Below are 230,686 nucleotides of genomic sequence, written 5' to 3' on the forward strand. Positions count from 1 at the left end.
TATTTCTGGAATATCTCCGGGTATTTGCGAATGAAATAAGTCGGTGTACAACTCCATGCATGACAATAGCTATTAATAGGAAAGAAATTGTATGGAGATAAGTATTCGTTTTGAGGATCATACACTTCCCAGAAGGTATCGGCTCCTTTATGGATCATATCCCCCCAATAGGTTGCGACTTCTTTTTTGGCATCTTCCGCCAATCCGCTTTTTATCAAGGCTTCTATATAATAGTGGAATAAATAAGGTGCCCCCGGGATACATACATTCTCAGTTGTTTTCAAGGCTCTTAATGCCCGTTGAGCCTCCTTTTGTGTGGGTACTTCTCCTAATATCATCCAGATTTGAGAAGCATACGAAACCTGATCGTTCAGTAACCCTGCGAACAGACCCGTTTTAGGATTGTAGAAATGTTTGCGGGCTGCCTTTTTCATCTTCCGGATAAGGGCGGGTAGTTGGGCTACTTCATTTTCTTTGTTCAGTAACTGTGCCAGTTCGTAAGTTTCTTTGAAGGCAAAGATTGTGACACCATGAAAGGCCACTTCCCGGTGTAGTCCGTCTTTCCAGTCGAAGAATATCCACCATTCACGGGAAGCCTGTTCGTAATTCATGGTTCCGTCGTCCTGTAGATAAGCATAGGCCGATTCGAGTTGTTTTTTGACGACAGGCCAGAGGTCTTCGGCTGTTTCACGGTCTCCGGTTTCCAGTAAATAGTCTTTGAGGGTAACGCCGAACAGGAAGGAGTAATCATATAAATGTTGTTTGGCTTGCGGTTTGGGTACCGGCGCTTCAAAGACGGTGGCGTTCAGTTTTCCGTTAGGTTCGCTAAGCGCGGCCAACAGATAAAGGCAGCGTTTGGTCAGGTTATATTGTTTGAAAGAATAGTTATTGGCTAAGGCTTCGAGGTAAAGGTCTCCCAGCCAGAGGCGCTGGTCTCTTTTGGGGCCATCTTCATAAACGGTCTGCATACATTCTTTAAGGGTGTTTAAACTTACATGGTCTATATCTTTGAAAATCTGTGGCGTGGTGGATAACAGTTCTTCCGGATGGTTGACAGCAGAAGTCACGGCATTACACTTCATATCCGAGATGCAGAAATCGTAACCGGGAGGTGTTGCTATCAGTTCAATCTTTACATATCTGAAAGAAAGGCGGTGCGGAATGGTGGTGGTCGCAGGCATTGTCATTACGGTAACCGTTTCGTCTTGCAACCAGGCCCGGCTGAGCCCTCCTTTGTAAGGATCGAAGGGTGTGACAAGTTCGGCCGGAACTTCTCCGAAGGTCAGTTTAAAGCGGGCCGGCGCATCGGAGTCTGCCTTTAGCAGATCCGTACTGAAGCTGAAACTGCCAGTCATATGTTCGCCAAAATCTACGATAACCGTCTTTTTGTCTTTAAAAGAACTATTGTATAAGACCTCCATAGGACCTTCCTGTACCGCTTTGTATCCCTGGAATCCCTCTTTGTCTTCTATTATATTGACTAATCCGGTCGGTTTCTTTTCTGTTACAGTTAACCGGGGTTTATTTTGTTCGGCTTTTTGCAACCAGGAACTGCGTTGGGTTGCATAGAAGTCTTGCCCGTAGGCCGTGATAAAACAGCAGATGAAGGTATAATATAAAAAGAGTTTTGTCAGGGTTGTCTTCATATTCCAGTCGATTTAAGCAATATATAAGAAGCCTTTAAAGCATAAATTGGGAGTAAAAGTAGTCTTTATCAAGGGAATGGATGTTGCATAAATGATATTTAATGTTACAAAAATGACACGATGTTCAATGTTTGCTTATTTTTTTATTTTTAGAGTATGTGCTGGTTTGTATTATAAAGTTTTTATCTACATTTACGATGTTAACTTTTTGCTAATCAATAATTCATAGATATGACTCTTTCAAGAAGAACTTTTATTAAATCGAGTGTGATGTCTGCTCTTAGCTTACCTTTTATTCAGGGATGCCGCTTTGTTGACAGTGATAATGATGAAAATGACAGACTCTTCATGTTGTTTCAGAACCCGCCTGTCACTTCAAAACCCTTTGTTCGTTGGTGGTGGAACGGAGATAAAGTGACCGCAAAGGAAATTCTGCGTGAGCTTGATGTGATGAAAGCTGCCGGTATCGGAGGTGTCGAAATTAATCCGATCCGTTTCCCCGGAGGTGATGATTTAGGGATTCCTTCTTTGGAGTGGCTGAGTCCTGAATGGATCGAGATGGTAAAAACAGCTTTGAAAGGAGCAGAAGAACGGGGGATGATTTGCGATATTATCGTTGGTTCGGGATGGCCTTTCGGTGGCGAGTTCCTGCAACCGGAGGAGCAAACCCAATTGATGACACAGACGGCAATGAAAGTTAGTGGGCCGGCAAAAATAGAGTTGAAAGCGGCGGACTTATTGAAAGATGCTTCCCCGCAAGTCGCTTCCAAATATGAAGGTTCAACCAGTGAGTTATATTCTTTCTGCCTGGCTCCGGTGGAGATGTCAACCTTTGCTCCCGCACAAGACATTCCTTTCGATAAAGGAGCGGAGGTGATCGCGATCGATATACCGGAAGGCGAATATATACTGTATGTATTGGTGAAAGTGACCGGTTTCCAAGCCGTGATCAATGGGGCACCCGGTGCTGCCGGGCCTGTATTGAATCATTATAATCAGGCGGCTGTGGAGAAGTTCCTGAAAAGGATGTCGGATAATCTGTTTCCGGCCATCAGCGGCCTGAAAGGTTTTCGGGCCATGTTCTGCGACAGTATGGAGCTGGAAGGGGCCAACTGGTGTCATGATTTTCTTGAAGAGTTTCGTTCACGCCGGGGATATGATGTGGAACCTTATCTGCCTTTTATCCTTTATAAAGTCGGTCATATGGGACATGCCATCGAAGGAGCGGTTGCGACTATCCTGACCAGTCAGGCGAAAGAGGAGGTTGACCGGGTCAGATATGATTTCTTTGTCACTTGTATGGATATCGTCCGAGATCGTTTCCTGAAACCATATACGCAATGGTGTAATAAATATAATTTCAAATCGCGGGTACAGACCTATGGCCGCGAGTTTCATCCGCTGGAAGCCTCTATGGAGGTGGATATCCCCGAATGCGAAACCTGGTTCTGGAATGCGGACAGTTGTGAAAAGGATGCATTCATAAAGTCTCCTACCGATACGAACGTAAATAAGTTTGTGGCATCGGCTGCCCATTACTCAGGAAAGAGGCTGGTCAGTTGTGAAGAGATAACCAATACCAATAATGTATTTAATGCAACGTTGGAAAAGATAAAGATGACGGGTGACCAGAGTAATCTTTCCGGTGTAACCCATTCGATACTGCATGGTTTCAATTATACTCCGCTGGAAGCTCCGTTCCCCGGATGGATCATGTACGGGGCCTTTTTGAATGAACGGAATACCTGGTGGCCTTATTTTAATTTGTGGGCTGCCTACAAATCCCGTGTTTCGACCGTGCTCCAGGAGTCTGATTTCTTTGCAGATATTGCGGTGATGCACCCGTTGGCCGATATGTGGACGATACACGGGCCACAACGTGATCCGTTTCCCGGACTGCATTATCCGGCCTATCAATATAAAGTATGGGAAGCGATCCACCGTAATGGGAATAGTTGCGATTATATAAGTGAAGGGATCATCCAAAAGAGTAGTTTTAAGAAAGGCTATTTGATTTTCAATAAACGGAAGTATCATACATTGATGTTGCTGGAAGTCGAGTCGATGATGCCTGCAACGGCAGAAGCCTTGTTTGAATTTGTAAAAGCGGGGGGCAAACTGATCTTTGTAGGAAAAGAACCTTATAAATCTCCCGGATACAAAGATCACAAGGTCAATGACGAAAAGGTGAAACAGACGATCGGCTGCATCCGGCAGTCTTATCCGTCCCTGGTGTTTAACGTGGAGGCTCCGGTTGAAATGGTACCCTGGTTTCGTCAGGTACAACAGCAATGTAACATTGTCCCTTATATGAAGATTGATGTTCCGAACCCTTATGTCAGCCAGATACGCCACCAAACGGAGGATAAGGATATTTACTTTATAACGAACTGTAACCCGGAAGAAGAGATCCGGATACAGGCTAACTTTGCCGATAACGGTAAAACTCCCTGGCTTTGGAATGCGGAGACGGGCGAACGTACTCCTTATCCTACCTCTTCCGCTCCTGGTTTACAGATTGTCTTGGGACCGGCTGCTTCCCAACTGATTGTTTTTGAAAAAAAGAAAGCGGATAAGGTCACTATTCCGGCTCTACCGGTAAAAAGCCTGACCCCTCTTAGTATCAACAGATGGAATGTGCGAATGGAACATATAAACGGGGATACGAAAAAACTGGAGATCGAGACATTGGTTGATTGGTCGACTGATCCGGTGACCCGTGACTTTGCAGGTGTATTGTATTATGAGAAGACTATCGAGAATGCTGCCGGCTTTTATTATCTGGATCTGGGAAAGGTCTACGGTGTTTCGGAAGTAATTTTGAATGGAGAGAGTCTGGGATGTAAATGGTACGGTAACCGTGTTTATCAGTTGCCGGAACATCTGGCACAGGCTCCGGTGAAAATGTTACAGATAAAGATTACGACTACAGTAGGTAATTATCTGAAATCGACACCGGATAATAAAATAGGTCAGGCATGGACACATTATCAGAAATGGTTGCCGACAGGAATGATAGGACCCGTTAAATTCGTGTGATTATGAAAAGAACAATACTGCTTATTTGTTTTCTGTCCGGTTGGGTCTTTCTTGCGGGGGCTGAACCTTTACGATTGAAAAGACTGACTTGCGAATATATAGAAAATCCGTTGGGGGTAGATGCTTTTAACCCGGTACTTGGCTGGCAACTGGAGTCGTCGGCCCGTAATCAGGTGCAATCAGCTTATGAGATACAAGTAGCTTTAACAGAAGACGATCTTAAGAATGGGAAAGGGCTGGTTTGGAAAAGTGGAAAAGTCGGTAGCCGTCAGAATGTAAACATTGTTTATTCCGGTAAGAGATTAAAACCTTTCACTCGTTATTACTGGCGTGTTCGTACTTATAATCAGGATGGAGCGGTATCCGATTGGAGTCAACCCGCTTTTTGGGAAACATCCATGTTGTCTCCGGCAGACTGGAAAGCCCAATGGATTACCGACGGTTCGAAAGCACCGGAAAGAGAAGAAGACTTTTATAAAGATGATCCGGCTCCCTTGTTCCGAAAGATGTTCCGCCCTGCTAAAACAGTAAAAGAAGCTCGTTTATACATTGCCGGTATCGGATATTATGAAGCCAGTTTGAACGGGAAACGTATCGGCGATCATATCCTTGATCCGGGTTGGACCAACTATGGAAAACAGATATTATATAGTACCTACGATATTACCTCTTTGATCGGTTCCGGAGAAAATGCCATAGGGGTCATGCTTGGCAACGGATATTATAATCCGCTGCCTATGCGTGTCTTCAAACCATTGAGAGAATACCTGACTATCGGACGTCCCTGTTTAAAGGCTCAGCTTCGTATACAATATACAGATGGCTCGGGAGAAACTATCTGTACGGATGAAAGTTGGAAAACGGCACCTGGTCCGGTAATGCGTAACAATGTCTATCTTGGAGAACATTATGATGCCCGTAACGAAATACTCGGTTGGGATACCTGTCCCTTTGACGATAGCCATTGGAAACAGGCTGTGCAGGTCGTGAATGCTCCTACCGGACAACTGACAGCCCAGATGCAGCCACCTATCCGGGAGATAGAGATTATTAAACCGGTGAGAATGACGGAAACCCGCCCCGGAGAATTCATTTTCGATATGGGGCAGAATTTTGCAGGGGTAGCACGCCTCAAGGTCAGAGGGGAGAAGGGTACGACGATAAAGATTCGTTACGGTGAAGATATTTATTCGGACGGAAGCCTGAATGTGATGACTTCGGTTGCCGGACAGCAAAAGAAAGTATGGGATGCCGATTGGGAGACCCACGGACAACCGCAGACTGCCTGGCAGGAGGATACCTATACCTTGAAAGGAGAGAGAGAAGAAATCTGGTCGCCCCGCTTTACGTTCCACGGTTTCCGGTATATCGAGATAACCGGCTGGCCGGGGCGTCCTTCCTTGTCGGATGTGGAGGGGATCCGTTTGAGTGCCGATTTGCAAAAGAACGGCTTTTTTGAATGTTCTAATCCGATGTTGAACCGTTTGAATAAAGTCTTGGATTATACCTTCCATAGTAACCTGTTCAGTGTTCAGTCCGACTGTCCGGCTCGTGAGAAATTCGGTTATGGTGGCGATATTGTCGGCACGGCACGTACTTTCTGTTGGTTCTACGATATGGAAAATTTCTATCGGAAGGCCCTGCATGATTTTGCCAACGACCAGCGTCCCGAGGGAGGAATGACGGAGACTGCCCCTTATAACGGAATAGCAGATATGGGGTTGGGCGATGACTCCGGACCGATCGGTTGGCAATTGGCATTTGCTTTTATGCAGAAGCAATTATATGAATATTATGGTGATCTGCGAACTATAAAAGCCTATTATCCGACTTTACGCAGGCAAGTGGAGTTTCTCCGTTCAAAAGCAAAAGATAACCTGATCGATACGTGTATCAATGATCATGAAAGTTTGGAAGAACGTGTACCCGCTTTGTTTGCTACTGCCCATTATTACCATCATGTAATCTTGTTGGCTGAGTTTGCTCTACTGACTGGCCAGTCGAAAGATACACAAGTATATTCCCGGTTGGCAACGGATGTAAAGAATGCATTTATTAAAGAGTTTCTGAAACGGGGAACCGGTCAAGTGGCAAATGCTACCCAGGCAGCCCAAGCCTTTGCTTTGTTCTATGATCTCGTACCGGAAAGTGAGAAGGAAGCCGTTTTTACGGTATTCCTGCAGGCAATGGAAAAATGGGACGGACATATTGCTTCCGGGATTTTCGGTGTTCCAATTATTTTGGAAGTACTGCGTCTGAATAACAGGAATGATATCGCTTATGAAATGGTTACGAAAAAGACTTTTCCCGGCTGGGGGTATATGCTTGAGTCCGGAGCTACTACTTTATGGGAAACCTGGAAATATTCCGATAATGTATATTCTCAAAACCATCCGATGTTCGGTAGTGTGGGAGAGTGGTTTTATCAGTCATTGGGAGGAATAAATCAAGCCGCTCCCGGTTTCAGTAAGATACAAATCAAACCGCAACCTGCGGGTGATCTGGCATGGGTAAACAGTTCCTACCAATCCGTAAACGGACCGATAGTAAGCAACTGGAGGAAGGGGAATAAAACGTTTGAACTTCAGGTCACGATTCCGGTCAATACAACGGCGCAAATCTGGCTACCTTCTTTAGACGGAGCAGAAATTACGGAGAGCGGTTCTTTATTGAATGCTGTACCGGATATAAAAATAATCGGCTATATGGATGGTTTTACCTGTCTCGAGGTCGGTTCGGGTTTGTATAAGTTCACTGTCAAAGATAAGTAGTATAAAATTGTGCTGATCATCAGAAATACGGATAAGCTTTTCATTATCGGACATACTGTTCATTATCGGACACCTGTTGCTTTGCCTACTTGGCAGTAAATCAGATGGATATCTTTTTGGCATAGCTTTTGCCTAGGGGTGGCTAAACATATATTACAATGAAAAAGATCTATATAGCCATTACTTCTTTATTCTTGATGAGCTTTGGTTTACAGGCCGGGGAGCAGGAAAATATAGTAAGACTGACTCTGAAAGAGGCTATTAACCTGGCCCAACTACAGTCGGTGGATGCGGCTGTTGCCCTTAACGAACTGAAGACATCCTACTGGGAATACCGTACACATGTAGCAGACCAGTTGCCTGAGGTTAATTTCAAAGGGACGATACCTAGTTACAGCAAGCAATATTCCCGTTACCAACAGTCGGACGGAACCTATGCTTTTGTGCAGGATAACAACCTGTCGATGAACGGTGCGATCTCCGTCGACCAGAATATAGCGTTGACCGGTGGTAAAATATCATTGAATTCTTCCCTTAATTTCTCCCGCCAGTTGGGGGATGGAGCTTTCAATGAATATATGAGTATACCGATCGGCTTGACCCTGACGCAACCGATCTTTGGAGTGAACGACCAGAAATGGAACCGCCGGATTGAACCTGTCCGTTACCAGGAGGCAAAGGCGGCCTATATCGAAAGTGTGGAAAGTGTAACGATCTCTACAATCGCTTATTTCTTCAATCTGTTGCTAGCGAAAGAGAATCTGGTAACCTCTATCCAGAACCTGAATAATGCGAACAAACTCTATGATATTGCGATCGCCAAACGAAAGATCGGACATATATCGGAAAGCGAACTGATGCAATTGAAATTGTCGGCTTTGCAGGCAAAAGGTAAATTGACGGAGGCACAATCCAATCTGAATGCCAAGATGTTCCAGTTGCGCTCTTTCCTTGGTTTGAGCGAGGACGATATGATAGAGCCGGTCGTTCCCGAGTCCGTTCCCGATATGCGTCTGATATATCAGGATGTACTGGGGAAAGCTTTGGAAAACAACTCGTTTGCCAAACGTATTCTGCGCGAACAACTGGAAGCCGATTATGCCGTGGCGACAGCGAAAGGAAAACGTCGCGATATCAATCTGTTTGCATCCGTAGGATATACCGGAAAAGACAGTGACTTCAGAGGGGCTTATAATCCGCTGCGGGACAATCAGGTAGTCGAGGTTGGCTTTAGTATCCCTTTATTGGATTGGGGGAAGCGGAAAGGTAAAGTAAAGGTTGCCGAGTCCAATCGTGAAGTCGTGCTCTCCAGGAACCGACAGGACCAGATGACCTTCAATCAGAATATTTTCCTGCTAGTAGAAAACTTTAACAACCAGGCCGCCCAGCTCGAAATTGCAGCCGAGGCCGACGAGATTGCCCAGAAGCGTTATCAGACATCTATCGAAACATTTATGATCGGAAAGATCAATATTCTCGACCTGAACGACGCCCAACAATCGAAAGACGATGCCAAGCAAAAGCATATTCAGGAGTTGTATGGGTTTTGGAGTTATTTCTATAATGTTCGTAGTGTGACGCTCTACGATTTCCAGAACGATCGTAATCTGGATGCCGATTTCGAGGAAATAGTAAGAAGATAATTCGTATCTTTACAAACCTAAAAAGAAACCTATATGATATTAATTGTTGATGACGACGCTGCTGTTCGTTCTTCGCTTACCTTTTTATTGAAACGGGCAGGCTTTGAACCGGAAGCCGTCCCGGGGCCTGAAGAGGCATTGGCAATTGTGCGCCGGGAAGCACCGCAGCTGATCCTGATGGATATGAACTTTACCTTGACTACGACGGGAGAAGAAGGAATTCAATTATTGAAACAGGTAAAAATATTTCAACCTGATGTGCCGGTCATCCTGATGACTGCCTGGGGGTCCATCTCGCTGGCTGTGCAGGGAATGCAGGCCGGCGCTTTCGATTTTATAACCAAGCCCTGGAATAATCTGGTCCTGCTTAAGTCGATCCGTACGGCTCTCGAACTGAATGAGCAGAAGAAGATGCAGACTGCTCCGCTGAACCGCAACGATGCGGATAATAAATTCCATTTTGCAAAGATCATCGGGCAGAGTAATGCGCTGATGGAAGTGCTGGGTACCGTTTCTCGTATTGCTCCGACAAATGCCTCGGTACTGATTACCGGTGAAAGCGGGACAGGGAAGGAATTGATCGCAGAAGCAATCCATGCCAACAGTCCACGAATGAAAGAAGCTTTTGTGAAGGTAAACCTGGGTGGATTATCGCAAAGCCTTTTTGAAAGTGAAATGTTCGGACATAAGAAGGGAGCTTTTACGGATGCCTATATCGACCGTACCGGACGTTTTGAAATGGCAAACAAGGGTACGATCTTTCTGGATGAGATTGGCGACCTGGAGTTGTCGTGTCAGGTGAAGCTGTTGCGTGTATTACAGGATCAGACCTTTGAGGTGCTGGGTGACAGCCGCCCCCGTAAGGTGGATATTCGTGTGGTCAGTGCAACAAACTGTAACCTGCCGGAAATGGTAGCGGCCCGTACCTTCCGCGAAGATCTGTTCTACCGTATTAACCTGATCACGATTCATCTGCCTGCCCTGCGGGAGCGGAAAGACGATATACCTCTGCTGGCCCGCTATTTTGCCGATAAGCAATCGGAGGTGAACGGCTTACCTCATGTGGACTTTTCAGCCGATGCAAAAGTATTTCTGCAACGTCTTCCTTATCCCGGAAATATACGCGAATTGAAGAATCTGGTGGAAAGAACAATGCTGGTATCCGGCAAATCCTTATTAGACGTAGCCGATTTTGAAAGTCAGTGCCTTAATATGGGAAATCCCCAACCTGTACCCAAAGGTGGTGCTGCCAGTTTCGAAGGGATGACACTGGATGAAATAGAACGGCAAACGATCCTGCAGGCACTTGAAACGCATAACGGTAACCTGTCGCATGTAGCATCGGCATTGGGTATCAGCCGGGCAGCTTTATACCGTCGTTTAGAGAAATATGATATTCCTACCGATAAATAAGGTATACGGATGAGAGTAAAAGGGTTGTTCTGGATTTTAACCGGGTTGTTGTTGACTGTGTTGGGAGTGATGACCTGGCATGTATTTTACAATTTCTCGTCTGCCATGTTTTTCATGGTGGAAGGGCTGGTACTTGTTACAATCTTTTATCTGATCCTGTTTTATCGTCGTATTATCAAGCCGTTGAATATTATTGGAAATGGTATGGAACTATTGAAGGAACAGGATTTTAGTTCACGCCTGAGCCGGGTAGGGCAGAAGGAGGCCGACCGTATTGTCGACATCTTCAATAAGATGATGGAGCAGCTTAAAAACGAACGCCTGCATCTGAGAGAGCAGAACCATTTCCTCGACTTGTTGATCAATGCTTCTCCTATGGGAGTGATCATGTTGAACCTGGACAATGAGATCATATCGCTTAACCCGGCCGCACATAAAATGCTCGGACAACCGACCTCTGTTGTTTTCGAAGGGAAATCTCTGACAGATATAGATTCCCCTTTAGCTATCGAATTGGCAAATATACCTTTATATGAGTCACAGACAGTGCGACTGAATGATGCCAATATTTATAAATGTACGCATTCCTCTTTCGTTGACCGTGGGTTCCATCATTCATTCTATTTAGTGGAAGGTTTGACACAGGAAGTATTCAAGGCAGAAAAGAAAGCGTATGAAAAGGTGATCCGTATGATTGCCCATGAGGTGAATAATACGACTGCCGGTATCACTTCTACATTGGATACGCTTGAATCGACCTTTAGCGAACTGGAAAATACGGAAGATATATGCGAAGTACTGCGTGTTTCCATCGAACGTTGTTACAGCATGAGCCATTTCATCACGAATTTCGCAGATGTGGTACGTATACCGGAACCTCAGACGGTTTCTTGTGAACTGAATGCAGTCGTTACTTCCTGTAAGCGGTTTATGGAAACGATCTGCCGGAATCGTAATATCCGGATTGTCATGGAGCTTGATGAAGTTTCTCCTGTTGTAAAGCTCGACAGTTCTCTTTTTGAACAAGTATTAGTCAATATCATAAAGAATGCTGCCGAATCTATCGATCACGACGGCCATATTTACATACGTACTTCACATAATCCGGTCTGCCTGGAGATAGCGGATACCGGCAAAGGTATTGATAAAGAGACAGAAACCAAACTGTTCAGCCCCTTCTTCTCTACCAAACCGAACGGACAGGGCATCGGCCTGATCTTTATACGTGAGGTTTTACAGAAACAAAACTGTTCTTTCTCCCTGCGTACTTATGCCGATGGCCTGACTCGCTTCCGTATCCTTTTTGAATGAGTTTATTTACTCGATCTGTAATTGCCGGCTTATTCCGCAAAGGAATAGACAGTCGATATATTCACAATGTCCGGATGGAGGGGTAATGTCCAAACGACCTGATTGTCCGGATTGATTTCGACCAGTAACGGTTGTGATTTATTTTTACTGTGACCGTTCCAGTTGCTTATTAGCGTATTGCTGTTTTTATACCGTACCAGTTCTGCCACGAAGAGAAGCGTTATATCCTCTACATCGTCATCGCCTACATTTCTAACGATCTGCTTTCGGGCCGGATCGATTTCCACGAAGTTATGCGCATCGCCGCAGGATACGAGCCAGTTTCCATTGTCGAGTATCTGGATGGCAAAAGGGTTACCTCCGCAATGTACCCGGTTGACGATCTCTTTGTCTTTGTTCATTTCAATTACTTCCCCTTTTCCCATTAATGGGATCAGATAGGTGTTTTGCGGGGTTTTCACGATCTGCCGGAACTGGTCGTGTACGCCGGTTATACTGGTGTCGAATGATAGTTCATCGATCAGTTTCCCATTCGTATCGAGTTCGACGATACGGGAAGGAGTACCGCAGATAGCCAGCATATAGTTGCCGGAGGGGAGACGGGTGGCAGTGAAAAGCTCTTCGCCCTTTTGGGCTTTGAAATCCCAGACAGTTTGTTGATCGCGGGTAATCAGCCGGGCACCGGAGGTATATGCATAGAGGATATGACCATCTGCTGTCATTTCTACATCGTTACAATCTTCTCCCGGGTTTAGCGGGTGGCTCCATTCGATCGCTCCGGTCGCTTTGTCGAGGATCGCTACCTGCTTCCAGCCGCAGCCGGAAACAAGTAACTTCTCTTTGGTATTGTTACATGAGCAATAAGTGCTAATAATTGCTATGAAAAACAAGTATCTGAAATAGCGCTTTATCATTCTTCTGTCATTACTACACGGAATCCTACATTATATACTTTCTGGTATTCACGGTAAGGCAGGCGGAAAGAAGAAGTTGCCCGGTAAGGACGGTCGTACCAGGAACCGCCGCGTGCAACACGCTTACCATTTTCAGATACCAGCTCGTTGCGGCCGTCGTTTTCATTGTACGGATAAGGCTGGTAACTGGATAAGGTCCATTCCCAAACATTTCCGTGCATATCGAACAGATCCCACGGGTTGCGGATATAGCGGCCGACAGGTTCGGAGATAAATCCACCGTCATTATAGGTGGTATCGCGTGGAATCCAATCGTCGTATTTATTGGGATTTTCAATTACCATAGCACTTTCGTAGAACTTATAGGCGGTGCAGGCGGCAAACTCTTTCAATTTAATATCTCCCAGGTTGGCATAGGTCGAGAAGTCGGCAGACATATTCCCGTACCAGAACGGCGTATCGCTTCCGGCGCGGCAAGCCCATTCCCATTGCGCTTCGGTAGGGAGTGAGAACTTCATACCAGTTTTTTCCGATAACCATTTGCAGTAATCCATCGCCTCCTGCCAGGAGATTCGTACCGCCGGTTGGTCGGGGTGGTTCATCGAATATCCCCTACGTCCGAACTGATATCCGTGGCGGTGTTCGTCGCGGCTGTCGTGTTCCGGATCGTATGCCCTGAACTGTGCGTTGGTGATTTCGAAACGTCCCATCCAGAACGCTTTGTCTACCTGTACGATCGTTTGCGGCAACTCGTCCGGATGGCGATCGCTACCCATGATAAAGGAACCAGCCGGTATTTTTACCAGTTCCAGGGTTATGCCGTTACCCAGCGGGATACTCTTCTGGAAATTACCCAAAGCCAGTTGTTTCCATTGGGTGTCTCCCCATTGGGAATAAGCTTTTTGGCTAGGATCGTATACCGGCCATTTGTCAAGTACGGTATCACCAAGAGGCTTTTGTTCTTTTTCGAATCTGACCGGCTCGATGTTTTGAGGGATCTCCGGCAACCATTCGGCCGTCGATTTAGGGGCACCGAACATTTCACGATATAGTTCCCGTAGTTCGTTACTTTTCTGCGTATCCGGGAAGTTCGGAATATCCGAACGACGTCCGTGGAAAGGTGCGTTGAAGTCGATCCAGCAGGCCAGTTTCTCTATCGACTCTTTATCCAGTTGTACATTATAATGTCCTTTCTGAAGGATTTGCATCAACTCCGTCTGGTCGGCATGTACATCCATCGGAACCAGCATGTGCATGTCGCTTTCGATACCCGGCCGGCGTACATACCGGTGCAGGTTGGCATACGACAGGGTGAAATGACCTCCGTAATCTGATCCGGCTCGACCACTGATCTGTGAAGTCCAGTCCGTGATCCATCGATCGCCTTTCAGGTAGGGCTTTCCCGGTTTATCCTGATTGTGGCAGGAGATACAATATTTATCCAATACCGGTTGTACCTCATGGCGATAGCTGAAACCACGTTCCTTACCGTACCATTCTTTGATCGGTTGCGGGCTTTTCTTTGAAGCCGTGGTCATTTTGGGAACAGGTATGGTATTCTTGTCTTCATGGCAGCCGATGCAGGAAAGCGTTTCGCCCGGCATTCCGGTAAACCAGCTACGCATTACCTGAAGAGCTTTTCCTTCTTCGTCGAGCGGTTGAATAAAGATCGGCGTATTGGCCGGAACGGTGAACATGGCAGAACCGTCCTCTTCTACATCTACTTCGCCGAGAATACGTTTAATATCCCAAGGGCCATCCATACCGATCGTACCTAACAAACCTCCCTGGTTCAGCGGACTGAAACTAAAGGAACCGACGCGAAGTTTCTTCACTGCCCCGCGGGGAATGCCTTTCAGGCCATCGCCATGATAGACATCCTGCATGAAGACGGTTGTGGTGGTAGATGCCAGGTCTATGCGGTCGGGGATGATAGCCGGGGCTTTTCTGGCTTCCATCAGTACCGGATCGAGATAGGCGATGTTTTCTTCTTCGGCTATCAGGGTACGGTTGTCGTAGATATCTACCAGATAGATACCCCACAGGCTTTCGGGGCTATCCTTCATAGATACCAGATAATAGGTGTCGTTCAGGGGGTAAGGTTGCAGGAACTGAGGCCATACGCCATCCGGCAAGCGGTCGCGTACCAGTGGTTCCACTTTTCGTCCGGCATGGGGGATCTCGGCGATTACTCCGTCTGCTTCGTGTCTTCCTTTACGGGTATCGATCACGAGCAGACGTCCGCTGCGGGATACGCTGTGGTGTCCGGTCGCTACTCCGACAATGGCTGACGGACGTCCGGGGATAGGGCGGGCACTAAAGAATGACGTAGGAAAATAGGAGTTCGAACCATAGAAGGCCGATTGCGAAGTGCCGTCCGGGTTCATGGTGAACATGACGCGTGAGTTGGAATGGGGCAGGTCTGCATATTCCCAACGCTGATAGAGCAGCATACCGTTTTCCATCATAACCGGGTCCCAATTACTGTCCTGGTCGTAGGTCAACTGACGAGTCAGTTGTGTTTTGGGGTCGTAAAGATACAGGCCGCACATTTTGTTTCCTCCGTTTGTACAGGGAAGTCCGAGGAATGTCCCTGTGGAGCAGAAGATATACCGTCCGTCGGGAGTATAGCAACCGTCGAAACTGTCGAAATCTTTATAGCTATCGGGTGTCAATTGCCGTGTCTTTCCGGTTTTCATATCCAGTTCGAACAGATGCCAGCGGTCGGAGGTTCCGATGGAGGAATACATTAGTCGGTTTCCATCGAAGTGAGGTTCCGGATCAGTGATGATCATGCCCTGTTCCGGTTTATAGATAGTGGTTTGTTTTATTTTGCCGGGGGTAATATTCAGGGATACGAATTCGTTCGTCCATCCTGTTTTAGGGTTTCCTATCTCGGAGTTATTCTGGAAGTTGGAAGGGGCGATACCTAATCCGCCACTCATGGCTTTACGGGCATTATCGCCTAATGTTCTCCGGATGGCAACGACCTGTTTGCCGGCCAGTAGCGGGTTGGCCAATAAAGCGGCATCCAGTTGTTGCAGTAGCTTTTGGGCTTGTTTCTCCGCTTTCGGATCTTTGGCTTTCAAACCTTTGATAAGTGTTTCCTTATCTGCCTTCAGTTCTTCGAGAGCCTTTTCGAAATCTTTATCCGGACGATAACTATCCGGATATTTCTTCTTCAGATTATCTGTTGCCAATTTGTATTTTTCCGGTGAATAATAGGTAAGCCGGTTAATCAGGCTTTGCCAGGAGTCTTGTGCGGAAAGTAAGAACGGACAACATAGTCCGGCCAAAATAAACAGAGCTGTAATGATCCGTTTCATAGTGTGTTAGTATTATGTTATAAGATGAAGTTTAGTAGTTACAAAAATAAAGCATCTCTTTTTCTTAACTTTGACAAAATAAGATGAATACTTTGCATAATCCGATATTGTGATTTGAATATAATTCCTATATTTGCGACGGTTAACTAATAAACATCTGATATGCTTGTCTCTTATTCTCCGTATGACTTGTCGCTGCCTTTGCTTTATGCCGATCATTCCCGGGTGGAAACCTGGTGGAATTATCAGGATGTCATCAGCCCTTTTTACCGGCTTTATTTGATAACCAAAGGAAAAGGTAAAGTTTATATCAATCAGAAAGGATATGAACTGTTACCCGGCCAACTGTTCCTGATACCTAAGTTTGCTTTTCATAGTTATGAATGCGATGATTTTATGGAGCATTATTATATCTGTTTCTTTGACGAAACGAAAGGAGGGAAGGGCATCAGTAATCCGATGAAAATGAATTTGCAGGTGGAAGCTACTCCAATGGATTATTCTTTGATGGAGCGTTTTCTGGCTCTAAATCCTTATAAATCGTTACCGACGTCAGATCCTAAACATTATGATAATGACCGGAATATTTATACCAAGGAGGAGGAGATATCTGTTTCGACATTTTCCAACCTGGTAGAAAGTAGCGGTATTCTGCTGCAACTTTTTTCCCGTTTTATAACAGAAGAGTGTCTGCTTTTTCCGGAGGCGAACAGTTTGTATGAGAAGCTGGATGTGGCGATACAATATATAAATAAACATCTGGACCGACGTATTTCTGTTTCGATGCTGGCTGATCTGATGTGTATTACTTCCGACCACTTCTCTAAGGTATTCAAACGGATAATAGGTATGCCTCCTTGTGAGTATATTCAGATGAAACGGATTGAACGGGCGCAGACTCTATTGCTTACTTCTCATATGTCTATCATTGAAATAGCGGAAAAAGTAGGGATCAGTAACCTTTCCCAGTTTTCCCGCCTGTTTTCGAAGATGGTCCGTTGTTCCCCGAGAGAATACCGCTTAAGACAATTCAATGCACTGAAATCCGAGAATCATAGATGACCTGACGTGGCATTTAGTCAAACGGCTTTAGCACTATAGTGACGCAACCATCAGCACTATAGTGCCAGCCATAGTAGGACTATAGTGCTGGCACTTTGAGATGCAACAGCACTATGACTTACTGGCTTTTGGCCTGATAATCCGTCTTGTTTTTATTTGTTGAGTCTGATTCCTTCCGGTGTCCCTTTGGTGATGTAACGAATAATTACTTCCGGTGCGTCTTCGCTGGTCTGTTCGCAAGAAAAAGCGACAGCCGATGAACCGGCAGGAAGCAGGGCTTTACCTTGAGGTTGCACTTCGCTGATCACATTGTAATTCTTATCGGTCACTACCGCTTTACCATCAAAAGTATAAAGCAGGTACTGGCGGTCGGAGATCTCGCAAGGGAACTTTATTACTCCTTTAGGGGTTGTGAATGACGGATCTTTGATCGTGCCGTCTCCATCTACTTTCAAACGGATTGCATACATACTTTCGTAAGGACTTTCCCATGACCAGTCTGCTCCGCCTGGTTGTCCCGGTTGCATTTCTGCCAGGTTACAACGATAATGTTTGGAGATATGGAGCGGATAAAGGTTGTAGTTTTCTTCACTTACTTTTTCCAGATGCCATTCAGTCAGCGGATCTCTCAGTAGAGTTTTTTGTTCTTCAGTGAAAGCTTCTGCCTCGCGTAGCTTGTCCCAGTTTTTGATAGTTTCCAGTAATTTATCGATCTGTCCGTGACGGCGTAATGTGTTACTGTTGATCGTCATGGCATAGCCGGCATCAAAACCGGCTGATTCGGATAATGCCCACTCCAGGTCCTCCAGGGAAGAACATTCGAAGTTACGGTCTGCCAGGCGGATCAGGAACCATCCCAACATACGCGGAAAAAGATTACGTTTGAAGAATGCCTGGTTCTTGATACGGTTCTCTACCTGCCCTGTACGCATCGCTTCTCCCCAAGGCTCGCCCCAGTTCATGCGGGTATGGATATGCCATAAGTTATGGCTGAGGCGGCTGGCGTCGTTCAATACGTTATGATTCAGTTGATTGTACCAGCGATAGACAAAGCGGTTGTTTGCATATTCGTCTTGTCCGGTGTAAGAGCATCCTTCCAGACCGTCGAAAGAGATCTGGCAAAGTCCTGTTTTATTCATAATCTCAGCCAAGCGGTCGGAGAATTTATCTTGCAGGACCAGGTCGGGGAACAGGGTTTTATACGGATAATCCCATAATTTGTAAAGCGGGGTCTTTTGTGAATGAGCAGTAGCTGTCGTACCGTATGCGCCTCTTTTACAGTTTTTCAGCAGAAGAGTTTCTCCTTTATCCTCCGTGTTTCCGTAAGTAATCAGCTCCTGGTCGATCTGCATGGCGTTCAGTGTCATGGGTCTATCGAACAGGCTAGACTTTTTGATTGTGATTTCTGTCTGGTCTTTGTCCAGGTCGGCAGTGAGTGATAAAACGCCTTGCTTCAGCAGGTGTTCGGTAGGGACAGGAGTGACATACGCATCGTTGGTTGTCATAAAGTTGCTGAGCGTATGTACGCCGACGGCAATGCCTTCAGCCTTTGCCTTGTCTACCATTTTCCTGACACCCTCATCACCGCTTTTCGTGAATTTAGGATCCCAGTTGAAATGTCCCCAGTCTAGGAACGGACCGCTATGGTATACATATTTGAATCCGGCAATCTTAGCTTTATCGAGGATCATGTCAAAATTATTTTCCGAGAAGTCGGAGATCAGATAAGACTTCATGGCAGCACGGGCGGTTTTGCCCCATTCGCCGTCGAACAAAGGATGTGGCAAACCTTGCTCCAGTTCGATTTCTCCGATACGGGCAAGAGCTTCTGTATTTTTACTTCCGAAGAAAGCTATTTTAGCCCCTTTGATCAGACCGTCTGCTCCTTCGACCGGGAGAACCAGTGAGTTATTCAGTCCTTGTACCTGACGGTATTCCTGTTTATTTCTTCTGCGGGCGGAGAAATGGAATACTGTACCATCGGAGATATCGGCAGCCGCCAGTTTGTAATCAGGGATGCTGGCAACGGATAATTCGGCAGCTTTTCCGGTGTAACCATAAGTTTGTGTAACCAACTGGCCGTACTCTTCCGGTATTCCTGCATTTGTCTTGATGTTCAGCGCCTGTATGCCGAAAGCAACGCCGTTGCCCTGAGCGACACCGACCACATCGCCGACCATTTCATTGATATTAACGGCTAATGGACCGAATAGCAATACTTCATATTTTTCCGGGATATTGGCTACTTCCAACGTAATGCAGACTTCGCTTTCCTTATGTTTCAGGGAGATAGTCCCCCCATCGGACATGGTCAGTTTAAGTTGATTGCCACTGGAAGTCAATTTTGTCGGGGTCACCAGTTTGTTATCTATACAGGCCGTTACGAGCGGGTACTTTCCTGTGTGTAAAATATCTTTTCCTTCTATCTGGATAGAAGAAAAGTAGCCATTGTTGTCGATCCCGATTTGGGTTGAACGGGTTTTCAGGTTTACATTCTGTGCACCGGCCTGAAAGACGAACGCGAATGTAAAAAGCAAAACGATTCTACCGATTAAAGAGAGGTGTTTCATGTTTGTTTATTTAATATGTTAACCTTTTATTTTTGATATAGGGCCTTTACTAATGCCGGGTCTAACGAAGCAGACGGATTGAAACGGTCGGATGCCATATATTGCAGGATACTCTGTCGGAACTGGCGTGCTGCCGGACGTTTATCCAGGTCTTTTTGAAGGTCTGCACTGCATACCATCAGTTTTCCGTTACCTATTTTGCCTTCCAGCAGGATTCCCAGTTTCCGGTTCGTGAACCAGTCATCTACCAGTTGCACTATCGGACGGTAATCTGCCGGGAAGTCATCCAATACCATTGCATTGCAATTGCTTACCAGATCCCACCACTGATAATCGCTGTATCCTTCGGTAGGGAAGGCTGCCAGTGCCGGGTGTGCCGGATTGCAGAGGATTCCCAGCGTATGGGGAGGTTGCTTGTTCGTCCAGGCTGTATTCCAGAAGATGGAAGAGAAACCGACACGGATATCTCCGCCTTTTTCCGGCAGGATACTTCCGGGAGCTAACAGGAGCAGCACATTTTCTCCTTTGTCGAGGCGTTCCATCGTCTGGTTGTCGAGTGTAGAGGTTATATAGGGCTGTTGCTCTACGGCTTCCTGTTTGGCGGGGTATACCCAGATATTCCATTGGTTCTTACTGTTTGTCTCTTTCACTTCCACGCTGACGAGCAGTTGCGATGGTTCACCGATACCGGAGAGGGCATATTCGATTTCACCTGCCGGGATACAGTTGGTTACCGGAAGGTCTTTCGTGAAACAGCCTTGTGCCAGTTTAGTACCGGCCCGGTCGCTGATCTGCCAGTTGATATTGGCTGCCTGTAAAGGTTTTTCTCCGAAATGGGCTATTTCGACCGGGACACTTAATGTCTCATTATTCAACCAGACCATTTTGGGGAAACGGATAAGCGGAACTGTCTTGTTACAGAATGTGCTGTATTCATCACCTGTTACATATCCTTTTTCATCCCAGAACGGATCGAGAACGCCTACAAGCGCTGTCCCCTGCCCCGGAAAATCATGCAGGTCGAGTAACTGGAAACCGGCAAAGCCCGGAGTACGTAACGCTGCTTCTATATCGGCTTTGTAACAAAGCGTTTGTAACCGGCCGGAAGCATAAAGAAATGCATCGGCAAGGTCGTCCATGTGATGATCTTTCAATGTTTCTCGGAATATCTCGAAGTTTTTAGCTTTCAGGATGCCGGTGTATTTATCTATTTCCTTTAAGTTCGGATATACACACCATTGTCCGATCTCATGGCTGACGGTCGGCATATTTTTTCGGATGATATCGGCGAAGTCATAATCGGTACGGGGAGGTTGTGCGTTGATTACACTGCGCAAACCTTCTCCCCATCGCTGGATACGCGGATCCATTGGGTCCCAGTAGTCTGCATTGTCCACATAAGGCCATCCACCGGCGGTGGTATAGACATGGCGAAGGTCTTTCGATTTCCAGTAGTCGATCAAACCGGACAGGTATTCGGCTTGGTTCGCTCCACCCGGTTCGTTTCCATAGGCCATCAAGCAGAAAGAAGGATGGTTGCCGTATTCTTTCAGGATGCGGTCGCTTTCTTCGCGGAACCACTGGTCGGAGTAACCACCGTTTCCTACGGTTGCCCAACCTGCACATTCGACCTGCAGATAGAATCCCATACTGTCGGCAACGGCGAAGGCTGCTTCGGGAGGACACCAGGAGTGGAAACGGACATGGTTCAGACCGTATGCTTTGCACTGATTATATATTTTTGTCCAGTAAGCACGATCCATGGCGGGATATCCGGTCAGCGGGAATATACAGCATTCCAGAGTTCCCCGGAGGAATACCGGATGGCCGTTTACTTCGAAACGTGTACCGTTTGCCTTGAACTCGCGGAGACCGAAAGTACGGTATTGCTCCTCTTTCTTTCCGTCACTCTCTACGACAGCACACAGTGTGTAGAGGTTCGGATTGTGCTCCGACCAGAGCAGGGCATCTTCTCCCATAGATAGAGTGACTTCCTGCTTCATCCCGGCTTCGGGGTTGATGGTGACTTTATGAGGTTTGCCAACCACACCGCCGTCTTTTTTCTCTATCTGAAGAAGGAGGGTGGCATCGTTTGTTTCGGTTGTGCCATCCAATGATACGGCTACCTTAATCGTTTTATCGGTGATGTTCGGGTATATCTGTATGTCGTCTATATAAAGGGACGGTTTGGCTGTCAGGCTGATCGTTCCGATTACACCGTTCCAGTTCGACTGTGTATGGTCGGAAACGCTATGTGCATTCACGCCGACTTCAATATTGACCCGGTTGTCTACGCGAAGGGTCAGCGTATGTTTACCGGGTGCCAACTCTTTGAACGTATAGCGATAGGGAGTAGACAATGATTCGTGTTTCCCCATTTCGACACCGTCCAGAAAAAGTGTCGTTTCCCAATGCGTGCGTTCCAGTTCGAGTTGTACCGGATTACCACTCCATGAGGCAGGTATGTCGATCTCCTTCTGGTACCAAGCGACTCCTACATAATGTTTGTCCGGATTCAGCCAGAAAGGTACTTTGATATTTCCCGGCTGGCGGAATTTCTCATATAAAGGGGAATCATACCATGACTTGTCGACGATCTGTCCGGTCCAGGGTGTTTCAATCCCGACCTCATCGCCGTATCCCTGCTCCTGAAGCGAACCGGGCAGATGGATCGTGTCGGTCAATGACCGGGTGTACCATTGCTCTGCCAGTCCACGGTCGTTCCGGTCGAGGGCAAAGCGCCATTCACCTTGCAGGGATTGTTTATTATCTGCCTGACGGCAGGCTATAAGGGTCAAAAAGGAGAGTAAAATCAAGAAACTCTTTTTCATAAGTACTTTATTTGTGTAAGTTAGATATACAGTTGTCTTTATTTTGCAAAGAAAAGTGTTTACGAAGAGAGATTAAATAGATAATAATATCTAATAGATGGACTATCTTACGATTGGAGGGGAAGGAACAAAAAAATCCCAAAAGTAAGATGATATACTTTTGGGATCTTATAAATTCTGGTTTGCTACTATTTTACAGCCATTCTTTCATAAAACTGTCCATCTCTTCTGCGTGTTCTTCCAGGCTTTGCAGCAGTTTGAACTGAGCTTTAGTACGGATCAGGTTATGTTTCGGGCTATGGATCTTATAATAAGTATCGCCGTTGATATAGTCTGTCAGGAAGCGTACGGTCTGCATATAAGTCAATAGACGACCGCCATAAGGAAGCAGGCTGATTTCAAGCGGAGAAAGGAATGCCTTGGCTGTTTCCATATAACCACGGGTATATGCTTTGAAGATATCCATGTTCACATTTACGTTGTCCAGGTTTTCATCGTCTTCTGCACCGGTGTTTGCTCCTGTACGGATAAAGTCACCGATATCCGACAAAACGAATCCCGGCATAACGGTATCGAGGTCGATCACACAGAGCACTTTGTCTGTGTCGGCATCGAACATCATGTTGTTCACCTTTGTATCGCAATGGTTTGTACGTTTCTGAAGTTTGCCTTCACGATATAAACGTTCCTGGATACACATGGCATCCGCACGTTTTTCTACTTCTTCGATCAGGTCTTTCACTTCTTCCAGACGTCCGGCAGCATTAGCCTTAACTGCATCGTGGAATTGTTGCAGGCGGAATTCCATATTATGGAAGTTAGGAATTGTTTCACCCAGTGATCCTTCCGGCAGGTCTGACAGCATGGATTGGAAATCACCGAAAGCTTTTCCTGCTTCATAAGACAGTTCGGGAGTTACTTCTTCGTAGCTTTTGCTGTTCGGGATGAACAGGCATACACGCCAGTAACTGTCGCCGTCGAAGTAATAAGGTTTGCCCTCTTTTGTCGGAAGGAAAGTCAGTACTTTACGGTCGATATCGCTTTCGCCTTTGGCTTCCAGTTTCTTACGGATATGTGTCGTTACAGTGTTGATATTGTTCTGTAACATATCTACATTTGTAAAGATCAGATGGTTGATACGTTGTAATACGTATTTGATTTCACCTTTTTCGTTCGTTACTTTCAGCGTATCGTTAATGTGTCCGTTTCCGAAAGGTTCAGCGGAAACTACTTTTTCTGCCAGTGTGAACTGGTCGAGAATGTTCAGTAATTCTTCTTTTGTTTTTGCCATGGTATTTTATTCGATTAATATAGCTTTTAACAAGCTACAAATATAGGAATATTTTTAATTTCCCCTCTTTCTAATTCCGAAAATGGGGAGAGCATAAAAAAAGGCTGCGAACTAAATCGCAACCTTTTTTCATTTCCTTGCAGGAAATGATTATTTCTTATTACGGTTACCGTAACGGCTCATGAACTTATCAACACGTCCAGCAGTATCCACCAGTTTAGACTTACCAGTGTAGAACGGGTGTGAAGTGTTAGAGATTTCGACCTTTACCAGTGGGTATTCAACACCGTCGATTTCGATTGTTTCTTTTGCATTAATAGTTGAACGAGTGATAAATACATCATCGTTTGACATGTCCTTGAATACTACAGGACGATAGTTTTCAGGATGGATTCCTTTTTTCATTGCTTCTTTATCTAATTTAATTTATACTCTTATTAGTTTGGTAACCGGTAAATTGGCTTGCAAAGGTATGGATTTGCTCTAAACAAACAAAGAAATTCTGACTATTTTTTCCGAAACCTTGACTTTTGTGTTATTTTATATGCTTAATAGCATAATATATTTGGATAGTTTTTATCTTTGTACAAGATTTTCAATCATTAACGTAATAACATATACAACAATGGTAAATTACAAAGACTTAGGTTTGGTAAACACTAAAGAAATGTTTGCTAAAGCCATCAAAGGCGGATATGCAATTCCGGCTTTCAACTTCAATAACATGGAACAGATGCAGGCTATCATCAAGGCTGCTGTTGAAACAAAATCTCCGGTTATCCTGCAGGTATCTAAAGGTGCTCGTCAGTATGCTAATGCGACTCTGTTGCGTTACATGGCTCAGGGTGCAGTTGAATATGCAAAGGAATTAGGTTGTGCTAATCCGCAGATCGTTCTTCACCTGGATCATGGTGATACTTTTGAAACTTGCAAGAGCTGTATCGATTCAGGTTTCTCTTCTGTAATGATTGACGGTTCTCACCTGCCTTACGAAGAAAACGTAGCTTTGACAAAGAAAGTTGTTGACTACGCTCACCAGTTCGATGTAACAGTTGAAGGTGAACTAGGTGTATTGGCTGGTGTTGAAGATGAAGTTTCTTCTGACCATCACACATATACTGACCCTGAAGAAGTAATCGATTTCGCTACTCGCACAGGTTGCGATTCTTTGGCTATCTCAATCGGTACTTCTCACGGTGCTTACAAATTTACTCCGGAACAGTGCCATATCGATCCGAAGACTGGCAAGATGGTTCCCCCTCCATTGGCATTCGAAGTATTGGACGCTGTAATGGAAAAACTTCCGGGATTCCCCATCGTACTTCACGGTTCTTCTTCTGTTCCTGAAGAAGAAGTTGAAACAATCAACAAATACGGTGGTGCTTTGAAAGCTGCTATCGGTATTCCTGAAGAAGAATTGCGTAAGGCTGCTAAGTCTGCTGTTTGCAAGATCAACATCGACTCAGACTCTCGTCTGGCTATGACTGCTGCAATCCGTAAGACTTTCGCTGAAAAACCAGCTGAATTCGATCCTCGTAAATATCTGGGCCCGGCTCGTGATAATATGGAAAAATTGTACAAACACAAAATTCTTAACGTTTTGGGTTCTGACAACAAACTTTAATTCAGGTTACAGATTAAATATAGGAAGTCACTCTGCATTTGCAGGGTGGCTTTTTTATTTGAATCCTTTCAATGGGCGTGGTTGTGAAATTCTCAGGCAGCTGACTACTGCGGCAACAACAGCAAAACCGGTAGCTAAATATAGACACGCTTGCGAACTATTGGTCGGGATTAAGTTGAATATCATGGCAACTAATGTCGCTCCCAATGTTTGTCCCAGTAAGCGTGCCGTTCCCAACATCCCGCTTGCTCCGCCACTTCGGTTGGATGGAGCAGAAGAGATAATAGTACTGTTGTTGGGTGTCTGGAATAAGCCGAATCCTGCACCACAGATGAACAGACGCCATACAATATCCATATTTGTTGGATCAGAGGGGAGAATGGCTAAAAGGAAGAGCCCTGTTGCAAATATGGTCATGCCGATTCCTCCCAATATACCTGCATGGATACGTTCAACCAGGCGTCCCGCAAGGGGAGCCATGATCATAGTGCCCAGTGGCCAGGGTGTCAGAAGTAATCCGGTTGTTACATCGCTACGTCCCAACGAACCTTGCAGGAAAAAAGGAAGGGAGATCATCGCTAGCATTTGTCCGGTGAAGGAACAGATAGATGTGCCGATCGACATGGAGAAGATCGGGATACGCATCAGGTCGACGGGAAGTAATGGAAATTGCTGTTTCAACTGGCGGCGGACAAAGAAATATCCGGTCACGCATAAAGCAATGATCCCTCCTATGATCAGTGAAAGGTTTTCTTTATGAGCAATACCTTCAAGTGAGAAAATCAACAATCCGAAGGTAAAAGCGTTCATTACACAACTGATTTTATCGAAGAGCCTGCCAGTTACCTTTACCGGATTTGCGGGTAAGTGCATCATCCCGATCACTAAAGCTGCGATCCCGATCGGGATATTGATTGCAAAGAGCCAGTGCCAGGAACCTAGTGATAAAATGATAGAGGCTATAGTTGGTCCTGCGGCGATGGATACTGCGACAACCAGTGCATTAATACCCATCCCACGACCTAGAAAACGTTTTGGATAAATGATCCGGAGCAGCGCCGTATTCACGCTGGTGATGGCAGCAGCTCCGAATCCCTGTAATATACGTGCAGCAGTCAACATCCAGAACGAATCGGCCAAAGCGCAGATAGCAGATGTGATGCTGAACAGCAAGATTCCTGATAAGTAAATCCTCCGATAACCGTAAATGTCTCCCAATGAAGAGAAAGAGAGAAGCGAAATGGTGATGGCCAGCTGATAGGCATTGACTACCCAGATCGTTACGGACGGTGATGTTCCCAGGTCGCGTGCTATGGTCGGTAATGCAACGTTGGCAATGGTTCCGTCTATCACCGACATTCCTACTCCTAAAGCTGTGGCTAAGATGGCCCAGTAACGCTTGGGTAACGGCAATCCGTCGTTTTCATTTACAGTTGTGGCGTGATTTGACAATATCATTTTATCTTATTTACTTGATAACTTCTCTTACTGCTTCCAGCATGGGTTCGACTGTGAGCGGACTTCCGGTTGCCAGTATCATCCATTGGTTCGGTGTAAGGCGTCCCTGGCGGAAGATACGTTCGACTTCGTTGGCAAAATCCTTGCCTTCCAGATACTGGTCGAGTTGGAATTCGATGATCTGTCCGAAGGCATAGGCCGACAAATACAGCGGATAACTGATCATATGCGAATAAACAGCCAATACTGTTTCATCTTTTACACCGAATACCGGTGCATAATATTTATTCCATATTTCTTTCGATAATCCGATTGTTGCCTCCTTCAGTTGCTCGACAGTTGCTTCCGGGTGGGCATACATCCATTTCCAAACGGAAATATCCAACATGGAAACACCACATATTTCGTACATGCTCCATATCTTATCCAGGATATCCATCGCTTTTTTATCCGGATTCGGATCGGTAATGCCTAATATTTCAAGGTCACGTTTCTGGAATACAAAGGCCAGTGCTTCGGTAAAGGCTGTGTTCGGAACACCGCTCAACATATAATAATCTACGTCATAAAGTGATAGTGTTTGTTCCACATTATGGCCGAATTCATGGATAGCTATGTTGTATCCTTTGTAATTCATTCCGGTTGCCGGAATACGGGTACGCAGGTGTGATTGCTGCCCTTTCATAGCTGCTCCCCAAGCATGTCCTGAACCACGAGCTGCATCTACGATGATCTTGTCGGCCAGATAATTGGCACGTTCGGCACTGAAGCCAAGTTTCATCAGGATATCCGGCAGTTTCTTATCCAGTGTGGCAGCATCCGGATAAAGGGCTTGGGTTTGTGCATCCAGTTTTGTTTCGTCGAGGTTACTGCGTGCTTTGAAACCGTCGTACCAGATATCATAGGCTTCCAGTTTTCGTCCGAGCCGTTTGGAAATCATTTTGCCGACCTCTTTTAGTTCAGGGGCAGACAGAAATTCGTCGAATAACTTTTCAACGTCCTGAAGGGAAACTTCCATGTTGTCGTTGAAATTTCGGTCGATAAAAGTATCGCCGGTATATTTATCGATACCCTGCATTGCTTTGAAGTTGTTCAGCATTTTCTGATAACGGACAGTCGACTCAGGAGTTGCTTTAACTTCTTTATTGTCCTGACTGATCGTGTTACGATACGGGTTCCATTCGCAGGCACCCGAGTTAATCACTTCGACCGGAATCTCCTGTGATACGATCCGTTTCATTACCTCATAAACGGTACGTTGTTTATCCAGCCCCTCTTTTCCTTTATTATAGTTAGCCTTGATCTCATCGCGCAGATTCCAGTGCGATAGCAATATCATGTCTTTAGGAAACAAGAACTGATCCTTTTTGTTTTGTACATGTCCCATATAAATATTGTACTGGGAAATATAAATGTCGGCATCACTTCCGGCATTGGCTACTACTTGTTTCAGAGAAGCCGGGATACGTTCGGTGAACAAGTCACCCATGCGGGCATAGGCCCAGGCTTTACGGTCGGGACCGAGTGCCTCTTTTTCTTCCAGTGTAAGATGAGGAAAGTTAAGGGCAATGATGAAAGCGATCTTGTTGTTATATAAATCGTCGCTGAGGTGAGTCGACGGACTGTAGGAACCGAACTTCTCGTCGATAGGAAGCAGCGGGCCATTATCCAGATGCAGGCTTTTTTGCAGGCGTAAAGACATTTCGTTGAAATGTCCGTTGATACCTTCCAGGTAGTCACTGATCTTGAGGAATACCTGATACTTCTCGTCCGGATTGGCGATGTAGTTTGCTTCGCAGAAGGTTTGGAAGGCCGCGTTGTCTCCATCTGCCTGTTGCCAGAGACGGGCTACTTGTGTGACACCTTTTTCAATACCGGATTTGTTGCTGTTGTCTTTGGCTGTCAGCGCCTTGATTGTAGATTGCACAACTGACGGGTCGATTGCCGCTTGTCCGTTCAGATACGCTAATGAGCAAATAAGCATGATGAAAGTGCGTTTAATTAGATTTCTCATAAGACTTATGTTATTAAGTTTAAGATCTTCCCCTATGTAAATAAAAGCAAGAAACAAATGTAGGGATAATATTTGTATCTTTGTATGTTTTAAAAAAGAGTAAAACTAGAGATATGAAAAAAGTGTGGATTATAATGGTTGCAGTATGCAGCCTGCTGTCTGTATCCGGTCAGGTTTACGGACAATCGTTGAAAGACCTGTTGAACTCGTCTACAGTAAAAGATGCAGTGACTTCCGTGACGGGAGGTAAGAAACTGACCGTTGATAATCTGGCGGGAACCTGGACGTATACGAATCCGGCTGTTCAGCTGGAAGGAGATAACGCCTTGAAGAATGTTGCCGGAAGTGTAGCTGCCGGTGAACTGGAAAAGAAGCTGAAAACATATTGTGCTAAGGTTGGTATCGTTGAGGGTATGTTCAATTATGTATTCAATAGTGACAGCACATTTACGAATGCATTGAAGAAGAAAACCTTGAAAGGTACTTTCTCTGTTAATCCGGATGAGAAGACGGTTGAACTGAAATATGCTTTGGGTGGAAAACTGAAAGTGACCACTTTGACAGCTCATGTCGTTATCTCCGGCGATGAGTTATCGTTATTGTTCAATGCAGATAAGTTGCTTGATTTTCTAACTAAAATATCCTCTATATCCGATAACTCTACGTTGAAAATGGTTAATAAATTGGCCAGTGAGTACGATGGAATGATGTTAGGGTTTGAATTGAAGAAATAGAAATAAATGTAAAATAGAGAAAGGTCATCTATCACAAGATGACCTTTCTTTTTTGGTTAGATTTCAGCATCCGGTGCTTCCGGATCGATGATTGTTCGTATTACGTTGTAAAACTTGAATTCGCTCATGGTCCAATAAACTGTATTATTGTTTGTTTTATTCACAATGAGACGAATGTAACTAAACGGTTGTGAAACCTTAATGACAGGGGATGTATAGTCATCTGAAGCGGTAATTGGCAATCCGTCGTTTTCCTGGGTAAAATTCTTGATTAAAAACCAGTTTATTCCATCCTTACTACCCATCAGATCGAAATCGGTCGGCTTATTGCTCGCATTATTTCGTGGAGCATAATAAAATTTAAAGTGATCATCCACTGTTTGTTTTAAATTTATTTGCATCCAATGAGGTGCTTCGACTGATATACTCCAAGCCGTATGGAAATAGGTCGCAGTATTGTTATCCAGTAAATTTTCGATACTTCCTTCCGATGGTTCCTGGGCATTTGTACTCAGATCGTTGGCTGAGAGTTTTATTTGTTCACTTTTTTCTTCGACAGTAATAGGAGCGGCTTCAGAAGTCGCCTCGATTGTTTGTACTTTCCCTCCGGTATCCGTATAACTGAACGGCTGTACTGTGAATGAATAAGTACCGTATTTTTTGCGGGTATTCGGAATCAGGAGACTGTCGCTGTAAATGCTTGCCAGCCTGGTTACCTCTTTCCCTTGTAATTTATCATAATAAGATACTTTTGTGTAACGGATAGTCTCATCACTGGGCAATTCCCAATATAAAGAGATTTGTCCCGGACTGCTTTGAGTTTGTAGATTTGTTATGTCTGAAGGGATCATTTCCTCTTTCTTTTCGCAACCTGCTAAACCAAAATATAACAGGCTGATTAATATGTTGATTATAGTTATTCTCATATAATTGATCGATTAATATCCTGGATTCTGTACTAAATTCTCGTTTTTGTTTACGTCGCTGATCGGTATAGGCAATAGATATTGCGTCGGACTTTCAAATTTACGTTCAAAGATCACTTCTTCTGTTTTGGCATATTCTTCGAGAGTCGCAGCTTCTATATTCATTCCCTGTGCCTTATTATTGAAATACTTTTCTGCAAGTTTCCATCGTCGCATATCCCAGAAATTCTGATTTTCAAGATAGAATTCGATCATTCTTTCCTGGCGAACAATATCCCGCAGTTTATCCTGCGTCAACGTGGCGATTTTGTTCCATGCAGTTTCTACTGTCGGTATACCGGCGCGTTCTCTAACTTTGTTCAGGTAGATTTTTCCGTTTACAAGATCATTCGTTTCGATACAAGCTTCTGCATATCCAAGGTACAGGTCTGCTAACCTGACGATTGGCCACGGATAATCAAGAGGTCCCTGCAGGCTCTTGGATACGGCATAGCCTGGGTCGACTCCTTTTTTATTGAGAAATCCGGTTGGGGAATAGTTGTTTGCACGAAGATTTCCAACGCTGCCGCGTGCTGTATTTCCACCCAGTACGAAGTCACAAACCAATTTCCCCTTGTTGTCGGCAGGACTGTATTTTTGGTAGCTGGAATCATCAGTATAGGCACCATTGGTTGGTGCACTTAGTATTTCATAAAAACCATTTTGGAAAGCAACCCATGCATAAAAACGGGGCTCCCTGTTCAGATTGAATTTAAGTGTTTGTGATCCTTTATCTGCGATATTCGCATGTTCATCATCTACTGTTATCAGGTTGAACATGGTAGAGAGATCGAAATCCGGGTCCTCTTCGATCGGGAGCCCATTTTTCGTATAAAATCGTTTAAGCATGCTGAGAGTCGGAGCGATGCCATTCCAGGCACTTCCATTACAGAATGGGATCGATTTATTCTGAATGCCGTAAGCTCCTTCATCTCTGCTGTCAGCCCAGATAATCTCTTTATTGCCGGCTTCTATGATATTGTAGCGCAGGCAATGTTGTGTAGGATCTGTCGGTTCCAGGTTTCCACCATTATATCCGGTGTTTGTATACAAAGCGTGACCGGCAGTTTCTGCCAAATTTATAGCCTCTTTATAAGCCTCTTTGGCTTTACCCCATTTATTGGCATCATAACTGAGAGGCATCAGTGGAGTTCCGTCTTTATTAACAAAATTGTTGTAAAACTCACTGTTTCCATTAAACAGTGGTGAGGCTGCATATAATAACATTTTGGCTTTTAAAGCTTTGGCGGCAACATTCGTGGCAAGTCCGTACTGTCGTACCGGACGTGTTTCCGGTAGGCTGGCTGCTGCTTCATCGAATAGGTCGCACACATATTGAACACATTCGTCTAACGGACTTCTTCCCAGATATTCGGAAGGAGGTGTTATCAGTGAGGGTTCTTCTTTTATCAGAATGACCGGGCCATAGCAACGTATGAGTAGAAAATGATAATAGGCGATGAGGAATTTGGCCTGAGCCACATAATCGTCTCGTGTGTTTTGTGGTAGATTAGGGACCTGATCGATATTATTGAGCATGATGTAACATTGTCTTAACCCTTGGAAGAACGTATTCCAATAGGAAATAACCGGTGTAGATGCTGTGTAGTTTCCTTTGGGGAAAGAGGCGAATGTTTCATGTTCGAAGGCCGTAACAACTTCGTCTCCTGTCATTAAGTCGAGTGATGAGGTACCGCTCCTGGGAGCAGGCAGATAGGAATAGCAGGAGTACATGAACCGTTCTGCCGCATTAGTGTCTTCGAAGGCATCCTTTTCTGTCGGTTTCTCATCCGGAACCACGTCCAGATAGTTACATGAAGTAAAGCAGATAACAAACAGTATCGATATTGAAAATCTATGTAATATATTCATTTTATCTATATTATTTTAATGTCATTTGAAAACCTATATTATACACTCTTTGAGTGGGATAGCTTAACCCTTTTCCTCCTCCCATTTCCGGATCCCAGTATTTGAAAGGAGCGAAAGTCAGTAGGTTGGTGCCGCTCAGATATATCCTCATGTTTTTGAAAGAATATCCGATTTCGGCATTTTTCAATTTAAGGAATGCTGCATTTCGTAACCAGAAATCGGAAGTCTGACTATTATGGTCGTTGTTATATTTTGTCAGTCTCGGATATTTCGCATTGATATTCTGGTTGGTATCTGACCAGTAATCATCGGCTACAAACTGTAGTACATTCCGGTTGTACTGTGTACCGAAAGGGTGGAAACCACTCATCATCAGCGAAGTGTTGGCAACTCCCTGAAAGAAAAATGAGAAGTCCCATTTCTTCCATTGGATGGAAGGACCGAAGCCATAGACTATTTCCGGGACAGTGGGAAAACCCAAAGGCACGCGGTCGTCTGAAGTGATCTTTCCGTCATAGTTCCCTTCGGTGTCCGGTTGGTCTACATATTTAATATCTCCCGGTGCGATGGCTATATTTCCGAGTGTGGAAGTCGGGCTGTTGGCTATGTCCGCATAATCGATAAATAACTTATCGGTTATGTAACCGTAGTACGTATTTAACTTCTTGCCGACTTGTGAAAGTGAGGAACGTAATCCCGGAGCTTCATCATATTCCAATACTTTATTGCGGGCAAAAGTGAACGTCCCTTTGAATTGAATCGACAAATCTCTGGTTAGTTGTTCTCCATAATCAATGGACGCATCGAATCCCCAGTTTTTGACTTTTGCCAGGTTCCCGTAAACGACAGTTCCGGCTGTCCCCAGGTAATTGGGTATGGATTTTTTCTGTTGGAAGATGTCGCGTCTTATTTCACGGAAACCATCGATGGTAAAATTTATGGAGTTCAGTAACTGTAAATCCATTCCGACATTGAGCTTTTCTCCGACTTCCCAGGTAATGGAATTGTTTTGATAACGGTTGTAAGTCGGTCCTTTGTACGACACTTTATTATTCCCATATCCGGTGGTGAAATCTGCCGTGTTTTGTAAATTTATATCGGATAAATAAATGAATCGCACGAGTACATTATCCTGGGTGATCTGGTCGTTTCCTACTAATCCATATGAACCGCGTAATTTTAAGTTAGAGATAACGGGGGTTATGGGTTTGAAGAAATTCTCTTGTGCTACATTCCAGCCGATAGCTATTGACGGAAAGAATCCCCAGCGGTTACCGGATGCAAAATTCTCCGAACCGTTATATCCGGCATTGACCTCTATCATATAGCGATGTCCGTAATCATAAGAAAGACGTCCGGCTATTCCCATTTTTCGTCGAGGCAATGATTGTATTAGATCCGATCCCGGTACGTTATTATCGTATTGGTCGAGGTTCCATAAAGCCATTCCATTTACATGATGATCCCCGAAAGAATGTGTATAATCCAGGTAGGCCTGTGCATAAATACGACGGTCCCCGTAAACGTTGCTGGTTGTACTTAGTGTCGGTTTAGTCGGGTTACCCATCGGAGATATTTCATACGAATAGGTGCCGTCTTCATTTTTGCTATAACTGTTTAATGTATAGCGGTTATATCCTTGTGAACGGAATGTTTCGGTCTTATTCCAATTCTTGAAGGAAAACAGTGCCTTAAATCGCAGTCCTTCTGTGATAAAGTCCAGTTTTTGGTCGAAGTCGATGTTTGCAAGCACGGTACTTTCGAAGAGGCTTTTATATCCATTGGTAAATAAAGCCATTGGATTGGTTGCTCCCTGGTCGTTTCCTCCGGCATAGGCACCCCATTTGATCCAGTTGGAAGAATTGTCTTTTGGATAAGATACCGGGAAATCGACCGGGTTGGAGTTCATAATAGAACTATATATATCGTTGACGGCGGTGTTAGGGGAGTTCATGTCATTTAATTGTACATTCAGATGTAATGAAATGGTGGAGGTCCTGCTCATATGGAAATCGATGTTGTTCTGGAAAGCATACTTTTTCAGGTCTATATTGTTGTTGTAGGAAAACAGATCCGCAGTACGATTCTTTAGCATACCGGTTTCATGGTTGACACCTATATTCATGAAATAGGTGATCTTTTTGGTACCTCCCCGAATATTGAAATTTGCTTTTTGGTTGAATGCCAGATTTTTGAATATTTCATCATACCAGTCGACATTAGGAAAAACATATGGATTCAGGTTATTCCGGGTCCCGTAGATCTGCTCGTCGGTAAACATGACGTCACCCGTTCCCTGGTTGGTGATCGCTTCATTAAACATCTCCATATATCTGGCCCCGTCGACAAATTTGGGTACTTTGGTCGGGGTGGACACATTGCCTTCTATACGGAATCCAATAATCGGTTTTTCAAGGTCTGCTCCACTTTTGGTTGTGACTATCATTACTCCATTGGCACCTCTGGTTCCGTACATTGCAGTAGCTGTGGCATCTTTCAAGATAGAAAAACCGTCTATGATCTCAGGATCGAGTGCATTAAGATCGGCGGAACTGACTTCCACACCATCCAGGATAATTAATGGAGAAGTGATGCCGCTCAACGTTGATACTCCCCGGATAAAGAAGTCTGCACTGTTACTTCCCGGTTGTCCGCTTCTTTGATAGGCAACGACTCCTGAAAGTCGGCCGGCAAATGAGGTGGAGAGGTTGGAAGACGGTACTTTTAAATCTCCCGGACGTATTGTTTGGACAGAACCTACAATACTTTCCTTTTTCTGACCGGCACCAAAGGCTGTGACTACGACTTCATCAAGCATTTCGGTGTCTTCCTCTAATCTGATGGTGAAGATGGTATTTTTACCGACTTTTATTTCCTGGGATGTATATCCTATAAAGGAAATAACGAGTGTATTCTCGGATGAGCATGAGATATTGAACTTACCATCAATATCAGTAATGACACCTGTCGTCGTTCCTTTTACCTGTATAGTGGCATTAATGACCGGCTCATTTGTTTTGGCATCTAAAACAACACCTGTAATGTTTTTTTTCTGCTGTATCGAAGGTAAGGAAACATTTGGTTCTGTCTCTTTGGCTGCGAGATTTCCTATCCCTGAAAGAAAATAACATATAGCGAGAGAAATAAATACTTTATTCATACATACTTTCATTTCGTATTAAATTAGATTGGTAAATAAATTCTACGTTGGCAGAATGTGAGTTGTGAACTCTGAAGGGGTTACCCAATAGGGCAACGGGTAGATAATTGGTACTCAAGTCTTTCTTTCCATATTCATGATGTATTAGGTTAAAAATAATAAATGATACATGCACGATTGTTTGAAATGGTTGAATCTTAGTTCTCGAAGAACTCAATTAAAATGTTTGCTTTTTTCTTTGGAAAACGATATGTTTGGGTATTGAAAAGATAAACATAGAGACTCGTTTTTATGGCTTTGTTACGGGTTTTGCAAATCTGGCATGAGGATATGATAATAGAGAGTGAAAACTGTGTTTTTATGTGATCTTGTGGCTTTGATTTTATATTTCGGCATGAAATATTACAATAAATAAAAAATATTTGATTTATATATGGTAATTGTTGTATAAATAGTTGTATATTTGTCGCATCGATTGTAAAACAACGGAAGATTTCTTATTTTGAATTTAAGAACAAGAAATAACTACATAGTTCTTCGAGAACTATGGTAAGTTGATTTTTACGTATTTTGTTGTGATTTAGCTGTTTAGATAATAGCGATAAATAAGATTCTTTGTATACTATTTATTTTAAACCAGGCAATAATCTGTAAAGCGTTTTTCTTGTCATAATCCTCTTATTCAGAAAGCTAACAATATATCCGGTTATACAGGCTGCAATAAGTGATCCTTCGCGTATACCTTCGATCCCTTGAGTGAATATAAGTGAAATTAGTATAGCTAAAGTAACTAATGTGACATCAAAATAAACCTTGAACTTTCCAAACTCTTTGTTATAACAACGGGAGGCATACTTAACAAACGCTTCTGCACTCATCATCGCGACTTTCGGTTTAATTTCGAGTACAACACCGACCGACTGCACAAGACATCCAATAAGTAATAATGCCATCGACATTCCATAGCCGGACGGATGTAAATTGCCAGTCAACGCCATGTTGAAGTCGATAAATGCAGAAAAAAGAAGGGAGAATGGTAATTGAAGAAGTATTTCTATTATATCCTGTCGGCTCCTGTCTTTTCTGATAAGCCAGAATTGTCCCAAAATCAAAACCACATTCACTATAAATGTCCATGTCCCTAATGATAAGGGCGTATTCAGACTTAACACATAATTTACACTGGATATAGGGGTGGTTCCCAAAGCGGAACGAACAATCAGTACAATACCTACAGCTAAAAAGTATAATCCCAAAATGAATACCGAATACTTCTTTAGTATCTCTTTTATTTCCATATCAAATCTCTATTTGTATATCTTCTTCACAGTTTCCGAAAAAGACATACAAATATACGATTTTTTTGTTAAATAAAGAGGAGATGTTACTCCTGTTTTTTTGTATATTCCTTTACAAGTCCCAGTAGTATACTTCCATAGTTTTCGATGATCTTCTTTCCGATCCCGGGTATTGCCAGTAGTTCCCTTGAATTGGTAGGTAACGTGTTTACAATTCCCAGTAATGCTTTTTGTTGCAGGATTGTGTAGGGAGGTAATTCTTTTTCTGTTGCCAGTTCATATCTCCACCGTTTGATACTGTTGTAAAGCTCCGGATGCAGTATGTCGCTAGAGACAGCCACCTTAGCCGGTTGCGAAGAACGTTCGGAACGTTTCTTTGCCGAAGCTGGTGGTTCGATTGCTGCTTTCGATCTGGCTGAGAGATACCGGGCGACACTGAAACCCTCTTTGCATGCTTTCAACGTCTCCTGTTTCAGATGAAGCTCCTCAGTGAATTTGCCGATCGCATTGTTTACTGCTTTCCGGCTCTCCTTATTGTCTATTTCAACGGCAGAGTTCTCTTCCAGGGAAGAGCACAGGCTGTCGATGTGTTCTATGAAGTAAGCAACTCCTTTCCTGACACGTTCCTGGATCATTTCATCCTGCTGGTAATTCGGATTTCCCGAAATCATACGACTTAACTGTTGTTGGAAACGTCCCCCCACTTCTGTTATTACATCGCGGAATGCATCGCGGGTATTGGCATATTGTGTGTTGAGTTCCGGGTATAACTTTTGCAAATGAGTATAAACCATATAAGCCGCATATTGCAGGCGTTGTTGTATAGAAGTGAAATTAAAAAGATCAGTTACTAATTCTTCGAAATAGTGCTGCTGTGCCTTTTCAAGCTGTTCTTTCCCCGGTTGCTTATCGGCTACGGAAGAGGAAAACTCTTGTATCCGTAAGTCCTTGATCATGGCGTTACGGGTGATCGGACTGCTTAATACCAAACCTTCCAATGTTTTGCAACGGCTAAGTGCTACATATACCTGACCGTGCGAGAAAGCGGCAGAAGCATCGATAATGGCATGTTCGAAGGTAAGTCCCTGACTTTTATGGATCGTGATGGCCCAAGCCGTTTTCAATGGATATTGGCTGAATGTTCCGGCAATCGTTTCCGTAATCTCTTTCGTTTCCGGATTGATCGTGTATTTAACGTTACTCCAGGTCTCTTTTTCAACCTGTATCTCATTTCCGTCTTCTCCCACGACGGTGATTTTGTTTGGGTTGATAAAGACAATCTTTCCGATTTTCCCGTTATAGTAACGATGATCGCCCGAAGAATCATTCTTCACAAACATCACCTGGGCACCGCATTTCAGTTCCAGGTTATCGTCTGTCGGATAGGAGTATTCCGGGAAATCGTTATTTATCTCGGCCGTGAACCTGTATGATTTACCGGGTAATTCGGCCAGCTTCCGCTTGTTGATTTGCTGGGCCTGATAGTTATGTGTCGTAAGAGTGATATACCCCAGTTTGTCATCAGGTCTGAAATCGGGAACATACCGCTGGTTAAGCATCCGGAGGGTTTCGTCATCGAAGCAGTTCTCACGGATATTGTTCAACAGGTTGATAAATACACTGTCGCTTTGGCGGTAGACATGTGTGAGTTCGATACTGAAATAAGTACTTTCGGAGAGTGCTTTGCTGTCGAAGAAGAAAGTAGAAGCATAATGCTCTTTCAGCAGGTTCCATTCTTCATCTTTGGCAACGGGCGCAAGCTGTTGCAGGTCACCGATAAGCAGTAACTGCACGCCTCCAAAGGGTTTTGAATGATCTTTGTAACGGCAAAGTACATCACTTATCGCATCCAGCAGATCGGCACGTACCATGCTGACCTCGTCTATCACCAGTAAATCCATGCTGCGGATAATATTGATTTTATCCCGGCTGAATTTATTAGAGAAGTTATTCGACTGGCTCCCGGCTTTGTTGGCCGAAGGAATATAAGGGCCGAAAGGCAACTGGAAGAAAGAGTGGATCGTAACGCCACCGGCATTAATAGCCGCTACTCCTGTGGGAGCTACAACGATCATTCGCTTGGGGGAGACCTCTTTTAATCTTTTCAGAAATGTTGTTTTTCCGGTTCCTGCCTTTCCTGTCAGGAAGAGGTGGGTACCGGTGTTCTGCAGGAAGTTGAAGGCAAGGTCAAATTGTTGGTTCATTTGCATAGTCATAGAAATGTTGTTTATGGTATCTGCAAATATAAGATAAAAAATATGAAACAAAGGCTCACAATCTAAAAATCAAGCTTGCAAGCCTTTGTTTTTTTATAATGGGGAGAGATTAGACGATCAAACCGGCAATTAATTGGATAAACAGGATCAGGAATACCATCGCGATCGGGTAAACTGTTGCGTAAGCAATGCTCGGGGCCGAACTATCGGTCATCGAGTCGGCTGCTGCAAGTCCGGGTGTACTGGTCATACCTCCGGCAATCGTTCCGATCAGGTCGAGGATGTTGATCTTGAAAACCCAGTATCCGAAACCGACGGCGATAAGCATCGGTACTATGGTTATTGCCATACCTACTCCAAACAAGGTCCATCCGCTCTCCTGAAAGGTCGATACCAGGTTTACGCCGGCCGACGTACCGACTTCAGCGAGGAACAATAACAGACCTAACTGACGGAGCAATTGGTTGGCTGATCCGGACATGGACCAAACGATCGGACCTGTTTTCCCTATTGCACTTAATATAAGGGCTATCATCAGAATACCTCCGGTAAGACCCGGAGAGAATGAAAACGAGTCGGAGAATGACAAGTTCAACTTTCCGAACAAAACGCCTAATACAATACCTGCGGCAATCGGGAAGAAGTCGGTATCGGAAAGTCTTTTTTCGTCATTACCGAGTACCTGTCCAACTTCTATCAAATCTTCTTTTTCACCGGCAATCATCAGTTTATCACCAAATTTCAGAGCCAGGGAAGGTTCGGGAGGAAGATCGATACCGCTTCGGCGGATGCGGGTAACCGTACAGTTGAAGTTCCCTTGTAAATTCAGATAACCGAGTGTCTTGTTGATTACACTTTTGTTCGTGATCAGCATAGACTGAAGCTCCTGAGTGCTGCCGAAAGGCAGATCGTCTTTAATGCGTTCGCCTACCAATATCTCCAGTTGCTCCAGCGATTTGTCGTTACCGACGGCTTTGATCAGGTCGCCTTCAACCAACACAGTCTGGGCAGTAGGGATAGATGTTATTTCGTTATGTTTGATACGTGACACAACAGCTCCCGTCATGCTGCGGATCTGTAACTGAGCCAGTGTCTTGCCACAGATATTGCTGTTTACGATGCGAAACGCAGCCGTATGCAAGGGAGGGTATTTCCCTTTTCTTTTAGCCTCGAGAGCTTTTGCTTCAGCCATCAAGTCGATATGTAATATTTTCGGCAATAGTTTGACAAATAAGATAACTCCGATCACCCCGAACGGATAAGCGATACCATAAGCAATGGATGCCGAGGATGATTGAGTCGAATCGATTGCAACGGCAAGACCGGGGGTACTGGTCAATGCTCCGGCTATCAACCCGACGAGGCTGGGCGTATCTATATCCAGAAGATACTTGAATACGAGTCCGGTGATACAGGAAGAGCCGACGATCAATAAGGTTAGTATGATCAATGTTTTCCCTTTCGACCGGAACGAATCAAAGAATCCGGGACCGGCCTGTATGCCAATGGTAAAGATGAATAACACCAGTCCAAAGTTTCCAAGTTCTTTAGGAATAATCACTCCGAAATGACCAAATAAAAGTGCAATAAAGATGACGGCAGAGACGTCGAGTGATAAACCCTTAATCTGTATCCTGCCTAAAATGAATCCTAATGCAACGATCAGGAACAAGGAGAAATAGGAGGACTGAAGCAATGTTTCAAACATGTCAGATAGTTTTGTTTTAACGATTTGAGAGCGCAAAAGTACACTTTTTTGAGCGTTCAGGCAATCTCCTGGCGAGAATTCTGTTACCTTTGCACCGAATAATAAAAAGCAAATAGATCCGGACGTGAATCGCTACTTTATATATCTTGGATATAACGGTAAGAATTTCAGTGGTTGGCAAGTGCAACCCAATGGTATAACCGTGCAGCAATGCATAGAAGAGGCACTGGCCACTTTGTTTCGCCGTCCTGTTCCCATCGTTGGGGCCGGGCGTACGGATGCCGGTGTACATGCCCGTACGATGATTGCTCATTTCGATTGGGACGAGCCGATTGCTGATCTGCCTTTCCTGGCGGAGAAGCTGAACCGTCTGCTTCCGAAAGATATTGCCATTTACCGGATCGTCCCGGTGCGGCCGGAAGCGCATGCCCGTTTCGATGCCACTTCCCGTACCTATAAATATTATATCACTACTCATAAAGACCCGTTCAATTACGACCTGGTTTATAAAATGACCGGTAAACTGGACTTTGATGCGATGAATGAAGCCTGTAAAGTTTTATTCGACTTTGTCGATTTTACCAGTTTCAGTAAGTTGCATACGGATGTGAAGACGAATAACTGCCGTATCTATAAGGCCGGATGGGAGCAGGAGGGGGATGTCTGGGTTTTTACCGTACAGGCAGATCGTTTTCTGCGTAATATGGTGCGGGCTATCGTCGGCACTCTGTTGGAAGTGGGACGGGGCAAATTGACAATAGAAGGTTTTCGTAAAGTAATAGAGGCAAAAGACAGATGCAAAGCCGGTACTTCCGTGCCCGGGCATGCACTTTATCTCGTGGATGTAACCTATCCCGAAGAATTGTTTAATAGTTAATATTTATGTGGGTAGCATTAGCATTTGCCTCCGCATTCCTGCTGGGATGCTATGAGGTGAATAAAAAGATTTCCTTGAATGGGAATGCCGTAATTCCGGTATTGTTCCTGAATACGTTGATAAGCAGTCTTATCTTCGTTCCTTTTATAATCCTGTCGTTTAGTACATCCGTATTGGACGATACGATGTTTTATGTGCCGCGTGTATCCTTCCAAACACATGTGGCCGTATTTATCAAGGCTGTCATCGTCTTATCCTCATGGATATCCGGTTACTTTGCCTTAAAGCACCTGCCGCTAACCATAACGGGGCCCATCAAGGCGACACAGCCCGTTCTAACCTTGGTCGGAGCAATGGTTATATTCGGCGAACGGCTGAATTTGTATCAATGGATCGGGGTACTGCTCTCGATCGCTTCTTTCTATCTGCTTTCATCTTCGGGAAAGAAGGAGGGGATTCACTTCACTCATAACAAATGGATCTTTTTTACGGTGATCTCCATCCTGACCGGAGCTATGAGCGGTTTATACGACAAGCACCTGATGGGAACGATGGATGTGATGACGGTGCAGGTTTGGTTCAATGTTTATCAGTGCCTTATCATGTTGCCGATCCTGCTGTTGCTGTGGTATCCTCAACGGAAAAAGAGTACACCGTTCGTTTGGCACTGGAATATAGTCTTTATCTCCGTCTTTCTGATCATTGCCGATTGGATTTACTTCTACGCCTTAAGTTTCCCCGACTCGATGATCTCGATCGTATCCATGATACGTCGTAGTAACGTACTTGTCACTTTCATTGCCGGAGCGATCTTCTTCCATGAAAAAAACTTAAAGAGCAAGGCGATAGACTTATTCCTTGTGTTGTTAGGAATGATATTCCTATATTTGGGGACGAAATAGACATTAGAATATGAAACGACTTATTTTTTCTATATTGATTTGTGCTTTCGCTTTGGGTGTGAAGGCACAGGAGATGGATGCTTTATTTATCTCGATACCCGACCAGAACATTCCCCAGCTGGAAAATGCCTGGCGTAAGGATTTGGTTGATTTGTATAAATCTGGTAAAGATGCTACGTTGAAGAATACAATGAACGGTTCTTCCTCGCTGAAGAAGCTGACTTCGGATTATTTGTTATTGCAGGCTACCGAGCGGAGCTCAATAGAAATGAAGCTCTTACCTTTGGTGAATAACACGAATGTTATCTGTATGATAAGAACGGTAAACGGTCCGGTAGCAGACAGCCGGATCGAGTTTTATACCACAGACTGGCAGCCGTTGGCTGTATCCGACCTGTTTACACCGGTAGATGCAGATTGGTTTATCAAAGACGATACCGACAAAAACAGTAATGCGTTTCAGGATGCCGCATCCCGTTTGGATATGGACCTGATACAGTATACCTTGAGCCCGGATAACCAGACATTGACAGCTACTTATACCACTCCTTTATACCTGAGCCGGGAGGACCGGAAAGCGGTAATTCCTTTTATAAAGGAATCTCCCAAAGTATATACCTGGGAGAAGTACCATTTTAAATGAATTTGATTGTAACTTATAAATAATAGCCTCCCCGGTACGGCAGTCATGTTTTACCGGGGAGGCTATTTTGTTCGTTAGGCATTTAATCCTTTTGCCATGCCTTTGGCAAAACTCTGCCATGCCTTTGGCAAAACTCTGCCATGCCTTTGGCAAAACTCTGCCATGCCTTTGGCAAAACTCTGCCATGCCTTTGGCAAAACTCTGCCATGCCTTTGGCAAAACTGTAAGCTCGTTATTCTATGAGTTGTCCTTCCGAGTCGAAAGTCAGCTTTACTTCATTATTGTCCATCTTCAGTTCGAATACATAGAACATGCCTGTGGGTTTTTCTATGGCATCTACTTCTTCAATTTTGTACTGATTGTAAGCGGAACTGGCCAGTTCATCCATCACGACAACCGGAACATCTTCCGCACGGATATCCCATTTGGTATATATCCATTCGTTGTTAGTATTGAACAGGACTTCCTTGCGAATGCCCTTGTCTTGTATATCGACTTCCGGACCGCTTTTTTCTTTGTCAAATTCCAGTATGGTTGCGTCCGGATACTTTTGCGAGAGGATCTTTTGAATGGCCTGGGGGACTTCAACGGTATTCTTTACTTTCTTTTGATTATTGTTGCAACCGATAAACAGCGAGATGCAACATACGAGAACTGCTAAAACAGATAGTTTTCCTTTCATGACTTTTTACTTTAATTGTTTAAAAAGAAAACACGAATACAATGAAGGTTCACCATTGTATTCGTGTAGTTTATTCTCGTAAGAAACAAATTCACGCTATGCAAAGTTCTCTTTTACATAGTTAATCTTTACGGGTGTTTTCGATATTTCCTTCGGCACTGATGGTCAGGTCTATTTCCCGTTCCCCTTGTTCCAGTTCGAAGAGGTAGAAGATACCGGCCGGCTTCTCGATCAGGTCGATGTCGTCGATCTTATAGTCTTTATATTCAGATGCTTTTAGTGCATTCATGACGATGGTGGGCACATCAGCTATTTTAATATCCCATTCCGTATAGATCCATTGGTTTTCAGAGTTGAAGTATACATCCTTGTAGATATTGTTGTGAAGGATATCTACTTCGAAACCATTCTTTTCCTGATCGAACTCAACAATGGTTGCACCTGCATACATTTCGTTGATCGCATCTTTTATGGCCTGCGGGATTACAACGGGTTGGAAGTTGTTGTCATCATCGGGTACTGCTTTTAAAAGGGTACCGTTTTCAGTGTAATATAAGTCGAACTCCTGTTCCCCTTGTTCCACCTCTATAACATAGACTGTGGCGGTGTTGGAGCGTTCCAGTTTGTCAAAGTCTTTTTTATTCCAGTTTTTATATTCACTGCTGTTCAGGCTTAAGCGTACCGGTTCGGGAAGCAGGCCGAAGTTGATTTCTGTCTTTGTCATCAACCAGTTGCCTTTATTGTCAAACCAGGCTTCGGTGTCATTTCCACTTAGATGGAAGTCTGCCACTTCGTAACCATTCTTTGTTTCCCATTCTACTTTTCCGGCATTCGGATATTTCTCATCGAACGCTTTTGTAACTGTCTGGTCAGGTAGGTAGTTGTTGTCGTCATCATTGTCGCAGCTGCTGAAAGTCAGTAAACTGCACATTGCTAAAGCTACTACGGATAATTTTGTTTTCATACTTATTTCTTTTTGTTGTTTTATTAATCGAATTTCTTGAAGTTGCCGTTACGATCGAATTTGAGTTCAAGGTCGTTGTTTAGCTTGAGTTCGTATTCGCGTGTGTCCTTATCTACCGATATTACCGTGTTGTCGGGAAAGTTTTTCCTGATATAATCGGCTATTCTTTGAGGTAAAGCAGTCAGTGGGATAAAGCTATGACGTGCTTCGATCTCTTTCCATTCGCCGGCCTTGTCGAACTCTACGTTTACTCCGTTCGTCAGGATCACATCGTATCCTTTCGTTCCCAACAGATTACTTTCTATCTTGATGTGAGAAATGTCTGTCTGTCCGAAATTGGCAGAAAGGAAGTTGCGTGACACGGAAGGTAATACCGATTTGTCTCTTGTAATCTTTTCGTTATCAGCAAAAAGGGCCATTGTCGACAGTAACAAACTGACCAGAATTAATCCAAACTGTTTCATAATATCTTTCTTTTAATTTATACTGCAAAGAAAAGGGAACATTTGGGAAAGATTTGGGAAAACCATCCGTTAGAATGTTAAAATGAATTTATGCAGGCCGTTATATTCATATTTTATATCTATTCCATAAATGGATGTGATAGATTTAACGATGGCAAGTCCCAATCCTGTCGATTCTTTCTTGTGCGTTTGCTTTTCGAAACGATTGAATAAGGTCGCTTCGTTCAGTCTGGTGCTTTCACTGCTGTTTGATATTGTCAGTGTCCGGCCGGTTACGGAAATGGCGATCGATCCGTTTTCTATATTATGTATAAAAGCATTCTTTAAAAGATTGCTGAGCAGGGTAGAGGCCAGCGATTCATTCATTGTATATATTAATGTGCCGGTTTCGGAATAGGTGACATGTATATTCTTGTATTCATGCATATCTTCGAAGTCCGGCAAATATTTATTGATCAGTTTATTGAAGTCTATCTCGGAAGTATCGGGGAACTGTTTGTTGTCGATACGCGAAAGAAGCAGCAAAGACTTGTTCATCTTGATGATGCCCCGAATCGTATGGTTGATCCCGGCTATTTCGGAGAGCTGCTCTTCCGTGCAATCGGGATTTTCGCTGAGTAGTTCCAGTTTATTCATGCAGATGGCCAATGGTGTCTGTAATTCGTGAGATGCATTTTCAACAAATTGTTTTTGCTGGTTATACATTTCCGTGCTCCGGTTGATAGTCGTCTGGATAGCTTTGTTGAGGATATCGAACTCTTCTACCTGTGTTTTGTTGACCAGTGGAGTGGTATGTTTCCCCAACCGGTATTCTTTCAACCATTTTACCAACGTATAAAGTGGTCGGAAGCTGGACTTGAATACGAAATGCGATACCAGCAGGATGCAACACAAAAGGCTTACATATAGAATAATGATACTCACAAAGATTGCTTCCGCCATATCCTCTTTTTCGAGGGTGGAGGTTTCGATCGTCAGTTCGTAATATTTCCGGTCGGCTGTCATGAACCAGGTACGTAACACACGTACCGGTTCATCTTCCATCTCTATTTCGATGTAAGTTGTCGAATCGAAGAACTCGTCTTTATCCAGATCGGCTTCTGATTCGGGGACTTCGCGGATATAATATTTAGTCATTATATCCACCTGGTCATGCAGGAGCGTGCTGTCGGCAAGTACCGTCTTGATGATGATTTCCTTGTAATTTTCCAGGCTGTCGTTGGTCTCGTCGTCTATTTCATGCATGATAACGAAATAGAAACAACATGCCCAGGCCGTTAGAATGATCAACAGCGGGATGGACAGGTTGCGGAATGTATAATGGATCAGTTTCATCGGCTATTCTTCATTTACCATTTTATAGCCATAACCGTATACGGCTTTTATTTCCGGGACAGCCCCGGCTGACTTCAACTTCTTACGCAGATTCTTCACCTGGCTGTAGATGAAGTCGAAACTATCTGCCTGGTCGATATAATCTCCCCAGATGGACTCGGCAAGCGCTCCTTTACTGATCAGGCGGTCGGGATTGGTGACAAAATAATACAACAGGTCGAACTCCTTCCGGTTAAAAGCCAGTTCCTCTTCATTAATATATACGGTACGACGATCCGGGTAGACGGTGATGTTGGACAGGTTGATATGCAGTTCGCCATCCTGTTGCTTGCGGCGGATGATACATTTGATACGCGCATTCAGTTCCGCCAGGTGGAACGGCTTCGTCAGGTAATCGTCCGCACCCAGGTCGAGGCCCGTCACTTTGTCTTCGATCGAGTCTTTGGCAGAAACGATGATGACACTATCCTTTTTCCGCATCTTTTTAAGTTCTTCAAGCAGGTCGAGCCCGCTGCCACCCGGCAGCATGATGTCCAACACGATACAGTCGTAATCATAATCATTGATCTTCAGTAATGCTTCGTTATAGTTGGCGGCACTTTCCACGACGTAACGTTCCTTCTCCAACGAACGGATCATTATTTCACGTAAAGAATCTTCGTCTTCTACAATCAGAATTTTCATGAGCTATCTTGTTTGTTTACAAAGTTATGCAATAATTCTGGCAAAAAACTGGAATATTGATGTTATGTTTTCTTTCCTTTGCCGTCATATAAACAGAATGGAACTTGAAACGTTTAAAATAACCGTACTGCCACTCCGGGAAAAGCTGATCAACTTTTCCCTGAAACTGACGCAGGAGAGAGCCGACGCCGAGGATATCGTGCAGGAGGCTTTCCTGAAGCTCTGGTATATCCGCGAGAAGCTGGACGGTTATCATAGTGTGGAAGCCCTGGCGATGCAAGTCACCAAGAATCTGACGCTGGATAAACTGAGAGCACGCCGTCCGGAAGGCCCCGACATCGACACCTTGTCGATCGACTCGGGAAGCCGTTCGCCGGCAGAGCAGTTGGAACAAAAGGATGCCGCCGCCCGTATCCGGGAACTGATTGCCCAACTGCCCACTGTGCAGCAGACTATCATCCGGATGAAAGACGTGGAAGGCTACGAACTGTCCGAGATCGCGGAAATAACAGGATCAGCCATCGAAGCCGTCCGCAGCAACCTTTCAAGGGCCAGAAAAAAGATACGGGAACAATTTTTACAGTTAAACAAACAGGAGCAGTTATGAATATAGAAGAGGTATTAAACCGGTATTTTGAAGGAGAAACTTCGGCAGCCGAGGAACGCGAACTCCGCCGTTTCTTTGCCGGGGCGAACGTTCCGGATCATCTGTCGGCCTACCGTCCGCTGTTCGCATACTTTGATGAGGAGATTGCAGTGCAGCATGATCCGGCAGAAGAGATATGGGCGGAAGTGACAGCCACGACAGAACCAGCCAAGCGTTTTACACTCAGTCGACGGTCGATCGTATATCTTCTGTCTACGGTGGCAGCTTGTGTGGTGGCACTGCTGGGGATCAGCCAGTTGTTATATCCGACCGATCCCTGTTTCTGTTCGGATAATTATGTGGTGATAAACGGTCGGTGCTATACCGATATCCATAAGGTACGGTCTTCTGCTTTCGAGGCGTTGCATGAGGTGGCCACTCCTGCCGACGAATATTTCCCCGGGGAAGACAGCGATGAAGCCGACCGTCGGATTATTGATAACCAGTTAAAGGAACTCGGTTCCATATTTAGTGAAGACGAATAAAAACATGTAACGATGAAACAGATAAGATACACATTACTCGTATTGCTGGCAGCCCTTTTTCTGTTCCCTTCCGGAGCAGGGGCAACAGATGCAGAGGTTCTGCAAAAAGACCTGAAGATACAGGATGTTTTCCTGCGTTACGGCCGGAAGAAAAATGTAACGATGGTCGAACTTTCCAATGAGATGCTCGAAACCTACGGCATGACCCGGTATAAGAGCATCACGATCAAGAACGATCCCGACGCCCTGCGCTTCACCCGCCAATGCCTGGAAGCCGACCAGAAGGGAGCCCGGAAGATTAAGGAAGTGACCGACGATGGCGGCGTTATCTCCGCCTACTACCAGCTACCCGGTAAGGAGGCAGACATCAACCGCTTCGTCCTCTTCAAGGTTAGCTCCAAAGGAGTGATCACCCTGGTTTATATCGAAGGAGATCTGGACAGTGACGACCTGATCACGATCCTCTTCACCAAAAAAGATTTATAAACGAATAAAACAATACAAAGATGAAAAGATTATTACTGATCGTGGCAGCTTTTCTCCCTGTGATGGGCTTGCTGGCAGCCGAAGTCGGACCGATGCCGACCGATACAATCTTCCGGTTGGAAAAGAAACGCATAGAAGTGAAAGATAACGGCGACCGTATGAAAGTACGCGTCTATGAAGAACAGGAAGACGGCACCGAGGTAGACGACGAAATGGTCTTCGAAGGACAATACCGTGACGGCCAGAGCTATGAGCGACGCAAACATATCAAGACGCTGAACATTCCTCTTCCAACTTGGGATCGTGATTTCTCCGCACACTGGGCGGGCTTCGGTATGGGCTTCAACAGCTTCACAGGAGACGATGTGTCTCTGCGCAAAGGAAACTCGCTGGAATACAATCTTAACTTTATGGAATTCAGCCTTCCTTTCTCCCGCTACAACTGGGCGGTAGTGACCGGTGCCGGTCTGCGCTGGAACCGTTACCGCATCGACGGGAATGTTCATTTTCAGGAGGTGGACGGTGTCACTCTGTTAGTTCCTGCCGCCGATGGTATCACCTATAAGAAAAGCAAGCTGAATATGACCAGTGTCACCATCCCCGTCCTGCTGGAGTGGCAGACCAAGAAGGTACGGCATCGCCCGCGTTTCTTTATCTCCGGTGGCGTTGTTGCCGTAATCAAGACAACCTCTTCATCCAAAGTTGTTTATGAAGACGGAAGTGGAAAGACCAAGAAGCAGAAGATGGATGGCGGCATGAACCTACGCCCTGTGACAATGGATCTCCTTTTTCAAGCGGGTGTCGGTTGTATGGGCGTTTACTGCAAATATTCTCCTATCGAAATGTTTGAGAATAATAAAGGTCCGGCACTCCATCCGGTTTCTTTCGGGTTGCAGATACACTTATAACATAATTTGACATTTTTATTCCGATGATGTACTAACTTTGTGCCCGAAAAGTTTAGGTTATCGGTTATGAAGAAAAGTCTTATCGCCCTGGCGTTCGGTACGCTGGGGCTCGGTTTGTCCGAGTTTGTGATGATGGGGATACTGCCCGATGTGGCGAATGACCTGGGTATATCTATCCCCAGTGCCGGACATCTTATCTCCGCTTATGCGCTGGGTGTTTGTGCCGGTGCTCCCTTACTGGTTTTACTGGCCCGTACACGACCGTTGAAGCAAATCCTGCTTGCGCTGGTCGCTATCTTTATCGTTGGGAATCTGTTTGTCTCGCTTTCACCTGACTACTGGACGATGATGGCGATGCGGTTTATTTCCGGATTGCCTCACGGGGCCTTTTTCGGTGTAGGCTCTATCGTGGCGGAACGATTGGCGGCGGAAGGGAAGAAGTCGGAGGCGGTGGCTATTATGATCTCCGGGATGACGGTGGCGAACCTGCTGGCTGTGCCGCTCGGTACTTATATAAGTCATGCCCTTTCGTGGCGGGCTACCTTTTTCGGTGCTGCCTGCTGGGGACTGGTGGTATTTTGGTTTATCTGGCGATGGGTGCCGTACGTGGCTGCTTTGCCGGATAATGGGTTTAGGGGGCAGTTTCGTTTTCTGCGCAACCCAGCTCCGTGGTTGTTGATCTTTGCTACGATGTTCGGTAACGGCGGGTTCTTTTGCCTGTACAGCTATATCACGCCACTGCTTACGAATGTTTCCGGTGTTCCTGTTGCCGACATGACCTTTATCATGGTGCTTGCCGGGCTGGGTATGTGCATCGGTAATATGCTGGGAGGGAAGCTTTCCGACCTTTATACTCCGGGGCGCGTGGCGGCTGTTACGCAGGGAGTGATGTGCCTGGCTTTACTGATGTTGTTCTTTTGGTCAGCCAATCCGTGGATGTCCGTCTTGTTGATGTGTGTCGGCACGACTTGTTTGTTTGCCGTTTCGGCACCGCAACAGTTGCTGCTCATACAGAATGCCAAGGGGGGAGAGATGCTTGGAGCTGCAAGTGTGCAGATCGCTTTCAATCTCGGGAATGCGCTGGGGGCTTATTGCGGCGGACTGCCCATAGAAGCTGGCTACAGCTATCAATATGCGGCTCTTCCGGGGGCGGCTTCGGCTTTGGCGGGATTTTTGTTGTTAAGTTATTTTAGCCGTAGGTTTGAATGTCGACGTATTTCTGCTACTTGTATTCCGGCCTAAATTATTTATCTTTGCTAGCGGAGGGGTGGTTTACAAACTGCCTGTACGATAAAAAAGAATGAGTATGAGTAGAAATAGGATTGAAGATGTGCCTTTCGAAGAGGTGCACGAAGTACAAAAGTACGGTACGTATTATTCGGATAACCGCTTTTGGAAAAAGATAGAACGGGTGGCGAAGAAGGTCGGCTCTACGGTGCTGCTGCCTGTTTTCACACTCTATTATACATTGCAGGATGAGAAAGTGCCGGTGAAGCATAAAGCGTATATCATCGGTGCACTCGGTTATTTTATCCTGCCGATAGACCTGATACCCGATGGGATTCTTCCGGTGATCGGTTTTACCGACGATATTGCGGTCATGACCCTCGTCATCAGCATGATCAAGGATAGCATCACCCCGGAAATCAAAGCCCGTGCCAATGAACGCGTGGCAGAGATTATGGGAACGGATAGGGTGTAAAGCCTATAACAGCCTCTGTATGGGCGGCTCGTGGACCGCCCATTATGCACGAGATTGTTCGGCAAAGTCTCATAAATACAATCCTGGCTTTACAGATTGGTCTGTTCTAGTTTTGCTGTACCTGTTTCTTTTTCTTCCGAGAGGAGGAAGAGATTCGTACCCGGCCATTCGCGACGGAGATATTGACGCAGATAATCCAGGGTGTTGTCTTCTATCAACCGGTCGATCTGCGGATATAGATTATATATGACACTGTCCACCGTAATACCCTGCTGCCGACAGGCGTAGAGACTGAGCAGTGTATGGTTGATACTACCTAGTTTGCCGGAAGTGACCAGTACGAGTGGGTAATTTTGCTCCTTCACATAGTCGATCGTCAACGATTCGAAATCGTTCGGCACCATCAGTCCGCCTGCCCCTTCGAGAAGGACGTAGTCGTAATGTTCCTGTAATTCATGTGTCGCACGGGTGATCGTGGAAAGTTCGATCCGGCGACCGTCGCGTTCGGCTGCCATGTGCGGCGAACAAGGGTAAGTGAAGATGTAAGGGCAGGTGAGGCCTGCACGGTCTTCTTCGGTAAAGGGGATTCCCATCAGGCGGCGGTGCATTTCGATATCTTCCGAGACGTCGGTACATCCGGTCTGGATCATTTTCTGGGTGATGACTTTGTGGCCTTCAGCGGCCAGCTGGCGGGCAAGGATACCAGTGGCAAATGTCTTGCCGACATTGGTGTCGATACCTGAGATAAAAAGTACTTTTCCTTTCATTTGTTATTCATTTTCTTACTGCCACGATGTAAAGCGGGCGGTATGTGAGTGTTACTTTATTGTCGGCGGTGCCATACAGGGTGGTGTAGTGGCGGCAGAAATCCGTTTGCTGTCCGCGTGTCCAGGAGCCGTTGCCGGTGGCGGTTACGCCCGTATTTTTCAGGTGGCGGAGTATATCCATCGGGGTGTCGAAGGTCAGCGTGATCTCTTCTTCCCGGAGGTGAAGCAGGTGGTAGTCTGCCGTCAGCCATTCTGTCAGGCGGTCTGCCGTGGGATAATCGAGGCCTTTACCGGTGAGTTGACGGACTTCCCGCAGATTGCCGGGTGCAAAGGTGTTGAATACCAGTGTGCCGGCGGGAGAGAGCTTCGCGGCCAGTCGGTGCAGGAACGTTTCCGGTTGCTGTATCCACTGAAAAGCGGAGGCTGAGACGATCAGGTCGAAACAACCTGGGAACTCGGTCTCTTCCGCATTCCCGGTGATGAAAAAGGGTGACTGACCGGGAAAAAGCCCGGCGATCTTCTCGCGGCAACCTTCACAAAGGTCGTTGAGATACCATTCGTCGATGATGCAACTTTCTTTTAGTAAACGGGTGAAACCGCCTGTTCCGCAGCCGATTTCGAGGACACGACGGAAATGCATGGCTGTGTAACGGGAGAGCAGTCCGGTGAGCCGGCGGCTGATCTGCTGTTGTGCCACAGCCTGTCGGTCGTAACTGTCGAGGGCACGGGTGAAGCGGGTTATAATTCGTTCCATTGTTTCCATAGGTGAAAAGGGTAATGAGGTGAAGAAATTTGGGTAACGTTGCAGCGACCGCTCCAGTAGGCGAGTTGGTTGGCTACGGGAAAGATTCGGTCGTCGCTTCCGACGAGGGCGCGTGTCCAGGGGATAGGATTGCCGGCAGAGGAGGAACAGCGGTCGTAAATGGCTTGCAGTTCATCCCTGACTTCGTCCAATGGGCGGGCGGCGACGGTTTGATAGTGGGTATGTATCTCACGTGTGCCGCACATCCGGCGGTTGAAACGGTGGAGACCTTCGGCTGTCAGGTTGTCGAGTGTGCCACGGAAAATGTCGACGGGGATACCGTATGCGTCATCGATCGGGCAGGGTGTTCCGTTGATGGCAGTGGCGGTAGCGAATGTGTATTTGCTGCCTAAAGCGAGTTCCGCCATCCGTACGCCCATCGACCAGGCGACGAGGTGTATCTCATCGTACCGGGTAAGGTCTTCCTCAAATGCCATCTCCCTGTAATCGTAGCAGATCATAATGTCTGTTTCTTCCCTGGCCTCCAACCGGGTGAATAGTTCCGGAGATGCGGACCAGCCGGAGAAAAAGAGGAGGAGACGTGCGGCGTGATTATCCGTTTGTTTTATTATTTTCATATTGGGTAATTAATGTATAACGGTATCCTCGTAGGGGCGGGGGGTACCCGCCCCTACAAGGCCTGTATTAACTGTTGTATGTCTTCGGTTGTTACATCTGCTGTCAACGAGAAACGTATCCGTGCCGTTCCTTTCGGTACTGTCGGGGGACGGACGGGGAGGCAGTAGAAACCTTTGCGTTGCAGTTCTTCTGCTTTGAGGATGCAATCTTTATTATCGCCTATTATATAAGGTATGATATGGCTTCCGCTGATTTCTCCGCCTTTTCCGCTCAATGCATCTATTAAAAGGTGGCTTGTTGTGGCCAATCGCTCGCGTTCTTCAGAGAACTCCGGAAGCCTTTCAAAGATAAATTGTGTCCATGCGATCTGCGCAGGAGGCAATGCTGTACTGAATATCAGCGGACGCATGCAGTTGATCAAGTATTCACGGATAACGCGGCTACAAATCACATAGGCTCCCATGGAAGCCAGTGCTTTACCGAAGGTACCGACGAGAAGGTCTATTTCTTGTATGCAATCTTGTTCTTCTGCAATTCCCAGCCCGTTTTTTCCGCGTACACCGATGGCGTGCGCTTCATCTACATAGAGGCAGACATCCGGATAACTTTTCTTCAGACTGACAAGACGGCGGAGGTCGGCTACATCGCCGTCCATGCTAAAGATGCTTTCTGTTACAATGAATATTTGTTCGTACTGCCCGGTATTCTTTTGTAAAAGTGTCTCCAGTTGGTCATAGTCATTGTGGCGAAAACGTTGGAAGGGTGCGTTGCTTAGCAGTATCCCGTCGATAATGCTGGCGTGAACAAGTTTGTCGGCAAGGATCAATGTTTGCTTATCGGCGAGAGCCGGAAGTATCCCGGTGTTTGCGTGATAGCCGCTGTTGAATAATAGGGTGGCTTCACGGTTGAATCGCTCCGCGATAACTTGTTCGAGTTCGGTATAAATACGGAAGTTGCCGGTCAATAGACGAGAAGAAGAGGAGGAGAAAGGATATTGCTTCTCTTGCCATTCCTCCAGGAATGCTTGCTGCAGGTCACGGCGAGAAGCCAGTCCCAGGTAATCGTTAGAGGAGAGGTTGAGCATTGTGAGACCGCCTTTTTCAACGAGATTACCTTTATGGACAATCTCCGGCAGACGGCGCAGGTTGCCTGAATTTTCCAGTTCTTGTAATATTGAATTATAATCTTTCATTTATCAGTCTTATTTTATCGTTAAATAGCATCCGGAGTACTTTTTCCCCTTTCGAGAGGGGAAAAAGGGTGTGTTAGCTATCAGTTCCCAATACATTTTAAAACCCCTTTCGTCAACCGTGACAACTGCTCCGGCCTGATAACAAACGGCGGCATCAAATAAACCAGCTTGCCGAAAGGCCGTACCCAAATACCTTCCTCTACGAATCGTCGTTGAAGGACTGCCATATCGACCGGCTCCTTCATTTCAATTACCCCGATAGCTCCGAGTACGCGTACCTCCTTCACATTACTGTATGACCGGGCAGGAGCCAGTTCTTGCTGAAGTTGTGCCTCGATCGCTTTTACTTTTTCTTGCCAACCACTTTCCAATAACAACGATACGGAAGCTGAGGCAATAGCACAAGCCAGTGGATTACCCATAAATGTCGGACCATGCATGAAACAACCTGCTTCACCGGAGCAAATCGTATCGGCAACCTGTTTGGTCGTCAGTGTAGCCGATAAGGTCAGATAGCCACCGGTCAATGCCTTACCTATACACATAATGTCGGGAACAACATTTGCATGTTCCCAGGCAAACAGTTTACCTGTACGACCGAATCCTGTCGCTATTTCATCAAAGATGAATAATACGTCATATTGTTTACAGAGTTCTTTTGCCCGAACCAGAAAGGTGGGAGAGTAAAAATACATTCCTCCGGCCCCCTGTACAATCGGCTCCAGTATTAAAGCTGCAATATCACCGGCATGTTGCTCCAACAGATCTGTCAAAGGCCGCATAGCTTTCTCATCCCATTCTTCCCCGAACTTAACAGAAGGCTGAGGAATAAAATATTGTACCGGGAGGCTTCCCGAGAATATCCCGTGCATCCCGGTTACCGGATCGCAGACCGACATCGCATGCCATGTATCACCGTGGTAACCGCTACGGATAGTCGCAAATCCATACTTTCCGCTCTTCCCTTGTGACTGCCAGTACTGGATGGCCATCTTCATCGCTACCTCGACGGCAACGGAACCGCTGTCGGCGAAGAATATCTTTTCCAGTTCCGGAGGGAGAATGCCGAGTAGCTTCTCTGCCAGTTCAACAGCCGGTTCATGTGTGATACCGCCGAACATGATATGGCTCATCTTTTCCAACTGTTTTTTTGCTGCGGCATTTAATACCGGATGATTATACCCGTGTACGGTAGCCCACCAGGACGACATACCGTCGATTAACCGTCTGCCGTCTTTTAATATTATTTCTACTCCTTCCGCCCCGTCTACCGGATATACAGGAAGAGGAGCGATTGTTGAAGTATAAGGGTGCCAGATATGCTCTTTGTCGTATTGTAGTAATTCTTCTGTTGTCATTTTGTCTTTTTTATCCGACCCAGTCGGTTTCTCTTGTTAATGAATAGCCTGCAGTAGTAAATAATTCACGGTCTTCCTCCACACAGCTGCCGATCGTAGTAAGCAGGTCGCCGATAATGGCTGCATTTATACCTATATATAAGGCTTTCTGTTGTGCTTCTTTACTCAACAGTGAACGGCCACCTGAGAAGCGAAGGTAGGCTTCCGGATTAATGAAGCGGAATAAAGCGACTGTTGTCAGGAATTCCTCTTCTGGCAGTTTGGGAGTTCCGGCAAGCGGTGTACCCGGAATCGGTTGCAGCAGGTTTAAAGGAATAGAGTGTACCTGTTCTTTTTGGAGCAGTAAAGCCATTTCAATACGTTGTTCCATTGTTTCACCCATGCCGATGATACCGCCGGAGCAAATGCGGAAACCTTCTTCACGTGCCATGTTGATCGTTTCCAACTTTTGCTCGATCGTATGTGTGGTGCATAGGGTACGGAAATAGGAGGGGGCTGTTTCTATGTTACAGTGATAATTCTCGACTCCACTTTCTCGTAATTCCTTTAATTGTTCCCTGTTTAATAAGCCAAGGGAAGCACAGCATTTTATGTCGCTGGTCTGTTTGATATAACGGACTGTTTCAGTTATTTTTCTGATTTCTCCATCCGATAGACGTTTGCCGCTTGTCACCAGACCGAAACGCTCGATCCCTTGTTGCCGGTTGTGTAATGCCTGGTGGACACACTCTTCGGCAGGTAGTAAAGGATATAAGGCTACAACCGTGTTGTAATGTCCTGATTGTGCACACCATTTGCAATTCTCGCTACAATTGCCGCTTTTGGCATTGATGATGGAGCAGGTATCGAACTTATCTCCCATAAAATGACGTGTGATTTGATGGGCCGCTTCATACAAAGCTTCCTTGTCCGTACATTGTGACAGGGCTATTGCCTGCTCTTCGTTTATCGATCCCCCTTCAATAACAATCTTTTTAAGTGTTTCAATCATATACTTTATCTTTAATAAATAAAAAAGCGAAAAGTTTCAGCCTATACTGAAACTTTCCGCTTTAGGAAATATAAATTATTAATGTCAGCAGACGAATCCGCTGACGATGTCTGTTTTACCGTCAAAACCTCTGCGAACGTTTGTTCCTGGGAGGGTTCGCCCGCGTCTTCTTTTTCTTCTTTTACTGTCTGGTCCGCAAACAGGACAGACGCGTGTATCGAGCCGTTCTTTGTCTGGAATCTTTCCGATACATTCGAAGATAGCTGACCGATCGTAACAGCTCGTTGAATACTGATAAAAGCAGCATACTTCTTCCTGCTCCATCTTTTAAAACGGAGTGCGGTTGAATGGAATGTCTGCTGCTTTTTCATTCGTACTTATTATTTAGCTACTTTTTCCAATCGTTTCATGATAGAGAATATGAACAGTGCCGATAACAGACAGCACACGATCAGTACGCTCCATACCATCCACAACTGCATTCCTCCCCACAAGTAACCGATGATAGCCACCAGATAGTTACCGATAGCCGTAGCAACGAACCATCCTCCCATCATCATACCTTTATATTTAGGAGGTGCAACTTTGGATACGAATGAAATACCCATCGGTGATAATAATAACTCGGCGAAGGTCAATACCAGGTAAGTAGAGATCAACCAGTTAGGAGAAACCAATACATCTGCAGAAATACCATTCGCTTCAACAGCAGCCGGTGTCGGTAATCCTAAAGATCCTAATGCCATGATAAGGAAACCGCAAGCAGCGATAACCATACCGATACCGATCTTACGGGGAGCAGAAGGTTCTTTCTTTTTCTTTGCCAGATAACCGAATACTGCCAGCGATACCGGAGTCAGCACAATTACAAAGAACGGGTTGAACTGCTGGAAGATCTGTGGCAGGATAGTCACTGTCGAATCCATAGAACTATAGCTCCATCCCAATAAGCCCAGCATGATTATCAACACACCGGCTGAGATGCCTTTAGCCTTACCTGTCTTTGACTGGAACAGGGAGAATGCTGAATAAACAACAACCAGTAGGAAAGTGAGGTTTACGATATTGAATCCTAAACGATTCAGACCTGTTACAGCCTGTGCGGTATAGTCACGTGCAAAGAACGTCAGAGTTAAACCGTTCTGGTGGAATGCCATCCAGAAGAAAATAACAACGGCAAATACCAGTAATAAAGCCTGGATGCGTGCTTTTGTCTGTTCCGGTGTCAGTTCTTCTTCCTGTACGTTGGCAGGTTTAGCCTGTTTAGAGTTGTAATCGGCATGTTTGAATGTCGGGCGGAACACCACGTAGATCAACATGGATACAACCAGGGAGATACAAGCAATAGCGAAGCCGTAGTTGTATGCCTCGGATAATTTGTCGATATAGGTTGTACAGAAAGTAGCTGTGTCGCCAACGAAATTCTGGGCAGCCTGTAAGCCGCTCAGTGTTGTAGCTCCTTCTTCTGTAATCGTTCCGTTCAGGAATTGATGGGCGAGTGAAGGGATCTGCGGCACATAAGTGAATCCGGCTTTTCCCAACATCTTGTTAGTGATCATAGTAGCTGCTGTCGGAGCATACATCGCACCGATGTTGATCGCCATATAGAATATACTGAATGCGGTATCACGTTTTGCTCTGTATTCGGGAGCATCGTATAGGTTACCTACCATTACCTGCAAGTTCCCCTTGAAAAGGCCTGTACCACAGGCAATCAGGGCTAAAGCACCGAACATCAGTACTTTTCCGGTAGAAGAGGGTGTAGGAATAGATAACAATACATATCCGATGAACATCACAATGATACCTGTTGTTACCATTTTTCCATATCCGAACTTATCGGCGAGGATACCTCCGATAAGCGGCATGAAATACACTGCTGCTAAGAAAGAACCGAAGATGGTTGATGTCTCGGCGGCTGTAAAGCCGAACTTAGCTTGTAAGAATAAAGTAAAAATCGCGAGCATCGTGTAATACCCGAAACGCTCGCCGGTATTCGCTAAGGCTAACGCGTATAAACCTTTAGGTTGTCCTTCAAACATAGAAATTTAAATTAGATTATTATTGAATTATTTGTTTTATGGCGCCGGTCTCCGGATAGAAATAGACTTTCACCGGAGCTTTTTTGTCTTCAAACATAACAGGAGCAAGGCCTTCGCGTGAACCGAACTGAGTGATTTGGGCTTCTCCTTTATATAGTGTTTTCTTGTTCATGCTGATTTCGATACTAGCTTTTCCCGGTACATTATAAATAATACCTTTCATGGATTTTTCTTTCTTTTCGGCTTCTTTGGGATCTAGTATCGGAGCTCGTTCGGTAGCTTTCAAGTTCATATATACAGGAACTCCGCCTAAATCGTCGGCGTCGACAATTCCCATCAGGTTGGAGAAACGGAATAGAACTTCTTTATCCAGGTTATCATAAGGGGTAATGTTTACCTCATAGTGGGTCGTTTCTTTGGTTACAATACCGGTGAACAGATTGGTTAATGCTTTTTCCTGTTCTTCCAACTGCTGGATAACCAGCTTCATCGCTTCACCGTCAGGAGGCAGATTATCCGCGTCTCCGGTTAATATATTCAAGCGGCTTTCACGGATACGATAGATCTGTTTGGCTGCAACTTCAGCTTGTCTGGCAGTCGATCCGGCCATGAGTAATTCTTCTGAGAATACAGATGCGTCGGTCACTTTAACCGGTGCTTGTCCACTTTTCTTGATCGTTTCGAGTTCTGACTCTTCAGGAGTGTATTCGGCATTGATGGAACATAATAATCCTTCTTCTGTCAGATAAGCGTACGGAGCTACTGTCCCGCTTTTAAATTCAACGATATAAGTATTGTCAGGATCAGGTATTCCCTTGTTGACAAGCGATACTTTACCTAACTCATAATATACTTTATCTTCTGTTATTGCATCTTTTACTCCGAGGTATTTTTCTGCATATTTGTAATAAGGCCCGGCTTTACAGGTAACCTTTGTTACTTCAGAATCTACGATTAGTTGTGTTTTCGGTAATGAATAGGTAATACCGAAATTATTAGCTTTGACGGCATTTTTCTTTACCACTTTGGTTTGAGCCATGAGCGGCAAGCTAAACAAAAGACATGCTATTGTGATCAGATTTTTCATATCCAAACAAATTATTTTATCTCAATTATGATTGTACAAAACTAGGAAATATTTTGTTAGAAACCAACCGTAAAGCGTTCTTTTAGTCTTTTGTAATGCAGATGATACGTTTGATTTGTAGTATCTTGGTCTGGTAAGAGAGGTTTATATAAAGCATAGTTAAAGTTTTGATTAGTTAGAGCAACTTGTGAAAGGAAAAGGAGATCGAGATATGAAGGTTGGTTAAATTATCCTCACAAATTGCTCTAAAAACATAAATTTCAGTACGATGCAAAGTTATTCAATAACAAATGAGCCAGTTAAGGTCCCATAGTTATGGATTAAACTTAATGTATACTCTCCACTCTGAACGCTCAATGGTATTGTATAACTTTGCGGGGTCGATACAGATATATTTTCTTCATAGACTACCGCGCCTGTATTGTCTGTTACTTTTACTGTCAGGTTGCTTAATGGATCAGCAAATTCGATTCTTAAGTCATTTCCTTCAATAAATGCTACTGGTGGTGCAGGAATAATGGAACGAACGTCTTCTTGTCCCCATTTGCCTTTTGAAGGGATTCGATCAGCGTATATTGACTGAACACAGAACATTCCACAAATCACTAAAAATAAAGCTGCGATTAACCGTTTCATAATCCTATTAATTTAAATTGTCAGTTGATAAAATTGATAATGCTCCACAAAATTATAATTCGTATCTTAATACCTACTATTTTTTTGTTGACAAAATGGTGACAATGTATAAACTGTTATAAACCAGCTATGAAAGAGTCGAATTTCTCTGCGTTTTCAGCTTCTTTGGTTAGTTTTTTGTATAATCTTCTGCGGCATTGGGACACTCCTGAGCTAGTAATGTTCATGAGTATGGCTATTCTTTTTACTGGAATATTAATTTTAACAAGGTAACAAATGCGCAGTTCTTCGAGGGATATTCGTGAGCAAAGTTCTAAAAGACCTTTCTTGAAATTAGGATAGGTTGCATCTACTAAAAGGAAAAGTTCAGACCATTCACTGTCACTCAGTTTTTCTTCTGTTTGGTGAATCTTTGTATATAAAGTCGATTTTCTAAGATCTTGTTCTACCAGAAGCATTGTGTCATGTTTCAATGAAATTTGTCTGTTCTCCATTTCAAGCATCAATTTTCTGGTTTCAAAGAGTTGTCTTTTTACATCACCGATTGTTTCCTGACCAGACGAAAGTTCTTGTTCCAGCAAAGCTATCTTCTTTTTGTTCTCTTCAAGATATTCCAAACTTTGTTTATATAACTTTTCCTTTAAGTCTAATAGCCTTTTCTTTTTCTGTTGTTCTTTCTTGAAAAAGAAGAAGAATATGATCAATAGAGCAGTAATGATGATAAGTATCTGATATATTATGATCATTCTCTGTGTAGCTTCCTGCTCATATTTATTTTTCTCATCGGATATGCGTTGATAATTAAACATGCTTTGTGCTATCCGAATGTTTTCAAAATGCGAATCGTGATCGATAGAGTCTCTTAGCTGTTCATATTGATCCCAATACTTCAGATAGTTCTTAAAATCAAGTTTTTGTTTTTCTATCTGAGCAAGAAAATATAAACTTCCTGCTTGAGTGTATAATATAGGACTTTGCAAACTACGATTCAGATAATGTTGTGCAGAGTCGTGTTGCATAGTCTTATAGTAGTACTCTCCTAAATTGAGGTAAAAAGGATATAGTAACTTAGGGCTGTTACAAGATTGAATTGCTTTTTGAATACAAATATAAGCTTCATCGTATTTTTCCATTTGAAGATATAAGCTGCCCAATCCATTTTGAAGAGCTGATATACTTTGAGGTGTGGCTATTTTTATTGCTTGTTCATAATAATAAATAGCACTGTCCGGTTGATGGGTTTCTGTGAATACACGTGCGATATTGCGTAGAACAAAAGACATATTTGTTGAATCATTTGTATTCTCGAAAAGAGGTAATGTCTTTTTGTAAAGAGGTAAAGCCATTTCATAAATATCCTGATAACTATAAAGAGTTCCGAGATTACTATTGATCTTTATCAACAGTTCAGGTAAATTGAGACTCTCTCCTAAAGCAAGTGCCTTTAAATAATATTGTTGAGCTTGTAAAGCATCCTGCATATCTGAATATACACGTCCTGCGTAGTAGTAGGATAAAGCCAGAGGTAATAAATCATTATGTTTCTCATAATAATTTGTGGCTATCATAATTAATGAATCCGAGTCATGTATGTAGTAGTTCTTATCCAGTGCCTGAGTAAGTAGCAGGCAATAGGCGGCATATTCTTTTTCAGATAGTTTTTCGGGAGAGGTTATATTATCGAGTATGGCTAATGAACTGTCCGAGGCCATTTCCATTAACGACCTGGCCTTATTGAGCTCAGTTGAAACAGAAGTTCTGTTGGAACATGAAACTAAGCATAATAAGCTAATTACAAATGATATTTGTAAAACAATATTTCCAGGTTTATTTATCATCTCTCCTTTTCTTATAGATGTCGAATATACAGCTTTTTTTGAAAAAGAAGGTTAGTGGTATTTATAATAATTTGCTAAAAATGTGGCAAGGGGAATAAAGCGATTGATTTTTATAGCTGGAGTATTGGCATCATTACTAAAATATGGCCAGCCTGTTTCTTCTGAACAAAAACAGGCTGGCCATATGAGTTATTCACTAATCCGGGGATTAATTTATTTGATCTGTTTGAATGCTTTTCCCAGCATATCCGTAATATCTCCGGCTATCATACTTTCTTCTGAGCGGTAGACTGCTGCTAGGTCTCCAGCTGTGCCATGCAGGAATACACCGGCAACGGCGGCTGTTTCGGGTTCGGCTCCCTGAGCTAACAGACCGAGAATAATACCGGTCAGCACATCGCCGCTACCGGCCGTGGCCATACCCGGGTTGCCGCAGCTGTTGAAGTAAACGTTTCCGGTAGCTGTACAGATAGCTGTATAAGTCCCTTTGAGGATAACACAAAGCTTATGCTCGGTGGCGAAAGCCTGTGCCTTCTTTAGCCGTTCGTACATCGTATTACTTTCTCCTGCAATGCGGTCGAACTCTTTGGGATGCGGCGTCAGGATGCTTCTCGGCGGAATGCGGTTCAACAGGTCTTTATTGGAAGCAAGCAGGTTAAGAGCATCTGCATCCAGGACGACAGGTTTCTCGGTTGTTTGGAGCAAACGTTCCAGTGCTGCTGCCGATTCCAGATGTTGTCCCAGGCCGGGGCCGACACCGATTGCTGAATAGGGAGCTATTTCCGGTACTGTCGTGAAATAATCCTGATGAGGATCGAAGCTGACCATTGCTTCCGGAAAAGCAGCCTGCATAATCACTTCCCCACGTTGCGGGATATGTACGGTCAGTAATCCGGTGCCGCTTCTCAGGCAGGAACGGGCGGCTAGTAAAGCAGCTCCCATCTTGCCTTTACTTCCGGCGATGAGTAATGCGTGACCGTAGGTTCCCTTATGGGAGAACTTTTCACGAGGTTGCAATACTTCGGCTATATCCTCTTCGGTAACCATCATATATGGAGTGGGAGTATTGTCGACAATATCAGGATGGATACCGATATCCAATACTTTCCATTCGCCGACATATTGTGCATTCTCCGGGAAGAAGAAGGCCAGTTTCGGGAAACCGAACGTAAGTGTCAGGCTGGCTTTTATGATAGAGTCCGGATCATTTGTCTGGTTGTTCTCACCGAACAGTCCCGAAGGAATATCGATCGATACGACGGTAGCATCCGACTGGTTTATATATTTCACCATTGCAGCAAAACCTCCGGTAATCGGGCGATTCAGGCCTGATCCGAACAAACCGTCGATCACGACATCGCGGTCGGTCAGTACAGGCGGAACAAAGTCGGCAATAACTTCCGTGAATTCTACTTTTTCCAGTCCGAGTATCCGTTGCTTATTCATTTCGCAATCGAAAGAAAGATGTTCGGTCGGGTTGAACAAATAGGTCTCTACCTTATAACACTCGTCTTTCAATAGACGTGCGATGGCAAGTGCATCCGCCCCGTTGTTCCCTTGTCCGGCAAAGACGATGATACGTGTTTGTTTGGAATAACGGCGGCAAAATTCATGTACAAATACAGTAGAGGCGCGTTCGACGAGATCGATAGAACTGATCGGTTCATTTTGAATGGTGTATTGATCGAGTTCTTTAACTTTGTCTGTTGGAAATATCTTTATCATACTTGTCGGATATCTAATGTTTATTCTGCATACAAATGTATAACAAACTTTGCTATGTTGTAGCTACTTATTCCAAAAAGGGGAGAAGGCATTTACTCCGGTCAGGGAAAAGTAAGCAGGAAACGGCTTCCTTGTCCGGCTTCGGAAATAACGGTGAGGCTACCTTTATGCATGTGCATGATCTGCCTGGAAATACTGAGTCCGATGCCCGAACCTGTTGGTTTGGTGGTGAAGAACGGGATGAAGATACGTTCCTGTACATCTGCCGGGATGCCTGTACCGTTGTCACTGACCTGGATATATGTTTTCCCTTCCGCATTAATCCCAGCCGACAGTTCAATCGATGGCTCACTGCAATTCTGAGTGGCGTCGACGGCGTTTCGGATCAGGTTGATCAGTATCTGTTCGATCATTGCTTTATCCGCTATTATCTGCAAATGGGAGGTTACGGGAAGTATCTTGACGATGTCCGATTTCTCTTTGAATAATACGACGGCACTGTTCAGCAGGCTATCGACGGTAATGATTTCGACGGCAGGTGCGGGAAGTCCTGTCACTTTTCTGTAATTCTCTACAAAACGGACCAGCCCGCTACTTCTCCGGAAAATCGTATCGACTGCCTGGTTTACCTCTTCCCGGTCTTCTTCATTGTTATCACCGGATACTTGTTTGTTTTTCAATAGTTCGGACAAAGATACGATCGGAGTCATGGAGTTCATGATTTCGTGTGTGAGCACCCGTATCAGTTTTTGCCATGCTTCCGTTTCCTTGTTCTCCAGTACGGAACGGATGTTTTTCATACTTACGACAGTCAACGGCTTACCCAATACCACGAATGACATGGCCGACAGGATCAGTTGTGAATACCCCTCTTTCCGGCGGACTTGCAGGATGGAAAGCTCCCCGGGATGTAAAATACGCAGGCGGGCAGGAAGTTCCGGATGATAGACGGCCAGATCGTCTACCGTTTCGGCAAAGTTCAGTCCCGTTTGTATCCTGGCTGCCTGGTTCATCCATTCTATCTTCCCTGTTTCGGAGGAGTAGACCAGGACCGAAAGGTCGATATGATTTGCCAAAGCCTGGAAGTATTGCAACTGGCTTTCCTTCTGTTGCAGGTTCTTTTTATAATGCTGCAACGCTTCCTCCATCGCATCGATCAACTCTTGTGGCAAGGCCTCCGGTCTGTTTGCCGACGGGATACCGGAAGACAGGAAGTCGGAATAACGGACAGACCAGATAAATTGCCGGAACAGACGGTCGCTTTTCCCCATCAGGCGGAAAAGGTAATATACTTCAATCAGTATGACGCCCATGACGACAAATGCAGAGATATAAAACTTCCCGGTGACCAGAAATGCAAATACCAGGCAGGTAATCACCAGTAAAAGGATCAGCCCGGCAGCCTTTTTCGAATACTGTTTCATAGTCCGTATTTTTCGAGTCGCCTATATAAAGATGTACGTGTAATACCCAATAGCTCGGCAGTCTGTGTCATATTGCCGGAACAATGACGCAACGCATCCTGTATGGTATTCTTTTCCAGCTCTTCGAGATTGAACTTTTCCTCTTTCTCCTGAGAGGATCGAACCGGTATGCGGAGCATGAAGTCATCGTATTGTAACTGTTTACGGTCGGAAAGGATCACGGCGCGTTCGATGATATGTTGCAGCTCACGCACATTCCCCGGCCAGTGATACTGCTTTAGAAGCTGACGCGCTTCCTGGGAGAAACCTTCGATCTCCTTCTTATATTTATGGCAGTAGTGCCGCAGGAAATGGTTGGCCAGGAGAGAGACGTCGTTCCCCCTTTCACGTAATGGAGGAATAGTAATTTCGATTGTATTGATGCGATAAAGCAGATCCTGGCGGAAACTCCCGTCCTGTACGGCGGCGTGAAGGTCGGTATTTGTGGCACATATCAGGCGGACATCGATCTGTGTCTCCCGGGTCGATCCGAGCCGGTTGATCTTTTGCTGTTCGATAACGGTGAGCAGCTTCGACTGGAGGGTAAGCGGCAGGTTTCCGATCTCGTTGAGAAACAGTGTGCCGCCCGATGCAATCTCGAAACGGCCCGCTTTGCTTTTTCCGGCATCTGTAAAGGCTCCTTTTTCGTATCCGAACAATTCGCTTTCGAACAGGTTATGAGGAATACTACCCAAGTCGATCGGGATGAAAGCCTCCTGGCTACGGGACGATTGTTTATGCAACGTGTAGGCTATCAGGTCTTTTCCCGTACCGTTTTCGCCGAGCAGGAGGATGTTGGCATCCGTATTCTTTACTTTTTCCAGGGTGTTGAATACGCTCTTCATGGCAGGCGAGTTGCCGATTAGTTCTATTTCCGGCTCTGTGGTGGTAAGAACAGACTTTTGTTCCTTCAGCGCTTGTACTTCCGTTCGCCGCAGGCTGAGTTCGAGGGCCGACGAGACAGTGGCCAGCATCTTCTCATTCTGCCAGGGTTTCGGTATAAAGTCGGTGGCCCCGGCTTTGATAGCCCGCACGGCTTTCTCTGTATCCGAATAGGCTGTGATAAGTATGACTACCGTGTCGGGCGAAATCTCCCGGATACGTTCCAGCCAGTAAAAGCCTTCTTTCCCGCTGACGGCATCGGCCGTGAAGTTCATATCGAGCAGGATAACGTCGTATTTGGTTCTTGATACCAGGGAGTTGATCTCTTTTGGGTCGGTACAGGTCGTGATGCTTTCCACTCGTGGGCGAAGCAGCATTTTCAGGGTGAAGAGGATATCTTCGTTATCATCTATTACCAGTATTTTTCCTTGTCGTACAGCCATAGCCTTGTTCTTCGTATATTATAGAGTCCCCCAAACTTAGGTAAAATTTCCGGATAGCCGGCATATTAGTCCGAACTATCCGAACTTTTAATAAATTACTCCCTGATGTGTACTGGTAATCCCGTAAGTCTTCGGTGCAGTGCATACAGGAAAAACATTTTGCCACTGCCTTGGCAGAGCTTTGCCACCCTATTGGCAGAACTCTGCCATGCCGATGGCAAGACTCTGCCAATAGGATGGCAAAACATATTGTCCCTGGCAGACAACGAATACCTGCGTGATATCTGCACGATCTGCAATAGAATCGTGCGGAATTGTATAGGAAGTGTACGATATCGTACGGTTGCCACTTCTTTGAGGATGTTTATATATTTAGTTTTTAGTGTTTTATGAAACTGGCATGGATATTGAATGTTTCTAATCAGATATTGGCAATTATAAAAGAAGTAACCATGTTTAAACATTACATCAAAGTAGCCATCCGCCAGGTTAAACGGAGTTTTCTGTTTTCCTCCATCAACATATTGGGATTTGTGTTGGGGATGACAGCTGCTTTCCTTATCTACTTATGGATTGTGGATGAACTGACGTTTGAAGATTTCAATAAGAACGGTGATTCTATCTATCGGGTGATCCGGGAAGAGCAAACCGCTAACGGGCAGGTACCTTCTACGGTCACTCCGCTTAGTGAAACGTTCCGGAAAGAATATCCGAAGGTGGAGAATGCGACCTTTATAAAGTATGGTGGTAAATATGACATTCGTACAAAGGAGGTAGCTATAGATGTTAACTATGCATTTGTCGATACGACCTTCTTTGATGTATTCACTTTCCCCGTTGTGGCAGGCGATCCGTCCCTGCTGAAGAAAGATCCGCAACAGATCGTGCTGTCGGAAGAGACAGCCGGGAAACTGTTCGGTAAAACATCGGCTATAGGAAAAGAAATCGAGTGTAAATCGAGTAATAAATATTATAAGGTAGCAGCTGTCTTGAAAGTACCGCGCAAAAGCCATATCCAGTTTGAGGTATTAGGTAGCTGGGATGCTTATAAATGGCCGGAAATAGAGAATGAAGTATGGAGCTTTTCTGAAAGAATGCACGTCTTTATTCAACTGAAGAAAGGGAATACATTGACGGATGCAGACCGGTTGGCCATGCGCGATCTCTGGATGAAGCATTCGCAATGGGGGAAACCCTTGGCGTTTCAGCCGTTGAAAGATATCCATCTGCACACATCTTTCAAGGAACCCAACGATGTATTCAACCACGGAAATATGCAACAGATTTACCTCTTTGCTGTGTTGGCTATCCTGATCGTCTTTATGGGAGCGTTTAACTTTATGACGTTGTCTACGGCTCGTGCATCCATGCGCTCAAAGGAGATCGGTGTCAGGAAGGTGACCGGGGCAAAAAAGAAAAAGCTGATTGTGCAGTTCCTGTCGGAAAGTCTGGTACAGGCTTTTATCTCGTTATTGCTGGCATTGGCACTGACGGAATTGCTGTTACCCTTTTTCAATATGTTTGTCGGAAAGGATATTACTTTGCAGTTCAATTGGCAGACTTTGTTGTTTGTATTGTTCGGTATTGTCGGTGTAGGTTGTCTGGCCGGGGCTTTCCCTGCTTTCTATATGTCGTCGTTCAGTCCGTTATTGGCTTTCAAAGGAGGGCAGGCAGCCGGTAAGAAGGGGACATTGATCAAGGGACTGGTTTGTGTACAGTTCGTGATCGCAATAACCATGATCGTTTGTACGACTCTCATATTCAAGCAACTTCATTATCTGCAAAATGCCGATCTGGGGTTGGATAAAGAGCATCTGATCGAAGTGGATGTTGTGGACTGGCGCCGGGGAGCAGACGGGTTTAAACAGGAGATACTTAAAAATCCGTATGTAAAGAGCGTAGCGTTGGGCGTGGAGATCACAAACTATCTGCAAGGGTATGGCTTTGAACAAAGTATGTTCAGTTGGGAAGATGAGTACGGAAAAACGGACTCGGTGAAGATGGTCGGAATGGTCGGAGACAGCGACTTTATCTCTGCTTTGGGACTGACTTTACTGAAAGGGGAAACTTTCGGAGCGAATCCCGACCATTACTGGGATGGTTCCTATGCAAAGGAATCGCCGATTGTTATCAATGAAACGGCATGGAAGATACTGAAGGTCGAGAATCCGGTCGGCATGTTGCTGACGGGCGGGGGCATCGGTATCCGTAATTCCAGGGTCGTAGGTGTTGTGAAAGACTTTAACTTCCAGCCCTTGAGAGAAAAGATTAAACCTGCATTCTTCTATTATACGGTTCAGTTATTTAATTATATGTATATCCGTATCTCGGCAGATAACCAGACCGAGACGTTGAAGTTCCTGAAAGAGAAATATGAGGAAGCACGTCCGGATATGCTCTTCAACTACCGTTTCCTGACGGATGTATTGAGTGATAGTTATGCCCGTGAACGGCAGCAAAGCCAGATGTTCCTGATTTTTACGGTTCTGGCGATTATCGTTGCCATGATGGGAGTATTTGGATTGGTTGCCCTTTCTACGGTGCAGCGGACAAAAGAAATAGGTGTCCGCAAGGTGAATGGGGCGCATTCCGACCGGATCGTAAAGATGTTTTGCCGTGAATATATGATTTGGGTGGGTGTTGCTTTCGTGATCTCCTGTCCGCTAGCCTATCTGTTCATGTTGGAATGGTTGAGTAATTTTGCCTATCAGACTGCGATCAGTTGGTGGCTCTTTCCGTTGGCCGGCGGCATAATACTGCTGATAACCATATTGACAGTCATAGCCCAGACCTGGCGTGCCGCTTCCCGGAATCCGGTGGAATCTTTACGGTATGAATAAAATAACAAATAAACGATAACGATATGTTGAAGCATTATGTAAAAGTAGCCCTTCGGTTGATAAAGAGAAGTTTCCTGTTCTCGTCCATCAATATGCTGGGTTTTGTACTGGGGATGACGGCTGCTTTCCTTATTTACCTCTGGATCGTGGATGAACTGACTTTCGAGAATTTCCATAAGAACGGCGATTCCATCTACCGTGTGGTCGCCGTAAACCGGGAAGACGGCGGATTGGTCAAAGAATCGGCTTATACGGTAGCACCCTTAAGCAAAGCATTCCGTGAAGATTTCCCTCAAGTGGAGAATGCAACCTTTGTGCTTAATTTCGGTACGCTGAACCTGCATTCGGGTGCTAACCTGATCGAAGCTAAATATACATATATAGATACTACTTTCTTTGATGTATTCAGTTTCCCGGTCCTGTCCGGTGATCCGAACCTGTTGAAGAAAGACCCGCAACAGATTGTATTGGCCAAGTCTGCGGCAGAAAAGCTGTTCGGACAATCGACGGCTGTCGGGAAAGAGGTCACCTGTCAATTCCTGGGACAACTCAACCGCTATAAAGTGGCTGCGGTGTTGGATGTACCTCGTAAAAGTCATATTCAGTTTGAAGTGTTACTGAGTGAACAGGCTTATTTCGAGCCGATGACCTGGGATTATGTGGAAGGGACAAATGTATATATCCAACTGCGAAAAGGTTCCGTTCTATCGGATACCGACCGGCAAGCCATGAGCCATGCCTGGCAGAACAGACAGAAAAATGGCCTGGTGTTGGAGTTCCAACCGTTGAAAGATATTCATTTGCATACATGGTTTAAAGATCCGGAAGTCAGCAACTATGGGAGTATGTCGCAGATATGGTTGTTCACGGCATTAGCTTTATTAATTATCTTCATGGGAGCTTTCAACTTCACCACTTTGTCGACGGCGCGTGCTTCGTTGCGTTATAAAGAGATCGGTATCCGGAAGGTGACAGGGGCGAAACGTAAAATGCTGATTGTGCAGTTCCTGTCGGAAAGTCTGGTACAGGCTTTTCTTTCGCTGATTCTGGCGTTGGCACTGACGGAGTTGTTACTGCCTTTCTTCAACCAGTTTGTCGGGAAAGATATTGTTTTGCAGTTTAGCTGGCAGACTTTGTTGTTTATCCTTTTCGGGATTGTTGGAGTCGGCAGCCTGGCAGGAGCTTTTCCGGCCTTTTATATGTCGTCGTTCAATCCGTTGCTAGCTTTCAAAGGTGGAAAGGCTACCGGTAAGAAAGGCACATTGATCAAAGGATTGGTTTGCATACAGTTTATCATAGCCATAACAATGCTTTTCTCCACCTCTGTTGTATTCAAACAACTTCATTACCTGCAAAATGCAGATCTGGGGTTGGATAAAGAAGATATGGTAGTCGTTAACTGCGGGGAGTTCGAGTTGATGTCTTATTATGGTGGTCTCGGGATAGACGATTACAGGCAGGAAGTGATGAAGAATCCGAATGTCAGGAATGTGGCAGGCGGTGTGGAACTGTCAAATTATCTCCGTGGACACAAAACGGAAGAAACGGTGTTCAGTTGGCAGGGTGAAAGCGGCCGGGTGGATTCGTTGAAACTGGTCGGTGTAGTGGGCGACAGTAACTTAATGGAGACTTTAGGCCTGGTATTGCTTAAAGGTGAGGTGTTTGGGGCCGATAAGAATGATTATATGGAAGGTGCATATCGTAAAGAGTCGCCTGTTGTGATCAACGAAACGGCTTGGAAGATGATGAATGTGAAAGATCCCGTCGGTAGGATCGTTCAGAATAACGGATGGTTCGGTGAGACGTCGAGGATCGTTGGTATAGTAAAAGATTTCCATTTCCAGCCGTTGCGGGAGAAGGTGAAACCGGCCTACCTGTATTATGCCCGTCAACTATTGAATACATTGTATATCAAGATTTCTCCGGAGAATAAGATGGAAACATTGAAATTCCTGAAAGACAAATATGAAGAAATGCGCCCCGACAATGTCTTCTCTTACCGTTTCTTCTCGGATGCCCTGAACCGGAACTATGTGCATGAACGACAACAGGCGCATATGTTTCTGATATTTACGGTACTGGCTATTGTTGTCGCCATGATGGGGGTATTGGGATTGGTTGCCCTTGCCACTGTGCAACGGACGAAAGAAATCGGTATCCGTAAGGTGAACGGGGCACATTCCGACCGGATCGTGCGGATGTTCTGTCGGGAATATATGCTTTGGGGCGGGATTGCCTTCCTGGTAGCCTGTCCGTTCGGTTATCTCTTGATGGTTCGTTGGCTGAGTAACTTTGCTTATCAGACAAACATTAGCTGGTGGCTCTTCCCGTCAGCGGGCCTGGTCATTTTGTTAATCACCGTCCTTACAGTGATACTGCAAACCTGGCGTGCCGCTTCCCGGAATCCGGTGGAATCGTTGAGATATGAATAAAACAATAAGAATAATAATCAGAAGATCATGATAAAAGCAGTAAATTTAACGAAAGTATTTCGTACGGAAAGTGTTGAGACAACGGCCCTTAACGGCATCAACCTGGAAATAAACCAAGGGGAGTTCCTGGCTATTATGGGACCTTCCGGTTGTGGTAAATCTACCTTATTGAATCTGTTGGGCTTATTAGACAATCCTACTTCCGGCGAATTATGGTTTATGGGAGAGGAAGTTTCCGGCTATACGGAAAACAACCGTACCGACCTGCGGAATGGTAACCTGGGATTTGTCTTCCAAAGCTTCAACCTGATAGACGAACTGACCGTGTTTGAAAATGTGGAGTTACCCTTGTTGTATGCCGGAGTTTCGACAAAAGAACGGGTAATGCGGGTGAACGCGGCACTCGACCGGATGCAGATAGCCCATCGCTCGGAACATTATCCGCAGCAGCTCTCCGGCGGTCAGCAGCAACGTGTAGCTATTGCCCGTGCCATCGTTACGAATCCCAAGGTCATCCTTGCGGACGAACCGACCGGAAACCTGGACTCTGTAAACGGCAGTGAGGTGATGAATCTTCTTCTCGAATTGAACAAAGAAGGGTCGACCGTCGTTATGGTAACCCATTCGGAAGAAAATGCCCGGATGGCAGGACGGCTGATCCGTATGATGGACGGAAATATCCTGACGGAAAGCCATAAATAATGAACCCGCTTTGAAGCCCGTATGAATCCGAAAACCAGAGCCGGGTTCATACGGTAAGAACCGATAATCAATGAGCAAAACCCTGTTATGAATGCGTGAAACCTAAAACGTAAAACAATGTTTGTGCTTCGCTGAAAATGTTGTACCTTTGCTCCCTCGAAAAATAAACGGCATATGGATAAGATCCGATTAAAAGATAAAGAATTCGAACTGTTTATCCCGGAGAAGGAGATCAATGAGGCCATTGCGATGATGGCTGAACAGATTAAAGCAGATGTGGGGGATAGCAATCCTCTGTTTGTAGGCGTATTGAACGGAGCGTTTATGTTTACCGCCGAACTGATGAGGCAGATGGATACGCACTATGAAATTACATTTGCCCGTTACTCTTCTTATCGGGGACTCAATACCACCGGAGTTGTTCGCGAGATCATGCCGGTGCAGGCCGATGTGAGGGGACGTACCCTGATCCTCCTGGAAGATATTATCGATACCGGCTATACCATGCAGTTTGTGATGGATAAGTTACGGAATGACGGCGCTGCCGATGTAAAGCTGGCAACCATGTTGTTTAAACCGGATTCCCTGAAATGTGATTTGAAACCCGACTATGTCGGCCTGCAGATTCCCAGTGATTTTATCGTAGGTTACGGCCTGGATTATGACGAGATGGGACGTGCTTACCGGGATATATATAAAGTGATAGGTTAAAAGGATATACATTTATATAAATAAGAAACAATATTATGTTGAACGTTGTTATTTTTGGAGCTCCGGGTTCAGGAAAAGGAACACAGAGCGAGTTGATTATTAAAGAATATGGTTTGGATCACATTTCAACAGGTGATGTGTTGCGTGCTGAAATGAAAGGTGAAACCGAACTTGGTAAGATCGCAAAAGATTATATCGAAAAAGGTCAACTTGTACCGGATGAACTGATCGTCGATATGCTGGCGAAAGTATTAGACAGCAAAGTTGGTTCTAAGGGTGTTATTTTCGATGGTTTCCCCCGTACTATTCCGCAGGCAAAAGCATTGAAAGAAATGTTGAACAAACGTGGTACTGATGTATCTGTGATGTTGAACCTGCAGGTAGAAGAAGAAGAACTGATCAACCGTCTGTTGGAACGCGGTAAAGTATCCGGACGTTCTGACGACAACTTGGAGACAATTAAATCCAGACTGGATGTATACCACAATCAGACAGCTCCTTTGGCTGACTACTATGTAGGTGAAGGCAAGCACGTGGCTATTCACGGTATGGGTACAGTCGAAGAAATCTTCGGACGTATTAAAGAAGCAGTAAATAAAGTAAAATAAGAAAGAAATAAAAAATGGCTGAATCAAACTTTGTAGATTACGTAAAGATCTATTGCCGCTCGGGGAAGGGCGGAAGAGGGTCTTCTCACTTTCGTCGTGAGAAATATATTCCGAAAGGAGGCCCCGACGGAGGCGACGGAGGGCGAGGAGGCCATGTGTATCTTCGCGGTAACCGGAATTACTGGACGCTCCTCCACCTGAAGTTCGAACGTCATATTATGGCGACAAGCGGTGAAGGTGGCGGTGCCAAACGTAGTTTTGGTAAAGACGGTGAAGACCGTGTGATTGAAGTGCCTTGTGGAACTGTTGTATACGATGCTGAAACAGGTGAATACATCTGCGACGTAACAGAAGACGGTCAGGAAGTCATGCTGCTGAAAGGCGGACGTGGCGGACAGGGTAACTGGCATTTCAAAACATCAACCAATCAGGCTCCCCGTTATGCTCAACCGGGCGAACCGGCTCAGGAACGCAAAGTGATCCTGCAATTGAAGCTGCTTGCCGACGTTGGTCTGGTAGGTTTCCCGAATGCAGGAAAGTCGACTTTGTTGTCTGTCGTATCGGCAGCCAAACCGAAGATCGCAAACTATCCGTTTACGACACTCGAACCGAACCTGGGTATCGTTAGCTATCGTGACCACCGCTCATTTGTGATGGCCGATATTCCCGGTATTATCGAAGGAGCCAGTGAAGGCAAAGGACTCGGACTTCGCTTTCTTCGTCATATCGAGCGTAACTCGTTACTTCTTTTTATGATCCCGGCAGACTCTGACGATATAAAGAAAGAGTATGAGATCCTTCATAACGAACTGGTTAAATACAATCCGGAATTGCTGACTAAAAGTCGTGTATTAGCTATTACTAAAAGTGATATGCTGGACAACGAGTTGATGGAAGCACTGGAACAGGAATTACCGGAAGGTGTTCCGCATGTGTTTATCTCTTCGATCACCCAACAGGGCATTACCGAACTGAAAGACTTACTCTGGAAGGAACTGAACAAGGAAACCTTCCATGAAGTCGAACGTATCGTTCATAAAGATATCGATGTAAGTTCGATACCGTTTGACGATGACGACGATGATTACGTATTTCCTGTTGAAGAGGATGATCCGGATGAAGAATATGAAGAGTATGAATGGGATGACGACGATGAAGAAACTGAAAAGTAATAAAGTTGAAATGTTGCAATTCTCCGGATTAAGCGGAGAATGCAACATTTCTCATTTTATAACGACCCGTCACGGCGGAGTGAGCGAGGATAACTATGCCTCTATGAATCCGGGGGAGTATAGTGGCGACGATCCTGTGTTCGTCCGGATGAACCGACAACTTCTCTCGGATGCAATCGGAATTTCTCCCGAAAGGATTTTTGTCCCTTTCCAGGTACATGAAGCGGAGATCGGTTGTATTAATGCCGATTTTCTTTCGTTGACTACCGCTCGGCAGAAAGAAGAAATGAACGGGAAAGATGCTCTGGTCACTGATATGCCCGGAATATGTATCGCTGTTTCAACGGCCGATTGTGTCCCTGTTCTGGTGTATGCTCCTGATAAGAATGTGGTAGCTGCTATTCATGCCGGATGGCGTGGTACTGTAAAGCAGGTCGTGGCTAAGACAATCGGATATATGGTTGCTCATTACGGTTGTGAACCTTCATGTATGTTGGCCGGTATTGCCCCGTCGATCTGTAAGGATTCTTTTGAGGTAGGAGACGAGGTGGTGGAAGCGTTCCAGGCAACCGGAGTCGATATGAACCGTATTGTGGAACGGAATATTCAGACAGGCAAGGCACATATCGATCTTTGGGAAGCAAACCGGATTCAGTTGCTTCAATCCGGTTTACGACCGGAACATATAGAAATATCCGGAATCTGCACATTCCGGTACCACAATGACTTTTTCTCTGCCCGCCGGTTGGGTATCAAAAGCGGACGTATCCTGTCCGGAATAATGATTAAAGACTAACAGTATTATGATACATGTTTCCATCTCGGAAGAAATAATAAAAGCCTGTCCGGATCTGCATGTGGCAGTTGTGGCTTGCGACGTAAAAAATACAATATCTGACGAACAGTTATGGAAGGAGATAGCTGAAGTGGAAAATAAGATACGTATGTCCGGAAAGCTGGAGGATATAAATAAATTCCCTCCCATACAAGCTACCCGGCAAGCTTATAAGCGTCTGGGGAAAGATCCGAACCGTTACCGCCCTTCCGCAGAGGCACTTCGTAGGCGTATATTCCGGAACCTGCCTTTATATAAGATCGATACATTAGTCGATATAATCAATCTGTTGTCTATCCAAAGCGGTTATTCTATCGGAGGATTTGATGCGGCAAAGATAGACGGCGACCTGGTGTTAGGCGTAGGCAAAGAAGGAGAGATTTACCACGGGATAGGTCGTGGCGAACTGAATATTGCCGGGCTTCCTGTCTACCGCGATAATCGGGGAGGCGTTGGAACGCCGACCAGCGACGAAGAACGAACCAAGATCGACATGGATACAAGAAAGCTGTTAATGATTATAAACGGCTACTCGGGAAAGGAGGGCTTGCAGGAGGCTGTTGCTTATGGGGTATCTCTTTTAACCCGATATGTATCAACAACTAATTTGGAAATAGAGTTAATTGCGCCTGAAAGTAGAGTTAAATTATTGTTATAAACGTGTTAATTATGTTTACAAACCTCAAAAGTGGCCGGTTTTATGCTAAAAAACATCTATTTCCTTTTGTAGTAACCGATTAATCTATAAATTTGCTCCCGTTAACGAATTAACAAAACGAAAAGAAAATGATCGAATTGATTGGAACAAACGCCGGCCTCGTTTGGACAGTATTGAACGAAGGCGGAAAAATGAGTGTTAAGGCAGTAAAGAAAGCAACTAAGATCAAAGCAGAAAAAGACATGTATGCTGCGTTTGGTTGGTTAGCTAAAGAAGGCAAACTTGCTTTCGAAGAGATTGAAGGTGAATTATTTGTTGCGCTGATCTAATCACGTAACCGATACTAGGTAAAGGAGGGCTGTTCGGATGATATTTGGACGGCCTTTTGTGTGTCCTGACGTTTTCGGTTCAAAAAAACGGACTGACTGTTGCTTTATTCAATTCTAAATTTTACTTTTGTGTAGAATTTGGTGTGAAATGACCGAAGATCAAAAGAGATTGTTGGCAGTATTTGAGGTAAGAGTTCGTGATTTGATGGAATTATGTAATAAGCAAAACCATAAGATTGACGAGCTCACGACTACTTTGTTTCAAAAAGAAGCGGAGTTGAAGCTGGCAAAGAATACGATTGAAGAGTTGAATACCAAGTGCGATAAGTTGCTGACGGCAAGAGTAGTTTCTGTAAACGAAGGAGAAATGAAAAGTGCGCGGATGCGATTATCGAAGTTAGTGCGGGAAGTAGACAAGTGCATTGCATTATTAAATGAATAGAAGCGATGGACGATAAATTTCTTATACATTTAGAAATAGCCGAAAAGAGTTACGGCCTTTGGATCGATCGAAAGGATGAGAAACTTGCGCGGGATGCCGCCAAGCAGATTCGTAATAAGATCAACCAGTATCGGCAAAATTTTGCTCAATCCGATGTGGATGTAAAAGATTTGTTAGCCATGGTAGCTTTTCAGTTGTCTATGAATAATTTGCAATTGGAAGATAAAAACGATACAAGTCCTATTACAGATAAGATACAGGAACTCACGGGTGAGTTGGAACAGTATTTGAAGGATAAGTAATTCTATTATAATTGTAAGAAGAGTTTCCGCACTGCTCTGCACGGTTTATCGTGTATTGTAGTGCTTTTTTTGTTTTTATATATAAATGAATTTAAACTATAAGTAAAATGACAGTGTATATAATCATATCATCAATTGTAGCTCTCCTGATAGGAGGGTTGTTGACATGGTTGAGCATGCGTTTTCTTCTGAAGTCGAGATACGATTCCGTATTGAGAGAAGCTGAGAAGGAAGCGGAAGTGATCAAGAAAAATAAGTTGTTGGAAGTAAAGGAAAAGTTTCTGCACCTGAAAGCGGATCTGGAAAAACAAGTGTCGGCTAGGAATGCCAAGATCCAGTCGGTTGAAGGAAAGCTGAAACAACGTGAATTAACACTTAACCAGCGTCAGGAAGATTTGCAGCGTAAAAACTGTGAGGTAGACGCTGTAAAAGAAAACCTGGCAGCCCAGTTGGAACTGGTAGATAAGAAGAAACTGGATCTGGAAAAACTTCATCAGCGGGAAATCGAACAACTGGAAGCCCTTTCCGGACTTTCTGCAGACGAAGCAAAAGAACGACTGATCGAGTCGTTGAAAGATGAAGCTAAATCGGAGGCAACTTCTTTTATCAATGAAATAATGGAAGAAGCCAAGATGACTGCTAATAAGGAAGCGAAAAAGATCGTTATCCAGTCTATCCAGCGTGTGGCTACTGAAACAGCTATTGAAAACTCTATTACTGTATTCCATATTGATTCGGATGAGATCAAGGGACGTATTATTGGTCGTGAAGGTCGTAATATCCGTGCTTTGGAAGCTGCAACAGGTATTGAGATTGTTGTGGACGATACTCCTGAAGCAATCGTTCTTTCCGGATTTGACCCTGTTCGTCGTGAAATAGCTCGTTTGGCATTGCACCAGTTGGTTCAGGACGGACGTATCCATCCGGCCCGTATCGAAGAAGTGGTTACCAAAGTTAAGAAACAGGTGGAAGACGAAGTGGTTGAAACCGGTAAGCGTACCGTGATCGACTTGGGTGTACATGGTCTGCATCCTGAATTGATCCGTATGATCGGTAAAATGAAATACCGTTCTTCTTATGGTCAGAACTTGTTGCAGCATGCCCGTGAAACGGCTAATCTTTGTGCAGTGATGGCTTCTGAGCTTGGACTGAACCCGAAAAAAGCAAAACGCGCAGGTTTGTTACACGATATCGGTAAAGTGCCTGATGACGAACCGGAATTGCCGCACGCTATTCTGGGTATGAAACTTTGTGAAAAATACAAAGAAAAACCGGACATCTGCAATGCAGTCGGTGCTCACCATGATGAGGTTGAAATGCAAACACTGCTGGCTCCGATCGTTCAGGTTTGTGATGCTATCTCCGGTGCTCGTCCGGGTGCTCGCCGTGAGATTGTAGAAGCTTATATCAAGCGTTTGAATGATCTTGAACAGTTGGCTCTTTCTTATCCGGGTGTTGTTAAGACCTATGCTATCCAAGCTGGTCGCGAACTCCGCGTAATTGTAGGAGCTGACAAGATTGACGACAAGGATACAGAAAGCCTGTCAAATGAAATAGCAAAGAAGATACAGGATGAAATGACTTATCCGGGACAGGTAAAGATCACGGTTATTCGTGAAACTCGTGCTGTAAGTTATGCTAAATAAAGTATTTAAAGAGATTTTGCATACAAAAATAAAAATGGCTGATCTTTCCGGATCGGCCATTTTTATTTTATGTAGCTGTTTGTAATAGGATGCTTTTGCCTTCCCCCCCATTCGCATCAACAGAATTAGCGCTTGCCTAAATCGTCATATAGGGTTTGTAGAAGCACTTTTCCTTTATCCAGGCGGGTTTGGCTGTCTGTTGAAGGTTCTTCCTGCAATGGCCTGTTGCTTTCATTGTCGTAGACTGAGACGCCAGTACTGTCTATAAATCCAAAACCGTTTGAGAATGTATAGAAGGAATACTTCGGATAACCCGCATCAAGTATGTCACGGCTGAATGTAAACTGATCGTGCGGCAGGTTCAACTGGCTTAATAGTGTAGCGGCCAGGTCTGTTTGATTAGCATATATGTCGATGATTGCCGGTTCTTTGACCGCTCCGCCCAGCCATATCATCGGGATATGGAAACGGCGAGGTTCATAATCAAGCATGGGGGAAGGGTAACGATAGCCGTGGTCGGATATCAATACGATCAACGTATTCTTCCAAACAGGCAGTTCTTTCAGTTTGTCGACAAAGCTACCGATACAACTGTCCGTGAAAGCAACAGAGTTGAGGTAAGGATCTTCCAGGTGGTGGAAAGGTACTTCAAATGGTTCATGGCTGCTTAACGTCAGGAAAGTACTGAGCCACGGAGTCTTTTCGTCCCTCTCCCTGATCGATTCGTACAGATGAGAAAAAGTAATATCATCGTTAGCTCCCCATTTGCTTAGGCGGCTGCTTAGCGGAAAGTCGCGGTCGGCCGTGATCTTGCTGTATCCGGAACCGAAGAAATAGCTCTGCATATTGGTGAAGTTGATATCTCCGCCATAAAGCATATCGGCTGTGTATCCCTGTTCACCAAGGCTTTTGGCAATGGATGGGAGTGTCTGGCTTTTAGCCGGATATTTCATGATGGAAGTTGTAGGTTGTGCCAGGTATCCGTTCAGTACAGCCACTAGTCCGCGATCGGTACGGAAAGAGTTGGCATACATATTAGTGAATGTAATCCCTTCTTTACTTAGCTTGTTCAGATTGGGAGTGATGCCTGCTTCTCCACCGACAGCTTCAATAGCATTGGCCGTGAAGCTTTCCAAAAGAATGATCAGGATATTGGGACGGTCGGTAGTCAGTAGTTTGATCTTTTCAGCATTGTTTGTCAGGCTATCGTTATATTGGGTAAGTGTAGCGTAACGTTCCTGTCTTTCTTCTTCGGGAAAGAAATTGAACTGTGCGGCAAAGTCCTGTTGTTTACTCATCGATGCGATCAGGCTGAATGTAGGGTTGATGGCAGCATGGTTCAGGAATTGGTTTTTGCTGAAATAGACCATGCCGACATTTGCCGTAGAAGTAGTTATACCTCCCCGGATAGGGATGAACAGGATACCGCCTACCAGCAGGATACCGATTGTTCCGCCTAATCGCCTGCGAACCGGGGTCGAGGGAAACAATGGTATGATCAACCGTTTGAATAGCCAGTAGATGACCCATGCGTAGGCTGCGAACATCACCAGTTGCAGGGCGAAAGTCTTTAGCGGCACGCTGGCCATCGCATCTTTGGGTGATTGCAGGTAAAAGAACAAGGTCGCATCCAGTCGAAATCCCCAATAACCGTATAATGCGACATCGACGGCATAGATTGCTGCAACAAGGATGGCAATAATAAGGAAGTAACCTTTCAATATTTTTTTATAGACAGTGCCCGGCAGCCAGATCGACACCAGTACACAAAGAAGAGGTATGACAGTCAAATATCCGCTGATCGTACAATCCAGTAATACTCCGTGTAGGATTACCTGTAGGTAATCAGTTAGAGAACTGCTGTTCTCTAAAGCATGGTATAACATGAACAACGGTTTCTGGATAGCAAAAACCGGAAGCCAGAGGGCGAACACTGCCAAAAGGAAGATCAATCGTTTACTCATAATGTCGGATATGTGGTCTATTAAGAAACGAAGGGCGACTGAAACAGCCGCCCTTCATCTGATTATTTATATAACTTTTCGCGTAGTTCGGCTACCATCGGATCGGTGATGTAATCATCGTAATCCATCATCTTGTCGATGATGCCGTTAGGAGTCAGTTCAATAATACGGTTTGCCACAGTCTGGATAAACTCGTGGTCATGACTGGAGAACAACACATTGCCTCTGAATGACTGCAATGTATTATTGAAAGCCTGGATTGATTCCAGGTCCAGGTGATTGGTCGGTGTATCCAGGATCAGGCAGTTTGCGTCCGTCAACATCATACGGGAAATCATACAACGCATTTTTTCACCTCCGGATAATACACTCACCTTTTTCAATAGTTCTTCACCCGAGAACAACATACGGCCAAGGAACCCTTTCAGGAATACTTCGTTGGTATCGCCTGCAAACTGGCTCAACCAGTCGATCAGGTTATAATCGGAGTCGAAATATTTGGCATTATCCAGCGGCAGATAAGTGGTAGTGATCGTTTGTCCCCATTGGAAAGTACCGGCATCCGGCTTTTCTTCCCCGTTGATGATCTGGAAAAGAGCCGTCATGGCACGAGGATCGCGGCTGATAAAGACAATCTTATCATCTTTTTCTACATTGAAGTTTAAATCCTTGAACAAGGTCTTGCCTTCAATGCTTTTAGTCAGTCCTTTCACTTCGAGTATCTGGTTACCCGGTTCGCGGTTCGGTGTGAAGATAATACCCGGATAACGGCGTGAAGAAGGCTTGATCTCTTCGATATTCAGCTTTTCGATCATCTTCTTACGGCTGGTAGTCTGTTTGGATTTCGCTACGTTGGCACTGAAACGGCGAATAAACTCTTCCAGTTCCTTTTTCTTTTCTTCTGCTTTCTTATTCTGGTTCTGCTGCTGACGTAGTGCCAGCTGGCTTGATTCGTACCAGAAGCTATAGTTACCTGCAAACATCTGCAACTTGTTGAAGTCGATGTCTACGGTATGTGTACAAACAGAGTCGAGGAAGTGACGGTCGTGGCTCACAACCAGAATCGTATGTTCCGAGTTAGACAGATAGTTTTCCAACCAGCCAACTGTTTCCAGGTCGAGGTCATTGGTCGGCTCATCCAAAAGCAGGTTGTCCGGTTGTCCGAAAAGTGCACGTGCCAGTAATATACGTACCTTTTGCTTACCGCTCAGGTCTTTCATCATGCTGTAATGATACTCTTCGGCAATCCCCAGGCCGCTTAAAAGATTGGCCGCATCACTCTCGGCATTCCATCCTTCCATTTCTGCAAACTTCTCTTCCAGTTCCGAAACACGGATACCGTCGGCATCACTGAAATCCGGCTTTTCGTAAAGAGCATTCTTTTCGCTCATCACTTCCCATAGCGTGGTGTGTCCCATCAGGACCGTATCCATAACTGTATGTTCGTCGAAAGCAAAGTGGTCCTGGCTTAATACCGAGAGACGTTCTCCCGGACCTAAAGTAACTGTACCGCGTGTCGGATCGAGCTGTTTGCTGATCACACGGAGGAAAGTTGATTTTCCGGCACCATTGGCACCAATAATACCGTAGCAGTTGCCCGGCGTAAACTTCATATTTACATCCTGAAAGAGGATACGTTTACCGAACTGTACGTCCAGATTATTTACCGTTATCATATATTGAATATCTATTAAATTTCAAATGAGTGTGCAAAGATACTAAAACGGGCGTTTTGTACCAACCGGAATCGCTTTAATCGTAGTTGTCCCATCAAAATATCATATCTGAAGTTATGATATAGGCATACCGGACAATCCTTTTTTATAAATATTGCTTTTGTGGATGTGGTCTAATGGAAATAAAGTTTTACTTTAGCATTATTAATTATCCATAGTTGATATGCTCAAACTACCGTTAAGTCTTTTTCTTTTGTTGATAGCCTGTAATGGAAAAAATGAGGTAGCTTCCCTGTTAACAGGGGCCGAAAGCTGTATGGCCGCAAAGCCGGATAGTGCCTTATGTCTTTTAGACAGTATAAAACATCCGGAAGAATTGTCTCGTAAGGAACAGGCTCTTTGGTGTTTGTTGCATACGCAGGCACGGGATAAGAACCGGATAAAACATGTATCCGATTCTTTGATACGAATAGCTGTCAGATATTATGAAAAGACCGACTTGGAAGAGCGAAAAATGCAGGCATATTATTATTGTGGCAGGGTTTACCAGGATTTAAACGATGCACCTCAAGCCCAGGAATATTATCTGAAGGCTTATGACGTAGGAAAGAATTTGAATACTCCCTCTTTGCAGGGACAATTGTGTGCTAATTTAGGCTCTTTATATACCCTTCAAAAGCTTTATCAACCCGCTTTGACTTATCAGAAAAAAGCCGTTGACTATTTTTTCCAGGATACAGATACAGTTAGTTTGTCTGTGACTCTCCGGAATATCGCTCGTATTTATGTGTGCGATAATAAGTTGGATAGTGCAATTATCTATTATTCGATAGCCCTGGCTCATACTACCGATTCGCATAAGCTTTATATGTCGAATGAATTAGCGGATGCGTATAGTCGGGTGGGAGAGTATGAAAGAGGCTTGTCTTCCGCCTGGCAAGCATATTCAAAAATAGAGACTATGGATGATTCCTGTCTGGTTAGTTTAACTTTAGGAGATTTGTATTTAAAAACAGGGGAGATGGATTCTGCTTATCATTATTTTTCTTTTGCCAGGAAGAGCTCTGATCTTTATACTATGTGCGGTGCATATCGTAATTTGTCACGCTTCGAGAAATCCAGGAAAAATTGGCAGGCCTATGCCGATTTCCAGAAACAATATGAGATATTGAGAGATTCGATTGATAAACAAACATATATGGAGGCATTGGCCCGGTTGCAAAGTTTGTATGATTATCGATTGGTAGAAAAAGATAAAGAGTATTACAGGCAGGAGTCGGACCGTAAAACGAATTATCTATACAGGTTTTTGGGAGGAGGTTCTTCATTATTATTGGTAGCGGTATGTATTGCTTTTTATTTGTTTAAGAAAAAGAGGAAAAAAGAAGAACAGTTGGACCAGTCATTGCGTCTTCAGGAACAGAAATATAAAGAAAGCCAGGGGTATCTGAAAGAGCGAAATATGACTATTGCCAAATTGGAACAACAAATAACTGCAGAACAAAAAAAGATAGAAGAAAACACTTTGCAGTCTGAAAGCGAGTTGGCGGAGGATACGTTTTTTATTTCAGACTTATACCTGGGATTATGTACAAAGTGGAAAAAGTTAGATGAGGCACAATGGCCCGAAGTGGTTAAGGCTATAGATCATGTGTTGTACAGAGATTTTACCAGCAAGATAAGAATGTTGTATCCCCGAATCTCTGAGTTGGATTTGGTTGTATGTTGTTTGACCAGGCTGGATATTCCGGTAGGACGTATAGCATCATTATTATCGGTAAATAGCCAGGCGATATCTAATAAGCGTAAACGTTTATATGAAAAACTGACTCACCAGAAGGGAGCGGCACAGGACTTTGATGAATTTATAAGAGCTTTTTAATAACTGGTTTTGTCTTCAATCTGCTGTTTATTAGCTTCTTGTGAAATGTGACATATTTGTGACATGAAAGCTTTGGCGGGTTTTAGGGTGGCTCTTACTTTTGTGTAAAATCATTCAAATTTATTACGATGAAAAACTATTTCTTGAATAAAACATTTGTTTTTGTAGTCCTATTAACATTAATGGGATGTGGAGGCGGTAAGTTTACCACCGACAGTTTTATCACAGTGGATGTCACTGCAAACTATCCAAAGAAGGATTTGATACTTCAAGATTTCATGAATGTGGAGTATATTCCGTTGAAGACGACGGATGAGTTTATAATTAAAGGTAAGGTAGCTGATGTTGGGAAAAATATCCTGATATTGACAAATGTGCGTCAGGGAGAAATTTTAATTTTCGACCGGTCTACCGGTCAGGGATTGAAGAAGATTAATCGCAGAGGGCAGGGGCCGGAGGAATATATACTGCCTTTTAATGTTCATTTAAATAAGGAAGAGAACGAACTATTTGTGAATGACGGCCCTTCGAGTAAGATTCAGGTTTACGACTTGGAGGGTAATTATAAAAAAACGATCTTTTATAAAAAAGGAGCACTTGTTACGAATCTCTACGATTATGACGATCATCATTTTCTTTCTCAAAATGTTTATGCTCCGGAGAACGAATCTTCCACGAGTACATTCTTCCTATTGTCTAAAGAAGATGGAGGCTGGACGGATATCGAACTTCCATACGGAAAAAGAATATCGCCGGTAATAGTGAAACGTGTGGCGGATAGGGTTTATGCAAGTGTTCCCGGTAATAGCTTTATTTCCTCTTATCAGGGCGACTGGATTTTGAGTGAGCCTTCTTCCGATACTATTTACGCTGAACGCCCGGGTGGAGATCTTCGCCCTTTTATCGTCAGAACTCCTTCCGTACAGGTGATGGAACCGGAAATATTTCTTTTCCCGGGAGTACTGACGGAACGTTACTACTTTATGCAGACGGTGAAAAAAGAATGTGACTTCGAAAAGGATACAGAAATGCCTAAAGTCGATTTGGTATACGACAAGCAGGAAAAAAAGATTTATAACAGTGTCGTTTATAATGCTGATTTCGATCAGAGAAAAGAAGACATGTCAGCTTGTTCATTAAACGAGGAGATTGCTTTTTCAGTACAATTGGAAGCGGCGGAATTGTTGGAAGCCAACGAAAAAGGAAAGCTGAAAGGAAAACTGAAAGAAGTCGTAACCGATTTAAACGAAGAGGATAATCCGGTAATCATGCTGGTAAAGCTAAAAAAAGAATGATTGAAGATGTTTTTTTACTGTTCCCACAGTTTTCAACAGATTCTAAGTTTTATTAAAGAATTCGCCCGGGAATAAAATAGTTACATTAATGTACATATTGAAAATAATTGTCTACTTTTGTGCTCTAAAACATTAAAATAAACTCAACAAAGATGGCTGCAACAAAACGTATTAAGCGTGCATTAGTCTCTGTATTCCATAAAGAGGGACTGGATGAAATCTTAAAAAAGCTTCATAGCGAGGGCGTTAGCTTCGTTTCAACAGGGGGGACACAAACATTTATCGAATCATTAGGCATTCCTTGTGATGCGGTGGAAGACCTGACCGGATATCCTTCAATTTTAGGAGGACGTGTTAAGACTCTTCACCCGAAAGTTTTCGGTGGTATCCTTAACCGTAGAGACAACGATGGCGACAAAGCACAGATTGCAGAATATGAAATTCCTGAAATTGATCTGGTGATTGTAGACTTGTATCCGTTTGAAGAAACAGTAGCTTCTGGTGCGGAAGAACAGGCAATCATCGAAAAGATAGATATAGGCGGTATCTCTTTGATACGTGCCGCTGCAAAGAACTTTAAGGATGTCGTGATCGTAGCTTCAAAAGCACAGTATCAGCCGTTGATGCAAGTGCTGAATGAAAAAGGGGCAGAAACTTCCCTGGAAGACCGTAAATGGTTCGCCAAAGAAGCTTTTGCCGTTTCATCAGGCTATGATTCTGCTATTTTCAATTATTTTGACGGACGCGAAGGCTCACACTTTCGTGCTGCCGTAGACCAGCCGATGAACCTGCGTTATGGTGAAAATCCTCACCAGGCCGCTAAGTTCTATGGAAAGTTCAGCGATATGTTCGACCAGATACACGGCAAAGAGATTTCTTACAATAACTTGTTGGATATCGATGCTGCCGTCAGCCTGATTGACGAGTTCAACGAATTGACATTCGCTATCCTCAAACATAATAACGCTTGTGGTATCGCATCCCGTCCAACCGTGCTGGAAGCATGGAAAGATGCATTGGCCGGTGACCCGGTTTCTGCATTCGGCGGTATTCTGATTGCTAACAGCACAATTGATAAAGAAGTAGCTGAAGAGATCAACAAGATTTTCTTCGAAGTGATCATCGCCCCGGAATATACAAAAGACGCTTTGGATGTGTTGATGCAGAAGAAAAACCGCATCATCCTGATCCGTAAGGAGACAAAGACTTGTCCGATGCAGTTCCGTTCACTGTTGAATGGTGCATTAATGCAGGAAAAAGACCTCAGTATCCAGACTGTCGCAGATCTGGAACCGATGACAGACAAACATCCCTCTTCTCAGGAAGTGGAAGACCTGTTGTTCGCCAATAAACTGGTGAAACACAGTAAGTCGAACGCTATCACGCTGGTAAAGAATAAACAGCTTTGCGCAAGTGGTATCGGTCAGACATCGCGTGTAGACTCTTTGAAACAGGCTATTGAAAAGGCAAACTCTTTCGAGTTCGATCTGAAAGGTGCCGTTATGGCTTCGGATGCATTTTTCCCATTCCCAGACTGTGTTGAAATTGCTGATAAGGCAGGTATTACTGCTGTTATTCAGCCGGGTGGTTCTGTAAATGACAAGTTATCCGTTGAGTATTGCAACGCGCATGGCTTGGCTATGGTTAAGACGGGAGTCCGTCATTTCAAACATTAAAAAACACCTTATTAAAAAATGGGATTATTTTCTTTCACACAAGAAATAGCGATGGACCTGGGTACTGCGAATACCATCATCATCAGTGGTGGTAAAGTAGTAGTAGATCAGCCATCGGTAGTTGCCCTCGACAGGCGTACTGACAAAGTATTGGCTGTTGGCGAGAAGGCACGCCAGATGCACGGAAAGACGCATGAGAACATTCGTACGATCCGTCCGCTTCGCGACGGTGTGATTGCCGACTTCTTTGCTGCGGAGCAGATGATACGCGGCCTGATCAAAATGATCAATCCGAAACACCGCTGGTTTTCTCCTTCACTCCGTGTAGTGGTATGTATCCCTTCCGGTAGTACAGAGGTTGAGATTCGTGCCGTACGCGACTCCGCCGAACATGCCGGAGGCCGTGATGTATATATGATCTATGAACCTATGGCTGCAGCGATCGGTATCGGTATCGATGTCGAAGCTCCCGAAGGTAACATGATCGTAGATATAGGCGGTGGAACAACCGAGATCGCTGTTATCTCGCTGGGAGGTATCGTATCCAATAAATCGATCCGTATTGCCGGTGACGACCTAACGGCTGATATTATGGAATATATGCGTCGCCAGCACAACGTGAAGGTCGGTGAACGTACGGCTGAACTGATCAAGATCAATGTCGGTTCTGCATTAACGTTCCTGGATAATCCTCCTGAAGATTATATCGTACACGGTCCGAACCAGATGACAGCTCTTCCGATGGAAGTTCCTGTCTCTTATCAGGAAATCGCACACTGTCTGGAGAAATCGATCTCGAAGATGGAAGCGGCTATCCTGAGTGCACTGGAACAGACGCCGCCTGAACTGTATGCCGATATCGTACGTAACGGTATCTATCTGGCCGGTGGTGGTGCTCTGATGCGCGGACTCGACAAACGTTTGACAGATAAGATCAACATTCCGTTCCATATCGCTGAAGACCCGTTGCATGCGGTTGCGATAGGAACGGGTGTGGCGTTGAAGAATATAGATAAGTTTAATTTCCTTATTCGATAAAATAGTAGGCAGTTGACAAGTGACAGTTGACAGTTTAGTTTTTCTATTCTAATTGTCAACTGTCACTTGTCAACTGTCAACTTGTTAAATAGATTATGCGTAAACTGCTGGACTTCCTGGTAAGAAAGAGGCATTGGTTTCTGTTCGTTTTGCTCGAGATTGTTTCGGTGATGCTGATTTATCGCAATAGTGCATATCAGCGGAACATAATCTTCAGTTCGGCAAATGTATTGACAGGACACATTGCGTCTGTTTCCGGTTATGTAAGGTCCTATCTTGACTTGCGTGAAATAAACAAGGAACTGCTGGAGAGGAACGGACAACTGGAAATGGATTTGCTGGAGTTGCAGGATCGCCTGGATATGATGATGGCCGATACGGTGAACTTTGCCGGATTCGCTCCCGATTCGGTCGAACAGTTTCCGTATAGTTTTATCTTAGCCGAGGTGGCGAATAACAGTGTAAGTCACCTCTCGAACTATATCACTGTAAATAAAGGACGTAAAGACGGCATCGCTCCGGATATGGGGGTTGTTTCCGAACGGGGAGTTGTCGGGATCGTTTCAACGGTGGCTGATCATTATTCCGTAGTTATTCCGTTACTTAATCCTAAGTCGAGACTTAGTTGCAAGGTGTTAGGAAGTAGCTACTTTGGTTCATTGAGCTGGAAGGGACGTAATACGCGCTATGCCGATTTGGAAGAATTGCCGAGGCATGTGGAGTTTCAGAAAGGCGATACGATCGTGACCAGCGGTTTTTCAAGTGTATTCCCTGCAGGGATTATAGTGGGGACGGTCGCTGATTTTGAAAAACAGCATGACGATAACTTCTTTACACTGAAAGTGGAGTTGGCGACGGATTTCCAGTCGCTGAACAATGTCCGTATCATTAAGAACTTTAATCAGGAAGAACAGATAAGGGTAGAACAAGAAGCAAGAAGAAATGATTAATAATTTAATAAGGGGATTGCTTTATTTTGTTGTATTGGTGTTGGTCCAGGTACTGATCCTGAATAATATTCATTTTCTGCGGATAGCAACACCATTCCTGTATCTTTATTTTATTATAAAGATGCCGGTCGGTTCGTCACGCGATCTGGTCGTTCTTTTCTCATTCCTTATCGGTCTGGTGATCGATTTGTTTTCAAATACTCCCGGAATGCATGCAGCAGCATGTACCCTGACCGGATTTATCCGTGAGCCGCTGATACGTTTTTATATGGGAAAGGATCTTCCCGATGGAATATATCCTTCTTATAAGACATTCGGTTATGGCGGTTTTTTTCGGTATGTACTGTCGTTAGTGCTGATTCATCATGTAACGCTGTTTCTGATCGAATCCCTGACCTTATTCGATCCGTTATTCCTTATTATCCGTATCGGAGCGAGTGTAATAACGACTACATTATTAATTTGTACAATAGAAGCATTCAATATAGAGACCCAAAAGAGTGGAGACTAATGCAAAGTATACACTTGAGAACAGGCGCTATGTTATTATAGGTGCCGTAGTTCTGTTGGTCATCGTTTTTATTATCCGTTTGTTCTACCTTCAGGTGGTGGAGAACGATTATAAAGCGTGGGCTGACAGTAATGCGTTCCTAAAAAAGACTTTATTGCCTTCCCGTGGTATAATTTATGACCGCAATGGGAAATTACTTGTTTATAACCAGCCCGCTTATGAAGTAATGCTTATCATGCGGGAGGTCCAGCCTTTCGATACGCTCGATTTCTGTAATATCTTGAGTATAACCAAAGAACAATTTGAAAAGAGGATTGCCGATTTGAAGAACCGCCAGTTGAATCCGGGGTATTCGTCGTATGTTCCACAGGTGTTTATGAACAATCTTTCTGCACAGGAGTGCGGGGTATTGCAGGAGAAGTTATATAAATTCCCCGGATTTTATATCCGTAACCGGACGATCCGGCAGTACGAGTATCCTTACGCTGCCCATATTCTCGGAAATATCGGTGAAGTAGACCGGAAAGATATTAAAGCGGACGATTATTATGTGCAAGGTGATTACTCCGGTCGTGCGGGTGTCGAACGCTCGTATGAGAAAGAGTTGCGTGGTGTAAAAGGAGTGGAGATCCTACTCCGGGACGTACATGGGCGTATCAAAGGTAAATATGACGAGGGCAACAGCGATGTTGCTCCGGTATCCGGGAAGAACCTGACGCTTGCCATCGATATGGACTTGCAGGCTTATGGCGAAAAGCTCATGAAGAATAAAGTCGGAAGTATCGTGATGATCGAACCGGCCACCGGCGAGGTACTTTGTATGGTATCTTCTCCTAACTATGATCCCAGCCTGTTGATAGGACGTCAGAGGGGAAAGAACCATCACCTTTTGAGTCAAGATCCTCAGAAGCCGCTTATCGACCGCGCTATAACTGGATTTTATCCTCCCGGATCGACATTCAAACCGACGCAAGGGCTTATCTTTTTACAGGAAGGGGTTATTACTCCCGAAACGATGTACACCTGTGCGCATGGTTACACTTATTCCTCCAAACGGAAGCCGGCTTGCCACGGGCACTTATCTCCCTTAAGTCTGGTTCCGGCTTTGGCAACTTCGTGTAACTCTTATTTTTGCTGGGGGCTGCACGATATGCTGGATAACCGCCGGCGGTATCCGACCATACAAAATGCGTTTGAAGTATGGAAGAATCATTTGGTCTCCATGGGGTATGGCTATCAGTTGGGGATCGACTTACCCGGGGAACGGAGAGGCTTTATTCCGAACAGCAAGTTTTATGATAAGGTCTATTCGCGCTGGAACTCCACCACAGTCATCTCCATCGCGATCGGGCAGGGAGAAATAGCAGCAACGCCGTTGCAGATATGTAATCTGGCAGCAACGATTGCCAACCGAGGCTATTTTATTACTCCCCATGTGGTAAAGGAAATTCAGGATACTCCGTTAGATACGCTTTATACTAATAGGCGCTATCCGACAGTGGATGCCAAATATTATGATGTAGTAGCGGAAGGTATGCGTAATGCGGTACTTGGCGGTACTTGCTGGGCGGCTGCAATACCCGGCATCGAGGTATGCGGTAAGACCGGTACGGCCGAAAACCCTCATGGGAAGGATCACTCCGCCTTTATCGGCTTTGCTCCGTATAAAGATCCGAAAGTAGCTATTTGTGTCTATGTACAAAACGGCGGTTTCGGTGCGGCATTTGGAGTGCCTATCGGTAAATTAATGATGGAACTGTATCTGAAAGGTGAGATTGCACCCGAAGATAAGGCTTTGGAAGAAAGAATGATTAATTCGGTGGTTACCGAAGATCGCGTTTATTTATTATCGGATAGTGGGATATAGAAAGACTGAAATATGGAAAACCGTTGACTGGTTTACTATCATACTTTATTTGTTGATGATAGTGGCTGGTTGGTTTACGATTTGTGGCGCCAGCTTCGAGTTTGACAGCATGAGTTTATTTGATGTAAACGGACGTCCCGGGTCGCAGTTGATGTGGATTGGCATATCAATGGTGGTTATATTTATCATATTGATGCTGGAAAGTGACTTCTTTGATGTTTTTGCCTATCTGATTTATGCGGCTGTCATCCTCCTGTTGATTGCTACCATCTTCCTGGCACCTGATATAAAAGGATCGCATTCCTGGTTGAAACTGGGTTCTTTTCGTATTCAGCCGGCTGAGTTTGCCAAGTTTGCTACTGCGCTGGCTATCGCAAAGTTCATGAACTCCTATGGGTTCCAACTGACTACTGTTAAGAACTTTTCCATAACGCTTATGCTTATTTTCCTGCCGATGATCTGTATCATTCTGCAGAAGGAAACGGGGTCGGCGCTGGTTTACTTAGCTTTCTTCCTGATGTTATACCGGGAGGGGATGTCTGGATATATCCTGATGGCAGGCGTTTGTGCGGTGGCATTCTTCGTGACGACCATGAAGTTTTCGGATGTGGTCGTGGGGGCTACCGATATGGGAGAGTTGATCGTTTCATCCATGATACTGGTTATCTCCTTTATTCTTGTCACGGTGGTGCGCAGGGACAGGATGGCGCTACAGGTTATGTTGGGCGGGACGGCGGTCGTTTATCTGGTTGCCTATATCACCTCCTTATTTGTAACAGTCAATTTTGCCTGGGTTTCGATGGGGCTGGTAGGACTGGCTGTTATCTACCTGGTTTATCTTTCCGTAAGAAACTGGGTGTGGCACTATGCACTGATCGCTGCTTTTGCTTTGGGTTCATTGGCATTTATGTATTCCGTGGATTATGTGTTTGATGAAATACTGGAGCCCCACCAGCAAATTCGCATCAAGGTATCATTAGGCATGGAAGATGATCCTAGTGGTGCAGGTTATAACGTGAACCAGTCGAAGATCGCCATCGGATCAGGCGGACTGACGGGTAAAGGATTCTTGAACGGGACACAGACCAAATTGAAATATGTGCCGGAACAGGAAACGGATTTTATCTTTTGCACGGTGGGAGAGGAGCACGGATTTGTCGGTTCCACCATTGTGCTTATTTTGTTCGGTATTTTTATAATCCGGCTGGTAGTTCTTTCTGAAAGGCAGAATACGGCATTCGGCCGGGTGTATGGATATGGTGTAGCCTCCATATTCTTCTTTCATCTGGCGATAAATGTCGGGATGGTGACCGGGATAACCCCGGTAATCGGTATCCCTTTGCCTTTTTTCAGTTATGGAGGCTCTTCCCTGCTTGGGTTTACGATCCTGTTATTTATTTTTCTTCGTCTGGATGCTTCCCGTAGAGAACGATGATTATCTCGCTTTCTCTACACGGAAACCTATTTCTTGGATTCCTTTCAATGTACTGTCTCGCATTCCCTGGCGGAAACTGAAGGTGTACATTCCCGGATGTTCGAATGTATAGTTTTCCCGTATGGGAAAGCTGGATTGAAATAAAGAAATACCATGTCCATACCACTTCCCGAACTCGTCTGCCAATATGCATTCTATGGTATCCTGTTTAAGTGGACCTATCGGTTGTTCTTCGTTACAGAATAACCAAAGGTTCTGGTAAGGATACATATTATTATTACGTACCTCGAGCGTTAGATTGTAAGGACTGGAAATGTCGTCTACCTGAAAAGAGAAATAATATTCCTTATCCTTCTCCCACGCAGTCTTGTCAATGGCCTGGTACTGGTCGTACAAGGCCTGTTGACCGCAGGAGAAGCATAAGAATGTAAATAGAACGACAATGAGTCCTTTAAGCTTCGGGCTTGTTCTCCGGTTTATTTGTCGGTTTAGCCGGTTGCTGAGGTCTGTCATTATTCGCAGGCTTGTCATTATTTCCTTTAGGCTTTTGTTTGTTTCTGTTATTCCGGTTGTTATTATTGTTGTTGCGGTTGTTGTTACCGTTATTGTTTCCTCCGCCTTTGTTACTGTTATTGTTATTACCGGAATTCCTGTTATTGTCGTTGCCGGGTTGCTTTTCGCCATTTCCGGGGCGGTTGTTGGCCGGCCGGGCATTTACTATCGGTTTGTTATTTCCGTTTTCATTATTGGCCGGAGCGTTGTTATTGCTGCCACCATTGCCACCCCCGTTATTACCCGACGGACGTTTTTTCTTCTTTTTCTTAACAGAATCGAAACGGGTAACACTGTCCTGGCCGAGAATATCCTGTGCATCGCGTTTAGGCGGTTGCGGTTTCGTGTCGGCTTCCAATGTAACCGGCTTACTTCCTTTCTTGTTCATGTTGATTACATCGAATGCACGGTCGGCTGATATGGTAATCAGGTTTGCAGCAAACGACTTATCTGTAGAATAAGTAATCTCACGTTTAAAGATATCTGTTTTGAAATGATAGTAGTTGTTGTCCTTCGTTTCCAGAACGATCTCCCTGGATGGTAAACGCTTCTGTGCTTCCACGTAAGCATCCACTTCGTAGTTGATACAACATTTCAATTTGGCACATTGTCCGGCCAGTTTCTGCGGGTTCATGGATATATCCTGATAACGGGCGGCACCGGTTGCCACTGAAACGAAACTTGTCATCCAACTGGAACAGCATAGTTCACGTCCGCATGGGCCGATACCTCCGATACGTCCGGCTTCCTGACGGGCTCCGATCTGCTTCATTTCAATACGGACGCGGAAAGCTTCTGCCAGCACTTTAATCAGTTGGCGGAAGTCGACACGTTCGTCGGCGATATAATAGAAGATCGCTTTGTTACCGTCCCCTTGATATTCTACGTCGCCGATCTTCATATTTAATCCCAGATCGGCAGCGATCTGGCGCGAACGGATCATAGTGGCATGCTCCTTACCTTTTGCCTCTTCGTACTTCTCTATATCGGTCGGTTTAGCTTTGCGATAGACTTTTTTGGGTTCATAGCCTTCACCGGTACGAACATTGTTCTTTTTCATTTGAAGAAGGACTAGTTTTCCGGTAAGCGTAACTGTACCTATGTCATGTCCGGGACTGGCCTCGACGGCTACCATATCCCCTTTTTCCAGAGGTATTTTAGAACTGTTCAGGAAATATCCTTTACGGGTATTCTTAAATTGTACTTCTACATAATCGGTTGCATTTTCCGCATCGGGTACGTCGCAAAGCCAATCGTAGGTATTCAGTTTATTATTTTGTATTTTGCTGCATCCTTTTTTTCCCATGCAGCAACTACCTGTATTTAGTTTGAAATCCATTGTCTGGTATATATATGTGTATTTATAGTGTCTACAATTACGCAAAAATAGTCAAATATTCTCAGAGAATGGGCAAGGTGTTGTGAAAAAAGATATGACGCATTCCATTTTTAGTTACCTGAATGTACAGGTTTCCCGAAAGCCGGAAGCCGGAAAAGAAAGCACTGCCGACCTCTATCGGGCGGTACAAAATCGGTTGTACCGGTTTGCGGCAGGTTGTTATGACCGTGTTGGTGTTGCCTATTACAGGAAAAGGCTGTCAATTTTATTATTTGACAGCCTTTTCCTGTAAATATCTTTTAGACAATACGCTTATTTAACTAAGCCGTGACTTTTAAATACCTTGTGAATCGCTTCGAGTGCCTTATCCAGTTGCTCTTTTGTATGAGTAGCCATCAAAGAGAAGCGGATTAATGTATCTTCCGGGGCAACAGCCGGTGAAACAACTGGGTTTACGAAGATGCCGGCTTCGAATAATTCCTTAACGATAAGGAATGTCAGGTCGTTGTTACGAATGAACAACGGAATGATCGGAGTTGACGTATGTCCGATTTCACAGCCCATATTCCGGAAACCGTCTAATGCGTAATGCGTCAGGTCCCAAAGGTGTTCGATACGTTCCGGTTCGCTCAACATAATGTCAAGTGCGGCACTTGCTGCTGCTGTTGCGGCCGGCGTGTTACTGGCACTGAAAATGTATGAACGTGAATTGTGACGAAGGTAGTTGATTGTATCTTTATCTGAAGCGATAAATCCACCGATAGAAGCCAGTGATTTACTGAATGTGCCCATGATCAGGTCTACGTCGTCGGTAACACCGAAGTGGTTACATGTTCCGCGTCCGTGATCTCCCAGAACGCCTAAACCGTGTGCTTCGTCTACCATAATGCTGGCATTATACTTTTTGGCTAGAGCAACGATTTCAGGAAGTTTGGCTACATCACCTTCCATACTGAATACACCATCGATAACGATCAGCTTCACTTTATCCGGTTCGCACTTCTGAAGTTGCTTTTCCAGTGAATCCATGTCGTTATGTTTATATTTCAGCTTGGTCGAGAAGGACAGACGATGACCTTCGATAATAGAGGCATGGTCTAATTCATCCCATAGGATATAATCTTCACGTCCTGTCAAACAGGATACTACTCCCAGATTGACCTGGAAACCTGTAGAATACACGATAGCGTCTTCTTTTCCGACAAATTCAGCCAGACGTTTCTCCAATTGAACATGGATGTCGAGTGTACCATTCAGGAAACGCGAACCTGCGCAACCTGTGCCATATTTCTTGATCGCTTCAATTGCAGCTTCTTTTACTTTAGGATGATTGGTTAATCCTAAATAAGCGTTAGAGCCAAACATCAAGACTTTTTTGCCGCTGATCATTACCTCAGTGTCCTGATCGCTTTCGATCATTCTGAAATAAGGGTAAATCCCTGCAGCCATTGCTTTTTGAGGAGCATCGTACTTTGCTAGTTTCTCTTGTAAAAGTTTCATATTATTATTGAAGAGAATGATTTTCTCGCTTATTAAAATTCTATTCAAAGAATTGCTGGTTTGTCGCATACATATTCACCTATGTTTCGGCAAATCCAGCCGCAAAAGTAGTAAAAAAATAACTTATAGTAGCCTTAATGCTTTAAAAGTTTTACAAAAGCATTATTTTTGTCCCTTCAATCTTTATAAACAGTTAGGATGGACGGAAAAAAAATAAAGGTGCAGGCTATAATAAATCCTATATCCGGAGTAGGTTCGAAGAGAAAGATACCCAGAATGATAGAGCAGATGTGCGAGAAAGGCAACTGTTTGCTGGATATCTCATTTACCGAATACCGGGGGCATGCAAGTGAGTTGACGAAAAAAGCGATCGATGAGGGGGCAAATTGCATTATAGCAGTAGGTGGCGATGGCACGGTGAATGAAATAGCTCGTGCTATGATCCATTCTGATGCCGTATTAGGGATTGTACCGAAAGGATCTGGTAACGGACTGGCACGAGAGTTGCATATACCGATGGATGCCAAACGAGCACTAGACCTGATTATCAAAGGGCATATTTCCACAATCGATTGTTGCAAAGCCAACAACCAAGTATTCTTCTGTACTTGTGGAGTTGGATTTGATGCCGCTGTAAGCCAGAAGTTTGCGGAAGAAAAACGTCGCGGATCTCTGATCTATATAAAGAATACTATAGAAGAATATCTAAGCTATAAACCGGAGCCTTATGAGTTGTTGGTCGACAATCAGACGATTAAGGAAAAAGCGTTTCTGGTGGCATGTGCCAATGCCTCCCAGTACGGGAATAACGCGTTTATCGCTCCACATGCCAATATCCAGGATGGACGGATGGATCTGACGATCTTATCTCCTTTCACTCCGCTGGATATAGCTCCTCTGGCTATTCAGCTTTTTACGAAACAGATCGATAGAAATAGTAAGATTAAGACATTGAAAGCCCAGCAGGTTACAATTATCCGGCAAAATCCGGGGGTAATGCATTTGGATGGTGAACCTGTGATGGCCGATAGCCGGATCGATATTTCTGTCATTCCACAATCCTTGCATGTTATAACTCCTGAAGTGGTTTCTTTTACGAAGGAGGTACATAACCTGTTTGGTGAGGTGACCCGTTTCTTTGATAAAAGATTACCTTACATTTTCAGATAGAACTCTTTGGTGAGTGCAATATATTCCGGGGTATACTGATGGCGGGCTTCTTCTATAATCAGTGTATCCCGTTTTTTTATGTTTTCTTCTGTCACTGACAATTCTATCAGCAGTCGCTTGGGCTGTGCTCCGGGAACAGGGATTACATCTGTTTGCCTGTAAATATATAAATGGTTTGTGGATGCGAGTTCCCTGACTTCATCCAGTTGTTCATGGGGTAATACCAATGCGATTCGTCCTGTAGGAGATAACAAGGTCCGGACTTCCCGGATCAGGTCCGGAAGTCGTAATGTATCGGTATGGCGGGCAACTGTGCGTTTATTATCCGGACATTTCAGTGAATTTATAAAGTAAGGAGGGTTGGATACGATCAAATCATATTTCTTCTGTGGATTTGACATTACAAAATCAGTACATGAAGAATGTATCACTTTTATTCTTTCGATAAAAGGAGAGGCTATTGCATTTTCTGTCGCTTGTATGTATGCATCTTTATCGATATCGATCGCATCGATTTCCGCCGAACTCCGTTGGGCCAGCATTAAAGCGATAATGCCGGTTCCGGTTCCTATATCCAGTATGTTTTTGCATTGGGTGGTTTCAGCCCAGGCTCCAAGCAATACGGCGTCGGTTCCGACCTTCATCGCGCATTTGTCATGATAAATTATAAATTTCTTGAATCGGAAATAAGGATTTGCCATATAATATTTATAATGTGAAGTGCAAAAGTAGTTAGAATTGATTGAAAAAACTGTAACTTTGGCACGTTTATTGTATTAATACGTACAATTGATAGGGAAGAAAATATGATGAAAGAAAGAATGAAGAGGTTTACTGAAGAGTCGTACGACGATTTAGATGATAATATTGGGATTGTAATGCCTATCCTGACAGAGTGTGATGTGGATGAGGATTTTACAGAGGGTATAGAGAAAGTCGGTAACGAAATACCTATTCTTCCGTTAAGGAATATGGTTCTTTTTCCGGGAGTAGCTATGCCTGTTATTGTAGGTCGTCCGAAATCTATGCGTCTGATAAAAGAGGCTGTTCATAAGAAAACATTGATCGGTGTGGTATGTCAGAAAGAGATGAATACGGAAGATCCCGGTTTAGAGGATCTGTATACTACCGGTGTGATTGCCGATATCGTGCGTGTTCTGGAGATGCCGGATGGTACGACAACAGTGATCCTGCAAGGAAAAAAACGTTTTGCTTTGGAATCTTTAAAAGAGACAGAGCCTTATCTGAAAGGCAAAATATCTTTGCTGGAAGATAAAATGCCGAAAAAGTCAGATCGTGAGTTCGAGGCGTTGATTTCCACAATTAAAGATCTTACCATAAAAATGCTGGGGGCTTTGAATGAGCCGCCGCGTGATCTGATATTTTCTATAAAGAATAATAAGAATGTTCTTTACCTGATTAATTTTTCTTGTAGTAATATTCCCAGTGGATCGGCTGAGAAACAGGAACTGCTGTTGATCGGTGACCTGAAGGATCGTGCATATCGTTTATTGTTTATCCTAAATCGTGAATATCAGCTGGTAGAACTTAAAGCTTCTATCCAGATGAAGACGCATGAAGATATCAATCAGCAGCAGAAGGAATATTTCCTTCAGCAACAGATCAAGACGATCCAGGAAGAATTGGGGGGAAATATAAACGATCTTGAAATAAAAGAATTGCGTGAAAAGGCTGCTCGTAAGAAATGGCCGGCAGCTGTAGCAGAAATATTTGAAAAGGAAGTTCGTAAGTTGGAACGCCTGCATCCGCAGTCTCCTGATTTTTCTATACAGACACAATATGTACAGACTATAATCAACCTTCCATGGAATGAATACAGCAAGGATAACTTTAATCTGGCTCATGCCCAGAAAGTTCTCGATCGCGATCATTACGGTTTGGAAAAGGTGAAAGAGCGTATTATAGAACATTTGGCTGTCTTGAAGTTGAAAGGGGATATGAAATCTCCTATTATCTGTTTATACGGACCTCCGGGAGTAGGTAAAACATCTTTAGGTAAATCTGTTGCTGAAGCTTTACATCGTAAATATGTGCGTATTTCGTTGGGGGGCTTGCATGATGAAGCTGAAATACGTGGTCATCGCCGTACCTATATCGGTGCGATGAGCGGGCGTATTATCCAGAATATTCAGAAGGCGGGAAGTTCTAATCCTGTCTTTATCCTGGACGAAATAGATAAGGTGACAAACGACTTTAAAGGTGATCCGGCTTCTGCATTACTGGAAGTATTGGATCCGGAACAAAACTCGACATTCCATGATAATTATCTGGATATTGACTATGATTTAAGTAAAGTCATGTTTATAGCTACGGCTAATAATCTGAATACGATTTCCCAACCGTTACTGGATCGTATGGAACTGATTGAAGTAAGCGGTTATATCTTGGAGGAGAAGGTGGAAATTGCAGCCCGTCACCTGGTTCCGAAGCAACTCGAAGCTCATGGTCTCAGCAAAGGTAAGGTGAAGCTCCCCAAAAAGACATTACAGGTAATTATTGAATCATATACCCGTGAGAGCGGTGTTCGTGAATTGGATAAAAAGATTGCCAAGATCATGCGTAAGCTAGCCCGTAAAGTGGCTTCTGACGAGGCAATCCCGTCACAGATCAAACCGGAAGATCTCCATGAATATCTGGGACAAATCGAATATAGCCGGGATAAATATCAAGGTAATGAATATGCCGGTGTTGTTACAGGATTAGCTTGGACTGCAGTGGGAGGGGAGATTCTGTTTGTGGAATCGAGCCTGAGTCGTGGTAAAGGCTCTAAGTTAACTTTGACAGGTAACTTGGGAGAGGTGATGAAAGAATCTGCCATGTTGGCACTTGAATTTATTCATGCTCATGCCTCTTTATTCGATATTAACGAAGAATTATTTGAAAATTGGAATGTACATATTCATGTCCCTGAAGGGGCTATACCGAAGGACGGACCTAGTGCAGGTATAACTATGGTGACTTCTCTTGTGTCTGCATTTACCCAGCGTAAAGTGAAAAAGAACCTGGCAATGACAGGGGAAATAACGCTTCGTGGCAAAGTTCTTCCGGTAGGTGGAATCAAAGAAAAGATTCTGGCTGCTAAACGGGCCGGTATCAAGGAGTTGATCTTATGCAAAGAAAATCAGAAAGATATCAATGAGATCAAAGCTGAATATGTGAAAGGTCTGACTTTTCATTATGTGGAGGATATTCGTCAGGTAATAGATCTTGCCTTGCTGAAAGAAAAGGTGGACAATCCGTTGTTTTGATAATACACTGTGATATAAAAAAAGCGATGCATAATTAAATGCATCGCTTTTTTTATGCTGATTTGTTTTTATTCGGCTTTTTCTTCAGCGCTTGTTTCTTCTTCCGCTGTCGGTTCTTCTTCCGGGGTGAAGTCGGTAATCTCGGCTCCGATCAGGATATTATACCATGTCAGCAATTTCTTAATATCGCTTGGATATACTCTTTCGCGGTCGAAATCAGGCAATACTTCTGCAAAATAGTTACGCAGTTCTTTGGTATCGGAAGGAACTGTTACTTTTGCTCCGTTTTCTTTATTTTTTACGCTGGTGAGTACTTCGTGCAAAGGAACTTCCGTCTCGGTTGTATAAATAGCAATATCACCTAACGAGATTACTTTATCTTTTGCATACGCAGGTACTCTTTTCTTATCTGTCAGTGATTCGACAATCAGCATGTTCTTTCCGTGGGAAACCAATTTAAATAATCCCGGTTTTCCCGAAATAGACAAAATAGTCTTCAACATAATACTTCGTTTTCTAATAGTGTTAAACTTTAAAGTTGCAAATGTAGCATAACTATACGATTTAACCGTTACAATCGGAAAGAAAAATATGAAAGAGAATGTGAATTAAATCACTTATTCGGTCGGAGAAGTTCGAAGAGAGTTCAGAAATTTCTCGATCTGAGGCAATAATGCTCGTCGGTTGTCATTATGGATAACATAATCAGACCATTCCTTTTTTGTTTCATCCGGTAATTGGCTATTGATACGGTTTACGATATCTTCCCGGGAAGTGTTGTCGCGTTGTAAAGCTCGTTCGATACGAAGATCCTGTGGCGCATATACCATTATGCTTTTATCTACCATTTTATTAAAGCCGGATTCAAAAAGAATTGCAGATTCTATTGCACAGAGTTCAGACGACTGGCTTTTTGCCCATTCCGTAAAATGACGGTTTACTTCCGGATGTATTATGGCATTAACTTGCTTGAGACATTCAGGATTTCCGAATATATGTGATGCTAATAACTTTTTATTCAATCCTTGTTCTGTATAAAGATCTTCACCGAATAACTCTATCAATTGTTTTTTGATGATGGGGGATGTGGCTGTAAGTTTCTTGCTTTCAGTATCTGCCACGTAGACAGGTATTCCGTATAAGTTGAATAAGGAAGCTACAACCGATTTGCCGCTTCCAATACCTCCGGTTATTCCAATTTTAATCATGAAGATTGTTTTGCTCCAGAATGAATTCTATTTTATCAGGAACAAGTGTCGCGGAACTTACCCAATCCGGTTTTTTTGTCAGGTGAATGGGTAGTGTTCCCGATGCGTTTTGTTCCAGATCTTTAAATGAAAATTTGATTTCAAATGCATCCTCCGATAAATCCTTGAAACGGGATAACGGGATACTGCATGTTACTTTTGCAATAGCAGGGAAAGTACGCAAGGTATAATGTGAAGGTAAATCAGTACAGAGTACAGGTATCTCCAGCGTTTTTTCCGTGAATTCTTCGATTGGGATCGTTACAGTAACACTTGTCGGATCATAAGTCGCTTCATCTACTTTTTGTAGCTGTATGGTCTTAGTGATCGTTTTATTTCCTTTTTTTATCTCTGTAAATACGGTTTTTGCCTGATTCAATGTATCCAATACTACATCACTGGCATATACGCTGATATTTGCTGGGGAAATTGTAATATTACCGGATATGTGAAACCCCGGATTAGTTTGTATTGCTCCATCGAAGACAACAGGTATCTCTTTTTTTATACGTTTACTATAAGCTGCATCGATATGTTGCGGTTCGAACCCTGTTAAGGAAGTTGTCGCTAACAGTTGCTTTTGGATATCGCTTTGTATTGTCTTTTTGGTGATAGATAAAGAACCACTCTTCTCCGTTTGGTTTTTCATATTCGCTTCGATCGGAGCAAATGAACGGCCGAAGGAATAGTTAAGCAAAACACTTCCTTTATCTTTTACTCTTGCAACAACCTCTTGTGGAGGTGTTTCAGTAAAGGAAACGTCCGGAGGAATATTTTTGTATCTGACCGGAATACTGATTTCTATTTCATATTCCTGTTGCAGGCTTTGTAATAACCAAAAGCCAAAAGCCAGTAGTACGAAAGAGAAAAAGATTAATGCTTCTTTCCATCTTTGACGACGCAGAAAAGCATTAATCTTCATCCGGGCAGACTTGAATGAGTAATTTATTCTATCAAGCTGCGACATATTTATTGTTTCTTATTTTTGCTGTGCGTCTTCTGAAGAAGCAAAGATAGAAGTTTTATCTACACGTATACGAACACCATCTGAAATTTCGATTAGCATATAGGTGTCACCGATTTCTTTGATCTTACCATAGATGCCTCCTGCTGTGATTACTTTATCACCTGTTTTTAAAGCTTCACGTGATTTCTGGATCTCTTTTTGCTTTTTCTGTTGTGGACGGATCATGAAAAAATAGAAGATTGCAACAATAACAACCATCATAAGGATACCTGACCACTGTGACTGGCCTCCGGCAGCCTGTAGGAAAATACTAACTAAGTTCATATACTATATTCGTTTATAAATTTATACCTATTTGACTAGGTACAAATGTAAGTATAATAATTAATCTTTAAGCAATACCTTTTCTTTTTTTAACTCCGATACGATAGAATCTAAAATTCCGTTGATGAAGTTACCGCTTTTAGGTGTGCTATAGTATTTTGCCGTATCGATGTATTCGTTTAGTGTTACATTAATAGGGATCGATGGAAAAGTCATGATTTCAGCCAGAGCAACTTGCATAATGATTAGATCCATATTGGCAATACGCTCTGTTTCCCAGTTTTTCATATGCTTGTTGATGCGTTCGCGATATTCGTCACCTTTCAATAATGTCTGGCGGAATAGTTTGATTGCAAAGGAATGATCTTCCAAGTCTTTGAACATTGGTAATAATTCCTGCTTGCTTCCGTTCTTTTCCTCAAATTTTTTGATTGTTTTTAGAGTGAACGTCTCGACAATTTCGATATCATCATTCCAGTATATGCTCTTATCTTCCAGGAAATCTTCGATAACTTCGTTTCCACAAATCAGTTTTTTGAATACGCAACGCCAGAATTCCTTATCTGTTTCATAAGAATCATTCTCGTTGTCAATATATTCACTGTATAAATCTGAAGTCAGAATGATGTCGAGTACATTTTTAATGAACTCTTCATCGTTTGCCCAGGATATACCTTGCTCTGCCACATACTTCTGAAGCGCTGTGTTTTCGGCAACCTGAGCCGCGAAGCGATTGTCTATCAGACGAGTGTTGGGATTCAACTCCGCATGAGTCGGCATGTACTTGCTCTTTTTAGCGTCAAGTGTCCGTTTATGTAAATTGGTGACTTCAATAATTAGGAGGAGGAAATAATGATACAAATCATACGATTTCCGTAAGCTGAAAAGCAATTCGTTTTCCGCAACTTTGAGGTCACTGTTTCCATTTTGATAGAATGAGTATACTATCTGTAAAACTTTAATGCGGATTAAAATTCTGTTGATCATCGTTTGAAGGAACTACTTGTTATAAATTTAGGCTGCAAAGGTAGTCATTCTTTTGATAAATGAGTTCAGGTTTACTTAATTTTATGTGTGTTAGTTGTTATTTTACAATTTGAAACGTAAAATCATACATTTTGATGCGTTAAAATAGTTGTTGTTTAAAAAAAAATGCACATATTTGAAGCAAGTTATGATAAATGGGTCGGTATTTAACAAAAGTTGGCTATATGGATGAGTCGGTGAAGAAAACACAGGTTGAAGGTGGCGATAAAGAGATTCTGTACTCTAAAGCTATAAAGGCAGGTAAGCGGATTTATTACCTGGATGTGAAGAAGAACTTAAAAGACGATTTGTTTCTGGCTGTAACCGAAAGTAAGAAGGTGCAGCCGAAGAATGGAACACAAATCTCTTTTGAGAAGCATAAAATTTTCCTTTATAAGGAGGATTTTGAAAAGTTTATGGAGGGAATGAATGATGTGATCAATTACATCAAACAGCGTAACTCTGACGGGTTGAACGCTAAGACCCCGGATATGGAGACGAAAGCAGATGATGATTCGGATGATGAGATAAAACTGAATATCGATTTTTGAAGGGGAAAAAATAATAACGGGCAGTTTCTTAAATAAGAAAAACTGCCCGTTATCTTTTATAGGTATCCTTATCGGTTGCCTATTTTACTTCGGTTTATGCAACCGGATGAATTGCTTCAGTAGGACAAGCGTCTGCACAAGTACCACAATCTGTACACATTTCAGGATCGATATGGTAGATATCGCCTTCTGAGATAGCTCCTACCGGACACTCGTCAATGCAAGTACCGCAAGCAATACAATCTTCACTAATTAAATAAGCCATTTTCTTAAACGTTTAAATTGATAACTATTAGTTAGTGCAAAAATAGAGTTTTATTTGTATTTCTGCAATAAGTTCCTATCTTTTTCGTTATAATTCAAAATTGATTGAGAGTTGAGACGTCTATTATTTCTATTATTGGTATGTAGCCTTGCCTTACCGAGTGTAATGGCGCAAAAAGAGAAGGTTAAAAATCAGCCGTATGCCGATTTGAAATGGCTCCATCTGGGGTTTCATGTCGGATTACATGCGCAGGATTTGTTGTTGACAAATACAGGTGTTACAACTGACGGCGAAACGTGGTTCGCTGAAATACCCAGTTATTCACCGGGGTTTAGTGTCGGAGTAATCGGAGATATGTATCTGAATCCCTATTTTAACCTGCGTTTTGTTCCTACTGTCCATTTTGGGGATAAGAAGTTTCTTTTCCGGGAGCAGGCGACAGGAGAGGAGTTTACTACCTCCGTTCGCTCTACCATACTAAGTTTTCCGTTGGATGTGAAGTATTCGGCTCTCCGGTTAAATAATTATCGCCCTTATCTGATTGGCGGAGTATATGGAGCTATGGATCTCGGACGTAAGAAAGGAATGCCGATTTTACTTAAAGGTGCCGATTTCGGGTTGGAGTTCGGTATCGGGTGCGATATCTATCTGCCATTCTTTAAACTTTGTCCGGAATTGAAGTTTTGCTTCGGATTAGTGGATTTGTTGGCTAAAAACCGTAACGACCTGACTGATCAGGAACTGATCAAATACCCCAATTCATTATCGAAAGCAACTTCCCGTATGGTTGTATTGACGTTTAATTTCGAATAAAGAGTTCTATATAAATGTAGGCTGCAGGAGCTGCCAGCATCAGGCTGTCGAACCGGTCAAGCATACCGCCATGACCGGGGAGGAGATTACCGGAATCTTTTACTCCTAATGTTCTTTTTAACAGCGACTCAATCAAATCGCCCCAGGTCCCGAATATAACCACTGTGGCCGATAGTCCTAACCAATTATACCAACTAATTTCAGGTGCATACCAGGCCAATGCCTGCGATGCCCCCAGTACAACCGCTAATCCGCCAAAGAAACCTTCCCATGATTTTTTAGGTGAGATGCGTTCAAATAATCTCCTTTTACCAATTAGAGAGCCGACCAGGTAAGCTCCTGTGTCGTTCAGCCAAATAAAAATAAAGATAGCCATAACGAACAGTGGAGAGTAGACAATCGTCCCCGGTGTATCGGGTATGGCAGCAATGAAGTTCAGCATAGAGAATGTTCCTGCACAATAGATCTGTGCAAAAAAAGTAAAAGCCCAGTTATTGATTGGATTCGGGGCTTTATAATATAGTTCGGCAACTAATGTGTATATAAGGAATAATAGGTAGGGGAGAAAAATGACTCCATCTGCAAACTGGTTGGTATAAATGAAGGTAGCAGCAAACAAATAGACTCCTCCCAGCGAACCAATAAATCGTTTGATGGAAGCTTCCTCATAATGTTTTACAAGACCATAAAATTCCCATAATGTTAATCCGGTGATTAAACTGAATATAACAAGGAAAGAGATTGAATGGTAGCATATAGCTCCGACAAGGATTGTGACGAAGATTATACCCGTAAGTGCTCGTATGATCAGATTTTTCAAAGCCGTATTATTTAGTTCGTTTGTTGATTTATTTTTCGTGCAAAGATAAAGAATAAATCCAAATATAGACAGAGAGGCCGAATAGTATCTTTTAATAAAGAACTATCCGGCCTTTTTATTTTTTAGAGAAGAACAGGTCAGACCTTTTTTTCTGCCGTATTGTCATCTGTAGGTACAACCAGCGTGTCATTTTCGTCGACAGTAGTCTGTTCTTGTTTATTGTTGTTTGCTTTTTCCTGTAATTCCAAAATTTCTTCTGAGCGGGAAACCCAGGCTCGTTTTCCAAAAATATGTTCCACATCTTCTGTATAAATCACTTCACGTTCCAATAATACCTGCGCCAGCTTGTTGTGTCCTTCAGTATTGTCGGACAGAATTTTCTTAGCACGTTCATATTGTTCGTTGATAATCTTTTGTACTTCCTGGTCGATCATACGAGACGTTTCTTCACTGTATGGTTTAGTGAATCCCCAGTCCTGACCGGTTGAATCGTAATAATTCAGATTGGGAAGCTTATCGCTCATTCCGAAATAGACAACCATGGCATAAGCCTGTTTCGTTACACGCTCCAAGTCATTGGATGCTCCTGTCGATATTTTGCCTAAGAATAATTCTTCGGCTGCACGTCCGCCCAGGGTGGCACACATTTCGTCCAGCAACTGTTCGCGGGTGGTGATCTGACGTTCTTCCGGCAGATACCAGGCAGCGCCGAGTGCTTTGCCTCTCGGTACTATAGTTACTTTAACCAATGGGTTGGCATGTTCAAGCAACCAGCTCAGTGTAGCATGGCCGGCTTCATGATTGGCGATACTGTTGCGTTCATCGGCAGTTGTTATCTTGGTCCGTTTTTCCAAACCACCCACAATGCGGTCTACAGCATTCATGAAGTCTTCCTTCTGAACGAATTTCTTTCCGCTTCGGGCTGCTATCAATGCCGCTTCATTACACACATTGGCAATGTCGGCTCCGGAGAATCCGGGAGTCTGGCGAGCCATAAATTCAGCATCAACTGTTTCGTCTATTTTGATCGGGCGTAAATGTACTCCGAAAATTTCCTTACGTTCATTCAGGTCTGGTAATTCTACACTAATCTGGCGATCGAAACGTCCGGCACGCAGGAGTGCCTTATCAAGAATATCGGCACGGTTGGTCGCAGCAAGAATGATTACACCGCTATTTGAGCCGAATCCGTCCATTTCTGTCAGTAACTGGTTCAGTGTGTTTTCTCGTTCATCGTTACTGTTCATATTGACATTCTTACCACGGGCACGGCCTACGGCATCGATTTCATCGATAAACACGATACATGGAGATTTTTCTTTTGCCTGGCGGAACAAGTCACGAACACGTGATGCGCCTACACCAACGAACATTTCCACGAAATCAGAACCGGAAAGTGAAAAGAACGGAACATCCGCTTCACCTGCCACAGCTTTGGCCAATAATGTTTTACCTGTTCCCGGAGGGCCTACTAATAAAGCCCCTTTGGGTATTTTGCCTCCCAGCTCCGTATAGCGTTCCGGGCTTTTTAGGAAGGATACGATTTCTTCTACCTCTTGTTTGGCTTCCGACAATCCTGCTACGTCCTTAAATGTTACTTTCCGGTCATTATCTTTGTCGAATAATTGTGCTTTAGCTTTGCCTACACTGAAAACCCCCCCAGGACCTCCACCTGCACCTCCGGACATTCTCCGCATTAGGAAAATCCATACGGCAATAATCAAGATGATCGGTCCGAATGAAACAAGAAAGTTCCATATAGCATCATCTCCTTCTTCAAAGCGCACCTGGGTGTCAATGTGGTTGTCAGTAACCGCTTTATCATAAAAATCCGAAAATTTATCTGCTGATGGTATTTTTACGTATACTTTAGGGTTTGTTCCTAAAGCTGAACTGTCGCTTTTAAAGACTAATCCTTTTTGTCCGCTTTTGACTGTCGCTTCAACCAGGTTTTTCTTGTTGTAGACAACCATTTTGTCGAATACGTTTTCCTGAGCTAGTTTCTGGAATTCTGTCCATCCCAGTTCTTTTGACGCCGAAGAATCGTTAGTCAGATACAAAGCAATAAGCATCATAAAAATTAACCCGTACATCCAATACAGGTTAAACCGGAACATTTTAGGCTTATTGTTCTTCGGTGTTTTATTAAACATGTCGTTTTTATTTTCCATACTTTGAATTCGATAATATTAATCCGGCTTTAGTCGAGATTCGGAATCTGGGTGACTTTAGCGTCAGACCATAGGTTATCCAGATTATAGAACTCACGTTGTTCCGGTGTAAATATGTGTACAAGAACCGTGCCATAATCCATACCTATCCATAAGGAACTTTGATTACCATCAATAGAGAGTGGTTTTTCACCTGCATTTCTACGTGCAAAATCCCATACAGAATCGGACAGGGCTGATACTTGGGTAGGAGTATTCCCTTCGCAGATAACCATGTATTGGCATACTGCCCCAGATAGCTGGGTTAAATCTACAGTTACAATATTTTTGCCTTTTTTTTCTTGTAGACCTTCTACAATTGTTTGTACTAATTCTTTTGTTTGATCCATCTATTTTTTATTGAATAATATTTCGAAGACGCAAATATACTTCTTAAATTTATTATGTACATGCTTTATCTGTTTAATATATGTATAAACCCTGTAATTTCAAAACAGGGAAAAGAAGAAAATGTTTATTTTGATGAAATTTTTTTGCTGAATATTTGCAGATATGAAAAATGTCTGTATCTTTGCACCCGTAATCGAGAAACATACTACTCGAAGCAATAAAAACTGTTCTATGGTGTAATGGTAACACGTCAGATTCTGGTCCTGAAATTCCAGGTTCGAGCCCTGGTAGAACAACAAAAAGGTTTGAAATTATTTCAAACCTTTTTTTGTGTCTTATTCATTCTTCCCTTTACCCCATTTAAATCCTATACTGTTCAATAATTGGATACGGTCATTGCTTAATTTGCCTTTTCTTCTCAGGTATGCCATTCTCATCCACCAGGAATAGAGAGTTTTTTCTTTCTCTGTTGTCGTGGAAGGATATCGTTTGTAAGTGGTGATAAAGTCACAAAATTCGGTATATCTGCCAAACCATATCCTGTTTAACTGTTCTTCCGTCCGACCGTTGTTTGTTACATTAATTTCCCATTCAAAACCTAAGTCGGTTAATTTTTTAATTTGTGAAGAGGTCAGTTTGCCGGTTTTGTCAGTTCCATTTTTATAAGCTCTCATTTTACTACACCATTTGGCTAACCTCGTTTCTTCTGAGTCTGTAGCATGAGCCGGCCATCTTCCGTTATGGATGTAATATTTCTTGACCATGTTGAATGATTCATTCCAGCTTCTCTTTTTTCTATTTTTATTCCATAAAAATCCGATAGCATCCAACATTTGAATACGTTCATCACTCAAACGGCCTTGCAATATACCGTTTCTCATGCTTTTCTGGGTAGTACACCAGTTGTATAGTTTGTTTTCTTCCGGGTTTGTTGAACCGGGCAATGGCCAACGTTTCTCATTCTTTACGAAATCTTTCAGTTTATAATAATTATTTTCCCACTGTTCGGTACTTTTTTGTTGCTTATCGGCATCAATTCTGTCTACTAGTTCAATGATTTTCTCAGGTAGTCTTTCGGGAAAATGATTTCTGAGATATCTGATTCGAACGATCCATTGTCCCAAAGGTAGTTCTTTCGGGTCTTTGGCTGTGGGTGAAGGCCATTTGTTGTTTTTTTCAAAAAAAGCAATAGTAGAACGATATTTATTATTCCGTTTTTTACTGACTTTATTTGGTTTACGTGTTTTACGAACTTTGCTTTTTTTATCAATCTTACCTCTTGGTTCCATCTAACCTTTTTATTTTTTCAATGTTTTTTTATATGAATGATCTGAGATGTTTTTCTCAGTTTTCAAAGATATTCAAATATTTGATTTTTAGATATATGTAGTTCATGTTATTTTGTTATTTTGACAAAAGTTATTTTATCGTTTATAGCGCTTATCAGTGATTTCCATAAAATAAAACATCCGCAAAAAGTCTCGTAACCAGAGATTTTTTGCGGATGATATTATAATGTAGGGGATTAATTCTGTTCTTTCAAGATTACATCATGTGCACCGCCTTCTACGATACTGGTAGAAGATACCAAAGTGATTTTTGCATTCTTTTGCAGGCTAGGTATTGTAGTTGCTCCGCAGCTACACATAGTAGCTTTGATCTTACCTAAAGTAAGGTTCAGGTTATCTTTCATCTTTCCTGCATAAGGAACGTAGCTATCTACACCTTCTTCGAATTTGAGTGATTCGGTTCCTCCCATATCGTAACGCTGCCAGTTTTGGGCACGGTTTGAACCTTCACCCCAGTATTCCTTCACATAATTGTTTCCGATACGTAGTTTTTTTGTAGGAGACTCGTCGAAACGGGCAAAATAACGTCCCATCATCAGGAAGTCGGCTCCCATGGCAAGGGCTAGAACCATATGGTAATCATGCACCAGACCTCCGTCGCTACAAATAGGAATATAAACGCCTGTTTTTTCTTTGTATTCATCGCGAGCCTGGGCTACATCGATCAGGGCAGTAGCTTGTCCGCGACCGATACCCTTTTGTTCGCGGGTAATACAGATAGAACCTCCACCGATACCAACTTTGATGAAATCGGCTCCGGCTTCCACCAGATACATAAAACCTTCTCGGTCTACTACATTTCCGGCACCGACTTTAACCTTGTCACCGTATTCCTTCTTGATCCACTGCAGTGTTTCATACTGCCATTCAGAATAACCGTCGGAAGAGTCGATACACAGTACATCTACTCCGGCTTCAACAAGAGCTGGTACACGCTCCATGTAGTCGCGGGTATTGATACCTGCACCTACTAATAACTTTTTATCAGCTCCTGACATTTCGTTAGGATTGTCGCGGTGGCTGTCATAATCCTTACGGAATACAAAATAAGCTAGATTCTGATCTTTATCTATGATCGGTAATGTATTCAGTTTATGATCCCAGATAATCTGGTTGGCTTCTTTCAGTGTGATACCAACTTCTCCAACGATTAGTTTGGAGAAAGGAGTCATGAATTCTTTAACCTTTGTACGGGGATCGTCTTTTTCTGCGCGGTAGTCGCGGCTGGTGACAAGTCCCAGCAGTTTACCATTAGGTGTTCCGTCGTCGGTAACTCCGATTGTGGAATGTTCTGTTTTGTTGACTAGGGCGATTACGTCGGCCAGTGTGTTTTCCGGTGTCAGGTTTGAATCACTGATTACAAATCCGGCCTTAAACTTTTTCACTCTGCGTACCATATCTGCCTGGCTGGCGATAGGCTGTGATCCGAAAATAAATGAAAGTCCTCCGTTACGGGCTAACTCGATAGCCAGTTCCGGACCCGATACCGATTGCATGATAGCCGAAACAAACGGGATATTTAATTCGATAGAGGACTTTTCGTTGACATTATGTTTCACAAGTGCTGTTTTCAGTGAAACGTTTGAAGGTACGCACTGTTTAGTGGTCAAGCCGGGAATAAGCAGGTATTCTCCGAAGGTTCTAGATACATCGTTTAAGTAAACTGCCATATGATTAATATTTACTGGATGAATTTTGTGCAAAAGTACTGAATTCTCTTCAGATATGTTTTTATTTAGGAGCATTTTTCATACTATTTAAAAGGATACTGTCCTAGGGGATATGCGAACCGGAACTTTTTCAATGAGTAATATGTTATATATAATGAATTAAAGAGGAGGAATTATTTATGAAAATAGTAGTAGACAAGGCAAACTCTCGCGGATATGCAAACCATGGATGGCTTAAAACTCATCATACATTTAGTTTTGCTAATTATTATAATCCCAAGAGGGTGCATTTTGGTAAACTACGTGTCTTAAATGACGATACGGTAGCTCCAAGCGAAGGTTTTGATACCCACCCACATAAAAATATGGAAGTAATCTCTATTCCGCTGAATGGTTATTTGCGGCATGGTGACAGTATAAAGAACAGTAAAACTATTACTCCGGGGGATCTTCAGGTGATGAGTGCCGGAACGGGTATTTTTCATAGTGAGTTCAACGACAGTGCTGAACAGCAACTTGAATTTTTGCAGATCTGGGTTTTTCCACGTGAAGAAAATACGGCTCCGAAGTATAATAACTATGATATACGTTCGCTATTGAAAAAGAACGAATTGTCGCTGGTACTTTCGCCGGACGGGGAGACGCCTGCTGCGATCAATCAGGATGCCTGGTTTTCGATAGGAGAACTAGATGCCGGACAGATTAAAGAATATAAGTTCCACCGTCAAGGTATGGGAGTATATCTTTTTGTCATTGAAGGAGAAGTAGAAGTAAGCAATACCATTCTTTCCAGACGCGATGGTGCCGGTTTTTATGATACGGACAGCATTACCATAGAGGTGTTGAAAGATGCGAAGATTTTGTTGATGGAAGTTCCGATGCAGTAATTGCATCAGGTTAATAATAAAAAAGGTTCCGGTTAGACAACCGGAACCTTTTTCGTGAAAGTCGTTTTTAATAACTTCTGTCTGATAAGAAATCAATCATTCGTAGAATAGCACGACTGCATGCCGGACAGAAAGGAGCGTAATCGCGCATCATGCAATGATCCATCGGTCGATAGATTCCTTTCGAAATATAACCACCTCCTTCAAATACGCCGGCTTTATCCTTATGCGTATCATCCAATGGCGTCGGGATCGGAGTGTTAGCGGGCAGTAGGTCTTTCCATTTGCTTTCAAAATCAACTAGGGTTGTTATGTTAGGCTCCCAAGGCTCATATTTCAAATTGTAAAAATCCTGATAAGCCACCTCTGAAGAAAAATATTCATCAGCCAGCCCGGCAAAGCTATGTCCGAACTCATGGACGAATACATGTTGTGTACGTTCATTATCGGCTGTGCCGATTGCATAGAAATTATACATACCGCCACCACCGTAAGTATCGGTATTAACCAGAATAAATATGGCATCACACGGGACATTCCACACTGCATCGCGGATTGATTTCATATCGGGGGTGGTCAGATAACGGTCTACACCGAAAGTGTAATAACCAGAGTTCAATGCCGTATTTTTATATATACCTTTTCCCGAAGTGTCGGTTCCTGCATCTTCAGAAACCAGATTAACCGCCCAGATATTGAAATCTTCCCGGCGTGTCGTATAAGGAGGCGTGTTGAAAAGAGATTCTGTAAATTTTTTTGCATCGGCGACGAACTTTTCCTGATCGGCTGCCGTATATCCTTCTGCAATAAATACCAGGTCCACTTTTTCACTGGAATCTCCTTTATATTGGATCTGAGTCACCTTATTGTCTTTCAGTTTACCGCGGTCAATAAAAATACTGGTCGGGTCGATATCCATTTTAAGCAGTGAATGAAACTGCATATCGGCTTTGTCTCGGGCGGCTATCTCAACAATAACTGTCGTTTTAGGATAGGGAACTGAAATACTGTTTGTCCACGATTGAGTTTCCGTTTTAGCCTGCTCTGTGGTGCGCCATTCTTCAAATAACGTATTGAACCCTCTCGAATAGATCAGTTCGTTACTGTTTTTATCATATATATTTATATAATAACCGCCATAGTTGAACTTGTCGATCAGGTTTTTCACAGGGCCTCCCCATACAGGCTCTTCACGTAATTGCTGTATGGCAGCAGCTTGGAATTCGGAGTTCCCGCTTAAAGCGAAGTCTATCCGGAGACTTTTTTTATTGAAGTATTTGTTAAAATCGCTCTGTGCCAAGCTACTAAGGCTACAAAGGGCGGCAATTAGAAATAAGGAAATCTTTGTTCTCATATTTTCGTGTTTTATTAGGTGTTCTTTGTACGCACAAATATAATGTATTTTGTAGATTTGTGGTTCTAAAATGTTGTGATATGTTTGCAGAAATAAGAAGAAAAGACAGAATACTGGATAATGAATCTGCTGTCCGGTTATTGGAGGCGGGAGAATATGGTTTTCTGGCGATGGCCGGAGCGAATGGTTTTGGTTATGGAATACCGATCAGTTATGTAATGGATCCTGAAGGACATATCTATTTTCATTGCGCTCCTGAGGGACATAAACTGGAATGTATCAGGCAGAATCCGAAAGTTAGTTTTTGTGTGGTAGGTAATACCCGGGTTATTCCAAGGCAATTCAGCACCGCTTATGAGTCGGTAATTGCTTTTGGAACGATTTATACCGATCTGCCGGATGACGAAAGATTGTATGCTTTGCGTCTGCTTGTCAAAAAGTATTCGCCGGAATACAACGCAATAGGTGAAAAATATATAGCCGGTTCTTTCGGACGGACTAATGTTTTACGATTGGATGTTGAACATATTTCCGGTAAATGTAAGCGGATCAAAGAATAGGGATGGATATAAATAATTAATCCCGGGAATGTTCCCGGGATTAACCCTCTCTTAGTTATGATCGAGATACCTTGAATTTATCTCATTAGGTAACTCTTATTGCCTTTTGCCTTTTATCTAACCTATCTCTTTTGTTACTTTCTTCAAAGTTCGCCTATTTCGGGTTCCTCTCCAAACTTATTTGATGGATATAATTTATAATGAAATAGATATTATCTATAAATAGATGGTTTTTAGGAAGAAATCTAAAAGTTTCCTGTATAAGTGGTTCTTGAATTATAAAGTTTGATTTACTTTGTAATTGCATATAAAAAGGCTACGATGGAAAATACAATAGTTAAACAGCAATTGTTGACAAATTTCTTTACTTACCATCCTCAAGGAGGGGCATTGTATGACAGTAACGGGCAACTGGTCGCTTTGAACAAAGCCACTAGTGATAAATTTGCTGTTATGGAAATCTCTGATTCCCTTTTCAGTAATTTGTTTGAAACAAATTACTTGTCGGAAGTGGAGAAAAGATATTTACGGAGCGGTAGTGTTGTAAGCCATACCTTGCCTATCGGATTCTCAATAATCCCGGGAGTCAATGAGGATAACGAAATTATTGGATATACATTGCTCTTAACGGATCTGAATCCAACCGAAAAAGAAAAAGAGAACAAAATACTGGCCAGTAAACTGACGGAAAGCCGTACGATGATGGAGTTAGCATTGAAGAATAGCCACATTGCCACTTATTCATTTAATTTCCATCTATTCCAAACCTGCGATAAAGAGCACTGCAACCATTGTTTTCAGTTTTATGGGGCTAATAATTATCTACTCGATAGGAATAAATATATTTGCCGTGCTTTATCGAACCTGCGTCATCCGGATGACAGAGTCGACTTTTTCCTTCTGTTTAATGAGATAAGAAGTAAAAAACTATCGGAGTTTGTTGTAAACTTTCGTCTAAAGAATAACGAAGGGAAATACCGGCACTATGAGGTTATAGGCAAACCTCTGGAATATGATTCCAATGGAAATGCTAATCTGATCGTTGGTTGTATGATCGATAATCAGAAATATGTCGACTATGAACAATCGTTGATCGATGCAAAGGAAAAAGCGGAGAATGCCGATCAATTGAAATCGACTTTCCTGGCCAATATGACTCATGAGATCCGTACTCCGCTGAATGCAATAGTCGGTTTTTCCGATTTGTTGTCGATCGAGACAGATCCGGAGTTGAGGGATACCTACATCAGCCTGATAAAATCGAATAATGAGTTATTACTCCGGTTGATAAACGATGTATTGGATATCTCCAAAATAGAGTCGGGTATGGTAGCTTTTGCTTATACGGATGTCTATCTCCCCTCTGCAATGAAAGATATGTATTGTGTAATGCAATTACGGATGCCTGAAAATGTAGAATTGATCCTGGATCCTTGTCCGGACATTACATTCAGGACGGATAAAAGCCGTTTGATACAGGTGTTGGGAAATCTACTTACCAATGCAATAAAACATACTATACATGGCTCCGTACGGTTTGGTTACAAACGGGTGGATGATTTTCTGCACTTTTATGTGTCTGATACCGGACAGGGAATACCAGAGAACGAACTGGAACATATTTTTGGCCGTTTTGTCCAGCTGAAAGGGAGCCAGAACGGTATCGGGTTAGGGTTGGCTATTTGTAAAGGCTTGGTAAATAAGATGGGAGGAGAGATCTCCGTATCATCCAGGTTGGGTGAAGGTTCCACCTTCCAATTTACGTTACCTTTGCCTAATGTTCTTTCATAAAATCTGTAGGCGATTTCCCGTATTGCTTTTGGAAACAGGTAGAGAAATAGGCCGGAGAAGAGAAGCCTGTCTGGAATGCAATCTCATTTATACGGCTTTCTCCCGTTTGCATCAGTTCCGCGGCTTTTTTCAGCCGGGTTATCCGGATAAACTCCACAGGCGTTAGACCGGACAGACCTTTTACTTTCCGGTACAGGCTGGAAGTACTCATGCCCATCTCCGATGCCAGCATTTCAACACTTAAAGCCTCGTTGGCTATATTTTCTTCCAAATAACTGTTGAATTTTCGAAGGAAGATATCATCGACCGTCGATACTGCCAGCGTGGCAGCCGGAACGGAAGGTGTTTCTCGATATGTTTGGGTGAGCATCTCCCGGCTTTTGAGCAGGTTCTGGGCCTGAGCTGTCAGCAACTCTATGGAGAACGGTTTTTCCATATAGGCGTCTGCACCATTGTTCAAACCTTTCAACCGTGACTGGAGGTTATGTTGGGCTGTTAATAAGATGAACGGGATATGGCTGAAGTTTACGTCGTTTTTCACAACGTTGCAAAGTTCGAAACCGTCCATAACAGGCATCATCACATCGCTGATGATCAGATTTACCGTATTTTCCTTTAAAACGTTGACTGCCTCTTTGCCGTTGGCAGCTTCGAGTACCCGGTAAGTATCAGACAATTCTTTTGCAATGAACTGGCGCATATCTGTTTGGTCTTCCACTATCAATACAATAGACTTTCCGGTATTCTCCTTCTCCGTATTCTGATCGGACGATTCTTCCGTATTTCTTTCATGTACCAGTTGATAACAATCTTCCTGTTCTTCGGGTAAGGTGAGGCGGAATTGATTCTTTCCATCCGTTGTTTGCTGATAAGAGAGGGTTCCTTTATGAAATTCGGTCAGCGAGCGAGCCAGGGATAATCCGATACCGCTACCTTGCTGGTTTTCTGTTTCTTTCAGTCGGTAGAACGGGTTGAATATGTTTTCCTTTTCGCTGTCGGGGATCAGGTGTCCGTCGTTGATGACAGTAATAGAGAATTCTTTTTTATCTTCCTGTATCTGCATTTGCAGGGAGATCTGCCGGTCCGAATATTTTATGGCATTCGTCAGCAGGTTATTTACGATCTTAGAAAAGGCTTCCCGGTCTATGTAAGCGAAAAACGGACCTTCCGGAATATCACAGATAAATGATTTTTTTTCTTTTTCAATCACCGGAAAGAAGGGTTGCAGAAGTGTATTCAGCCATAATGTCACATCGGTCTTTACATAATTCAGCTTAAATCCGCGGCTTTCAGTCTTTCGGAAATCGAGTAACTGGTTACTCAGATTAAGTAATTGTTGGGTATTTTTCTCAATGATACGTAAGTTCTCCTGGGTAGAGGGCGTGCCGTCACCGGAGCGGAGTATTTTTTCCAGTGGAGCTTTTATCAGCGTAAGCGGTGTACGTATTTCATGGGTAATGAAGGTAAAGAATTGTATTTTGGCATCGTATAACTCTTTTTCCTTTTTACTCTCGAACAAATCCTGGTTGATACGATGCTTTTCTTCCAACTTGGCTTTTTTATAATTATAAAACAGGACAATAAGCATGCAGATGATCACAGCATAAAAGAAGAACGCCCATCCGGTAGCCCAGAACGGCGGGGTAACGATGATATGCAGTTCCTGTCCGTTATCCTGCCAGATCCCGCTGCTGTTGGTGGATCTTACTTTGAATGTATATTCACCGGGAGAAAGATTGGCAAAAGTAACATCTTTATTTTGATTCATATAGATCCAATCTTTGTCTATTCCTTCCAGTTTATAAGAGTAGCGGATGGCATCCGGCGATGTATAGCTGAGCGCTATATACGACAGGGTAAAGGTTGATCCGTCATACGGTAATTTGAGTGTTTCCACATTCTCGATGGAAGGAGAAATGAAATCATGCCGCTTCTCTTCATTGTCGGGCACGTTAATAGCTGTGATGTATACCGGCGGTGTGAAAGTGTCTTCTCTGAACTGTGACGGGTTGAACGACAGCATACCGTTGATCGTACCCATATAAATGGTACCGTCCGGAGCCTGGTAAGAGGAACTATAGTTGAATTGTGTTTCGTGCAGTCCGTCCGTATAAGTGAAGGTACGCATCACATATGTGTCGGGATTGAAGCGGACCAGGCCATTGGCTGTCGATAACCAGAAGAAATGTTCCTTATCTTCTACTATCCGGTAAATAATATTACTGGGTAAGCCGTTTTCTGTAGTGATACGGTTGAATGACTGGGTTTCCGGGCTGAAAAGGGAGAGGCCGTTTACTGTGGTCACCCAGATTCGTCCTTTTGAGTCCTCGAATACGGAAGTGGCGTTATTGCTCCCGATGCTTTGCGATTTGTTCGGAGCGGCGGTATAATGTTCGACGGTATTTGTTTCACGCAGATAATGATAGATGCCATTGGCTGTTGCAGCCCATATATCGCCGTTGCTGTCTTCGTAGATTTGCCGGATCAGGGCATAAATATTATTCCAGCGGCTAAAGGTTTCCGTCCGGCTGTTGTAGGCCATGATGCCGCTACCCGTACCTATCAGGAACTCGTCGTTGCGGGTTTTATAGAAACAGAGGATAAAGTTGTCGTTGAGGGGATGATCGGTACTTTCACGTGAATAATGTTTGATGATTTTCCCCGAAGGAATGTCCAGAACATCGATCCCTTTATTATATGTGCCGACCCATAAGCGGTTGCCGTCGGCCAGCAATCCGTGGATATTGGTGGCCGATAAAGGATGCTTCGGATTGTTGTAGGAATAATTGGTGATCTGTCCGGTGGACGGATTATAGCAGTTGATCCCGTTGTCTTCGGTTCCCAGCCAGAGGTTACCGTATTGGTCCGGAACGATTTCGCGGATGGCGTTGCCCGGTAACTGGGGATGCGTCTTTCCTCCGATGAAATGATTGAAACGGGTATATTCCTTCGGTAGATAGCTGATGCCACCGAAGAAAGAGCCGGCCCACATGCCCCCTTCACGATCCTTGGTGATGGAATAGATAGCATTGTCGGCAATGGTATACTCGTTGGTCAGCGATTTACGCAGGTTTATCACTTCGCGGCTCAATACATTATATATATAGATACCCGATTCGGAAGCAATCCAATATGTATTGTTGTTGTAAGGGGTAATGGCGCGGACCTGTATGTCCGGGATAATAGTGGTGACGGATTGATCCTGGTAATTGTAAAGCAGAAGACCTGCCAGGTTTGTTCCAACAAGTATGCCAAGTTCCGGTACTTCCCGGATTGCCTGTATGCTGATCTGCTTACTGATCTGTTGCTCGGTCAGCAGTTCGGTTTTTAAGAAAGCATCGGTTTCTGCTTTGTAGGCATATAAAGCTTGTCCGTTAGAGAAGAGAGGTTCTCCTTCATTGGTCAGTGTGATGAGGTTAGGATAGAAATTCTTTTCTGCCGGATAAACGCGGGTACTACTGTCGGTAGGATTATAACGTACGATGCGGTTATGCCGGATGAACCATAATTGTTGGTCTTTATCTTCGGTAACGGCAGAGAATGATTCCGGTTCGTTTTGGGCGGAAGAGAGGTGGAAGGGATGAAAAGTATCTGTTTTATGATCGTAGTAACAGGTGCCGGCAGAAGTACAGATCCATATTCTTTCATCCGAGCTCTCGAAAAGGAAATTCAGATGGTCGCCCGGCAGACTGTTCGGGTTATACGAATTATGGCGGTATACCTTAAAGGTATGTCCGTCGAAACGGTTTAACCCGTCTTCGGTGCCGAACCACATAAAGCCTCTTCGGTCCTGCAAGGAGCAGTAGACCGTATTATGTGATAATCCCTGCTTATTATTATAATGCCTGAAATGCAGTTCCTCTGCCAGACCACCTAAAGGACGTAGCAGCGATAGCAGGGTTATGATAAGAAGAGGTATTTGTTTCATATAATTTGAATTTGCAGGAAATTCATATTCCAATAATTGTCAATATGGAGACAAATATAAGGACAAAACAATTAAATTTTTGCCAGTATAGGGGATATTTGAGCGTTGTTCGTCTGCAATTTCCCTATTTTCAGAAAAAAGTAGGATTGTATAGAGATTTTTTGATTTTTTGTTCGAAAAAGTGGAAGTGCACTGGAATAATCTTATTTTTTCACTCAAAAAATAAGATTGTACGGCTGCAATTTCATTTTTAGGACGAAAAAATAAGATTGCACGGAAACTCTGCTATTTTTTTGATGAAAAATACGATTGCATCGAAACATTGAGAGTTTTAAGTATCTCAAAATGTACCTTTCAAACCCTTTGCATGATTATTGAAAGATTCTGAATGATTATTGAAAGCCTCTCTCTCAGGAATATAATTACTTTGCCACCGGAATAGCAAACGAAATTTCAAAGTAGTAACTTTAAATACAAGTAGCATGAAGAAGACCTTTTTAGTATGTTGCGCTTTGGCCCTGACCCTGGGTGCACAAGCACAGTGGAAGCCTGTCGGTGATAAGATCAAGACAAAATGGGCTGAACAAATCAATCCCAAAAACGTATTACCCGAATACCCGCGCCCGCAATTGGAACGTACCGACTGGGTAAACCTGAACGGTGAGTGGGAGTATGCCATCAAACCTCGTGGCGGAGCCGAACCGGCAGCTTTCGATGGAAATATCCTTGTTCCTTTCGCAGTCGAATCCTCTTTGTCGGGAGTTCAGAAGGAAGTAGGAGAAAATAATGAATTATGGTACAAACGGACATTCACTGTTCCGGCTAACTGGAAGAATAAGGATGTTGTCCTTAACTTCGGTGCGGTAGACTGGAAGACGGATGTCTTTGTTAATGATATCCTGATCGGTTCTCATCAGGGAGGTTTCACTCCGTTCTCATTCAATATTACTCCTTATCTGACAGGTAAGAACAATCAGAAACTGGTGGTTCGCGTTTGGGACCCGAGTGATAAAGGATACCAGCCACGTGGTAAGCAAACATCTAACCCGGAAGGTATCTGGTATACTCCGGTAACAGGTATCTGGCAAACTGTATGGCTCGAACCGGTAGCAACTAACCATATTACTTCCGTTAAATCGATTCCGAACATCGATAACGGTACAGTGAATGTAACAGTCGGAACTTCAGCTCCATGTTGCAACACATCTATTGTAGAAGTTAAGTTGATGGATAAAGGCCAGGTGGTAGCTTCCGCCAAAGGTTTGCAAGGTAAAGAACTTCGTTTAGCTGTTCAGAACCCGACGCTTTGGGATACCTCTAATCCTTATTTGTATGATATGAAAGTATCGTTGATCAAGGACGGTAAAGTATTGGACGATGTAAAATCATATACTGCTTTCCGTAAAATCTCAAGTAAAAGAGATGCAAATGGCGTTATGCGTATGCAGTTGAACAATAAGAACCTGTTCCAGTATGGTCCTCTGGATCAAGGTTGGTGGCCTGACGGATTATATACAGCTCCTACCGATGAAGCGCTGTTGTATGACATCGTTAAAACAAAAGATTGGGGATTCAATATGATCCGTAAACACGTGAAGGTTGAACCGGCTCGCTGGTATTATCATTGTGATAAGGAAGGTATCCTCGTTTGGCAGGATATGCCGAGTGGTGATATGGGTAACCAATGGGCTCCTCATACTTATAACGGAGGAACAGATAAAAATCGTTCTGCAGAATCTGTGGCAAACTATTACCAGGAATGGAAAGAAATCATGGATATGTGTATTTCCTATCCTTCTATCGTTGTCTGGGTTCCTTTCAACGAAGCATGGGGACAGTTCGATACTGAAAAAGTGGCTGAATGGACAAAGAACTACGATCCTTCCCGTCTGGTGAACCCGGCCAGTGGTGGTAACCACCGTGCTTGCGGAGATATCCTCGATTTGCATAACTATCCGGGACCGAACATGTTCCTGTATGATCCGCAGCGTGTAACTGTATTAGGTGAATATGGTGGTATCGGTCTGCCGTTGGAAAACCATTTGTGGTGGAACAAACGTAACTGGGGATATGTACAGTTCAAGAACAGCGACGAGGTAACTGCCGAATATGTAAAATATGCCAACGATTTGAAAGGAATGGTAGATCGTGGTTTCTCGGCTGCTGTTTATACCCAGACTACGGACGTGGAAGGTGAAGTAAACGGCCTGATGACTTACGACCGTAAAGAAATAAAGATCAATGAAGCAGCTGTAAAGAAAGCAAATCAAGCTGTAATTAACCAATTATCTAAATAATCATAAGGTGTAAACAATCACCACAAAAGGGAGTTGTGTTATTTCCCGGGGAGAAAGAGTTTCTCTCCGGGAATTTTTTTTTGTTTTAGTGGCTGGAACAAAATTAAATGCCCTTTGTTCACTATATACCTATCTTGTGTAAATCAATTATAATCTGTACATTTGCCGGATAAACGAATATGATAATGAAATATAATACAGAAGAAAAGAAATTGGTTATGCCCGAATATGGACGCAATATCCAGAACATGGTAGATTATTGTGTTGCTATTGAGGACAGAGAGGAACGGAAACGTTGTGCCAATACGATAATCAACATTATGGGAAACATGTTTCCCCACCTGCGTGATGTGAACGATTTCAAACACATTTTGTGGGATCACCTGGCTATTATGGCCGACTTTAAGCTGGATATCGATTATCCTTACGAGATCGTAAAGAAGGAAAACCTGTATGCCCGTCCGCCGCGTATCCCTTACAATAACAACCGTATCCGCTACCGCCACTACGGAAAGACCTTGGAACTGATGATCCGTAAGGCAACCGAACTGGAACAGGGGGTTGAAAAAGATACGCTAATCAAGCTATTGGCTACCCAGATGAAGAAATCGTTCCTTACCTGGAACAAGGAATCGGTAGATGACCGCAAGATATTTAAAGATCTCGACGAACTGTCGGAAGGTTCTATCGTATTGAATGAAGAAGAACATAAACTGACCGAAAGCCGCGATATCCTCGCCCGGAATAATAATAATACAGCCAAAAAGAATTATCCCCGTAAAAGCCGATGAGTTCATTTGTTATAGAAGGTGGATATAAACTGTCAGGAGAGATCACTCCGCAGGGCGCCAAGAATGAAGCCCTCGAGGTGATCTGTGCTGTTTTGTTGACTCCGGAGAAAGTAACCATCCATAATGTACCGGATATCCTCGACGTGAATAACCTGATACAGCTTCTTCGCGATATGCAGGTGAAAGTTGACCATCCGGCAACCGGGACGTATACTTTTCAGGCAGATGCCATTGACCTGGATTATCTGAATACGGATGAGTTCATGCGTAAGAGCGGTTCGTTGCGTGGTTCGGTTATGATCGTCGGTCCGTTGGTTGCCCGTTTCGGCAAGGCATTGATCCCGAAACCGGGAGGCGATAAGATCGGCCGTCGCCGCCTGGATACCCATTTTGTCGGTATTCAGAAGCTGGGGGCCTGCTTTAGCTACGATGCCGAACGCCAGCTTTACGAGATTGAAGCCAAACGTTTGAAAGGAGCTTATATGCTTCTGGATGAGGCCTCTGTAACCGGTACGGCTAATATCTTGATGGCCGCTGTATTGGCGGAAGGAACAACCACCATCTATAATGCCGCTTGCGAACCTTACCTGCAACAATTATCTTCCATGCTTAACCGGATGGGAGCCGATATTTCGGGTGTGGGCTCAAACCTATTGACAATTAAAGGTGTTGATTCGCTGGGTGGAACCGTTCATACCATTCTTCCCGACATGATCGAGGTCGGTAGTTTTATCGGTATGGCCGCTATGACCGCATCCGATATCACGATAAAGAATACCGGATATGATAAGTTGGGAATTATACCCGAATCATTCCGCCGTCTGGGTATTACCGTCGAGCAGATTGGCGACGATATCCATATCCCTACTCACGACTCGTACGAAATAGATACTTTTATCGACGGCTCTATCATGACCATTGCCGATGCACCCTGGCCGGGACTGACTCCCGACTTATTGAGTGTATTCCTCGTAGTGGCTACGCAGGCTGTAGGTAGTGTATTGATCCATCAGAAGATGTTCGAAAGCCGTTTGTTCTTTGTCGACAAACTGATTGACATGGGGGCACAGATCATCCTTTGCGATCCTCACCGGGCTACGGTGATCGGGTTGGGTAACCGTTTCAAATTGCGCGGTTCCAATATGGTTTCTCCGGATATACGTGCCGGAATCGCCTTGTTGATCGCTGCTATGAGTGCGGAAGGTACCAGTCATATCCACAATATCGACCAGATAGACCGTGGATATCAGAATATCGATATACGTTTGAATAACATAGGAGCCCGTATCACGCGGCTCTGACATTCCCTGTTATGATAAAAAAAGAAGAAGTTTTTAAGATCGGGATGTTTGCCAAGCCCCACGGAATAAAAGGAGAGATTTCGCTGGTGACGAACAGTGACGTGTTTGAAGAAGCGGAAGACCCTTGTGTGATTTGTGAGATAGATGGTATCCTGGTACCGTTCTTTGTTGAAGAATACCGTTATAAGACCGATACGGTTATTCTGTTGAAGCTGGAAAATGTGAATGACGAGAAAGTTGCCCGCGAGTTTACGAACCGCGAAGCATTCTTTTTGCTGGATGCAGTCGACGAGGATGATCTGGTAGGCGATATGACGTGGGACAGCTTCATCGGTTACACCGTTATCGACGAACATCACGGCGAGCTCGGTAAAATAACCGATGTAGACGAAACGACGATCAATGTTCTTTTACAGATCGACCATAACGGAGAAGAATTGCTCCTCCCGGCCGCGGAAGAGCTGATTGCCTCGGCAGATCATGATAACAAAACGCTTCAGGTTTCCGTGCCCGAAGGTTTGCTTGATTTATAACGTAAAAACATGGCACGAAAACAACGAAAGAATAACAAGAAATCATTCTGGCACCGGATCCGGTTTAAATACAAGCTGTCTTTTTTCAACGAAACGACGCTCGAAGAAGTATGGTCTTTCCGTTTGTCGCAGTTAACAGCTTTCCTTACGCTTGCCTTGTTTGCTTTCTTCCTGATTGCCGTAACTGCATTGATCATTATCAAGACACCGATACGTAACTACCTGCCGGGTTATCTGGATGTGGAAATACGTAAGGAGATTATGCAGAATGCTTTGCGGGCCGATTCGCTGGAGCGGATGATCTCTATCCAGTCCCTTTATCTGGAAAACGTAGCCGGTATCCTGTCGGGAACGATCGAGCTCGACTCCATCCGTCAGATAGACTCGTTGGCTCATGTGGATGCTAACTATGAAATTCCCCGTACCAAATCGGAAGAGAAATTTGTAAAGAACTTCGAAGAAGAGGAAAAATATAACCTGACGGTCTTGAACCCCAATCCGGTTCCTACTGACGGGGTTTTTTTCTATAAGCCGGTCAACGGTGTAGTATCTTCGCATTATGAAGCAGACGCCCGCCATTTTGGTGTGGATCTGGTGGCAGCTCCGAAAGAAAGTGTTCTGGCAACATTGGACGGGACGGTGGTTTTCACCGGGTTTGATCCGAATTTCGGAAATGTGATCCAATTACAACATAAAAACGGTTTCCTATCCGTTTATAAACATAATGAATTATTACTGAAGGAGATTGGCGACCATGTGGTTGCCGGTGAAGCAGTCGCTTTAGTCGGTAATACGGGGAAATTGTCTACTGGTCCGCATCTTCATTTCGAGTTGTGGTATAAAGGTAACCCGGTCAATCCTGAAGAATATATAGCTTTTTAAGTATCCATGAAAAGAAGTTTAGCCATATTAGGTTCTACCGGTTCTATCGGAACGCAAGCGTTGGAGGTGGTCAGCGAACATGCCGACTTGTTTGACGTTTACGCTTTGACAGCCAATAACCAGGTAGATTTGCTGATTAATCAGGCACGTAAATATATGCCCGAGGTGGTAGTCATTGCCAACGAACAGAAATACCCCGAATTGAAGGAGGCGCTCGAAGACCTGCCTATCAAGGTATGGGCCGGTTCGGATGCTATTGCACAGGTGGTTCAGTCGGAACCGATCGACATGGTATTGACGGCCATGGTCGGATATTCCGGCCTGAAACCGACCATTGCTGCCATAAAGGCAGGTAAAGCGATTGCGTTGGCCAACAAAGAAACATTGGTGGTGGCAGGTGAGTTGATCACTTCGCTGGCCGCAGAATATAAAGTACCGATTTTGCCTGTCGACTCCGAACATTCGGCTATTTTCCAGTGTTTAGCAGGAGAGTGGGAAAATCAGGTCGAGAAAATATTGCTTACCGCATCGGGCGGTCCGTTCCGTACGAAAACGATCGAGGAACTGGCTGTAGTAACTAAGGCACAGGCTCTGAAACATCCCAACTGGAATATGGGAGCAAAGGTGACGATCGACTCCGCCTCTATGATGAATAAAGGGTTTGAGATGATTGAAGCCAAATGGTTGTTTGGGGTGACTCCCGAACAGATACAAGTGGTGGTACATCCCCAGTCGATTATCCATTCGATGGTACAGTTTGAAGATGGAGCCGTCATGGCTCAGTTGGGTATTCCCGATATGAAGTTACCTATCAGTTATGCCTTCTCTTATCCGAAACGGTTGACGAGTAAAGCACCCCGCCTGGATTTCAATCAATATTCCACGCTTACGTTCGAAGAGCCTGACATGACACGTTTCCGTAACCTGGCTTTTGCTTTCGAAGCGATCCGCACAGGGGGAAATATGCCTTGTATCCTGAATGCAGCCAATGAGATTGTCGTAGCCGCTTTTCTACGGGATGAAATTGGCTTCTTGCAGATGAGCGAGATCATTGAAAAGACAATGGAAAAAGTATCTTATATTAAAGTTCCTACGTACGAAGACTATGTAGCGACCGATACCGAAGCTCGCCGGATAGCTACATCGATGAAGGAAAGCCTCAGCCGGTAGGAGCCGGAATGATCAGTATGAGTAAAAAGAAATAAATTAATACAGACAAACAATAGATGGAGACATTTTTAATTAAGGCGTTACAGCTCATCCTGAGCTTATCGATATTGGTCCTTGTCCATGAATTCGGGCATTTTATCTTTGCCCGTATGTTTAAGGTCCGGGTAGAGAAGTTCTACCTTTTCTTTGATGCGTGGTTTGCACTCTTCAGATTTAAACCGAAGAATAGCGAAACGGAATATGGTATCGGCTGGTTGCCGTTGGGTGGTTATTGCAAGATTTCCGGAATGATCGATGAGAGCATGGATAAAGAGCAGATGGCTCAGCCTGCCAAACCGTATGAATTTCGTTCCAAGCCTGCCGGTCAGCGTTTGATGATCATGACTGCGGGTGTTTTATTCAACTTCCTGTTGGCATTGTTTATCTATTCGATGGTGCTTTACACCTGGGGTGAGACGTATCTGCCGCTGAAGAATATAACACACGGAATGTTTTACAGCGAAACGATGAAAGAGGTCGGTTTTCAGGATGGAGACGTTCTTTTGTATGCCGACGCCCAACCGTTGGAGCGCCTGGATGAATTTTCTTTACGCAAGGTTGTAGAGGCACAAAATGTAACGGTTTTGCGTGATGGCGTAGAGACTGTAATACCGATGCCGGGCGATATGATGCAGCGTATGATGCGTAACAAAGACGGTTTTGTAGATGCAAACAACTTCCCGATACCGATGGTGGTAAGAGAACTTCCCGATGGTAATTCGCTGGCCCGGGATGCCGGTTTGCAACCTAACGACAGTATCGTTTCGATCAACGGGGTGATTACACCCACTTATTATGATGCATCAAAGTTATTGGCTGATAATAAAGATAAAGAAATAGAAGTTGGTTTCTATCGTAACGGTCAGGAAATGTCTTTACCGGTTCATACGAATGCAGAGGGAAAACTGGGCATCTATGCCAAGACTCCATTGGATTTCTATCAGACACAGACTATTAAATATGGTTTCTTCGAATCGTTCCCGGCCGGTATCCGTTTAGGAGTGAATACTCTGAAAGGATATGTAAATGATATGAAGTATGTCTTTACAAAGGAAGGAGCCTCCAGTTTAGGTGGTTTCGGTACGATCGGCGGTATGTTCCCTGCCACCTGGGATTGGAAAGTGTTCTGGCAACGTACGGCATTCCTTTCAATCATCCTTGCCTTTATGAATATATTGCCTATTCCGGCCTTGGATGGCGGTCATGTGATGTTCCTGCTCTATGAAGTGATTGCCCGTCGTAAGCCGAGCGACAAGTTCCTGGAATATGCACAGATTACAGGTATGTTCCTATTGTTCGCTTTGCTTATCTATGCAAATGGTAACGATATATTCCGCCTCATCTTCAAGTAAGTAATATTCAAAATATAAAAAAACTCCCGGTATCCTATTGATGCCGGGAGTTTTTTATTTATGGAAACTGATAGTAACTTATTTAGCCAACGTTTCGTTGATAGAATCAAGGATTTTCTTTGAATTAGCATCGGCTGCATTGACTGCTAATGCTTGTTCCAGATATTCTTTAGCCTTTTTCATCTGTACGTCTGCTTTGTCCTTTTCTGCTTCGTATTTAGCAGGATCGGTAGCTGCTGCCAGGATCTTTGCTCCTTCGTTGTAGTACATAGCTCCTAAGCTATAAAGAGCATTTCCTTTATATTTTGCATTGCTGACGATCAAAACGTCTTTAAATAGTTCTTCTGCATCGGCAATCTTTCCGGCTTTCTGTGCTGCCTGTGCTTGCTTCATGCAATATCCATAAAGTAATTTTTCCAGATTTTCGTCACCCGGTTTTACTTTCAGACCAGCTTCTACTGTTGCAGTAAATTCAGCCGGTTTGTTCAGGTTACGTAATGACATCGCTTTACCTGTATAGGCATCATCAACGTTTTTATTCTTTTGGATAGCCAGGTCGTAATATTTTACGGCATCTTCATATTTCTTGGCCTGGAAAGCCGCAAAACCGCAATTGAAAACGCGGTCGGCATCTTCGTTGTTCGTTTGTTTCAGGAACGCGTCGTACTTTGTAAAAGCTTCTGCATAGTTTTTCGCTTTTAAAGCTGCATCACCTTCATCACGCAGTTTATCAGCGTCTTGAGCAAATAAATTTCCAATACTTAGGCAAAAAGCCAATAACAAAACAATTTTCTTCATGGTTGTTAAACGATTTAAATTTAATTATAAGATGCGCTAAGTTAATAACCATGATATAAGTATCAAAGGAATTTTACATTTTTTTTGAATTATAAGGGAAAGAGAAATCTTTCGTTTGGGAAGAAAACACAGATTATACGAGCCTTGTAAGTGAAGGATTTCGTATAATCTGCCTATTTGTTTTACTATAATACAGCCGGATAGCAAGGTAATCCGAAAGCTTCGGCAACAGCCGGATAGACGATTTGGCCTTCGACAATATTCAATCCGAGGAACAGGCTTTTATCTTCTTTACAGGCTGCCTTCCACCCTTTGTCCGCCAGTTTCAGGACATAGGGCAACGTGGCATTCGTAAGTGCCAGGGTGGAAGTCTGCGGAACAGCTCCCGGGATGTTGGCCACACAATAATGAACGATGTTGTCGACAGTGTAAACCGGATCGGCATGCGTAGTCGGGTGCGAAGTCTCGAAGCAACCGCCCTGGTCGATCGCTACATCTGCCAGTACACTGCCCGGCTTCATCAGTTTCAACATATCTTTGGTGACCAGATGGGGAGCTTTGGCTCCCGGAATCAATACGGCACCAACCACCAGGTCGGTGACCGGAAGCTCCGTTTCTATATTATGTGTGGAAGAATAGAGTGTCTTAACATTGGCCGGCATCACTTCGTCCAGGTAACGCAGGCGGGGGAGGGAAATATCCGCTATCGTGACATCCGCACCCATTCCGGCAGCCATCAATGCTGCGTTGTAGCCCACTATGCCACCACCCAGTACCAGTACGCGTGCAGGTTTCACTCCGGGAACACCTCCTAAAAGGACACCTTTTCCTCCCTGGGGTTTTTCAAGGAAACGGGCGCCTTCCTGTATCGACATACGTCCGGCCACTTCACTCATAGGGATAAGCAACGGCAACGTTGCATCCGGATTTTCTACAGTTTCGTAGGCCAGGCAGATCGAACCGCTGTCCATCATGGCGAGTGTCAGTTTTTCGTCCGAGGCAAAATGGAAATAAGTAAAGACCAGTTGTCCCTTTCGTACCAATGGGTATTCTACGGCAATCGGCTCCTTTACCTTTACGATCATTTCAGCAATCTGATAGACGTCGTTGATAGACGGGAGGATCTGCGCTCCTGCCTGCTCATAGGCCGCATCAGGAAAGCCACTGTTTTCACCCGCTGTATGCTGTACATAAACGGTGTGCCCTTTTTTTACCAACTCTTTAGCTCCGGCAGGCGTAAGTGCTACCCGGTTCTCATTGTTTTTGATTTCTTTGGGAATTCCGATGATCATAATGTTAGTCTTTAATAGTTATTATGCTGCAATGTACGGAAAAATCTGACTTTATGCTGCTAAGGGATGCTTTTTATTGCTTTTTGACAAAAGAAGTAAGTGTGTAACAGATCTGTTCGATAGTTCGGCGGATGTTACGGTATGCGTAGTCGGGTTGCATCGCCTTTTCCAGAGAAATGGGAGCCGGATGTATAGGAAAGATGGCGGACAGGCCGGCTTCCCGTAATTCCTTGTCTGCCGTAATATCCAGTTGTCCGGTGATAGCGATCACGGGGATATGCTGTGAGGCGGCTGTATGGGCAATACCGACGGGGACTTTACCGAATAAGGTTTGCCGGTCTATTTTTCCTTCGCCGGTGATCACCAGGTCCGCTCCACGGATAATCTCATCGAAATGGAGATGGTTCATAATCAGTTCGATGCCGGGAGATATATTGGCTTGCAGAAAAGCCACGCATCCGCCTCCCATGCCACCGCCGGCTCCTGCTCCGGGCAGGCGACCGATATCTATCCCGGTCGTTTCGAGAATAAGACCGGCCAGATGTTTCATGCCTTTGTCCAGTATCTCTATTTGTTCTTCATTGCCTCCTTTTTGCGGACCGAATATATGGGCAGCCCCCTGCGGGCCGTAAAAGGGACTGGTTACATCGGTCGCTATGTGGAAGGTACAATCTTGCAATTCAGCCAGTTGATATCGTGTATCTATCGACCGGATGGCAGAAAGACTTTTTCCTCCTTTTTCCACTTCATTTCCGGTTTCATCGGTAAATCGAACTCCCAATGCTTGCATCATACCTGTCCCGGCATCGTTTGTGGCACTGCCGCCTACGCCGATAATGAAGTTACGGCCGCCTCGTTTGATCGCATCGGCTATCATTTCGCCTGTTCCGTAGGTCGTTGTATGCATGACGTTTCCCGGTTTCGGAGGGATCAGGGTGAGCCCGCTGGCAGCCGACATTTCGATGATTGCCGTCTGTCCGTCTCCTGTCATACCATAACTGGCACGGATCGGTTGCATCAAAGGGTTGTGTACCGGTAGGGTTATTATTTTACCCCGGGTGGCATCCACCAGTGCTTCTACGGTTCCTTCGCCACCATCGGCTATGGGTACTTTGATTACTTCACATCCGGGCAGAACATTCAGTATCCCTTCTTCTACCGCCTCTGCGATAGAGGAGGAGGGGAGGCATCCTTTAAAAGAATCGACGGCGATAACTATTTTCATTTTCTGTTCGTTTGAGGGGTAAAGATACAAAAAAGGGCAGCTTTTTTATGGCTGCCCTTTCCTTATCTGTTATCCTGTCAGGTATTATAAACCTTGTCCGTGACAGTTTTTGTACTTCTTACCGCTTCCGCAAGGGCAAAGATCGTTACGGCCTACTCGTTTTTCGGCACGAACCGGTTCTTGTTTGGGTTGTTGCGGGGCGCGTTCTTCCGGATCATTGTTTCCGCTGATATCTGTCTTTTCAGTACGATAACGGCTCATGTCCTGACGTTCTTCCGGACCGGCCTGTCTTACTTCGATACGCTGACGTTCGGCGGCAGCAGCTGCGGCGGCAGCCTGTTGTTGAGCCATAGCCTGTTTCTGTTCTTCAGTCGGTTCTTCGCGAACAGGGATCTGACCACGCATCAGGATAGAGGCTGTCTTACGGTTCATCGTGTCGACCATCATCTTGAACAGGTTGTATGATTCCAGCTTGTAGATCAACAATGGATCTTTGTTTTCGTAGCTTGCATTCTGAACGGAATGACGCAGTTCGTCCATTTCGCGCAGGTGCTCTTTCCATGCTTCATCTATGGTGTGCAGAACGATTGATTTCTGGAATGCTTTCGTGATCGCTTTACATTCCGTGTCGTAGGCCTCTTTCAGGTTACAAGAAACGTTGTACATACGTTTTCCGTCTGTTACCGGGATCAGGATGTTTTCGTACATCGCGCCCTGGTGTTCGTAAACCTGTTTGATAACCGGATTGGCCACCTGGGTCATACGTTCCATACGGCGTTTGAATGTCTGTAAAGCTGTGTCGAACAGTTTGTCTGCCAACTGCGTAGCTTTCATGCTCTTGAATTCATCTTCCGTGAACGGACTTTCCATAGCGAATGTCTTGAACAACTCCAGTTTGAAACCTTCATAATCCAGGCCATCTGCATGTTGTTCGGCGATAGCATTGGAAGTATCGTAAATCGTGTTCAATACATCCAGACCGATACGTTCTCCCATCAGGGCGTGACGGCGGCGGGTGTAGATCACGTTACGTTGTGAGTTCATTACATCGTCGTATTCCAGCAAACGTTTACGGATACCGAAGTTGTTTTCTTCTACTTTCTTTTGTGCACGTTCTACTGATTTGCTCAACATGTTGTGTTCCAGTACTTCACCTTCCTTGAAGCCCAGTTTGTCCATCAGTCCGGCAATCTTGTCGGAGGCGAACAGGCGCATCAGGTTATCTTCCAGTGATACATAGAATACAGAAGAACCCGGGTCACCCTGACGTCCTGCACGACCACGCAACTGGCGGTCTACACGACGGCTCTCGTGACGTTCCGTACCGATAATAGCCAAACCGCCTGCGGCTTTTACTTCTGCCGATAGCTTGATGTCGGTACCACGACCGGCCATGTTGGTTGCAATGGTTACCGTTCCGCTTTGACCTGCCAGCGATACGATCTCAGCCTCACGCTGGTGTAACTTTGCATTCAATACGTTATGTTTGATCTTACGCAGGGTAAGCATACGGCTCAGCAATTCCGAGATTTCAACGGAGGTCGTACCTACCAGTACCGGACGTCCGGCTTCAACCAATGCGCTGATCTCGTCGATAACTGCAGCGTACTTTTCGCGTTTGGTCTTGTAGATACGGTCGTTCATATCGTTACGGGAGATCGGGCGGTTGGTCGGGATCACCACTACATCCAGTTTATAGATGTCCCAGAATTCGCCTGCTTCCGTTTCGGCTGTACCGGTCATACCCGACAGCTTGTGATACATACGGAAATAGTTCTGGAGAGTGATAGTTGCGAATGTCTGTGTGGCTGCTTCTACCTTTACTCCTTCCTTGGCTTCGATAGCCTGGTGCAAACCGTCTGAATAACGGCGACCGTCCATGATACGTCCGGTCTGCTCGTCAACGATCATTACCTTGTTGTCCATCACTACGTATTCATCGTCCTTTTCAAACAATGTGTAGGCTTTCAGTAACTGGTTGATCGTATGTACGCGTTCGCTTTTTACAGAGTAGTTAGCCAGAATCTCGTCTTTCTTCGCCTGCTTTTCTTCTTCAGATCCCTTGAAGTTTTCCAACAGGGAAAGTTCGGAGGTGATATCAGGTAGTACGAAGAAAGTGCTATCGTCGGAGTTACCCGTCAGCAGGTCGATACCTTTATCCGACAGTTCGATACTGTTATTTTTTTCGTCGATCACAAAGTACAGTTCGTCGGTTGCTTCGTGCATGTGACGCATGTTTTCAGACATGAAGTATTCTTCAGTCTTCAACATCTGGGCTTTTACACCCTGTTCGCTCAGGAATTTGATCAACGCTTTGTTACGCGGATATCCCTTGAATGAACGATATAATTGGATAGATCCTTCTTCTACTTCTTTCGGGTCGCTGCTGGCCATCTTCTTCTTGGCTTCGATCAGCAATTTTGAACACAGGTCTTTCTGTGCGTTTACAACCACTTCCACGTTTGGACGGAACTGTTCGAACAACTGTTCTTCGCCACGGGGGATCGGACCGGAAATGATCAACGGGGTACGGGCATCATCGATCAATACGGAGTCGACCTCATCGACGATGGCGTAGTTGTGTTTGCGTTGTACCAGGTCGTTCGGGCTGATCGCCATATTGTCACGCAGGTAGTCGAAACCGAATTCGTTGTTTGTTCCGAAGGTGATATCTGCGTTGTAAGCGGCGCGACGGGCATCGGAGTTGGGCTGGTGTTTGTCGATACAGTCTACGGAAAGTCCGTGGAACATATAAAGCGGTCCCATCCATTCCGAGTCACGTTTTGACAGGTAGTCGTTCACGGTTACTACGTGTACACCGTTACGGGTCAATGCGTTCAGGAATACCGGGAGGGTTGCCACCAATGTTTTACCTTCACCGGTTGCCATTTCTGCGATCTTACCTTTGTGAAGAACGACACCACCGAACAACTGAACGTCGTAGTGGACCATGTCCCAGGTAATTTCGTTACCACCGGCTTTCCAGTGATTCAGGAAGATTGCTTTATCGTCTTCGATGCGTACGAAATCATATTTGGTTGCCAGGTCGCGGTCGAAGTCTGTTGCCGTAACGACAACCTCTTCATTTTCAGTAAAGCGACGTGCTGTTTCTTTCATGATGGAGAAAACTTCCGGCAGCGATTCTTCCAGCACTTCTTCCATCTTGTCTGTAATAGCCTTTTCTATTTTGTCTACTTCAGCCCAGATAGATTCACGTTCTTCCAGTTCTTTATCGTCGATGCCTTTACGAAGCTCTTCAACCTGAGCACGTTCGGCAGCTACATAATCCTGAATACGTTGTTTGATTTCATCTGTTTTTGCTCTCAGTTCGTCGTTCGAGAGAGCTTTGATTGACGGATATACGGCCTTGATCTTATCCACGTATGGAGTAATTTCTTTAAGGTCTCGCTGCGACTTGTTGCCGAACAGCTTCGTCATAATTTCATTAAATCCCATGATATATATTAATTTATTTATTTCGTAAAGTGTTTATTTGTTGACGATCGGGTTTAGTCTGTCATTTCTTGGTTGTCAACTCCCAAAGAGGCAGACTCTGGGATGCATTCGGTGGCCGTATCCTCAGCACATGGGTTACCGTAGGGGCTACCTCTGTGGCTTTCACTTCACGGTAGATATGTTCCGGTTTGAGACCGTTACCCATAAATACCAATGGGGTAATTACTGCGTTATTACGAATTATTTTAACTTTTTCTTTCGGATTGTCGTTGTTGATGATCCAGCCTGGCTGCAATTCGATGATCAGATCGCCGCGTTTCAGGTGGTGGGTTCCCTGACGGAACTTGGCAGTCCCTTCGTTCCATTCGCCGGTACGCAGGGCGTTGTCGGTGGTAACATGCTGTACACCGCTGAATTCCATCAGGAATTCGGCCGCCTTGTCCTGTATGGTCGGCAGATCGAGTTTTGCATCTTCAATGGCTTTGCGGTTCAGGTATATTTGGTTGTTGTAGAATCCTTTTACCCAGCTGCTTTGCTGTCCGTACATGGCCATCAGGTACATGTTCAACAGGGCTACGCAACGTTTCGGGTGGAACTCACCGCCATTGATAAGCAAACCGTCCGGATATTCCTCTTCGCTTGTATAATAACCGGAACCTGTAAATACGACCAGTGTATTGGCAAGGCCTATCTTTTTATCGATGGCATCGAGCAATTGCTCCAGGTCTTTATCCAGTTGATAGTAAGTATCCTGTATTTCACGGGTATAGTCCTTACTCATCGTTCCCTTATAGTTACCGGCATAGTAGGTAATCGACAGCATGTCCGGACAACTTCGTGTACCGAACGCACCATATTCAAGGAACTGCAGGGCTAACCTGTTTATCTCTTTATTAATGAAAGGTGTTGTTTTCAGCTTCGGAAAACAATCTTGCGTCTTTTCATTAAAGGTATATTTAAAAGGAATTTCGTCGAGCACGTAAGGGAAAGCATTATACTTTTCCAATGGGAGGGCCGGAGTCCAGATCATCTTATCCAGACGTGCCGATAACGATTCGGTTCCGTTATTGTAACGGTCTACATACCAGGGAATACCTTTATAATAAGTAGTTGTCGCCCATTTTCCGTTCAAATCATCCATCCAGAAAGCACCGTTTGCTGCATGGCCGGCCGAAAGGATTGCACTTTCTGCATCCGGGGCGATGGAGTAGACATCACTTCTGCCTTTGGAGGCTATTTTCAGTTCGTCTCCGATCGTGGAGCTGAACATCTTTTTAGGAGAGTAATTCTCGCGGGTATAGTTTCCCAGATAATCGGCATCGTAAAGGATGGAGACTTCTTTGTCCTTATCGAAATCGTAGTATTTACCTCCGCTGATACCGCTAAAGCAAGGGTTGCTTCCGGTGAATAGGGTGGCAAAAGCGCTCGCCTGGTCGATGTTGGAGAACTCGAATTTGATATTGTTGTATACCAGACCTTCGTTCATCAACCGTTTGAAACCACGTTCGCCGAATGTGTTGTAAAAATATTCTACATAATCGCCCCTCAGTTGATCGACGGTAATGCAAACCACCAACTTGGGGGTACGTTGTTGTGCCTCCAGGTTAGTGACTACCAGGATCGCGATAAGCGACGTTATTATTTTTCTCATTCGATTGTCCATATCTTCAATTGTGCATCCGCCCTCTGTATATACCGAATCCTGAACGTAGCCAAAGGGTGGCGACAAGCGGAATAAAGGCTATATTTAAATGCTGTGGGATGAAATACCAACCCGCCAACAATAGCGTAAGCGCCGCAAAGTTAATAAAATGATAATAATATGCAGCCTTTCCGAACTTTTTTACTGCAAACAAAATAACAGCAACCAGGTCGAATGGTTGCAACCATACGATCGACCAGTTAGGCCAGATGCAGGGATGAGTCGATATAAAGCAGAGGAAAAACAACACCGTACCTGCCACTCCTGCAAGGAGAAAGAGGATACAATCCACCAAGCGGAAATATGTTTTTTTCTTCCATTCGATATAGGTTGTAAACAGTACCAGCAGGAAAATAAGTATGCTGCAAAACATAGGAGTGAACCACTCTTTATTCCCCTGATCGTCGTCTGTCACCTTTTCTGCAATGCGTGTGGTTGATTTTACGAGCATTCTTTCGCTCCCGTCGGGGTTGACGATCGTTGCCTTTTCGAATTCGTCTTTCAAATATACAGGCAGGAACATCATTTCGTGCGGAGTGGCTACGCGGTCTGTCGGGCTTCCGAGTGCCAGGTCGCATCCGAAAGTAAGCCATGGATTGTTACGCGTACAGTAATTAATAAGGTCGCGGAATGTCTGCGGCTTGGGAGGATCGTTATATCTGACTTCTCCATTCACCTGTTCTTCTACGATTGCAACCGGACGAGTGGCGCAGTTATCGAAAAAGAAATTGTACCGGTAAACGGCATTCTCCGGCTGTGCGTTGTTGATCAGCGCATTCCATATTTTATCGATCTCTTCTGGGGTGAGGTTCAGTACCTGTTCGGTTACTTCGCTTCCCCGCATCTGATATTCTACTATATAATGTGAGAAATTGTACGCAGCCAGTTTATAATCCGTTTCCCCTTTCGTAAAACGATAGATGAAGTTGGGTTTTGAGAAGTCGAAAATACCATAGTTGAATACAACATCGAGCTTATGCAAAGTATCTTTAACCCGTATGGCTGTATGTCCATATAAAGTATATACTTCATCATTGGATGGAGCTGCCGTCAATATGCTGATCTGCGCTCCATCACTTAATCTGTTTTGTGCTTTTGCCGGGATCAGCAAAAGGAACAGGAAAAGCAGAAGCAAACTTTTTTTCATACGATATTTGTTTTACCGCACAAAGGTAGAGCTATTTTTTTAATTGACAATTGGTCACGGTCAATTGACGGTTATTTCATTACAGGTTATATTATATGCTGTACGAAATCCCCGCCAATTGTCTTTTTTCTGCCTATCTAAGATCTTTTGAATAGTGAAACGATCCATAATAAAACGATTGCACCGATTGTGGACATGACCAGACTGCCGATCACTCCGTTTACACTGAGTCCGAGCAGGCCGAATATCCATCCGCCTAATACACCGCCTATAATACCTACTATCAGGTTTACTATCAACCCGAATCCACTTCCTTTCAATATCTTCCCGGCCAGGAAACCTGCCAGGATACCGATAATAATCGAACCTATAATTCCCATACTTTTTATTTTATTAGTTTTGTAGATAGAACAAGCGAGCGGCAGGCTTTGTTTTCCCATCTCCTGTAGATATTAAAAGAACCATCATAAGCCGGAAGCGGACTGTTTGGTATGAAAGTTTACCCGGGTGCCGATATTTTCTTTGTTCGACAAAGGTCGAACAGCTGTCCGAGCCGGGTCAGACAGCTATCCCACAAGTGTCAGACAGCTATCCTACAAGTGTCAGACAGCTATCCGACCTTTGTCGAACGAATATTTCTCCACGAGGTAGGGAATATTTCTTCACTGGTTGGTCGGAATAGGATGCGGGAAGTTCGGGTTTTGATCGGGTAGAGTATTTTCGGGATTGTACTCTTTTTTTAGTTTATCTTTATTGAAAAAGGCGGACTCTCAAAGAAATTTAGCAGGTTATCCTCCGGTTATGCATGTTATTTCGTCAATTTTGTTTTTCTTTGCGGAAAATTTCAGTCACGTGAATTTAATTATAGAACAAGGAAACACCTCTTCAAAAGTTGCGGTATACAACGGATGGCATATGGAAGCCTCCTTTGTGTACAAGAAATTCGATGTTGATGAATTGGAGTCTCTCTTTGGGAAATACGATTTTAAACATGGAATATTGTCGACTGTCATAGGCAAAAATGAAGAGCTGAACGATTACCTCCGGGGAAAACTTCAGCGCTTTATCTTTCTGGATGAAACAGTAAAGTTGCCTATTACGGTTCAATATGAAACGCCCGAAACATTGGGGAAAGACCGGTTGGCTGCGGCTGTCGGGGCTAATTACCTGGAACCGGGAAAAGACCTGCTGGTCATCGACGCTGGCACAGCAATTACTTATGAATTGATTGAAGCTTCAGGCACTTTTCTGGGGGGGAATATCTCTCCGGGAATGACTACCCGTTTCAAAGCTTTGAACTTTTATACAAAAAAACTACCTTTGGTGACGGAACAGGAGGAGATCCCCCTTATGGGCACCAGTACTGAGAGTGCTATTCAGGCAGGAGTAGTAAATGGTATTGTTTACGAGATGGATGGATACATCGAGATGTTACGGATAAAATATCCTAACCTTTTGGTTTTTTTAACAGGCGGTCATTCGTTTTATTTTGAAAGACGGCTAAAAAACTCCATCTTTGCAGACATTAATTTAGTGTTGACAGGATTAAACAGAATCTTAGAGTATAATGTTGAAGATTAATAAGCTACTAATAGCAAGCATTCTTATATTTACGCAGTTGTCGCTAGCGGCACAAAATAACACTAACTCGCCCTATACCCGGTTTGGGTATGGTGAATTAGCTGATCGTTCATTCGGAGCCGGACGGGCAATGGGGGGCGTTGGTGTCGGACTGAGATCGCCGAAACAGATAAACCCAATGAACCCGGCGTCTTATAGCTGTATGGATTCGTTGACATTTCTGTTTGATTTTGGAGCATCCGGCCAACTTTCATGGTTCGATGACGGAATCAATAAGCAAAATAATGTGAATGGAAATGTAGAATATATCGCTTTGCAGTTCCCAATACATAAACGTTTAGCCATGAGTGTCGGGCTTTTACCTTATTCGTATGTAGGGTATAGCTTCGGTGCACAAAGAACGAATGAGGCCAATCTGAATTATGTGGAAACATATAATGGATCCGGCGGATTAAACGATTTGTATGTAGGATTGTCTATAGATATATGGAAGAAGCGTCTTTCTGTAGGAGCAAATTTCGGATACTTTTTTGGTAATATCAAGCATGAACAGTATTCTATTGTAGGTACCGGAAATACATACAATGCGAACCGGAGTCAGAATCTGGAAGTGCGGGATTTGAAAATGGATTTCGGAGTGCAGTATACACACCCGATCAGTAAAACCGAAGAGGTAACTCTGGGTTTGACCTTTTCACCGAAAAAACGGTTGCATTCAACGTATACCAATACGTCTGTGAAGTATACTGAAAACGGAGCTTCGGAGGTTATCAGTTCCGATACACTGAAAAACCAGACTTATGATATTCCGAATTCATTCGGTTTTGGTGCCTCTTACGTAAAAAAGGATAAATTGACATTGGCTGCGGATGTATTGTACGAAACATGGGGTAAGGCTCATTTCTACAGTTCGGATAATAACTTTAAGAATCGTGTACGTGTAGCTGCCGGTGGTGAGTTTATTCCGAATGCTCAAAATCGTAATTTCTTCAGCCGGGTAAGATATCGTGCAGGTGCCCATTACAGCAACTCTTATCTGATGATAAATAATGAAAATGAGGATCCTGCTTATAAAGGTAACGGGTATAATGAATATGGAGTAAGCGTTGGTATGGGATTACCGTTGATTGATAACCGTTCTCTGATAAATGTGTCTTTTGAATACACAAAGATTAAGCCTGGAGGTGTGAATATGATTGACGAACAGTATTTCCGTTTTACTGTTAACTACACATTTAACGAAATGTGGTTCTGGAAGAAAAAAGTTGAATAATTTAAATTGCTAACTTAAATTAAAAACAGATATGAAAATAAAGGTATTATTGATTGCCGCTGCATGTTCCTTAGGAGCATTTGGCGCTCATGCACAGAAAGGAGTAGATAATGGTACGCAGTTCGGATCTGGTGAAGACAGTATCCGTTGTATTACCAATATCAGCTTATTCGTTCCTTATGCGAAAGCTGGAAATTTTAAGGACGCTTACGATTTTTGGAAAATTGTGTACGATGAATGTCCTGCTGCAACAAAGGATATTTATTTGCATGGTGTGAAGATTATGGCGTGGAAGATCGCCAATGAAAAGGATCCGGCTAAGAAAGCTGCTTTGGTTGACGACCTGATGGCCGTATACGATAAACGTGTGAAATATTTCGGTGACGACAGACGTTACGGAAAAGACTGGATTGTTTCTCGTAAAGCACAGGATTATATCCAGCAGATGGGTGACAAAGCCGATTATAAGAAACTATACGGCTGGTTAGGTGAAATTATCAATGAATTTGGTGACAAAACTGAAGCATTAGGCGTTTCTTTATATATGTTCGCTTCTTATCAGATGATGGCAGACGATCCTAATCATAAAGGTCAGTATGTAGAAGATTATCTGAAAGCTTCAAAAATCCTGGATGCTCAGTTGCAGGCTGCACAGGCTGCTAACAACGAAAAAGAAGTAAACAACCTGACTACATTTAAAACAAGTGTAAACGGTGCGTTTGCTAATAGTGGTGCTGCCGATTGCGAAACGCTGCAGAGTCTGTATGCTCCTAAAGTGGAAGAAAGTAAAAATGATTTGGCTGCTTTGAAAGAGATCGTAACTTTACTGAGACGTGTTCGTTGTCAGGAAATCGATGCATTTTTTGCTGCTGCCGGTTATGCTTATCAACTGGAACCGAGTGCTGATGCTGCTATCGGTATTGCAAAACAGGCTGTAAAGAACAAAGATTATGATAAAGCTATCAAATATTTTGAAGAAGCTGCCAATATGGAAACAGATCCTTCTTCAAAAGCTGAAGACTATTATATGATCGCTTTGCTTAATTACGACCAGAAGAGTTATTCAAAAGCAAGGGAATATGCTTTGAAGGCTGCTGCTGCAAATTCAAGCTACGGGCAGCCTTATATCCTGATCGGACAAATGTATGCAGCGACAGTAAAGAATGTATTCCCGAATGACGGTGTACTGGCAAGAGCTGCCTACAATGTTGCTATCGATAAATGGGAGAAAGCGAAACAGGTTGATGAAAGTTGTATAGATGAAGCAAACAAATTAATTGGAACCTATCGTGCCCACCTACCTTCAACGGAAGAAGTATTTATGCACCCGGATCTGGAAAAGGGTAAACAATTCACTGTTGGTGGTTGGATCGGAGAACGTACAACAATCAGATAATTATGACTGAAACGCGTTTTCTTTGTAAAACGGGAAAATATAGCATAACAACTACCTTCGCGGTGGTTGTTATGCTTCTTTTATTTATGGCGTCTTGTGGGAAAGAGAATAAAGAAGTGGTCGAAGTTGCTTTCGATCCGGAAAATACTTATACGATGAGAACCACTGATGCCACCAGCTTGATCTCCGACTCGGGGATTACTCGTTATAGGCTGAATGCGAAAGAGTGGTTGGTATTTGGTAAGGCCAAGGAGCCTCATTCTTATTTTCCTCAAGGAGTTTATGTGGAAAAATTTGATTCTTTATTTAATGTAGAAGCAAGTGTAAAGGCTGATACTGCTTACTATTGGGACAAGAAAGGATTATATAAACTGATCGGTCACGTGAGTATATTGAGCTTGGAAGGAAAGAAATTAGATACTTCGATACTGTTTATCGACCAGAAGGAAGATAAAATTCATACGGATGAATATTTTGAGCTGCAGGAAGGAGAGAAGGTTATTACAGGTATCGGTTTTGAGTCTAATCAAAATATGACGAAGTATAAGATATTTAATTCACAAGGGACTTTCCCTGTAAACGAAGCTCCTCGTGACTCGTCGAGAGTGAATACAGCTTCCGATTCGACGGTTATGGATGTGGCAAAGGCCGATTCAATAAAAAAAGATTAGTGTGAATGCATTGACGTACATATTAATATCATTAGCTTTCTCAGCTTTTTTTTCAGGGATGGAGATCGCATTTATCTCTTCAAACAAGCTGAGGCACGAACTGGATAAAAAGAATAAAACTATAGCCGGAAAGATACTGGATATCTTTTACCGGAATCCGAACCAGTTTATTTCTACGATGCTGGTCGGCAATAATATTGCGTTGGTTGTGTATGGTTTGCAGATGGCAATTATATTGGAACCATTCATTGCAAGGTTCGTAGACAATGAAGCGCTGATCGTATTCGTACAATCGATCATTTCAACCCTTTTGATTTTATTCACAGGAGAGTTTATCCCGAAAACGATCTTTAAACTGAATCCCAACTTTTCACTGAACCTGTTTTCGGTACCTCTATTCATTATATATATATTATTATATCCTATCTCCAAGTTTTCAGCACTTGTTTCGTATCTGATTTTAAAACTGATAGGAGTAAAGGAGGTATCAGGTTCTACGGCCCGTACGCTGGGCAAGGTGGATCTGGACTTTTTTATACAACAAAGTATCGACGATGCTCCGTCCAATTCGGATATGGATACGGAAGTGAAGATCTTTCAGAATGCCCTGGACTTCTCAAATGTGCGGTTGCGCGATTGTATCGTTCCGAGGACAGAGATCGTTGCTTGCGACACAACAGTCAATATAGAGGAACTCCGTTCTAAATTTATTGAGACGGGTTTGTCGAAGATATTGATATATAACGAAAATATAGACGATATTATAGGTTATATCCATTCTTCGGAATTGTTTAAGAACCCGGAAGATTGGACGCAGAATATAAAAGATATTTCCATTGTGCCGGAAACGATGGCTGCGAATAAACTGATGAAGATATTAATGCAGGAAAAGAAAAGCCTGGCTGTCGTGGTAGACGAGTTTGGCGGTACATCCGGAATTGTGACTTTGGAAGACCTTGTGGAAGAGATCTTCGGAGAGATTGAAGATGAACACGACATGAAGTCGTACGTTGCCCGAAAGGTGGCGGATGACGAGTATCTTGTATCCGGCCGTATGGAGATCGATTCATTGAATGAAAAGTTCAATCTTGAGCTTCCGGAGTCGGACGACTATGTGACGATTGCCGGGTATATTTTACATTTCTATCAAAAATTTCCTAAATTGAATGAATCAATCGTAATTGATAAGTATACGTTCAAAATAATAAAAGTTACAGCTACAAAAATAGAACTTGTACGAATGAAAGTAGGTGGTTAATGAAAAAAAACGGAATAAAAGATGTAACAAATCCTTTTTTTCGTATCTTCGTGCCCTTAAACTGTAAAATATAAACTTTAAAAATAAATAACGATAAATGGCTACGCTGGAAAAAATCAGAAGCAAAGCAGGACTGCTCGTACTCGTTGTGGGGTTGGCGCTGTTCGCTTTTATCATTGGAGACTTTTTGAACTCCGGTTCTACTTATTTCAGACAATCTCAGGAGAGAGTTGCTAAGGTTGACGGGGAAGTAATTAAAATTCAGGATTATCAGGGACGTATTGACGAAATGACCGAGATGTATAAAATGCAGTCTGGTCAGAGCAGCCTTCCTGAGGAATATATGAATCAGATCCGTCAGTCGGTATTCGATGCGATGGTACAGGAAGTTGTACTGGATGAAGCAACTGATAAATTAGGTATGCAGGTTGGTCCGGAAGAACTGTTTGATATGGTTCAGGGTGAAAACATTTCACCGATGATCCAACAGATGCAGATGTTCGTTAATCCGCAGACCGGACAATTCGACAAAACAGCTTTGTTGAACTTCCTGAAGACTATCGATGACGATAATATCGCAAACTATCCTGCAGACCAGCAGGCACAGTTGATCCAGGCTCGTAACTTCTGGTTGTTCTGGGAAAAGAACATCAAACGTCAGCGTCTGGAACAAAAATATACAACTTTGTTAAGCAAGGCTGTTTCTGCAAATGTACTGGATGCAAAAGAAGCTTTCAATGATGTTTCAGAAAACTCAGACATCGTATATGCTATGCAGTCGTATGCAAGTATTCCCGATTCGACAGTTGATGTTAGCAAGAGCGAAATTGAAAAGCTGTACAACCAGCGCAAAGAGCTTTACAAACAAAAAGAAGGTAAGGTTATTAAATACATCGCTGTTGATATTCGTCCGAGCCAGGAAGACTATGACAAAGCGAGTGCAGATATCGAATCTTTGAAAGAAGAATTCAAGACTTCAGAAAAGGTTGCTGATATTGTAAATGAAAATTCGGAAGTACCTTATATGGATGCTTTCTTCACTGAAAATGCATTTGATCCGGAAATGAAGCAGTTCGCAACTACTGCCGAAGTTGGTGCTGTGTACGGTCCGGTATTCGATAATGACAAATACAGAATGTTTAAGCTGGTTGACAAGACAGTTGCTCCTGACTCGGTAAAAGTAAGTCATATCATGTTGGCTAACACGGGTGACGAAGCTCGTACAACTGTTTTGGCTGATAGCTTGATGAACGTACTGAAGAATGGTGGTGACTTTGCTGAACTGGCAAAACAATTCTCTGCTGACCAGGCTGCTGAAAATGGTGGTGAGCTGGGATGGTTTACAGAAATCACTGCACTGAGAGGTGTAAACGACGATTTCAAAAATGCCGTATTCTCAACTCCGGTGAATAATGTAGTAAAAGTAAAATCTTTATACGGTACTCACTTGGTAAAGGTTACTGAAAAAACAAATAATGTGAATAAGTACAAGGTGGCTGATATCGATATGACTGTATCTCCGAGCTCTAAAACTTATAGCAACATTTACAATGAGTTGAATCAGTTCATTTCAAAGAACAGCGATCTGGCTAAGTTGGATGATGCAGCTAAAGAAGCTGGTTATAACCTGATCTCAGGTGTAACTGTAACAGCCGACAACCAGACTTTGGGTAGCATTAAAAATTCTCGTCCGGTAATCCGTTGGGCTTTCCAGAACGATAAAGGTAAAATCTCTGAGATCTTCGAATGTGACGATAAGTTTGTTATTGCAGGTGTTGAAGGTACTTTGAAAGAAGGTTATCGTTCTGTTGCTTCTGTTACTCCGGCTTTGAGAGCTGAACTGGCTGCTCAGAAGAAGGGTGAAAAGATCGCAGCCGATCTGAAAGCTAAAAATCTGACATCTATCGATGCTTATGCAGATGCAATGGGTTCAAGAGTAGACTCTGTTAAGTTTATCAACTTTGGAACACGTCGTATTGCCGGTATCGGTGTAGAACCGAAAATGAATGCAATGGTTTCTATTGCAGAGGTTGGTCAGTTGAGCGAACCTGTAATTGGAAACAATGGCGTATATGTATTCAAAGTATATGACAGAAACAAAGATGCTAAAGAATTCAATGAAGCTGACGAAATCCGCACATTGGATGCTTCTAACGCATATCGTTTCGGCTTCCAGGCTATCCAGTCACTGGTGAACAAAGCAGAAGTAGAAGATAACCGAGTACGTTTCTTCTAATTTGAAATAAAGATAACAAAAGGTAATAACTCTACCTTTAATAGAAAGCTGCCGGACTTATTCAGAAAAGTCCGGCAGCTTTTTTTATCTTTGTACCGGATTAATCGTTATATAAATAAAACAATGCAAGAGAAAAGACGATTGTTGGGTATGACGCTGGACGAACTGAAGGAGGTGGCTGCAGAGACCGGATTACCAGGTTATGCTGCTAAACAGATGGCCGACTGGCTGTATAAGAAGAAAGTTACCTCTATCGCTGAAATGACTAATATTGCGGCAGCTAAACGGACACAAATGGAAGAGTCTTTTGAAGTGGGTGCCGTTCCGCCTGTAGATTGTATGAAGTCGGTAGACGGAACGATAAAATATTTGTTTGCTGCCGGTACTGGTAACTTTGTCGAGGCTGTTTATATCCCGACAGACGATCGTGCAACTTTGTGTGTCTCTTCCCAGGTCGGATGTAAAATGAACTGTCTGTTCTGTATGACCGGAAAACAGGGGTTTACAATGAACCTTACAGCTAATCAGATACTGAATCAGATACAATCTCTGCCGGAATCCGACAGTCTGACGAATCTGGTCTTTATGGGAATGGGAGAGCCGTTGGATAATGTGGACGAACTTTTTAAAGTTCTTGAGATCCTGACATCCTCCTATGGATATGCCTGGAGCCCTAAAAGGATAACGGTTTCGACAATCGGTGTTGCCAAGGGGTTGAAACGGTTTTTGGAGGAGAGCGACTGTCATCTGGCCGTAAGCCTACATTCTCCTTATCATGAAGAGCGATTGTCGTTAATGCCTGTGGAAAAAGCTTATCCGGCACAAAGTATCATCGAGTTACTTAAGGGATATGATTTCTCACACCAGCGGCGGGTGTCATTTGAATATATTGTTTTTAAAAATTTAAACGATAGTCCGCAACATGCTAAAGCATTGATTTGTTTATTAAAGACCTTGGACTGCCGGGTAAACCTGATCCGTTTTCATGCTATACCCGATGTTCCGTTGGAAAGTTCGGATCTGGTAAAGATGGAAACATTTCGCGATATATTGAATAATGCCGGAATAATCTGTACGATTCGGGCTTCCAGGGGGGAAGATATATTTGCTGCTTGTGGAATGTTGTCCACTGCTAAAAAACAACAAAAGGGATAGAATACAAGTCATTTAAGAGAAAAGAATTATATTTGTGTTATAAAAGAATGGGTATGAAAAAGATTTCTTTACTGATTAGCTTATCCGTGTTTCTGGTATTGCTGGGAGCATGCAGCTCTGGGCCGGTTGGAAAACGGGCTACAGGACTTGCTTATGAAGTGGTTGTTGTAATGAAAAAAGCAAACTGGGATGGCCCTTCGGGAATGGCTGTTAAAAAAGAGCTGACATCCGATGTCCCGGGACTTCCTCAATCTGAACCCGCATTAAAAATAACTTATGTGGATCCTTCTCAATTCGATGGGTTATTGACTTATGTCCGTAATATTCTGATCGTAAATATCGATCCTGCTATTTATACGAAAGCTTCTGTAAGTTATGAAAACGACCGTTGGGCAAATGGGCAGGTGGTCGTAACATTAAATGCCCCTTCTCCGGAAGCTATCATCGAATATACGGAAGCACATCCGAAAGCATTGGTCGATTTCTTCGTAAAGACGGAAATGAATCGTGCCATGAATCAGTTGCAGAAAGATTATAGTACGGTCGTTATGGATAATCTGAAAAAAAATCATGACCTGATGCTCAATGCTCCGGCGAATATGACTTATTATCGTGATACTACTGATTTCTTCTGGGCATCCAATAATGCGAACACCGGACGTACTGATTTAATCGTATATACATTCCCTTATACGGATCCAAATACTTTTACTGCCGAGTATTTGGTAGCAAAGCGTGATTCTGTATTGAAAAAGAATTTGCCGGGAGCTTTTCCTGAATCTTATATGGCAACCGAAACGCGTGCCGATGTAAGTTACACGCCGATAACAGTGAATGGACAGTATTGTGGCGTGTTACGCGGTTTATGGAAAATGGTCGGTGATATGATGGGTGGGCCGTTTGTCAGCCATGTTCGCCTGGATGAAAAGAACAACCGGGTCGTTGTGGCCGAAGGTTTTGTTTTTGCCCCGGAGACAGATAAACGTAATTTCATTCGTCGTATAGAGGCTGCATTATATACACTTCGTCTGCCGGGTGAATTTAACAAGTCCGTAGATGAAACGCTGGATATTCCTGAAAATAAGAAATAAACAAACATAATATATGGAAGAACGATTGATAAAGGTGGGCATTACCCACGGAGATATAAATGGCATCGGATATGAGGTGATATTGAAAACATTCTCAGATGCCAGGGTAGCAGAACTTTGTACTCCGATCATATACGGTTCGTCAAAGATTGCCGCCTATCACCGGAAAGCACTGGAGCTGCCCCCTGTGAATATGAATATTATCTCTCAGGCAGAGGATGCCGGTGTTAACCGCGTTAATATTATTAACTGTGTGGATGACGAGACGAAGGTCGAGTTGTCACAATCGACAACTATTGCCGGTGAAGCTGCTTTTCTGTCGCTGGAAGCTGCAGTCGCAGATCTGAAACGTGGTGCTGTCGATGTTTTACTGACAGCACCGATCAACAAGCATAATATACAAAATGACCAGTTCCATTTTCCGGGTCATACGGAATATCTGGAAGAACGTTTTGGCGGAGTAGGCCGGAAAGCCTTGATGATCCTGATGAAGGATAGTTTGCGGGTTGCTTTGGTGACCGGACATATTCCTCTTTCGGAAGTTCCATCCAGGATAACCGTGGAAGATATTATGTCGAAATTGCGTATATTCAATCAATCGCTCAAGCAGGATTTCGGAATCGTAAAGCCACGTATTGCCGTATTATCTTTAAATCCTCATGCAGGAGACAACGGTCTGCTGGGAAAGGAAGAAGAAACGATCATTATCCCGGCAATGCAAGAGGCAGAGAAAAGAGGTGTAATGTCTTTCGGACCTTATGCCGCCGACGGATTCTTCGGGTCGCAGATGTATGATAAATTTGACGGTGTCCTGGCTATGTATCATGATCAGGGACTGGCTCCATTCAAGACGCTGGCGATGGATGACGGAGTTAATTATACGGCCGGTTTGTCTGTGGTACGTACTTCTCCGGCACATGGTACTGCTTATGATATCGCAGGGCAGAATATAGCTTCGGAAGAGTCTTTCCGCCAGGCTTTGTATGCTGCCCTGGATATTTATCAGAACCGGTTGATCTATCGTGAAGCAACAGCCAATCCACTCCGTAAACAATATTTTGATAAAGGAGGCGATAATGAAAAGCTGGATCTTACTAAGGAGGACGATGATACGGATGTATGTCCTCAATAAATTACGCTTTTTGACTTCAAACTTTTTTTGATAAGAAAAGTTTACGTAAGTTTGTGGTTTCAAATTGCAACATGAATTATGTTTAAAGATAAAACGATCGTATATACCTCCGGAACGTTTGATATGTTCCACTATAATCACCTGCGGATGATCAATTATGCCCGTAGCCTGGCTGATATTCTTATTGTAGGTGTGAGTACGGATGAACTGGTCTCTTCTTATAAGGCGAATCCTATTATTCCTTTTAATGAACGTCTTCAGATCATTGAAGCATTGAAAACGCCTGATATTGTGATACCGCAACATACATTGGATCATACGGAGATAGTAAAAAAACTGAATATCGATGCATTTGTTGTGGGTGACGACTGGTTCGGTAAATATGATTATCTGAAAGATTTGGGTGTGCAGGTCTTTTATTTCCCTTACGGAACAGGAGTGTCTTCTTCCAACCTGAAGAAAACGATCCATGACTCTTATGAGGAAAATCTGAAATATCAACGACATGCTAAACCTGCAACTGTAAAAGGCAAAGGGGAGGAATAAAAACGACTCATGGAAAAATATGCTTTAATTACCGGTGGTACGAAAGGTATAGGTAAAGCGGTGGCTTTCTGTTTAGGTAAAGCCGGGTATAACCTTGTGCTTACTTATGCTTCCGATCCGAATACTGCAGAACATACCAGAGAGGAACTTCAGCAGCAATTACAAATTAAAGTGTTTGTATTGCAGGCTGATGTAACAGACAAAGATTCCATAGAAAAAATATATACTTATTTGCAGGAAAGAGATTTGCTGCTTAATGCAGTAGTCTTTAATGCCGGCCTTACCTGTCGTGACTCTTTTGAAGATTTGTCACTGGAGGATTGGGAATGGGTATTTTTTGCCAATGTACATTTTCCTGTGTTCTTTCTACAACGCATTGTCAGACGCATAAATAAGGGAGGCAGTGTCGTCTTTACCGGCTCTCTTATGGGAATTCAACCTCATTCGGTGTCTTTGGCTTACGGTGTAACAAAAAGTGCCGTACATGCCCTTGTGAAAAATCTGGTTAAGTTTCTTACGCCTTATGAGTTGCGTGTGAATGCAGTGGCTCCCGGATTTGTAGATACGGAATGGCAGAAAACAAAACCGGCAGAGATACGCCGGAATATAGAAAATAAGGTTTCTCTCGGTCGTTTTTGTGATCCGGAAGAGCTAGCTGAAGTATATAAGATGTTAATTGAAAATAGTTATTTTAATGGCGAAGTGGTCGTTGTAGACGGCGGTTATTCGTATAAATAATAGATAGATGAGTAATTTGGATAAGGAATACGAAGCATCGCTGAAATCGATAGAAACAGAAAATGTTGTTGACCGGGCATTTTACCGTCCGATAGGTTTCCGTATAGCTCGTATGTTACGTGGCACAGGAATTACCCCGAATATGGTAACGGTAATTTCTATATTTGTTGGAGCGGCCGTTGGTTTTATGTTTTATCATGATAATCTGGTCTATAATATTTGTGGTATATTATTATTGATTTTTGCCAATATCCTGGATTGTGTAGACGGTCAGTTGGCTCGCCTGACAGGCATAAAGTCGGCTATCGGACGAATACTCGACGGGTTTGCCGGTGATATCTGGTTTGCATCTATCTATGTAGGGTTCGCTTTACGTTTATCACACGATTACGGAACTCATTGGTTCTTTGCCCTGGCTGTCTTGTCCGGACTTTCCCATCTGGTACAAGCAAATATCACCGACTACTATAAAACGCTTCATCTTTATTTTATCAGTAAGGATAAGGGTGCCGAATTTCAGTCGTTGGAACAGGTTATTGCCCGCCACAAAGAGATGAAGATGGGAATCAACAAAACATTTTATTTCCTTTACAGGGGATACACTTTACTTCAGGTAAAGGCAACTCCTGCCTTGCAGCGTATGCTGCAAAGCCTGCATGCCAAATACGGGGATGATATTCCTGAAAGTGTGCGGGTAGCTTTCCGTAAACAAAGTCGTGAATTGATGCGCTATATAGATCTACTGACATTTAACGGACGTACAATTGTTATGTTCATTGTGGTGTTGATAGGCGAGGTCTGGATTTATTTCCTGTATGAAATAATCGTGTTGAACATAGTCCTGCTATTGGCTATGCATAAGCATGAAAAGATGTGCGCATCGTTTATAGAATAAATAAAGTATGAAAAAGAGCGTAGTGGACATTAATGATTTGCAGGAAGCTGCCCCGTTCTTCAAAAGCCGTATAGGCACCTTCCTTGGCAAATTATTGATTAAATGGTTAAGTGTAGATAAGGTAAACAGGGTACATGCTAATAATTGTCATCTGCGTGGTTCTGCATTTACTTCCGCACTTCTGAGTGATCCGCTGATCGATATCAGGTATAATCTGCATAATGCGGAAATACTGGATCATTTACCGGAAGGTGCATTTATAACGATCTCCAACCATCCGATCGGATCGGTAGACGGCATTATGCTGATCGATATAATGGCCTCCCGTCGTCCTGATTTTAAAGTGATGGTAAATGGTGTCCTGACAAAGATCGGAGCGATGCAGGATAATTTTGTATCGGTCATGCCCGATTCGACAGGTAACGGACCGAATCCTGCAAATATCAATGGTGTCCGTTATTCTTTACAGCGACTGAAAGAAGGTCATCCTATGGGTTTTTTTCCTGCAGGAGCTATCTCTTTCTATAATAAACAAGATAAGGCGATCCACGATTTACCCTGGACACATAGTGTGATCCGGTTGATAAAAAAAGCGAACGTACCTGTTTATCCTGTCTATTTCGACTTTCTTAATTCCCGTTTCTTTTACTGGCTGGGAAACATAAGTTGGAGGATCCGTACCCTGCGTATTCCGGCAGAGGCCTTTAATAAAAGAGGAAAAACAGTCGATGTATATGTCGGTGAACCTATCTCTCCGGAAGAAATAAAGAAATTTACCGATGATACGGCACTTGCTGAGTTCCTGTTCAACAAGACTTACGGTGCTAAAAAATGAGAAACCGCTGATAGAATCTACTTCGGATAGCTGGAATTTGAATTAAGATTTGTAATTTTGGCAGACAAACTGAAATAATTACAGATATTCAATAGATATGATGATTAAGCTAGACGTCCAGCAAATAAAGCAACGTTTTGGAATTATAGGAAATAGCCCAGGCCTGAACAGGGCTATCGATGTGGCTCTTCAGGTGGCCCCGACAGATTTATCTGTCTTGATTACCGGTGAGAGTGGCGTCGGTAAGGAGACATTTCCACAGATTATACATCAGAACAGTCCGCGTAAACATGGACAATATATAGCCGTAAACTGTGGTGCTATTCCTGAAGGAACGATTGACTCGGAATTGTTCGGACATGAAAAAGGATCTTTTACAGGAGCATTGGCAGACCGGAAAGGATATTTTGAAGTGGCCGACGGTGGTACGATCTTTCTGGATGAAGTAGGGGAATTACCTATCCCTACACAAGCCCGTTTGTTGCGTGTGCTTGAAACAGGAGAGTTTATTAAGGTCGGTTCTTCCAAGGTATTGAAGACAAATGTGCGGATCGTAGCTGCTACAAATGTAAATCTGATACAGGCTGTTGCCGATGGGAAATTCCGTGAGGACCTGTATTATCGTTTGAATACTGTACCTATTCAGATACCCCCTTTACGAGAACGTCCGGAGGATATAATTCTTTTGTTTCGTAAATTTGCGGGTGATTGTGCAGAGAAATATCGTATGCCGCCCATTCGTTTGGATGATGATGCACGTCAGTTGCTTACTTCGTACCGCTGGCCGGGTAACGTTCGCGAACTGAAGAATGTAACAGAGCGCATTTCTGTGATTGAAGAGAACCGTGATATAACGGCAGATATTTTACGTTTGTATCTTCCTGATCTGAATGTGGAGAAGTATCCGGTATTGGTTAAGCAACAGGATAATGATCAGAAGTTCTTCAACAGTGAACGTGAGATCCTTTATCAGGTTCTTTTCGATATGAAGAAAGACGTAAACGATCTGAAAAAGCTGGTTCACGATATTATGGGAGGAAAGATGCAGATGCCTGTTGCAGAAGAGACAGCCTTTGCACATCCTATCCATCCGGTTCATTCTTCTTCCATCCAGGAAGTGGAAGAAGTAGAAGAGGAAGAAACCTTGTCGTTGGAAGAAGTGGAAAAAGAAATGATCCGTAAAGCATTGGAAAAGCATAACGGCCGTCGTAAGAATGCTGCTGCCGATCTGAAAATTTCGGAACGTACGCTTTACAGAAAGATTAAAGAATATAATTTGGAATAATATGTTTAAGAAAAATGTGATCTGGTTTTGCCTGTTGTTAGGGTTGGTGCTGACAGCTTGCTCCATCTCGTATAAGTTCAATGGAGCTTCTATCGACTATACGAAGGTGAAAACCATCACGATAAAAGATTTTCCCAATCAGGCACCCTTGGTTTATCCGCAGCTTTCGCAGGAGTTTACCGAGGCGCTGAAGGATATATACATTCGTCAAACACGTCTTCAGCTGGTCAATGATAACGGCGATCTGGAGTTGGAAGGTGAGATCACCGGTTATCAACTGACACCGATGGCTGTCAAGGAAGATGCCTGGTCTTCACAAACCAAGCTGACCATTACGGTGCGTGTGCGTTATTCGAACCGGACAAACCCTGATGAAGATTTCGAGCAGACCTTCTCCGCTTATCAGGAATTTGATGCGGCACGAATGCTGCAGGATGTAGAACCTGAATATGTACCGCTCATTATAGAAGAAATTGTAGATCAGATTTATAATGCGACAGTAGCAAACTGGTAAGATTATGAAAGCGGCAGATTTATATCAACTGATAGAAAATCCCTCTCTGCTGACGAAGGAGACACTTCCTCAACTGAAGCAGATTGTGGACGAATATCCTTATTTTCATATAGCACGGATGCTTTATCTGAAGAATCTGGCTGTATTGAACGATATGCGTTTTGCTGCCGAACTGAGGAAAATGGCTGTCTATATACCGGACAGGAAAAAATTATTTACATTAATTGAAGGGGAACGTTACGGCATGCATCTTAAAACAGCGTCGGGCGAAGAAGTAGAAACGGCCGATGCCTTTTCTCTGATTGAAGCCTTTCTTGCCGACCGTGAGGGTGAAGGAGAGCAACAGGCTTCGGATCCGACATTACTATTCCAACCATCCGTATCATCGGATTATATTTACTGGTCTTTGACAAAAGATTCCGAAACGCAAGAGGAGGAAGAACCGTCTGTTAAATTACAGCATCACGATCTGATCGATTCATTTATTAAAAATGATGAACAGCGGATACCGGGAAGTGGTTTAGGTATCAACCTCGAACCGGGTGAAGAAGGGCAGCCTTCTTCCTTGAAACCGGAAGAAGAGGAACAGGCTCGTTCTCTGGATGATGATTCTTATTTTACCGAGACTTTAGCGCATATTTATGTTAAACAGAAACGGTATGAGAAAGCGTTGCAAATTATTAAAAACTTATATTTGAATTATCCAGAAAAAAATGCTTACTTTGCAGACCAAATCAGATTTTTGGAAAAATTGATTATTAACACTAAAAAATAAAACTAAAATGTACGTATTTATTTCTATTTTGATCCTGATTGCGTCATTACTATTGATCCTGATAGTACTGATTCAGAACTCAAAGGGTGGAGGTCTGGCTTCAGGGTTCTCTTCTTCTAACCAAATTATGGGTGTACGTAAGACCACAGATTTCCTGGAAAAAGCAACTTGGGGCCTGGCAGGTTTCGTTATCGTTTGTAGTATCGTTATTACTGCATTCATTCCCAGAGCAACAACAACAACTCAATCTGAAATCAAACAACAGGTAAACGAAGCAGTAACAATCGATCCGAACACGGTAGCTCCTAACTTCGGTACTGCCCAGCAACCGGCTACTGCACCGGAAGAAGCTCCGGCTGAAACTCCTGCAGAATAAGATTTAAAGAATATAGCAGTTATATATAAAAGGCGTTCCTCATAAGGGAACGCCTTTTTGTTTGAATTTATGACAATTGTCAATGAGGCTATAGGTATAATTTATAAGGAGGGTTATTTAATTTTTGTATCTTTGTCAAAACAGATAAATAAAGGCTTCTGTTTTATAATAAACGATATGATTATGGATATGATTAATTTTGACGGACTTTTGATAGGTATTGCTACTTTTCTGATTATCGGATTGTTTCATCCGGTTGTGGTAAAAGCTGAATATTATTGGGGAACCAAGTGTTGGTGGATTTTTCTTCTATTAGGTATTATCGGGACAGTCGCTTCCTTGTTTATAGAAAGTGTTTTTTTATCCGCTATCTGTGGAGTTTTCGCTTTCTCTTCGTTCTGGACGATCAAAGAAGTATTCGAACAGGAAGAGCGGGTATTGAAAGGTTGGTTTCCGAAAAATCCGAAAAGACAATATCCGGAAAAATAATTGTACCTTTGTGGCTGTAATTAAATAGTACAGCTATGAAGAAAAAAAAGAAAGTCTCTCTGTTGGACGAGTACATCAAGGCGAACCGTAAAGGGAGTCGGGAAGCGGAAATAGAGAATCATGGACGTCCGGTAAGTCATAATCGGGTACATGTATCGAAAAAGGTTTATAACCGTAAAAGAGATAAGGCAGATGCCCAGGGGCGTCTGCCTTACTTGTTTCTATGGTCTGCGCAGGTATTTTCTGCCGGCTGCGCAATGCCTGTCAATTCCTTGCGCAGGTAATACCGGCTACCTGCGCGGACAGTTTTTATTCTTCTTTCAGGTAAAGGCCTTCGCGTGACAGCTGATGATCCAGGTTGGCTACTCCCAGGCCGACGATAGCCATTACAGTAGCCGCGTGTCTCTGGTATTCCGGGATACTTTTAGTATACAGGTCACGTTCAGTATGCCATATTTCGTCATAGCTGAAGTTGTATCCTTTGAAATCCTTTTCCATAAATCCGATAGTCGGTACTCCTTCGATCGCGAAGACGGAAGCATCCGTACCTCCCGGTGTTTTGGGTTGTCTGCGGGGCTCGGATTCTTTCACTTCGAACGGATATTCCGGATCGATCTTTTGGATAGGAGCGCATATCTTTACGAAATCGTTATACATCGCTTTCGGTACGCTGATACCAACCGGAGGAGTGGGACCACCGTCGCGGTTGAAGAGATTGGATATCTTATCCAGTTTTTTCGGGTTACCTTTTACCCAGGCCGTTGCACCGAGCAAGCCGAATTCCTCGCCGGCAAAGGCGCAGAATAACATTGTGCGTTTCGGTTTGGCACCGGAAGTGGCGATCAGGCGGGCCGCCTCCATGACGGGAGTAACACCTGAACCGTCATCAACGCCTCCTGTGCCTACGTCGAACGAGTCGAGGTGGCCGCTAAGCATGACGTATTCGCTGGGGTATTGACTTCCTTTTATCGAGCCTATTACATTATAATACTTTACAGGGCCGAGACGGAAATGATTACGAATATCGAACTCCAGCATAAAAGAACGGCGTTCCTTTACCATCTGTTTAATGGTGGCATATTGATGCTCGTCCAATTTGATATCGGGTACGGTCGGTAATTTATCAATGGTCATTTCTTTGTCGAATACGACATCTTTATCATAGAGGGCACGTAAAGGTACAGCAGCCGACTGGATAAAACCTAATACCCCGGCCTCACACATTTCTTTATAGAACAGTGCCGGAACATCTTCTTTGAGAGGTAGTAGCGGGTTGTTCGTCCTGTTCTCCCAGTTACCGATCATTATTTCCCGGTTCTTTTTGGCTATCTCGTTATTCTCGGCAATGATAACGGCACGACTGGAATCGGCAGAAGAGGAATGGGCGATCGGCCATCCGACATTATTTCCGTTGACCAGTACCCAGGCACCTTTCAACTGGCCTTTCATGCGGTCGAACTCTTCCTGTGTGCGGGGTTCCAGAAGAACATGGCCGCGTTGCAACCCTTTTGTACCGGAAGTATAGGAAGGTGTAACAAAGTGAAGTTCCATCCCTTGCTCTCCGAGAAGTTTACCGAACCATGGGCCCCGGTTGAAGCCGACGGGCAATGTTCCGGCTTCCTGCAATTCAACTTCCAGGCCCCATTCTTTAAACTTGGATGCTACCCATTCGGTGGCATTATCGTAGGCATCGGAACCGATAGGGCGACCACCGAAACGATTAGTCAGGATATCCAGATGGTTCATTACCCGGTTGTCGGTACGTCCTGTTTCGATGATTTTGTTTACTGCGGCATCCTGTGCCGGCAAGGAAGATGCAACCATACAGGCTATAGTTGCAAAAAGAAGTATAGTCCTTTTCATTTTAGTGTTTGTTTAAGTCTTACAAATTAATGGATAAAAAAGACTCTTACCAAATGAAAAGAGAAAAATAATCATAGAATCGTTACATAAATGTAAAAGTATAACCAAAATAAATAAATACCTTTGCAACAAAATCGGGAGCGTGTGAAATCTATCTGTAATGCCATAGCAAAATATCTGCTGGTAGTACTCTTTGTAAGTTACTACGTAGGGGGCACTGCATTTACTCATACCCATTATTTCCCGACCTATTCGATTACCCACTCTCACCCGTTCCTGCCGGGAGCGGACGGATTACCGCATCACACGCATAGCTCTGCGGCATTCAATACCATTCAGGAACTGGATGATCTCCTGATGGAGGCGGCAACCTTTTGTCTTGCCTTGGTGACGGCCTGGGTACTTCTCTCTGTGTTTATTCAGAAACACCAGTATACAACTCCTGTACGTCTTGTACGTGATGTCAGCCTGCGTGCCCCGCCTTTGTATTAATAATCTATTCGCGACGAAAACAGAATTATTTAATACAACATAACAACAATATGAAACAATTACTTATGCTATTGCTTCCGGCAATGGTGTTGTGTTCCTGCAACTCAAACAAGCAGGACGATGAGGTTGCTGTTGCCGTAACTTTGCGGGGCGACACGATACAAATAGGGGATAAATCACCGATCTTATCCCGCTTGGGAACCGATGTGGTGAAGAAAGAAGCCTATCGCCTGGAGTTCACCACTTCGGGGGTAGTAAGGGCCATACCTTCCGATTATGCGGAGATTGCTTCGCCGTTCGCCGGCCGTATCTCCAAGTCGTTTGTGAGGTTGGGACAGAAGGTGATGCCGGGCAGCCCGGTATTCGAGATTAGTTCACCATCTTTCTTTGAAACGGGAAAAGCCTATTATCAGGCCAAACAGGAGATGGAATTGGCTTTGAAAAGCCTGAAACGTGAAAAAGACTTATTACAGAATAAAGTCGGTGTACAGAAAGAACTGGAAGAAGCCGAAGTAAACTATGAACTGAAGAAGAAAGACTACGAAAATACTGTCGCTGCTCTGAAGGTTTTCCAGATAGATCCCGAAGACCTGGTACTGGGGCAACCGCTTGTTGTTCGCTCGCCGATAGCCGGAGAGGTGGTGACCGACCGTATCGTGATCGGCCAGTATATCAAGGAAGATGCAGAACCGGTAGCCGTCATAGCCAACCTGAATAAAGTATGGGTAGCCGCCCATGTCAAGGAAAAGGATATGGGAATGATACAATCGCTGGACAGTGTGGAGATCCGTCTGGTCGCTATGCCCCACCAACCGCTTCCGGGGAAGATATATCATATCAGCGAAATGCTGGATGAGGATACCCGCTCGGTGGAAGTACTGATCGAATGCGACAACGGTTCCCACCTGATGAAACCCGCTATGTATGGAACAGTCCGGCTGTGCGACCGTAGCGCTGAAATGATCCGTATCCCGGATTCAGCCATCCTTCAGGAAGAAGAAAGTGCTTATGTACTGGTCTCGCTCGGAAACAACTGCTACCGAAAGCAAAAGGTCTCGACCTCTGTCAGCGAAGGAGGGAAGACGGTGATCCTTTCCGGCCTTGTTCCCGGTGATACCATTGTGACGACCGGAGCTTTTTATTTACTTGATGCCCGGTAACCAGTATGAAAAAGATAATTTATACTGCGATACATCGGCGTGGACTGATGTTCGTACTATTCCTGTTCCTGGCCGTAGTAGGATACTATTCATGGACAAAGCTGGCGATCGACGCTTATCCTGATATTGCCGATACCACCGTACAGGTAGTGACACAGGTGCCCGGCCTGGCTGCCGAAGAGATCGAGCAACAGATCAGTATCCCTATCGAAAGGGCCATGAACGGTATGCCGGGACTGAATGTGATGAGAAGTAAAAACACCTTCGGCCTCTCGACGGTCGTGTTGGTGTTCGACGACGGTATCGACGATTACTGGGCTCGTCAGCGGGTACAGGAACGTTTGGTTGATGTAGAACTTCCGTATGATGCGGTGCCTGGACTTAACCCGTTGACTTCTCCGACCGGTGAGATTTTCCGTTATGTACTGGAAAGCGACCAGTTGGATATACGCGAACTGACCGACCTGCATAAATGGGTCGTCATTCCCCGTCTGAAACAGGTGACAGGCGTGGCCGATGTCAGTAACTTCGGAGGTATCACCACCCAGTATCAGATAGAGGTGAACCCGCATAAGATGGAACAATATAATGTGACACTGGGAGATATCACCGAGAAGATTGAAAAGAATAACGTAAACGCCGGTGGCAGTATGTTGAGCCGTGGCGACCTGAGTTATGTGATCCGTGGTATTGGCCTGGTTAAAGACCTGAAAGATCTGGGACGTATCGTTATCAAGACCGAGAACGGAGTTCCTGTCTATCTCGACGATCTGGGAACCTTGAAATACGGGAATCTGGAACGTAAGGGCGTATTAGGTTTTTTCGATGGCGTGCGCGACTATTCCGATGGGGTAGAAGGTATTGTGCAGATGCTTCGCGGCGAGAACCCATCCCAGGTGCTGGAAGGAGTGCATCAGGCTGTGGACGAACTGAATAACGAGACCTTACCCGAAGGAACCCACCTGCATGTCTTTATGGATCGTACCAGTCTGGTAGATACGACTTTGCACACCGTATCCCATACTCTGTTAGAAGGAATGGTGCTGGTTGTATTGGTATTGATCCTGTTCCTTGGGAATTGGCGCGGTGCTTTGCTGGTAGCACTTACCATCCCGTTGTCGTTATTGATCGCTTTTATCCTGATGCAACTGACCGATATTCCGGCCAACCTGCTCTCACTGGGAGCTATTGATTTCGGTATTCTGGTGGACGGGGCGATCGTGATGATGGAAACCGTTCTGAAGAAACGAGAGCGACATCCGGACGAGGTGCTGACGGAGGACTCTATTTTGCGGCGTACCACAGAAGTAGCTCGCCCGATCTTCTTCTCTACATTAATTATTATCACCGCTTATCTTCCCCTGTTTGCTTTCGAACATATCGAAAAGAAGCTGTTTACCCCGATGGCTTACACTGTGGGTTATGCCTTGTTGGGTGCTTTGGCTGTCGCCTTGTTTCTGATACCGGGACTGGCTTTCTATGCCTATCGCAAGCCACGCAAGATCTATCATAACCACTGGTTGGAGAAGATGGGAGAGATCTATCATAAGCAGATCATTGCCTTATTGGATAAACCTAAGCGGGTATTGATGCCGTTACTTGTTATTCTTGTTGCTGCCGGTGTGTTAAGTTATACGGTAGGGAAAGACTTCCTGCCACCCCTTGACGAAGGAGCAATCTGGATACAGGTTCAGTTGCCGCCCGGTATTTCTATCGAGAAGTCGAAAGAGATGGGAGCCGAACTGCGCAAAGTAGTGAAACAATTCGATGAAGTCTCTTACGTAATGACCCAGGTAGGACGCGATGACGAGGGAGCCGAAGCCTTCTCTCTTTCCCATATCGAATGCGGGGTTGGCCTGAAACCGTACGATACCTGGAAGTTCGGTAAGACAAAAGCAGACCTGATCGAGGAAATGTCGGAGAAGCTTTCGGTCATGCCGGGCTATACCGTCAGTTTCTCACAGCCGATCATCGATATGGTTATGGACCAGATTGCCGGTGCACATAGTGACCTGGCCATCAAGGTCTATGGCGATGATATCACCGATACCCGCCATATCGCCGACAAGGTAGTGAATGTATTACGAACGATCCCGGGAGCCGCAGATGTCGCCATCGACCAGGAACCGCCGCTGCCCCAGTTACAAATCATCGCCGACCGTGACCGTATTGCGCAGTATGGTCTCAATTTCTCCGACGTCGCCGATATGATCGAGCTGGCTATCGGAGGAAAAGCTATCTCGCAGATCTTTGTCGGCAGTAAAAGTTACGATGTGATCTGCCGCTTCGACGATGCTAGCCGTAACTCGCCCGAAAGCATCGGTAACCTGCTGTTGACGAACGGAGCAGGGGCGAAGATACCCCTTTCTCAGGTGGCTGATGTGAAGATGACTACCGGTGCCAGTACTATCTCCCGTGAGATGAACAAGCGTCACCTGACGATCCATGTCAACCTTCGTGGTGTAGATCTGACCGAATTCCTGAATAAGGCGAACCGTCTGATCGATAAGGAGGTGAAGTATGATCACGACACCGTACACCTGCAATGGGCAGGACAGTTCGAGAACCAATATCGTGCCTATAACCGTCTGGCGGCTGTCGTTCCTCTAGCTTTGGGTATTATGTTGCTCTTGTTGTTTGCCGCCTGTGGAAAGTTCCGCCAGGCCGCCCTGATGATGTGTGTGGTACCATTGGCTCTTTTCGGCGGCATGCTGGCATTGAATGTCCGGGGAATGACGCTGAATGTATCTTCCGCTGTCGGTTTTATTGCGTTGATCGGTGTGGCTATCCAGAACGGTGTGATCATGATCTCCCATATCAATAACCTGCGTAGTCGTGACCGCGGTTTCAAGCAGTCTATCATTACAGGGGCTAAACACCGTTTCCGTCCGATCCTGATGACGGCGACGGTGGCTGTGCTCGGTTTGCTGCCGGCTTCTTTGAGCACCGGTATAGGTTCGGATGTGCAACGTCCGTTGGCAACCGTCATCGTGTATGGTCTGCTGTTTGCAACCGTTATCACCCTCTATGTGCTTCCTGCTTTGTATTATCTGGTAGAAAAGCATTATTTAGATGAAGATACGCTACCTGTTAAGCCGGAGGATACGACTGTTTAGGTAGGGAGAAAAGAATTAGAAAGTACTGATAAAAAGAATAATAGATATGCGACAATATATTACAATGTGCCTGCTTGCCGGAAGTTTGGCTGTTGGTGCTCAACAGATGGTCCCCCTCTCGTATCGTGGGTATATGCAGAAGGTGACGGAAGGTAACCTGGAGTACGCGGCCGAGCGCCTGAATGTGGATATGTCAGAAGCGCAGGTGGTTGCTTCAAAGGTGTTTAACGATCCCAACCTCTCTGTCTCTTATTTCAACAACGAGAATAACAGTCTGCAAATGGGAGAAGGGGTAGAAGTGGAGTTGAGTAAGACGTTCTCTTTCGGAAAGCGTGGGGCCAATATCGCCCTGGCCCGTAGCGAGAGCGAGCTTTCGAAGGCATTGCTTGCCGATTATTTCCGTAATCTGCGGGCGGATGCAACGGTCTCTTATCTGGAGGCCCTGAAGCAATATGAGTTATATAAGGTAAAGCAGAACGCTTACGAGAATATCCGCCAGCTTGCCGAGAGCGACAGTGTACGTTTTACGTTGGGGAAGATCATGGAGATAGATGCCATACAAAGCCGTCTGGAAGCCGGTATCCTTAAAAATGAACTGTTACAGGCGGAAACCGATCTGCATAATGCCTTTTCCAACCTGAACCTGTTGACCGGCTCGGTAGCCCATGATACTTTATATGTGCCTGATGCCTCTTTGCATCTGTCACCTCGTGATTTCGTACTAGCCGACCTGATCTCTACCGCCTCGGAGAACCGTACCGACCTGGTGGCTGCTCTGAAAAATAAAGAAGTAGCCTCCCGCGCATTGAAAGCAATACGTCGTGAACGGAATACGGATGTCGATCTCTCTATCGCAGTGAGCAAGAATGCCCGGGTATATAATGAAGAGGCTCCGGCTCCTCCCTTTACCGGAGTCACGGCGGGCATTGCTATTCCTTTGAAGTTTTCGAACTTTAATAAGGGAGCTGTCCGTGCCGCCCGTTTCCGGGAACAACAGGCGGAGACACAATATCAGCAGGCCTTGTTGCAGGTACAAACCGAAGTGATGCAGGCTTACCGTAGTTATCAATCTTTGACGCAGCAGGTCGGCCATTACGAAAATGGCATGCTCCATGCTGCCCGTGAAGTGATAGACGGGAAGGTGTATAGTTATAATCGGGGAGAAGTTTCCCTTTTGGAAGTTCTGGATGCCCAGCGAACCTATGATGATGTACAGGCTCAATACATTGAAACACTGTTTAATTACAGTACCGCGCTTGTAGAGTTGGAGAAGAGTGCCGGGGTTTGGGATGTGGAGATGTAATAATTCTGAATTATATTTATCTTTGTGACCAAATAAGAGATACGCGTATGATATTTTACTTTTCAGGAACCGGTAACTCCCGTTGGGTAGCGAATGCGTTAAGCATTGCTTTGGGAGAGCCTGTAGTATCGATAGCAGATGAGTTAAAAACAGGTAAAAAGGAATTTGTCTGCCCGCTCAGGGAGGACGAGAAAGTACTGTTTGTTTACCCGGTGCATTCGTGGGGACCGGCCGTTCCTGTAACTCGCTTTATCTCTGGTCTGAAGCTGACCGGATACGATAAACAGCCGGTTTATTCCATCTCTACCTGTGGCGACGAATGTGGCTACACGGATGATATAATGCGGAAAGTACTGCGGAAGAAAGGTGTCATGCTAACCGATAGCTATTCAGTCATTATGCCGAATAATTATATCCTGTTGCCAGGCTTCGATGTAGACAATAAAGAGGTGGAACAAGAGAAACTGAAAGATGCACCTTCGGCTGTCAACGCTATCATTACCGCTATCCGCGAAGGTAAAAACGTTAATTTATACAAGAAAGGAAGCCTGCCCGGGCTGAAGAGCTACTGGATATATCCTCTTTTTACTAACTTTGCCATAGGGAAGAATTCCTTTCGGGTGACGGACGACTGTATTGCCTGTGGCTTGTGCGAACGAGTTTGTCCGACCGGAACGATCACGCTGACCGACGGGAAACCTGTCTGGTCTGATACCTGCGTACAATGTGTCGCTTGTATTCATCGTTGTCCGGTGCGTGCTATAGAGTATGGTAAGATCACCTTGAAGAAAGGAAGGTATCATCATCCCGATGTCAACAATAAAAAATAAACAACGTCAAATGAAGCAATTATTAATGATGGTTATGGCCATCTTTCTCCTGGCTAGTTGTCAGGAAACACCTAAAGGCTATGTGATAAACGGAGTCGTGGAGAATATACCGGATGGCGAAATCTATCTGAAATCATTCCGTAATAAAATGTTCTTCGATGTGGATACTGCCGAGATCAAGAACGGTAAGTTTACATTCAAAGGTGAAGTCGACCAGCCACTTCTGTATGGTCTGGCAACCGAGAATATGAATTATCCGGTACAGTTCTTTGTAGAGAATACCAATATGGATGTAACGATCGGGAATGACGGCGAGACAATTATCGTACAGAACTCTCCGGTGAATGCCATCTTCCAGGAAAACCAGAGTAAGGTTTTTGAAGAAGGTTTCGATATCGACAGCCTGATCAGCAAATACCCGGACTCTCCGGCAGCAGCTTTCTATCTGTATCGTTACTTCACCTATCAGTTGCCATTGGATCAGTTGAAAGCGACTCGTGCAAAGATCTCTCCGGCATTGGCTGATTGTCCTTATGTAATAGACCTGGACGGTATCATCAAACAACTGGAAAACGTACAAATCGGCAAGACGGCTCCCGAGTTCTCTTTGCCGGATACTGCCGGTGTTGCAGTTTCCCTGGCTGATTTCCGTGGTAAATATGTTTTACTGGACTTTTGGGCTTCCTGGTGTCCTCCTTGCCGTCGCGAAAATCCGAATGTCGTGAAAGCATTCCAGGATTATAAAGATAAGAACTTTACTATTCTGGGTATTTCTCTGGATAATAATAAAGATAAATGGTTGAAGGCAATCGCCGACGACAACCTGACCTGGACACATGTTTCCGACCTGAAGTATTGGGACTCAGAAATCCCCGCTTTATATGGCGTTCGTGGTATCCCATCCAATGTGTTGCTCGATCCCGACGGTGTGATTATAGCAAAGAATATTACCGGCGAAGAGTTACATAATAAATTGAAAGAAGTAATCAAATAGGCATGAAGCGAAATCTGCTTATATCCTTTTTTAATACAATTCTTCCTAATTGATTAAAACAAACGACTTTCTCCGGTTGTTCTAGTAGGGAAGCAAAATAGATTAAAAAAGGAGATGAAGATCGCAATTAGTGGTAATTCCGGTTTTATAGGACGGCACTTGACGGATTTCTTTTCTGACAGGGGAAACATTGTTGTCCCTTTGAAACATTCGATGTTTCGTCTCAAGACCGATGATAAATTGAAAGAAGCACTAACCGGATGTGATGTTGTAATCAATCTGGCCGGTACGACAATCAATCAACGTTGGACCAGTAAGGCTAAGCGTGAAATAAAGAACAGTCGTGTTTATACGACGCGGCGGTTGGTGTCGATCCTGAATGAGATGCCTGTTAAGCCTAAGTTATTTATTTCGGCTTCAGCAGTTGGTATTTATCCGGATAAAGGTATTTATTCGGAAACAAGTACGTCGGAAGGTACCGGTTTTCTGGCTGATGTCTGTATTCGATGGGAAGAGGAGGCGCAGAAGCTGTCGCGGGATATACGATTGGTCGTGGCCCGTTTGGGTGTAGTCTTGTCGAAGGACGGTGGGGCTCTGCCGAAGATGTTACTTCCGTTCCGCTTCTTTGTCGGTGGAAAGATCGCTTCCGGTAAACAGGGATTTTCGTGGATACATATAGAAGATGTATTAAATGCCATCCAGTTTATCATTGAACATGAGGATCTGTCAGGTGTCGTGAACCTGGTTTCTCCCCAACCGTTGACAAACCGGGCATTTACCCGTGCTACCGCTGACGTATTGCATCGTCCGGCGTGGCTGACTATCCCCGGAAAAGTGTTCCGCTATCTGTATGGGGAAGGAGAAGAACTTCTTACTAAAGGGCAGCAGGCTTATCCTGCCCGCCTGCTTTCTGCCGGCTATGTGTTCCGTTATTCGGATATACGGTTGGCTTTGTATAGTTTCCTGATGTGAAGTAGATAGTTTACGCATTGATAATAAATAAAAAAGCGATCCCTGGTTAACAGAGATCGCTTTTTTCACATAACAGTGTCTATTTATTTGTAACTATATCCAGCTTTCTTTTGTGCACTGTTGGCATTTTCTGCCGGAATCAAAGTGAACCCCCACTTATATTCCTGGTTTGCAGGTAATGTGTATTGAGGTTCGGGACGGGAATACCAGCTATCGTAACCGGCCAATCCCTCTTGTTTCAGGTCGACACATACCTCTACGAAATTACGTGGGGTGATATCGTTGATGTGTGTCTGGCGAGGTTTGTCGTACGGGCCGATATTCGGACGGTTGTTAATTTCTTCCTGCGTGAAGTTGTTCCATTGATACGGACGGTTGGTTGTCTTACCGGCATCAAAGTCTTCAACGGAGTTGCGCATTGCATTGAATTCCATTTCGTCGTCGGCTACGATCAACAGGTTTTTACCCTTACCCCCCAGTGTCATCCAACGGGTATCGCAATGGTGACCGTTTTCCTGCGGACGAACATAAGGGAAGTATTGATCTTCTGCTGTGCTCTTGTATTGTCCGATCATGTAACCGGCTTTACGATCCCAATAGTTTTCTAACGGACCGCGTCCGAAGTATTCCAGTTGGTTCATAGTGACCGGCAGGCGGAAACGTACACCGATACGGGGAACAACCATTTTATCACGTTCGCTTACCTTATCACGTCCTGGCGAGAACGTTGCTGTGGCGGTTGCTTCGGAGATACCGATCTTTACGCCATCCAGATGAGCAGGAGTGAAGTGGGTAGCCACATTCATAACACCGTCAGGGTAGATCTTATAAGTGATCAGGAACTGGTTACCGGCCGGTAATTTATAATCGACGTTTACAATAGCATTGCCGTCGACTATTTCAGCGGAGGCATTCGTTACATTGAAGTTACGGCTTGACAATTCCCATATTTCCAAACGTTTCGGGTCGCCGCTACCATAATCGTTATCGTTGGGTGCACGCCAGAAGTTCGGTTGGATACCGAAACCTTCGTTGAAGTATTCTGTTCCGCCCACTTTATAAGAAGTAACAACTCCCGCTTTCTTATCGAATACGAAGTTAACCCTGGAAGATGTAACTTTCACATTGTCTCCTTCTTCTGATACCGTAAGTTTAGGGCCACCGGCCTTATAAGCAACTTTATCTGCTTCGATCGGCAAACGGAACTGGTCCTGTGCGATATCGTAACCGGCAGGAACCAGACCTTCCTGTTTGGTTGATGTAACGACGAAGTTAACCAGATAATCCGTGCCAGCCTGTGGTTTCAGATCGGCTACGGGAATAGTTATCTCTTGTGAAGTCTGCGGAGCAAGATCAAGTGACACTTTATTGCTCTTGATTACTTTATTGTTCGCTTTCACTGTATAGGTAATCATATAATCCTTCAGATTAGTGAAGTAAAAGCGGTTAGTAATCTTGAATACACCATTGGCTGCATTTACAGCTTCGAAACCTATATTCTGGTGAGTAAACTTCACCTCTGCCATTGCCGGGTGTGGAGTACGATCCGGATTAACAAGACCGTTGCAAAGGAAGTTACCGTCGCTAGGCATGTCTACACCAAAGTCGCCACCATAAGCATAATAGTCTTTTCCGTTCTCGTCTTTAACAAGCAAACCCTGGTCTACCCAGTCCCAGATCCATCCGCCTTGCAGGTTCGGATATTTATAGATAGCTTGCCATTGTCCCCAAAGGTTACCCGTAGAGTTGCCCATAGCATGTGCATATTCGGAAGGAGCTACCGGACGGTCGCTACCTTCTTTTCCTATTTCTTCCAGCCATCCGGCACTCGGATATTGTGGTACATACATATCTGTATTCCATTCCCACAAAGCACGTTCGTAGTTTACGGGGCGGTTCATCAGTTCTTTATCTTTATTCTTAACATACAGGTAAGTCTGGTAGAAGTTGTAACCGTTTCCGGCTTCGTTACCCAGCGACCAGATAGTTACCGACGGATAGTTCTTGTTTCGTTCGTACATATTCATTGTACGGTCCATGTGCGGTAACAACCATTCCGGGTTATTACCCAGTGAGCCGCCTTTGCTCAGGCTATAATACATACCATGTGACTCCACATTCGCTTCATCATACACATATAAACCATATTCATCACAAAGTTCATAGAACTTACGGTCTTGCGGGTAGTGGCATAAGCGAACTGAGTTGATATTATGCTTTTTCATGATCTCGAAGTCCTTACGCATCAGTTCTTCCGTTACATAATGTCCGGTCAGTGGATTATGTTCGTGGATGTTTACGCCTTTGAACTTGATCGGTTGTCCGTTGAATAACAGGACAGTGTAAGGCTTACCGTTGCCGGCTATCTGATCGATCGGCTTGATTTCGATACGGCGGAAACCAACGTTATAAGGAATAACTTCCGTTACTTTACCGTCTTCTTTTACTGTCATCAACAGTTTGTAAAGGTTCGGATGTTCGGCACTCCAAGTTGCGATGTCATTCAGGTCTTTTGCGAAAGAGACTGTTTTGATATCGTTGGCACCTACCCATAGCTTATTATCGGCTGTTGCAATAGATTGGCCTTTTGCATCCAGTAATTCGTAAGATACGGTAATGTCTTTTGCCTCTTTGGTGTGGTTCTTAATGTCCACAGCCAGCTTGAAAATACCGTTTTTATATGTATCGTCCAGTGTGGAGATCACGCGGAAGTCATTAACTGCCACCTTCGGTTGCGACCACAGGAATACATCGCGTTCAATACCGCTGATACGCCAGAAGTCCTGGCATTCCAGATAAGAGCCGGTACTCCATCTGAATATCTTCAGTGTGAGTACGTTTTTACCCGGTTGCAGATATTTATTGACCAGGAATTCTGCAGGGTTTTTAGAATCTTCGCTGTAACCGACTTCCTGGCCGTTCACATATACGTAAAGACCTGATTTGGCTCCGGCGATATGGAGATATACATCGCGTCCGTCCCAGCCCGCCGGCACTTCGAAGTCGCGGCGGTAAACACCTACCGGGGTCGTTTCCGGCAATAGCGGAGGTTGCGGATTACGTGGCTTGAACTCATAACCGTGGTTTGTGTAGATAGCTGTGCCATGTCCCTGTACTTCCCAGTTGCCCGGTACAGTAATATCGTCCCATGATGCGGTGCTGGCAGAAGGATCTGTGATATTAGTGGGAAGGTCTTTATAAGAGTCTACATAGAAGAACTTCCATGTACCGTTCAATAATGAATAATACGGGCTTTTTTCAAAGCGGGAAGTGAGAGCTGTCGAACGGTCACCATATGTCATAAATGAGGTGCGTGGATGCTCTTTGTTTACGGCAACGACTTGAACGTCTTGCCAATAGGGCTTCGTGGTCTGGGGGGTAGTCGTACCGTCAGCCAGTACAGACCCCAATAAGAAGCAACTGAATGCTCCTGAGAGCACGGCTTTTTTGATAGAGTGTTTCATCTGTATTTATTTAGATTGGTATAGCTTAATAAAAGGGTATAACAAAAGTCCGTATGATAGCACGTATACTTTTGGTACACCCTTATGAATTTAGATACAACTTATTTTGCTGCGTAGAAAGAATATCCTTCAGCCACCTGGCGGAATGCCAGAACACCGGCCTGATTCAGCTCAACGTTCATTTCCTTACCGTCGGGCAGGTACATAACGACTTCGTCATTGTCTTTGAACTTCAGTAATTTGGTTGTTTCGCCATCTGCTTCAACGCTCCAGCTCTTGTCTGTTTCATCGAATACCAGGTCAATTGCTTTTTCTTCACCTTCCTTCTGGATATGGTATCCGTCAGTTTTCGTTTCAACAGTGTAAACGCCCTCTTTACCTTCTATTGTTTTAACAGTACCTGCATCTGCAACAGGGTTGTTTCCACTCCAGAATTCGATGGAGTTAAGAACCAATACGTCGGCAAGCGCAGATATTTCGTAAACGGGAACAATCCAGAAAGCAATAAATACTAATTCGTTTACAAACTTACTGTCGATATTTCTATTCCAGTCCAAAAGCTTGTTTGTTAAACCGAACGATCCGATACAAGAGGAAAATAATACACTGCTGGCTAAAGTGGTCGCCACTAATAATGTTAATCCTTTTTTCTTCATGAATTATTGTAATTGATGTTAGTAGTTAATTGTGGGCGAAGATAGTAATTATTTCGGTATCCGCCAACCAGTTCATCCCTGTTTTCTACGGGTTTGGTAATCAGTTCCGGAAGGTTGAATGTCTTCGTGAAATCGAGGTAGAAATCAGGGTCTTCCTGGGGGAGAATGAAGGGTTTTCCGGCTGTGCCTGTCTGGCAGTTAAAGCTTGCTATATAAGGGTGTGCCCATAATCCGTCCAACCGTTTACTGCTGAAAACAAACCATTCTCCGGTGGATGACCAGGTGTGAAAACTTTCCACATTGTTACTGTTTACTTCCTCCATATTACGTATATTGTTTGTCGCTAGGTTGAGTAGATATAATTCACTTTCCGGATGCCAGATAGAGAAGTTCCCATAGTCGGAACAGGTAAACATCAGGAACTTTCCGTCTGGAGAAATACGAGGGAAAGAGATGCTTTTACCCGTTTCGGACGCATTGAATACACACTCGGGAGTACCGAAACTCTCATCTTCTACATGAAAAGGAATCCGGTACAGGTCGTAACGGATACTATCGAGCGGAGTTTTTTTGTCTATTGCTTTACTCCGGCAATAATACAACATATCTCCGGCAGGGTTCCAGGTCGGAAAGGTCTCCATCCACTTTTCTCCGTAGATGGCGCTATCCGTTATAAGTGAATTTGTTTCCGTATCCAGTATGACCAGATCCGACTCTGAATCGGATACTTCTACTGCTTTAGGACCGGTAGAGTGAAAGTACTGTTGAATTTCGTTGACGGAAAAGGCCAGGTATCTGCCTCCCGGATGCCAGGAAGCATAGGCTCCGGAGTTACCCATTCCCGGTGCTTTGACTTCCGTCCTGTTTATCGTTCCTTTCCGATAAATCAAGGTGCCTCCCAGCTCTCCACGTATATGTATCATCATTGTCTCCGGAGAGTTCCGGCAGAAGGTATGGCAGTTCAGGCAACCTTTCTCTATGGATTGGTTTTCGATGAGGGGAGTTTCCTCGTAGGAGGTCAGGTCGCGCTGATAAATACCCATTTGGTTCCACAGTTCGTAGCCCGGATAGAGTAAGCGGTAGACGAGATAAGGGTCTATGGCTGAATGTGCAATTACATTGGTTATATCAGGATATTGAGTCCATTTACCGTTTTGGAGGATACATATCCGGATATAAAACGTATTGCCGGCTATTTGTTCAGTCAGTTCTTTCCATCTGTCGGGAGGGATAATTACGGATGACTGACTGTTCCGGAGTGTGATGTAAGCTTTGTCTTTGCTTCCTATTTCCGTGTAAAATTCTTCTCCGTCTTCCTGTATCCTGAAGTTGGGAGGAGCTATATTGGAAGGGAAGGTTACTCCGGTGTAATCGGGGAAGATGGAGACGGGTTTATCGGTCTGTACTTCAGGGGTTATGCGGGATTGAGTACAGCTGCATACTATGACTACTAGTAATAGGAGCAGTCTATTTGTCGATGATTTTGTTTCCATAAGGGCTGAGAAAGTTGAGGTAATACCAGTAGGTGTTGCCGAACTTGTTTTTTAGTTCTTGCATATCCTTTTTCTGATAAAGGAAATAATAAGTTTTAAATCTCTCTTCTGTGGCCGGGCTGATTTTGAAACCCAGTTTGTTGAAGGTTTCTTCATCTACTCCCAGGCGGTAGATGTAGAGTGCTTCCTCGTATATCCGGGGAAATTCCGGATAAGAGAAAGCCCATATTCTTTTCAGGTTTTCTGCAAAACGGATTAACTGGTTGCTGAGTAATAGATTGCTCATCAGATACTCGAATGCCATCCGGTTAGTAGAGTCTTTATCACATAAATAATTGAGCTCGGGGCCAATGTTCAGTATGTTGGCAAAACGTACTTTCTCTGTTTTATCGTAGGAGAGCGCTTTTAATCCGGGTAACTCTCCGGAAAAAAGATGTTTTTCTAATTCTTCTGCTTGTTTATGGTAGAAAAGAGAGTGTTTTAATTTTCGGATAAAACGCATGGCAACTTTCGGGCGGCGGTTGACGATGTTATAACGGATCAGGTTAGTTAGGTTCGGAGCTGTTTCGCCGAATACAACCATGGCTTCAAAGGCCCAGCGGTGCGCTTCGTTGATGTAACCGAGTTGCTCATATACATAATGTCCGTATTCCGTTTGGCGACTGTCACTTTTCCAGGGCAGGTATAACGATTGTACTCCCATTGTTTGTGGAAAGTCGAACAGGTTGTATGTCATTTTACCGGTATGGTAAAGGGCGAGGTTATTGAAATACATGATCAGTTGGTTCTTGCCCCGGTATCGTCGGCAACAGTCTGCAACCTGTTCCCATTGCCCGGATTTGAGATGCATTTCTGCTTCAATAATCAGCCGTTCACGCATGCTGTATGAAAAAATAAAAAAGTAGAATGTTCCTCCGGCATAAACCAGTAAACTTAGGATAATGATGGAGGTACGGTATTTCTTCTTTATTATATAGAGAGTCACAGATAAGGCTGAGAGTGCTGGAACAAGTATAATGACAAGTGTAATAACCGGATACATCCATCCGCATATAAGATACAGTATGGAAATCGCCGGAATAAGCAATATAAGCTTTAACCGGTTGGATGTAATGGAACTTATACCCAGAAAAAACAACTGGCAAACTATCAGGCCGACCAGATGAGTCACCGGAAAGTCGACAGACAGAAATTGGATCAGTAACCAGAGAGAAGGGAATAGGGAGAATAAAAACAGATCGTATTTTTTTGTTAGTCTATGGCAAATCGTGACGTTCAAAAGATAAGGGAGAGCGAGTAGTAATGCGAACCAGGCTTTTCCGATATGAGGCAGGTAAAAGAATTGTATACAGAAATCGGTCAGGTAATCGAGCGGTTGTCCCGGCGTGGAAAGATGGCTATTCAAATAGGTTTGGGTGAAAAGGAATAAATGGTGTTGTTCATGATAGTAAGGTATATAAAACATCGGTCCTTCCAATAAAAGGAAACAGATGAGAAAAAGTACACAGCAAATAATATATTGGATATATTTCATTTGTACAATCGGTTATTTAATCGAAGAAAAGAGGAGGGATGTTAAATATTCCCTCCTCTGACATATGTATTATAGATCTAAATAAACAAGATTACTTCGTAGGGTAACCCGGATTTTGTCCTAAGGCAGGGTTCAGATCGAGTTCAGCCTGTGGAACCGGGAACAAATAGTTATGATCTTCATATTTGCTGCCTGTCAGCTTGATGTTTTCTCCCTGATACAGGATACATACTTTTCCTTCATCTTTCGGGTCCGCATTAGCAGGGTCGTCTACCATTTTGTATTTCATCCCCAGGAACGGAGCATTCAAAACCTCTTTGGCAATACCCCAGCGACGGATATCCCATTTACGCTTGCTGCCTTCCAGTGCGAACTCTACGCGCCACTCGTTACGGATACGCTGACGAAGGGCATCCTGGGTTCCGCAATAAGTGGGCTTGCTCGCATCAGAGTTTTGCAGATCCGGCATACCTACGCGGCGGCGTACCTGGTTAACGGCATCGAAAGCGGAAGCGTCCAGTCCTGTAATTTCGTTTTTCGCTTCAGCATAAGTAAGCAATACTTCTGCATAACGGATTACATGCCAGTCTTTACCCATGTTCCATCCATCCGATTGTGGGTCGATACTCGGGTCGAGCCATTTCTGTTGATAATATCCGGTAGCTGTTGCGTCATTATGTTGAGCTACACCTGTACTACCGCTCGATTTCAATGGAGCGGTCTTTACTGTTACATTATACATGGTTTCTCCGTCATGCAATACGCAAACTTCCAGACGCGGGTCGCGATGTTCGAACGGATTCGTTTCGTCATATAAAGAAGATTCGGAAATCGGAGCGCCATCGATACATTCGAATGCATCCACCAGGCTCTGTGTCGGGTTAATACCGCCCCATCCCAATGTAGGGAATGCTTCCCAACCAATGATATAACATTCGTCATCTTTTTTACCAGCTATGTTCTGTCTTACCAGGATTGCTTCCTTGCAAGCTTCCTGTTCTTCCCAGAATAATTTGGCATATTGTCCGGTATTTGCTGCATCAAACAGTTCATATTCGCCGGAATCCATCACTGCTTTAGCTGCATCGGCGGCTGAGTCGTAATGCTTGAAATAAAGAGCTGCACGTGCTTTCATTGCATTGGCAGCCCCTTTGGTTGCACGTCCGTAGTCGCCGCTACCCCATTGTGCCGGAAGATGGGCGATAGCATAATCGAAGTCTTCCATTATTTTGGCGTATACTTCTTCTGCGGGAGTACGTGTTATACTGCCCATATCGTGCAGGTCGAGCGTGCCTTCTACATACGGTACATCTCCAAACGTCTGTATCAAACCAAAATAGATATATCCGCGCATAAAGCGGGCTTCTCCTATGGTAGCCTCTTTATCCGCCTGATCATAATCGGGTATCAGGTCGATCTTTTCCAGTAGGACATTACATGAGCGTATTGCTTTATACTCGTCTGTCCACCCCATATCTCCCGGATCGTAAATGCCTTTTGAAACATTACCTGCGGCCCATTTGATACCGTGTACGGCATTGTCAGAATCGATATCGCCATCGATGTCACCGGTCCATTTTCCTGGTAGGATTTGTCTGTACACATCGGCAACAAACATTTTGGCATCATTCGGCGTTTTCCAATAGCTGCCGTCAGATAGTTCATCCTGCGGTATTCTATCCAGAAAATCACTGCATGAAGTAAAACCCAGAAGGCTTACTGCTGAAATAGCTATATAAATAAAACTCTTTTTCATATTTCTGATTGATAAACTGTTATTTAAAATCCAACTTTAAGACCTAATGAAATCTTTCTTACATTTGAGTAAAGACCACCGCGGGAATTACTTGGTGCAGATTCAGGGTCGAGGGTATCCATTCCGGTAATCGTAAACAGGTTTTCGCCGGTGATAAATACTTTTACACGTGTCAGGTTGATTTTACTCAGCAATGCCTTCGGTACATTGTAACCGAGTGTCAGGTTTTTCAGACGAACATAAGAAGCATCTTCCAGCCAGTATGAAGAGAACTGGTAGTTGATCTGGTCGGACATCGTAATACGCGGGTAAGAAGCATTGTGGTTGGTCGGAGTCCAACGATCCAGATGGCGTTCCAATACTTTACCACCGTTGAAGAATGCATAAGCCGCTTCACCATTCACATAAGCATCCACATCGAATGCACCTTGGAAGAATACCGACAGGTCGAAATCTTTGTAATATAAATTGACACCTAAGCCGGCTGTCCAGCTCGGAAACTCTTTACCGATAACAGTACGGTCGTTAGCCAGGTCGATCTTTCCGTCACCATTCAGGTCTTTGTATTTGATATCACCCAGTTGTTCTGTTCCGGTACGTTTCGGAAGGCTCTTTAATTCCTCTTCCGTATTGAAATAACCGTCGGCTACATATCCGTAGTAAGAACCGATAGGATGACCTTCCAGGTACCAGAAGTTATCTCTTCCGTCACCCGGATCCTTACCTTCTGTACCTTTTAAGTCTGTCAGTTCGTTATGTACATACGCCAGATTGAACATGATATCATATTTGAAATCTTTATTTATCACATTATTATGGAAGATACTCAGGTCGAAACCTTTATTCTCCACCTTTCCTGCGTTCTGACGTGGTGCGTCCATACCGAAGATACCCTGCACGGGCAGGTATAGCAACATGTCGTTAGTAGTCTTCTTGTAAGCAGCCAGTTCAAAACCTAGTCTGTTGTTCAGGAATGAAGCTTCGACAGCACCTTCCCAGCTGGTAACGGTTGCCCATTTCAGGTTTTTGTTTGCGTAGCGGCTTTCATAAGTTGTAGCATACAGATTATTGCCTAATATGTATTCCTGATATGCATACGAAGGTATAGTCAGATATACTTCTTCATCTTTAAGTTCTTCGTTACCGGTCTGTCCCCAACCGAGGCGTAACTTCAGGTTGCTCAACCAGCTGATATCTGCATTCTTCATAAACTCTTCTTCTGTGATTCTCCAACCGGCAGAGAAAGCTGGGAAGGCACCCCAGCGATTGTCGGAAGCAAAACGGGAAGAACCGTCAATACGAACGTTGGCTTCAAATAGATATTTGTCGGCAAAGCCGTACTGGGCACGGGCAAAGTATGAACGATGAGCTACTTCGTATCTTTCTTCCTTGTTCGTTTGTGTAGAGGCATCTAGTGTACTTAATGATTCCTGCAATTCATTATTGCCACCTCCTTTACGTTCGGCTTCCAGTCTTTTATAAGTATGTTCGATTTGTTCGAAACCTCCCAATAAACCTAAGTCGTGTTTGCCCCAGGTTTCGTTATAGTTTATTAATACCTGCGTAGTGTACCAGTTCCACCAAGTCTGTTTTTCGTAAGCCTCGCGGAGACCTGTTGTTGCTTCGTTTTTAAGACCGTAATTTACCTGAGCCTTAAATCCTTCTTCACTTCTTTCATCATTACGAACAGAGAATAAGGCTTTAGCGGTCAGATTCGGTAGGACATTTACCTGAGCATACACAGTTCCGTTTACCTGTTGGTTCATGTCTCTTCTAAAACCGTCGCGTCCCAATAATGCAACCGGGTTATCTTTACCGTGGTACAGGAAAGTCCCTTCTTCATTGCGTATGCCTTCTATCGGAGTGGCGCGGTTTGTAAACTGGGTCATACCGGAAACACGATTCCAGCTATCCATCAAAGTACCTCTGTAACCGGATAAATTCAAACCGGCAGAGAACCATTTATTGATTTGTGAGTCGATGCTGGTACGTGCGTTGAAACGTTTGTAGTTGTTTGCATCGATCATACCATTTTGCTGGGTGTAACCGATTGACGCACTATAACTTGTTTTTTCCGAACCACCACTGATTCCAAGGTGATGCATCGTTTCGATGGCATTCTTATTCATTGTCTCTTTATACCAGTCAGTGTTCGGATGTCCGTAAGGATCCGATCCGTTACGATACAATTCGATGTCTTGTTCTGTGAAACGAAGCGGGTTGTTCGGGTTGTCGTTTAATGTAGCTTCATTATATAACATGGCAAAATCGGCAGATCCCAGAAACTTCGGACGCATAGTAGGTGTAGACCAACCTACGCTACCGGAATAGTTGACACTGGCTTTTTCTCCTTTTTTACCTTTCTTGGTCGTGATCAGGATAACACCGTTAGCAGCCTGCACACCATAGATGGCAGCTGAAGAGGCATCTTTCAAAACATTCAGGCTTTCGATGTCGGATGGGTCGATCGTGTTCATACTACCCGGTACACCGTCTACGATAACCAGCGGACTAGCTGCATTTACAGAGTTTTTGCCACGAATAGTAATGCTACCTGTCTGTTCACCAGGCTTTCCGGTGCTTTGGATGGCAGTAACACCCGGCATTTGTCCGGCCAGGGCTGCTGACACACTCGATACTGGGCGGGATTCTATGGCTTCTGCTTTTACAGTAGCAACCGAACCAGTCAGGTTGGCTTTTTTCTGGACACCGTAACCAACAACTATGACTTCATCGAGAGCCTGTGAATCTTCTGTTAGTGTGATTTTTCCTTTGGCTGCTTCAGAGGCTTTAATCTCTACGGTTTTAAACCCAATACTACTGATTACCAAGATGTCATTAGGATTGGCCTCCAGTGTGAATTTTCCATCCAGATCGGTCACTGTGCCGTTGGTTGTTCCTTTAATGACCACATTCGCTCCGATTAGTGGCTCGTTCATTCCACCGTCGAAAACGATTCCGCTTATGGCTTTTTTCTGTTGGGTAATAGATACTTCTGCTGTAGTGGCATACAGGGAAGATGTGGTTACTGAAACAGGAAAAGCAAGTGCGATTAAAAGCAAAGAGAATTGATTTTGCTTTAAAATAGACCTGTAATTCATGTGCTTTTTGATTGATAATTAATACTAGTGTTGTTGTTAACATAGTCCTAGCAGAACTCAGGCTTAATCATAATTAGTAATCGTCAGTACCTTAATGCGTTAATTGGGATTGGTTAAGAATACAAGAAAATGAATTAACTTTATCAAGTAATTAATAATTAACAAATGTAGCTGTACGGGTTGTGTTTAGTTATGTATTTTAATATATTTATGCATTGATAATAAAAAATATACTATATTTGCAGTGTCGTTTTTAAATAGTTCTGCTAGAACGATGTTATCCCTGCTTTCTCCCTCCTTTAATAAATTCTTCAATTTATTTCTACCCTATAGATTACTTTGGTGAAAATGGATAAATTATCATTTTGTTTTCTTAGATTTGTCGGATATAATATAATCCAATTGTATATGCGATGTGAATCTTACCGAATATTGATATCGTTTTGTTTGTTGTTTTGGGGATTGTTTATTTCTGCCCAGATGCCCGTCCGGTTAAATGAACGTCCAATTAGCCTGAGTACTTCATCGGGAAAGATCAATGGAAAGATGATAATTCCGGGAACGGCAACTTTTCCGTTGGTTTTGATTATTGCAGGTTCAGGACCAACCGATATGGATGGTAATTCGGCTGTGGCTGGTATGAAGAATAATTCGTTGAAATACCTGGCTGAAGAGTTGGGTAGGAGAGGTATTGGCTCCCTGCGTTTTGATAAACGAGGTATTGCATCCAGCGCAGGTGCCGGGAAAGATGAGTATTCCATGCGTTTTGAAGACGGTATAAAAGATGTACGCGAATGGATTGATCTTTTATCCCGCGATCGTCGTTTGAATGGTATCTATATAGCCGGTCATAGTGAGGGAGCGCTCGTAGGGATGCTTGCCAGTCAGGATAATCCGAAGGTGAAAGGATATATTTCGCTGGCAGGAGCGGGGCGGCCTATGTCGGATCTGCTGGAAGAGCAGATGGCTGGGCAACCTGAAGTGATACGGAAAATGGTGATATCTATCAACGACTCCCTGAAAGCAGGTAAGCTGGTTCCGAGTGTGCCGCTGGGATTGCAGGCTTTATTTCGTTCTTCTGTTCAGCCATATCTGATCTCTTGCTATAAATACGATCCGCAGAAAGAGATAAAGAAACTGACTGTTCCTGTCCTGTTGTTACAGGGAAAAACAGATATACAGGTCTCTGTAAAAGATGCAGAATTATTAAAACAAGCATTACCTTCTGCCGAAATGAATTTGATAGATGGTATGAACCATGTATTAAAGGATTGTGCAACGACAGACCGTCAGGCTCAGATGGCTGTTTACAACGATCCTGACCTTCCTGTCAATGAGAACTTGCTCTTATTCATTGAAAAGTTTGTGAAGAAGCCCTGAACAATTGTATCTTTGTACCTGTAAATAGAAATAAATATGATTTCAGTTGAAGGACTAACAGTTGAATTTGGTGGTTTTACGCTTTTTGATGACGTATCGTTTGTAGTAAATAAGAAAGATCGTATCGCACTGGTCGGAAAGAACGGTGCAGGAAAATCTACGATGTTGAAGATATTTGCAGGTTTGCAATCTCCGACATCCGGTACGGTCAGTGTACCTAAAGAGACAACGATCGGCTATTTACCACAGCAGATGCAGCTGACGGATGCACATACCGTCAGGGAAGAAGCCGAGTTGGCTTTCGGACATATCCGGGAAATGGAAAAGCAGATCGAACGTCTGAACCTGGAACTGGCTGAACGTACCGATTATGAAACGGAATCTTACCAGAAACTGATAGATAAAGTGACACATCTTTCCGAACATTTTCAGATGATGGGAGGAAACAATTATCATGCGGAACTGGAACGTACGTTAATCGGACTAGGATTCAAACGTACTGACTTCGACCGTTCGACATCTGAATTCAGCGGTGGCTGGCGTATGCGTATCGAGTTGGCAAAGTTGTTGCTTCGCCGGCCGGATGTGTTATTGCTCGATGAGCCTACTAACCACCTGGATATTGAATCAATCCAATGGTTGGAGAACTTTATTGCTACCCGTGCCAATGCGGTGATTCTGGTTTCTCACGACCGTGCTTTTATCGATAATACGACTTTCCGGACGATTGAAATCGAACTGGGAAGTATATATGATTATAAAGTCAAATATTCCGAATACGTGGAGCTCCGTAAGGAACGCCGCGAACAACAACTTCGTGCTTTCGAGAACCAGCAGAAGAAACTGGCCGATACGGAGGCATTCATCGAACGGTTCCGCTATAAAGCTACCAAGTCTGTGCAGGTACAATCACGTATCAAACAGTTGGAAAAGGTAGAGCGCATCGAGGTGGACGAAGTGGATAGTGCTATGTTGAGCCTGAAGTTTCCTCCGGCTCCCCGCTCCGGCTCTTATCCGGTAATTATGGAGGATGTGGCAAAAAGTTATGGTGACCATCTGATCTTTCAAAATGTTACTCTAACGATCAATCGTGGTGATAAAGTGGCTTTTGTGGGGAAAAACGGGGAAGGTAAGTCAACCCTTGTTAAATGTATTATGGATCAGATAGATTACGAAGGTAAACTTCAACTGGGACATAATGTGAAAATCGGTTACTTTGCACAAAATCAGGCACAGTTGCTTGATGATAACCTCACTGTATTCGATACAATCGACTATGTGGCAGAGGGTGATATACGAACAAAAATACGTGATATACTAGGTGCTTTTATGTTTGGTGGTGAGGCCTCCGACAAAAAGGTGAAAGTTTTATCCGGTGGTGAGCGGAGTCGCTTGGCAATGATCCGGTTGCTGCTGGAGCCTGTAAACCTGTTGATTCTCGATGAGCCTACGAACCATTTGGATATGCGTTCGAAAGATGTATTGAAAGATGCTTTGCGTGAGTTCGACGGAACGGTGATCGTGGTTTCTCACGACCGTGAATTTCTGGATGGACTGGTAGATAAAGTTTATGAATTCGGTAATCAGCGTGTGATTGAACATCTGGGCGGTATTTATGAATTCCTGGAAAGGAAAAAGATGGATAGTCTGCGCGAACTGGAGCGTACTGTTCAGTCTGCATCTTCTTCAGGTGAAACGGAAGATCAGTCTACTCAGAATAAATTATCGTATGAAGCTCGTAAAGAACAAAGCAAGGCGATTAAAAAAGTAGAAAAGTCAGTGGCTGAAACTGAGAAGAAAATAACAGGACTTGAAACTTCAATAGCAGAAATCGAAGCCAAACTGGCTACACCGGAAGGTGCTTCCGATACCTCTTTATACAGCGATTACTCTTCTTTGAAAAAAGAACTGTCAGATACCATGGATACATGGACAGAACTGACCATAGAGTTGGAAGAATTAAACGAAAAAGCATCCCGGTAATCCGGAGATAAATAACAAACGCCTAATTTATTATAGACAAATATTATGTTAACTCAAATTATTAATGGTTGTATCCTGACACCACAGGGCTGGATGAAAGATGGTTCTGTATTGATCAGTGATAATAAGATCCTGGAAGTGACGAACTGTGACCTGGCCATAGTCGGTGCGAATTTAATTGACGCCAAGGGAATGTATATCGTTCCGGGCGGTGTGGAAATCCATGTTCATGGCGGTGGTGGACGTGACTTTATGGAAGGAACGGAAGAGGCATTCCGGGCTGCAGTCGCCACTCACATGCAACACGGTACTACAAGTATTTTCCCCACATTATCTTCTTCGACAATCCCGATGATTCGTGAAGCGGCAGCTACTACGGAAAAATTGATGGCGGAAAAAGATAGTCCTGTTCTGGGGTTACATTTGGAAGGTCATTATTTCAATATGAAAATGGCCGGCGGTCAGCTTCCGGAAAATATCAAGAACCCTGATCCGGAAGAATATATTCCGTTGTTGGAAGAAACCAACTGTATCAAACGTTGGGATGCAGCTCCGGAATTGCCTGGTGCTATGCAGTTTGGTAAATATATTACATCTAAAGGTGTATTGGCATCTGTCGGTCATACACAGGCCGAATACGAAGATATCCAGACTGCTTATGAGGCTGGTTATACTCATGCTACACATTTCTACAATGCAATGCCCGGTTTTCACAAACGGCGTGAATACAAATATGAAGGTACGGTTGAAAGTATCTATTTGATAGATGATATGACTGTTGAGGTTGTAGCCGACGGTATCCATGTTCCTCCTACAATTCTTCGTCTGGTATATAAGGTGAAGGGTGTAGAACGTACATGTTTGATCACTGATGCATTGGCTTGTGCCGCCAGTGACAGTCAGGTAGCTTTCGATCCTCGTGTGATTATCGAAGACGGAGTGTGTAAGTTGGCCGACCGTTCTGCTTTAGCTGGTAGTGTCGCTACCATGGACCGCCTGATCCGTACTGTTGTGCAGAAGGCTGAAATACCTCTGGAAGATGCTGTTCGTATGGCTTCTGAAACACCGGCCCGTATAATGGGTGTTTACGATCGTAAGGGGTCTTTACAACGTGGCAAGGATGCAGATATTATGGTCTTGGACAAAGATCTCAATGTAAGAGCTGTCTGGGCTATGGGGAAATTGGTGGAAGGCACTAATAAATTGTTTTAACGGGTAGAACAGGAATAGAAATATAGTAGAAGTTATGTTAACACAAATAATAAACGGACAGATACTCACACCACAGGGATGGCTGAAAGATGGTTCTGTCCTGATCAGCGATGGTAGAATACTGGAAGTCACGAACAGCGACTTGGCTGTGATCGGTGCTACTATAATCGATGCCAAAGGTATGTATATCATTCCTGGTTTCGTGGCAATGAATATACATGGTGGCGGTGGTTATGATTTTAAAGAATGTACGAAAGAAGCTTTCCACGGGGCAGTGAACGCCCACATGAAATATGGTGCAACTTCTATTTTCCCGACATTGTCTCCGCTCCCAATGACAGAAGTTCAGAAAGCTGTAGCCTTATGCGAAGGCGTAATGGCTGAAAAAAACAGTCCTGTTATGGGATTACAACTGGAAGGACCGTATCTGAATCCGAAGATGGCAGGTAGCTTATTGACGGATGCATTGAAAAATCCGGACCCGGATGAATATAAATCGTTACTGGAAAGTACGACTTGTATTAAACGTTGGGATGCGAGTCCTGAATTGCCGGGGGCATTGGATTTTGCCCGTTATGTCCGTTCAAAAGGTCTTTTGGCTGCCGTCTCTCATACGGAAGCTGAATTTGACGATATTAAAGCGGCTTATGAAGCGGGCTTCACTCATGCGGCTCATTTCTATAATGCGATGCCAGGTTTCCATAAGCGTCGTGAATATAAATATGAAGGAACGGTAGAAAGCGTATTTCTGGAAGATGATATGACGGTAGAAGTGATAGCCGATGGTCGGCACTTGCCTTCAACGATCCTGCGTCTTGTTTATAAGCTGAAAGGTGTGGAATGTACTTGTTTGTCTACTGATGCATTGGCTTATGCTGCCAATGGTGGAAAACCAGTCGACGATCCCCGTATTATCATAGAAGACGGCGTTTGTAAGTTGGCCGACCATTCTTCATTGGTAGGAAGTATTGCCACGATGGATGTGCTGGTTCGTACGATGGCTCAGAAAGCCGGAGTACCTTTGGCTGACGCAGTCCGTATGGCTTCCGAAACCCCGGCCCGCCTGATGGGTGTAGACGATCGCAAGGGTTCTTTGCAACGTGGTAAAGATGCCGATATCGTTATTCTGGACCGTAAGTTGAATGTCCGCTCTGTTTGGTCGATGGGACATTTGGTGGAAGGAACGAATACATTGGCGTAGTACCGATTTATAGGTAAATAGATATTTTTGATGGGATTCTTTAATCATTAATTGTTTGAGAATTGTTATATTTGTAGTTCAAGTAAAAAAGTTGTACTAAATCGTAATTAAACATGAAGACGAACCTTAGTTCTCAAATTACCCTGACGCGTATACCGCTCAGGTATTACCGTCCGGAAAACGCTTACGAGCAATCAGTTTTGACTCGTTTTGAAAAGATTCCGACAAACATCTATGAATCGGCAAATGAAGGTTCTTTCGCGATCGCAAAGGAACTGGCATCACAAATACGCAAGAAGCAGGATGCCGGCGAGCAGTTTGTTCTGGCCTTGTCCGGTGGACGCTCTCCTCAGAGTGTCTTTAAAGAATTAATACGTTTGCATAAGGAGGAGCAATTGAGCTTCCGTAATGTGATTGTATTTAACGTATATGAGTTCTATCCTTTGAGTGCATCGACGAACAGTAATCTGACTTACCTGAAGGAATCGTTCCTCGATCAAGTGGATATCGATCCGAAAAATGTTTATTCGCCGGACGGTTCCATCCCTAAAGATGACATCTTTGAGTTTTGCAGACAATATGAACAACAGATCCAGGTTGTAGGCGGTATCGATTATATCCTGCTGGGTGTCGGTCATGCAAGTAATATCGGTTTCAATGGTCCGGGTTCTTCTGCAAATGTAGGAACTCGTTTGGTGTTGCTGGATAACGATGCCCGTAAGGAAGCAGCCAGAACATTCAAGTCTATCGAGAATGTTCCTGCCAGCGTAATCACCATGGGTATTTCTACTATCTTGCGTGCTAAGAATGTTATATTAATGGCTTGGGGTGAAGATAAAGCCCGTATAATTGCTAATACAGTCGAAGGTAAGGTTAGCGAAGCGGTTCCATCTACTTATTTACAGAATCATATGAATGTAAAGGTAGTTATCGACCTGTCTGCTGCTTACGAACTGACAAGAATCAGCCATCCCTGGTTGGTTACGAACTGCGATTGGGATAACAAATTGATCCGTCGTGCTATCGTTTGGCTGTGCCAGTTGACTGGTAAACCGATCCTGAAGCTGACTAATAAAGATTATAGCGAACATGGTCTGGGTGAACTGTTGGCATTATATGGCTCTGCTTATAATGTAAACATCAAGATATTTAATGATATCCAGCACACAATTACCGGTTGGCCCGGTGGTAAGCCGAATGCAGACGATACTAATCGTCCGGAACGTGCTACTCCGTATCCGAAGAAGGTGATCGTGTTCAGTCCGCATCCCGATGACGACGTGATCTCTATGGGTGGTACGTTGCGTCGTTTGTGCGACCAGCACCACGATGTACATGTCGCTTATGAAACATCCGGAAATATTGCCGTAGGCGATGACGAAGTAATCCGCTATTGCGAATACTTGCGTGATGTTTGCGATAAATATTCTCCTAATGATACAGCGGTTAAGGATAAAGCAGAAGAGATCATCAAATACCTGCGTTTCGAAAAGGTAGAAAATGGCGAACCTGAAAAGAAAGACGTTTTGTTTATGAAAGGTACTATCCGTCGTGAAGAAGCTCGTCATGGTTGCCGCTATTCAGGAGTGAAGGATGAAAACGTTCATTTCCTGGATCTGCCGTTCTACGAAACAGGTCTTGTTAAGAAGAACGATCTGGGTGAAGCCGACGTAGCTATCGTAAAGAAACTGTTGCAGGAAATCCAACCGGACCAGATGTTTGTTGCCGGTGACCTGGCTGACCCGCACGGAACACATAAGGTTTGTCTGGATGCGGTATTGGCTGCTATCGACGAACTGAAAGACGAAGAATGGCTGAAACATTGCCGCGTTTGGATGTATCGCGGAGCATGGGCGGAATGGGAAATGGACCACATCGAAATGGCAGTTCCTATCAGTCCGGAAGAATTACGCTTCAAACGTAATGCGATCCTGAAACACCAGTCACAGGCAGAAAGCGCACCGTTCCTGGGTGACGACGAACGTTTGTTCTGGCAACGTGCTGAAGATCGTAACCGTGCTACAGCTGAATTGTACAAGGAACTGGGGCTGGCTTCTTATGAAGCAATCGAAGCATTCGTACAGTATATGATTCCGTTTGAGAAATAAGAATAGTATTCTAAAAATAGAGAAGGTATCCTGAAAAGGATACCTTCTTTTTTAATTAATAGGTTGTACCCTGGAAAATGTTTGATTGAGAGTATGGGATCAAGGTTCCGACCATAGTCAAGTTTCTTCCTGAGAAGTTCGGGTCTACTGTAACAGTGGCCCGGTTACTACCGTTCATAAGAACCAGATTGACGGTGGCGGAGATGAAGATACCCTGTACGCTCATGGACAGGTAAACGTTACCGTCTTTATCCTGTTTGCTCTGTATATTAGATGCGCTACCCTGTACGGTAACACCACCTAAACCATTAGGACCTGGATACGGAGAGTTGGAAGCGATCTGAACCATTGCCTGTCCGTCGTTCAAAGAGACGAAGTTTGTGTTAGAGTTCACATAGTAAACCATTCCGTTCATTGGTTGTACGGAGTTAGCTTCCAAGACAAAAGACTGGTCAGTGATAGCTTGCAGGGCTGTGTTGAATTCCTGTTCGTCCATGACGGCATCTCTTGCTTCTCTAGCTTCTTTCTTTTCTTTTCTTTCTAACTTTTTCTCTGCTTTTTCTGCGGCTTTACTCTGAGCCTGTACATGTGTCATTCCCCCCATAACTAGAGTGAAAACGACGATAAAAGATACAATTCTTTTCATACGATTTAGTTTAAAACGTTTTCAAAATGTAATAAAAAAACAAGCAAAGGGGAAAAAGGTTTCTGGCAAATAAGCGAATACATATACTATAACATTCTATCAGAGTTATTTGGTTAATCCTCATATTTATTAAAGAAACTTTTATATAATAGCCGGTTAGGAGGCTTGTCGGCTAGGTATTCAGCAAATTATCCAGTACTTTTGTAGGTATGTTGAAGTTAAAAACGAGAAGATATGAAGATAGATGTTTGTTTCTCGCCGGCCTTGTACCCAGTATATCATAACCCGGAAGCGATTGTCGTAGTAGTGGATGTGTTTCGTGCAACGACGACGATGGCGGCTGCTTTTAAGAACGGAGTATGCAGTATCCGCCCGGTGGCAACCGTGGAAGAAGCGAAGGAATATAAGGAAAAAGGCTGGCTGGTAGGAGCTGAGCGTAATGTGAAGCGTTGTGATTTTGCGGACTTCGGTAACTCACCGTTCGACTATACTCCGGAGATGGTTTCAGGCAAAGATATCATCTTTACAACAACGAATGGAACGCGGGCTATCACGATTGCCCGATCGGCATACCGTGTTGTAACGGGCGCTTTTGTTAATCTGCAAGCGGTGGCTGACTATTGTCTGTTTCATGGGCGTGATGTTGTGGTTTTGTGTTCCGGATGGCAGGATAAAGTGAATATAGAAGATACCCTGTTCGGTGGTGCTTTGGTAGATGCCCTCACTTTTACAGGCAAATACGAACCGGCCTCTGATGCCGCAATCATTGCCCGCGATATGTGGATGAATAATAAAGAGGACCTGATTGCTTATCTCGATCCGACCGACCATATGGCCCGCCTGAAAGCAAACGATCTGGCTGATTCAGTACCTTACTGCCTGACACCGGATAGTGCAATTGTTGTGCCGGAATTGGTGATAGAAGGGGATACCTTGGTTTTGAGAAGAGTGGTTACGATTTAAATAAATAGAGGAAAAACAGAAAGGAATGGCTACGATAAATAAAATACGTTTCGGAGTAGTCGGAACGAACTTTATAACAGACTGGGTGATTGCCGGTGCACGGGAGGATGAGCGTTTTGAATTGGTGGCAGTCTATTCGCGTACCCAGGAAACGGCGGATGCTTTTGCCGCCAAACATCAGATACCTTATACATTTACATCTTTGGAGGAAATGGCGCAGAGTCCATTGATCGATGCGGTATATATTGCATCACCCAATTTTCTGCATGCTTCACAGAGTATCCTGTGTATGAAACATGGCAAACATGTATTATGTGAGAAACCTTTCGCCTCCAATGTGAGAGAGGTAAAGGAGATGATTGCCGCTTCCCAGGAGTACAACGTGACGCTGATGGAGGCAATGAAACCCACGCTAACCCCAAACTTCCGGGCCGTACGTGAGAATATACATAAGCTGGGGACGATACGCCGTTATTTCTCTTGCTATTGCCAGTATTCATCGCGTTATGATAAGTTCAGGGAAGGTATAGTATTGAACGCTTTTAAGCCGGAGTTGTCGAACGGTGCGATGATGGATATTGGTATTTATACGTTGTACCCGATGGCCGTACTGTTCGGTCGCCCGCAAAAGGTGGAGGCGACAGGTGTAGTCCTTTCTTCAGGGGCAGACGGGCAAGGGGCAGTTAATTTCGTGTATGAAGGGATGAATGCAACTATCCTTTATTCAAAGATCGCTAACTCCTATCTGCCTACGGAGATACAGGGTGAGGAGGGAAATATCAATCTGGATCGTATAAATATAATAGGAAAGGTTACTTATACCCCTCGTATTCCGGCGGGTGCAGGAAAGACTGCTGTTTCTGAGCCGATAGATATAAGTGCAGTGACAGATAAGAATGAATATTATTATGAGGTGGCAGAGTTTTTGGATCTTATACAGGCCGGAAAACGTGAGTCGTCTATCAATAGCCATGAGAATTCATTGATTACCCTGGAGATTATCGACGAGATACGGAGGCAGTTGGGAGTTGTTTATCCGGCGGATAAGTAGTGGAGGGGGATTCACTATTTGACAGAATTGAATGTTACTTTTCTCTTGACAGAAAAGTAACCAAAAGTTCAAGGCTGCACCTGCTTCGCTGCTCCGGTGAAAGACTACGCTGTCGTCTGCGAACTCGCTTCGCTCAAACAGCGCAGTCTCCTTACGCTTCGTCTTTCCCCTTCGCGGACGCTCACCCGCCGAAGGCCTTTCAGAGAACGCAAAGCGTTCTTTGGGGATTGCCGATACCGACACCTTTAAAACAGGCGCTATCGGCCATCCTAAGAGGAAGCTCCGCTTCCTATGAAAGGCCTCAGCTGGCGAGCGTAAAGCGCAGCAGCCGTAGAGAGCGCCCGGAGCATCCGCTGTTTGAGCGAAGCGAGTTCGGAGGCGATAGCGAACGCAGGATGCGGAGTAGCGAACCAGGTGCAGCCTTGATCTTTTGACTACTTTTGGATCAAGCCAAAAGTAGGTTCAATTATTTCTAATAATTATTCTTACCCCTCTCTCAAAAAATACTTCGCCAGGAACTTCCAGTTCTCATGAATGATCGCTTTCCCACGTTCCGGGCTATGCAAGCTTTTGGTCTGTGCATCGGCTAGCATACCTCGTTCTTCGAGCGCTTTCAACAAATCCATGCTGCAATGTTTGACAATGAAGAAGCCGAGACCTTGTTCGGAAGCTTTCTTTTCGTCGTAGAAGGGATTCGCTTCGTCTTTGATGAATTCGATACCGTCTACTAAAAGCTGTAATCCCTCTTTGGGCGAAGCATATACGGCAAACTTGTCGAATTCGATGCAATCTGCCAGCGGGGTATATTCGCTTTCTTCCAGTTTCAACTGTCCGGAGGCGAAGTCGATGAATTCCTGCTTGCTTTTCATGTAAAAGAGTAGTTTGCCGTCGGCGATCTCTACGAATTTCTTATAGATATTTTTGTTGCTTTCTTCCCGTTCCTGAATAGCTGGATCGACAAAGCTTTCTGCACTTTCCGCACTTTCAACGAAGAAGGCATGGTTCGGGTGTGTTTCCGGCAGGATCAGCGACAACCATTTCGGTGACGTGTAGGCCAGGAAGGCAGTCCGGTCGATATATGACATCGAGTTATGGATGGCCATAAGCGCTTCGGTATTATTCCTGTTCTCCGGGCTCTGGCTCCAGTATTCTTTAAGTGTCTCACTCAAATTAAACTTTGCGTCGACGGACAGGTAACTGTCGTAATGGAACCAGTGCAATAGCGGAACGTATTGTTCCGGTGTTTCGTAGGATGTTTCCGGAGCGAAGAGCATCTGCATCTTGGTATTTTCGGGAGCGGTAGTCCATTCCTGGCAAAACAGTTGGTAGATGAGGCGTGCCGTCTCTTCGGTGGTAGGGTTATCCGGGTTGACAAAGGTACCCTTTTTTACACCATGATACTGTTGGAGATAATGCCAAAGGAGGAAACGGACGTCCTCGAAGTTGGCTTCATCGTCGTAGTAATGGTCGCTGACGGTATAAAAAGGGACATAGTTGCCTGTCAGTTCTTTATACTGTGTGATGAATGCCCGCCAGATATTCAGGCCGGAGATAACATCTTCGAAGTAAGCAGCCATACGCATACTAACCTGTATCGCATCTTCCTTTTCGAAGGAGTTTACCAGGTCGGTATGTTCCATTATTTCGTGTATCTGGTTGGCGATACGTGTATAATAAAGGTCGGTAGGGCCGGATTGTTTATAGGGATGCAGTTGCAGCCAGTCTTTCGGATAGATTTTAGTGTTCTTCATATAATAACATTTATGTCTTATTTTAATAAAGGCACAAATGTAGTAAAAATTCGATAGCGATATGCGTTTGTGTGTTTCTACTGAAAGATATTTTAAGAAGGGATTAGTCTGTCTTTCATGTGTTGTCAATGAATTGTAATAACCGTTATCGCATTGTCATACTTTTTAAATTTAACTGAAATATTCCACCTCTACTTTTGCGGCAAATAAATGTAACAACAAGTAAAGGAATGAGAAATAAGCGTGAAAAGAGAGGATTATGGATGCTGGTCCTCCTGCTGTTTGGAAGTTTTCTTGCGCTGACAGTCCAGGCACAAACAGGTGTTATCTGTGGGACTGTAACGGATGCTAAATTTAAAGAACCATTGATCGGGGCGACCGTATCCATTGAAGGAACGACTATCGGAGCTATTACAGATATAGACGGGAATTTCCGTATTGAAAAGGTACAGCCGGGGAAATATATTTTGCAAGCTTCCTATGTGTCTTATAAAACGGAAACGATCAAGGATGTGGCCGTAGTGTCCCGTCAGGAAACCGTTTTGCGGATCGAACTGTCGGATGCCGACCTCCAGTTGCAGAATGTCGTGGTTGTTGCCCAACGGAAACTGGGAACGGAGACGGCTGTATTGAATACGGTACGTAAAAGTCTTCCCGTTGTAAGCGGTATATCCGCCCAGCAGATCAGTAAGACGCAGGACAGCGATGCAGCCGAGGTACTTCGCCGTATTCCCGGTATCACGATCGTGGATGACCGTTTTATCGTAGTCCGCGGTCTGGCACAGCGTTATAATAATGTATGGCTGAACAATGCTACCACACCGTCGAGCGAGACGGATAGCCGTGCTTTTTCCTTCGATGTATTGCCTTCGTCGCTGATCGATAATATGATGATCTATAAAAGTCCGTCGGCTGAACTGCCTGCCGATTTCTCAGGTGGTTTCGTGCGATTGATGACGAAGAATGTGCCGGAGGGTAATACTTTCAATATCTCTTATCAACTGGGCTTTAATACGAATGCCACTTTCCATGACTTCCGGTTGACGAAAGGGCATGCGATCGACTATCTGGGGTTCGGTGCCGGTAAACGTGCGCTGCCTTCCGGTACGCCTGCCCATCTGAACGATGTAAACCCTTCGGATGCTGCCGCCTTTACTCGCCGGGTGAATACGGGTTGGGACATCAGCCATTTCACTGCACTGCCGGAACAGAAACTGACCTTTACAATGAACCGCCTGTTCAATATCGGCGATTGGAAGGTCGGAAATATCACCAACGTGAATTATAGCACGGGATACGATTATTACGAACTGAAGAATAACAACTACTTGTCGTATGATATGACGAACGACCGGTCGTCTTACCGTTACAAATACGACGATGTGCAATATAAGAATACGACCAAGCTAGGCGCTTTGTTTAATTGGTCTTTTATGAAAGGAAACACAAAATATGAGTTCCGTAACTTTTTCAATCAGCGCGGTTCATCTTCCCTGACACAACGTCAGGGTACGGATTATTATTCGGAAGAAAATATTCGCAAATGGGAATCGCTCTACACCGGACGTACCACCTATGCCGGTCAGCTGGCCGGTGAGCACCGCTGGAATGACAACGTCGACAAGGTGGACTGGACGGCCGGTTATGCCTATGCAGCCTACAACGAACCCGACCGCAAAGTGGTGAAGTCGATGGAACGTAAACAGGATGGCGAACTGAAGTATTACGTATCCGATCCCACCCGCTATTATCAGGATCTGAAGGATAACAGCTTTTCCCTGGCAACCAACTACGAGCATATCTTTACCGTGTCCGATCTGTTCAAACCGACCTTGAATGCCGGTGTATACGGTGAATACAAAAAACGTAATTTCGATGCCCGTCGTTTTGTCTACAACCTGCTGGGTAACGGATACAATCGCTTCGCCGAATGGGATTACAGTTCGATCTTCTCGGACGAGAATATCTCCGCCGACCGTATTTATATGAAAGAGAGTACGAACAAAAGCGACTCTTATACCTCCGATAATCTGTTGGGAGCGGCTTATGTGTCTGCGAAGCTGAATTACGGGGAGAAGTTGAATGCAAATGTCGGTGTCCGTATGGAGTACTACCAGTTGAAGCTGGACGGTTACGAGTCGGATGGTATTAAACCGGTGCACCTCGATCAGAGTTCGACCGAGTTCTTCCCTTCCCTGAATGTGGCTTACAGCCTGACGGACAAGCAGCAGGTGAGGGTGGCGTATGGCCGTTCGGTGAACCGTCCCGAGTTCCGTGAGGTTGTTCCCTATGTGTATTACGACTTTGCTCTCGATGCCAATATCACCGGAAATGTAGATTTGAAGAATGCGTATACCAATAGTGTGGATCTGCGTTACGAGTTTTATCCTTCCCCCGGCGAGACGGTGACGATAGGCGGTTTTTATAAATACTTTGCCGATCCGATCGAGCAGACCTACCGTGAGGCGGGGTCGGGTTTGCAGTATACTTATCACAATGCCGATCATGCCAAAGCGTTCGGAGTGGAAGTGGATATTAAGAAGCACCTGGACTTTATCGGGCTGAAAGACCTGAGTTTCGTATTCAACGGTGCTTATATCCATAGTAAAGTATATTTCCCTGAAGGCTCTTTTGAACGCGACCGGGCCATGCAGGGACAATCGCCTTACCTGATCAACACAGGACTTTTCTATCAGAATGACACGAAAGGGCTGTCGGCTTCGGTTCTTTACAACCGGATCGGCAAGCGTATCGAAACGGTGGGCGTACCGGCGCAGAACTCGAACGACGATATCCCCGACATCTATGAGATGCCCCGTAACTCGCTGGACCTGAGTTTCTCGAAGAAGCTGGGTAACTATGTGGAACTGAAAGCCGGTGTCAAAGACTTGCTGAACTCGAAGATCGAGTATAAACAATTCCTGGAACTGACTGATGCGGACGGAGCGAAACGTGAAGTGGAACAATTGGTCCGCAGTTACCGTCCGGGAGTAACCCTCAACGTGGGAGTATCCGTTAAATTTTAATTGAAATCACTTATACAAACTAAATTGGTTTTATTATGAACAAGTTTTTATTGAAAGGTGTGGCTGCCATGTTATGTATGGCCACAATGTTTGGAAACGTAGCTTGTAGCGACGATAACGACGATCCGGCAAAGGTGAGTGTAACTGCGGTTGCCCTCGACAAAACAACCTTGTCGTTAAAACCGGCAGCAACAGCTAAGCTGGCTGTAACGATCACTCCATCTGAGGCTACAACAAAAACAGTGACCTGGACTTCTTCCGATGATAAAGTGGCAACTGTGAGTGATGGTACTGTAACGGCTGTCGCTGTGGGTACCGCCACGATTACTGTAAAAACCGACGATGGCGGTCTTACTGCATCCTGTGCTGTGACGGTGTCTGAAGATGCTCCGGAAGGCAAGGATGTGGTATTGCAAGGTGAGATTAAATCCGATATGACTTTGAAGGCTATAGATAACAACCTGTTGAGCGGTTTTGTATACGTAACCGACGGGGTTACGCTAACCATCGAGCCGGGTACGGTTATCAAAGGAGAGAAAGCGACTGAAGGTTCACTGATCGTGGAACCGGGTGGCAAGATTATTGCTGAAGGTACAGTTGAGAAACCGATCGTCTTTACTTCCGACCAGCCTGCCGGTTCGCGTACTTATGGTGATTGGGGTGGCTTGATCCTTTGCGGTAATGCGCCTGTTAATGCAACTACCAAACCGCAGATCGAGGGTGGCCCGCGTACTACATACGGTGGTAATAAGCCTGAAGATAACTCTGGTATTGTGAAATACGTGCGTATCGAGTTTGCCGGCTATCCGCTGGAACCGAACAAGGAAATCAATGGTCTGACCTTAGGTGGTGTTGGTAGAGGTACTACACTTGAATATATTCAGGTCTCTTATTGTGGCGACGATTCTTTCGAATGGTTCGGTGGTACGGTGAATGCCAAACACCTGATAGCCTACAAGGGTTGGGATGATGAGTTCGATACGGATTATGGTTATAGTGGTAAGTTGCAGTTCCTGTTGGGCGTACGTGACCCAAAAGTGGCCGATACTTCCAAGTCTAATGGTTTTGAGTCGGATAACGATGCGAATGGTTCAGGTAATGAGCCGTTGACCAAACCGATCTTCTCAAATGTAACGTTGATCGGCCCGTTCTATGGCGAGTCTGCCGGTAAAGCGGAAAGCGAAATTCTTTATACAACGGATGATGCTGCCAACGGTGCAAAGGGTGGCCAGTTCCAGGCTGCTATGCATATCCGTCGTAATTCTGCCCTGAATGTATATAACTCTGTATTCACCGGCTGGCCTTATGGTTTGTATCTTCAGGGTGCGAATGCAGGTGCTACGGTTAAGAACGTGATCTTTGCCGGTATGTGGGAAAACTTCAAGGATGATGCAAGCAAGAGTTATTTCGAAACAACCGGCCTGAACAATCAGGTGTATGCTTCCAGCAACGATCTGATAGCGAAAAATGCAGATTATTCTTCTGTTGTGGTGGATAAGATCGGTGGTGCAGAATTCTCTGATGCTGTTTTGTCCGACAGCTTCTTCGACAAAGTGACTTACAAGGGTGCTTTCGACGGAACAAACGACTGGACTGCCGGTTGGGCTAACTGGGATCCGCAAAACACTGCTTATTAATTTACTTCTGTTGCTTATCGTAATTTTAAAATAATGGAGGAGGGGCCGGAATATGTAACAGTTTCCGGTACCCTTTCCCTGTATTAGGATGGTAACAATAATAAATACATGCAAATGATAAAGAAATTATTACTGACTTCTACACTGGTTGCCGGCTCTGCTCTGGCTATTCATGCACAGGATCTCGTCCTCAGCGAAGGACAATATTATACGGATGCCACACAAACCACTCCATACACCGGACGTTACACCGAATTCTACGATGACGGTATGTTGAAGATGGAGCTGTTTCTGAAAGATGGCCGCCCCGAAGGCACATACGTTATCTATTATCCGGACGGAAAGATTGCCGAAGTGCGTTCTTATTACCACGGTGTCTTCCACGGGGAATGGCGTACTTATAACGAAAACGGACAGTTAGTGGGGCTGGCCAGTTATAAAGATGGGCAGAAAGACGGTCCTTGGCGTATCTGGAATGAAAAGGGAGTGCTTCGCTTTGAAATGTTCTATACCAAAGGCAAAAAAAGCGGTGTCTGGCGTACCTGGAATGATGAGGGAGACTTGTTGACGGAAGAGAAGCAATAACTAACTGTCATACTATCATTTTTGACTTTGTGAGTATTGAAATCTAATACTTACGAGCTATGATAGTTCGTGTGATAGTTCCATTTTCAACTATCATACTATCATAAAATAGCTTGACAAAACTGACTGGGTATATGACTTATTTTCAGTAAAGTAGGGACTTCTCTTTTTTGAGACCCGGGTGTAAAGGGTATTGGGACCCGGGTCTTAGCATCGTTCAAATCCGGGTGTAAAAGGGCCTGAAAAGGGGATCTCAAGTAGAAGGATAAGTAGTTTTCGTGAAAATAATGGCCATATTGGGGCTAAAGATGTAGGGTACTATTGGAAAACAGTAGGCATTTGATCGTTTTTAATCCCCTTTTTTGCGATGCATTACCTCTAACAGGTCATATGATAGTTCATGATAGTTGAATGATGGTTAAAACGGACAACTATCATAGATATATTTATTGATATTCAAAAGGTGTGCTGAAATTATGATAGTCAGATAGTTGATTTTGAAAACATTTAATACCAACATCCAAGTCTCAATTGACAGTTAGACTTCGCGCTCGAACATAGAAAGAATTGAGCTATTATAGCAGGATATGAGCTTATGTGCCCACCGGCTAACTGTCCTTAATAAGGCAGGCTTAGTTACAGGTTTATTTGCCGTCAGTTTTAACTGACGGATCAGTAAATGATCTATTTCTCTGGACTTTAGTCCCCTTTTAAACAGTCTCTTTATTTACAGAGAAATGTGGCTAAAGCCAAAAAAGGAGAAACAACTTGTAATCCGTCAGCTAAAGCAGACGGCAAATGAACCTGTAATGGCGAAGTCTCTTTGATAAGGGGAAGCTTCAATGATTGCTCCTATTTGACAATAACTGAAACATTCAAACCTGTCAAATAATGAAACATTCATATCTGTCAATATCCAAACCTTATTCTTCCCCTTCTTCCGGTCCGAAATCAAAATCAAAATCAAATCCGTCGCCTGCCGGGTCAGTAAACTGTTCCAGTTCGCGGCGGTCTTTCTTTGTCGGGCGGCCCATGCCTCTGGCGCGGTCTACAAAGCCGGAGATACGATTCATTTCCAGTATTTCGTATTGGTCCGGAGTCGTTACATTCTCCATATAGTCGGGAACCAACTTGGCACCCATGCGGCGCTCTGTTAATGCCAGCACTTTGAAAGAGAAGGTGATAGGCGGTTTACGAACCTGTATCACATCGCCTACCTTTATCATACGCGATGCTTTTACATTTACGCCTCCAATCATTACCCGGTTCTTTTTACAGGCTTCGACTGCAATGGTCCGGGATTTAAAGATGCGGACAGCCCACATCCATTTATCTATTCGTACTTCGTTCATAACTTTTTCTGTTGACAATTCAGTTGACCGATGACAAGCGACAGTTAATTGATGATAGGAGTGTGGAGCCTTATCTGTCTACTGTCACTTGTCAACTGTCAACTATTTATTATTGTATTGGTTCATAGTGTTCTGTACACCAGCCAGGCAAAAGCTTTTAATGATCTCTGCTGCACGTTTCATTTTTTCGGGCATAATCTCCAACTCTTCGGGTGGGAATTTCCCCAGTACATAGTCGATCTGTCCTCCGCGGGGGAAGTCGCTTCCTATACCGAAACGCAGACGACAATATTCCTGTGTGCCGAGAAGCTGCTGTATATTCTTTAATCCATTGTGACCGGCATCGCTTCCTTTGGGCTTCAAACGTAAAGTACCGAAGGGGAGAGCCAAGTCATCTACTACTACCAACAGGTTTTCGACAGGAATGTTCTCTTTTTGTAACCAGTAACGGACTGCGTTACCGCTCAGGTTCATGAACGTATTCGGTTTGAGCAGTATCAGTTCACAGTTTTTTACCCGCATCCGGGCAATCGCTCCATAGCGTTGTTCCGTAAAGGGGACGCCGGCTTCTTCGGCCAGGGCATTTACGACACGGAAACCGATATTGTGACGTGTCCCCCAATATTCAGGGCCGATATTACCGAGTCCGGTTATCAGATATTTCATAATTCTTACATTTATAATAATAAAGGGAAGAACATTCAGCTGAATATCCTTCCCTTTTATTTTGTTATTAAAGCCGGACCTTCCTGGGAACGACCGGAAACTTTAATTGACTAATTAGTTCGCTTTAGCCTGAGCACCACGAGCGGCACGAGTCAACTGAACGGCGCAAACAACAGCGTTCTTTGCATTCATCAGTTCCAGACCTTCGAAGTGTAAAGCACCTACCTGCATAGATTTACCTAAGCCCAGGTGATCAACGTTGATAGTCAGTTTTTCAGGGATCTGAGTGTAAACAGCTTTTACTTTCAGCTTTCTCATACGCAATGTCAGCTTACCACCGGCTTTAACACCTTCAGCGTGACCAGTCAGAACAACTGGAACTTCCATAGCTACCGGTTTGTTTTCTGAAACTTCCATGAAGTCCATGTGTATGATTGCGTCAGTTACAGGCTGGAACTGGATGTCTTTAACAACAGCCATAGTTTTTGTTCCGTCGATGTTCAGTTCTACAGCGAAAATTTCCGGAGAATAAACCAACTTACGTACACTATCAGTTGTGATTGTGAAGTGAGTTACTTTTTCGCCACCGTATAATACAGCAGGGATTTCCTGATTTTTACGCAAAGCTTTCAAAGCTCTTTTCTGATCGGCAGAAGTAGCAGCTACTTCTCTTCCTTTTCCTTCTAATTGGAATGTCTTCATTTTCTTAATTTTTTGTGTTACTCAAAATTAGTTTTTATGCTTCCTAATTTCCCATCACACGTACGGGGGTTAAAAGCGGTGCAAAGGTATGTTTTTTATCAATATGTTCCAACTGTCCCCTGTATATTTTTTTTATCCAGTAAATTATGGGAGCGGAGCAATGCTTCTGTATCGTCCCAGAGTTTACTTTGTGCCGGATGATTCAGGATATGTTCCGACAGTTTTTTCTCTTTGCAGTTGGCATAGCAGCAGCCGCTTTTGCCATTCACATCTTCCGACAAGGCAAGGTGTATGGCTGTTGCCGCTCCTTGCAGCGGGGTTTTGATGAAAGGGCGGAACAGAATATCTGTCAGCGGGTCGAACCAGGCATTCATCGTGATCATATTTGTACTAACGATACCGGGATCGGAGGCATTGACGGTGATTCCTTTTTCTTTTACCCTTTTTGCCAGTTCGCGCGTAAAGAGTAATAAGGCCAGTTTCGTATTTCCGTACACCGATATCCGGTTGAAACGTCCGTTCTTCCCTTTGGTGAAAAAGTCGGATTCTATTTTACCGATGGCGTAGGTGCAGGATACCGTATTGACGATGCGGGTTCCTTCATGCATCAGGGGAAGCAACAATCGGGTAAGTAGGTAGGGACCGACATAATTCACACTGACGATCGTTTCCAATCCGTCTATCGTTGGGCGGATGTCAGTGGTCAGGACTCCGGCATTATTCATTAACCGGCTGACCGGGCGGCCTTCCGCCAATATTTTTTGTGCGAAAGTATAAACGGATGATAAAGAGGAGAGGTCTATCCCACGGACCTCTATTTGTTCATTTCCACTTTCTCTTTTTATACGTTCGCAAACCGGGCGTGCTTTCTCTGGTTCCTTGCACGCCATGATGATCTGAAAACCGTCTTTAGCCAGTGCCAGGGTAATCTCTTGTCCCATGCCACCGTCGGCACCGGTTATAATGGCTATTCCTTTTTCCATTATTATTTATACTCCAGTTTTTCTATTTCTTTGACAATACTTTTAGGTAGATTCTGCATATGTTTATGGCAAGCCATTTCCAGCGAATACATGCGGGCAATGCAGTAGTTACTGTGTCCGCAATCGCAACGGGCCTGCTCGTCTTCTTTCATACGGTTGACGAATGCCGGATCGTTCAGGAGTGCACGTGCCATACTGACAAACTCGAACCCTTTTCCCAATACTTCATCTATCTTTTCCCGTGAGATAAGACCGCCGACATATACAAGAGGCATTTTCAGGGCTGCCCGGAACTTGAGAGCATCTTCCAGGAAATAGGCCTCTTTGAACGGTTCGGTCGGTATCATCAGGTGACCGGCCATTCTTACGCCGAGGGGTAACCAACCGGCCGGCATATAATGTGTCATTGTGCGGATAGGCATGGCTCCCCGCATGACGTACATCGGGGCACGGCTTACAAATCCACCGCTGAGTATCAGGGCATGTACGCCGCATTCGTTTTGCAGGGTACGGGCCACTTCCAGTGTCTCGTCGATTTCCATCCCGCCTTTGAAGCCGTCACGCATATTCGTTTTAACCAGGACTGCCATATCGGAACCGGCCGCCTTCATTACTTCCTCCATACACATCTTCATAAAGCGCATCCGGTTTTCCAGACTTCCGCCGTATTCGTCTTTCCGGTGATTGGTATAAGGCGAAAGGAACTGGCTGATCAGGTAGCCGTGTCCGGCATGTACTTCTACTGCGTCCATTCCGGCTTCGCGTGCCAGATGAACGGCCTGCCCGAATGCTTTGGCCATCGCGGCTATCTCCGATTGTTTCATACCCCTGACAAAAGTAGGTGAGTAGAGATTGAAGCCGCTCGATGCAGAAATAGGGGTACATCCGCAAATATTCTTATGAGACATGTTTCCGCAATGTCCGATCTGTATGGATGCGGCAGCCCCTTCTTTATGGATTGCATCGGTTATCTTTTTCAGTCCCGGGATGATATCGGGACGTAGCCACAACTGGCGCTCGAAAGAAAGTCCGCTCTGTGTAACGGCTGCATAAGCGAGTGTCGTCATACCAATCCCTCCGGCAGCAACAGAGGTATGGTAATTATACAGCATTTCCGACGGGGCGTTTCCCGGGCACATACTTTCGAAGGCAGCCGCACGTATCGTACGGTTTCTGAGTGTTAACGGGCCAATCGTGGCGGGGGTGAATAGTAGAGATTCTTTGTTCATTGTATAATCAGTATATAAATGGAATGATCCGTTTTCTGTTTCCTACTTCCTTTCCGAACATGGTTTTGTATTTGTGCCAGATGGTATTGGCACGAGGCACGAGGTTCGCGAATGTCCACCAGGCGAACAAGGCACCGCTGGCACTCCAGGTCAGGATCGCAAAACCACACCACTCTACCAACTCTCCAAAATAATTGGCTGAGGTGACGTAGTTGAACATACCTCCCTTCGGAAGATAGTGGTTGGTGTCGCCCGGTTTACGCAGGTGACGAACGATATAGTCGGAACGCCAGTTGATATACATACCTGTAAAGAAAAGGATTGTTCCGATAATAAATTGAGGAGTGCATAACCAATCGATTGAATACATACTTTCGGGAGAGAGGTAAAATATCCACATGCCCTGTATATATCCGTTCAGCAGGTTGAATACGATACCCATGGTCATGATCCCGGCCGGCATCTTACTTTTTCCTTTGATCAATAGAGGGAAGATGAATGCCCGCTGTAAGTAATGCAGTTCAAAGAAGAGGAAGAAGAGTAGGGGAACTGTTTCAAATTGTCGTCCGGACTGGCTCCATAATAGAAGCATGACCAGGAAAACCGGAGCTTCCATACATATCCAGGCGATCTTGTTGGAGATGGGCTTCCCCCATTTCTTATCGAACAACATGCCGTATCCGGCTTCTACAAAATAGAGGGTGATGAAAACAATAGCGGCAATCACTGCCATTGCTATTAGTAATATATTGAAATATTCGTTTGTCATGCCTGTGTAGCTTTAGTCATTAGTTTGTATCCTTTTCCATGTACGTTCTCGATCCTGATAGTCGGGTCGGCTTTTAGCAGGTGACGTAGTTTGGTGATATATACATCCATACTGCGTGCATTGAAATAACTGTCGTTTTTCCATATCCTTTGTAGTGCGGAACTTCTGTCGACCAGTTTGTTCGGGTTCTGACACAATACTTTGAGAAGGTCCGACTCTTTGGTGGTCAGTTTCTTCTCTTCTTCTCCTATGGATAACGTTTGTGTATGTGTGTTGAAGGAGAAAAGGCCGAATTTGTATATAACGATCGGTTTTTGCTGATCGGAGACAGATCGTTTCATTATTGCATGGATGCGGGCCTGCAATACTTCCAGGCTAATAGGTTTCCGCATCAGATCGTCTGCTCCTATCTGGTAGACTTCTACGATATCTTCTTTGGTCGGAGAATTGAATAAGAAGATCAGTCGTGTTTCATTCCGTACGGCTTTGAATGCAGCAGCCAGCGTGATTTCTTCCTTATCGGCGGATACATCCATGATACAAAGGTCGGAGCCAACGGTACAAAAGAAATCGTAGGCCTCTTCAGCCTGGGAAAAAGTTTCAGTGACATATTTATCAGTCTTCAGACATTCTTTGAATAATGTTCCCAAGTTTTCGTCTTTAGTAAAAATAAGGATCTTAAGGTGTTTGTCCATTGTAAAAAAGATTCTATGCTTCTTCGTGAGAAGCTTTATAAAGGTTATATCTTTCGAATACAGCCTGTTTTAATTCTTCGAAAGTACAATCCAACGCGCGGTTGGAAATACAAATAGGTGATCCGTAGTATTGGAGCCTTAGCTCCATGGAACGTTTTTTACTACGTGCGGGTTCACGGTCAATATATTCGTTCGGATTTTTGACCTTTAACACAATGTATTTGCGTTTCAGGTTGCTAATATCGTCCATAACTTTGATATTTTCAACCTCTTTCCATAAAATAGTACCAAATCTGTTTCCGGTGGATATGTCATTAACACCTTCTTCTGAAATATAGATAGCTGTAAATTTTTCCCGGGTGAGGTAATAATAGCTTATGCAACAAAACACCGTAGTCGACAACGAGAAAAATCCAACCAGGAGAAGGAGGAAACGTCCTTCGCCCAACTTCAGCTCGTGAGAGAGTGTAAGGGAGCCTATGCCGATCAGGGCAGAGAAGAGGGTTGTAAGGAACAACCCTCTCTGCTTTTTCCTGCTCAATTTAAATGTTGTTACAGAAGGTGTATTCATGTGTATTTAAATTGTTTTTTCAACATTCCATACAAACGCACGCAAACCTTGTGCTTCCGTTTGCATATCCATTTTATGCAACAGATCGAGGAAATAATCTACTTTTTCATCTTCTACCATAGCCAGTATGGCAGAGTTCAGAGTAGGCCAGGCGTGACTACCGTAATGAGGTTCGCCATTTTTGCTGCCACGGCCTTGTACTTCATCCCAATAGGTGAAGCCACGGATGTTGTTACGATCCATGACGCTTAAAATCATTTCGTAATAGGCTTGATTGAATGATATGAATATAGCTTTCATTGTTCTTTCTATTTTATGTTATAACCGGGAACTCAGGGTTCCCGGTTTCTAAGTTTTATAATTGTTCCAGTTGGTTCAACTTGGCGATCTTACGACGACGACGTTTCACTCCGTTACCGGCAAATACACAATATACTACCGGTACGATAACCAGCGTGATCAAGGTGGAAACCGAAAGGCCCCAGGCTACTGTCATACCCATCGAACGCCACATTTCAGCACCTTCACCGGTTCCGATAGCCATCGGAATCATACCCAGTACGGTTGTCAATGTAGTCATCAATACGGGACGGAGACGAGACTTGCCGGCTGTTACGGCAGCAGTAAGAATACTCATACCACGTTCGCGGCACAGAATGGTGTAGTCGATCAATACGATACCGTTCTTAACAACGATACCCATCAACATGATCACACCGATCAAGGCCATTACCCCCAGTGGCGTTTGCGTGATCGATAATCCCAGGATAACGCCTGTAAAGGCAAACGGGATGGAGAACATGATCACGAACGGGTCGGTCAACGACTCGAACTGGGCGGCCATCACGATGAACACGAGAATGATGATCAATACCATCAATACTCCCAGATCCTGGAAGGTATCCTGCTGGTCTTCGAATGTACCTCCCAGCTGCCAGCTGACTTCACTCGGAATATCCATCTTTTTCAGTTCGCCACGTACGGCTGTTACCAAGTCGCTTAAAGCAGCACCTTGACCAACAACGGCAGAAACGGTGATGATACGTTCACGGTTCTTACGTTCGATGGTAGGCGGTGTCATACGTTCTACCACTTTACCGACATCGCGGATACGAACTCCCTGTCCGGCATTGTTGTAGAGCATGATATTCTCGATATCTTCGATAGACTGGCGGAACTCCGGAGCATAGCGTACCTTGATATCGTACTCGTCACCGTCTTCACGATATTTGGATGCGGTAGAACCGTTAATACGGTTACGCAGGAACAAAGAAGCTGTTGCTACGTTCAGTCCGTTCATGGCCAGTTTCTCGCGGTCGAAGTCCACCTGGTATTCCGGGATATAATCCTTACGGCTGATATTTACCTGCGAACAGCCTTTCAATGCTTCCAGGCGTTTTGCCAGATCGGCAGCTACGGCGTCGGTCTTGGCAAAGTCGAAACCGTAGATTTCGATATCCACGGCATTTTCACCACCCATGGATCCGGACTGGCCTCCGGCCAATACTTTATACTCTTTGATCTCCGAGTAATCGGCCAGGTCTTCACGCATCATGTCACAAATTTCGATAAGACCTCTTTCACGATCTCCGACACTGCTCAGGTTGATGTTCATTTCGATGATGTGCGAACCGTTATCGCTCAACTGTGCAAATGTATTGTCGGTATCAGCCTGTCCTTCGGTGAAGTTCAGTACCAGAATTTCCGGATATTTTTCGCGGAACTGTTTGTCTATACGTAGAGCCAGATCGCGTGTTATTTCCTGACGGGTACCGATCGGTAATTCGATAGTAATACCGATACGAGCATTATCCTGAGTCGGGAAGAACTCTGTTTTTACGGTCGGTATCAGCAGCATACTACCAATGAACACCAATGCAGCACCTGTGATAACCGTTTTACGGTGGCGGACAGCCCAACTCAGGAAACGTGAATAAGCGACATCCAGTGCATTCAGTGCTTTTTCGATCGGAGTGAAGAACAATACATATAAACGGCCTTTCTTCGGATCGAGACGTAACAGCTGAGAACAAAGCATCGGGGTCAGTGTCAAAGCACCTACGGTAGATACGATCATAATGATACTAACGATCCATCCTAACTGTTTGAAAAGGATACCGGCCATACCTGTAACCATAGTCAACGGCAGGAATACAGCCAACATGGTCAGCGTAGAAGCGATTACGGAAATAGCCACCTCATTGGTTGCATGTACTGCCGCCTGTTTCGGTTTACTTCCCCGCTCAATATGCGTCGTGACGTTTTCCAATACAACGATGGCATCATCCACCACCATACCGATTGCTATGGATAGTGAGCTCAGGGAGATAATGTTCAATGTATTTCCTGATGCCAGCAAATAAGCGAAGGCGGCGATCAATGAGATCGGGATAGTCAGGATAATAATGAATGTCGCTCTCCAGCGTCCCAGGAAGATAAATACAACCAGCATTACGACAATGAAGGTGATCATGATTGTTTCCTGCAAGCTGTCGATCGTATTCAAAATGTTTGTCGAGGTATCGACAATTACCCCCAGTTGTACATCCGAGGGTAAACTGGCCTGTATTTCCGGAAGCTTTTCGTGTACCTTCTTGGCTATGTTAACCGAGTTGGCACCGGATTGTTTCTGGATAACGATCATACCTCCCTTACCACCATTGTTGAAGGTTTCCTGGGCACGTTCTTCCACGTAGTCTTCTACCCGTGCAATGTCACGCAGGTACACATTTCTGCCGTTGTTGCTGCCTACTACCAGGTCGAGCATCTGTTTGGCATCGGTAAACTCACCCTGTACACGCAGGGTGTAGGTGTTCGAACCGATATCGATACTACCCCCCGGGGTGTTACGGTTTTCCTGGGCGATGACCGAAGAAACGCCTTCAATAGTCAGGCCGTAAGCCTCCAGTTTGTAAGGGTCGCAATATACCTGAACCTCACGGATCGGTGCTCCTGAGATAGATACTGCACCTACGCCACTGATACGTGCCAGCGGGTTCGATACTTTATCGTCCAGTATCTTATATAAGGCGTTGGTACTTTCCTCTGCTGTCACTGAAAGCAACAGGATAGGAATATCGTCGGTACCAAACTTAAAGATGATCGGATTCTCCACATCATCCGGCAGAGACGACTCAACGACATCCAGCTTATCCCGGACATCGTTGGTCGCGACATCGATATCGGTTCCGTATTCAAATTCCAGAGTAACGATAGAGATGTTTTCGCGAGACTGTGATGTGATGTGCTTCAGGTCACTCACACTGTTCAACACGTTTTCCAATGGCTTGGATACGTTCATTTCAATATCTGTGGCACTGGCTCCGGGATAGGCCGTCATGACCATGATCATATTGGTCTCGATCTCCGGCAGCAAGTCTACTGATAATCGGGTTAGGGAAAAAAGCCCCATAATTACCACTGCCACAAACACGAGGGCGGTGGTTACCGGCTTTTTGACCGCTGTTGCATATAAACTCATATACTGTTATTTCTTACTTGTCAATTTCTACTTCCATTCCATTAGTCAAACGGTTCTGACCGGTTATTACCACCTGGTCTCCGTTCTCAACGCCTGATATAATTTCGTATTTGTTACCCATACGACGTCCCAGTTCTACCTTCTGGTAAGATACTTTTCCATTCTTGTATACATAAATGTAACGGTCGCCTGATCCGGACTGTTTAACAATGGCCTGATCGGGGCTGACAACGTGATTTTTGGTACCGAAGTTCATTGTTGCACGGGCAAACATTCCCGGACGTACACGTTCGTCTGTATTTGCTATCTTGATCTCGACAGGGAAAGTACGGCTTGTTGCATCGATGGTCGGGTAAACCAGGCTCACTTTGCCTTTGAATACTTCGTCGCCGTAAACATCCAGTTTGATATCTACTTCATTCCCTTTCTTTACTTGGGTGAAATAACTTTCGGAAACATTCACGAACAGTTTGACCGGACGAATCTGTTCGACGGTAAAGATCGGATTTCCACCGCTATACATATCACCGTTGTCATAATTACGGGCAGTCACGATACCACTGATCGGGCTTAGTAACTGGGTGTTCTCCTGCAGGTTTTTGTAACTTTCACGGCTTATATCCAACTGGGTTTTCTGAGCATCCCAGGCTGATTTGGATGCACCGCCCACTTTATATAGTTCGTCGATACGCTTGAACTCCACTTCCTGATTGTCCAACTGGACTTTGGCTTGTTTCAGGTTGTTGGCATCCATTTTGACCAATAGCTGGCCTTCTTTCACATGGTCGCCTACTTCTGCAAACAGTTTCTCAATACGGACCGGCGACTGAGGTGCTATATTATTCTTTATATTTGCCTCCACAGTGGCTGTAAATTCTGCTATCTGGTCTACATCCTGAGCTGATACCTGTTCTATTTTCACTTTCACCTTTTCATCAACGGTCTGGGTTGTTGCGTCTTTCTTCTCACCCGAGCAGGACATCAGCAAGGCTAACGTAACGAGTGGTACAACTTTCAGCATTTCACGTGTTTTCATATTGTAAACTGTTTTTATTTTTATTCTCATTGCTAGTTAATTAGTAATTTTGTTGACCCAGAACTTTCTCCAGTTCTGATTTAGCTACCATATAATCGTATATGGATTGATTGAAATTCAACTTCGATTGCGTGAGTGCCAACTCGGCATCATTCATTTCCAACAGTGTTCCGGCACCGGTGTCATATCGCTTTTGGGCGATAAGATATCCGCGGTTTGCCTGCTCCACCCCTTTTTGCGCTGCATCGAACTTCTTGATGCAAGTGTTCATATTATCCATATATTGTTTGATAGACAGTTGCAGGTTGCGTTTTGTGTCTTCGCGCTGTAAGTCCATCTGTTGCATGGATACCTGTGTCTGTTTGATCTTATGATACTTGCTTCCTCCCGAAAAGATAGGAACAGTCAGTGTTACACCGATCATTGAATAAGGGTTCCATTGATAGTCCCTGAACTTGAAATTGTTATTCATGGATGTCCATTGATAAAGACCGGTCAAAGACAGTGTAGGCAGATAATCGAATTTCTGCATCATTAAGGTCTTCTTTAGCTGTTCGGCCTGCAAGTCGATCTGTTTCAAATCCGTGTTTTCGCAAAGTGTCGTGTCGGTCGATAAGAAATCTGCGAATAATTCCGTTTCATAATCAACCAGTGAACCTTCACAATCGATCTCTATTTCCAGGTCCATTCCCAGTAATGCTTTCAGTTGCCATTTGGCAAGTGTTAATGAATTCAATGCCTGTAGCATATTGGGTTCGCTGTTTTTTACAGTTACATCGGCACGGATCAGGTCGTATTCGGCAACGGTTCCCTGTTCATATTTCTTCTTGATATCCAGGTAGTTCTCCATCGCATTGTCGTAGCTGTCTTTAAATACACGGTATGAATCGTTTGCCAGCAATACATTATAAAAACTTTTTTTTACCTGGTTCACCATAGATATTTTGGATGAACGCGCTTGTTCTACCGATAATTCGACATCCAAGGCCGATATACTCAGACTTTTCCATAAAGAGGCATTAACCAACGGCATCGAAGCGTTAAATCCGAGACTCCAGTTGTTATCGCGTCCAACTTCGATCCCTTTACTCATATCCGGAACTTCTGTTCCTTCGGGAACTTCCGTACTTCCCATATCGAAGCCGTCCATATACATAACCTGTTTTTTCAGTGTCCTATTGTAGTCGGCTGCAAAATTAATCTGGGGGAACAGGGCGGCATATGAACCCTTTTGTGCATACTTTTTCTTTTCGATTTCTTTGTCTGCAACTTTTACGGTTGGGTTCTCACTCAGCGCAATCTCCAGCGCTTTACTCAGGTTCAGCTTCAGGACATCCTGTGCCTTGGCTGAGGTAAAGGCCAGAGATGGTAGCAACATCAAAACTACCCACATCATCTTTTTCCTAACTAATACTCGTTCCATTTAAACTAGATTTGATTTTGAATATAATACCTATTATAATTCTCTCACAATAAATTCTGTGATTGTTTCAATGCGTATCTGTCTAATATTGCAAGACCTTTTTCTGTACATATCCCACGTAAGAAAGTAAATAAGACGGTCTTGTAGACTTCCGATACAGAATGGTTCAGGAATGCACCTGTGGGGCGTATCATTTTGATCTGTTCTTTTGCCAGCAGGGTTACGATTTCAAAATTTATACCTTTCTGAAAGACTCCTTCTTTTACTCCTCTGGAAAAAAGCTTCATACACTTCTTTGAAAATTCCGCTTTATTCTTTTCATTTAATTCCAGGGCCTTCGGATATCGTTTCAGATCATCATAGAATTTCCGGTTATACCATCGGGGACGCTTCATGCATTCTTCATAAAATAAGATGATCTCTTCTACAACAGAATAGGGACCTTCTTCCAGCTCGATCAATACCTGCTTCATCTTTTTGTGATTGTATTCGATACTTTTCACCAGAAGAGTTTCCTTATCTTCGAAGAACTCATAAATTGTGCGCTTTGATATCCCCATGTTACGGGCAATATCATCCATGCTCACACTTTTTATTCCGTGTTGCGAGAACAAGTCAAGCGCAGTCATCATTATCTGTTCTTTATTCATATATATTTTTTGTATTCTCGATAATTATGTACGTTGGCAAAGGTCTACTTAATTTAGAAAACCGAAAAGGTTTATTCCGTTACATGATTGGTTTGAAACGAAATCTCATAGGCTTTAAAGAATCTTTATCGGTTGAAATTATGTTTGAATTGGTAAAAAATGAAACAAAAAATGTTGCAGGTATAAATAAAAGCCTATCTTTGCACTTACTACGATTGAGTAAATAAAGAAAATTATGGAAAATCTTCCTTTAATAGATTTAGCGGAGTTGAATAAAGGTATCGTTATTCGTGATAGCTTTCAGGATATTTTTTCAATAGCGGATATCGATGGAACCCGGGATATAGATAATTCAGATGTACATGAATATACCACTCCGATGCGTTTGGATGCGCTTCTGATGGTTTTGGCATTAGAAGGCTCGTCAGAAATTTATCTGGATTATGTACCTTATGTGTTAAAAGCAAACAGTTTCGTAATTATTATGCCTACGCATACGATGCAGTTGAACAAAGTCAGTAAGGATTTTAAAGGGAAACTGTTGGTTGTTTCAAAATATTTTCTGGATGAGTGCAATCCGGCCAAGCGTAGTCCTTCCATGGCAAACTATATGCAATTGAAGAAGAATCCCTGCACCACATTTGAACCGGAGGAAACGGAATTAATAAACGACCAGATAGAATTACTGCGGAAGAAAATAAAGAACCGCTCTCATTTCTTCCAGAAAGAGGTGATGCAAAATGCTTTTGTCGGTTTTCTATTGGAGATAGCCAATATCCTGATGGGTAAAAAAGACGGAATGCTGGTACCGGCCCTTTCACGTAAAGAGGAACTTTTTGAACAATTTCTGCAGTTATTGTTTGAACATTGCAAGGAACAGCACGTGGTGACTTTTTATGCAGAGAAACTGTTTATCACCCCTCAGTATCTGTCCCTTATCTTAAAAGAACTGACCGGGAAATCTGCGAATAAGTGGATCGACGATGCTTTGATTGTGGAAGCGAAGATCCTGTTGAAGGCTCCGCAGGCAACCGTACAGCAAGTCGCAGATATTCTGCATTTTTCCGATCAGTCGACATTTGGGAAATTCTTTAAGAAGCATATGGGTATTTCTCCGATGGAATATCGTAAGTCGTAACCTTCGGTTTATCTTTGGCGGAACTTGTACCAGTTTAATAATTCTATGACTCCATAGAAAATACTGGCGACGCCAAAGATGACAAATGTATTTGCTGCTGCTCCAAACGGATAAGCAATGATCATGATGCCGGTCAGTAAGATAAGTGCCGGCATTACATAAAAGCCGAACGGCACGATACTCCACTTACGTGCCGAAACCAGCATAATGATTTGCTGAACTCCGGCTATAACCAGTAAAGCCCCTAGTATATACATTAATATATTCACAAAAAACGCCGGCATAATCACTAGCCATGCACCGAATAAAATACTTCCGGCACCGTCGATAGGGAACATCGGTGAAGGTTCTCCCTCTACTTTCTCTCGCGTAAAGTAACTGAGTAAAGAAAAGATCCCGGGTAGTATAAAGCAGATACCTATGGCGATAACCAGATAGGTGACCGCAGCTTCCGGCCATAAAACCAGTACGAATCCTAATATCATAGCAAAAGCACTGCGCAGAATTGAATTGTTTACTTTTTTCATCTGAATATATTTTTAGTAGTTCTTTTAATATATAACAACGAAGGTACGGTATTTTCTTTGTTAAATATAGCAGGTATAAAGTTATAATTAAAATGATTTAATCTTAACAACTGTGCTGATTAATTTGTTTTATTAGAAAGGGTAGGAATCACAATCGGAAACATTTGTGATCAGCCGTTGTTATAAATGAGGTTAAACATTCTATTATAAACGAATATGAGCTTGAAAGAATCGTACTGGAAGTATTCCCTGATTACAATCATCCTGGTTATGGGAATAATACTTTTTATTGAATTTATGCCATTCCTGGGAGGGATACTCGGAGCATTCACCATCTATATATTGCTGAGAAAACAGATGCTGCACCTTACGGAAAAGAAACATCTGAATCGCAGCCTGGTCGCTATACTTCTGCTACTCGAAACCATTTTATGTTTTCTGATCCCTCTCTCTCTGGCTGTATGGTTGTTTATCAATAAATTACAGACGATTAACCTCGACCCGAACGTACTGGTCAGCAGCTTTGAGCATATTGCTGATATTGTCCGCCAGAAAGTAGGATACAATATATTGGATAAAGGTAATATCGCATCGATCGTTTCCGTACTACCCAAGATCGGACAGGTATTGATGGGAGGTATCAGCGGTTTCGCTATCAATATAGCCGTACTGGTGTTGATCCTTTATTTTATGCTGATCGGTGGCAGTCAGATGGAAGCTTATATTTACGACATCCTGCCTTTCAACGAAAAAAATAAGAAAGAAGTCCTGAAAGAGATCAATATGATTGTAACATCCAATGCGATAGGTATTCCTTTGCTGGCTATTATTCAGGGATTGATCGCCATGTTGGGCTATTGGATATTTAATGCGCCGAGTGCTTTCCTCTTCGGATTTCTGACCTGCTTTGCGACTATTATTCCTGTTGTCGGAACCGCTATTGTCTGGCTTCCCCTTGTCGTGTATATGGCACTGACCGGAGATTGGGTAAATGGGTTGGGACTAGCCGCTTATGCCCTGATCGTGATTACGAACGTAGATAACCTGATCCGTTTTATGTTACAGAAGAAAATGGCGGATATACATCCCTTGGTTACTATTTTCGGTGTCATCATCGGTCTGTCCTTATTCGGATTTATGGGAGTGATCTTCGGACCGCTTCTGATCTCGGTTTTCATGCTTTGCTTTAATATGTTCAAGAAAGAATATCTGCATGGAAAGAATGACACACCGACCGGTTAATCCTATTCATATTTTTTCCTGATCTCTTAATAAAGCAAAAAAAGAGAACTTCCTTATCTATGTTACCGATGGGTAACTTGCTTTTGTGACCAGTTGGTAACAAAGTGATAACATATGGAAAAAGAAGAAGTTATAGTAAGACCGAGTAAAAACAGGGAGTTGACAGAGCTTGCCTTGTTGAATGCTGTCAATACCCTGATAGAGGATGAGGGGTTCGAGAATTTAGGCGTCAATGTGGTAGCAGCCAAAGCCGGAGTTTCAAAGATGCTGATCTATCGTTATTTTGACTCGCTGGACGGATTGATCGCTGCTTATATCCAGAAATATGACTACTGGATCAATCTGGAGCCGGAACTGCCGGATACGGAACATCTGGGAGATTTTATAAAGGAACTTTTCCGGAATCAAATCAGGATGCTCCATAATGATTATACGCCGGTTGACAAACAGGCCGGAGTCGGAAATCTCGATCATGGCGACTATCCTTTCTGCTTCTATCAGTTACCTGGTATTATTGGAAGAAACCTGTCCGATATATAACGGCATCAAGTTACAGTCTGAAGACGGTTGGGAACAACTTGAGAATGGCCTGGATAAAATAATAGATAACTGGATAAATAACGGAAACCATGAATAAAACAACTATCCTGGCAGGTCTTGGAGTCGTTTTTTGAACTTTATTAAACTCATTTTCTCTTCTGTAAAAGAAAACAAACGTACCTTTGTTTATCTAAACGATAAAGATAAAGACGTATGAGAAGAAGAAATAATTGGCAGATCATCAAAGGTCAGCCACTAACGGAATTCGATAAAAAGATACTCTATCTCCAGAATAAAGGTCATTTGGTTCCTTCCCGAAAACTGATTAAAACAGAAGAACAGATCGAAGGCATTCGTAGAAGCGGAGTCGTAAACTCTGGTATCCTTGATTTGGTTGCAAAAGAGATCAAGGCAGGAATGTCGACAGCCCAGATCGATAAGCTGGTGTACGATTATACGATGGATCACGGTGCCATTCCGGCTCCGTTGAACTTTGAAGGTTTTCCGAAGAGCGTATGTACTTCGATCAATGAAGTCGTTTGTCATGGTATCCCCAGCGAAAAGGAGATACTGAAGGAAGGTGATATTATCAACGTAGATGTATCTACCATCCTGGACGGTTATTTTTCCGATGCGTCCCGTATGTTTATGATCGGTAAAGTTTCTCCGGAGAAAGAAAAGCTGGTTCGTGTGGCGAAGGAATGTCTGGAAGTCGGCATGAAGGCTGCCAGGCCTTTTGGCTATGTGGGAGATATCGGACATGCCGTTCAGAAGCATGCCGAGAAGAATGGTTTTTCGGTGGTTCGCGACTTATGCGGTCATGGTGTCGGATTGGAATTTCATGAAGAGCCGGAAGTGGCTCATTTCGGTCGTAAGGGAACGGGGATGCTTTTGGTTCCAGGCATGGTTTTTACCATCGAGCCGATGATCAACATGGGAACTTATCGCGTTTACATCGCCGAAGAGGATGGATGGACCGTAATAACAGACGACGAACTTCCTTCTGCACAGTGGGAACATACCTTTGTGATGCGGGAGGACGGCCTGGAGATATTATCTGACTGAATATTGCAGCAGGTTCAGTCTTTTTCATTAGCTGAACCTGCCGGCTCTTTTTACACCAATATTATTTATCCGAACAATTATCCTTGCATTTGTTGGGCTGTAAATAATCCCATTCCTGAAGTTTCCCGTCAAGCAGGCGAAGTTGATAAATGCCATTCTGAAAATCTGGAAATCCGAGTGTTTCCCGGTAGCCATCAGCCGTTTGTTTGACTTCCAGTCTTTTATAGGTACTCCCCATAATGTTTATAATCTCCAGTTTGCTCATTCCCAGTTCTAGTTTCTGAATGTTTTTATCCGCCGCCAGAGCATTGGAATAAGTAGCTCCGCAAGAAGTTAATAGACACATCGTAATCCCAAGTAATAGTGTGTATTTAATTATATTCATAGTACGCTTGTTTTTATCCGTTGATTTTTAGCTAGTGATAAACTATGTGCAATATACGATTATAACTTGATACTAACCATAGGATAACTGATCTTTTATAAAAAAAGGCAACGCATCCGATGGATGTATTGCCTTGTGCACGGAAGGAGAGGCTCGAACTCCCGACACCTGGTTTTGGAGACCAGTGCTCTACCAACTGAGCTACTTCCGTATTGCGGGTGCAAAGGTAGCTTTTTGTTTTTAATATGCAAGGCTTTTTGAAGAAAAGTGAAAATAATAATTTTCTTGCATGATAAAATTCAAGGAAAACAGGGTAGTCGAAGTTTCTTTTTCTATCTTTGGAGACGATAGAATTGATAGTTAAATCTATACTGTAAAACAATCAACGAAGCATGAAAAACGAATTAGAAATGAACTCCAACCTTCTGGTTGAGTTTCTGCAAAAACCTTCTTCCCAATTTACGAAAGCGGACATTATTTCTTTCATCCGCGAGAAGGGAATCAAAATGGTAAACTTTATGTATCCGGCAGGCGATGGCCGGTTGAAGACATTGAATTTTGTTATAAATAACGCTGCCTACCTCGATGCTATTCTAACCTGTGGCGAACGTGTGGACGGTTCGAGCCTGTTCTCTTTCATCGAAGCCGGTAGCAGCGACCTGTATGTGATCCCTCGTTTCCGAACGGCTTTTGTCGATCCTTTTGCCGAATTACCGACAGTCAGTATGCTCTGCTCTTTCTTCAATAAGGATGGGGAACCGTTGGAAAGTTCACCGGAATATACTTTGCATAAAGCAAGTAAAGCTTTTACCGAAGTGACCGGAATGGAGTTTGAAGCCATGGGTGAACTGGAATATTATGTAATAGCAGAGGAAGAAGAACTGTTTCCGGCAACCGACCAACGCGGCTATCATGAATCCGGGCCTTTTGCCAAGTTCAACGAGTTCCGTACCCAATGTATGCACTATATCTCACAGGCAGGAGGACAGATCAAATATGGCCATTCCGAAGTCGGTAATTTTACCTTGAACGGGAAAATATACGAACAGAATGAAATAGAGTTCCTTCCGACAAGGGTGGAAGATGCTGCCGACCAGCTTGTTATTGCCAAATGGGTTATTCGTAACCTGGCTTACAGCTATGGATTGGATATTACTTTTGCTCCGAAGATTACGGTAGGAAAGGCCGGTTCCGGTCTGCATATTCATATGCGCATCATGAAAGAAGGTCAAAACCAGATGTTGAAAGACGGGGTATTGTCTGAAACAGCCCGTAAAGCGATTGCAGGTATGATGCAGCTGGCTTCTGCCATTACTGCTTTCGGAAATACGAATCCGACTTCTTACTTCCGTTTGGTTCCTCACCAGGAAGCTCCTACGAATATCTGTTGGGGTGATCGTAACCGTTCCGTATTGGTTCGTGTACCGCTGGGTTGGGCTGCAAAGAAAGATATGTGTTCACTCGCTAACCCGTTGGAACAGGATAGCCATTACGACACGGCACAGAAGCAAACCGTAGAGATGCGTTCGCCGGATGGTTCGGCCGACCTGTATCAGCTACTTGCCGGATTGGCGGTTGCCTGCCGTTATGGTTTTGAAATAGAGAATGCTCTGGAGATTGCAGAAAAGACGTATGTCAATGTCAATATTCATCAGGAAGAGAATAAAGACCGCTTAAGTACATTAGATCAATTACCCGACAGTTGTGCCGCTTCAGCCGAACGTTTGCAAAAACAACGGGCAATCTTTGAAAAGTACAATGTCTTTAGTCCGAGTATGATCGACGGCATCATTAAAAAGCTGCAATCATATAACGACTTCTCTTTGCGGGATGACCTGAAGAGCGATCCGGAAGGAATGATCCGCTTGGTGAATACGTATTTTCATTGCGGATAATATAGAAAAATGTGTGAAACATTTTTCAGTTGACAGATGACAGTTGACAAGTGACAGTTGGAATTTCGCATTCGGTAATCCCATCGACCGAAAGCCGAAATAACTGTCACTTGTCAACTATCACCTGAAATAATTCTGTCTATATGAAAGGTTACAGCATGCCTAATCCTTCAAACATGCCTTTATAGACAGCTGCTTTTTCTTCCAACGGTTTGGGATAAGCCCGGGAAGAAGAAGGCATACGATATAATCTGAATACTCTACCTAGTAAAGTGAACGTAGAATAGGAACCGACCTTCGGTTCTTCGGTAGGAGGTAATACGGATAAAAGTGTATCCATTGCTTTTTGGCCGGTTACGACAATCGCTTTACACTCCGGAATCTGCGACAATACTTCTTCCGGATTGATAGGTTTGATAACTTGCAGGAAGTTGTCGGAAGCATTGTTCTTCAGACGGATGATCTCGACAGCCGTATCACCGATGCCGATACCTTTTTCCTTACAAAACAGTTTGGCTTTTTCTTCACTGAAAGCTTTCTTTGTCTCCAGGAAATACTCTTTATTATTATAAAATAGGAGTCCCAGGATACGCCACATATCGTTCTGGATATTCGGATAGTAGAAATTCATCGACCAACGTTGCATGGGAGGTGGGAAGCTGCCCAGCATAAGCAGTTTAGTCTGTTCGGGTAGAAAGAACCCTAGCGGATGTAATTCTGATACCATTGGCTTTTGTTATTTATCTTTTTATTGTCTGTTGTTTTTTACTGTGCATTTCTTCGGCAAAAGCATCGTATCCGATTGCTTGTATTCTTCTGATACAGGCTGCACGATCCGAACGGAAAAGAACAGCGAAAACCTTTCCTATGAAGTTGTTGAACATCTTACATTCCTCAATGGAACTGACCGTACAGTCCGCACAACTCTTATAGTTATGCTCAATATTGCAAGACCGTATTTTGCACCATGCAGCTTTTGCATTTGCCTTGCATCCGGGGCATTGTTTTTTTACAAATTTACGGCAGGCTCCACAATATAATCCACAGGCTGCAACATAGTCTGAACTGGGTTGATAGGTAAGATTTTCCATTCGAAAAGTAAATTAAGATGATTATTTGTCTTTTACAGAGATACCGATCATAACGGTTGTTCCGTCGATATTATTCCATACGGAATGGGGAATACTTCCTTTTACCAGAAACGACTCGTTGGCATTCAGTATTTTTACTTCGCTGCCCAGCTCGATACGTGCCTGCCCACTGGTCACAATAAACAGATGGTTATGTTCGTGTGTATGCAATGAAGTAGGTCCACCACCACCTTTTTCCAGATAAGCAATGGAACCGTCGATAATTTCCCCGCAATCAGCAAATAGCTTCTTTGCCAGGAAATGAATATGATCGGGAGGGGTGATGAACTCTTTCATAGGACTATTTTACTAATTCTTCCCATTCACCGGGTTTAAAACCAACCAGTACCTGATTTTCGTTTACCAGTAATGGGCGTTTAATCAATTTCCCATCGGATGCCAGTAATTCAATCTGTTCTTTGTCGCTCATGGAAGGCAGTTTGTCTTTCAGTTGCATCGCTTTATATACCAGGCCGCTGGTATTGAAGAAGCTTTTCAAAGGAAGCTTACTCCGTTCAATCCATTCAGTCAACTCTTCAACAGAAGGGTTATGGTCGATTATATGACGATCATCATAGGATACCTTATGTTCATCGAGCCACTTTTTTGCGTTCCGGCAAGTACTGCATTTGGGATATTCTAAAAAAAGATATTTCATATCATTCAATCTTTATTTGTCTTTCTTGCGTTGGTTCTTTGCATCTTCCTTGGCGAGAAGGACAACGTTGTAAACAAAATCAGTCATCCATTCTTCCGAGTAACCGAGTGTTTCTTTGTATTTACGAATACTCCAAGCCGTTTTTTGTACGCTAACCTCTTTCCATTCCGAACGGGTTACAATCTCGTGAATCGTTTTGGCTGTCTGGTTGTATAACAGCTTTTTTACCAACATAGAGAAACGGAACTTCCACTGCATCAGGTTGTCCAACAAAGAAAACAGGTCATTGCAGAAACCCTGAAACAGAAAAAAGTACGATTTGATATCGTTTTGTGATTTACAATTCTTTTTAACCGATGCATCAATCTCTTTAAAGAAACTTTCTTTCATGCCGTAGTCTTGCATAAGGATCTTACGTGCACGTGATTTTTCGGCAATACCCGGTTTGTTATTTTGTGTTGGGATCTTCAACATCCGTTTGAATAGCGCCATATCCGACAGCATATTGATGTTGGTTATACCCAGTTGTACAGCCATTACTGCCTGATAATAAACGCGGATCAAAGAAACGAACTCTTCAACGGAACCCTTTGAGGTAGCTTCTGTTTCTTCTTTTTCTTTCTTGAAAAGTTTAGAAATTATGTTCATGTGTATTTGTTATAAATAATTACGGGGACAAATATAGTAAAACTTGTCCCCGTTTCAGTAATTCTATTCAATTCTCTCGACTGTTATTTCCGGAAATTCTTCCATAAACAGGAGTAATTTGTTGTCATCCATGCTTTTTTTCGCTTTTATGACTATCGTAACGACATAAGTGTCGGCATTCGAATGATTGACTTTTTCCATTTGATAGGAGACGAGCATATAACCTCTGTCACTCAGTACTCGGGTAACCTTTTGTATAATGTCTTTCTCGGCAGTTGAAAAGATGATCATCGAACTTCTCATCCCCAGGCTTTTAAAGATGAAACTTAATAGCTCCAGACCGATTAAAGTCAATATTGTCGCTGCTACACCGACACCATACATCCCGGCTCCGATGGCCAGTCCAATCCCGGCGGTAGCCCAGATGCCTGCGGCTGTTGTCAGTCCGCGAACAAACTGTTTCTGAATAATAATCGTTCCTGCACCGATAAAACCGATGCCACTTACCACCTGCGCCGCAACACGGCTGGGGTCGAGGGAAACACTGTTTTCCTGTATGATTTGTTGGAAACCATACTGAGAAACAATCATGATGAGAGCACTACCTAATGAAACCAGGAAATGCGTACGATATCCGGCTTCTTTTGCCCTGTATTCCCGGTCGAGACCAACCACAGCTCCCAGAAGACCTGCGATAAATAATCTAAGTATGAAATCCCATAACATAATTGTATCCTCCTTTTGTTTATAATCCCAGTACTACGTGCTGGATAATATAGACTCCGGCCCCTGCCAGATATCCAAGGAGTGCAAGTAACGAAATATTTTTGAGATACCAAATGAAATTGATACGTTCCAGCCCCATAACTACGACTCCGGCGGCAGATCCGATGATCAGCATACTGCCTCCAACACCGGCACAATAGGCTAAGAATTGCCAGAAGATGCCATCTTGAACGAAGTTTGCCATATAAACAGGATCGGCAGCTGATGCAATCATAGCTTCTGTTGCTACCGGATACATACCGATTGCACCGGCAACCAAAGGAACATTATCGACGATGGCTGATAAGGTTCCGATAATCAGGTTTACAGCGTATACATTACCTACCGTATCATCCAGCCATAAGGCGAAATTGGAGAGTACGCCACTACAACGCAAGGCGTCTACAGCTAATAAAATTCCAAGAAAGAATAATAAAGTAGCTCCGTCTATCCGGCGAACTATTTTTGATAAACGAAGTTTTATATCTTCGTTTACGATATTCCGCTTATACATTAATTCTGTATATACCCACAAAATACCCACACCCATCAAAATACCCATGAATGGAGGCAGATGGGTGATTGTCTTGAATATAGGTACGAATACAAGGCAGAAAACACCAAGAATTAGTATCGAAAGTTTTTCTTTATTTTTCAGTTCTTTGAGCAGTTCATCATTTTCATTGTAAGTAAATGCATCGGGAGGTGTTACCTTTCCGTGCAGGAAGCGCATCATGATCAATACGGGTACTGCTGCTGAAACCAAACTCGGCAAGATAAGGTGAGGGATGGTTGAGGATGTAGAGATATTACCTCTTACCCATAACATGATCGTAGTTACATCACCGATAGGAGACCAGGCGCCACCACTGTTGGCTGCAATAATAATGACGCTACCAAACACCCAACGTTCTTTGTAGTTGCCTAATAATTTTCGCATCAACATAACCATAACGATTGAGGTTGTCAGGTTATCAAGTATGGCGGACATGAAAAATGTTATACAGGCGACTAATACCAGTAACTTTTTCTTCTGGTTTGTCTTAATGCGGTTTGTGATGAACATGAACCCTCCGTGGGCATCGATCAGTTCAACAGTAATCATTGCTCCGATCAGGAAGATTAGTGTTTCTGCAATTTCACCGATACTATCCAATACCTGATGTTCGACGACAAAGCGGGTACTTTGTTCCACGAAAGGGAGAGCTGCTATGCCTGGATGCGAATCCAGGAACTCTTTAAAGGCTTCGGCAGAAGCAATAGGGATAAGATCGGGTGCCCCGAAGGTATATAAAACCCAAAGTATAGTTCCGGTTAGTAGGGCCGTTCCGGCTTTGTTTACTTTCAGTGGATGCTCTAAAGCTATACATAGATACCCAACTAAAAAAACCAAAATCATCACTGTTAACATAGCTGTTTTCTCTTTTTCTTTTTAAATTTAGTTAATAGTCGCAAAAGTAAGAATAATATAGGATTAACACTCATTTTTAATGAAATGTTTTCATCAATGAAAACTATTCCTAAATAAATACGAAGATGGGTAGGAAAGTATATTGCTTTATTATGTTTTCCCATTATTTTATTAGCACTGGGGAACTTTCCCCATATAAGTGGGGAAGAGTCCCCAGTGCTGTGGGCTAAAATCCCCATTGCTGTGGGGAAACTCCCTTTGTAATAGGGTAAGTTCTTTTACTGTGTGAGATGAAAAAATAAAAGGTATTACCCGTAGAAGGTAATACCTTAAATAGAAGTGAGCGGTAAGCGAGACTCGAACTCGTGACCCTTAGCTTGGGAAGCTGAATATTTGCCTATTTATATTGCTTGTATTCAAATGATTATGTGTTATTTGTTTTTATTTGCGTGGTATTTGCGTGGTATGCTTATAAGCACCCTTTCAATTTTTCACCGGAGGGGGGGATGTGAATTTTTTACTGGTTAGATTCACATCTTTCCAATTTTGAGTTAATTTCTCCCATCGTTTGTTTATTCCAATATTTTTAGTACATTTGTGCTACATGATCGTAACCAAATAAGTTACAAAATATGGTCTCTGAAATCTTTGAATTAATGGCGATCCGGGAACAAATATCAAATTTATCTACCCGGGAGTCCGAACTTGTTAAACCAAAACTTGAAGACTTATCATTAATTCCGTATTTACACAATTATTTTATTGATACTTTTGGTATGGGCAATACTCGAAAGCTGGGAGCCATACAAAGGAAGAAGTTTGTCTTCATCATAGTCCTTCTCTATTCCCCGTCTTCTTTAGCTGGGGGATGTCTTAACAGAGGTGTTCGTGATGAGCTTGCTCATGCCCTAAAGTTAAATGCCCCTTCAGCGGTGTCAAGAATATGTTCTGATTTGATATTCTCTTATCAGCACTATAAAGATTTCCGGCTTGACCTGGAGAATAAGATCACCTTAATTGAGGGTAAATTGCGCTCCGAAGGCTATCTGTAAAAGAAAAACGTAACAGTTTAGCTATTGTTACGTTTTCGCTTTGAAGTTATGCATACTCTCTCTAGGGGTGTGCTTAAATTTGATGAAAATATTTTTTATGGCTCTCACTATCAAACAAGAAAAGTTCTGTAACTACTACCTCGAATGTGGTAACGCATCTGAGGCTTACAGGCGTGCATACTCTTGCGAGAAAATGAAAAGTGAAACTATAAACATTAAGGCTTCCGAGCTTCTTAACAGCGGTAAGGTTTCGGTAAGGGTTAAAGAGCTTCAGGCTGCTCTTCAATCCCGTTCAGACTTAAATAAAGACGAAGCGGTTAATATACTAACAAATATAGCTCGAGCCAATGTTGTTGATATGCTGGAAATCAAGAGAACAAAAGAATATCGTATCTTTTTAGTAAAGGATATAACTCGGTTGCCTATCTCTTTTCAGCTAGCGATACAATCAGTAAAAAGTACAGATAAAGGATTTGAGGTTAAGATGTACTCTAAGATAGATGCTTTAGACCGGTTATCAAAGATGATGGGATGGGACGCTCCGGAGAAGAAGGATATTACCAGCAACGGCAATCCTATTAATACCGGTATTCAAATAGAAGTAATTGATAGGAGGGATCAAGTAAATGAAGATTCAGACGACTAAAATATACGCTGAAGTACAAGGAGCTCTTAATGCTGGCTATAAAATAGTATCTGCACAAGGGTCATCTAGAAGTAGCAAGACCTACAATATACTTATATTCTTGCTGGTGTACGTTATTCAGCATCCTAAATGCTCTTTGTCTATTGTCCGTAAAACATTGCCTGCGCTGAAAGGGTCTGTTTTCAGGGACTTTAAAGAGATAATGCAGGACAAATTTTTGATGTGGGATAACCGGAGTATGAATAAGTCTGATATGGTTTATACTTTGCCCAATGGATCATTTGTAGAGTTTTTTTCAACTGATGACGAGCAGAAAATTAGAGGACGCAAGCGGAATATTTTATATTGTAATGAAGGGAATGAAATCTCTTTCTTAGAATGGCAACAGCTTATTATGCGTACAACCGATTTTTCCATAATAGACTATAATCCCTCTTTTTCTGACGAACATTGGTTGTGCGAATTGAATAAAGATTCTCGTACTTATCATTTTATCTCAACATACAAGGATAATCCTTTCCTGGAACAAACGATCATAGACGAGATAGAATCTCTTGAACATAAGAATAAAGTATTATGGACTGTTTATGGTTTAGGCTTGCAAGCTATGGCTGAAGGTTTGGTTTTCCCTGAATTTGAGATTGTGGATGAATTTCCTGCAAACGCCAAGCAGGTTGCAGCAGGTCTTGATTTTGGATACAGTTCCGACCCTACGGCTATAGTCAAATGCGGAATACTTGAGAATAGATTGTATTTGGACGAACAATGCTATCGTACTCACATGCTAACAAGCGAAATAATTAAGGAGTTGAAGAAGTTAGGATTGTTTGTTTATGCCGATAGTGCTGATCCACGTTTGATACAAGAAATTGCCAATGCCGGAATTATCATATTTCCGGCAGATAAATATAAAGGCTCTGTCATGGGAGGTTTGTTTAAGATGATGGAGTATAAACTGTGTGTAACAAGACGATCCGTTAACTATATCAGAGAATTGAAGAATTATGTTTATGAGCAAAACAAAGACGGAAAGTTTATAAACCAGCCTATTGACGCTTACAATCACCTGATAGATGGAACACGCTATTATACAATCGGTAAATTGCTTGGTAAGGTTTTGACATCAAAACAATATAACAAAGAGGATTTAGGAATATACTAACAATAAAGCATATGGGATCAATAATTGACTACATAGTAGATATATTTAGAGGACAATCAATGAACGACTCTACGGCGAACAAGGACCTTGTGACGCTTATAAAAGAAAAGGATATAAGTCAAGCTATGGAATTGTTCCAAAATAGGGACTTGGAAGTCATGGAGGCTATCCGGGAATATGATCCGGCTCTGCATGATATAATGAGTAGGCCGAATAAATTAAGAAAAGGCAAAGAACCATATGTCACTGAAAAGTTGCCTAGAAGATGGCAGGCATATATTAATGAAGTTGCATTGTTCTTTTTACTGGGTCAGCCTATAAAATGGAGTAAGAATGACCCTGATATTCAGGACGAAGCTTTTGACGCTTTTACTCAGTTTTTGAAAGATACTCGTTTCGATACAACCATGAGACAAGCTAAACGTCTGGCAGGAGCCGAAACGGAATGCGCGAAATTATACCATATTTATCGTAACGACGAAACCGGTAAGGCCGAGGTAAAAGTTGTAATGTTGGCAAAGTCATTAGGGTATACATTACGTCCTCTTTTCGATCAATATGGCACCATGCTCGCTTTTGGTTATGGCTATTTCTTGAAAGAGGGTGTTAATACTGTTGAGCATTTTGATATACAAACTCCGAAGGTGATTTATCGATGTCGTAAGGTCAATACAGGATGGGAAGTAATCCCTGTCATTAATCCTACGGGTAAAATCAATGTGATCTATTATCAACAAGAAAAAGAATGGGAGGGGGCACAACCACGTATAAGAAGAGACGAATATATTGACTCTAAATCTGCTGACACGGTTAATTATTTCGCTGATCCAAAGGCAAAGGTGTCAGCCGATGTTCTGGAGTCTCTTACTGACCCTGATAATGTAGGAGAGGTTATCAGATGTTTCGGACCTGATAGTATGTTTGAGTATGTAACCCCTCCTGATTCGGTTGAACTTAAAAAATTTGAGAAGGAAGTTTTGAAAGACTCTATACTTAACGATACTTTCACATTTAACTTCTCTCCAGAGAACACAAAAGGACTAGGGACATTGACAGGGGAAGCTCTAAAACGAGCTATGGCTCCATCTTACATGAAGCGGGATAATCGTAAAGAAATATATGAGATTGCAGTTGATAGGGAAAAGAATTTGATCTTGGCAATCATGAAAAACGTCACTCATATTTCGCTAAGACCTCAGTTGGAAGCTCTTCAAATCGACTTTGAGTTCTCCGAACCATTTCAGGAGGATACAGACAAAAGGTGGTCTGCTATCGGCAAGCTTCGTAGTGACGGCATTGCTTCTCTTGAGACAGCGATTAAGTTGCTGGGCATTGCGGATAAACCTGCTGATGAGATTAAGAGGATTGAAGAAGAAAAGCGACAAAGTCAGATAAACAATGAAAGTAATCAAGAAAATACTGTCTCCGGTCAAGATAACAAGGGTGTCGGAGCCAGCGAATCCGGGAACAATAGAGGTAAAGATAACGCCTAAATGGTGGTATATGGTTTATCTTATAGTGACGACAATAGTAAAATACAAATTATATGGCAACATCGTTAAATTGGACAAAACAAGGAAGTAGATATGTAAGCGACTCATTTGATATGACATCGGATAGTGCAGGCTTACAAGTTGTGACACAAAAAGAAAGCGACGTCCTCGTCGAAATAAGTCTTGACGGGAATGTATGGAGGGTAGCTGCTTTTAATTATCGGGGAGTAAAAGAAGTAGTAGACGTTATCAGCGGTGGTAAAGCTGGATTGAAAGTCCGAATTGTGACCACTGCGGAACCGCAAACAATACAAATACTGCAATGATTAATCTTAGCAATACTAATATTTCTCACTCCTTCTATCCCGGGATAGACCTAACCGGCATCCGGTTAGGAGTTGGAAGTAAGGCAGGAGGTGTGCCGTCAGAACCTGTTTTTGATCCGTCCTCATTCGATCAAGCCTGGACTGTAACCGGAAAGACTAACGAAGATTCAGACCGTGCTACTGTGACAAATTTGACCGGTAATGGTAACGATTTAGTGTTGAGTAATTTCTTGTTTGCGGAGAATAGTGGGTATGGAAGCTATATTACAGATTTCACTACATGGGGAACAAATTCGAATGTAACTGTAATCCAAAGAAACAAGTCTCGTATTGAGCTTAGTTCTACTGGTACAGGTGGAATGTACCACTCTCTCGAATCTTTATCTCTATGGACTGATATACTTAGAGTTAAAGTAAGCAACTTGGAAGGAAAAGTAGGTTTTAGATACCTATTAGATGGGGTTTTTATTATTGTTAAATCTACAGAAACAGATGCTATACTTGAAATAAAAAGATCTGAAATCCCAAGTGAGGCAACCAGTGCTTCATTCTTTTTTGCGGCTGCTGGAAGTGCTATCATCGAACAAATCCCAGATTACGAAGGTTACTTGGTGACTGATGGAGTGGATGATAAGATTTATTCTTCACCTCTTTCGTGGGGTGAAGATTGGACAATGGTAGGAAATTGGAAAAGCGCGGAGAATACAAATAAAAATTCTGGAATAGTTGCTCCTAATAATTTGTTTGTATATATTCGAACAAATGGGTATACGGTTTATGTAAGAAGAACAAATAGCGGAACTTCTATTCTCGCAAATCAAATGTTGGCTATATGCTCAGATGGAAGAATTTATGATCAAGATTGGATGGAATATAAAGTAACTCCGAGTATAAACAATAATATTATTCCTATCCAAATAGGCTTTCATTCTAATGAATATTGTAAAATGGCTTTCAAAAACCTTGCCATCTACAACCGTGTTCTCACTAAAGACCAGTGCATCAAAGCTTATGATTATTTACAAACCCTAAAAGAAAAGTAATATGAAATACATAGTAATACCTGCAAGCGATTTATCTATAGTCCCTCAGGAGGCTTTAGACGATCTAAATTTATCACCTCGTTACTCAACAGATGGAACTGAAGTTTTGATGAAAATAGGTAATTATGAGAAGTTGTTCCCTTCTGCTATGAATATACCAGAGAACGGAGAAGAATATCAGGAACCAGTTTATCCTTATCCTGTCTTTGAAGGGGACACTCTTAATAATCTGCTTAACTCAAAGGAATGGACAAGTGAAGAACTCCCTATATAATGGCAATGGCCCTAACTTCACAGTCCGGACCATCAATAGTTGAAATCCCATAATGGGATGCGCAAAGGTAGTAAATGATGTCAAATACGACAAAATTTGCTGCCTTTTTAATTAAAATGTAACAGTTTACAAAGTGTTACGTTTCTCTTATTCAAATATTTTCTAGCTTCTTCCCTTCCCCGTAATTTTATGCTATAGAAATTAAACTAAAGTGTATATAGTATGAAGGACAAAATTTTCAATCTCTTAAAACAGACTTATTCAAATCTTGGGTTAAGTGATGATATCTTACAGGGACAGGCCGAAGCGTTGGCTAATACCGGACTTGTAACTGACGATAACTTACAGACTGTTGTAGACGGTCAAAAATCTTTCCTATCTTCTCTTCAAAGCGGTATTGACAAACGAGTGACGGACGCTGTCAATAAAGCCAAAGGAGAAAAGAAGGAAGAACCTGCTGCTGGGGGCGGGCAGACAAAAACAGAACCCGATTTTCAGAAGTTGATTGACGAAGCAATTGCAGCAAAGCTGACTCCTATCCAGGAGGAATTAAATGCTTACAAAGTAAAGTATCAGCAGACTGCAAGGGCGAACATGATCGCTTCTAAAGCAAAAGAACTCGGTATCCCGGAATGGAGAGCTAAAGAAGGGTTTGCTATCACTCCTGAAATGGATGAAGCTGCAATCGGCTCTTATCTGGCGGGCATTAAGCAAAACATTGTTACCGCAGGGCTTGAGAGTAGTAACGCATCAGGTGTATTGTCTACATCAGACGACAAAGCCAAAGAAGAGGCTGATCAGTGGGCAAAAAATCTGCCTGACGCAAATTAATCATTAAAAAACAGAAAAAATGGGAGT

General features: G+C 43.8%; 192 protein-coding genes, 2 tRNA genes and 1 pseudogene (2 of these 195 only partly in view). 103 read left to right on the plus strand and 92 right to left on the minus strand.

Annotated elements, in window-relative coordinates; genetic code table 11:
- Positions 1–1,646 carry the 5' portion of an alpha-L-rhamnosidase-related protein gene (locus M1P97_RS08070; RefSeq protein WP_249388776.1) on the minus strand. It extends 1 nt beyond the left edge of the window, so only the first 1,646 of its 1,647 coding nucleotides appear in the window; the start codon lies at positions 1,644–1,646; its stop codon straddles the left edge of the window (only 2 of its three bases are visible, at positions 1–2).
- A gap of 231 nt (positions 1,647–1,877) precedes the next feature.
- Here M1P97_RS08070 and M1P97_RS08075 point away from each other — a divergent pair, with 231 nt between their 5' ends.
- From M1P97_RS08075 to M1P97_RS08095, 5 genes are all read left to right on the plus strand, one after another.
- Positions 1,878–4,685 (plus strand): glycosyl hydrolase, encoded by a 2,808-nt coding sequence (locus M1P97_RS08075; protein ID WP_249388777.1) that lies wholly within the window; start codon positions 1,878–1,880, stop codon positions 4,683–4,685.
- A 2-nt stretch (positions 4,686–4,687) separates the two neighbouring features.
- Positions 4,688–7,456 (plus strand): family 78 glycoside hydrolase catalytic domain, encoded by a 2,769-nt coding sequence (locus tag M1P97_RS08080; RefSeq protein ID WP_249388778.1) that lies wholly within the window; start codon positions 4,688–4,690, stop codon positions 7,454–7,456.
- A gap of 158 nt (positions 7,457–7,614) precedes the next feature.
- The gene (locus tag M1P97_RS08085; protein WP_195371938.1) at positions 7,615–9,099 is read left to right on the plus strand and encodes a TolC family protein; all 1,485 of its coding nucleotides are present in this window, start codon (positions 7,615–7,617) and stop codon (positions 9,097–9,099) included.
- Between the two features lie 33 nt (positions 9,100–9,132).
- Positions 9,133–10,512 (plus strand): sigma-54-dependent transcriptional regulator, encoded by a 1,380-nt coding sequence (locus M1P97_RS08090; RefSeq protein WP_195371939.1) that lies wholly within the window; start codon positions 9,133–9,135, stop codon positions 10,510–10,512.
- Positions 10,513–10,521: 9 nt separating this feature from the next.
- A complete protein-coding gene (locus tag M1P97_RS08095; protein WP_195371940.1) occupies positions 10,522–11,823 on the plus strand; it encodes a sensor histidine kinase in 1,302 nt (433 codons plus the stop codon).
- Between the two features lie 29 nt (positions 11,824–11,852).
- Here M1P97_RS08095 and M1P97_RS08100 read toward each other — a convergent pair whose 3' ends face one another.
- Entirely contained in the window at positions 11,853–12,737 is an 885-nt protein-coding gene (locus M1P97_RS08100) for a beta-propeller domain-containing protein (protein WP_249388779.1), read from the minus strand.
- Positions 12,734–16,063 (minus strand): SUMF1/EgtB/PvdO family nonheme iron enzyme, encoded by a 3,330-nt coding sequence (locus M1P97_RS08105; RefSeq protein WP_249388780.1) that lies wholly within the window; start codon positions 16,061–16,063, stop codon positions 12,734–12,736. The genes M1P97_RS08100 and M1P97_RS08105 overlap by 4 nt, the downstream gene beginning before the upstream one ends.
- Positions 16,064–16,225: 162 nt before the next feature.
- Here M1P97_RS08105 and M1P97_RS08110 point away from each other — a divergent pair, with 162 nt between their 5' ends.
- A complete protein-coding gene (locus M1P97_RS08110; protein ID WP_249388781.1) occupies positions 16,226–17,125 on the plus strand; it encodes an AraC family transcriptional regulator in 900 nt (299 codons plus the stop codon).
- Between the two features lie 152 nt (positions 17,126–17,277).
- On the opposite strand, the gene M1P97_RS08115 is transcribed toward M1P97_RS08110, so the two are convergent.
- The 4 genes from M1P97_RS08115 to M1P97_RS08130 all read right to left on the minus strand — a co-directional run bounded on the left by M1P97_RS08115 (position 17,278) and on the right by M1P97_RS08130 (position 24,222).
- A complete protein-coding gene (locus tag M1P97_RS08115) occupies positions 17,278–19,695 on the minus strand; it encodes a hypothetical protein (RefSeq protein WP_195371944.1) in 2,418 nt (805 codons plus the stop codon).
- A gap of 26 nt (positions 19,696–19,721) precedes the next feature.
- Complete coding sequence (locus tag M1P97_RS08120) at positions 19,722–22,526, minus strand: sugar-binding domain-containing protein (protein ID WP_195371945.1); 2,805 nt, start codon at positions 22,524–22,526, stop codon at positions 19,722–19,724.
- 193 nt (positions 22,527–22,719) lie between these two features.
- Positions 22,720–23,817, minus strand: a complete 1,098-nt coding sequence (locus M1P97_RS08125) for a phosphotransferase enzyme family protein (protein ID WP_195371946.1) — start codon at positions 23,815–23,817, stop codon at positions 22,720–22,722.
- A 150-nt stretch (positions 23,818–23,967) separates the two neighbouring features.
- A complete protein-coding gene (locus tag M1P97_RS08130; protein WP_028726229.1) occupies positions 23,968–24,222 on the minus strand; it encodes a type B 50S ribosomal protein L31 in 255 nt (84 codons plus the stop codon).
- Between the two features lie 220 nt (positions 24,223–24,442).
- Here M1P97_RS08130 and M1P97_RS08135 point away from each other — a divergent pair, with 220 nt between their 5' ends.
- A complete protein-coding gene (locus tag M1P97_RS08135) occupies positions 24,443–25,441 on the plus strand; it encodes a class II fructose-bisphosphate aldolase (protein WP_195371947.1) in 999 nt (332 codons plus the stop codon).
- Between the two features lie 54 nt (positions 25,442–25,495).
- Here M1P97_RS08135 and M1P97_RS08140 read toward each other — a convergent pair whose 3' ends face one another.
- Positions 25,496–26,899 (minus strand): MFS transporter, encoded by a 1,404-nt coding sequence (locus tag M1P97_RS08140; RefSeq protein WP_249388782.1) that lies wholly within the window; start codon positions 26,897–26,899, stop codon positions 25,496–25,498.
- Positions 26,900–26,909: 10 nt separating this feature from the next.
- Complete coding sequence (locus tag M1P97_RS08145; RefSeq protein ID WP_394803888.1) at positions 26,910–28,883, minus strand: hypothetical protein; 1,974 nt, start codon at positions 28,881–28,883, stop codon at positions 26,910–26,912.
- Positions 28,884–29,026: 143 nt separating this feature from the next.
- Here M1P97_RS08145 and M1P97_RS08150 point away from each other — a divergent pair, with 143 nt between their 5' ends.
- A complete protein-coding gene (locus M1P97_RS08150; protein ID WP_195374165.1) occupies positions 29,027–29,647 on the plus strand; it encodes a DUF4923 family protein in 621 nt (206 codons plus the stop codon).
- Positions 29,648–29,703: 56 nt separating this feature from the next.
- Here the strand turns inward: M1P97_RS08150 and M1P97_RS08155 are convergent, their stop codons facing one another.
- The 6 genes from M1P97_RS08155 to M1P97_RS08180 form a co-directional block, all read right to left on the minus strand.
- Entirely contained in the window at positions 29,704–30,573 is an 870-nt protein-coding gene (locus M1P97_RS08155; RefSeq protein ID WP_249388784.1) for a discoidin domain-containing protein, read from the minus strand.
- Positions 30,574–30,585: 12 nt separating this feature from the next.
- Positions 30,586–32,484 carry a RagB/SusD family nutrient uptake outer membrane protein gene (locus tag M1P97_RS08160; protein WP_249388785.1) on the minus strand — a complete coding sequence of 633 codons (1,899 nt, stop codon included), beginning with the start codon at positions 32,482–32,484 and terminating at the stop codon, positions 30,586–30,588.
- 10 nt (positions 32,485–32,494) lie between these two features.
- On the minus strand, positions 32,495–35,644 hold the full coding sequence (locus tag M1P97_RS08165; protein WP_249388786.1) for a SusC/RagA family TonB-linked outer membrane protein: 3,150 nt from the start codon (positions 35,642–35,644) through the stop codon (positions 32,495–32,497).
- A gap of 626 nt (positions 35,645–36,270) precedes the next feature.
- Positions 36,271–36,942, minus strand: a complete 672-nt coding sequence (locus M1P97_RS08170; RefSeq protein WP_195374170.1) for a YczE/YyaS/YitT family protein — start codon at positions 36,940–36,942, stop codon at positions 36,271–36,273.
- Positions 36,943–37,028: 86 nt separating this feature from the next.
- The gene (locus tag M1P97_RS08175) at positions 37,029–39,152 is read right to left on the minus strand and encodes an HRDC domain-containing protein (protein ID WP_195374243.1); all 2,124 of its coding nucleotides are present in this window, start codon (positions 39,150–39,152) and stop codon (positions 37,029–37,031) included.
- A 115-nt stretch (positions 39,153–39,267) separates the two neighbouring features.
- A complete protein-coding gene (locus M1P97_RS08180; protein ID WP_195374171.1) occupies positions 39,268–40,866 on the minus strand; it encodes an aspartate:alanine exchanger family transporter in 1,599 nt (532 codons plus the stop codon).
- A 124-nt stretch (positions 40,867–40,990) separates the two neighbouring features.
- Between M1P97_RS08180 and truA the strand changes: the two genes are divergently transcribed.
- The 3 genes from truA to M1P97_RS08195 are packed head-to-tail and all read left to right on the plus strand — an operon-like array spanning position 40,991 to position 43,288.
- The gene (gene truA, locus M1P97_RS08185) at positions 40,991–41,743 is read left to right on the plus strand and encodes a tRNA pseudouridine(38-40) synthase TruA (protein WP_195374172.1); all 753 of its coding nucleotides are present in this window, start codon (positions 40,991–40,993) and stop codon (positions 41,741–41,743) included.
- A gap of 5 nt (positions 41,744–41,748) precedes the next feature.
- Positions 41,749–42,645: a DMT family transporter gene (locus M1P97_RS08190; protein ID WP_249388787.1), complete on the plus strand. Its 897-nt coding sequence runs from the start codon at positions 41,749–41,751 to the stop codon at positions 42,643–42,645.
- A 10-nt stretch (positions 42,646–42,655) separates the two neighbouring features.
- Positions 42,656–43,288, plus strand: a complete 633-nt coding sequence (locus M1P97_RS08195) for a DUF3256 family protein (RefSeq protein ID WP_249388788.1) — start codon at positions 42,656–42,658, stop codon at positions 43,286–43,288.
- A gap of 232 nt (positions 43,289–43,520) precedes the next feature.
- On the opposite strand, the gene M1P97_RS08200 is transcribed toward M1P97_RS08195, so the two are convergent.
- The 5 genes from M1P97_RS08200 to M1P97_RS08220 all read right to left on the minus strand — a co-directional run bounded on the left by M1P97_RS08200 (position 43,521) and on the right by M1P97_RS08220 (position 47,417).
- Positions 43,521–43,970, minus strand: coding sequence for a PepSY-like domain-containing protein (locus M1P97_RS08200; protein WP_195374175.1), 450 nt, complete (start codon positions 43,968–43,970; stop codon positions 43,521–43,523).
- A gap of 121 nt (positions 43,971–44,091) precedes the next feature.
- Entirely contained in the window at positions 44,092–44,934 is an 843-nt protein-coding gene (locus M1P97_RS08205; RefSeq protein WP_249388789.1) for a PepSY-like domain-containing protein, read from the minus strand.
- Between the two features lie 23 nt (positions 44,935–44,957).
- Complete coding sequence (locus M1P97_RS08210) at positions 44,958–45,398, minus strand: PepSY-like domain-containing protein (RefSeq protein WP_195374177.1); 441 nt, start codon at positions 45,396–45,398, stop codon at positions 44,958–44,960.
- Between the two features lie 69 nt (positions 45,399–45,467).
- Positions 45,468–46,733, minus strand: coding sequence for a sensor histidine kinase (locus M1P97_RS08215; protein WP_195374178.1), 1,266 nt, complete (start codon positions 46,731–46,733; stop codon positions 45,468–45,470).
- 3 nt (positions 46,734–46,736) lie between these two features.
- Complete coding sequence (locus tag M1P97_RS08220; protein ID WP_195374179.1) at positions 46,737–47,417, minus strand: response regulator transcription factor; 681 nt, start codon at positions 47,415–47,417, stop codon at positions 46,737–46,739.
- Positions 47,418–47,514: 97 nt separating this feature from the next.
- Between M1P97_RS08220 and M1P97_RS08225 the strand changes: the two genes are divergently transcribed.
- From M1P97_RS08225 to M1P97_RS08250, 6 genes are all read left to right on the plus strand, one after another.
- Positions 47,515–48,024 (plus strand): RNA polymerase sigma factor, encoded by a 510-nt coding sequence (locus M1P97_RS08225; protein ID WP_075556878.1) that lies wholly within the window; start codon positions 47,515–47,517, stop codon positions 48,022–48,024.
- A complete protein-coding gene (locus M1P97_RS08230; protein WP_249388790.1) occupies positions 48,021–48,548 on the plus strand; it encodes a hypothetical protein in 528 nt (175 codons plus the stop codon). The genes M1P97_RS08225 and M1P97_RS08230 overlap by 4 nt, the downstream gene beginning before the upstream one ends.
- A 12-nt stretch (positions 48,549–48,560) precedes the next feature.
- On the plus strand, positions 48,561–49,034 hold the full coding sequence (locus tag M1P97_RS08235) for a DUF4252 domain-containing protein (RefSeq protein ID WP_249388791.1): 474 nt from the start codon (positions 48,561–48,563) through the stop codon (positions 49,032–49,034).
- Positions 49,035–49,054: 20 nt separating this feature from the next.
- A complete protein-coding gene (locus tag M1P97_RS08240) occupies positions 49,055–49,942 on the plus strand; it encodes an outer membrane beta-barrel protein (protein WP_249388792.1) in 888 nt (295 codons plus the stop codon).
- A 66-nt stretch (positions 49,943–50,008) separates the two neighbouring features.
- Complete coding sequence (gene araJ, locus M1P97_RS08245; RefSeq protein WP_195374183.1) at positions 50,009–51,184, plus strand: MFS transporter AraJ; 1,176 nt, start codon at positions 50,009–50,011, stop codon at positions 51,182–51,184.
- Between the two features lie 64 nt (positions 51,185–51,248).
- On the plus strand, positions 51,249–51,644 hold the full coding sequence (locus M1P97_RS08250; RefSeq protein WP_249388793.1) for a YkvA family protein: 396 nt from the start codon (positions 51,249–51,251) through the stop codon (positions 51,642–51,644).
- A gap of 89 nt (positions 51,645–51,733) precedes the next feature.
- On the opposite strand, the gene bioD is transcribed toward M1P97_RS08250, so the two are convergent.
- From bioD to M1P97_RS08320, 14 genes are all read right to left on the minus strand, one after another.
- Entirely contained in the window at positions 51,734–52,411 is a 678-nt protein-coding gene (gene bioD / locus M1P97_RS08255; RefSeq protein WP_195374185.1) for a dethiobiotin synthase, read from the minus strand.
- Positions 52,412–52,418: 7 nt separating this feature from the next.
- The gene (gene bioC, locus M1P97_RS08260) at positions 52,419–53,165 is read right to left on the minus strand and encodes a malonyl-ACP O-methyltransferase BioC (protein WP_249388794.1); all 747 of its coding nucleotides are present in this window, start codon (positions 53,163–53,165) and stop codon (positions 52,419–52,421) included.
- Positions 53,150–53,791, minus strand: a complete 642-nt coding sequence (locus M1P97_RS08265; protein ID WP_195374187.1) for a DUF452 family protein — start codon at positions 53,789–53,791, stop codon at positions 53,150–53,152. Before M1P97_RS08265 ends, bioC begins: the two co-directional genes overlap by 16 nt.
- A 53-nt stretch (positions 53,792–53,844) precedes the next feature.
- A complete protein-coding gene (locus M1P97_RS08270; RefSeq protein ID WP_249388795.1) occupies positions 53,845–54,984 on the minus strand; it encodes an 8-amino-7-oxononanoate synthase in 1,140 nt (379 codons plus the stop codon).
- Positions 54,985–55,064: 80 nt separating this feature from the next.
- A complete protein-coding gene (gene bioA, locus M1P97_RS08275) occupies positions 55,065–56,342 on the minus strand; it encodes an adenosylmethionine--8-amino-7-oxononanoate transaminase (protein ID WP_249388796.1) in 1,278 nt (425 codons plus the stop codon).
- A 10-nt stretch (positions 56,343–56,352) separates the two neighbouring features.
- Positions 56,353–57,333 carry a biotin synthase BioB gene (gene bioB / locus M1P97_RS08280; protein WP_249388797.1) on the minus strand — a complete coding sequence of 327 codons (981 nt, stop codon included), beginning with the start codon at positions 57,331–57,333 and terminating at the stop codon, positions 56,353–56,355.
- Positions 57,334–57,374: 41 nt separating this feature from the next.
- On the minus strand, positions 57,375–57,704 hold the full coding sequence (locus M1P97_RS08285) for a hypothetical protein (RefSeq protein ID WP_249388798.1): 330 nt from the start codon (positions 57,702–57,704) through the stop codon (positions 57,375–57,377).
- Positions 57,705–57,713: 9 nt separating this feature from the next.
- The gene (locus tag M1P97_RS08290; protein WP_195374191.1) at positions 57,714–59,375 is read right to left on the minus strand and encodes a peptide MFS transporter; all 1,662 of its coding nucleotides are present in this window, start codon (positions 59,373–59,375) and stop codon (positions 57,714–57,716) included.
- 19 nt (positions 59,376–59,394) lie between these two features.
- Positions 59,395–60,462 (minus strand): DUF4831 family protein, encoded by a 1,068-nt coding sequence (locus tag M1P97_RS08295; protein WP_195374192.1) that lies wholly within the window; start codon positions 60,460–60,462, stop codon positions 59,395–59,397.
- Positions 60,463–60,738: 276 nt separating this feature from the next.
- Complete coding sequence (locus tag M1P97_RS08300) at positions 60,739–61,098, minus strand: DUF3244 domain-containing protein (RefSeq protein ID WP_195374193.1); 360 nt, start codon at positions 61,096–61,098, stop codon at positions 60,739–60,741.
- A gap of 116 nt (positions 61,099–61,214) precedes the next feature.
- Positions 61,215–62,936 carry a tetratricopeptide repeat protein gene (locus tag M1P97_RS08305; protein ID WP_249388799.1) on the minus strand — a complete coding sequence of 574 codons (1,722 nt, stop codon included), beginning with the start codon at positions 62,934–62,936 and terminating at the stop codon, positions 61,215–61,217.
- Between the two features lie 213 nt (positions 62,937–63,149).
- Entirely contained in the window at positions 63,150–64,661 is a 1,512-nt protein-coding gene (locus tag M1P97_RS08310; RefSeq protein WP_195374195.1) for an NAD(P)H-hydrate dehydratase, read from the minus strand.
- Between the two features lie 101 nt (positions 64,662–64,762).
- Entirely contained in the window at positions 64,763–66,085 is a 1,323-nt protein-coding gene (locus M1P97_RS08315; RefSeq protein ID WP_195374196.1) for a sensor histidine kinase, read from the minus strand.
- Positions 66,082–67,449: a sigma-54-dependent transcriptional regulator gene (locus tag M1P97_RS08320; protein ID WP_195374197.1), complete on the minus strand. Its 1,368-nt coding sequence runs from the start codon at positions 67,447–67,449 to the stop codon at positions 66,082–66,084. Before M1P97_RS08320 ends, M1P97_RS08315 begins: the two co-directional genes overlap by 4 nt.
- Before the next feature lie 452 nt (positions 67,450–67,901).
- Between M1P97_RS08320 and M1P97_RS08325 the strand changes: the two genes are divergently transcribed.
- The 12 genes from M1P97_RS08325 to rny all read left to right on the plus strand — a co-directional run bounded on the left by M1P97_RS08325 (position 67,902) and on the right by rny (position 80,126).
- Positions 67,902–70,289, plus strand: a complete 2,388-nt coding sequence (locus M1P97_RS08325) for an ABC transporter permease (protein WP_195374198.1) — start codon at positions 67,902–67,904, stop codon at positions 70,287–70,289.
- Between the two features lie 23 nt (positions 70,290–70,312).
- Positions 70,313–72,721, plus strand: coding sequence for an ABC transporter permease (locus M1P97_RS08330; protein ID WP_249388800.1), 2,409 nt, complete (start codon positions 70,313–70,315; stop codon positions 72,719–72,721).
- Positions 72,722–72,748: 27 nt separating this feature from the next.
- Complete coding sequence (locus M1P97_RS08335) at positions 72,749–73,423, plus strand: ABC transporter ATP-binding protein (RefSeq protein WP_249388801.1); 675 nt, start codon at positions 72,749–72,751, stop codon at positions 73,421–73,423.
- 174 nt (positions 73,424–73,597) lie between these two features.
- On the plus strand, positions 73,598–74,134 hold the full coding sequence (locus M1P97_RS08340) for a phosphoribosyltransferase (protein ID WP_249388802.1): 537 nt from the start codon (positions 73,598–73,600) through the stop codon (positions 74,132–74,134).
- Between the two features lie 35 nt (positions 74,135–74,169).
- Positions 74,170–74,742 carry an adenylate kinase gene (locus M1P97_RS08345; RefSeq protein ID WP_195374201.1) on the plus strand — a complete coding sequence of 191 codons (573 nt, stop codon included), beginning with the start codon at positions 74,170–74,172 and terminating at the stop codon, positions 74,740–74,742.
- A 14-nt stretch (positions 74,743–74,756) separates the two neighbouring features.
- Complete coding sequence (gene obgE, locus M1P97_RS08350) at positions 74,757–75,914, plus strand: GTPase ObgE (RefSeq protein WP_195374202.1); 1,158 nt, start codon at positions 74,757–74,759, stop codon at positions 75,912–75,914.
- The gene (gene pgeF / locus M1P97_RS08355) at positions 75,859–76,710 is read left to right on the plus strand and encodes a peptidoglycan editing factor PgeF (RefSeq protein WP_249388803.1); all 852 of its coding nucleotides are present in this window, start codon (positions 75,859–75,861) and stop codon (positions 76,708–76,710) included. The genes obgE and pgeF overlap by 56 nt, the downstream gene beginning before the upstream one ends.
- Positions 76,711–76,717: 7 nt before the next feature.
- Positions 76,718–77,407, plus strand: coding sequence for a B3/B4 domain-containing protein (locus M1P97_RS08360; RefSeq protein WP_249388804.1), 690 nt, complete (start codon positions 76,718–76,720; stop codon positions 77,405–77,407).
- A gap of 128 nt (positions 77,408–77,535) precedes the next feature.
- A complete protein-coding gene (locus M1P97_RS08365) occupies positions 77,536–77,736 on the plus strand; it encodes a winged helix-turn-helix domain-containing protein (protein WP_028726278.1) in 201 nt (66 codons plus the stop codon).
- Positions 77,737–77,884: 148 nt separating this feature from the next.
- Positions 77,885–78,178, plus strand: coding sequence for a hypothetical protein (locus tag M1P97_RS08370; RefSeq protein ID WP_075556487.1), 294 nt, complete (start codon positions 77,885–77,887; stop codon positions 78,176–78,178).
- A 5-nt stretch (positions 78,179–78,183) separates the two neighbouring features.
- Positions 78,184–78,480 carry a cell division protein ZapA gene (locus tag M1P97_RS08375; protein WP_075556488.1) on the plus strand — a complete coding sequence of 99 codons (297 nt, stop codon included), beginning with the start codon at positions 78,184–78,186 and terminating at the stop codon, positions 78,478–78,480.
- Between the two features lie 107 nt (positions 78,481–78,587).
- Positions 78,588–80,126, plus strand: a complete 1,539-nt coding sequence (rny, locus tag M1P97_RS08380; protein WP_249388805.1) for a ribonuclease Y — start codon at positions 78,588–78,590, stop codon at positions 80,124–80,126.
- 125 nt (positions 80,127–80,251) lie between these two features.
- Here rny and M1P97_RS08385 read toward each other — a convergent pair whose 3' ends face one another.
- Entirely contained in the window at positions 80,252–82,090 is a 1,839-nt protein-coding gene (locus tag M1P97_RS08385) for an LTA synthase family protein (RefSeq protein ID WP_249388806.1), read from the minus strand.
- A gap of 62 nt (positions 82,091–82,152) precedes the next feature.
- Positions 82,153–83,766, minus strand: coding sequence for an ABC-F family ATP-binding cassette domain-containing protein (locus tag M1P97_RS08390; RefSeq protein WP_195374207.1), 1,614 nt, complete (start codon positions 83,764–83,766; stop codon positions 82,153–82,155).
- A gap of 223 nt (positions 83,767–83,989) precedes the next feature.
- Between M1P97_RS08390 and M1P97_RS08395 the strand changes: the two genes are divergently transcribed.
- The 8 genes from M1P97_RS08395 to rodA all read left to right on the plus strand — a co-directional run bounded on the left by M1P97_RS08395 (position 83,990) and on the right by rodA (position 94,420).
- Positions 83,990–85,648: a tetratricopeptide repeat protein gene (locus M1P97_RS08395; protein ID WP_249388807.1), complete on the plus strand. Its 1,659-nt coding sequence runs from the start codon at positions 83,990–83,992 to the stop codon at positions 85,646–85,648.
- A 128-nt stretch (positions 85,649–85,776) separates the two neighbouring features.
- Positions 85,777–86,943, plus strand: a complete 1,167-nt coding sequence (locus M1P97_RS08400) for a 6-bladed beta-propeller (protein WP_195374209.1) — start codon at positions 85,777–85,779, stop codon at positions 86,941–86,943.
- 152 nt (positions 86,944–87,095) lie between these two features.
- Complete coding sequence (gene purH / locus M1P97_RS08405) at positions 87,096–88,619, plus strand: bifunctional phosphoribosylaminoimidazolecarboxamide formyltransferase/IMP cyclohydrolase (RefSeq protein ID WP_249388808.1); 1,524 nt, start codon at positions 87,096–87,098, stop codon at positions 88,617–88,619.
- A gap of 18 nt (positions 88,620–88,637) precedes the next feature.
- Positions 88,638–89,657 carry a rod shape-determining protein gene (locus M1P97_RS08410; RefSeq protein ID WP_195374211.1) on the plus strand — a complete coding sequence of 340 codons (1,020 nt, stop codon included), beginning with the start codon at positions 88,638–88,640 and terminating at the stop codon, positions 89,655–89,657.
- 95 nt (positions 89,658–89,752) lie between these two features.
- Positions 89,753–90,607: a rod shape-determining protein MreC gene (gene mreC / locus M1P97_RS08415; protein ID WP_195374212.1), complete on the plus strand. Its 855-nt coding sequence runs from the start codon at positions 89,753–89,755 to the stop codon at positions 90,605–90,607.
- Positions 90,600–91,118, plus strand: coding sequence for a rod shape-determining protein MreD (gene mreD / locus M1P97_RS08420; protein WP_195374213.1), 519 nt, complete (start codon positions 90,600–90,602; stop codon positions 91,116–91,118). The genes mreC and mreD overlap by 8 nt, the downstream gene beginning before the upstream one ends.
- Positions 91,108–92,985, plus strand: a complete 1,878-nt coding sequence (mrdA, locus tag M1P97_RS08425) for a penicillin-binding protein 2 (RefSeq protein ID WP_249388809.1) — start codon at positions 91,108–91,110, stop codon at positions 92,983–92,985. The genes mreD and mrdA overlap by 11 nt, the downstream gene beginning before the upstream one ends.
- Positions 92,975–94,420 (plus strand): rod shape-determining protein RodA, encoded by a 1,446-nt coding sequence (rodA, locus tag M1P97_RS08430; protein ID WP_195374215.1) that lies wholly within the window; start codon positions 92,975–92,977, stop codon positions 94,418–94,420. The genes mrdA and rodA overlap by 11 nt, the downstream gene beginning before the upstream one ends.
- Here the strand turns inward: rodA and M1P97_RS08435 are convergent, their stop codons facing one another.
- On the minus strand, positions 94,421–94,933 hold the full coding sequence (locus tag M1P97_RS08435; protein WP_249388810.1) for a gliding motility lipoprotein GldH: 513 nt from the start codon (positions 94,931–94,933) through the stop codon (positions 94,421–94,423).
- Entirely contained in the window at positions 94,872–96,311 is a 1,440-nt protein-coding gene (locus tag M1P97_RS08440) for a PSP1 domain-containing protein (RefSeq protein WP_195374217.1), read from the minus strand. The genes M1P97_RS08435 and M1P97_RS08440 overlap by 62 nt, the downstream gene beginning before the upstream one ends.
- A 94-nt stretch (positions 96,312–96,405) precedes the next feature.
- On the opposite strand from M1P97_RS08440, the gene M1P97_RS08445 reads away from it, so the two are divergent.
- Entirely contained in the window at positions 96,406–96,603 is a 198-nt protein-coding gene (locus M1P97_RS08445) for a hypothetical protein (protein ID WP_249388811.1), read from the plus strand.
- Positions 96,604–96,623: 20 nt separating this feature from the next.
- Here M1P97_RS08445 and spt read toward each other — a convergent pair whose 3' ends face one another.
- Positions 96,624–97,811 carry a serine palmitoyltransferase gene (gene spt / locus M1P97_RS08450; protein WP_195374219.1) on the minus strand — a complete coding sequence of 396 codons (1,188 nt, stop codon included), beginning with the start codon at positions 97,809–97,811 and terminating at the stop codon, positions 96,624–96,626.
- Between the two features lie 198 nt (positions 97,812–98,009).
- Between spt and M1P97_RS08455 the strand changes: the two genes are divergently transcribed.
- Entirely contained in the window at positions 98,010–98,981 is a 972-nt protein-coding gene (locus M1P97_RS08455) for a diacylglycerol/lipid kinase family protein (RefSeq protein ID WP_195374220.1), read from the plus strand.
- Here the strand turns inward: M1P97_RS08455 and M1P97_RS08460 are convergent.
- Positions 98,966–99,682 (minus strand): tRNA1(Val) (adenine(37)-N6)-methyltransferase, encoded by a 717-nt coding sequence (locus M1P97_RS08460; RefSeq protein ID WP_249388812.1) that lies wholly within the window; start codon positions 99,680–99,682, stop codon positions 98,966–98,968. The genes M1P97_RS08455 and M1P97_RS08460 overlap by 16 nt on opposite strands.
- Before the next feature lie 108 nt (positions 99,683–99,790).
- On the opposite strand from M1P97_RS08460, the gene lon reads away from it, so the two are divergent.
- Positions 99,791–102,250 carry an endopeptidase La gene (lon, locus tag M1P97_RS08465; RefSeq protein WP_394803889.1) on the plus strand — a complete coding sequence of 820 codons (2,460 nt, stop codon included), beginning with the start codon at positions 99,791–99,793 and terminating at the stop codon, positions 102,248–102,250.
- A gap of 68 nt (positions 102,251–102,318) precedes the next feature.
- Here the strand turns inward: lon and M1P97_RS08470 are convergent, their stop codons facing one another.
- The 5 genes from M1P97_RS08470 to nusB all read right to left on the minus strand — a co-directional run bounded on the left by M1P97_RS08470 (position 102,319) and on the right by nusB (position 105,775).
- Positions 102,319–102,753 carry a DUF5606 family protein gene (locus tag M1P97_RS08470; protein ID WP_249388814.1) on the minus strand — a complete coding sequence of 145 codons (435 nt, stop codon included), beginning with the start codon at positions 102,751–102,753 and terminating at the stop codon, positions 102,319–102,321.
- A gap of 114 nt (positions 102,754–102,867) precedes the next feature.
- Complete coding sequence (gene coaE / locus M1P97_RS08475; protein ID WP_249388815.1) at positions 102,868–103,458, minus strand: dephospho-CoA kinase; 591 nt, start codon at positions 103,456–103,458, stop codon at positions 102,868–102,870.
- A complete protein-coding gene (locus tag M1P97_RS08480; RefSeq protein WP_195374225.1) occupies positions 103,451–104,464 on the minus strand; it encodes a YbbR-like domain-containing protein in 1,014 nt (337 codons plus the stop codon). The genes coaE and M1P97_RS08480 overlap by 8 nt, the downstream gene beginning before the upstream one ends.
- Positions 104,465–104,476: 12 nt before the next feature.
- A complete protein-coding gene (yajC, locus tag M1P97_RS08485) occupies positions 104,477–104,788 on the minus strand; it encodes a preprotein translocase subunit YajC (RefSeq protein ID WP_075556507.1) in 312 nt (103 codons plus the stop codon).
- Positions 104,789–104,848: 60 nt separating this feature from the next.
- Complete coding sequence (gene nusB, locus M1P97_RS08490; protein WP_195374226.1) at positions 104,849–105,775, minus strand: transcription antitermination factor NusB; 927 nt, start codon at positions 105,773–105,775, stop codon at positions 104,849–104,851.
- Between the two features lie 224 nt (positions 105,776–105,999).
- Here nusB and M1P97_RS08495 point away from each other — a divergent pair, with 224 nt between their 5' ends.
- Entirely contained in the window at positions 106,000–106,365 is a 366-nt protein-coding gene (locus M1P97_RS08495; RefSeq protein WP_195374244.1) for a DUF3276 family protein, read from the plus strand.
- A 94-nt stretch (positions 106,366–106,459) separates the two neighbouring features.
- On the opposite strand, the gene M1P97_RS08500 is transcribed toward M1P97_RS08495, so the two are convergent.
- Positions 106,460–106,630: a DUF362 domain-containing protein gene (locus M1P97_RS08500; protein ID WP_007658993.1), complete on the minus strand. Its 171-nt coding sequence runs from the start codon at positions 106,628–106,630 to the stop codon at positions 106,460–106,462.
- Positions 106,631–106,741: 111 nt separating this feature from the next.
- Here M1P97_RS08500 and porT point away from each other — a divergent pair, with 111 nt between their 5' ends.
- Positions 106,742–107,443: a type IX secretion/gliding motility protein PorT/SprT gene (gene porT, locus M1P97_RS08505; protein WP_075556509.1), complete on the plus strand. Its 702-nt coding sequence runs from the start codon at positions 106,742–106,744 to the stop codon at positions 107,441–107,443.
- Here the strand turns inward: porT and M1P97_RS08510 are convergent.
- The 3 genes from M1P97_RS08510 to rsfS form a co-directional block, all read right to left on the minus strand.
- Entirely contained in the window at positions 107,430–108,263 is an 834-nt protein-coding gene (locus tag M1P97_RS08510) for a phosphatidate cytidylyltransferase (protein WP_249388816.1), read from the minus strand. The genes porT and M1P97_RS08510 overlap by 14 nt on opposite strands.
- Before the next feature lie 137 nt (positions 108,264–108,400).
- Positions 108,401–110,434: an ATP-dependent zinc metalloprotease FtsH gene (gene ftsH, locus M1P97_RS08515; protein WP_229058596.1), complete on the minus strand. Its 2,034-nt coding sequence runs from the start codon at positions 110,432–110,434 to the stop codon at positions 108,401–108,403.
- Between the two features lie 29 nt (positions 110,435–110,463).
- Entirely contained in the window at positions 110,464–110,823 is a 360-nt protein-coding gene (rsfS, locus tag M1P97_RS08520; protein ID WP_075556512.1) for a ribosome silencing factor, read from the minus strand.
- 226 nt (positions 110,824–111,049) lie between these two features.
- Between rsfS and M1P97_RS08525 the strand changes: the two genes are divergently transcribed.
- Positions 111,050–111,120: transfer RNA gene (locus M1P97_RS08525), tRNA-Gln, on the plus strand.
- Between the two features lie 39 nt (positions 111,121–111,159).
- On the opposite strand, the gene M1P97_RS08530 is transcribed toward M1P97_RS08525, so the two are convergent.
- Positions 111,160–112,113: a helicase associated domain-containing protein gene (locus M1P97_RS08530; RefSeq protein ID WP_195374228.1), complete on the minus strand. Its 954-nt coding sequence runs from the start codon at positions 112,111–112,113 to the stop codon at positions 111,160–111,162.
- 236 nt (positions 112,114–112,349) lie between these two features.
- Positions 112,350–113,843, minus strand: a complete 1,494-nt coding sequence (locus M1P97_RS08535; RefSeq protein ID WP_195374229.1) for an IMP dehydrogenase — start codon at positions 113,841–113,843, stop codon at positions 112,350–112,352.
- Between the two features lie 179 nt (positions 113,844–114,022).
- Between M1P97_RS08535 and M1P97_RS08540 the strand changes: the two genes are divergently transcribed.
- Positions 114,023–114,730, plus strand: a complete 708-nt coding sequence (locus M1P97_RS08540) for a pirin family protein (protein ID WP_249388817.1) — start codon at positions 114,023–114,025, stop codon at positions 114,728–114,730.
- A 67-nt stretch (positions 114,731–114,797) separates the two neighbouring features.
- On the opposite strand, the gene M1P97_RS08545 is transcribed toward M1P97_RS08540, so the two are convergent.
- On the minus strand, positions 114,798–116,084 hold the full coding sequence (locus M1P97_RS08545; RefSeq protein ID WP_249388818.1) for a M64 family metallopeptidase: 1,287 nt from the start codon (positions 116,082–116,084) through the stop codon (positions 114,798–114,800).
- Positions 116,085–116,164: 80 nt separating this feature from the next.
- Here M1P97_RS08545 and M1P97_RS08550 point away from each other — a divergent pair, with 80 nt between their 5' ends.
- Entirely contained in the window at positions 116,165–116,644 is a 480-nt protein-coding gene (locus M1P97_RS08550; protein ID WP_195374232.1) for a pyridoxamine 5'-phosphate oxidase family protein, read from the plus strand.
- Between the two features lie 321 nt (positions 116,645–116,965).
- Positions 116,966–118,435, plus strand: coding sequence for a PAS domain-containing sensor histidine kinase (locus M1P97_RS08555; RefSeq protein ID WP_249388819.1), 1,470 nt, complete (start codon positions 116,966–116,968; stop codon positions 118,433–118,435).
- On the opposite strand, the gene M1P97_RS08560 is transcribed toward M1P97_RS08555, so the two are convergent.
- The gene (locus M1P97_RS08560) at positions 118,419–122,363 is read right to left on the minus strand and encodes a hybrid sensor histidine kinase/response regulator transcription factor (RefSeq protein ID WP_249388820.1); all 3,945 of its coding nucleotides are present in this window, start codon (positions 122,361–122,363) and stop codon (positions 118,419–118,421) included. The genes M1P97_RS08555 and M1P97_RS08560 overlap by 17 nt on opposite strands.
- A 482-nt stretch (positions 122,364–122,845) precedes the next feature.
- Between M1P97_RS08560 and M1P97_RS08565 the strand changes: the two genes are divergently transcribed.
- The 7 genes from M1P97_RS08565 (at position 122,846) to rseP (ending at position 130,728) form a co-directional block, all read left to right on the plus strand.
- Complete coding sequence (locus M1P97_RS08565; protein WP_249388821.1) at positions 122,846–124,660, plus strand: glycoside hydrolase family 2 protein; 1,815 nt, start codon at positions 122,846–122,848, stop codon at positions 124,658–124,660.
- Between the two features lie 185 nt (positions 124,661–124,845).
- A complete protein-coding gene (locus M1P97_RS08570; RefSeq protein ID WP_195374236.1) occupies positions 124,846–125,451 on the plus strand; it encodes a DUF4290 domain-containing protein in 606 nt (201 codons plus the stop codon).
- Positions 125,448–126,752 carry a UDP-N-acetylglucosamine 1-carboxyvinyltransferase gene (gene murA, locus M1P97_RS08575; protein ID WP_075556520.1) on the plus strand — a complete coding sequence of 435 codons (1,305 nt, stop codon included), beginning with the start codon at positions 125,448–125,450 and terminating at the stop codon, positions 126,750–126,752. Before M1P97_RS08570 ends, murA begins: the two co-directional genes overlap by 4 nt.
- Before the next feature lie 11 nt (positions 126,753–126,763).
- Positions 126,764–127,285, plus strand: coding sequence for a ribosome maturation factor RimM (rimM, locus tag M1P97_RS08580; RefSeq protein ID WP_195374237.1), 522 nt, complete (start codon positions 126,764–126,766; stop codon positions 127,283–127,285).
- Between the two features lie 9 nt (positions 127,286–127,294).
- Positions 127,295–128,167 carry a M23 family metallopeptidase gene (locus M1P97_RS08585; protein WP_195374238.1) on the plus strand — a complete coding sequence of 291 codons (873 nt, stop codon included), beginning with the start codon at positions 127,295–127,297 and terminating at the stop codon, positions 128,165–128,167.
- A 6-nt stretch (positions 128,168–128,173) separates the two neighbouring features.
- Positions 128,174–129,337: a 1-deoxy-D-xylulose-5-phosphate reductoisomerase gene (locus M1P97_RS08590; protein WP_249388822.1), complete on the plus strand. Its 1,164-nt coding sequence runs from the start codon at positions 128,174–128,176 to the stop codon at positions 129,335–129,337.
- A 56-nt stretch (positions 129,338–129,393) separates the two neighbouring features.
- Entirely contained in the window at positions 129,394–130,728 is a 1,335-nt protein-coding gene (gene rseP / locus M1P97_RS08595; RefSeq protein WP_249388823.1) for an RIP metalloprotease RseP, read from the plus strand.
- Between the two features lie 78 nt (positions 130,729–130,806).
- On the opposite strand, the gene M1P97_RS08600 is transcribed toward rseP, so the two are convergent.
- The 7 genes from M1P97_RS08600 to M1P97_RS08630 all read right to left on the minus strand — a co-directional run bounded on the left by M1P97_RS08600 (position 130,807) and on the right by M1P97_RS08630 (position 140,728).
- Positions 130,807–131,526 (minus strand): tetratricopeptide repeat protein, encoded by a 720-nt coding sequence (locus tag M1P97_RS08600; protein WP_075556525.1) that lies wholly within the window; start codon positions 131,524–131,526, stop codon positions 130,807–130,809.
- 185 nt (positions 131,527–131,711) lie between these two features.
- Positions 131,712–132,818 carry an alanine dehydrogenase gene (gene ald / locus M1P97_RS08605; protein WP_195374241.1) on the minus strand — a complete coding sequence of 369 codons (1,107 nt, stop codon included), beginning with the start codon at positions 132,816–132,818 and terminating at the stop codon, positions 131,712–131,714.
- A gap of 73 nt (positions 132,819–132,891) precedes the next feature.
- Entirely contained in the window at positions 132,892–134,043 is a 1,152-nt protein-coding gene (locus M1P97_RS08610) for a glycerate kinase family protein (protein WP_249388824.1), read from the minus strand.
- Between the two features lie 84 nt (positions 134,044–134,127).
- Positions 134,128–137,499, minus strand: a complete 3,372-nt coding sequence (gene secA / locus M1P97_RS08615) for a preprotein translocase subunit SecA (protein ID WP_195371955.1) — start codon at positions 137,497–137,499, stop codon at positions 134,128–134,130.
- Positions 137,500–137,560: 61 nt separating this feature from the next.
- The gene (locus M1P97_RS08620) at positions 137,561–139,150 is read right to left on the minus strand and encodes an alkaline phosphatase family protein (protein WP_195371956.1); all 1,590 of its coding nucleotides are present in this window, start codon (positions 139,148–139,150) and stop codon (positions 137,561–137,563) included.
- A gap of 16 nt (positions 139,151–139,166) precedes the next feature.
- Positions 139,167–140,348 (minus strand): lipoprotein N-acyltransferase Lnb domain-containing protein, encoded by a 1,182-nt coding sequence (locus tag M1P97_RS08625; protein ID WP_195371957.1) that lies wholly within the window; start codon positions 140,346–140,348, stop codon positions 139,167–139,169.
- Positions 140,349–140,485: 137 nt separating this feature from the next.
- Entirely contained in the window at positions 140,486–140,728 is a 243-nt protein-coding gene (locus M1P97_RS08630; RefSeq protein WP_075556531.1) for a GlsB/YeaQ/YmgE family stress response membrane protein, read from the minus strand.
- A 421-nt stretch (positions 140,729–141,149) separates the two neighbouring features.
- Between M1P97_RS08630 and M1P97_RS08635 the strand changes: the two genes are divergently transcribed.
- The 19 genes from M1P97_RS08635 to M1P97_RS08725 all read left to right on the plus strand — a co-directional run bounded on the left by M1P97_RS08635 (position 141,150) and on the right by M1P97_RS08725 (position 158,878).
- Positions 141,150–141,929: a type III pantothenate kinase gene (locus M1P97_RS08635; protein ID WP_195371958.1), complete on the plus strand. Its 780-nt coding sequence runs from the start codon at positions 141,150–141,152 to the stop codon at positions 141,927–141,929.
- The gene (locus M1P97_RS08640; protein ID WP_249388826.1) at positions 141,916–143,202 is read left to right on the plus strand and encodes a PorV/PorQ family protein; all 1,287 of its coding nucleotides are present in this window, start codon (positions 141,916–141,918) and stop codon (positions 143,200–143,202) included. Before M1P97_RS08635 ends, M1P97_RS08640 begins: the two co-directional genes overlap by 14 nt.
- Positions 143,203–143,233: 31 nt before the next feature.
- Positions 143,234–144,598: a tetratricopeptide repeat protein gene (locus M1P97_RS08645; protein WP_195371960.1), complete on the plus strand. Its 1,365-nt coding sequence runs from the start codon at positions 143,234–143,236 to the stop codon at positions 144,596–144,598.
- 2 nt (positions 144,599–144,600) lie between these two features.
- Positions 144,601–145,269 carry an LPS export ABC transporter periplasmic protein LptC gene (gene lptC / locus M1P97_RS08650; RefSeq protein WP_195371961.1) on the plus strand — a complete coding sequence of 223 codons (669 nt, stop codon included), beginning with the start codon at positions 144,601–144,603 and terminating at the stop codon, positions 145,267–145,269.
- A 1-nt stretch (position 145,270) separates the two neighbouring features.
- A complete protein-coding gene (locus M1P97_RS08655) occupies positions 145,271–146,527 on the plus strand; it encodes a hemolysin family protein (protein ID WP_195371962.1) in 1,257 nt (418 codons plus the stop codon).
- 97 nt (positions 146,528–146,624) lie between these two features.
- Positions 146,625–148,763, plus strand: a complete 2,139-nt coding sequence (locus tag M1P97_RS08660) for a peptidylprolyl isomerase (RefSeq protein ID WP_195371963.1) — start codon at positions 146,625–146,627, stop codon at positions 148,761–148,763.
- 123 nt (positions 148,764–148,886) lie between these two features.
- Positions 148,887–149,918, plus strand: a complete 1,032-nt coding sequence (gene rlmN, locus M1P97_RS08665) for a 23S rRNA (adenine(2503)-C(2))-methyltransferase RlmN (RefSeq protein WP_249388827.1) — start codon at positions 148,887–148,889, stop codon at positions 149,916–149,918.
- 53 nt (positions 149,919–149,971) lie between these two features.
- Entirely contained in the window at positions 149,972–151,009 is a 1,038-nt protein-coding gene (locus tag M1P97_RS08670; RefSeq protein ID WP_249388828.1) for a DUF4837 family protein, read from the plus strand.
- A 13-nt stretch (positions 151,010–151,022) separates the two neighbouring features.
- Positions 151,023–152,141, plus strand: a complete 1,119-nt coding sequence (gene pdxA / locus M1P97_RS08675; protein ID WP_195371966.1) for a 4-hydroxythreonine-4-phosphate dehydrogenase PdxA — start codon at positions 151,023–151,025, stop codon at positions 152,139–152,141.
- 78 nt (positions 152,142–152,219) lie between these two features.
- Positions 152,220–152,687, plus strand: coding sequence for an adenylyltransferase/cytidyltransferase family protein (locus tag M1P97_RS08680; RefSeq protein ID WP_007658908.1), 468 nt, complete (start codon positions 152,220–152,222; stop codon positions 152,685–152,687).
- Between the two features lie 9 nt (positions 152,688–152,696).
- Positions 152,697–153,425 (plus strand): SDR family NAD(P)-dependent oxidoreductase, encoded by a 729-nt coding sequence (locus tag M1P97_RS08685; RefSeq protein ID WP_249388829.1) that lies wholly within the window; start codon positions 152,697–152,699, stop codon positions 153,423–153,425.
- Between the two features lie 7 nt (positions 153,426–153,432).
- Complete coding sequence (locus M1P97_RS08690) at positions 153,433–154,320, plus strand: CDP-alcohol phosphatidyltransferase family protein (protein WP_195371968.1); 888 nt, start codon at positions 153,433–153,435, stop codon at positions 154,318–154,320.
- 7 nt (positions 154,321–154,327) lie between these two features.
- Entirely contained in the window at positions 154,328–155,155 is an 828-nt protein-coding gene (locus M1P97_RS08695) for a lysophospholipid acyltransferase family protein (protein WP_195371969.1), read from the plus strand.
- Between the two features lie 100 nt (positions 155,156–155,255).
- A complete protein-coding gene (locus M1P97_RS08700; protein WP_195372124.1) occupies positions 155,256–156,440 on the plus strand; it encodes a sigma-54 interaction domain-containing protein in 1,185 nt (394 codons plus the stop codon).
- A gap of 1 nt (position 156,441) precedes the next feature.
- The gene (locus M1P97_RS08705; protein WP_249388830.1) at positions 156,442–156,954 is read left to right on the plus strand and encodes an LptE family protein; all 513 of its coding nucleotides are present in this window, start codon (positions 156,442–156,444) and stop codon (positions 156,952–156,954) included.
- Positions 156,955–156,958: 4 nt separating this feature from the next.
- Positions 156,959–157,729, plus strand: a complete 771-nt coding sequence (locus M1P97_RS08710) for a hypothetical protein (RefSeq protein WP_195371971.1) — start codon at positions 156,959–156,961, stop codon at positions 157,727–157,729.
- A gap of 7 nt (positions 157,730–157,736) precedes the next feature.
- Positions 157,737–158,105 (plus strand): preprotein translocase subunit SecG, encoded by a 369-nt coding sequence (gene secG, locus M1P97_RS08715; protein WP_249388831.1) that lies wholly within the window; start codon positions 157,737–157,739, stop codon positions 158,103–158,105.
- Between the two features lie 183 nt (positions 158,106–158,288).
- Positions 158,289–158,594: a DUF4491 family protein gene (locus M1P97_RS08720; protein WP_195371973.1), complete on the plus strand. Its 306-nt coding sequence runs from the start codon at positions 158,289–158,291 to the stop codon at positions 158,592–158,594.
- 35 nt (positions 158,595–158,629) lie between these two features.
- Complete coding sequence (locus M1P97_RS08725) at positions 158,630–158,878, plus strand: hypothetical protein (RefSeq protein WP_195371974.1); 249 nt, start codon at positions 158,630–158,632, stop codon at positions 158,876–158,878.
- Between the two features lie 25 nt (positions 158,879–158,903).
- Here M1P97_RS08725 and M1P97_RS08730 read toward each other — a convergent pair whose 3' ends face one another.
- Positions 158,904–160,457 (minus strand): M28 family metallopeptidase, encoded by a 1,554-nt coding sequence (locus M1P97_RS08730; protein ID WP_249388832.1) that lies wholly within the window; start codon positions 160,455–160,457, stop codon positions 158,904–158,906.
- Positions 160,458–160,601: 144 nt separating this feature from the next.
- Between M1P97_RS08730 and M1P97_RS08735 the strand changes: the two genes are divergently transcribed.
- The 7 genes from M1P97_RS08735 to M1P97_RS08765 all read left to right on the plus strand — a co-directional run bounded on the left by M1P97_RS08735 (position 160,602) and on the right by M1P97_RS08765 (position 169,324).
- Positions 160,602–160,949, plus strand: coding sequence for a hypothetical protein (locus M1P97_RS08735; protein WP_249388833.1), 348 nt, complete (start codon positions 160,602–160,604; stop codon positions 160,947–160,949).
- A 50-nt stretch (positions 160,950–160,999) separates the two neighbouring features.
- Complete coding sequence (locus M1P97_RS08740) at positions 161,000–162,109, plus strand: efflux RND transporter periplasmic adaptor subunit (RefSeq protein WP_195371977.1); 1,110 nt, start codon at positions 161,000–161,002, stop codon at positions 162,107–162,109.
- Between the two features lie 5 nt (positions 162,110–162,114).
- Positions 162,115–165,225: an efflux RND transporter permease subunit gene (locus tag M1P97_RS08745; RefSeq protein WP_195371978.1), complete on the plus strand. Its 3,111-nt coding sequence runs from the start codon at positions 162,115–162,117 to the stop codon at positions 165,223–165,225.
- A gap of 46 nt (positions 165,226–165,271) precedes the next feature.
- Positions 165,272–166,528 (plus strand): TolC family protein, encoded by a 1,257-nt coding sequence (locus tag M1P97_RS08750; RefSeq protein WP_249388834.1) that lies wholly within the window; start codon positions 165,272–165,274, stop codon positions 166,526–166,528.
- 47 nt (positions 166,529–166,575) lie between these two features.
- Entirely contained in the window at positions 166,576–167,358 is a 783-nt protein-coding gene (locus M1P97_RS08755; RefSeq protein WP_249388835.1) for an EFR1 family ferrodoxin, read from the plus strand.
- A 10-nt stretch (positions 167,359–167,368) separates the two neighbouring features.
- The gene (locus tag M1P97_RS08760; RefSeq protein ID WP_195371980.1) at positions 167,369–168,352 is read left to right on the plus strand and encodes a TlpA disulfide reductase family protein; all 984 of its coding nucleotides are present in this window, start codon (positions 167,369–167,371) and stop codon (positions 168,350–168,352) included.
- Positions 168,353–168,466: 114 nt separating this feature from the next.
- A complete protein-coding gene (locus M1P97_RS08765; RefSeq protein WP_195371981.1) occupies positions 168,467–169,324 on the plus strand; it encodes a TIGR01777 family oxidoreductase in 858 nt (285 codons plus the stop codon).
- 83 nt (positions 169,325–169,407) lie between these two features.
- Here M1P97_RS08765 and M1P97_RS08770 read toward each other — a convergent pair whose 3' ends face one another.
- The 6 genes from M1P97_RS08770 to M1P97_RS08795 form a co-directional block, all read right to left on the minus strand.
- Entirely contained in the window at positions 169,408–172,788 is a 3,381-nt protein-coding gene (locus tag M1P97_RS08770) for a glycoside hydrolase family 2 TIM barrel-domain containing protein (protein WP_195371982.1), read from the minus strand.
- 101 nt (positions 172,789–172,889) lie between these two features.
- Positions 172,890–173,444: a DUF3332 domain-containing protein gene (locus M1P97_RS08775; RefSeq protein WP_195371983.1), complete on the minus strand. Its 555-nt coding sequence runs from the start codon at positions 173,442–173,444 to the stop codon at positions 172,890–172,892.
- Entirely contained in the window at positions 173,441–174,937 is a 1,497-nt protein-coding gene (locus M1P97_RS08780) for a TolB family protein (RefSeq protein WP_249388836.1), read from the minus strand. The genes M1P97_RS08775 and M1P97_RS08780 overlap by 4 nt, the downstream gene beginning before the upstream one ends.
- Positions 174,912–176,471, minus strand: a complete 1,560-nt coding sequence (locus tag M1P97_RS08785) for a DUF6057 family protein (protein ID WP_249388837.1) — start codon at positions 176,469–176,471, stop codon at positions 174,912–174,914. Before M1P97_RS08785 ends, M1P97_RS08780 begins: the two co-directional genes overlap by 26 nt.
- Before the next feature lie 91 nt (positions 176,472–176,562).
- On the minus strand, positions 176,563–178,227 hold the full coding sequence (locus M1P97_RS08790; protein WP_249388838.1) for a RagB/SusD family nutrient uptake outer membrane protein: 1,665 nt from the start codon (positions 178,225–178,227) through the stop codon (positions 176,563–176,565).
- A gap of 23 nt (positions 178,228–178,250) precedes the next feature.
- Positions 178,251–181,328, minus strand: coding sequence for a SusC/RagA family TonB-linked outer membrane protein (locus M1P97_RS08795; protein ID WP_195371987.1), 3,078 nt, complete (start codon positions 181,326–181,328; stop codon positions 178,251–178,253).
- 408 nt (positions 181,329–181,736) lie between these two features.
- Here M1P97_RS08795 and M1P97_RS08800 point away from each other — a divergent pair, with 408 nt between their 5' ends.
- From M1P97_RS08800 to M1P97_RS08820, 5 genes are all read left to right on the plus strand, one after another.
- Positions 181,737–182,708 (plus strand): alpha/beta hydrolase, encoded by a 972-nt coding sequence (locus tag M1P97_RS08800; RefSeq protein WP_394803885.1) that lies wholly within the window; start codon positions 181,737–181,739, stop codon positions 182,706–182,708.
- Between the two features lie 36 nt (positions 182,709–182,744).
- Positions 182,745–184,691 (plus strand): ABC-F family ATP-binding cassette domain-containing protein, encoded by a 1,947-nt coding sequence (locus M1P97_RS08805; RefSeq protein ID WP_249388839.1) that lies wholly within the window; start codon positions 182,745–182,747, stop codon positions 184,689–184,691.
- Positions 184,692–184,736: 45 nt separating this feature from the next.
- On the plus strand, positions 184,737–185,903 hold the full coding sequence (gene nagA, locus M1P97_RS08810) for an N-acetylglucosamine-6-phosphate deacetylase (RefSeq protein WP_249388840.1): 1,167 nt from the start codon (positions 184,737–184,739) through the stop codon (positions 185,901–185,903).
- 34 nt (positions 185,904–185,937) lie between these two features.
- Positions 185,938–187,104: an N-acetylglucosamine-6-phosphate deacetylase gene (gene nagA / locus M1P97_RS08815; protein ID WP_249388841.1), complete on the plus strand. Its 1,167-nt coding sequence runs from the start codon at positions 185,938–185,940 to the stop codon at positions 187,102–187,104.
- Positions 187,105–187,217: 113 nt separating this feature from the next.
- Positions 187,218–189,212 carry a glucosamine-6-phosphate deaminase gene (locus M1P97_RS08820; protein WP_195371991.1) on the plus strand — a complete coding sequence of 665 codons (1,995 nt, stop codon included), beginning with the start codon at positions 187,218–187,220 and terminating at the stop codon, positions 189,210–189,212.
- A 55-nt stretch (positions 189,213–189,267) separates the two neighbouring features.
- Here the strand turns inward: M1P97_RS08820 and M1P97_RS08825 are convergent, their stop codons facing one another.
- The gene (locus M1P97_RS08825; RefSeq protein WP_195371992.1) at positions 189,268–189,858 is read right to left on the minus strand and encodes a DUF4251 domain-containing protein; all 591 of its coding nucleotides are present in this window, start codon (positions 189,856–189,858) and stop codon (positions 189,268–189,270) included.
- 234 nt (positions 189,859–190,092) lie between these two features.
- Here M1P97_RS08825 and M1P97_RS08830 point away from each other — a divergent pair, with 234 nt between their 5' ends.
- A complete protein-coding gene (locus M1P97_RS08830; RefSeq protein ID WP_249388842.1) occupies positions 190,093–190,821 on the plus strand; it encodes a 2-phosphosulfolactate phosphatase in 729 nt (242 codons plus the stop codon).
- Positions 190,822–190,846: 25 nt separating this feature from the next.
- The gene (locus tag M1P97_RS08835; protein ID WP_249388843.1) at positions 190,847–191,872 is read left to right on the plus strand and encodes a Gfo/Idh/MocA family protein; all 1,026 of its coding nucleotides are present in this window, start codon (positions 190,847–190,849) and stop codon (positions 191,870–191,872) included.
- 485 nt (positions 191,873–192,357) lie between these two features.
- On the opposite strand, the gene M1P97_RS08840 is transcribed toward M1P97_RS08835, so the two are convergent.
- Entirely contained in the window at positions 192,358–193,623 is a 1,266-nt protein-coding gene (locus M1P97_RS08840) for a DUF3843 family protein (protein ID WP_249388844.1), read from the minus strand.
- A gap of 230 nt (positions 193,624–193,853) precedes the next feature.
- On the opposite strand from M1P97_RS08840, the gene M1P97_RS08845 reads away from it, so the two are divergent.
- The 3 genes from M1P97_RS08845 (at position 193,854) to M1P97_RS08855 (ending at position 198,871) form a co-directional block, all read left to right on the plus strand.
- Positions 193,854–196,649: a TonB-dependent receptor gene (locus M1P97_RS08845; RefSeq protein ID WP_249388845.1), complete on the plus strand. Its 2,796-nt coding sequence runs from the start codon at positions 193,854–193,856 to the stop codon at positions 196,647–196,649.
- A gap of 35 nt (positions 196,650–196,684) precedes the next feature.
- The gene (locus M1P97_RS08850; protein WP_195371997.1) at positions 196,685–198,286 is read left to right on the plus strand and encodes an Ig-like domain-containing protein; all 1,602 of its coding nucleotides are present in this window, start codon (positions 196,685–196,687) and stop codon (positions 198,284–198,286) included.
- Between the two features lie 114 nt (positions 198,287–198,400).
- Positions 198,401–198,871, plus strand: coding sequence for a toxin-antitoxin system YwqK family antitoxin (locus M1P97_RS08855; RefSeq protein ID WP_195371998.1), 471 nt, complete (start codon positions 198,401–198,403; stop codon positions 198,869–198,871).
- Positions 198,872–199,794: 923 nt separating this feature from the next.
- Here the strand turns inward: M1P97_RS08855 and M1P97_RS08860 are convergent.
- The 13 genes from M1P97_RS08860 to M1P97_RS08920 form a co-directional block, all read right to left on the minus strand.
- Positions 199,795–200,223 (minus strand): RNA-binding S4 domain-containing protein, encoded by a 429-nt coding sequence (locus M1P97_RS08860; protein ID WP_129735435.1) that lies wholly within the window; start codon positions 200,221–200,223, stop codon positions 199,795–199,797.
- Between the two features lie 102 nt (positions 200,224–200,325).
- A complete protein-coding gene (gene pth / locus M1P97_RS08865) occupies positions 200,326–200,889 on the minus strand; it encodes an aminoacyl-tRNA hydrolase (RefSeq protein ID WP_195371999.1) in 564 nt (187 codons plus the stop codon).
- Between the two features lie 114 nt (positions 200,890–201,003).
- On the minus strand, positions 201,004–201,591 hold the full coding sequence (locus M1P97_RS08870) for a 50S ribosomal protein L25/general stress protein Ctc (protein WP_195372000.1): 588 nt from the start codon (positions 201,589–201,591) through the stop codon (positions 201,004–201,006).
- A 98-nt stretch (positions 201,592–201,689) separates the two neighbouring features.
- Positions 201,690–202,574, minus strand: a complete 885-nt coding sequence (locus M1P97_RS08875; protein ID WP_249388846.1) for an SDR family oxidoreductase — start codon at positions 202,572–202,574, stop codon at positions 201,690–201,692.
- 2 nt (positions 202,575–202,576) lie between these two features.
- Complete coding sequence (locus M1P97_RS08880) at positions 202,577–203,803, minus strand: NADH:flavin oxidoreductase (protein ID WP_195372002.1); 1,227 nt, start codon at positions 203,801–203,803, stop codon at positions 202,577–202,579.
- Between the two features lie 7 nt (positions 203,804–203,810).
- Complete coding sequence (locus M1P97_RS08885) at positions 203,811–204,572, minus strand: DUF1295 domain-containing protein (protein WP_195372003.1); 762 nt, start codon at positions 204,570–204,572, stop codon at positions 203,811–203,813.
- A complete protein-coding gene (locus tag M1P97_RS08890; protein WP_195372126.1) occupies positions 204,569–205,267 on the minus strand; it encodes a response regulator transcription factor in 699 nt (232 codons plus the stop codon). The genes M1P97_RS08885 and M1P97_RS08890 overlap by 4 nt, the downstream gene beginning before the upstream one ends.
- 13 nt (positions 205,268–205,280) lie before the next feature.
- The gene (locus M1P97_RS08895) at positions 205,281–205,838 is read right to left on the minus strand and encodes an STM3941 family protein (protein WP_195372004.1); all 558 of its coding nucleotides are present in this window, start codon (positions 205,836–205,838) and stop codon (positions 205,281–205,283) included.
- 6 nt (positions 205,839–205,844) lie between these two features.
- Entirely contained in the window at positions 205,845–206,138 is a 294-nt protein-coding gene (locus tag M1P97_RS08900; RefSeq protein ID WP_195372005.1) for a PG0541 family transporter-associated protein, read from the minus strand.
- Between the two features lie 55 nt (positions 206,139–206,193).
- The gene (locus tag M1P97_RS08905) at positions 206,194–209,319 is read right to left on the minus strand and encodes an efflux RND transporter permease subunit (RefSeq protein ID WP_195372006.1); all 3,126 of its coding nucleotides are present in this window, start codon (positions 209,317–209,319) and stop codon (positions 206,194–206,196) included.
- A gap of 13 nt (positions 209,320–209,332) precedes the next feature.
- Positions 209,333–210,355 (minus strand): efflux RND transporter periplasmic adaptor subunit, encoded by a 1,023-nt coding sequence (locus M1P97_RS08910; protein ID WP_195372007.1) that lies wholly within the window; start codon positions 210,353–210,355, stop codon positions 209,333–209,335.
- Between the two features lie 40 nt (positions 210,356–210,395).
- Positions 210,396–211,751, minus strand: coding sequence for a TolC family protein (locus tag M1P97_RS08915; protein WP_394803890.1), 1,356 nt, complete (start codon positions 211,749–211,751; stop codon positions 210,396–210,398).
- A 71-nt stretch (positions 211,752–211,822) separates the two neighbouring features.
- The gene (locus M1P97_RS08920; RefSeq protein WP_195372009.1) at positions 211,823–212,428 is read right to left on the minus strand and encodes a TetR/AcrR family transcriptional regulator; all 606 of its coding nucleotides are present in this window, start codon (positions 212,426–212,428) and stop codon (positions 211,823–211,825) included.
- Between the two features lie 235 nt (positions 212,429–212,663).
- Here M1P97_RS08920 and M1P97_RS08925 point away from each other — a divergent pair, with 235 nt between their 5' ends.
- On the plus strand, positions 212,664–213,566 hold the full coding sequence (locus M1P97_RS08925; RefSeq protein ID WP_195372010.1) for a helix-turn-helix domain-containing protein: 903 nt from the start codon (positions 212,664–212,666) through the stop codon (positions 213,564–213,566).
- Positions 213,567–213,574: 8 nt separating this feature from the next.
- On the opposite strand, the gene M1P97_RS08930 is transcribed toward M1P97_RS08925, so the two are convergent.
- Positions 213,575–214,093 (minus strand): HdeD family acid-resistance protein, encoded by a 519-nt coding sequence (locus tag M1P97_RS08930; protein WP_195372011.1) that lies wholly within the window; start codon positions 214,091–214,093, stop codon positions 213,575–213,577.
- 216 nt (positions 214,094–214,309) lie between these two features.
- Here M1P97_RS08930 and M1P97_RS08935 point away from each other — a divergent pair, with 216 nt between their 5' ends.
- The 3 genes and pseudogenes from M1P97_RS08935 to map all read left to right on the plus strand — a co-directional run bounded on the left by M1P97_RS08935 (position 214,310) and on the right by map (position 216,940).
- Entirely contained in the window at positions 214,310–215,335 is a 1,026-nt protein-coding gene (locus tag M1P97_RS08935) for an AI-2E family transporter (protein ID WP_249388848.1), read from the plus strand.
- Between the two features lie 114 nt (positions 215,336–215,449).
- Positions 215,450–215,972: pseudogene (locus M1P97_RS08940) on the plus strand (TetR/AcrR family transcriptional regulator).
- Positions 215,973–216,088: 116 nt separating this feature from the next.
- Positions 216,089–216,940, plus strand: a complete 852-nt coding sequence (map, locus tag M1P97_RS08945) for a type I methionyl aminopeptidase (RefSeq protein ID WP_195372013.1) — start codon at positions 216,089–216,091, stop codon at positions 216,938–216,940.
- Positions 216,941–217,001: 61 nt separating this feature from the next.
- Here map and M1P97_RS08950 read toward each other — a convergent pair whose 3' ends face one another.
- Positions 217,002–217,325 carry a hypothetical protein gene (locus tag M1P97_RS08950; protein WP_249388849.1) on the minus strand — a complete coding sequence of 108 codons (324 nt, stop codon included), beginning with the start codon at positions 217,323–217,325 and terminating at the stop codon, positions 217,002–217,004.
- A gap of 138 nt (positions 217,326–217,463) precedes the next feature.
- Positions 217,464–217,536: transfer RNA gene (locus M1P97_RS08955), tRNA-Trp, on the minus strand.
- A gap of 181 nt (positions 217,537–217,717) precedes the next feature.
- Here M1P97_RS08955 and M1P97_RS08960 point away from each other — a divergent pair.
- Positions 217,718–219,220 (plus strand): glutamine synthetase family protein, encoded by a 1,503-nt coding sequence (locus M1P97_RS08960; RefSeq protein WP_195372015.1) that lies wholly within the window; start codon positions 217,718–217,720, stop codon positions 219,218–219,220.
- 151 nt (positions 219,221–219,371) lie between these two features.
- On the opposite strand, the gene M1P97_RS08965 is transcribed toward M1P97_RS08960, so the two are convergent.
- The 7 genes from M1P97_RS08965 to nhaD all read right to left on the minus strand — a co-directional run bounded on the left by M1P97_RS08965 (position 219,372) and on the right by nhaD (position 223,832).
- Entirely contained in the window at positions 219,372–219,947 is a 576-nt protein-coding gene (locus M1P97_RS08965) for a uracil-DNA glycosylase family protein (protein ID WP_249388850.1), read from the minus strand.
- Positions 219,948–219,960: 13 nt separating this feature from the next.
- Positions 219,961–220,311, minus strand: coding sequence for a DUF3795 domain-containing protein (locus M1P97_RS08970; protein ID WP_249388851.1), 351 nt, complete (start codon positions 220,309–220,311; stop codon positions 219,961–219,963).
- A gap of 21 nt (positions 220,312–220,332) precedes the next feature.
- Entirely contained in the window at positions 220,333–220,647 is a 315-nt protein-coding gene (locus tag M1P97_RS08975) for a cupin domain-containing protein (RefSeq protein ID WP_075556602.1), read from the minus strand.
- A gap of 4 nt (positions 220,648–220,651) precedes the next feature.
- Entirely contained in the window at positions 220,652–221,008 is a 357-nt protein-coding gene (locus M1P97_RS08980) for an arsenate reductase family protein (RefSeq protein ID WP_195372018.1), read from the minus strand.
- A gap of 12 nt (positions 221,009–221,020) precedes the next feature.
- Positions 221,021–221,656 carry a hypothetical protein gene (locus M1P97_RS08985; protein ID WP_195372019.1) on the minus strand — a complete coding sequence of 212 codons (636 nt, stop codon included), beginning with the start codon at positions 221,654–221,656 and terminating at the stop codon, positions 221,021–221,023.
- A gap of 63 nt (positions 221,657–221,719) precedes the next feature.
- Positions 221,720–222,382: an MgtC/SapB family protein gene (locus M1P97_RS08990; protein ID WP_195372020.1), complete on the minus strand. Its 663-nt coding sequence runs from the start codon at positions 222,380–222,382 to the stop codon at positions 221,720–221,722.
- A 19-nt stretch (positions 222,383–222,401) separates the two neighbouring features.
- Positions 222,402–223,832 carry a sodium:proton antiporter NhaD gene (nhaD, locus tag M1P97_RS08995; protein WP_249388852.1) on the minus strand — a complete coding sequence of 477 codons (1,431 nt, stop codon included), beginning with the start codon at positions 223,830–223,832 and terminating at the stop codon, positions 222,402–222,404.
- 632 nt (positions 223,833–224,464) lie between these two features.
- Here nhaD and M1P97_RS09000 point away from each other — a divergent pair.
- The 9 genes from M1P97_RS09000 to M1P97_RS09040 form a co-directional block, all read left to right on the plus strand.
- Positions 224,465–224,884, plus strand: coding sequence for a hypothetical protein (locus tag M1P97_RS09000; RefSeq protein ID WP_249388853.1), 420 nt, complete (start codon positions 224,465–224,467; stop codon positions 224,882–224,884).
- A gap of 97 nt (positions 224,885–224,981) precedes the next feature.
- Positions 224,982–225,530 (plus strand): terminase small subunit, encoded by a 549-nt coding sequence (locus M1P97_RS09005; RefSeq protein ID WP_249388854.1) that lies wholly within the window; start codon positions 224,982–224,984, stop codon positions 225,528–225,530.
- Positions 225,511–226,692, plus strand: a complete 1,182-nt coding sequence (locus M1P97_RS09010) for a PBSX family phage terminase large subunit (RefSeq protein ID WP_249388855.1) — start codon at positions 225,511–225,513, stop codon at positions 226,690–226,692. The genes M1P97_RS09005 and M1P97_RS09010 overlap by 20 nt, the downstream gene beginning before the upstream one ends.
- Before the next feature lie 11 nt (positions 226,693–226,703).
- Positions 226,704–228,185, plus strand: coding sequence for a phage portal protein (locus M1P97_RS09015; protein WP_249388856.1), 1,482 nt, complete (start codon positions 226,704–226,706; stop codon positions 228,183–228,185).
- Between the two features lie 53 nt (positions 228,186–228,238).
- Positions 228,239–228,511: a hypothetical protein gene (locus M1P97_RS09020; RefSeq protein WP_249388857.1), complete on the plus strand. Its 273-nt coding sequence runs from the start codon at positions 228,239–228,241 to the stop codon at positions 228,509–228,511.
- Positions 228,508–229,554: a hypothetical protein gene (locus tag M1P97_RS09025; protein WP_249388858.1), complete on the plus strand. Its 1,047-nt coding sequence runs from the start codon at positions 228,508–228,510 to the stop codon at positions 229,552–229,554. The genes M1P97_RS09020 and M1P97_RS09025 overlap by 4 nt, the downstream gene beginning before the upstream one ends.
- A gap of 1 nt (position 229,555) precedes the next feature.
- Positions 229,556–229,828 carry a hypothetical protein gene (locus M1P97_RS09030; protein WP_249388859.1) on the plus strand — a complete coding sequence of 91 codons (273 nt, stop codon included), beginning with the start codon at positions 229,556–229,558 and terminating at the stop codon, positions 229,826–229,828.
- Positions 229,829–230,050: 222 nt separating this feature from the next.
- Positions 230,051–230,659 (plus strand): hypothetical protein, encoded by a 609-nt coding sequence (locus tag M1P97_RS09035; RefSeq protein WP_249388860.1) that lies wholly within the window; start codon positions 230,051–230,053, stop codon positions 230,657–230,659.
- A gap of 19 nt (positions 230,660–230,678) precedes the next feature.
- Positions 230,679–230,686 carry the 5' portion of a hypothetical protein gene (locus M1P97_RS09040; RefSeq protein ID WP_249388861.1) on the plus strand. Its footprint extends 586 nt past the window's final position, so the window shows 8 of its 594 coding nt (coding positions 1–8); its start codon is at positions 230,679–230,681; its stop codon lies off the right edge, out of view.

It is taken from the genome of Parabacteroides leei, assembly GCF_023369805.1.
GTDB classification, from domain to species: domain Bacteria; phylum Bacteroidota; class Bacteroidia; order Bacteroidales; family Tannerellaceae; genus Parabacteroides; species Parabacteroides leei.

Bases quoted from the DNA above. Each gene is read 5' to 3' on its own strand.
- M1P97_RS08170 (WP_195374170.1), bottom strand. From the start codon at position 36,942: ATGGAAATAAAAGAGATACTAAAGAAGTATTCGGTATTCATTTTGGGA.
- M1P97_RS08785 (WP_249388837.1), bottom strand. From the start codon at position 176,471: ATGAAATATATCCAATATATTATTTGCTGTGTACTTTTTCTCATCTGT.
- M1P97_RS08545 (WP_249388818.1), bottom strand. From the start codon at position 116,084: ATGAGAACAAAGATTTCCTTATTTCTAATTGCCGCCCTTTGTAGCCTT.
- M1P97_RS08250 (WP_249388793.1), top strand. From the start codon at position 51,249: ATGAGTAGAAATAGGATTGAAGATGTGCCTTTCGAAGAGGTGCACGAA.
- M1P97_RS08850 (WP_195371997.1), top strand. From the start codon at position 196,685: ATGAACAAGTTTTTATTGAAAGGTGTGGCTGCCATGTTATGTATGGCC.
- M1P97_RS08400 (WP_195374209.1), top strand. From the start codon at position 85,777: ATGAAAAACTATTTCTTGAATAAAACATTTGTTTTTGTAGTCCTATTA.
- M1P97_RS08220 (WP_195374179.1), bottom strand. From the start codon at position 47,417: ATGAAAATTCTGATTGTAGAAGACGAAGATTCTTTACGTGAAATAATG.
- M1P97_RS08445 (WP_249388811.1), top strand. From the start codon at position 96,406: ATGACGCATTCCATTTTTAGTTACCTGAATGTACAGGTTTCCCGAAAG.
- M1P97_RS08540 (WP_249388817.1), top strand. From the start codon at position 114,023: ATGAAAATAGTAGTAGACAAGGCAAACTCTCGCGGATATGCAAACCAT.
- M1P97_RS08530 (WP_195374228.1), bottom strand. From the start codon at position 112,113: ATGGAACCAAGAGGTAAGATTGATAAAAAAAGCAAAGTTCGTAAAACA.
- M1P97_RS08925 (WP_195372010.1), top strand. From the start codon at position 212,664: ATGGAAAATCTTCCTTTAATAGATTTAGCGGAGTTGAATAAAGGTATC.
- murA (WP_075556520.1), top strand. From the start codon at position 125,448: ATGAGTTCATTTGTTATAGAAGGTGGATATAAACTGTCAGGAGAGATC.
- M1P97_RS08195 (WP_249388788.1), top strand. From the start codon at position 42,656: ATGAAACGACTTATTTTTTCTATATTGATTTGTGCTTTCGCTTTGGGT.
- M1P97_RS08235 (WP_249388791.1), top strand. From the start codon at position 48,561: ATGAAACAGATAAGATACACATTACTCGTATTGCTGGCAGCCCTTTTT.
- M1P97_RS08645 (WP_195371960.1), top strand. From the start codon at position 143,234: ATGAAAATAAAGGTATTATTGATTGCCGCTGCATGTTCCTTAGGAGCA.
- M1P97_RS08555 (WP_249388819.1), top strand. From the start codon at position 116,966: ATGGAAAATACAATAGTTAAACAGCAATTGTTGACAAATTTCTTTACT.
- M1P97_RS09020 (WP_249388857.1), top strand. From the start codon at position 228,239: ATGGCAACATCGTTAAATTGGACAAAACAAGGAAGTAGATATGTAAGC.
- M1P97_RS08175 (WP_195374243.1), bottom strand. From the start codon at position 39,152: ATGCAAATGAACCAACAATTTGACCTTGCCTTCAACTTCCTGCAGAAC.
- M1P97_RS08635 (WP_195371958.1), top strand. From the start codon at position 141,150: ATGCATGTTATTTCGTCAATTTTGTTTTTCTTTGCGGAAAATTTCAGT.
- M1P97_RS08300 (WP_195374193.1), bottom strand. From the start codon at position 61,098: ATGAAACGGTTAATCGCAGCTTTATTTTTAGTGATTTGTGGAATGTTC.
- purH (WP_249388808.1), top strand. From the start codon at position 87,096: ATGGCTGCAACAAAACGTATTAAGCGTGCATTAGTCTCTGTATTCCAT.
- M1P97_RS08410 (WP_195374211.1), top strand. From the start codon at position 88,638: ATGGGATTATTTTCTTTCACACAAGAAATAGCGATGGACCTGGGTACT.
- M1P97_RS08590 (WP_249388822.1), top strand. From the start codon at position 128,174: ATGAAAAGAAGTTTAGCCATATTAGGTTCTACCGGTTCTATCGGAACG.
- ftsH (WP_229058596.1), bottom strand. From the start codon at position 110,434: ATGGAAAATAAAAACGACATGTTTAATAAAACACCGAAGAACAATAAG.
- M1P97_RS08320 (WP_195374197.1), bottom strand. From the start codon at position 67,449: ATGGCTGTACGACAAGGAAAAATACTGGTAATAGATGATAACGAAGAT.
- M1P97_RS08920 (WP_195372009.1), bottom strand. From the start codon at position 212,428: ATGAATAAAGAACAGATAATGATGACTGCGCTTGACTTGTTCTCGCAA.
- M1P97_RS08895 (WP_195372004.1), bottom strand. From the start codon at position 205,838: ATGAATACACCTTCTGTAACAACATTTAAATTGAGCAGGAAAAAGCAG.
- M1P97_RS08730 (WP_249388832.1), bottom strand. From the start codon at position 160,457: ATGAAAAGGACTATACTTCTTTTTGCAACTATAGCCTGTATGGTTGCA.
- nagA (WP_249388840.1), top strand. From the start codon at position 184,737: ATGTTAACTCAAATTATTAATGGTTGTATCCTGACACCACAGGGCTGG.
- M1P97_RS08820 (WP_195371991.1), top strand. From the start codon at position 187,218: ATGAAGACGAACCTTAGTTCTCAAATTACCCTGACGCGTATACCGCTC.
- M1P97_RS08825 (WP_195371992.1), bottom strand. From the start codon at position 189,858: ATGAAAAGAATTGTATCTTTTATCGTCGTTTTCACTCTAGTTATGGGG.
- M1P97_RS08915 (WP_394803890.1), bottom strand. From the start codon at position 211,751: ATGATGTGGGTAGTTTTGATGTTGCTACCATCTCTGGCCTTTACCTCA.
- M1P97_RS08765 (WP_195371981.1), top strand. From the start codon at position 168,467: ATGAAGATCGCAATTAGTGGTAATTCCGGTTTTATAGGACGGCACTTG.
- M1P97_RS08790 (WP_249388838.1), bottom strand. From the start codon at position 178,227: ATGAAAAAGAGTTTTATTTATATAGCTATTTCAGCAGTAAGCCTTCTG.
- M1P97_RS08335 (WP_249388801.1), top strand. From the start codon at position 72,749: ATGATAAAAGCAGTAAATTTAACGAAAGTATTTCGTACGGAAAGTGTT.
- rseP (WP_249388823.1), top strand. From the start codon at position 129,394: ATGGAGACATTTTTAATTAAGGCGTTACAGCTCATCCTGAGCTTATCG.
- M1P97_RS08105 (WP_249388780.1), bottom strand. From the start codon at position 16,063: ATGAAACGGATCATTACAGCTCTGTTTATTTTGGCCGGACTATGTTGT.
- M1P97_RS08225 (WP_075556878.1), top strand. From the start codon at position 47,515: ATGGAACTTGAAACGTTTAAAATAACCGTACTGCCACTCCGGGAAAAG.
- M1P97_RS08150 (WP_195374165.1), top strand. From the start codon at position 29,027: ATGAAAAAAGTGTGGATTATAATGGTTGCAGTATGCAGCCTGCTGTCT.
- M1P97_RS08870 (WP_195372000.1), bottom strand. From the start codon at position 201,591: ATGAAGACATTCCAATTAGAAGGAAAAGGAAGAGAAGTAGCTGCTACT.
- M1P97_RS08740 (WP_195371977.1), top strand. From the start codon at position 161,000: ATGAAACAATTACTTATGCTATTGCTTCCGGCAATGGTGTTGTGTTCC.
- M1P97_RS08145 (WP_394803888.1), bottom strand. From the start codon at position 28,883: ATGCTTATTTGCTCATTAGCGTATCTGAACGGACAAGCGGCAATCGAC.
- M1P97_RS09025 (WP_249388858.1), top strand. From the start codon at position 228,508: ATGATTAATCTTAGCAATACTAATATTTCTCACTCCTTCTATCCCGGG.
- coaE (WP_249388815.1), bottom strand. From the start codon at position 103,458: ATGATTAAAATTGGAATAACCGGAGGTATTGGAAGCGGCAAATCGGTT.
- ald (WP_195374241.1), bottom strand. From the start codon at position 132,818: ATGATCATCGGAATTCCCAAAGAAATCAAAAACAATGAGAACCGGGTA.
- M1P97_RS08685 (WP_249388829.1), top strand. From the start codon at position 152,697: ATGGAAAAATATGCTTTAATTACCGGTGGTACGAAAGGTATAGGTAAA.
- yajC (WP_075556507.1), bottom strand. From the start codon at position 104,788: ATGAACTTAGTTAGTATTTTCCTACAGGCTGCCGGAGGCCAGTCACAG.
- M1P97_RS08190 (WP_249388787.1), top strand. From the start codon at position 41,749: ATGTGGGTAGCATTAGCATTTGCCTCCGCATTCCTGCTGGGATGCTAT.
- M1P97_RS08135 (WP_195371947.1), top strand. From the start codon at position 24,443: ATGGTAAATTACAAAGACTTAGGTTTGGTAAACACTAAAGAAATGTTT.
- M1P97_RS08215 (WP_195374178.1), bottom strand. From the start codon at position 46,733: ATGAAACTGATCCATTATACATTCCGCAACCTGTCCATCCCGCTGTTG.
- M1P97_RS08205 (WP_249388789.1), bottom strand. From the start codon at position 44,934: ATGAAAACAAAATTATCCGTAGTAGCTTTAGCAATGTGCAGTTTACTG.
- M1P97_RS08305 (WP_249388799.1), bottom strand. From the start codon at position 62,936: ATGATAAATAAACCTGGAAATATTGTTTTACAAATATCATTTGTAATT.
- M1P97_RS08390 (WP_195374207.1), bottom strand. From the start codon at position 83,766: ATGATAACGGTAAATAATCTGGACGTACAGTTCGGTAAACGTATCCTC.
- M1P97_RS08495 (WP_195374244.1), top strand. From the start codon at position 106,000: ATGGATGAGTCGGTGAAGAAAACACAGGTTGAAGGTGGCGATAAAGAG.
- M1P97_RS08670 (WP_249388828.1), top strand. From the start codon at position 149,972: ATGAAAAAGATTTCTTTACTGATTAGCTTATCCGTGTTTCTGGTATTG.
- M1P97_RS08115 (WP_195371944.1), bottom strand. From the start codon at position 19,695: ATGAAACACCTCTCTTTAATCGGTAGAATCGTTTTGCTTTTTACATTC.
- rimM (WP_195374237.1), top strand. From the start codon at position 126,764: ATGATAAAAAAAGAAGAAGTTTTTAAGATCGGGATGTTTGCCAAGCCC.
- M1P97_RS08080 (WP_249388778.1), top strand. From the start codon at position 4,688: ATGAAAAGAACAATACTGCTTATTTGTTTTCTGTCCGGTTGGGTCTTT.
- M1P97_RS08960 (WP_195372015.1), top strand. From the start codon at position 217,718: ATGAAAAACGAATTAGAAATGAACTCCAACCTTCTGGTTGAGTTTCTG.
- mreD (WP_195374213.1), top strand. From the start codon at position 90,600: ATGATTAATAATTTAATAAGGGGATTGCTTTATTTTGTTGTATTGGTG.
- M1P97_RS08775 (WP_195371983.1), bottom strand. From the start codon at position 173,444: ATGAAGAAAAAAGGATTAACATTATTAGTGGCGACCACTTTAGCCAGC.
- M1P97_RS08630 (WP_075556531.1), bottom strand. From the start codon at position 140,728: ATGGGAATTATAGGTTCGATTATTATCGGTATCCTGGCAGGTTTCCTG.
- spt (WP_195374219.1), bottom strand. From the start codon at position 97,811: ATGAAACTTTTACAAGAGAAACTAGCAAAGTACGATGCTCCTCAAAAA.
- M1P97_RS08690 (WP_195371968.1), top strand. From the start codon at position 153,433: ATGAGTAATTTGGATAAGGAATACGAAGCATCGCTGAAATCGATAGAA.
- M1P97_RS08565 (WP_249388821.1), top strand. From the start codon at position 122,846: ATGAAGAAGACCTTTTTAGTATGTTGCGCTTTGGCCCTGACCCTGGGT.
- M1P97_RS08095 (WP_195371940.1), top strand. From the start codon at position 10,522: ATGAGAGTAAAAGGGTTGTTCTGGATTTTAACCGGGTTGTTGTTGACT.
- M1P97_RS09015 (WP_249388856.1), top strand. From the start codon at position 226,704: ATGGGATCAATAATTGACTACATAGTAGATATATTTAGAGGACAATCA.
- M1P97_RS08695 (WP_195371969.1), top strand. From the start codon at position 154,328: ATGAAAAAGAGCGTAGTGGACATTAATGATTTGCAGGAAGCTGCCCCG.
- M1P97_RS08265 (WP_195374187.1), bottom strand. From the start codon at position 53,791: ATGAAAATAATAAAACAAACGGATAATCACGCCGCACGTCTCCTCCTC.
- M1P97_RS08830 (WP_249388842.1), top strand. From the start codon at position 190,093: ATGAAGATAGATGTTTGTTTCTCGCCGGCCTTGTACCCAGTATATCAT.
- M1P97_RS08835 (WP_249388843.1), top strand. From the start codon at position 190,847: ATGGCTACGATAAATAAAATACGTTTCGGAGTAGTCGGAACGAACTTT.
- M1P97_RS08610 (WP_249388824.1), bottom strand. From the start codon at position 134,043: ATGAAAATAGTTATCGCCGTCGATTCTTTTAAAGGATGCCTCCCCTCC.
- rlmN (WP_249388827.1), top strand. From the start codon at position 148,887: ATGCAAGAGAAAAGACGATTGTTGGGTATGACGCTGGACGAACTGAAG.
- M1P97_RS08455 (WP_195374220.1), top strand. From the start codon at position 98,010: ATGGACGGAAAAAAAATAAAGGTGCAGGCTATAATAAATCCTATATCC.
- M1P97_RS08805 (WP_249388839.1), top strand. From the start codon at position 182,745: ATGATTTCAGTTGAAGGACTAACAGTTGAATTTGGTGGTTTTACGCTT.
- pgeF (WP_249388803.1), top strand. From the start codon at position 75,859: ATGAAGAATATGAAGAGTATGAATGGGATGACGACGATGAAGAAACTG.
- M1P97_RS08700 (WP_195372124.1), top strand. From the start codon at position 155,256: ATGATTAAGCTAGACGTCCAGCAAATAAAGCAACGTTTTGGAATTATA.
- M1P97_RS08890 (WP_195372126.1), bottom strand. From the start codon at position 205,267: ATGGACAAACACCTTAAGATCCTTATTTTTACTAAAGACGAAAACTTG.
- M1P97_RS08140 (WP_249388782.1), bottom strand. From the start codon at position 26,899: ATGATATTGTCAAATCACGCCACAACTGTAAATGAAAACGACGGATTG.
- M1P97_RS08360 (WP_249388804.1), top strand. From the start codon at position 76,718: ATGATACATGTTTCCATCTCGGAAGAAATAATAAAAGCCTGTCCGGAT.
- M1P97_RS09030 (WP_249388859.1), top strand. From the start codon at position 229,556: ATGAAATACATAGTAATACCTGCAAGCGATTTATCTATAGTCCCTCAG.
- M1P97_RS09005 (WP_249388854.1), top strand. From the start codon at position 224,982: ATGGCTCTCACTATCAAACAAGAAAAGTTCTGTAACTACTACCTCGAA.
- M1P97_RS08725 (WP_195371974.1), top strand. From the start codon at position 158,630: ATGAAGAAAAAAAAGAAAGTCTCTCTGTTGGACGAGTACATCAAGGCG.
- M1P97_RS08345 (WP_195374201.1), top strand. From the start codon at position 74,170: ATGTTGAACGTTGTTATTTTTGGAGCTCCGGGTTCAGGAAAAGGAACA.
- nusB (WP_195374226.1), bottom strand. From the start codon at position 105,775: ATGATCAACAGAATTTTAATCCGCATTAAAGTTTTACAGATAGTATAC.
- M1P97_RS08160 (WP_249388785.1), bottom strand. From the start codon at position 32,484: ATGAATATATTACATAGATTTTCAATATCGATACTGTTTGTTATCTGC.
- bioC (WP_249388794.1), bottom strand. From the start codon at position 53,165: ATGGAACGAATTATAACCCGCTTCACCCGTGCCCTCGACAGTTACGAC.
- M1P97_RS08240 (WP_249388792.1), top strand. From the start codon at position 49,055: ATGAAAAGATTATTACTGATCGTGGCAGCTTTTCTCCCTGTGATGGGC.
- M1P97_RS08560 (WP_249388820.1), bottom strand. From the start codon at position 122,363: ATGAAACAAATACCTCTTCTTATCATAACCCTGCTATCGCTGCTACGT.
- M1P97_RS08795 (WP_195371987.1), bottom strand. From the start codon at position 181,328: ATGAATTACAGGTCTATTTTAAAGCAAAATCAATTCTCTTTGCTTTTA.
- M1P97_RS08720 (WP_195371973.1), top strand. From the start codon at position 158,289: ATGGATATGATTAATTTTGACGGACTTTTGATAGGTATTGCTACTTTT.
- bioA (WP_249388796.1), bottom strand. From the start codon at position 56,342: ATGACAACAGAAGAATTACTACAATACGACAAAGAGCATATCTGGCAC.
- M1P97_RS08965 (WP_249388850.1), bottom strand. From the start codon at position 219,947: ATGGTATCAGAATTACATCCGCTAGGGTTCTTTCTACCCGAACAGACT.
- M1P97_RS09035 (WP_249388860.1), top strand. From the start codon at position 230,051: ATGAAGGACAAAATTTTCAATCTCTTAAAACAGACTTATTCAAATCTT.
- M1P97_RS08480 (WP_195374225.1), bottom strand. From the start codon at position 104,464: ATGTCGCAGCTTGATAGAATAAATTACTCATTCAAGTCTGCCCGGATG.
- M1P97_RS08970 (WP_249388851.1), bottom strand. From the start codon at position 220,311: ATGGAAAATCTTACCTATCAACCCAGTTCAGACTATGTTGCAGCCTGT.
- M1P97_RS08325 (WP_195374198.1), top strand. From the start codon at position 67,902: ATGTTTAAACATTACATCAAAGTAGCCATCCGCCAGGTTAAACGGAGT.
- obgE (WP_195374202.1), top strand. From the start codon at position 74,757: ATGGCTGAATCAAACTTTGTAGATTACGTAAAGATCTATTGCCGCTCG.
- M1P97_RS08125 (WP_195371946.1), bottom strand. From the start codon at position 23,817: ATGGCAAAAACAAAAGAAGAATTACTGAACATTCTCGACCAGTTCACA.
- M1P97_RS09010 (WP_249388855.1), top strand. From the start codon at position 225,511: ATGAAGATTCAGACGACTAAAATATACGCTGAAGTACAAGGAGCTCTT.
- M1P97_RS08760 (WP_195371980.1), top strand. From the start codon at position 167,369: ATGAAGCAATTATTAATGATGGTTATGGCCATCTTTCTCCTGGCTAGT.
- nagA (WP_249388841.1), top strand. From the start codon at position 185,938: ATGTTAACACAAATAATAAACGGACAGATACTCACACCACAGGGATGG.
- M1P97_RS08340 (WP_249388802.1), top strand. From the start codon at position 73,598: ATGGATAAGATCCGATTAAAAGATAAAGAATTCGAACTGTTTATCCCG.
- M1P97_RS08950 (WP_249388849.1), bottom strand. From the start codon at position 217,325: ATGAATATAATTAAATACACACTATTACTTGGGATTACGATGTGTCTA.
- nhaD (WP_249388852.1), bottom strand. From the start codon at position 223,832: ATGTTAACAGTGATGATTTTGGTTTTTTTAGTTGGGTATCTATGTATA.
- M1P97_RS09000 (WP_249388853.1), top strand. From the start codon at position 224,465: ATGGTCTCTGAAATCTTTGAATTAATGGCGATCCGGGAACAAATATCA.
- M1P97_RS08090 (WP_195371939.1), top strand. From the start codon at position 9,133: ATGATATTAATTGTTGATGACGACGCTGCTGTTCGTTCTTCGCTTACC.
- pth (WP_195371999.1), bottom strand. From the start codon at position 200,889: ATGAAATATCTGATAACCGGACTCGGTAATATCGGCCCTGAATATTGG.
- M1P97_RS08910 (WP_195372007.1), bottom strand. From the start codon at position 210,355: ATGAAAACACGTGAAATGCTGAAAGTTGTACCACTCGTTACGTTAGCC.
- M1P97_RS08075 (WP_249388777.1), top strand. From the start codon at position 1,878: ATGACTCTTTCAAGAAGAACTTTTATTAAATCGAGTGTGATGTCTGCT.
- M1P97_RS08200 (WP_195374175.1), bottom strand. From the start codon at position 43,970: ATGAAAGGAAAACTATCTGTTTTAGCAGTTCTCGTATGTTGCATCTCG.
- M1P97_RS08860 (WP_129735435.1), bottom strand. From the start codon at position 200,223: ATGAACGAAGTACGAATAGATAAATGGATGTGGGCTGTCCGCATCTTT.
- M1P97_RS08930 (WP_195372011.1), bottom strand. From the start codon at position 214,093: ATGAAAAAAGTAAACAATTCAATTCTGCGCAGTGCTTTTGCTATGATA.
- secG (WP_249388831.1), top strand. From the start codon at position 157,737: ATGTACGTATTTATTTCTATTTTGATCCTGATTGCGTCATTACTATTG.
- M1P97_RS08585 (WP_195374238.1), top strand. From the start codon at position 127,295: ATGGCACGAAAACAACGAAAGAATAACAAGAAATCATTCTGGCACCGG.
- M1P97_RS08330 (WP_249388800.1), top strand. From the start codon at position 70,313: ATGTTGAAGCATTATGTAAAAGTAGCCCTTCGGTTGATAAAGAGAAGT.
- M1P97_RS08840 (WP_249388844.1), bottom strand. From the start codon at position 193,623: ATGAAGAACACTAAAATCTATCCGAAAGACTGGCTGCAACTGCATCCC.
- secA (WP_195371955.1), bottom strand. From the start codon at position 137,499: ATGGGATTTAATGAAATTATGACGAAGCTGTTCGGCAACAAGTCGCAG.
- M1P97_RS08855 (WP_195371998.1), top strand. From the start codon at position 198,401: ATGATAAAGAAATTATTACTGACTTCTACACTGGTTGCCGGCTCTGCT.
- M1P97_RS08365 (WP_028726278.1), top strand. From the start codon at position 77,536: ATGATCGAATTGATTGGAACAAACGCCGGCCTCGTTTGGACAGTATTG.
- M1P97_RS08500 (WP_007658993.1), bottom strand. From the start codon at position 106,630: ATGGCTTATTTAATTAGTGAAGATTGTATTGCTTGCGGTACTTGCATT.
- araJ (WP_195374183.1), top strand. From the start codon at position 50,009: ATGAAGAAAAGTCTTATCGCCCTGGCGTTCGGTACGCTGGGGCTCGGT.
- bioD (WP_195374185.1), bottom strand. From the start codon at position 52,411: ATGAAAGGAAAAGTACTTTTTATCTCAGGTATCGACACCAATGTCGGC.
- M1P97_RS08710 (WP_195371971.1), top strand. From the start codon at position 156,959: ATGAAAGCGGCAGATTTATATCAACTGATAGAAAATCCCTCTCTGCTG.
- M1P97_RS08985 (WP_195372019.1), bottom strand. From the start codon at position 221,656: ATGAACATAATTTCTAAACTTTTCAAGAAAGAAAAAGAAGAAACAGAA.
- M1P97_RS08440 (WP_195374217.1), bottom strand. From the start codon at position 96,311: ATGGATTTCAAACTAAATACAGGTAGTTGCTGCATGGGAAAAAAAGGA.
- M1P97_RS08130 (WP_028726229.1), bottom strand. From the start codon at position 24,222: ATGAAAAAAGGAATCCATCCTGAAAACTATCGTCCTGTAGTATTCAAG.
- M1P97_RS08990 (WP_195372020.1), bottom strand. From the start codon at position 222,382: ATGTTATGGGATTTCATACTTAGATTATTTATCGCAGGTCTTCTGGGA.
- M1P97_RS08620 (WP_195371956.1), bottom strand. From the start codon at position 139,150: ATGAGAAAAATAATAACGTCGCTTATCGCGATCCTGGTAGTCACTAAC.
- lptC (WP_195371961.1), top strand. From the start codon at position 144,601: ATGACTGAAACGCGTTTTCTTTGTAAAACGGGAAAATATAGCATAACA.
- M1P97_RS08290 (WP_195374191.1), bottom strand. From the start codon at position 59,375: ATGTTTGAAGGACAACCTAAAGGTTTATACGCGTTAGCCTTAGCGAAT.
- M1P97_RS08435 (WP_249388810.1), bottom strand. From the start codon at position 94,933: ATGACAGACCTCAGCAACCGGCTAAACCGACAAATAAACCGGAGAACA.
- M1P97_RS08270 (WP_249388795.1), bottom strand. From the start codon at position 54,984: ATGAAAGATTATAATTCAATATTACAAGAACTGGAAAATTCAGGCAAC.
- M1P97_RS08705 (WP_249388830.1), top strand. From the start codon at position 156,442: ATGTTTAAGAAAAATGTGATCTGGTTTTGCCTGTTGTTAGGGTTGGTG.
- M1P97_RS08640 (WP_249388826.1), top strand. From the start codon at position 141,916: ATGTTGAAGATTAATAAGCTACTAATAGCAAGCATTCTTATATTTACG.
- M1P97_RS08370 (WP_075556487.1), top strand. From the start codon at position 77,885: ATGACCGAAGATCAAAAGAGATTGTTGGCAGTATTTGAGGTAAGAGTT.
- M1P97_RS08880 (WP_195372002.1), bottom strand. From the start codon at position 203,803: ATGAACAAAGAATCTCTACTATTCACCCCCGCCACGATTGGCCCGTTA.
- M1P97_RS08100 (WP_249388779.1), bottom strand. From the start codon at position 12,737: ATGATAAAGCGCTATTTCAGATACTTGTTTTTCATAGCAATTATTAGC.
- M1P97_RS08180 (WP_195374171.1), bottom strand. From the start codon at position 40,866: ATGTTTGAAACATTGCTTCAGTCCTCCTATTTCTCCTTGTTCCTGATC.
- M1P97_RS08770 (WP_195371982.1), bottom strand. From the start codon at position 172,788: ATGAAACACTCTATCAAAAAAGCCGTGCTCTCAGGAGCATTCAGTTGC.
- M1P97_RS08085 (WP_195371938.1), top strand. From the start codon at position 7,615: ATGAAAAAGATCTATATAGCCATTACTTCTTTATTCTTGATGAGCTTT.
- M1P97_RS08395 (WP_249388807.1), top strand. From the start codon at position 83,990: ATGCTCAAACTACCGTTAAGTCTTTTTCTTTTGTTGATAGCCTGTAAT.
- pdxA (WP_195371966.1), top strand. From the start codon at position 151,023: ATGGAAGAACGATTGATAAAGGTGGGCATTACCCACGGAGATATAAAT.
- M1P97_RS08210 (WP_195374177.1), bottom strand. From the start codon at position 45,398: ATGAAACAGTTTGGATTAATTCTGGTCAGTTTGTTACTGTCGACAATG.
- M1P97_RS08845 (WP_249388845.1), top strand. From the start codon at position 193,854: ATGAGAAATAAGCGTGAAAAGAGAGGATTATGGATGCTGGTCCTCCTG.
- M1P97_RS08295 (WP_195374192.1), bottom strand. From the start codon at position 60,462: ATGAAAAATCTGATCACAATAGCATGTCTTTTGTTTAGCTTGCCGCTC.
- M1P97_RS08165 (WP_249388786.1), bottom strand. From the start codon at position 35,644: ATGAATAAAGTATTTATTTCTCTCGCTATATGTTATTTTCTTTCAGGG.
- mreC (WP_195374212.1), top strand. From the start codon at position 89,753: ATGCGTAAACTGCTGGACTTCCTGGTAAGAAAGAGGCATTGGTTTCTG.
- M1P97_RS08460 (WP_249388812.1), bottom strand. From the start codon at position 99,682: ATGGCAAATCCTTATTTCCGATTCAAGAAATTTATAATTTATCATGAC.
- M1P97_RS08780 (WP_249388836.1), bottom strand. From the start codon at position 174,937: ATGGAAACAAAATCATCGACAAATAGACTGCTCCTATTACTAGTAGTC.
- M1P97_RS08750 (WP_249388834.1), top strand. From the start codon at position 165,272: ATGCGACAATATATTACAATGTGCCTGCTTGCCGGAAGTTTGGCTGTT.
- M1P97_RS08535 (WP_195374229.1), bottom strand. From the start codon at position 113,843: ATGGCAGTTTACTTAAACGATGTATCTAGAACCTTCGGAGAATACCTG.
- M1P97_RS08375 (WP_075556488.1), top strand. From the start codon at position 78,184: ATGGACGATAAATTTCTTATACATTTAGAAATAGCCGAAAAGAGTTAC.
- M1P97_RS08120 (WP_195371945.1), bottom strand. From the start codon at position 22,526: ATGAAAAAGAGTTTCTTGATTTTACTCTCCTTTTTGACCCTTATAGCC.
- M1P97_RS08570 (WP_195374236.1), top strand. From the start codon at position 124,846: ATGAAATATAATACAGAAGAAAAGAAATTGGTTATGCCCGAATATGGA.
- bioB (WP_249388797.1), bottom strand. From the start codon at position 57,333: ATGATTGAAACACTTAAAAAGATTGTTATTGAAGGGGGATCGATAAAC.
- M1P97_RS08550 (WP_195374232.1), top strand. From the start codon at position 116,165: ATGTTTGCAGAAATAAGAAGAAAAGACAGAATACTGGATAATGAATCT.
- M1P97_RS08385 (WP_249388806.1), bottom strand. From the start codon at position 82,090: ATGAGTAAACGATTGATCTTCCTTTTGGCAGTGTTCGCCCTCTGGCTT.
- M1P97_RS08660 (WP_195371963.1), top strand. From the start codon at position 146,625: ATGGCTACGCTGGAAAAAATCAGAAGCAAAGCAGGACTGCTCGTACTC.
- M1P97_RS08755 (WP_249388835.1), top strand. From the start codon at position 166,576: ATGATATTTTACTTTTCAGGAACCGGTAACTCCCGTTGGGTAGCGAAT.
- M1P97_RS08600 (WP_075556525.1), bottom strand. From the start codon at position 131,526: ATGAAGAAAATTGTTTTGTTATTGGCTTTTTGCCTAAGTATTGGAAAT.
- M1P97_RS08900 (WP_195372005.1), bottom strand. From the start codon at position 206,138: ATGAAAGCTATATTCATATCATTCAATCAAGCCTATTACGAAATGATT.
- M1P97_RS08110 (WP_249388781.1), top strand. From the start codon at position 16,226: ATGCTTGTCTCTTATTCTCCGTATGACTTGTCGCTGCCTTTGCTTTAT.
- M1P97_RS08905 (WP_195372006.1), bottom strand. From the start codon at position 209,319: ATGAGTTTATATGCAACAGCGGTCAAAAAGCCGGTAACCACCGCCCTC.
- M1P97_RS08285 (WP_249388798.1), bottom strand. From the start codon at position 57,704: ATGAAAAAGCAGCAGACATTCCATTCAACCGCACTCCGTTTTAAAAGA.
- M1P97_RS08680 (WP_007658908.1), top strand. From the start codon at position 152,220: ATGTTTAAAGATAAAACGATCGTATATACCTCCGGAACGTTTGATATG.
- lon (WP_394803889.1), top strand. From the start codon at position 99,791: ATGAAAGAAAGAATGAAGAGGTTTACTGAAGAGTCGTACGACGATTTA.
- M1P97_RS08315 (WP_195374196.1), bottom strand. From the start codon at position 66,085: ATGAAACAGTATTCGAAAAAGGCTGCCGGGCTGATCCTTTTACTGGTG.
- M1P97_RS08470 (WP_249388814.1), bottom strand. From the start codon at position 102,753: ATGTTGAAGACTATTTTGTCTATTTCGGGAAAACCGGGATTATTTAAA.
- M1P97_RS08155 (WP_249388784.1), bottom strand. From the start codon at position 30,573: ATGAGAATAACTATAATCAACATATTAATCAGCCTGTTATATTTTGGT.
- M1P97_RS08800 (WP_394803885.1), top strand. From the start codon at position 181,737: ATGCGATGTGAATCTTACCGAATATTGATATCGTTTTGTTTGTTGTTT.
- M1P97_RS08980 (WP_195372018.1), bottom strand. From the start codon at position 221,008: ATGAAATATCTTTTTTTAGAATATCCCAAATGCAGTACTTGCCGGAAC.
- M1P97_RS08230 (WP_249388790.1), top strand. From the start codon at position 48,021: ATGAATATAGAAGAGGTATTAAACCGGTATTTTGAAGGAGAAACTTCG.
- M1P97_RS08885 (WP_195372003.1), bottom strand. From the start codon at position 204,572: ATGACAAACGAATATTTCAATATATTACTAATAGCAATGGCAGTGATT.
- M1P97_RS08625 (WP_195371957.1), bottom strand. From the start codon at position 140,348: ATGAAAAAAAGTTTGCTTCTGCTTTTCCTGTTCCTTTTGCTGATCCCG.
- map (WP_195372013.1), top strand. From the start codon at position 216,089: ATGAGAAGAAGAAATAATTGGCAGATCATCAAAGGTCAGCCACTAACG.
- M1P97_RS08975 (WP_075556602.1), bottom strand. From the start codon at position 220,647: ATGAAAGAGTTCATCACCCCTCCCGATCATATTCATTTCCTGGCAAAG.
- M1P97_RS08745 (WP_195371978.1), top strand. From the start codon at position 162,115: ATGAAAAAGATAATTTATACTGCGATACATCGGCGTGGACTGATGTTC.
- rsfS (WP_075556512.1), bottom strand. From the start codon at position 110,823: ATGGATCAAACAAAAGAATTAGTACAAACAATTGTAGAAGGTCTACAA.
- M1P97_RS08875 (WP_249388846.1), bottom strand. From the start codon at position 202,574: ATGGAAAAAGGAATAGCCATTATAACCGGTGCCGACGGTGGCATGGGA.
- M1P97_RS08935 (WP_249388848.1), top strand. From the start codon at position 214,310: ATGAGCTTGAAAGAATCGTACTGGAAGTATTCCCTGATTACAATCATC.
- M1P97_RS08310 (WP_195374195.1), bottom strand. From the start codon at position 64,661: ATGATAAAGATATTTCCAACAGACAAAGTTAAAGAACTCGATCAATAC.
- rny (WP_249388805.1), top strand. From the start codon at position 78,588: ATGACAGTGTATATAATCATATCATCAATTGTAGCTCTCCTGATAGGA.